The organism is Burkholderia sp. EMB26 (assembly GCF_024730645.1).
In the GTDB taxonomy this organism is placed as follows: domain Bacteria; phylum Pseudomonadota; class Gammaproteobacteria; order Burkholderiales; family Burkholderiaceae; genus Burkholderia; species Burkholderia cenocepacia.
The window spans coordinates 115,343-346,028 of sequence record NZ_CP078071.1 but is presented as its reverse complement, the minus strand read 5'-3'; the positions used below and the strand labels follow the sequence as shown (position 1 = coordinate 346,028).

The window sequence follows — 230,686 nt, the reverse complement described above, 5'->3', positions numbered from 1 at the left end:
GCTCCTGCAGAAACCGCAGCAGGCTCGCCTGGCTTTCGTGCGGCAGGTCGCCGATCTCGTCGAGCAGCAGCGTGCCGCCGTTCGCGGCTTCGACGTAGCCGATCTTGCGCGCGTTCGCGCCGGTAAACGCGCCACGCTCGTAGCCGAACAGTTCCGATTGCAGCAGGTGCGGCGGAATCGCACCGCAGTTGACCGCGACGAACGGGCCGTTGCGCCGCTCCGAATGGCGGTGGATCGCCAGCGCCGTCAGTTCCTTGCCGGTTCCCGTTTCGCCGAACACGAACACCGGTGCGTCGGTGCGCGCGAAACGCCGCACCGTATCGAACAGCCGCAGCATCGCGCTGCAGGTGCCCACGATGCCCTTTTCCTCCGATTCGAGCTGTTCGCGATCACGCGCGAACAGGCATTCCATGCCGTAGGCATGGCCGACCGTATCGGCGATCCGCTGATGCGACGCCGGCAATGTCACGTAATCGAAACAGTAGTCGCGCAACAGCGCCCGCACGTTCGGCGACGCGGTCTGGCCGACATCCACGAGCGCCACCCAGACGACGTCGCGCATCGACGCGCAGGTCGACGCGATGCTGCCGATCGCATCGGCGTGGCCGCCGCTCAGATCGAGAATGCCGCACGTAATTTCGCCGGACGTGTCGCGCAGCTCGCTCGCATGGGCGACGACCGACACTTTCCAGTCGCGGCGCGACAATTCCTTTCGCAGCATCACGGACGGCGATTGCGTCCAGTAAATCAGCGGACGCTGCCCGTTACCGCTCCCCGCGCCGGCGCTCTTATCGCGCGTTATTGGCATATTCATAACGAACCATCACTTTCTGCACTCCGCGAACCGTTCGCGTGCGCTGCGGCCGGCGGCGCATGGCCGCCTTTCCGCGCTGCGTTTCCGCAGCTTTGGCGAAGATCGAAACTGCACACGGCGAGAACCCCCGGAGGTCGAGCCGGATGTCATCCGGCCTCGTTGTCATCGAACTCGAACGGAATGCGCGGCTGCGGGAGCCACAACATTCCGGCTTTGAAGCGACCCGCCGTCAGGCGGGGCACGTCGGCAAACGGAAATTCCGTCCGCATGTGCGTCGCGTCGTACACGACAGTCGCGCCCGATGCTGAACCGGAGGGCCGCCAAAACCGCGCCGGATTGACCGCCCCATTTCATCCGCACCTGAATTTACACCCCGTTTCGAGATGACCTTGTTACCAAAAGATAAACCTGAATCAGTCGGTTACGCTGCCCGTGGCCGCGCGCTCCGCGCGTTTGACCACTGAGATTTGATTATCTCTGACCATTCCCGTCAATCAGTGGCAAATACTACTTTTCTGCAAGATTGATTCCGTCGATTGCGCGCGATTTCCATCGAAATCTCCCCAAAACCGCGGTACCGTGCTTCCCGGATCGCATAATCGCGCGCACCGCCGGGTAGCCGCTCCGCCTTCCGGCCGCGCACGGACCGCCCGGCCGTTACACGTCGTAATCAGCGGCGTCGCGCCGCGCCGGCGCTTTTCGGCGAATTCCCGCCGACCGGCGTGAATGCCGCGCGCCGGCACGCGCGTCGTGCGGTGCAGCATGATGGCCATCCTTTCTCGCCAGACCGGATGACCCGCGCGGTTCGAACGGAAGCAGACGCACCGCAGATCGCGACAGCCATACATGCGCGCAACCGGCAGCATACCGCCGGCCGGACGTGTGCACCGCGCAGGTGCGCACGATTCCAAATGAAACGCCGCGAGGCCTCATGAACCGGCCTGCGCGAGGCAATCGACGACGAACCGGTGCCCGGCGCCGTCATGCACGAGCGCCCATCGTGAACTCGCAATCGTCGGTCCCGCGCCCCGCGCCCGGTTCGTGCGCGATGTCCTCCGGCCGCGCTTCGCTGCACGCCGCCACGATGAATCAATTATGAAAAGGCACCGGCCCCGACGGTGTGTGCTACCGCACATTGCGACGCTCGCGCGTCGCGAACATCGCCTCGCATCCCGCGCCCGGCGTGCGAATCCGGAGCGTGAGTAGGCTTTCGAACAGACCGCCGGACCGTGCTTCCGGATGATGAAGATCGCCGCGCCGCACGGAACGATCGCGTCCGTGCGGCGCGACGTGCCGAAGGCATCACGCGAGGACAGCATCATGGAATGGCATTGTTGTGAATTCGAACATCTGAGCGCCGTCGATCTCTATGCAATCCTGCGCGCGCGCAACGCCGTGCTGGTGGTCGAGGATGCCCACACGCATCTCGACATCGACGGCAAGGACGCGGGCGCGCTGCACGTCTTCGCGAGCGTGCACGACGGCGACACGACGGAAGTCGCCGCGTACGCGCGCATCCTGCCAGGCGACGACATCGATCCTGACGTCGTGATCGACAAGGTGCTGACGAGCGAAAGCTGCCGCGACGACGACACGCTCGAGCGGCTGATCGGGCGCGCGCTCACCGCCGCGCAGGCCGCATGGCCGGACACCGCGGTGCGCACGCACGTCCCTGCGCCGCGTCAGGCGTTCTACAAACGGTTCGGATTCCGCAAGGCCTACGGCCCGTATCTCGAACAGGGTGCGCCGTTCGTCGGCCTGGTCCGGTCGGCCGACCGCGCCGCCGGCGCGCTGCGTCACCTGCTGTCGCGGGCCGTTTCGGTCTCGCGCAGCGACGACTCGCGCGCCGACGGCCGCGCTCACACCCGGCTACCCGCCGATACCGGAGCGAACCGATGACCCGCACCCTTCATCCGGTTCCCGAGCCCGATCTGCCGAGCATCCTGCCGGTGATTCTCGCCGGCGGCTCCGGCACGCGGCTGTGGCCGCTGTCGCGCGAACAGTATCCGAAGCAGCTGATCGAGCTGGTCTCGAACGAATCGCCGCTGTCGGCAACCGCGCGCCGCCTGAACGGCATCGCGAACGCGTCGCTCGGCGATACGCTGCTGCTGGTATGCGGCGAACAGCATCGCTTCATGAGCGCCGAGCAGGTGCACGGTCGCTCGGCGCCCGCCCGCATCCTGCTGGAGCCTGCCGCGCGCAACACCGCGCCCGCGCTGACGCTGGCCGCGTTCGACGCGAGCGCGCTCGCGGACGATCCCGTGCTCGCCGTGATGCCGGCCGACCACGTGATCGTCGATGACGGCGCGTTCCAGGATGCGGTCGCGCGCGCGGCGCGCTACGCGCAGGAAGGCGCGATCGTCACGCTCGGCGTGCTGCCGCGTCGCGCGGAAACGGGCTACGGCTACATCCAGGTCGGCGAGCCGCGCTCCGGCCGCCACGGCAGCCAGGGCGGCTACGCGATCGGGCGTTTCGTCGAAAAACCCGACGCGACGCTCGCCGAGCGTTACCTGCAATCGGGCGACTACTGGTGGAACAGCGGGATCTTCGTCACGCGCGCATCGGTCTGGCTGAAGGCGATCGGTGCGCTCGCGCCGGACATCCACGCGGCCTGCGAGACCGCGTGGCGCGCGGGTGTCGCCGACGATCCGTTCTTCCGGATCGATGCGGCGGCCTTCGACGCGTGCCCATCGGATTCGATCGACTATGCGGTGATGGAGCGCCTCGCGGAGCATGGCGAACTCGGCATCGAAGGCATCGTGGTGCCGCTCGCGGCCGGCTGGTCGGACGTCGGCACGTGGGACGCGATCTGGGAAATCATGCCGAAGGACGACGACGGCAACGTCGCGCGCGGCCCGATCGTGTTCGAGGATACGCAGGACAGCCTCGTGCGCTCGGAAGGCCGCCTCATCGCATGCGTCGGGATGAAGGACGTCGTCGTGATCGAGACGGCCGACGCGGTGCTGGTCGCGAACAAGCACGACGTGCAGCGTGTGAAGAACATCGTCGCGCGCCTGAAGACCGACCAGCGACCACAGGCGAGCGAGCATCGCAAGGTGCAGCGGCCGTGGGGCCACTACGATTCGATCGATTTCGGCGAGCGCTTCCAGGTGAAGCGGATCGTGGTCGAACCCGGCAAGCGGCTGTCGTTGCAGATGCACTATCACCGCGCCGAGCACTGGATCGTCGTGCGCGGCACCGCGAAGGTGACGCGCGGCACTGAAACATTCCTGCTCGGCGAGAACGAATCGACGTACATCGCCGTCGGCGAAGTGCATCGACTCGAGAATCCCGGCCGGATTCCGCTCGAAATCATCGAGGTGCAGTCGGGCAACTATCTCGGCGAGGACGATATCGTTCGCTTCGAGGATCAGTATGGGCGGACGGTCGAGGCACTGCCGGCCCAACAGACATAGCGGACACGACGCGCCGCCCGCGTCGCATGCGAACCCGATAGCGGTCGACGTCGTTCGCGACGCGCGTTCCGCCGTCGACCGGCGGCGCCGGGAATCAACGAGGCTGCCCGACGAGTTCGCGTACGCGCGGGAGCAACGACGTATCCGCACCGACTACGTCAGGCGCGACCGAGCGGGATTGAAGCGTCATCGCACACGGCCCGGATGTCGGGGAGTCGACCACGCAATCGTGCTTCGGGCCAACCCGTACCGGCATGCCGCCGATCCCCGACAGTTGATTGTCTGCGAGCCGGACCCCGGACACGTTCCCCCACAGGCGAATGCCGTCGAAGCGTGCTTGCGATACGCGATTGCCGACCACGGCCACTTGCGTCACCGCGCCGGACCACGTGCTGACCTCTATCGCGCCCTGCTGCGTGAGCGGGCGGGGATCGGTCCGGCCGGTCGCCGTCTGGATGTTCGCAATCACATTATTCTCAATCCGGACACCGGACGCGCCGTAGGTTTGGAAGCTGTCCTCCTGTGCGACGAGAATCCCCGCGCTCACCTGTACGTTGCGTACGATGTTGTTCGAGATCGTCACGTCCGCGCCACCGACCACCGTAATTCCGCGCCCCCACGTGTTGCCTTCGAGCGAGTTACGCGTGATCAGCACGTTGCGGCTCAGCACCCCGTCGCCGCGGTAGCTCACCACGGCAATCATGTCGTCACCGGTGTCACGCACGACATTGCCTTGAACCAGCACGTCGCGCGCACCATGCGTCATGTGAATGCCGTCGGCAAGCGTCGACAGTACCTCGTTTCCGACGATCGCGACGCCCGTGCCGCTAAACACGAAAATGCCGGCGCTGGCACCGCCTTCGACGACGTTGTCGAGCACCTGCACGTCGTGCCCCGTGACCTCGACCTTGGTCGACTCCCGCGACGCGAGACGCGTCGTGCCGGTGCCCTTGAGCCGGAATCCCACCAGCGTCGTACCGTCGCCCCGCATCTCGATCGTCTGGTCACCCGGCCTGGTCGCCGTCAGCGTCGCGCCGTACCCCGACAACACGACATGCGGCCGCCGCACGATCAACGAACGGCCGACCACATACCGCCCAGGCGCGAACACCAGTCGCTGCCCGGGACGCAAGCCATCCAGCACGCGTTGCAACTCATCCGCCTGATCGGCCGAGCCGGAAGCGGGATAAACGTACGCATCCGGCACCTCCTCATGCCGTGTACCTGCTGTGGACACGCCGGGCGCCGCCACGGCGCACCCAGGCCACCACAACCCACCAGCCATGAACATGCCGGCGATCACGGCGCATACGCGAGACAGGCATCGTGAAGCACGCATAGTGAATCCGTTCCCTCGAACAATCTGGCGCACGGCGCTGGCACGCGCGCTCGAACAACCGCTTTCGCGGTAGACATGATTCATGCCGGCTGCCTGGACATCGATCGCTCCCGGCGATGGCAACCGGCTGTATTCCGGCCAACCGTCGAGCGCCGCGCAGACCGGCGACTCCGTTGAAACGAACGGAACGGCGCCTTCCATTGGACCATTCGATCCGGGCGGCCCTCGGTGCGTCAGCACACCAAGATATCCGGCACCAGCTCGACGTGGTGCGGCGCCATTCCACGAAGCGTTACGCGTACATCGCGCGAATACCCGCACGACAAATCGCTCGACGAATGTCGTCAGACAGCAGCCGCGATCGACTAATCCCTCCGTCGGTAAGCCATCGCACCCAGCGCGTCGCGCATGCGCTGCACAATGACTCAAGCACCGGATGTACGCCACGGCAGGTACTTTCGGTCGCGTGATCTCGCGTGGCTGTGGCCCGATCTCAACCTGCGTCGACGCCACCTGCGGCGCCAGTGGATCACGCACCTTTGGCCCCGGCGCGACGGATTCAATGTTCTCGATCTTCATGGATTCACAAATTAGGAATCCATATCGCGTCGGCATGGCATTGCATCTGCGCAACCGTCGGCAATTTGACAATCCGCCGTCCAACCACTTTCACGACGAGCGATGAAAAACGCGATCGAACCGACAGGCCGAAAGATGACCACAAAAAAGATCGTTCATATCGCCGAGGCGTTCGGTGGCGGCGTGCTGTCGATGTTGACCCAGCTTGCCAACCATGCCGCGGCGGCCGGCATCGACGTAACGGTACTGCACTCGATTCGACCGGAAACACCGGCCGATTTCTCGACGCTGTTTCGGCCTGACGTGAAGCTGATCCACGTCGACATGACTCGCGAGGTCAGCATCCGGCAGGATCTGCTGAGCGTACGCGCGCTGGTCAGGATTCTTCGCGACTGCAGACCGGCCGCGATTCATCTGCATTCGTCGAAGGCCGGTGTGCTGGGGCGTCTCGCTTCGAGGATTGCCGCCCCCGATGCCAGGGTCCTCTATTCGCCTCACGGGCTTTCATTCCTGCGCTTCGACATTTCGCGCATGCGGCAAAGCGCCTATCTGAACTTCGAACGCATCGCCGCGCATATCGGCGGCACCATTGTCGCTTGCTCGGGCAGCGAACTCGGCGAGATCAAGGAAAAGGTCCGCGCCAAATCGGCCGTCCTCGTGGAAAACGGTGTCGATGTTGCCGAGATCCTGCCCCGCCGAACACGAGACGATGGCAAAACCGTGATCGGAATGAGCGGTCGGGCATCGTTTCAGAAGAACCATCATGCATTCGTCGAACTCGCCGCCAAACTGCGGCGCGCCGACGTCGACTTCCTCTGGATCGGCGGCGACGCCAACGAGATTCCGGATCCGCGCCAGGGCAAGGCCGTCATCTGCAGCGGCTGGGTGACTCGCGCGCACGCGCTGGCACTCACGTCGGGACTGGACATCTATGTCCAGACCTCTCGCTGGGAAGGCATGCCGGTCGCATTGATCGAGGCCCAGGTTGCGGGCATCCCGGCCGTGGTGACGGACGTCGTCGGCAATCGCGATGTGGTGGTTCACGGCGTGACCGGATATGTCGCGTCAAGCGTCGACGAGATGGCCGCGTATCTGACCAAGCTGCGCGACGACCGGCAACTTCGCGAAAAAATGGGTGCCGCGGCCCGAACGCGGGCGGTTCAAAGGTTTTCGATGAACACGGTCTTCCGGCAGTGGCACGCCTTGTACGGTCTGGATACCGTCGAGTCTCACGCCGGTACTCGCGGTTTCGAACCGGTTGCCCTGGATCACATCAAGGCCCGATTCTGAATTCGATATGCAATGATGGACATGACCGCTTTCAAAAAACCGAAACAGCTCCTTTACAACGGTCGATTTACGACACAGAAGACGACCGGAGTGCAACGAGTGGCGCGCGAGCTGATCGCCGCGCTCATCAAGTTTCAGCCGCAAGACCCGGTGACCCTCCTTATGCCTCCCCAGCCTGGCGTCGAGGTGAATGGAGCGCGGACCGTCAAGGTCGGCATTCACAAAGGCGTCGTCTGGGAGCAACTGGTCCTGCCGTTTTTCGCCCGCTCCGGGCGCCTCGTCAATCTCGGCAATTCGGCGTCCATTTTCATCCGCAACCAGATCATCTACATGCATGATGCGGCGGTATTCGACACGCCTGCACATTTTTCGCGGTCGTTTCGGATGTGGTACCGGATCATGTTCTGGATCCTGGCGAGAACCTCCGCTTGCGTGCTGACCAATTCCCGTTTTTCACGGGATCGCCTCGCGTACCACTGCGGTATCTCCACCGAGAAAATCAGCGTCGTTCCGCTCGGGGCGGATCACCTCGACTCGCTGGAGCCCGACGCGAGCGTGCTCGACGCACATTCGCTGACGCCGAACCGGTTCGTGCTCGCGGTCAGCAGCATGAATCCCACCAAGAACTTCGGCCGGCTCATCGCGGCATTTCGGCAACTCGACGATCCGTCGGTCGATCTCGTCATCGTCGGGATGAGAAACACGACCGTGTTTGGCAACCAGGATCATGTAGCGGCGGCAGAACCGAACATCAAGTACGTCGGCTACATCAGCGACGAGCAACTGAAGGCGCTGTATCAAAATGCGGTTTGCTTCCTGTATCCGTCAATTTACGAAGGTTTCGGTATTCCGCCCCTTGAAGCGATGCGATACGGCTGTCCGACGATCGTCGGAAAAGCCGCGGCGCTACCGGAGGTCTGCTCCGATGCGACGCTGTACTGCGATCCATATTCGCAGGACGATATTGCGGAAAAATTGCGGCGCCTGCTGGATTCCGACGATCTCAGAGCCGAGCTCAAGCGGAAGGGAATCCATCACGCGGAAAAATATTGCTGGAGCAAAAGCGCAAAAATGATGACGGAAATATTCGAAAGGCTGTAGGCGATCGACACAAGTCGTCGCCATGACCGAGGCCGCGAGCCGCGTCATACCCCGCCGCGCTCGCGCCTGCGGTCGTCGCAATCAAGACACGCACCGTCGCCCTGCCTCGCAATCGTCGTGACGGCAGCGCAACCTGTCGCCTCGCGAACCGCGTTACCTCGATCTCGCCGGCATGTTGATCAGGCCAACCCGTTCGCGGAAAAGCACGTACATGAGTACGACGGCTACCGTCGTTTCGACCATCAAGACGGCAATCGCCGCCCCACGCTCCGCAAACAGCGACGCAAGCGGCGGCAGTATCGTGACGTTCAGCAAGCCGGACGAGATCAGAATGGTGCTGAAGACACGCTTCATGCCCAGCGGCAGCATCGTTTGAACGCCAAAGAGATCGGTCATGCATGCCATGAACGGTACCAGGGCGAGACAACGCAGCACGGCGACTGTCGGCTCGAACGTGGTTCCGTACAGGATCCGGACGGCGAGCGGCGCGAACTCGTAGATCGTTGCCGACATTGCGAGCACGAGCGCGCCCTGCACGACAATCAGCTTGCGCAGGAACGCAAATGCTTCGTCACGTGCGTTATGCATCAGGTAAGTGATATGCGGGTATGTCGTTGCCCTCAGCGGCTGCAGCATGCCGACAGCGGCACGGATCAGCTTGTCGCCGGCGGCAAAATAGCCTGCGGCGACATGACCGGAAACGATACTCAGCAGGACGGTGTTGGTCGATGCGTAGAACGAGATCGACGTCGACGCGAGGAACACCTGCGTGCCGCCTTTCAACGCTTCGGTAATATCGGCGAACCGCACGCGGACACGCGCGATCTCACGGCAAAAAAACAGGTAAGCAAGCAAGGTGACTCCGCAGAGCAATGGTACGGCCGCGTTGATGGCGACCGCGTACAGGATATCGTCCGGGGTGCGAACCCACAGGAAGAAGGCGGCGACGCTAAGTGCGCGATATCCGACCACCGTCATGCTGAACACGCTCAGTTTCTGAATGCCCTGAAAGTACCAGCCTGGCGTGAGCGCGGCGCCGATTGCCATCCCGAATTCGAGCAGCAGCGCCGTGCGCTCGGCCTCGAAGTACGGAATCAATGATGTCATCGCAACGAGGACTGCGAAGCCCGCGACGGTTATCAGCCACTGCGCGCTGATGGTCGTCCAGAAAATGCTCGATCGCTCGACCTTGTCGCGCGCAAGCGCGACACGCGGCGTTGCCGTCAGGTCGAAGCTGTAATTCACCAGATTGATGAAATACGTGGTCACCGCGAGCACGAACGACAGCCGACCGTACTGTTGAGGGCCGAGCACACGGGTCAAGAGCGGCAGCGTGACGAGCGGCACGACGTACGTCGAGATCTGCAACGCAAACAACATGGCGAAGTTTTTTCGAACGGCGGTCATCGTGCTTTCTTGACTGAAAATGGACAGTGCATCGCCTGTCAACAGGCATGCACGCGCGGTGCATGCTGGTCGATGCCGAGTGCAGCATACAGAGACGACGCGTAGCAATCGACCGAGTAACGCGACCAGTCGTAGCGACGTGTGCCGTCGTCGAGGTGGGCGCGTAGCGCGTCGATTGCCCGCGAGAACGCTTCGGGGGTGTTGCGATAGAGGATCTTGTTGCCGATCTCGTCGCCAAACGTCGACAAACTTCCGATGTCGTTCACCAGTACCGGCAGGCCCAGGACCGCGGCCTCGACTATCACGAGGGGGGCGTTTTCCACCCAGATCGACGGAAGCACAAGCGCGTCGTGCGTCGGCAGCTCGGCGAACAGCGCGGCATGGTCGAGACGGCCGGCAAAGCGCAGCCTTCCGTCCTTGACGAGGCCGGCGTGGCATTCCTGGAGACGAGCGCGCTCCGATCCTTCGCCATAAACGGTAAGCGATGCAATCGCTTCACCGGCGGAATCGGCCATCAGCGCGAGAAACGGCGCCAGGCCCTTGTCCTCTTCGATACGACCGACGAACGCCAGATCCAGACGCGCGCGCTGCGCCGGTTTCGGTGCGCGGGGAACCAATGCCGCGTCGATCGGATTCGATAGCAGCGTGGCGCGGGTGCGCCCGAATCGCGCGATCAGGTCGCGCATGAACGGGCTTGGACACAGGATTTCGTCGAACAGGCCGAGCGGGTCGAAAAGCGCATTGACCGTGTGCCAATGCAACTTCTTCACGACGTCGTGGAGAATGCCGTGCGGACTGGCGACAGAGACGAAGCGCCGGACGCCGTGCAGCTGGTCGAGCGACAACGGCTTCGTCTGCCCGCCGGAATAGATCTGCAGGCTCGGATTGTAGAACACGAGATGGTAGTCGTGCGCCGTCATGTAAAGGCTACACCCCGAGCGCCGCTTGTAGCGGGCAAGCACGGGCAGGATCGCGCTCGACAGGCGATTGTGATAATTGTGTACGAGAATGCGTTGTGGCCGAAACCGGTCGAGCAGCGCGCCGAGCGCATGCGCAGTCGCACGCGACCACACACGGGCGCGCCGAATATTTTCGTCCCCGGGCAGCGCATGCTCGTCGAAGGTTTCGACCGACACGTCATTGCGTGCGCGCAGCACGTCGACGGACATTCGGTATACCTCCTCCGCGCCTCCCTTTCGAACGAAGTCGTTGATGACCAACACGCGCATCACGCCGGGCCTCGACGTGCATCAGGCCCGAAGTTCAACGCCCCGTCATCGTCTTCGCGTCGAGACGCGATCTGCGCAATATCACAGACCGCTTGCAAACAGTAAAATTTACGCAATTTCCGGCAGTCGTGGCAAGTTCGTTTCATCGGCATTCCTGAGCGGAGCCACGGCGCTACGTGCGTCTGGCGAGTGGCCCTGTGAAACACTACGTCGCTACGATAACGTACCGGAAACGGCGAATCTGTTCGCATGGTCACTCAGAACCGGTTCACCCTACCTGCCCGGCGGCAACGGTACCGCTGCGACCTAGAGTGTCGATTCGGTGCGCCGCTTGCGTGAATGCGACGCCATCACACGTTTCGTCTTCTCCGTTGCCGCCAGTTCCGCCGGTGCCCGCCAACCGGCAAGCAGCCCAGTACACCGGTCGATGACATATTGCGCGGCGGCAGTGCCGTACAATGAATGATCGACGGCATCCCGCAGATCGACCGACATGTTCGGCAAACGGGCAAACGCACGCGAAGCGGGACCAAAATGCCGTACCAGCGTATCGACACCGGGATCGAACGTGCCGTAAATCAGATGGGTGCGAATGCCGCGCGCCGACATGTCGCGCAGCAATCCTCGCGGCGTATCCTTGCCCGGGCACCACCCGACCCGTTCCGCGGCACGCATGACCGGCACCCACATGAAATCTGCGACGAAGCGCGTTAATCCGCGCAGAACCGGACGCAGATCACGACCACTGCGCAGCAGGCGACGCCACTTTCCAATACTGCGCAACGATGCCAGATAGCCTCGCATCGAATTCGTCTGATTCTTGATCACGTTCGCGAGCGTCTCTCCGCGAGGCCACACGAAAACCGGGAGATTGATCGCGATCGCGCCGGCAAGCTGCCCGCTCGACGCGGCATGAAGCGACGTGTACGCGCCGGAGCAAATCCCGAATGTGACAACCTTGTGATGCCCGGCCTCTTTCAGCCACTCTGCCGCCGAAACCATGTCGGTGATCACCTGATCCGAATACGGGATGTCCGATTGATCGTCACGCGCATGCGTGCCGCTGTCGCCGATTCCGCTCGCATCAATCCGCAGGCTGCAGATGCCTTGCGCGGCGAGCGACCGGGCCAGCCGGACGGCGAAACGTCCGTCCGCGACGCGCGAATTGGCCGCCGTATTCGTGATCAGGAGCGTTGGCGCGGCGGCCCGCATGATGTCGTCGGTCGGCTCGCACAGCACCCCGACCAGTTGCTGGGGTCCCACGCGAACGATTCGTTCGACGCTCCCTTTTCCCGTGAGTACCACGCCGGGGTCGAGGCATCGCGCGGGCGCGTTGACGGCCGGCTCGGGATCGTCGTCGAACCAGCCCGCAATCGTGTCGAGCAATGCCGCCGGCCACCGCGACCAGTGCGGCTCTCGCATTGCGGCCGCCCAGTCCGCGCATGCATGAACGCTGACCGCGACACCACGTGCCTGCAACGCGTCCGATAGCATCGCACTGTCGCCGTACGGTGCATCGACAAGCAATGCGCGCGCCGGCAACGTGCCCGATTGACGGGCAGCCTGCAACAGATCGATACGCCGAAGCGCGTCGACCAGATCGTCGGGGTACGTGTGTCCGAGTATGTTCAGGGGTTTCTCGTCGCGAACCGCGCCTCGCACGGTCGGCGGGGCGTTGTCGAGCCAATGTTGCGCGACGACGGAGAGCTCGCGGAGGTAGCCGCGACCGCGCACGACGGGCGCAAGCGCGACGAAACGCGTAAGCCCGGGGATGCCGTCCGCGGCGAGAAGCGCCACGGCCGCGCCGGCACGCACCCCGATGAGCGTCAGACGGTCCAGCGCGACGCGCTCTCGCAACGCGTGTACGGCGGATCGAACGCTACCGAGCATCTGGCCGAAGCGACCGGGATCGCTTTCGTCGCCGAGCGAATCGCCACTTGCCGGGTAATGAAAGCGCAGCACAGGAAAGCCGCGCTCCGAAAGATGCTCGGCGAGTGAACGCACGAGTTTGTGAAGCCAGAGTGCTTCGTGACCGAGCGGCTCGCAAATGACGATGCCGTGTGTTCGGGTGCCCTCGTGAAGCCAGCCGACGCATCCATCAAACTGGACAGGTGTCATGGTCTTATCCTTGTTTTAATAAACGCTAGTGAAATCCGTTACAGGGCGTGTTCCCGGTCAATCGCCCGGGACCAACCGATATCCGTTTCATGCCGACTCCAGCATCCCCCGGAAGATATCGGGCGCCGTTTCCCGCTCCCGCGAACCATCCGCGTTTGATCTTTTCCAACCGGCCCTGGTGCCGCGGGCCGATCTGCGCCAATCAAGCGTCAGCCATCAGCCTCGCCGGAGGCAAACAGATTGCTTCTCCGGCGCGCGGTGAGCGTACGCGCAAACTGCACAAACGGTGCTTCGCACAACCGATAGCCGGCCCAAGACAACGGAATCAAAGGCAGGATCGGTACGATCATGTAGAGACCGAGCGGCCAACCAGTAATGTGGAAACGCTGGCACAACCAGAACATTGCAAACAGCGGAAGGCTATGCAGCAAGTAGATCGAGTAACTGATCTCGCCGAGCCATGAAAGCAGGCGAATGCGGAGCTTCAGAATCGTCGCCAATGCGGTGAACATCACGATGCCGATGAAGTAAGCGAGCGAAGTCGGAAAGTGCTCCATGTTGTGATGTCGCCAATCGCTGAGCGCCCCCATCAGCGCGACACTTGCCATCACCGCCGTCAGGCCGGCTGCCGCCGATCGGTAAGTGATCGCGATTCGGCCCGGAGCACCACTCCACGGCCATCCCGCGCGCAGCAATTTGAGAGGCGTGTCGTATGCCCGGCGAAAGCACGCGCCCCAAAACATGATGCCGAGATGATATGGCATGGTCTTGTATTCGCTGGGCATACCGGCCGGAGCGAGTTTCAATCCGACGATCATCACGAACAGCCCTGTCAATCCGATACTGACAACGCACAGACAGAACATCCGGTGAAGTACGCCGCTCCAGAACAGGACCAGACACAGCCCGTAAAAAACCAGTTCTGTCTCCAGCGTCCAACCATGCGGCAATATCAGGCTCTCTCCGAATGCGGCGGGCATCATGGTCACGTTCGCGACGATTCCATCGACATCCATCTTTTTATCGAACAGATACCAATGGACAAAATATCCCAAAGGCAGCGCCAACCAGTAAGCCGGGTATAGCCGGAAGAATCTTCGAACGAGAAACCGCTTCGTTCCCGCACCAACCTCCCCGTGCAGGCTGCTTGGAATCAGCATGCCGCTGATCGCGAAAAACACCACCACGCCAACACGCCCGAAGTTCATGGAGCGCTGCAGCGTATCGAGCATGTATTGCGAGCCCGCCAGCGGAGCGAATCGCTCGGCATAGTGCGTCCATATGACGAGTATCACCGCAACCGCGCGCATGGCATCGACATGGTGAAATCGCTTCGAATCGTTCGAGTGGGACATGGCTGAAATAGTAAAAACCGGGGTGTCTCGTCACGACTTTCCGGCGCTGCGATCGAAGTCGAATCCATCGCCCGTACGTTCGCGACGCGACATCCACGCTCGACGCATCGACCGAAACGGTTCCGGTCGTCGACATCGCCTTCGTTCCGCGCGACGACCCAGGCGCATGCCGCCTCAGCTCGCGCCGGAATGCTTCCGGTCGATCACGTACCACCAGGCCAGCGCGGCCAACGCATAGAAAGCCGTGCGCGAACCGAACATCATCCAGTAATCGCCTTGCTGAACGGCAAAGGTCGCATACGAAAAGACCTTCGCCATCAGCCACAACATCACAACCCCGCCACGCATCGTGACCAGGATCTGCAACGCGGCCAGCGCGCCGTACACGACGCCGGTCATCGCGACGAAGGCCGCCCCCCCGGCATAACCAAACCAATACACCGGCACCGCCATGTTTCCCATCGTGAACGTGACGTCGTCGAAGATGTAGGCCTTGAGGAGCTGAGGCTCCATATACGAAACCATCAAGTCACGCAAACCACTCGGTTGGGAATCGTCGAAAAAGGTCGGCATCGTCCAGGAAGCGAGAGAGTTCACGAAACGCCAAAAAGCAGCCGCGCCACCCAGCGCCGGCGCCGCGAACATGCGTGCATCACCGTCCACCACGTACCACGGCTGCCCCTGCAGCAGAAAGCGCGACGAGATCACATCGGCCACTTCCAGCCCCTGCCCCCGGTAGGCGTAAATGATGGAAACGGTGCCGAGCAACAACGCCAGTCCCGCACCGATACCCAGATAACGCACGACCGGTTTGCCGTTCATCGCATGAATCGCGATGAACGGCGCCAGCGAGCACAGGCCGATATGCAGCACCGCCATGAACTGCTCCCCATGCAGCACGTTGAGCCCGAGATCGACCGCCATCGTGACGATCGCCAACCACCGGATGCGTTTATTGGAACTGGTGGCGATGGTGCCCAGCAAAAAACCCATGAAGGTCTGATTGTTCAGGAACAGATTGAACATCGCGCCGTTCGACGCGTCGTTGCGCAACGCATACCGGTTGATGCCGGTAAACAGCGAGAATCCCGACGTCAACCCCGCCAGCACACCGGTCACGATGATCGCGGCCGCAAGTGCGAACCCCATCGCCACGCTGACAGGTTGCAATGCAATCCGTGCCCTGATCGACTTGTGCGACGGGCGCTCATCCAGGAACCGGTCGAATGCAACGAGCGCACAGACGACAAAAATCAGATAGAACGAAAGGAGTCGGCTGAAAGCGCCAGTCGCCTCACCCGAGATATCGGTTTCCCGCAGGTATCCACCGTCCTCCAGTCCCACGCCGGCAAGAAATGCGGTCAGCCCGATCGCGAGCACATAGAGCACCGTCACGGCAAACACCGGGCGATACTTGATCAGGACGACGAGCCCCGATGTTGCCAACAACAACGTGCATGTGGCGCTCTCCGCTTTCATTCCGAGCGCCGGCATCATCGCGTTGATCACAAATGCAAGCGCGAGTAGCGTCGATATCGTCACCCCGGTTGCGGATATGGGGCCGGTGTCCGGTATCGCTCGCGTAGTCTTATCTATCATGCTGCAACCCGAAATTCGTTCCACCGGTGGCACCCCGGTCGAGCCTGCGCACGCGCCGGCCGCCGCATGATTGCGCCCTTGCGCGAACCTGCGCCGGTGCCCCAACGTGCATCGCGCTTGTGACGGGCGCGCTGAAACATCCCGCCATATCGCTTGTTTCCGTCATGAACCAGTGAATCGACTCGTGCAAGCGACATCAGGCAACATTTCTCAGCAGTCCCTTTCTTACCCGCTCCCATGCCCTGAACAGAAATGCATTGGGTACGACGTCGCCCGGCTCTATCCGCGACTTGACTGCTTTCGTATGTCGACGGACGTTCGCGTAATGGCTCCACTGCAACGGTGAAGGCTGAAAGCCGTTGAATACCAGCCCGTCTACCTTCACGCCGACCCGATTCAAATTCCGGATCGCATCCACCACGCCGGCGTAGCTGACCGAACCTTGTCGCGCCACCATCAACGTGACGTCCATGAGCCTCGACAACATCGCGACGTTCGCCGCCGGGCGCGCCGACGGCGCATCCACGACGACCACGTCGTATTCGCTTCGCCATGCGGTGATCAACGGCTCGAGCCGTTTCGTTTCGAACAGGTGTCGCCACGGCTCGACACGTTTTCCGGCAGGCAGCACATCGAAATTTTCACGGATGTGGACGATCGCCTTCCCGAGTTCCAGCGAACCGGTCACGACATCCGACAATCCTTTCTGGTACTTCACCGCCACGTGTCGATCTCCGCCCGATTCGTCCGCATCGGTGCGCACAAGCAAGGTTTTGAGACCGCTTTCCGATAAGAGGTAGGCGAGATTGGCGGAGATCAGCGACCTGCCCTGCGCCGGCTCCGGCGACGTGATCAGAACGACCCTTGATTTCCCCTGCTCAGCACTCGGCCCGTAACGCAGCAACAGAGCCAGATTGTCCAGCGCTTCGGTCAGCGGCGTATCCGGATACTCCCTGGCAGCAATGAACGCTGCCCGGTCTTTCAGGTCGGCCTCGACCTGATGGGGCGAGACCGGGAGAATGCCCAGCACCGGGACGCCGGCCACTTGCTCCAATTGCTCCGGATTCCGGACGCGCTGGAAAAACAGCGCGCAGCCTTGTGCCGCAGCAACGCCCAATATCAATCCGATTGCCGCACCCAGCACGATGACGAGCAGGCGCTTCGGCTGAACCGGTTTGTCGCTGACATCGGCCTTGTCGATGACGGACGCATTGCCGACCGTGCCCGCCTTGGCAATTTGCAGCTGCTGCGCGTTGTTCATCAAGCCGATATAGAGCTGATTATTGACATCGACGTCGCGTGACAGACGCAAATAGGTCTGCTGCTGCGACGGCAAGCGCGCAACCCTGCTTTTCAATTCCGCCGACTGTTGATCGAGCGTCTTCAGCTTGCTGGCTACCGCGGTGAGCTGAGGCTGTCCGGCGACATACTTCGACGCCAGATCCTGATACTCGAGCTTGGCTTCGAGCCGTGACTTTTCGACCAAGGCCAACTGGTCGATAAGCAGTTGCACATCACCTTGCGCATCGATCGACCCCTGCGCATTGCGAAACTCGTTCAACGCATGTTCAGCCTGCTCCAGTCGCTTCTTCACCAGCGGCAATTGCGTGTCGAGAAACGTCAGACTGTGTTCGGCGTCCTCCGAGCGTCGCTTCGCCTTGGCATCCAGATAGGCGGCGGCAATGGCGTTGAGCAGCCGCGCGGCAAACACCGGGTCGGGGTCCTCGAAACTCAGTTGCATGATGCCCGACTGGCGTTTCGTTTCCGCGCCGTTCAGTTTTTTCAGGACCGCCTCGAGTCGCACCGGCGTGGCGACACGGCGCACGCGGAATTCCGTACCGACGCGTGCCACGATGCGCGATATCTCTACCCGATATCCGTTGGCTTCGCTCGGTTGGCCGACTTTCCCGGTCAACACCTCTTGATCATTGCTGTCCTTCAACAGGAAGCGATTGCCGTCGAGATAGTCGAGCTCCAGTTTCTTGCCGAGCTGCGCATCCGGAACGTCGAATTTGGTGAACTCGATCCTCTCGCCGCCCCACGCCCAGAACGGCGTATTGAACCACGGCTCGACGAGGCCATTGCGATCCTTCGGCAATATCGAACCGAGTAAACCGCCAACGAGCGGAATCGTATTCCGGACCGACACATCCACCTGCGCGACGGTAGCGTCAATGGCCTGGGTGACGACCGCGCGCGAGCGCGCGATATCGATCTCGCCGACTACGGCCGAGTTCTCGATATCCAGCGCGTTCGAAATTTCGGATAGCGAACCGAGCGCACTGTGCTTGTTTTCCTGGACCTGGATCAACGTATCCACGGAGTACACCGGTGTTGCCGCAATGGCATACACGAGCGCCAGCAGCAAACATCCCAGGAAAACGGCCAGGAAAACACGCCCGTGATCGAACACGTTTTCCAGCAACTGGACCAGCGTGAAGTCAACCCCGTTGCGAGAAACACTTCCCGGCCGGTCTCGGGATTGCTTCGATGAAGGCCTATCCAATGTCATGCATACGCTCCCAAATTGCCATTCTGACGGGCATCCTGTCACCGTGCGTGCTATTGATCACGCATGTCGCGCCAGTCGATCCGGGTCATTCTCTCGGCACATCATGCGAGGCACTTGTCTGCGTCCGGCCGCCTGCATGCACGACCGCACCGCCGAGTCCCGAACAGAAACAAATGCCCTTTCCTGTTCAGGTCACTATGCGATAAATGCGTGGTTTTCTGAGTGCGATTCCTTACATTAAGAAGCTCCGAGTAAGCGAACCTCCGGGTTGCCACCCCGTCTCGTACGACGTCGAGGAGCGGTTCGACACAACGTGCCCGGCCTCCCTGAACTCATTCGCTCGACAAGGTTTGGCCCTGTTTTTGGCCCACGTCAGCCACGCATCTCGAGCGGCCAATATGTCCTGCCATCCGCGGCTTGGTGAACTAACGCACATCCTTTTTTCCGTGGTTCATCCAACATGATCCATGCGGGAATCAATCTCGGGTCGGCCGGCTCACCCGACAGCATGCGATGACGTCGAGGCGTCCGACAGTCGGTTGATCGGGACGGCCAGCATATGGGCAGGGGGATGAACGCCCGCCATGTCTGTCGCCGGCGGCCCGGAAAACGGCGAGTATCCACGCATGTGCGTCGCATCAATGTTTCTCGTTTAACCATGCTGAATGACGACATGAGCAACCACCAACGATTCGACACGTCAGTGCCGGACCAGAACAACCCGACAGGACGCCGAATGCGCGCTGCCCTTTACCTGGCGATTTCCGCCCTGCTTTCCGCCTGTGCCTTTGCGCCGGGCCAGCACATGGCATCCTCGCCTGCATTGCCGGTCACGACTGACGAGAACGGTGACGTGACCAGCGACATGAAGGTTCCGGTCAAGCAGATCGACCTGACGCTGATCGGGCTGATTCGTGCGCAGCAGAAGAGCCACTCCGCGTTGCCCGTTCCGGACAATCTGCTCGGCAAGCCGAGCAGCTACAAGCTCGGTCCTGGCGACGTATTGCAGATCACCGTGTGGGATCACCCCGAATTCGCTACCGCCGCCGGCCAGCCGACGCCGAACACCAAGTCCTCCGACGCCGCGCCTGGTTTCGTGATCGATGGCGACGGTAACGTGCAGTTTCCATACATGACGCGACCGATCCACGTGGCAGGAAAAACTGCGGCGCAGGTTCAGCGGGAAGTCAGTGCCGAGCTCAGGAAGGTATTCGTGAAGCCACAGGTGACCGTTCGCGTGGCGTCGTTCCGCGCGGAGCAGGTGTATGTGGATGGTGAAGTGCGCGCACCCGGTTCGCAGGCGATCAACGACATTCCGATGACCCTCGTCGAAGCGGTCAATCGTGCCGGCGGCTTTGCACCGACCGCGGATCAAAGTCGTGTAACGATTACGCGCAATGGAACGACGTATCCGGTGAATGTCGCGCGGATGATGCAAACGGGCAAAAACCCCGCCGCCATCATGCTGCAGCCAGGCGACCTGCTCCACGTGAGTGCACGCGAAGACAACCCCGTCTACGTGATGGGTGAGGTGAACAAACCGCTGGCCGTGCCGCCGCAACGTGACGGTTCGCTCACGCTGAACGAAGCACTCGCACAGGCAGGCCAACTGAACCAGCAGACGTCGAATGCCAAACAGGTCTTCGTACTGCGCAAGGCAGACGACAGCGATCCCGTGGTCTATCGACTCGACATGAAGTCGCCGGTTTCGATGCTGCTCGCGAACCAGTTCCCGCTCGCGTCGAAGGACATCGTCTATGTCGACAATACCGGGCTCGTCCGGGCCAGCCGCGTGTTGAATCTGCTGCTGCCGGCGATCAGCGCGGGTTTGACGGGCGCACTGATCACCAAGTGAGCCCGCGTGTCGGCCTCGGGCAAGCCGGCGTGCGAGCCGGACCTACACCACCCGGTGATGCACGCCGCTTCATTCATCCGGGCGGGAATACGCCGCGACCTCGCGTGAGCGACACGATGCGTGTCGCCATACGATGCACGATCAACGAGACGACTCCCCGCCCGGACTTTCAGCGCCCGAACGGCGTGACGTACGCGGGTGACCGCTACGTTCTCAATAGGCCATCACGCCCTCGGATTGCTAACCACCACACCACTTGTTCAGCGTCGCGTCGAACGTAAAGGTCAGGACCTGCCCGCTCGCCATGACGACGTTTCCCCCGGTCGTCGTCTGGATGTTCGCGTTGTTCGCGATCGTGCAGTTGCCGTTGGTCGCGATGATCCTGACCGACTGGCCGTCGATCCCGCCGACCAGGTTGGTCAGCATCGTCGGCGACGCATAGTTCGCCGTCAGTTTGCTGATGCCGGTCACGCCGGGCGTCGAACTGGTGCCGACGAAGCCGTTGGACCAAACCGCCAGCGCATTGCCCGCGCTGTCGGCCGTCGGCACCCCGTAGCTGTAACGGACCAGCCCCGTCGCATTTTCGACGTGGAATTGCCACGGCCACATCTGCAGCAGGCGCCCGCTGGCCCACGCGCTGTTGACCGCGCGTCCGTAGCGGTCCTCGGGAATATATTTGTAGCGCCCGGAAACCCCGTTGCCTTGCGACGCATCGACACATATCTTCGAAAAGTATTCGCCGGCGGGAATGTACGCGGTACTGGATGAAGACGGCGTAAACGTATAGGTGTCGGTTCCGGCCGTGACGCTTCCGGAACGCGCGATCGTGCCGGTAATGCCGAAAATGGTCGCCAGCGTCGTGTCGCCGGTCCCGTTGACTGCGTTGACCGGCATGAAGATCGACAGGTTCGGCGTCGTACCGAACGACCAGCCCGGAATCGCGACGGCGCCCGTCCCCGTCAACACCAGCGCCGAGGTGACCTGCTGAAACACGCTGTCGGTCTCGCAATCGATTCTCAGGTTGTACGGACTCTCGGTGGAAATGAATACCGCCTCGGCGCATCCGAAATAATTCCTGAACCTGATCGTGTTGTAGCCGATGTTCCCGATCGTCACCCCCTTCACCGTCTTCGGAAATGCGAAGGTAAATTCATTGTCCGTGGGATAGACATTGAAATTCGGGTTCGGCAGAATCTCCGCCGCGTAGTCGTTACGTGCGCTCAACGGGAAGTTGATGTCGAACAGGCAGTTGGTGACTTGCCCGATGACGCTGAACATCCGCCCGCCGCTCAGCCCCATCGTGGTCATCCGGTCGTGCAGCACGATGTTTCTCGCTTGGATTCCGTACAGCGAAACACCGGTATTCGACGTGCGCCGGTCCTGCACGGCCAGTGCGGTACCGTAACTGAAGATGATGTCGATATTGTTCAGGTTGAACAGGTTCGATGAATCGGACGTAGGGGCAGCCGGGCTGTCATCGAGGTAGATGCCGAAACTGGGCGTATTCGTCGACAGGTCGCCGCAGTGTCTGATCTTCATCGTGTTCAGATTGACTTCGCGCACGGTGGCGCGTGCTTGCGTCGATCCGCTGCCGGTGTCCATCCACAGCACGCCGCCGCCGCGAAAATACAGACAGTTCACGTGAGCGACGTCGAGCCAGTCCACGTTGCCCTGCAACACCAGCCCATGTTGCAGCGATGCGCATGCGCGATTGCCCTGAAGGGTAAAGTCGCGCAGGACGCACCCGGCGAGGACGGCCATGTTGGACGTCCATGACACGTTGCCGGTTTGCGGCAAATCCGTCGCTTCATTGTTGAAACCCGCGTTCAATACCGTCAGGCATTGGCCGCTGACCCCCGCGCCGAACTGGATGATCGAGGTGCGGGCCGAATGCCCGAACACGGCGATCGGCTTCGTGATCGGGGGAAGCGCGAGGCTGGAATAGTAGACCCCGGCAGGCAGGTCGCCTTTGACCGGCCAGATGGTCATCAGGTAGTTCAACCAGGCCGTCAGGGCCGGGCCGTCGTCATTGCCATAGACCACATTCGCCCCTGTCGCCGACGCATTGGCCGCTTTCGCGAGTGTGACCTGCGTTGCGCTGACGAACGCCGCGATCGTGGTGGAAACGACCAGCGTTGCAGCGCCGCTGGCGTTCGTCGTCGCAATGTCGATACGCTTGCCGACGTCCGCCGCGGTGAACGCCGCCGAGGCCGACGAAAACGCGGTGGACCCCGATGTCGTGACGCCATCGTTGACGATCCTGGTGTTGCCCTTCGCACCAAAATATTTGGCGCTGACCGGCAGATTGGCCGGAAGCGCTGCCGGCAAATCCATCCATACTTGGGCGGTACCTGCGGCAAGATTGACGACCGCACCGCCATTGCTCGACGCCAGCACGGTGGTGCGCGACAGCGTGTTCGCGCTGGCGTTGTATGTGCCGATGCCGATCTCCCAGTTCCCGCTCGGGACACCGGTACCCGTTACGGCTTGCAGCCCGTAATAGAACGTATCGGCATTGGCGCACACGGACGAAAATGTGCGGAATCCCGTCATTGCACCGGCAAGGGACAACGCCCCCGTACCGGTGGACGTGGTCGTTTCCTGAACGCGATCCTTGAGCTGGAATGCCATATCGATCCTGAGAGTGTGGTTGACAGATTCGTTTGATACCTGCTGGTCGCCTGAATGCCGGAACGGCGCCGTGCGTTACTGGCCCAGCCGCGGAATCATCGTGACAGCGGGCGCAACGCTATAGGTGACCGTCATCGCGTCGCCGGGCTTGAGATCGATCATCCCGTTCGTCAGTCCGCACGCATAGGCAGCCTGCCCGTTTCGGGACACGCCGATCGACGACACGGTGCCTCCGGCAACCGACAGGCTGACCGCGCTCGGGTAGGTGTTCGCGAACGTCCATGGCGAAGCCCCCACCGCCTGCACAACCGGCGTCAGTTGCACACCGAAGCCGACGAAACCGTTTTGCGCGATGTTGTCTTCGCTCCACGACGTGCAGGCCCATGAGCTCGACGAGATCAGCGCATCGATCGCGCGTGGATAGTTGACCGGCTGGGCCATGTAGTTTCCGCGCAACTTGAGCGATGCGCCGGCCGCGAGCGCGCCGACCGTGACGAGGCGGGCGAAGCCGTTGCAGCAGCCGATGTTTTCACCGGTATTGCCGCTGACTTCAGTGAACGACGTACAGGATCCGTCCACGTAGATTGCATCCTTTGCGATGCCGGAGAATTGATTCTTCGAGACGATGCACCCTCGCGTGTTGTACAGCGCGATGCCGGAAACGGCGCTCAGTCCGCCAGTGCCGGTGAACGTGATCGATGTGCCGCTGGCGATTCCGCTGCCCGTGACATTGTTCGACAGCGTCACGGTCGGACCATTTCCGTTACCGGAAACCGACGTCACGTACGTGCCGACCGGGATATTTGTTCCGGTGACACCTTGTCCCACCGCGCAGCCGCGTGCCGACGGATACGGCGTGAACGTCAGCGTGTTGGTTCCCGCCGCGGCAGCAGCCGATGTCGTGATCGTTTGGGACGTCATGCAAACCATCGGGGTAAAGACGATCGAAGCACCGCTCGCCACGGTGCCGGTCGTCGCCTTGCTCAGCGTGACCACACTCCCCGTCACGCCGGTCACGAAGGTGCCGGCCGCGATGTTGGTCCCGCTGACGCCCTGTCCGATCGACACGCCTGTCGTTTCGTCTCCGGGCGCGCCGAAACCGTAGTTGTCGTTGTAGGGCACCCCCGTCGTCGTGGCAAACGTCAACGATGTCGCGCCGCTCGCGGCCGACGCGGTAGTCTTGATCGTCGCGCCGAACAACCCGACCCCGGCGAAGATCACGGTTCCACCGCTCGGCACTGTCGCATTCTGCTCGAGCGTGACCGTCGACGCGCCCGCCGCCATGACTGTACCGATCGGCACGCTGGTCGACCCGTTGAAATACCAGGCCGCCATGCCGACCGCGACACCCGGGGTATTGGCAAAGTTCAGCGTCGCGGCGCCCGACGTCGCGGCGATCGTCGTCAACGGGAATCCGTTCTTGTTGTTCGGATCCCATGCATTGGTGATCGTGTTCTGCGAGATGTTGACGTGGATGTTGTTTCCGCTCGGCTGCCACAGCCCGATCGGCGCCCCCGCTGCATTCTTGATCGTGTTGTTGACGATCGTGATGTTCGAATTGTTGAAGCCTGCCGTCGCGGTCACGACCAATGCGCCATAGCCGAGCGGTCCATTGGGCGCATTGACTATCGCGCCGATGTTGGATTGAACGCCACACGTATCCAGGAGGTTGTTCGCGACCGTCACATTGTCGTTGCCGTACGACTGATACACGCTCGTCAGTTCCGACGCGACATAAATACCGGCCGCCATCGGGTTGTAGATCTGGTTGTCGGCCACGGTGATGTCCTGAGCCCCGACGATCGCGATGCCGCGTGCGTATTTGGTGCCTACCACCCGGTTATTGGCGATCGTGATCCGGCGAGGCCGGACGCCCTCATTGATTGAAGTAACCGACCACCGCGAATGCGTCGTCGCCGCCGTTGATCACTTCATTGTTCGTAATCGTGATATCCGCGCTGGCCTTGGTTACATGAATGCCGTCATGCCAGATGTCGAGCAGCGTATTGCCGAACACCTTGCCGTTGACGCAACTGCGCATCAGCGCGCCGCCACCGGCCGCATTGTTGAACTTGCACCCCGAGATTTCGAACTGGCTGCAGTCCCGCAAGTTGATCGAGCCGGCGTTCTCGTCCGGGTAATACGCGGTCGCATTCGCTGAAAAGAATTGCAGATTGCGGATGTTGAAATGACTGGCGCCGCTCCAGTAAATCGCCGAATTCTGGCCTTGCGATGTCGTGCATTGCAGGATCGAGTCCCACCCTGCGCCGACGATCGACGCCGCTGCCTTCAGCGTATTGCCGTACAGGTAAGTCCCCGGCGGGAAATACAGCGGAATCCCCGCGTTGAGCGCCACCTGAAGCGCCGCCGTGTCGTCGGTCACGCCGTCACCCTTGACGCCGAACCGCCTCACGCTCATCGGAAGATCGACCAGTTCCTGCAGAAGCGGGCGGGCCGTGAGGCCGGCCGAGGTACCCACAACGTATGTAGCCGGAAATTCTGCTGTCATTCAAACGCTCCATATCGTCGCAATTCAATCGCGATCCAAACAAGTCGGCAATCAACGGGAATGAGCGCGCACGGTCGTTCATACACGCCCGCGCCAGAATAAAAGCGGCGAATTCGACGCACAGTGCGTGAAATAACCCAAGTCTCCGTTCGATGCGCATGCAACGAATCGATCTGCGCCCCGCCGACTTACCCGCAAAACCGCTTTCCGCCCAGTACTTCTTACCCGATCACACAGCCTCGATCGGGAACGATGACCGCCTCCCCACGCCACCTCGCGCGACTACGAAATAAAGATCGCACGTATCGGTAGAAACACCGATGCTGTATTCAAACTACATTCATACCATTAGTCGCAGCAGAGAATCGCTACATCCGATTCGACAATGCCGGGCGGCCTGCGCGTCGCCGCCCGCATTGACCGGTCGAGCCCAACCGGCCGTAACGATTCCCCGACTGGCCTGGCATGCCGACGCGCAACCACCCTGCATCGCCAGCCGAATGCGTCCGGTGCGAATCCACCGGACGTGCGCAGCTCCAGACATCATCCGAACAACCGGCAATACGATCATGGAGAGCAACATGCGGGACACCCTCTGGCCGGCCGTCGTGCTGGCAGCGACCCTCTGCACCACCGCCTACGCCAGCGACGCCGATTTCAATGCGCAGGGCGACGCCACCGACGCGTTCGCATCGGTGGCCGCGCAACGGCGCGCCGATCTGCTCGTGCGCAAGATGACGCTCGACGAGAAACTCCAGTTCATTCATTCGCAATACGAAATGTCGAAGGTGCCGGGCGGCGGCGCCGGGTACATCCAGGGCGTGCCGCGCCTCGGCATTCCCGATCTGAACATGGTCGATTCGGCCACCGGCTCCGGCAGCACGTCGCAGGCCAGCACGACGTTCCCCGCCACGATCGCGGTTGCCGCCAGCTGGGATCGCCGGCTGTCGTACGACTTCGGCAAGCAGGTCGCGATCCAGTTGCGCGCGCAAGGATTCGGCATGGGGCTCGGCGGCGGCACCAATCTCGCGCGCGAGCCGCGCGGCGGCCGCCTGTTCGAGTATCTCGGCGAGGATCCGTTGCTCGCCGGCGATCTGCTCGCCGAACGCACGCTCGCCACGCAGCGGCAGAAAGTCATCGCGACGATCAAGCACTACGCGGGCAACGAGCAGGAGCACGGCCGGATGGGCGGCAATACGCAGATCGACGAACGCACGCTGCGCGAGCTGTACCTGCTGCCGTTCGAGATCGCCGCGAAGCGCGGCCGACCCGGCAGCGTGATGTGCAGCTACAACCGCCTGAACGGCGCCTATGCGTGCGAGAACCCTCACCTGCTGAACGACGTGCTGAAGAACGAATGGGGCTTCCAGGGCCAGGTGCAGTCCGACTGGGGCGCCACGCACAGTACCGCCGCCGCGATCAACGCCGGGCTCGACGAGGAAGAAGACGTCGGGCCGAGCGTGTACCTGACGCCGGCAGCCGTCAAGCAGGCGATCGCGAACGGCTCGGTGTCGACCGCGCGCCTCGACGACATGGTGCGCCGCAAGCTCGCGGTGATGATCCGCGTCGGCGTGATGGACGATCCGGCCAAAGGCGGCGGCACGATCGATTTCGCGGCCGGCAACCGGTTCGCGCAGGCGGCTTCCGAGCAGTCGATCGTGCTGCTGAAGAACGACGGCAACCAGTTGCCGCTCGTCGCGTCGGCGCTGTCGCGTATCGCCGTGATCGGCGGCCATGCGGATGCGGCCGTGCTGTCCGGCGGCGGCTCGGGCAACACGCGCGATCCCGTAACGGGTTCGTTCGCAGGCTGCGGCGGCCTGACGTTCGGGTCGTCGACCGGGTGCAGCTGGTGGCGCAATCCGTGGCTGAAGGTCGACGTGCCGATCGTCGCGGCGATCCGCGCGCTGGCGCCGGCCGCGCAGGTCACGTATGCGGGCAACAGCGACCAGCAGTCGCCGTTCCGCGCGTACACGCAGCAGGAGATCGACCAGGCCGCGGCGCTCGCCGGCCGCTCGGACGTCGCGATCGTCGTGGTCGCGCAGCCGGCTGGCGAGGATTTCGGCGACCTGCAAAGCCTGAGCCTCGCGAACCCGTCGAACCAGGATGCGCTCGTCGAAGCCGTCGCGCGTGCGAATCCGCATACGATCGTCGTCGTCCAGAGCGGCAATCCGGTGCTGATGCCGTGGAAGGACAACGTGTCGGCCATCGTCGAGGCATGGTATCCGGGCGAAGCCGGCGGCAAGGCGATCGCGAACGTGCTGTTCGGCGCGGTCAACCCGTCCGGCAAGCTGCCCGTGACCTTCCCGGCGCGCGATCAGGATTCGCCGACGTGGGGGCAAAACGGCGCGTTCGAGACCGACCCGGTGTACGCGGAAAAGCTGAACATGGGCTACCGCTGGTATGACGCGCGCAACATCAAGCCGATGTTCGAGTTCGGCTACGGCCTGTCGTATACGCACTTCGCGTATTCGGGACTGTCGGTGTCGAAGCAATGGGATGGCTCGCTGAGCGTCGCGTTTACCGTGCGCAACGACGGACGCGTGGCCGGCGCGGAAATACCGCAGGTCTATCTCGGCGTGCCGTACAAGGACGAGCCGCCCAAGCGGCTGGTCGGCTGGGAGAAGATCCGGCTGAATCCGGGCGAGGCACGGCGTGTGCACATAACCGTGTCGCCGCGGATGCAAAGCGTCTGGGATACGTCGCGCAACGGCTGGCGGGTCGTGTCGGGCGGAACCGTGTATGTCGGCGCGTCGTCGCGCGATATCCGCTTGCAAAGCCACTGAGCGAGCGACGAAGAAGCGGCCGGGGGCGCCGTGCATCGCATGCGCGGCGCCCCCGCATCAACCGTCTCTGCACTGCAACGCGTTACCTGAACAGCAGCGCCAGCACCGTCGCGAGCGCCGCGATCGCGACGATGCCCGCCACCACGCCCGCCAGATGCGCGGCAATCACCACCCCTGCCGGCAGTCGCGACGCGATGCCGGCCATCACGCGCCGCCCGCTTCCAGCGTGTCGAGCAACGGTCTCGCCAGATGCAGGACTTGGTACATCGTGCCCGCGCCGCCGTCGTCCGGTTCATGTTCGGTCACGAGCGCACGCGTCAGCCGCCAGCGCAGCGGATCGAGACTGACGGCCGCCGCGACCACGCCCTGCCGCGCCGCCGCTTCGCGATTGCGTGCGATCTCTCGCGCCAGGACCGCATCGAGATCGGCGTCCGCCGGAATCTCGATCGTCTCCAGACGCGCGAAACGTCCCGTCGACGCACTGCCCTTGCGCGCGTCGAGCGCAATCTGCGTGTCGATCGGCGCGCGGCCGAAGCTGTCCGTGACGACCCGATAGCGGCCGTCCGTCACGAACCGCGCGAACGCCTGCTCGTTGCGCCACAGGTAAAACGACGCGTAGCCGTTTTCCGTCGCGCCATGGCGGCCGGCCTCACGCAGCAGGAAGCCCTTGAACAGCAGGTCGGGCGTGTCGTCCCACAGCCGGCCGCGCTCGCGCACGCGATCGCGGATGATGTCGAGATCGTAGTCCGCCGGCAGGCGGTGCACGTAGTACGCGGTCAACATGATCGACTCCTGGCGAAAGAAACGGACGGTATTCCGGACGGCATGAACGCAGCGTAGAAGACCTTGAATCATTTTAAAAGGAGATGGCAGAATATTTCAATGATTCGATTCTGAAATGAACGAGGGTGTGATGAAAACGCTCGACATCGAAGCCGTGCAGGCATTCGTGCTGACCGCGGACCTCAAGAGCTTCACGCGGGCCGCGGAAGTGCTGGACACGACGCAGTCCGCGGTGAGCCTGAAGATCAAGCGGCTGGAAGACGGGCTCGGCCGCCGCCTGCTGGAACGCACGCCGCGGCAGGTTCGCCTGTCGGCCGACGGCACCGCGTTCCTCGAGCCGGCGCGCGAACTGGTGGCCGCTCACCACGGCGCAATCAGCGCGTTCGGCACGAGCCAGCGGCGGCTGGTAATCGGCGTCAGCCACCATGTCGTCGGCGCCGACCTGCCGATGCTGCTGCGGCGGATGAGCGAAGCGGAGCCGGCGCTCGTGCTGGAGATTCGCGTCGCCGCGTCGCGCGACGTGCTCGACGCGTTCGACCGCGGCCAGCTCGACGCGGCCGTCGCGCTGCAACACGACAGCCGGCGGCTCGACGGCGAAACCATCCTGTCGGAGTCGTTCGGCTGGATGGCGGCGGCCGATTTCGAGTACCGTCCGCCGCAACCGCTGCGGCTCGCGACGCAGGCCGAACCGTGCAGCGTGCGCCGCATGGCGGTCGACGCGCTGGACCAGGCCGGGGTCGCGTGGACGGAGGTCTTTGTCGGCGGCGGCGTGGCGACGATCGGCGCGGCGGTGTCCGCGGGGCTGGCCGTCGCGGCGCTCGGGCATCGCGTGGCGCCCGCCGGCACCGTGGACGTGGGGATGCGTTACGGGCTGCCGCCGTTGCCGACGCGCGACGTGGTGCTCTACTCGAGCCTGACCGATGCGCGCGCCCGGCAGGCGCTACGCACGCTGGGCGCGGCGCTCCGGTCGTCGGTCGGCGTGCGCTGATGCGACGCCTGCCCTGCATGGCCTTCGGTGACGAATCCTGTACCGGCCAACGCGTCCATCGACGCCGCGTATGCCTGCCACGGTAAAATCGTGCCTTCGCCCTCCGTTCATGCAGACGATATCCATCCGTCCGCGGGCCAACGCCAAAAGCATCGACACATCATCATCGCCTTGATTTCCCACCATTTTCCGCGTCGCGACGCATGAGTTACTCGCTCGCCACCACCTACATCCGCGAACTCGAAATCCGCAAGAGCCGTTTCATCGCGTACGCGGTTCCCGTCGAGGATCGCGATGCCGCGATGCAGGTACTGCAACGCCTGCGCGACGAACATCCGGCGGCCACCCACGTGTGCTGGGCGCTGCTGGCGGGCGGCCAGTCGGGTATGTCGGACGACGGCGAGCCGTCGGGCACGGCGGGCCGGCCGATCCTCGAAGTGCTGCGCCATCACGACCTCGACGGCGTGCTCGGCGCGGTCGTGCGTTACTACGGCGGCGTGAAACTCGGCGCGGGCGGGCTGGTGCGTGCGTACACGGATGCGATCGCGTCGGCGCTGCTCGATGCCGAGCGCGTCGAGCGCATTCGGTACACGCGGCTCGCGATCGAGATCGGCTACCCGGAAGAGGCGCGCGTGCGCCGCTGGATCGAACAGGCGGGCTACGCGCTGGTGGACAGCGCGTACGGAATGACGGTGAAGCTCGTGATCAAGCTGCCCGAAACCGCCGAAGCCGCGGCAAGAGTCGAACTGTTCGACCTGACGCAGGGGCGCTCGGGCTTTCCGGAGATGTGAGCCGCTGCGGCGACAAGCCCGCGCGGCGCACGCTCCACTTTTTACAAGGTCTCTCAGGTTCCGGCTACCGCTTGGGACCCTCGGCGCGACTGGTTTTTCCTCAGTGCGCCGGAATCGCACCGTTTCAACGGTGTCGACGCATATCGACGCGAACATGACGGTACGCCTTCGCGACCGTCAATCCGACATCTTGAAAGACTGTCAAACCTGTCGCACCGCATCGCCCGCCATCGACCGGAACGCCTCAAAAAAACGCGCCGCATCATGCGGCGCGCTTCGTCACATCGCGTGTAGACCGGCTAGAACGGTCAATAAACGTCCGGCACGATCATGTTGTCCGGCACCGGCCGGCGAATGTAATCCTCGTGATGTTCGCGCTGCGGCAGATCGATCGTCGGACGCGGCACCTCGTGATACGGCACCTGGCCGAGCAGATGGTGAATGCAGTTCAGCCGCGCGCGCTTCTTGTCGACCGCCTGCACGACCCACCACGGCGCCTCGGGAATATGCGTGCGCTGCAGCATCTCTTCCTTCGCGGCCGTATAAGCCTCCCAGCGGCGGCGGCTTTCGAGATCCATCGGGCTCAGCTTCCACTGCTTCAGCGGATCCTCGATGCGGCTCTGGAAGCGCAGTTCCTGCTCGTGATCGGTGATCGAGAACCAGTACTTGACGATCTGGATCCCGCTGCGCACCAGCATCTTCTCGAACTCGGGCACCGACCGGAAAAATTCCTCGTACTCGTCGTCGGTGCAGAAATTCATCACGCGCTCGACGCCCGCGCGGTTGTACCAGCTGCGGTCGAACAGCACGATCTCGCCGCCCGCCGGCAGATGCGCGACATAGCGCTGGAAGTACCACTGCGTACGCTCGCGGTTGTTCGGCGCGGGCAGCGCGGCGACCCGGCACACGCGCGGGTTCAGGCGCTGCGTGATGCGCTTGATCGCACCGCCCTTGCCGGCCGCGTCGCGCCCTTCGAAAATGACGACGAGCCGATGCCCGGTGTGCACGACCCAGTCCTGCAGCTTCACGAGCTCGCCCTGCAAGCGGAACAGCTCGCGGAAATATTCCTTGCGCGCTTCGCGGCGCTCGGGCGAGAACAGCAGATCCTCACCGTCGTCGAAGCGGCGGTCGTCGAGCTCCATCTCGAGCTCTTCATCGTAGGCGTCGACGAGATCCTCCTCGAAACGGCGCTGGCGCGCTTCCATCGAGCTCGTATCGGTGCGGTTGTCGGTCTCGGTGCGGGTATCGTTGTCGCCCATGGGGCCTCCTTCCATCATTGACGCAGCCAAACCCCACCATTATCCCAGCGTCGCGCGTCAAATTCATGAAAATGGGCGGCCATGCCCGTCAGAAGCGGAAGTTCAGCAGCACGGTGGCCAGCACCGGATTCGCCGAAATATCGAACGTATTCGACGCAAGCGTGCGATTCGGCTGACTGATGTCGAGCGTGATCCTGGTGCGCAGCGGGATGTAGGTCACCATCCCGGTGATCCAGAACCGGCGCGTGATCTGGTAGCTGGCGCCGACGGTGAACACCGGCTCCCACACGCTCTTCACCTTCGCCGATACGTTGGTCCGCCCCGACAGCAGCAGGTCGCCGCCGGCATCCCAGATCCGCTGGAACAACGCCGGATCGAGCAGCAGCGACTGCAGGCTGCCGATGTCCGCGCCCGCCGCGAGCAGGCCGCCGAGCGACGCCAGCTTGCGCTGGAACACCGGGTTCAGGTTCGTGTTCGTGAAGCGCGTGTAGCTGATGCCGAGGCCCGCGAACGGGCGGAACCGATCGTCGCGCTCGCCGAGGTAGTACTTGAACACGACCGAGCCGAGCCAGGCCCGCGTGGTCGCGAGCGGGTTGCTTTGCGTGTTCGCGAGATCGATCAGCGGAAAGCGGCCGTGCACGCCGGCAAAGATGCGGTCGAGCGGCAGCGCGATGCTGCCGTGCCCGCGCAGCGTCAGCACCGGCGGAATGCCGGCGCCGAGTTCGGCCGCCCAGTGCTCGGAGACGAAATGCGTGAACGTGAACGCCAGCGTGTTCGTATTGCTGAGCGACAGGCTCGAACCCGCGTTCTGGAAACTGTTCAGCCCGAGCGCGTCGGTATGCGTCGTCACGGGCGTCGAGCGGCCGGTCGTCCCGACGAAGTGCCAGCCGAGACCGACCATGTTGCGGTCGTCGCCCATCAGTTGCTCGAGCAAGGGCGGCGCCTGCGCGGCCGGCAGATCGGGCAGCCGCGATGGATCGACCGGATGCAGTTCGTACGGCATCCGGTCGGCATGGACCACGCCGCGCGCCGTTGCGTCGCCGGCCGGCGCATCGTGCGTGGCGGCCGGATCGCAGCCGCCGCCGGCACCGGTGTCGTCGAAACCGATGCCGTCCGCGCCGTCGTCGCCCGCGGCCGCGCAGGCGCGCGCGGCTGCGCCGGTTCGCTGCCCGAGCGTGATCTTGCGGGCGGTCAGCGGGACGGTATCGGGTTGCCGTCCGTCGCTCGACAATGGGTTGCGTGCGCCGCGCGCCGGCCCCGCATCGGTCGTCCATGCGCGCGCATCGAAGCCGTCCGCATCGCCGCCCGGCCAGAAGCCGATCCCGTCGGCGCCGGCCTGCCAGCGCGATGCAGCGTCGCCGTCGGGCTGCGGTGCGGCGTGCGCGGCGGTCGCGCACGCGACCAGCGTCGCACCGAGCCAGCGCGACAGCGGACGCACGGTGCCCGGCCGCGCGCGGCGGCGGCGTGTGTCGCGATTCCCCATCGGCTCAGACCGGCACGCCGAACAGGCGCTGGCGAATCCGGTACAGCGGCTCGAACAGCCATTCGAGCAGGCTGCGCCGCTCCAGCACGATGTCCGCCTTCAGCATCATCCCGGCCCGCAACGACAGCGGCCGCCCGTCGAACGACGGCGTGCGCTCGGCGAGTTCGACCCAGGTCTTGAAGTAGGTCTGCGGCGCGGCCGCATCGCCCGGCAGGTTCAGCTCCTTCGCCGAGAACGCGACGGGCGAGATCGACAGCACCTTGCCGCGATACGTACCGAACTTCTCGACCGGATAGCTTGCGTACGCAACCTTCACCGCCTGCCCCTTCTTCACGAAGCCGGCCTTCGACGACGGAATGTAGACCTCGGCGATCAGCCCGTCGGCCTTTGCCGGCAGGATCTCGACGACGCGCGTGCCGGGCGGGTCGATCACGCTGCCCTGCACGACGTCGAGCCGCACGATCTGCCCGTCGGCCGGCGCGTACAGCACCTGGTTCACGTTCTCGTCGATGTTGTATTCCTTCGCGTTCAGCTCCTCCTGCTTGATCTTCAGCTCCGCGTTCGCGCCGTCGTACTTGCTCTGCATCGTGTCGAGGTCGCCGCGCAGCTTCATCGCGTTCTTCGCGAGTTCGGCGCGGCGCAGCAGCAGGTCCTGGTACGCCTGCCCGGCCTGCAGGTATTGCGTGTTGACCTGGTTGTACTGTTCGAGCGTCACCACCTGTTCGTCGAGCAGCTGCTTCACGCGTGCGCGCCGTTCGCCGTATTCGTCGACGATGCGCTTCTGGTCCTGGATCTGCCGGTCGATCAGCCCGCGGCTCTCGCCCTGCGCGGCGATCTGCTGGTTGATCTGCTGCACCGACGACCGGTATTCGAGCCGCGCCGCGTCGATCTGCTGCGTCACCTCGATGCGCTGCCGGTCGAGCGCCGCGCGCATCCCCTGCACGTTGTTCGCCTGGCTGACGAAGCTCGTGTCGCGCGTCACCGCGAGCAGCCGCTGGCCGGCCTTCACGTGCTGATCCTTGCCGACGTAGACCTCGCGTACCGCCCAGCCCGGCGGCGCACCGACGCCGATCAGCCCGGAGCGCGGCGTCAGCATCCCCGACACGCTCTCGGTGTTCGCGTAGCTCAGCTCGACCAGCGCGGTCACGAACATCGCGAACATCGCCAGCGACAGGTAGCAGAAGAACCGCATCGACACCGGCACGTCGACGACGCCGTGAATCACGGTGCCGAAGGTCGTGCCGCGCGCGAGCTTGCGCGACGGCTTCTGTTCTCGGAGGGCGGAATTCCAGGTCGGCATGGGGCGGGCTCGTCAGGAGCGACGCCGCGCGGCCGCATCGAGCAGCGGCGCCGGCATCAGGTAAGGCGTGAAGTGTTCCCAGAAATGCCACTGCTCGGGCTGGCGCACGAGCGCCTGCTCGAGACGGTCGACGATGCGCTGGTGCGTCGCGCGCACCGGTGACGCGTCGTCGTCGGTGCCGAGCATCGGCGCGAGCGGGCTGGCCGCGAGCGCGGTGAAATGCACCGCGCAGCGATCGCGGAACGGCACGCCGGTCGCATACGCGACCAGCAGCGGAATGCCCTGCTCGACCGCGAGCTTCACGCCGCCGCCGGCCATCCGCACCCAACGCCCGCCGAGCCGGCAGCGATTGGTCTTGCCGAATTTGCCGTGCAGGTCGGAGAACAGCAGGAACACCGGCGCCTCGCGTCGCAGGCTCGTGATCAGCCGCCGCAGGTGTACGCGCTCCTCGATGTCGATGAATTCGACTTCGCCGGCGCCGTACTCGGCGACGAGCCGCAGCGCATCGTCGAAGAACGCGCCCGGCGCATCGCGGTGCAGGATCACCATCAGCTTGCGATCGTCGGGAATCATGAAACGCAGCTTCGTGACGAACAGCATCAGGTTGCCGAAGTGCAGCCCCGCCAGCATCAGCGGGCCGCCGCGTGCGAGTGCGGCGCGCAACTGGTCGTCGCCCTCGCACGCCATGCCGTCGATCATCGTCTTCATCGATGCGAGGCTGTGCGTGCGCAGCTTGAGCCCCGCGAACTCGGCCTCGAACAGCTCGCGCACGATCGCGGCCGACACTTCCCGCACGCGCCGCGGATCGTCGTTCAGGTGCGCGCCCAGCATGTAAGCGACCGCGCGCTCGATCGACTCGCGAATGCACGGAAAGCAGCGCAGGCACGCGCCCGAGCACCAGCGCATCAGCCGCAGCCCGCGCGCGGGCGACGTGCGCAGCGCGACCGCGCGCACCGCGCGGCGCACCAGGAACGCATAGGAGAACGGATTGAGCAGGAACAGTCGCCCGAGCATCACCGCGACTCCTCGTTCGCACGCCACGCGTCGGTCGCGTCGGTCAGCACGCCGTCGTGCATCCGGTAGATCCGGTCGACCATCGACAGGATCGACGCATCGTGCGTGACGAGCACGATCGTGCACGGCAGCGTCAGCACGTTGCGGCAGATTTCGTGCGTGGTCGTCTGGTCGAGATTCGACGAAAACTCGTCGAGGATCAGCAGGCGCGGCTCGCAATACAGCGCCCGCGCGATCAGCAGCCGCTGCATCTGGCCGGCCGACAGGAATTTCTGCGTATCGCCGAGCGGCGTGTCGTAGCGATGGTCGAGCCGCTCGATCTCGTCGTGGATGCATGCGAGCTTCGCCGCGTCGAACATCGCGCCGATTCGCGGCGCGGGCGCGAAATTCGTGATGTTGTCGCGGATCGTCCCGCGAAACAGCTGGTCGGACTGCGTGACGGCCGCGAGATGCTTCCGGTATTGCCGCAGGTTCACTTCCGCGAGATCGACGCCGCCGACGAACAGCGTGCCGGGCGCGGGCCGCACGAGCCCGCAGATCAGGTTCAGCAGCGTCGTCTTGCCGCTGCCGGTGCGCCCGACGATCGCGATCTTGCTGCCGGCCGGCACGTCGAGCGTCACATCGCTCAGGATCGGCCGCTGGCCGCCCTTCGGCGTGTACGACAGCGCGCGGATCGACAGCGCGCCGTCGAACCCGTCGACCGGCCGCACGACCGCGTCCGGCGCCGGCTCCTCGGTCTCGGTCTGCAGCACGTCCGCGACGCGATCCATGTGCACCTGCAGCACCTTGCGCCGCACGTAGAGCTGGATCGAATCGATGAACTTGTCCGCGAACAGGTTCTTGTACTGGATGAACGCGTAGATCACGCCGATCGTGCTCTGGCCGTGCATCACGAGCCACGCGCCGTATGTGACGATCACCAGTTGCTCGACGTGCACGATCCCCTTCGAGATCGCATCGAACAGCAATTGCAACCGCTCCTGCTGGCGCATCGCCTGCAGCTTCTGCGTGAACGCATTGACCCACAGGCTGCTGCGCGCGGTTTCGGCCGACAGCAGCTTGATCGAATGCGCGGACCGGATGTTCTCGATCAGCAGCGCGTCGGCCTCGGCGCCGCGGGTGAGGATCTGCGACATCGCGTCCTGCAGCTGCGGCTGGATCGCGAGCCGGCTCAATGCGAACAGCACCATCCCGGCGAGGCTGATGCCGGCCAGCACGGGGCTGTAGTACAGCATCAGCACGAGCGTCAGCGTGCAGGTGACGATGTTCAGCAGCCCGCCGACCAGCCCGTCGACGAGAAACCGCCCGACCTCCGACACCGACGACACGCGCGAGATCGAATCGCCGGTGTTGTGAAACAGGAAATAGCCGATCGGCAGCCGCGCGAGATGGCCGACCAGGTTCGCCGACAATTGCTGCGACACGATGTTGCGCAGATAGCTCTTGATGTTGCCGACCAGGTTCGCGTAGAGCGTGTCGAACAGGAACACGATCGCGAACAGGATCGTCAGCAGGTACAGGATGTCGACGTCGGTCTTCTTCAGCGCCTCGTCGATCGTCAGTTGCACGTACGACGGGCCGAGCAACAGCAGGAGCTGCGCGGCGACGCCGCCCGCGATGCCGATCGCGAGGCTCTTGCGGATGCCGGTCAGCCCTTCGAGGTAGTCGCGCAGCCGGATCCGGTCGGCCTGCCCGGCCCGCGTGAACCCGATGTCCGGATTCAATTCGAGCGCATAGCCGGTGATGTGCGTGAGCGCCTGCGCGAGCGGCAGCTTCGTCTCGCCGAGCGCGGGGTCGACGATATGCACGCTGCCGTAGCCGACCTTCGTCAGCACGACATAGTGGTTCATCCCCCAGTGCAGGATGCACGGCGTCTTCAGCGCGTCGAGCTCGCCCGCGTCGAACTGCAGCCCGCGGGCGCGCAGGCCGAGATCGTTGGCGATCTCCATCAGGTCGAAGAACGACAGGCCGGAGTCGATCCGCACCGGATAGCGGTTGCGCAGCGTGCGCAACGTCGTTTCGCGCCCGTGCCACGACGCGATCATCGCGAGACAGGCCAGGCCGCACTCCGTCACTTCGTCCTGCAGGACCGGACGGACTTTACGCGTATTGAAGAGCATGGTCGGGCACCCGGGGCGCGACGACGCGCCGCCCGGGCCAGCCAGTGCGGGCCCGTGGCGGGTCGTGCGCGATACGCATGAGGCGCAGCCGGCGCTACCGGCCGCGACGGAAGATCGGCGTTACCGGCCGCTCGGCGGGCCGCTCAGCGCGACGAGCCGAGCGACATCCGGAACTGTTCGACGGCGTGGGCCTGGTACTGGGTCATCAGTCCTTGCAGCGTGGTCCCGATCGACTGATTGACGAGATCGACCGTATAGGCGGCCGAGTTGGAGTAAAGCGACGCGCCGCCCCGAATCTGGCGGGCCTGTTCTTCCGTGATGTCTCGCATTTGTTGTGGCCTTTATATTGTCGGAATGCCAACAGCCGTCGGCCAATTGCAAGCTCAATGGCCGTTCACTTTATTACGGCGATAATCCGGCACTCCCGCCTCCTGACAATCGCCCGATTTCGAAATAATGCATTTCGAAGTCACTTTATATCCACTGCGGCGATCGATTCTTTTCCTTCTGTTTCGCAGCATTTCACGCGGGGGGCGCCTCCCCGCGCACGGCGGTTACTTGCCGGTGTTATTGAACGTCTTCGGGTTCTGCAGGTAATTGCCGAGGCTCGGCAGGAATTGGCCGAGCGCGGTCACCACCAGCGCGGCGTCAACGGCGAGGCTACCCAGCGAGCTGATCGCACCGCCGCCATGCACATTCCTGACCTGTTCCGTCGTCATGACCTTCATCATTCTCTCCTCGTAAAAAATAAAGATGATGCAAAGAACCTTCATTGAAAGACCAACGGCTTTTAATCCCGAGCGACTTGTTAATCTAATAATCACTGCGATTACCAGCCGAAATCAGGCTATCATGCGGGCACGTCGGAATTCAATGGAGGACACACTCTTACAGCCATATTTTCCGATGCGCGGCGAGTAGCAGGCATTCACGCTGTTTGAATTTCAATTTCAAAACGTTTAAATCCCGCCGCAATGCATTGCGGCACGGACAGGAGACGGAGACGGCCATGTTTGAAACGAGGCGCACGAATCGCGGGTCGGCGACACCGGATGCGGGTATTTCCCTATCAAGATTTTCGACTAGGTGGAATCCCCGACTTGCAACCATGACATTGTTCGCTGTAACGATGATCGGCGTGCCGGCACACGCCCGTGCGTTCTGCCTCGATACCGCCTACCAGTACGCGTCCGGGCACGATCCGCGCTACCTGCAAGCCCGCAGCGAATACGACGCGGCCCGCCAGAAATTCCCCGAGGCGCGCGCGCAGATGCTGCCGCAGGCTGCCGCGCAGCTCGAATGGGGGCGCTACGGCACGCACGCGAACCTGTTCGGCATCGACGTCAGCGGATCGAGCAACGCGGCATACGGTTCCGCGCAGGTGACGCAAGCGCTGTTCAACGTGCCCTACCTGTACGACATGCGGCGCGCGACCGAGTACGAGGAAGCGGCGAAGCAGAAACTGGAAGTCGCGAAGCAGGACCTGATCCTGCGGGTCGCGAATGCGTGCTTCGATCTGCTGAGCGCGCGCGAGAAACTGCAATCGGCCGACGACGAAGTCAGCGCGCTCACGCGGCTCGAAAGCGACACGCGGCGCATGGCGCAGCTCGGGATGAAGACGATCGGCGACACCGCCGAGATCGAGGCGCGCCGCAGCCTCGCGCAATCCGACGAGGCGCTCGCGCAGACCGACGTCGACGCGCGGCGCGCGCGTTACGAGACCTTGCTCGGCTCGACGATCGATTTCGCGCGCTGGCCGCGGCTCGCGATGCGCGGGTCTTCGCCGCGCATTCCGTCCGGCGACTACGCGCCGCAGGACAACCCCGCGTACCGGCAGGCCTATCGCGACGTTCAGGTCGCGCGGCTCGCCGCGAAACGTGTCAGCGCCGAGCACTTGCCGACCGTCGACCTGTTCGCGTCGTATTCGCGCGGACTCAACCCGAACCTGCGCGGGCTCACCGATCGCTCGGACTTCCATCAAAGCGCGGTCGGCGTGCAGGTGACGATCCCGATCTTCTCCGGCGGCAGCGTGTACTACCGGCAGGTCGAGGCCGAGCACGTGACCGAGCAGTATCGCAACCGGCTGCGCGAGGTCGAGGAGCAACTGGGCACCGATCATCGCGAGGCGTTGTCCGCGCTCGAATCGGTCGGCAAGCGCATTCGCGCGCTGCAGCAGTCGCTGCAGGCCGCGCGGCTCGCGTACGATTCGTCGATGAAGGCGCACCAGGTCGGCTACAGCACGACGTACGAAACGCTGAACCTGCGGCGCGACATTTCGGGCATCCGGCAGAAGCTGTTCGACAGCTATCTCGATGCGCTGAAGTTGCAGTTGAAGCTGAAAAGCGTGCTCGGCACGCTCGACGAACAATCGCTGATCGCGGTGGACGCCTTCCTCGAAAGCAACGCGGCGAACGATCGGAGCTGAACGCGTCTCGGCGTATATCGCGGCGTCGCATAAAGTTGCGTACACAACTTTATAGCGGTGCGCCGATGCACCGGCCGATTGCTTCGGCGACACCGTTGCATCGCGATTGCCGTGCGTTGCTCCCGGCAAACTTGCGTCCGACCCCGCACGAGCGCGCCACGCAATGCGCGGTCCCGGCCGCACGTCGGGCCGCTCGCCCCGCCTTCACGACGTGCAGGGGTATACGCGATGTTGCGTCCGAAAAAAACTTTGCATAGAGTGCATCCCATCGATCCGGCGGACAAAGACGTCCCACGATCGTGCGCAGCGCGAGCCCGATAGCCCGCGCTTCGCCGGCCGCGCATCCGGCCACTCATCCGCATTCCCGTTATCCGACAGCGTTGTCGGATGAACGGACCGGCAAAGAAGCCCTTGCCTCGCTCGTCGAGGCAAGGGCTTTTTTTTGCCTTTCGAAAACGCACGTCTTCACCCGAACCAGGAGCACACCATGCGTCATGGCGATATTTCCAGCAGCAACGACGCCGTCGGCGTCGCCGTCGTCCAGTACAAGATGCCGCGCCTGCACACCCGCGCCGAGGTGATCGCGAACGCCCGCGAAATCGCGGAGCGCGTGGTCGGCATCAAGCGCGGCCTGCCCGGCATGGATCTCATCGTGTTTCCCGAGTATTCGACCCACGGGATCATGTACGACGCGAAGGAGATGTACGACACGGCATCGACGATCCCCGGCGAGGAAACCGACATCTTCGCGGCCGCGTGCCGCAAGGCCAACGTGTGGGGCGTGTTCTCGCTGACCGGCGAACGCCACGAGGAGCACCCGAACAAGGCGCCGTACAACACGCTCGTGCTGATCGACAACCGGGGCGAGATCGTGCAGAAGTACCGCAAGATCATGCCGTGGGTGCCCGTCGAAGGCTGGTATCCGGGCAACTGCACGTACGTCGCCGACGGGCCGAAGGGGCTCAAGATCAGCCTGATCATCTGCGACGACGGCAACTATCCGGAGATCTGGCGCGATTGCGCGATGCGCGGCGCCGAGCTGGTCGTGCGCTGCCAGGGTTACATGTACCCGGCAAAGGATCAGCAGGTGCTCGTGTCGAAGGCGATGGCGTTCATGAACAACTGCTATGTCGCGGTCGCGAACGCATCCGGGTTCGACGGCGTGTATTCGTATTTCGGGCACTCGGCGATCGTCGGCTTCGACGGCCGCACGCTCGGCGAATGCGGCGAGGAAGAAAACGGCGTGCAGTATGCGGAACTGTCGGTGAGCCTGATCCGCGACGCGCGCCGCAACATGCAGTCGCAGAACCACCTGTACAAGCTGCTGCACCGCGGCTACACCGGCAAGATCGGCTCCGGCGAATCGCCGAACGGCGTCGCGCAATGCCCGTTCGAGTTCTACGCGAACTGGGTGAACGATCCGGACGGCACGCGCCAGGCCGTCGAGCGCCTGACGCGCGCGACACCCGGCACGCCCGAATGCCCGATCGAAGGCATTCCGTCCGAAGCGCCCGCGCACCGCTGAGCCCGCGCATTGCCCGGCCGTTCGCGTCGCCTGCGCGAACGGCTCCGCCCCACTCTGGAGCCTTCATCATGCTCGGTGTCGCTCTCTTCTTCATCGGCGCGGTGCTGGTCGTCAACGGCGTCGCGCTGACCGGCCGCATCGAACCGCGCGACGCGGCCGGCCTGAACCTGCTCGTCGGCTTGCTCGCGCTGCTGATCAACCTCGCCGGCCTCGTGCAGGCATCGGCGCCCCCGCAGTATTTCTCGAGCGCGGGCGGCCTGCTGTTCGCGTTCACGTACCTGTATCTGGCGGCCGTCCAGTGGCGCGGGCTGCAAGGCGCGGGGCTCGGCTGGTACTGCCTGTTCGTCGCGATCAGCGCGCTCGTCTATGCGGGCACGTCGCACGACGTGCGCTTCGGTGCGATGTGGCTGCTGTGGTCGAGCCTGTGGTTCCTGTTCTTCGTCGCGCTCGGGCTGAAGCGGCGCGTACGCTTCCTGCCCGGCTACACGATCGCGATCGGTGTCGGCACCTGCTGGTTGCCCGGCATGCTGATGATGACGGGGAGGTGGTGATGAGCGCACGCGATACGCCGCTGGCCGCCGATCCGCTCGCCGGACACCGCATCGTCGACGCGCCGTTCTACCAGCCGGCCGGCGCCGAAGCCGACTGGTTCGAGACGGCCTGCCGCCAGCGCCTGCCGGTCCTGCTGAAAGGGCCGACCGGTTGCGGCAAGACGCGTTTCGTCGAGTACATGGCGTGGCGCATGGGCCTGCCGCTGATCCAGGTCGCGTGCAACGACGATACGTCCGCAGCCGACCTGACGGGCCGGCACCTGCTCGACGCCGACGGCACCTACTGGGCCGACGGGCCGCTCACGCTCGCCGCGCGGCATGGCGCGATCTGCTATCTCGACGAGATCGTCGAGGCGCGCCCCGACGCGACGGTCGTGATCCACCCGCTGACCGACTCGCGGCGCGTGCTGCCGCTCGACCGGCTCGGCGAAGTCGTGCATGCGCATCCGGATTTCCATCTGGTGATCTCGTACAACCCCGGCTATCACGGCGAGCACCGGCGGCTGAAGCCGTCGACGCGGCAACGCTTCGTCGCGATCGACTTCGGCTATCCGGACGCCGCGCACGAGGCCGAGGTCGTCGTGCGCGAAAGCGGCGTCGATCGCGACACCGCGCGCCGGCTCGTCGATCTCGCGCAGCGCACGCGTGCGCTGGCCGGCGACGGGCTCGACGAAGGCGCCTCGACACGCCTGCTCGTGCACGCGGCCCGGCTTATCGTCGCGGGGCTCGCGCCGCTCGACGCGTGCCGGATCGCGATCAGCGACGCGGCGACCGACGACGCCGACACGCGGGCCGCGCTGCAGACGATGGCCGCCGCGCACTTCGCGACATGAGCGCGCTGCACCTCGCCCGCTTCCTGAACGGGATGACCGCGTACGAGACCGATGTGCGGCTCGACGATACGGCGCTGCGTGCGACGCTCGGCCATGCGGCGCTGCGCGTGCCGGGTACGCTGCCGCCCGCCGCGCACATCGCGGCGGCCGCGCACGCGCTCGCGCACTGGCTGCATTCGCCGTCGGGCGAACCGGCCGACACACTGACGCGGATCGGTATCGCGGTCGCCGGGTTGATCGAGGATGCGCGTGTGGAGGCGCTGCTCGTCCGCACGTGGCCGGGGCTGGCGACGTTCTGGGCGCCGGCTTTCGCACCGATCGACCGCGAAGGGCTCACGTTCGGCCGCCTCTGCGCCCGGCTCGCGAAGGCGCTGTTCGATCCGTCGTATCGCGACGGCAACCCGTGGGTCGACAAGGGCGCGCAGTGGTTCGCGGAACGGCGCGACCGGCTCGACGACTACCGCGCATTCCGCACGATCGCGTCGCGGCTCGCGAACGATCTCGGCCAGATGCGCGTGCGCTTCGAGCCCGACGACGGCGCGTGGCTGCCGTATCGCGACGACAACGCGTGGCTGTGGGCGCAACCCGCCACCGCGGCCGAACAGGCGGGCCACGCAGGCATCGAGATGTCGGCGGCGACCGGCGGCCAAAGCGACGAACCCGACGACGAGCCTCGATCGGCACCCGATGCGCCGCGCTATCCCGAATGGAATTGCCATACGCGACGCGAGCGCCGCGACTGGACGACCATCGTCGAGCGCGCGCCCGTCACGTCGGCTCCGCCGCGCTCGCTGGCCGCGCTGATCGAGGCCGACCGGCGCACGGCGAAGCGGCTACCGTCGCCGCGTGCGTCGGAACCGATGCGGCGCGTCGGCCGCCAGCTCGATGGCGACGCGCTCGACGTCGACGCGGCGATTGCCGCCCGCATCGCGCGCCGCGCCAGGCAAGCGCCCGATCCGCGCGTGTTCCGTCGCCGCGTGCCCCACGACGCGCGCGGGCCCGTGCTGATCCTGCTCGACCTGTCCGCATCGACGGCCGCACAGGTCGCCGCGCTCGAAAAACGCGCCGCGTTCGTGCTCGGCGACCTGTTCGACCGGCAGCGACGGCGCTGGGCCGTGCACGGCTACACGTCCGACGGCCGGCATCGCGTGTACTACGCGCGCTTCAAGGATTTCGGCGACGCGTTCGACACCGGCCGTCGCGCGGCGCTGCTCGCGGCCGACGCCGGGATGAGCACGCGCACCGGCGCGGCACTGCGTCATGCGCTTGCGCTGCTGCGTCGCGAAGCGGCAAGCGCGCGCGCCGCCGTGCTGATGATCGGCGACGGCGAAGCCGCCGACATCGACGTGTTCGACCCGCGCTATCTCGTCGAGGATGCGCGCCACGCGGTGCGCCAGGCCCGGCAGCGCGGCGTCGCGATCGCGGGTTTGTCGTTCGGCGCGCCGCCGGGGTTGTCTACAATACTCGGCGTCGGCCCCGGCTGCGTGCATGCGGCGACCGGTGACGCCCTGCCCGCCGTCGTCGCGCACGCGGCCGGGCGGTTGAGCGCATGACGGCCCTCCCCGGAACAGACAGGACAGACCGAATGAACAGTGTGAAGGTTGGCGTATTGTTCTCGCAGAGCGGATGCACGTCGCACCTCGGCCAGAGCCAGTTGCGCGGCACGCTGCAGGCGATCGCCGAGATCAACGAAGCGGGCGGCGCGAACGGCTGCGAGATCGTGCCCGTCGTGCGCGATGCGTGCTCGGACCCGGCCGTCTACGCACGGCTCGCCGACGAGCTGATCGCCACCGAACGCGTGAACGTGCTGTTCGGCGGCTACATGTCGAGCAGCCGCAAGGCGCTGATTCCGATCGTCGAGAAGTGGGACAAGCTGCTGTTCTACCCGACGCTCTACGAAGGCTTCGAGTTCTCGCCGAACGTGATCTACACCGGCGCCGCGCCGAACCAGAACAGCGTGCAGCTCGCCGCGTTCATGACCGCGCAGTTCGGCGCGCGCGTGTACCTGGTCGGCTCCGACTACATCTATCCGTACGAGTCGAACCGCATCATGATCGACCTCGTCACGCAGCATCCGGAAGGTCAGATCCTCGGCGAGGTGTACATGCCGCTCGTCGCGTCCGAGCAGGATTTCGCGGCGGTGGTCGAGGACATTCGCGCGAAGGCGCCCGACTTCGTGTTCAGCACGCTGGTCGGCGACAGCACGGCCGCGTTCTACCGCGCGTATGCGCAAGCCGGCCTCGACGCACGCAAGATGCCAATCGCGAGCCTGACGACGTCCGAAATCGAGCTCGGCCAGATGGGCGCGGCCGCGGCCGGCCACTACACGTCGTCACCCTATTTCCAGACCATCGATTCCGACGTGAACCGGCGCTGCATCGCGCAACTCAAGGCGCGCTTCGGCGACGACGCGAGCGCGTCCGCGCCGTGGGAAGCCGCGTATTTTCAGGTCCATCTGTTCGCCAATGCGCTCGCACGCGCCGGCACCGACCAGCGCGACCGGCTCGTCGAGCATCTCGCGGATGCGGAATTCGATGCGCCGCAGGGCCGCGTGAAGATCGACCGGCTCACGCAGCACACGTGCCTGTACCCGCGCATCGGCTGCGCGACGGCCGACGGCAATTTCACGATCGTGCGCGAAGCGACGCGCCGCGTGCATCCCGACCCGTACCTCGTCACGCACTCGCTCGGCGACCGCGTGCACGCGCCCGACGAACTGAAGGCGTAACCGACGATGCGCGCCCGCACCCCGATCCGCTCGACGCCCCGCCTGCTCGCCGAACTGCGTTCGCTGCGCGTGATGGTGTACTACCCGGACGACGACAACGGCCTGCTGCTCGTCGAGCAACTGTCGCGCATCGGCTGCCCGAGCGAGCAGCGCTGGCCGCCGCCCGCGACGCTGCCGGAAAGCGTCGATCTCGTGATTCTCGCGGTACGGCCCGACCTGCTGCACCTGTCGATCCCGTGGCTCGAGGACGACGCGCGGCCGCCGCTCATCGCCGTCACGACCTACGAGAGCCCCACCATCCTCGAACTGATGCTGCGCATCGATGCGCAGAGCGCGGTCACGACGCCGGTGCGCTCGTTCGGCCTGTTGAGCGCGATGGCGCTCGCGTGTCATCAAAGCCGCCGGCACGACGAATACCGGCGCCGTATCGCGCAACTCGAACAGCGCGCGATGTCCGTGCGCACGCTGCAGGAAGCGAAGGCGCTGCTGATGCAGCACAACGCGATCAGCGAGGAAGAGGCGTATCAACAGATCCGCACGCAGGCAATGGAGCGGCGCATCTCGATCAATCAGCTCGCCGAGCAGATCGTGCAGGCGCATGCGTTGCTGAAGCGGTGATGCATTCGGCAAATGCTCCTACACGATTGAATTGCAAACATACACACCCTGCCAATAATTCAGGCAATAAAAAAGCCGCCTGATATTCCGGCGGCTTCTGCTCCAGTCGGCACGATCACTGCAACGGATCGTACACGAGTCAACGAATGATCCGCGTCACGCCCCGTCCGCGCGGATCGGCCATCGCCTCCGGCGTCTTGCCGTCGATCTTGATGACCTGGATGTCGCCGCTGAAATCCTGCCCCTTCAGCGTATAGCCGCGCGCCTCGATCTGCTTCGCGAGTTCGCCTTCGATCGGATGGTACGGCTCCCAGAAGATCGTGTTCGGCGGCAGCAGCTGGTGATGGAACCGCATCGCGCCGACCGCTTCCTTCAACGGCATCTTGAAGTCGTAGATGTTGTTGATCACCTGGAAGATCGACGTGAAGATGCGCGAGCCGCCCGGCGTGCCGATCACCAGCGACACCTTGCCGTCCTTCGTCATGATCGTCGGCGACATCGACGACAGCGGGCGCTTCTTCGGTTCGATCGCGTTCGCGTCGCTGCCGACCACGCCGAACATGTTCGCGACGCCCGGCTTCGCGGAGAAGTCGTCCATCTCGTCGTTCAGCACGATGCCCGTGCCGTCGGCGATCACGCCCGAGCCGAAATAGCCGTTGATCGTGTACGTGTTCGACACCGCGTTGCCCCACTTGTCGACCACCGAGAAGTGCGTCGTTTCGGCCTTCTCCGGCATCGTCGTGCCGAGGCCCGGCTGCACGCTCTTCGTGTCCGACGGCTCCTTCGGGTTGACCTCGGCCGCGCGCTTCGCGATGTACGCGTCGTCGGTCAGCTGCGCGATCGGCACCTTGTAGAAGTCGGGGTCGCCGAGATACTGCGCGCGATCGGCGAACACGCGCTTCTCGATTTCCGCGACGAGGTGGATGTACTGCGGCGAGTTGAGCTTCACGCCCTCGAAGTCCTGCTTCAGGTCGGCCTTCATCTTCAGCAACTGCACGAGACCGATGCCGCCCGAGCTCGGCGGCGGCGCGGTGATCACGTCATAGCCGTTCCACTTCGCCTGCACCGGCTGGCGCCACACCGCGCGGTACTGCGCGAGATCCTCGGTCGTGATCAGCCCGTTGCCGTCGCCCGTCTTCATCGATGCGGCGATCAGTTCGGCCGTCTTGCCCTTGTAGAAACCTTCGGCGCCGCCGTCCGCGATGCGCGTCAGCACGTCGGCGAGATCGGGCTGCTTGAAGTTCGCGCCGGCCTTCAGCCCGGAGAAGTACTTGTCGAAGTTGGTCTTGCCGCCGAACTCCTTCGACGCGTCGACGCCGCGCTGCGCCAGTTGCTCGTCGACGACGAAACCGTCGCGCGCATAGTGGATCGCCGGCGCGAGCACCTGCTTCCACTTCAGCTTGCCGAAGCGCTTCTGCGCTTCCCACATGCCCGCCACCGTGCCCGGCACGCCAACCGCGCGCGGGCCGTACAGGCTCATGCCCTTGACGACGTTGCCGTCCTTGTCGAGGTACATGTCCTTCGTCGCGGCGAGCGGCGCGCGCTCGCGGTAATCGATGAAGTACGGCTTGCCGTCCTTGTAGATCGTCATGAAGCCGCCGCCGCCGATGTTGCCGGCTTCCGGGTACGTGACGGCGAGCGTGAACGCGATCGCGACGGCCGCGTCGATCGCATTGCCGCCCTCCTTGAAGATCCGCTCCGCGGCATCCGCGCTGTACTTGTCGGCCACCGCCACCGCGGAACTCGTCAGGACCGCGGGCTGCGGCCCCTTCGCGTAAGCGGGCGCGTTCGGCAGGAAGCCGATGCCGGCCACCGTCGCCAGCACGGCAGCGGATGATTTGAAGCGATTCAGCGTAGTCATTGCATGTCCCCCATGTGGATCTCCTTCAGGCACGACGAGCACCTGATCCGTGGATGGCCGCTGGCGCGCCGACGACCATCTGCCGGCTTCGTAGTATAGGGGGACAAAAAGGGTCGAACACGCGACGGGCGACGAAAGCGTGGCGATTGTGTGCGCCCGGTCACGTTGCGGCGCCGCGACACGCACGCGGCTCGCTCGGCATCGCCCGCGGCGCGCGCCTTCGCGCACCGCACAAAAACCGAAAGTTGCGAACCGCGCGACGCGCCTCGCCGCCCGTGCAAAAAAATCTGCGAACGTCTCGCCCGCGGCATGGCCCGATCTGCGAAGATAGCGCCCCGCTAGCGCGCCGCATCATCGTTTCGTGCACGCGCCGCTTCACGTTTCTTCGTCTCGCTCCGTATGGCATCACACAACGCGCATCACGCATCCGGCTTCGCCGCCGGCGTCGCCGCCGCCGTCCTCGTCGCGCAAACCGGCGCCACCGGCCCGTGGCACTCGGGCATGCTCGCCGCGTTCGCGGCGGGCGTCGCGGGCGGCACCGCGCCCGACTGGCTCGAAGTCGCATGGTGGAGCCGCAAGCGCCGCCTGTGGATCACGCATCGCACCATCACGCACTGGGGCGTCGGCTGGGTCGCGCTGCTCTCGCTCGGGTGGCACGGGCTCACCCATCATCCGCATCCGCTGTGGGCCGCGCCGCTGTTCGGCTTCGCCTGCGGCGGCGTGATGCACCTGCTCGCCGACTGGCCGAATCCGCTCGGCGTACCGTGGATCTGGCGGCGCCACTCGCTGAACCTGTGGAACAGCGGGCATTGCGACCTGATCGTCGTGGCCGCCGCCTGGGGCGGCACGCTGTGGCTCGCGCAATCGCTGTGGTCGCGCGCGCCGCTGATCGAACAGTGGCTCGGCTGGCTGCATCGCGTCTAGTTGCAATTCGACGCAATTCCGTGCGCGATCGGCGTGCCGACGCGCACGCAACTTTCGGTCCATTGAAAGCGCGCAGCGAGCCCCCACCTGAGCGTGAATCGTCGGCACGCATGCCCGGCACGCACCCGCGACGTCTGGCACACTGACGATTCGATTCGCGTGCGATGCGTCCGCGCGCTCGCATCTCGCTCGCACCCTATTTCAACGCTCCGATGGACGTCACAGCTACCCGCCCTGCCGCCCGTGCGCTCGACGTGTTCCACCCGGCCGTCGCCGCGTGGTTCACGCGCACGTTTGCCGCGCCGACCGGCGCGCAGGCGCTCGCGTGGCCGCACATCAAGGCCGGCCGCTCCACGCTCGTCGCCGCGCCGACCGGCTCCGGCAAGACGCTCACCGCGTTCCTGTGCGCGCTCGACGATCTGGTGCGCGATGCGCTCGCGCACGACGGCACGCTGCCCGACGCGACGCTGGTCGTCTACGTGTCGCCGCTGAAGGCGCTGTCGAACGACATCCACGTGAACCTCGACGCGCCGCTCGCCGGCATCGCCGAATCCCTCGCGCAACTCGGCCTGCCGGTGCCGGCGATCCGCACCGCGGTGCGCACCGGCGACACGACGCAGGCCGAACGCGCCGCGCTGCGCAAGCGCGCGCCGCACATCCTCGTCACGACTCCCGAATCGCTGTACGTGCTGCTGTCGTCCACGTCGGGTCGCCAGATGCTGTCGAACGTGCGCTCGGTCATCGTCGACGAAATCCATGCGCTGGCGTCGTCCAAGCGCGGCAGCCATCTCGCGCTGTCGCTCGAACGCCTCGACGCATTGACCGGGCGCGCGCTGCCGCGCATCGGGCTGTCCGCCACGCAAAAGCCGATCGACGCGGTCGCGCGCTTCCTGGTCGGCGGGCCGGCCGACGCGCCGCGCGACTGCGCGGTCGTCGACACCGGCCACACGCGCGAGCGCGACCTCGCGCTGGAGCTGCCGAACGTGCCGCTCGAACCGGTGATGGCGACCGATGTGTGGGAACAGGTGTACGACCGCATCGCCGGGCTCGCGGCCGCGCATCGCACGACGCTGGTGTTCGTCAACACGCGCCGCACCGCCGAGCGCATGGCGCGCCATCTCGCCGACCGGCTCGGCAAGGACGCGATCGCCGCGCATCACGGCAGCCTGGCGAAGGAGCACCGCTTCGACGCCGAGCAGCGCCTGAAGCGCGGCGAACTGAAGCTGCTCGTCGCGACCGCGTCGCTCGAACTCGGCATCGACATCGGCGACGTCGATCTCGTCTGCCAGGTCGGCTCGCCGCGCGGCATCGCGCCGTTCCTGCAGCGCGTCGGCCGCTCGGGGCACCACGTCGGCGGCGTGCCGAAGGGGCGACTGTTTCCGCTGTCGCGCGACGAGCTGGTCGAATGCGCGGCGCTGCTCGATTGCGTGCAGCGTGGCGAACTCGATGCGCTACGGATTCCCGAAGCGCCGCTCGACGTGCTCGCGCAGCAGATCGTCGCCGAAGTCGCGTGCACGGAATGGCAGGAGGACGCGCTGTATGCAAGCTTCACGCGGGCCGCGCCGTACGCCCGGCTGACGCGCGAGCGCTTCGACGAAGTGATGAAGATGCTCGCCGAGGGGTTCACGAGCCGTCGCGGCGTGCGCGGCGCGTACCTGCACCGCGACGTGGTCGGCGGCACGGTGCGCGGCCGCCGCAACGCGATGATGACCGCCACCACGTCCGGCGGCACGATCCCCGACATGGCCGACTACGCGGTGCTGCTCGAACCGCAGGGTATCCAGGTCGGCACCGTCAACGAGGATTTCGCGATCGAGAGCCTGGCCGGCGACGTGTTCCAGCTCGGCAACCAGTCGTACCGGATCATTCGTGTCGAAACGGGCCGCGTGCGGGTCGAGGATGCGCAGGGGCAATCGCCGAGCATTCCGTTCTGGCTCGGCGAGGGGCTCGGGCGCAGCGACGAGCTGTCGGCGGCGGTCGGCCGGCTGCGCGCGCGGCTCGACGCGCTGTTCGCGGAAGGCGACCGACAGGTCGACAGCGGCGGGCACAAGCGTGCCGGCGGCAACACCGCGAGCAATACGCAAGCGCAAGCAGCAACCGCCACCGCGCTCGCCCCCGCCGACAGCCGCCTCGCGCCCGCGTTGCGCTGGCTCGTCGACGATCTCCACCTGTCGCCCGACGCCGCGCGCCAGATCGCCGACTACCTCGCGCGCACCCGCGCCGCGCTCGGCGCGTTGCCGACGCAGGACACGCTCGTGATGGAGCGTTTCTTCGACGAATCGGGCGGCACGCAGCTCGTGATCCATTCGCCGTTCGGCAGCCGGATCAATCGCGCATGGGGGCTCGCGCTGCGCAAGCGCTTCTGTCGCAACTTCAACTTCGAACTGCAGGCCGCCGCGACCGACGACGCGATCATCCTGTCGCTGTCGCTCGCGCACAGCTTCGCGCTCGACGAAGTGTGGCGCTACCTGCGTTCGGCCAGCGCCGAGCACGTGCTGATCCAGGCGCTGCTCGACGCGCCGATGTTCGGCGTGCGCTGGCGCTGGAACGCGACCACCGCGCTCGCGCTGCCGCGTTTCACCGGCGGCCGGCGCACCGCGCCGCAACTTCAGCGGATGAAAAGCGACGATCTGCTCGCGACGGTGTTCCCCGATCAGGTCGCGTGCCTCGAGAACATCGTCGGCGAACGCGAGATTCCGCATCATCCGCTCGTCGACCAGACGCTCGACGATTGCCTGCACGACGCGATGGACACCGACGGCTGGCTCGCGCTGCTGCGCCGGATCGAAAGCGGCGCGATCGAGCTCATCGCGCGCGACTTGCCCGCGCCGTCGCCGCTCGCGGCCGAGATCCTCAACGCGAAACCCTACGCGTTCCTCGACGACGCGCCGCTCGAGGAGCGCCGCACGCAGGCCGTGCAGTCGCGCCGCTGGAGCGATCCCGAATCGGCCGACGATCTCGGCGCGCTCGACGTCGACGCGATCGACGCGGTGCGCGACGAAGCGTGGCCGCTCGTGCGCGACGCCGACGAAATGCACGATGCGCTGCTCACCCTCGCCTGCGTCGCCGACAGCGAGGCGCACGCGCACGCAGGCTGGCCCGAGCGACTCGCGGAACTCGCGGAACGCCGTCGCGCGACGAAACTCGCGACGCCGGGCGGCGCCGCGCTGTGGGTACCGGTCGAACGGCTCGTCTGCCTGCGCGCGCTGCATCCCGACGCCCGCATGACACCCGCGCTCAAGGTGCCGGCGGCATGCGCGCAGCCGTGGGAAGCCGATGCCGCACTCGTCGACGTGATCCGCGCGCGGCTCACCGGCTTCGGGCCGCTCACGCTCGATGCGATCGCCGCGCCGCTCGGCCTGCCGCCCGCGTCGATCGCGACGGCGCTCGCGGCGCTGGAGCGCGAAGGCTACGTGATGCGCGGTCGCTTCACGCCCGGCGCGGCCACGGACGAATGGTGCGAACGCCACCTGCTCGCACGCATTCATCGCTATACGGTGAAGCGGCTGCGCCGCGAGATCGAGCCGGTCGAACGCGCCGATTTCATGCGCTTCCTGTTCCACTGGCAGCACCTGACACCCGACACGCGCGGCACCGGCCGCGACGCGCTGGCCGCCGTGGTCGAACAGCTCGAAGGCTACGAGGCGGCGGCAAGCGCATGGGAAGCCGCGCTGCTGCCCGCGCGGCTCACCGACTACACGGCGGGTGGCCTCGACGAGCTGTGCCGCTCGGGCAAGCTGGTGTGGACCCGCATCGGCGCACCGGCCCGCGCGGCCGGCACACCCGTGAAGACGACGCCGATCGTGCTGCTGCCGCGCCGCCATCTTTCCGCGTGGCACGCGCTGCGCGACCCCGATGCGCAACCGGCGCTGTCCGCACGCGCCACGCAAGTGCGCGACGCGCTCGCCGCGCACGGCGCGATGTTCTTCGATGCCCTGCTCGACGAGCTACACATGCTGCCCGTCGAGCTCGAACAGGCGCTCGGCGAACTCGTGTCGGCCGGCCTCGTGAATGCGGACAGCTACGCGGGCCTGCGCGCGCTGCTGAAGCCGGCCGTCAAGCGCAGCGCGACCTATGCGCCCCGCACGCGACGCGGCGGCGCGCTGATCGGCGGGATGGACGATGCCGGCCGCTGGGCGCTCGTGCAGCGTCAGGCACCGTCGGACGACGACGCGCCCGCGCCGAAACGCGGCCTCGCCACGACCGATTCCGACGCGCTCGAACATATCGTGTGGACGCTGCTGCGCCGCTACGGCGTCGTGTTCTGGCGGTTGCTCGAACGCGAAGCCGACTGGCTGCCGAGCTGGCGCGAACTCGTGCGCGTGCTGCAGCGCCTCGAAGCACGCGGCGAGATTCGCGGCGGCCGCTTCGTCGCCGGGCTCGCGGGCGAGCAGTTCGCGCTGCCCGAGGCCATTCCGATCCTGCGTGAACTGCGACGGCAACCGGGCGATGGACAATACGTGTGCGTGACGGGCGCCGACCCGCTGAATCTCGCCGGCACGCTGCTGCCCGGCGACAAGGTGCCGGCGCTGGCCGGCAATCGCGTGCTGTTTCGCGACGGCGTGCCCGTCGCGTCGCTGGTATCGGGTACGTTCCACTACGCAGCCGACCTGTCGCCCGCCGCGCGCGAGGACGCACGGCTGCGGCTCGCGCGTTCCTGCTGACATCGGCTGACAGCCACGCGGCACCAGACTACTGAACGCGGGGCCGCGCGGTCGTCATCGTTCGGGTAGCATCGAACGATCGACCGCGCGGGCTTGCGCGCGTCGTCCATACAGAACAAGTTTTCCGGAGACTGCCGCTCATGCCTTCGCATGCCGATTCGCCCGCTGCCCATCACGCGGGTTCGCTGACCATTTTCCAGGGCGCCGCGCTCTATATCGGCGCGGTGCTCGGCACCGGCGTGATCGCGTTGCCCGCGCTCGCCGCCGAAGTCGCGGGGCCGGCCTCGCTGCTCGCGTGGGCGGCGCTCGTCGTGCTGTCCGGGCCGCTCGCGGCCACCTTCGCCGCACTCGGCGCCCGCTATCCCGATGCGGGCGGTGTGTCCACCTACGCGCGGCGCGCATTCGGCCCGAAGGCTGCGGCCATCGTCGGCTGGTGCTTCTATTTCGCGGTGCCGGCCGGCGCGCCGGCTGCCGCGATGTTCGGCGGCGCATACGTCGCAGCCGTCACGGGCGGCGGACACACGACGATCATTGTCACGGCCGCCGCGCTGATCGCGACCGTGTCGGCCGCGAATGCATTCGGCGTCACTGTGTCGGGCCGCATGCAGCTCGTGTTGTCGGTGCTGCTCGTCGCGCTGCTGCTCGCCGCGGTGCTTGCGTCGGCCCCGCATGCGCGCACCGCGAACCTGCATCCGTTCGCCCCGCACGGCTGGCTCGCGGTCGGCCAGGCCGCCGCGCTGCTCGTGTGGAGCTTCGCCGGCTGGGAAGCGATCACACATCTCGCCGCCGAATTCCGCCGGCCCGCACACGACATGCCGCGTTCGGCCGGCATCGCGGTCGTGGTCGTCGGGTTCCTGTATCTGTCGGTCGCCGCCGCGAGCGTGACGGTGCTCGGGCCTTCCGCGGGCGCATCGGGCGCGCCGCTCGCCGAACTGATCGCGGGCGGCATCGGCGGCCATGCGCAGGTGTTGGCGGCGGCTGCCGCGCTGCTGCTCACGCTCGGCACGATGAACGCGTATTTCGCGGGCGCGGCCAAACTCGGCGCGGCGCTTGGCCGCGATGGCGCGTTGCCTGCGTGGCTCGCGCAAGGCAGCCAGGTGGGCGGCGTGCCGCGCCGCAGCCTCGGCGTGATCGCCGTGCTCGCGGCCGTCGCGCTGGCCGCCACGGCGCTGTCGGACGTCGGGCCGAAGCCGCTCGTGCTCGTCACGTCCGGCTGTTTCGTGATGGTGTACGGGCTGGGCGCGGCGGCCGCGCTGAAGCTGCTGCCGCGCGGCGGCATCGCGTACCGCTGCGCATGGATTTCGCTCATTGCGGTGGCCGGGCTGTTCGTGACGACCGGCTGGTATTTCCTGTGCCCGCTGCTGCTCGCGGGCGGCGCGTTGCTTTACCTGCAGGTCACCGGCGCGCGTCGATGACCCGGCATGCGCACGCGGGCCGGCACCGGCCCGCTCGCCGCCCCGCCGCGTGAACAATCACGTCGCTCCGTCCGCGCGCCATTCGTTCGCGCCGGTCAGGCCGGCACCAGCTCGAAACTGAGCCGCTTGCCGAGCGCGGCGGCCGCGCTCGCGAGCGTCGCCAGCGTGAGGCTCGTGTCGGTTTCGTCGAGCAGACGGTTGAGCGCGGCGCGGCTGGTTTTCATCCGCGCGGCCATCGCCGTTTTCGTGATCTGCTGCGCCTTCATTTCCTGCCCGATCTGCCACGCGATCACGCGCTTGATCGCGGTGGCGGTGGCTGCTTCGAGATTGCCGTCCGCTTCGAGGAAAGCGTCGAAATCGCTGCCGATATACGGATTGTTCGTGGTCGTCATGTCGTACTCCAGGTGCATGGCGTTGCCGGCTGCCCGACCGTCGAAGACGGTGTGCTCCAGCGTAACCGGGGAATTCAGATGGCGCGCGTCAGCGTTTTCAGGCGCGCGACGGTGACGTCGAGATCGTCCGACGGCGTGGCCCGCGACTGCTTGAAGAAGCCGTGCAGCAGCACCATCGTGTCGCCGACGACCGTGAACAGCACGCGTGCGCTTCGCCCCGGCACCGTCACGCGGATCTCCCACAGATCCTTCGCCATCTTCCGGACCAGCGGCATGCCGAGCGGCCAGCCGAGTTGAACGGTCTTGATCTCTTCGCCGATCGCCCTTCGCTCCACTCCCCCGAGCGCGTTGAGCCATTCGCGCACCGGCTCGTGGCCGCGGGCCGTCCGGAAGAACCGCACGCCGAGCGTGACCTGAATCTGCTGTCTCGCCATCGTCTTGTCGCCAATCGTATCAAAAACGGTACGATATGCCAAGCACCCGATGACGGCTACTGACCGGATGGCCAGTCCCGCAGCAAGAAAGAGAAAGGAGATCGGGTCCGGCGCATCGCCAGGCCCGATGGATCAACGCTTGCCGCGAGCAGGCTTGCGCGCCGTGCGTGGTGCCCGGTGCGGGCGCGCATCGCCGAACCGCGACCGAGCGATGTCGCGCACCGCGTCGATCAGCGTCCGCGCGACCGGCGACGGCTGCGCATCGGTACGCAGCACGAGCCCGACCGGCTCGTCGGTGCCCGCCGACGGCAGCGGCAGGCGCGCCAGCGCACCGGCCGACAGATCGTATTCGGCGGCATAGAGCGGCACGAACCAGACCGCGTCGTTCTCGAGCGCCAGCGCGCGCGCAACCGATACCGACAGCACCTCGATGAACGAATCCAGCGGCGGCGCGCCGCATGCGCCGAGCAGTTGCTCGGCCGACTGGCGGATCAACGTGCCGAACGGCGGCAGCACGACCGGATAGCGCGCCAGCTCGGCGGCCGGCGCCACGCTCGCGAGCAGCGGATGCCCGGCGCGCACGACCGCGACGAGCGGCTCGTTGTACAACTGCTCGAACGCGAGCCCGATCATTCGCTCCGGCTCCGACAGCCGGCCGATCGCGCATTCGATGGCCCCGGATTTCAGACGCTTGAGCAACTCGGCGTTCGCGGCCGTCGCGATCCGCACGACGATACGCGGCCAGCGCGCGGTCAACGCCTTCATCAAGGCCGGCGCAAGCGAGGCCGCGACGGTCGGCAGCATGCCGATTTCCAGCGTCGCGGCGGCGGCCCCGCCCTCGCGCGCCAGCAGCCCGACGCCCTGACGCAGCGCCAGCACGCACGCATTCGCGTGCGGCATGAACAGTTGCGCTTCGCGGGTCGGCTGCGCGCCGTGCCGGCCGCGCTCGAACAGCTTCACGCCGAGGATCGCCTCCAGCTCGGCGATCGTCTTCGACACGGCCGGTTGCGTGATCGACAGGCTTTCGGCCGCCTTCTGCACGCCGCCCAGCTGCGCGACCGCGAGAAAACACTGCAGGTGCCGGAATTTGACACGGCCGTCGGCGATACGGTTATTCATAACGGGTGGTTATGCGAATGACGATGAATCGCCATTTTGCATAACTTTCCGGAAAGGCCCAAGCGTTCGGGACGACGTCACCCGTGGCGCCGCAGCGCGTGAAATCCGGTCGGCTCCCAGATCCGTTTCGCGATCAGCAGGGCCGTGCCGTGCTTCTGCCCGAGCGGCGCGGACGACGACTCGGCATGCAGCGCCGCGGCCTTGCTGGCGAGCCGCCGCAGTTCCTGTTCGAGCTCGGCGGCGGCCGCGTCGGTCAGCATCCCCTGCAGGAACGTCATCGTCTCGCCCGGGCCGTCGAAGCGGCTGCCGAGAAAGTCGTCGAGCACGTGCGCATGGAAGTAGCGGCGAATCGGGCCACCCGGCAGCCAGTCGAAATCGCGCGCGACGCGCACGCGAATCCGGTCGCCGGGCAACAGCGCGATCACGTTCATCCGGTCGAGCATCAGCAGATATTTCACGCACTCGGCCTGCGTAAGCCGATAGGCCGACACGATGTCCTGCACGGTCCAGTAGTTGATCGCGCAGACGGCGACGAGCAGCAGTTTCTCGTCCGACACGAGCAACGCCTCCTGCGCCTCGGTCAGCACGCGCAGGCGCGGCGCGGACGCCGACGCTTCCTGCACGAGCTCGGCGAGCGTATAGCCGAGCAGTTGCGCGATCTCCGCGACGCGCTCCAGCGTGAAGCGGCCGCTCGCGAACAGCCGCTTCACGCTCGTCTCGGAGACGTCGAGCGCACGCGCGACGTCCCGGTAAGTCATTCCCTGCGCCTTCAGCTGGCGCTTCAGCGTTTCGATGAGTTGGGCAGTCTCGGTCATGTTGGTATCGAAAAATGATGCTCGTGGTCGGATATTAGGCTACTCGCGTATCCGCATCAGCACTTTTGGATACTTGTCTGCATAATCCGCTCCGTCCTGTCATGCAACGACGGAGCCGAAATGACCGCCCGAATCGACACAGCCGCCTGCGAACCGCACCACGCCGCCCCGCGCGATGCACGCGCCACCGATCGCACGATGCCGCTCGCCACCGTACGCACGCTGGCGGCCGGCGCCCACGTCGGCGATCTCGTGTTCATCCGCGAGCGAGCCGGTGCACCGGATGCCGCGACGGGCGCGGCCGGCGCATGGGCCAACCGCTTCGGCATCGTCGTCGATACGTCGGGCGACGAACCGGCGATCGCGGAGTCGACGGCGTTCGGATGGACGACGCTCACGCCGCTGTCGCGTTTCGTCGCCCGGACCGGCGGCGGACGCATCGCCCTGGCGCGCCGCGTCGCGGCGGCATCGGCCGACGCGCAACGCCACGTCCACGCGCTGGCCGAACGGCGAATCGATGCGCTGCTCGGCAGTCGCTTCAACCTGCGCGCGCGGCGCGGTTTCTGCGCGCAGTACGTGGCCGAGGTGCTCGGCGCCGGCCACGCGGCGACACCGTCGGCCCTGCTGCGCAGCGGCACGCTGGCGCTCGAATTCGACGGGATCGTGTTCGACGCCCGTCAGTCATGACGACGGGCACGCTCGGGGAGACCGGATAACAACGAGAACAAAAGAAAAAACAGCGACGGGCTGGCTGGAGGGCCGTGCACGGGGTCGTCACCGACGACGCGAAGCCCGATCGTTTTTTCCGCCGGACAGGCTTCCTGTCCGGCGGAATTTTCATTGCCGGGACGAACATAACGAACGGTTATGCGATTCGCGAAAAAAGGTCATTTTGCATAACTTTCCGGATTGGCTAAAGTCGTGGCCATCCACTTCGCGAAATACCTATCAGGAGACGCCCGATGGATTCCCCCACGATCCTCACGCCGCGCGACTGGCCGTCGCATCCGGCCTATGTCCACCCCGAGTACCGTTCGTCCGTGAAACGCGGCCCGACCCGCCCGCTGATCCCGCTGAAGGAGAAGTTGCGCGACCAGTACGCGCCCGTCTACGGCGCGGAAGATCTCGGCGCGCTCGACCACGATCTGACGAAGAACGCTGTGAAGAACGGCGAGCCGCTCGGCGAGCGGATGGTCGTCACCGGCCGCGTGCTCGACGAAGGCGGCAAGCCTGTGCGCAACACGCTCGTCGAGGTGTGGCAGGCCAATGCGGCCGGCCGCTACGTGCACAAGGTCGACCAGCACGACGCGCCGCTCGACCCGAACTTCCTCGGCGCCGGCCGTTGCCTGACCGACGACGAAGGCCGCTACCGCTTCCTGACGATCAAGCCCGGCGCGTATCCGTGGGGCAACCATCCGAACGCGTGGCGCCCGAATCACATCCACTTCTCGCTGTTCGGCGATTACTTCGGCTCGCGTCTCGTCACGCAGATGTATTTCCCCGGCGATCCGCTGCTCGCGTACGACCCGATCTTCCAGGGCACGCCGGAAGCCGCGCGCGATCGGCTGATCTCGCGCTTCTCGATGGACATCACCGAAGAAGGCTATGCGCTCGGCTACGAATTCGACATCGTGCTGCGCGGCCGCGACGCCACCCCGATGGAGCGCTGAACCATGACGACGCTGAAGCAAACCCCTTCGCAGACGGTCGGCCCGTACTTCGCGTACGGCCTGTGCCCGCAGCAATACGACTACGACCTGAAAAGCCTGTTCACGCCGACGATCGCCGCGGCGCACGCCGAAGGCGAGCATGTGCTGCTGGTCGGGCAGGTGTTCGACGGCGACAACAACGTGGTCGGTGACGCGGTGCTCGAATTCACGCAGGTGGACGGCGCGGGCCGCTACCCCGCGTCGCGCGACGACATCGCGACATCCGGCTTCACGGGCTTCGCGCGGGTCGGCACGGGCACCGACCCGCAGCAGCGCTTCGTCGTCGAGACGGTGAAGCCGGGCCGCGTCGCCGCCGACGAGGCGCCGCACATCAACGTGACCGTGATGATGCGCGGCATCCTCACCCATGCGTTCACCCGCGTGTACTTCGACGACGAAGCCGCCGCGAACGCGGTCGACCCCGTGCTCAACGCGGTGCCGGCCGAGCGCCGCGCGACGCTCGTCGCGAAACGCGATGCGCAGCCGGGCCGCCCGGTCGTCTACCGCTTCGACATCCGCATGCAGGGGCCGGAAGAAACCGTGTTCTTCGACGTTTGACGCACGCGCCGGCGCTTGCCGGCTCCGTGCACCGGGTACAACCGCATCGCCGTGTGGCGCGATCCCGACAGGCATCGCGCCACACGGCGTTTTTGATGCGCCGTCGCGATCATTCGATGGTGCGCCGCATCGTGACCGACGCGGCTGCGGATGATTGCCCCATCGGCTTTCCGCCCCGATATCGAACGCGCGATTGAAACGCGTGCTGCAACAGCACATCAATCATGGGGCCGACACGATATCGTTTGCGCGTTATACGGCGTATGCTTCGTTATCCGCAACACACCGGCATGATTAAATCGTAAGAAGAAACAATTGCATGCGTCATGCGCGACGCTGCCCAGCCGGCGGCCCGCGCATTTTTTCAGACAGAGTGCCTTTAAACGCGTCTGGCCGAAGGTGGCGGACGCGTATTTTTTTGGCGCGGCGGCCCGCGTACCAGCAGAGCTTGCGGCGGGTCGCGGCGCCTAGCGACGCATCTCCAGATAGCGGCTCGGCGTATCGCCCAGGATGCGGCGAAACGCCGACGTGAACGCACTCGCGCTCGCGTAGCCGAGATCGAGCGCGACGCGCGTCACCGGCTGCCCGTCGGTCAGGCGGGCAATCGCCGCGAGCATGCACACCTGCTGGCGCCATGCGGCGAAACTCACGCCCGTCTGCGCGCGGAACTGCCGCGTGAACGTGCGGCGGCTCACGCCCGCGTCGGCCGCGACCCGGTCGAGATCGGCGTCGATCGACGGCGCCGCGAACAGGTGGCGGCACACCTTCGCCAGCCGTGCGTCGGCCGGCAGCGGCGCATGCAGCGACAGGCGCGGCATCGTCGCGATTTCCGCGACCAGCAGATCCATCAGCTTGCCCGCGCGGCCGTCGACGTCGTACATCGCCGGCAGGTCGACCGCATCGTCGAGCAGTTGCCGCAGCAGCGGCGACACGCCATATACGCCGCACTGGGCCGGCAGGCCGGCCGCCTGCGCGGCATCGATGGATACGAACGCGTTGAGCATCGTGACCGGCCCGGCCATCGTCATTTCGTGCCGCACGCCGGCCGGCACCCAGCACGCGCGCTGCGGCGGCACCAGCCAGCGCCCGTGCGGCGTCGACACGCTGATCGTGCCGCGCGACGCGAACGCGAATTGCCCGCGCACGTGCGCGTGATCCGGAAACGTCGTGCCCGCCGCGAAGTCGTTGGCGAGCACGACCACGCTCCGGGGAATGTGTTCGTAGGGATCTAGCAGCGTATTTCTCACGGCTCGAATTCCATCATCAATGATCCGATATCAAAGGCCGGTTACCTTCGAATGATCCACGATCCGCTCCACGTCCGGTCAACACACCCCGCTCGCGCTGGCCGCGACGATGGAAGCATTCCCGCTCGCCGCGACGGCCCGCCCGACCGCGTCGCGCTCGGCCGCGCGCCGGCGCATATCGTCACGGCACGCGTCAACGCAGCATGAACGACATCGCCGACAGGCTGTTCAGCGTGCGCACCACATGCTCGACCGACGGCCCGTCGAAACGCAGCGTCACCGCATCGACGCGCTCGAGCGACGGCAGCACGCAGAACAGGTCGGCGAGCGCGGCCGTCTGCACGCGCAGCGTGCACGCAGCCGGTGCCGGTCGATGCGCGCCGGCGCGCACGCCGGCCGACAGCGCCCGCGCGACCGTTTCGCGCGCGGCGGTCGCGATCCGCGCACACGAGGCGGCGGGCGTCAGCGTCTCGCCGCTCGACGCGCCGCCGGCCGTCTTGACCGTCTCGAAACGCGCGTCCGGAAACAGCGACTGCGTTTCGTCGGCGAATACGTCGTCGCCGGTCGCGAGCGCGACATGCGCGCCGTATTCGCGCGCCAGCGCGCCGTACAGGCCGGCCTCGCCGAGCTCGACGCCATTCAGCCACACCTGTGTGAACGCAAAGCTGTTGATCGTGTGCGCGAGCACGCCACGCGTCTGCGATTTCGCGTGATAGCCGATCATGAACACGAGATCGGGCTGCTGTTCGAGGCCCGCCATCATCCCGAGCAGGCGCGGCTTGCCGAGCACGACGCGTGCGCGCGCATCGAGTCCGTCGGGCAGCAGGTTGCGAAAGCCGCCATGCGAATCGTTGACCCAGACGGCCTGCGCACCGCCCGCGAACGCGCCTTCGATCGCCGCGTTCGCCTCGGCGGTCATCCAGCGGCGCGCGCGTTCGTATTCCGGATTGCCGGCGCGCGTCTGCTCGACGGCGAATACGCCGGCGACACCCTCGATGTCGGTCGAGATCAGGATCTTCATGACTGGGTCGAACGTCCTTCGTTATCTTCGTTGAACAGCCGGTCGAGATCGGGCACCGCGTCGCGCAGCGCTTGCCGCACGTGGCCGTCGCGCCCGGCGACCGTCACCGCCTGCAGCAAGGCGTCGGCGATCGCGTGTTCGACGCTTTCGGCCGCGGCCATGAACAGCGGATCGAGCGCCGCATCCGCGACGAGGGCCGGCAGCGCGATCGTCGACGCGTCGTGCGTGATCGTGTAGGCGGTCGAGAACGCGAGCGCGATGTCGCCGCTGCCATGCCCGTAGACGGAGCCCGTACGGGCCAGCCCCGCCCCCGCGCGACGCGCGAGCCGCGACAGCTGCCGCGCGTCGAGCGGCGCATCGGTGGCCAGCAACAGGATGATCGAGCCCTGCTCGGGCGGCGCCTGGTGGGCCGCTTCGGCCGCGCGCCGTTGCGCGACGATGCGCCCGAGCGGCACGCCGCCGAGCGTCAGCATCGGCAGCCGGCCGAAATTCGCGAGCACGAGCGCGCCGACCGTATAGGGGCGGCCGGCCGCGACGGCCACGCGCGACGCCGAACCGATCCCGCCTTTCAGGTCGAAGCACGACATCCCGCGTCCGGCGCCGACCGCGCCGCGGACGACGTCGCGCGACGCCGCGCGGCACGCGTCGTCGTAATGCGCGGCGGTGACCGCGAACGCCTGGATGTCGTTCAGGTAACCGTCGTTGCACTCGAACACGAGCGGATTGACGGTCGACCAGTCTCGGCCGGTCCGCGGATTCGCCGCGATCGCCGCGCGGATCTGCGCCTGGGCGACCGCGCCGACGCCGAACGTGTTGGTCAGCGCGATCGGCGTGTCGAGCGTGCCGAGTTCGTCGACCTGCACGAGCCCGACGCTCTTGCCGAAACCGTTGATCACGGCGGCCCCCGCCGGCACCTTGCTGCGGTACACGTCGCCCGGATGCGGCTTCACGACGGTCACGCCCGTCTGCACGTTGCCGGCATCCAGCGTGCAATGGCCGACCGTCACCCCCGGCACGTCGGCGATCGTGCCGCGCGGCCCGGCCGGCAGCGTCGCCGTCCACATCGGTGCAGCCCGCATCAACGGCGCTCCAGCTTCGGGTCGAGCGCGTCGCGCAGCCCGTCGCCGAGCAGGTTGAACGCGAGCACGGTCAGGAAGATCGCGAGACTCGGGAACACCGCGATGTGCGGCGCCGTCACCATGTCCGCGCGCGCCTCGTTGAGCATCGCGCCCCACTCCGGCGTCGGCGGCTGCGCGCCGAGCCCGAGGAACGACAGGCTCGCGGCGGTGATGATCGACGTGCCGATCCGCATCGTGAAGTAGACGACGACCGACGACACGGTGCCCGGCAGGATGTGCCGCATGATGATCGTCCAGTCGGACGCGCCGATGCTGCGCGCGGCCTCGACGTAGGTCATGTGCTTGAGCATCAGCGTGTTGCCGCGCACGAGCCGCGCGAACGCCGGGATGCTGAAGATCGCGACCGCGCAGATCACGTTGACCATCCCGTTGCCGAGGATCGCGACCACGCCGATCGCGAGCAGGATGCCCGGGAACGCGAACAGCACGTCGGCGATGCGCATCGTGATGCGGTCCCACCAGCCTTCGTAGTAGCCGGCGAGCAGCCCGAAGAACGTGCCGATCACCGCGCCGAGCGCCACCGAGAAGAAGCCGGCCGCGAGCGAGATGCGCGTGCCCGCGACGATCCGGCTGAAGATGTCGCGGCCGAGCGAATCGACGCCGAACCAGTGCACGGCCGACGGCCCCGCGTTCAGCGCGTCGTAGTCGAAATAGTTCTCCGGATCGAACGGCACGATGTGCGGGCCGACGAACGCCAGCACGACGAGCGCCAGCACGAAGCCGCCCGCGACGAGCGCGACGGTCTGCTTGCGGAATTTGCGCCAGAATTCGCGCCACGGCGTGCGGATCGCGGTCGGTGCGGCCGGCGCCGCGGTCTGGACAGTCGCGTTCATGCGCGCCTCACTTGAACCGGATGGTCGGGTTGATGACCGCGTACAGCACGTCGACGGTCAGGTTGATCAGGATGAATTCCAGCGAGAACAGCAGCACGATCGCCTGGATCACCGGGTAGTCGCGCATCGTCACCGCGTCGACGAGCAGGCGGCCGAGCCCCGGCCAGTTGAACACGACCTCGACGACGATCGAGCCGCCGAGCAGGAAGCCGAACTGCAGCCCCATCATCGTGACGACCGGGATCATCGCGTTGCGCAGGCAGTGCTTGAGCACGACCATCGGCTCGTGCACGCCCTTCGCGCGTGCGGTGCGCACGAAGTCCTCGTTCAGCACCTCGACGAACGATGCGCGCGTGAAACGCGCCATCACGGCCGCGACCGCCGCGCCGAGCGTCAGCGACGGCAGCACGTAGCTCTTCCACGAGCCGTCCGGCACGACCGGCAGCCAGCCGAGCTTCACCGAGAACACTTCCATCAGCAGCATGCCGAGCGCGAACGCGGGAAACGAGATGCCCGACACCGCGATCGTCATCCCGAGGCGATCGGGCCAGCGATTGCGCCAGACCGCCGACGCGATCCCGATCGCCATGCCGAGCAGCGTCGACCACACCATGCTGACGAGCGTCAGCATCAGCGTCGGCATGAAGCGTTCGCCGATCTCGGTCGAGACCGGCCGCTTGCTGCGCGTCGACATGCCGAAATCGCCGTGCGCGATCTTCGTGAAGAAATTCGCGAACTGCGCGGGCAGCGGCCGGTCGAGCCCGAGATCGGCGCGCACCAGCGCGACCGTCGCGTCGTCGGCTTCGGGGCCGGCCGCGAGCCGCGCCGGGTCGCCCGGCAGCAGGTGCACGAACAGGAACACCAGCACCGCGACGATCGCGAGCGTGGGCAGCAGGCCGAACAGGCGTTTGACGAGGAAATTCAGCATGGGACACCGATCGAATCAGCGCACCGGCGGCTCGCGCCGCCGGCACTGCGTGGCGGGCAAACCGCCGTCATTTCAGCGAGATCTCGTCGAAGTTGAACGAGCCGTCCGGCATCACGTACGCGCCCTGCAACCGCTTGCTGCGCGCATACACGATCTTCTCCTGCACGAGGAAGATCCACGGCGCATCGGCCCAGATCTGCTTCTGCGCGTCGGCGTAGAGCTCGGCCTTCTTCGTGCGGTCGACCGTCTCGAGCGCCTTCGTCAGGTCGCCGTCGACCGTGTCGTTCTTGTAGTACGCGGTGTTGACGAGCTTCGGCGGCGCCGACGCGCCGGCCAGCAGCGGCGTGATCGCCCAGTTCGCCTCGCCCGTCGACGACGACCAGCCGATGTAGTACATCCGCACCGGTGCCTTCGCCGGATCCGGCGCGCTCTCGACCTTCGCGACGCGCTCGCCGGCTTCCAGCGCCTGCACCTGCACCTTCACGCCGACCTGCGCGAGCTGCTGCTGCACGAACTGGATCGCCTTCTGCGACGTCGAGTTGTTATAGGCGGACCACAGCGTCGTCTCGAAACCGTTCGGATAGCCGGCTTCCTTCAGCAGCGCACGCGCCTTCGCCGGATCGTACGGCCAGGGGCCGAGCTTCGTCGCGTAATCGACGCCCTGCGGCACCACGCCGGTCGATGGCGTCGCGAAGCCGGAGAACGCGACCTTCGCGAGCGCTTCCTTGTTCACCGCGTAGTTCAGCGCCTGGCGCACCTTCGGGTTGTCGAACGGCTTCTGCAGCATGTTCAGCGAGACGTAGCGCTGCACGATCGACGGCCGCTCGACGACGTCGACCTTCGCGTTGCCCTTCAGGTCGGCCGCCTGCTCGAACGGAATGCGGAACGCGAAATCGGCTTCGCCCGTCTTCATCAGCGCCGCGCGCGTGTTGTTGTCGACCACCGGCTTCCAGTCGATCGCGTCGATCTTCGGATAGCCCTTCTTCCAGTAGCCGGCGAACTTCTTCACCTTCAGGTCGTCGGTCTGCTTCCATTCGACGAACTCGAACGGCCCGGTGCCGACCGGATGCAGCGCGATGTCGCGGCCCCACTTCTTCAGCGCGGCCGGCGAGATCATCACGGCCGACGGGTGCGCGAGCGTGTTGATGAACGCCGAGAACGGCTCGCGCAACGTGACCTTCACCGTGGTCGGATCGACGACCTCGGTCTTCTCGATCACGCGGAACATGTTGTAGCGCTTCAGGTGGTTCGCGGGATCGGTCACGCGGTCGAAGTTGGCCTTCACGGCCGCCGCGTTGAAATCGGTGCCGTCGTGGAACTTCACGCCCGGGCGCAGCTTGATCGTGTACGTCTTCGCGTCGGGGCTGGCCTCGTAGCCGGTCGCGAGCACGTTGACGAGCTTCATGTCCTTGTCGAAGCCGAACAGCCCCTGGTAGAACGACTTGACGACGGCCTGCGACACGGTGTCGTTCGCGTCGTACGGGTCCATCGTCGTGAAGGTCGAATCCACCGCCATCACCGCGGTCTGCTGCGCGAACGCGGGCAGCGCGGCCGACAGCGCGAACGCGCCGGCGAGCGCGACGAAGCAGGCGCGCGGACGAAACATCGGAAACGGATGCTGCTGGGTCATTTTGCTGGGCTCCTATCGGTGAATCGGTGACGCCTCACGGGCGTTTCGGTTTCGACTGCCTGCTGATTCGCGCGCCGTCATCGCGGCGCACGACTCCACCACTCAATACGCGCCGCCGACGCGATGCGTCGCGACGTAATGATCGGGACCGACCGCGACGAGCGGCGCGACGACCGGCTCGTCGCCGACCGCGCGGATCGGGCTCGGAATCTCGTCCGCCGCGAGCTGGCGCGGCGCATGCCGGCGCGCGGGATCGGCGACCGGCACCGCGCTCATCAGCTTCTTCGTATACGGATGCTGCGGCGCCTCGAACACCGCGCGGCGCGGGCCGATCTCGACGATCTGGCCCAGATACATCACCGCGACGCGATGGCTGACGCGCTCGACCACCGCCATGTCGTGCGAGATGAACAGGTACGCGACGCCGAGCTCGCGCTGCAGGTCGAGCATCAGGTTGACGATCTGCGCCTGCACCGACACGTCGAGCGCCGACACCGACTCGTCGGCGATCACGACCTTCGGGTTCAGCGCGAGCGCACGCGCGATCGCGATCCGCTGGCGCTGGCCGCCCGAGAATTCGTGCGGATAGCGGCGCGCGGCTTCCGGCGGCAGGCCGACCTTGTCGAGCAGCCAGTCGACGCGCGCCTGCGCCTCGGCGCCGCTCGCGACGCCGTGCACGAGCAGCGGCTCCATGATCGAGAAGCCGACGGTCAGGCGCGGGTTCAGCGAGGCGAACGGGTCCTGGAAGATGAACTGGATGTTGCGGCGCAGCGCCTGCAGGTCCGGGCCCTTCAGCGCGCTGATGTCGCGGCCGTCGAATTCGATCGAGCCGCTTTGCGATTCGACGAGGCGCAACAGCGAACGACCGGTGGTCGACTTGCCGCAGCCCGATTCGCCGACGAGCGCGAGCGTCTCGCCCGCGCGCAACTCGAAGCTCACGCGCTCGACCGCATGCACGTATTGCGACACGCGGCCGAACACGCCGCTCTTCACCGGAAAGCGCGTGACGAGATCGCGCACGCGCAGGATCGGCGGCGCGGCGTGATCGACGAGCGGCTGCGCGTCGTTCGCGGCGGATGCCGTGGTCGGGGCCGGCGCCGTCGCGCTGGTGCCGTCCACCTTCAGCAGCGGGAATTTCTCGGGGGCGTCGGTGCCCTGCATCGAGCCGAGCCGCGGCACGGCCGCGAGCAGCGCGCGCGTGTAGCGATGCGCGGGCGTCGCGAAGATGCGGTCCGACCCGCCCTCCTCGACCTTCTCGCCGCGGTACATCACGAGCACGCGGTCGGCGACTTCGGCCACCACGCCCATGTCGTGCGTGATGAAGATCACGCCCATGTTCATTTCGTCCTGCAGCCCGCGCACCAGTTGCAGGATCTGCGCCTGGATCGTCACGTCGAGCGCGGTCGTCGGCTCGTCGGCGATCAGCAGCGCGGGCCGGCACGACAGCGCCATCGCGATCATCACGCGCTGCCGCATCCCGCCCGACAACTGGTGCGGATAGCGCGCGAACACGCGGCGCGCTTCCGGGATGCGCACCAGATCGAGCAGCCGCAGCGCTTCCGCGCGCGCTTCGGCCGTGCCCTTCGACTGGTGCAGCGCGATCGCCTCGCTGATCTGGTCGCCGACGGTGAACACCGGGTTCAGCGACGTCATTGGCTCCTGGAAGATCATCGCGATGTCCGCGCCGCGGATGCCGCGCATCGTCGCGGCACTCGCCTGCGCGAGATCGACCAACGCGCCGCCACGGCGCCGGAACGCGATCCGTCCGCTCGTGATCTCGCCGCCGCCGTGCTCGACGAGGCGCATCAGCGCGAGCGACGTGACCGACTTGCCCGAGCCCGATTCGCCGACGATCGCGAGCGTCTCGCCGCGATCGACGTGAAACGACACGTTGCGCACCGCGTCGAACGTCGCGCCTTCGCGGCGGAACGTGACCGACAGGTCGTCGACGGCCACCACGCGCTGCTCGGGCAGCGCCAGCGGCGACGGGTTACGGCTCGAAGTCATGCGTGTCTCCTCGTGCGATCCGGAATCAGGCCGCGTCGTCGCGGTAGATGCCGACGACCGGCGCTTCACCGACGCGCGCGTAGCCGCGGTACATCCCTTCGGTGTTGAACGGCATCGCGACGTTGCCCTGTGCGTCGACCGCGATGATCCCGCCGCGGCCCGCGAGACGCGGCAGCTTGTTCATCACGACGTCGTGCGCGGCGTCGGCGAGCGACGCGCCGCGATACGCGATCTGCGCGGCGACGTCGTAGGCCGTCGCGAGCCGCATGAACATCTCGCCGGTGCCCGTCGACGAGACCGCGCAGGTCGCGTCGTCCGCGTAGCAGCCGGCGCCGATGATCGGCGAATCGCCGACGCGCCCCGGCTGCTTGTTCGTGATGCCGCCCGTCGACGTCGCCGCCGCGATGTGGCCGTTCAGGTCGCACGCGACCGCGCCGACCGTGCCGTGCTTGCGGTCCGGATCGAGCGGCTCGGCCGGCTGCGGCTGTTGCTGCGACTGGCCGAACACGAACGTCGCCGCATCGTGATCGAGCATCGCGCCGGCCGCCGCGCGCGCCTTCACCCACTGCGCATGCCGCGATTCGGTGTCGAAGTAGCCGGGTTCCGCGAGTTCGAGCCCCTGCGCGGCGGCGAACGCATCGGCGCCCGCGCCGGCGAACAGCACGTGCTCGCTCGCCTCCATCACGCGCCGCGCGGCGAGCACCGGGTTGCGCACGCGGGTCGCGCAGCAGATCGCGCCGGCGCCGAGCGTCGCGCCGTCCATGACCGCCGCGTCGAGTTCGTGCTTGCCTTCGGCCGTATACACGGCGCCGCGCCCGGCGTTGAACAGCGGGCAGTCCTCGAGCATCCGCACCGCGACGGTGACGGCGTCGAGCGCGCTGCCGCCATCGGCCAGCACGCGCTGCGCGGCCTGCAGGATCGCGGTGAGTTCGGCGCGGTACCGACGTTCGGTGTCGGTATCCATCGCTTCGCGCAGGATCGTGCCTGCGCCGCCGTGAATCGCGACGATCGCGGGTGAAGTCATGATTTTTTCGGACGTGGGGAAGAAGGGTTGGTGGCCGGCAGCGCCGCTTGCGGCTGCACGAGCCACGGCAGCAGGAATTCGGTCATCTCGGCGGCGGATTTCGCGGACCGGTGCGTGCGCAGCGCGACCGCATCGATCAGCGCCTCGATCATCGTCAGCACGGCGGCTTCCGACGTGGCCGCGAAACGCCGTTCGGCCTTGACGTACAGGTTCAGCGACGCGATCGGCGCGAGCGGCGATTGCGGGCCGTCGGAGATGCCGAGCACGCGCGCCCCGCGCGCCGCCGCGCGACGGGCCAGCTCGATCGTGTCCTTCACGTAGCGCGGAAACGCGAGCGCGATCACGAGATCGCGCGAATCGGCCGTGTACAGGCGCCGCGCCGCGTGCGACGGGCCGCCGAGCAGCGCGAGCGACTGCACGCTGTCATGGCAGACGGACAGTCCGTGCTCCATCAGGCCGGTGAGAAACGCGCTCGACCCGGCGCCGAGAATCAGCACGCGCCGCGCGCCGACGATCGCCTCGACCGCCGCCTCGACATCGGCCGCGTCCAGTTGCGCACGCGTGTTCTCGATGTTGGCGGCAGCCTGGTCGAATACCGCGTCGATCCACGCGGCGCCGCGCACGCCGGACTCCTGCTCCTGCGCGGAACGCAGCCGTTCGACCGGTCCGAGCGTGGCCTCGAAGCCGCGCACGAGCGCCGCGCGCATCGCCGGATAGCCGTCGAAACCGAGCGCCTTCGCGAAGCGGTTCGCGGTCGCGATCGATGCATTCACGGCCTGCGCGAGCTCGTCGATCCGCATCGTCGCCGCGCGAAACGGGTTCGCGAGCACGAACTCGCCCATGCGCCGGTGAATCGGCGTCATCAACGGCATCGCCGACGCGATCCGCTCGGCGATCGCGGGTTCGTCGTGACTGACATCGTGCGGAACGAGAGGCGTCATGCGAAGGGTCGTTGCAAGGTGGATGAAAATCAATTTACACAATCTATCTCGAAAAAAGAAATAAATTTTCATCAGGGTTGTCACGCCCCGCCGGGTGTCCATCGACCGTCCGGAAGATCGCCCGGCCCCGCCGCACGGGCCTCTGGCGGCCGAGCGCCGGGTGTCGCCGCTCATCGGCTTGCCGTCCGCCATCGGGAAAACCCCGAGCAGGTTCGTTCGAATGCAGATTCACGTTGACCGGATTCGCATTCGAACATAGGATGTTCGAAAATGATCAGTCGTCAGATAACATTGCAGTTTGATGACGGCGGAATGTTCGCTCGAACACCGTGATTTCGATATAAACCGGGTAAAACCGGCGCGCATCAAGATCGGACATCGTACGAATAAACGAAACGAGCCATCTCGAATGGATGGCCCTCACGGACCGGGCAGGCGCCGCGCGCCCGCCCTGCCTGACAGGAGACAGCAGTGAAGACAGTCAAGGCGTTGCGCTGGTGGATCATCGTGCTCGTGTGTCTCGGCACGATCCTCAACTACCTCGCACGGAATTCCCTCGCGGTGCTCGCGCCCGAACTCAAGCAGGTGTTCGCGATCTCGACGCAGCAGTACTCGTACATCGTCGGCGCGTTCCAGATCGGCTACACGATCATGCAGCCGGTATGCGGGTTCATCGTCGATCTGATCGGGCTGCGGCTCGGGTTCGCGCTGTTCGCGATGCTGTGGTCGGTGGTCGGCGTCGCGCACGGCTTCGCGTCGGGCTGGCTGTCGCTCGGCATCCTGCGCGGCTTGCTGGGCCTGTTCGAGGCCGCCGCGATTCCATCGGGGATGAAGGCCGTCGCCGAGTGGTTTCCCGATCGCGAGAAATCCGTCGCGGTCGGCTACTTCAACGCGGGCACGTCGCTCGGCGCCGCGATCGCGCCGCCGCTCGTCGTGTTCCTGTCGATGCGGTTCGGCTGGCAGGCCGCGTTCATGGCCACCGGCGCGCTCGGGTTCGTGTGGGCCGCGCTGTGGTACACGCAGTACCGTTCGCCGGCCGCTCATCCGCGCATCACGCCGCAGGAGCGCACGCTGATCCGCGACGGCCAGGCCACGATGCCGCCCGTGTCGACGCGCCGCATCCGCGACGTCGTCACCGCCCGGCGCTTCTGGGCCATCGCGCTGCCGCGCTTCTTCGCGGAACCCGCGTGGCAAACTTTCAGCTTCTGGATTCCGCTGTACCTCGCGACCGAGCGCCACATGCCGCTCACGCAGATCGCGGTGTTCGCGTGGATGCCGTTTCTCGCGGCCGACCTGGGCGGCATCGCGGGCGGCTACCTGTCGCCCTACCTCGCGAATCGCTTCAGGCTGCCGCTCGTGTGGTCGCGCGTCGCGGGCGTCGCGCTCGGCGCGCTGCTGATGCTCGGGCCGGCGATGATCGGGCTCGCGTCGTCGCCGTACACCGCGATCGCACTCTTCTGCGTCGGCGGCTTCGCGCACCAGATGATCTCCGCGCTCGTCAACACGCTGTCGGCCGACGTGTTCGACCCCGAGGAAGTCGGCACGGCGAGCGGCTTCGCCGGGATGGCCGCGTGGATCGGCGGCCTCGGCTTCTCGCTGCTGGTCGGCGCGCTCGCCGACAAGATCGGCTATGCGCCGCTGTTCGCGTGCCTCGGCCTGTTCGACATCATCGGCGTCACGCTGCTCGCGGTGCTGATCCGCGGCCAGTCGAAGCAGGAACGCCTGCTCGCGCAGCACGCCTGATCTCCGCCTTTACCAGGAATCGCATTCATGACTTCGCTTCTTCATCCGCCCGTGTTCCGCGTCGACAGCCACCACGCGAACCGTGTGCTGCTCGCGTCCGATACGGGCGCCACCGTCGAAATCTTCGTGCTCGAGGACGACATCGTGCGGGTGCGCGTGCTGCCCGACGCGACCGCGCGCAACCCGCGCACGTGGACCATCGCGCCCGGTCTCGACGACGTGCCGCTCGACGGCCGCGACCGCCTCGACCTGAGCGACTTCACGCTGCCCGGGTACGAACTGACCGAGGACGACGACGGCGTGCGCATCGAAACCGCGCGGATCCGGCTCGCGGTGCGCCGTCAAGGCGGCCATTGCACGTGGTCGATGCGCGGCGCGGATGGCGCATGGCGCGTCGCACTCGCCGACCGCGCGACGCAGGCGTACAACTTCGGCTGGTGGGACGACCGCGTGTATCACTACGTCGCCCGCGAGCGCGGCGACCAGGTCTTCGGCCTCGGCGAACGCGCGGGCGAACTCGACCGCACGGGCGCACGCTTCGAGATGCGCAACATCGACGCGATGGGCTACAGCGCGAAACACACGGACCCGCTGTACAAGCACATCCCGTTCTACATCACGTGGTCGCCCGATGCATGCCAGGGCTTCGGGCTGTTCTACGACACGCTGTCGGACTGCTCGTTCGACATGGGCCGCGAACTCGACAACTATCACGGCCCGTACCGCTATTTCGTCGCCGAGCACGGCGATCTCGACTACTACTTCATCGCGTCGCCCGATACGCCGCTCGCGGCCGCGCGGCGCTTCACGTGGCTGACCGGGCGCCCCGCGCGCACGCCGAAATGGGGGCTCGGCTATTCGGGCTCGACGATGAGCTACACCGACGCGCCGGACGCGCAGCAGCAGATGAACCAGTTCGTCGAGCAGTGCGACGCGCACGACATCCTGTGCGATTCGTTCCACCTGTCGTCGGGCTATACGTCGATCGGCGCGAAGCGCTACGTGTTCAACTGGAACCGCGACAAGTTTCCCGATGCGAAAGGTTTCGTGCAGCACTATCGCGACCATGGCATCCGCCTGTGCGCGAACATCAAGCCGTGCCTGCTGCGCGACCATCCGGCCTTCGACGACGCCGCGCAGCGCGGGCTGCTGATCCGCTCGGCGTCCGGCGAGCCCGCGTGGGTGCAGTTCTGGGACGAAGTCGGCGCGTACCTCGACTTCACGCAGCCGGACGCATACCGCTGGTGGCGCGAGCAGGTCACGTCGGCGCTGCTGGAATACGGGATCGAATCGACCTGGAACGACAACAACGAATACGAGATCTGGTCGCCCGACGCGATCGCGCACGGCTTCGGCCAGCCGTTCCCGGCGCGCGAAGCGAAGGTGCTGCAGACGATGCTGATGATGCGTGCGTCGCGCGACGCGCAGCGCGCGCATGCGCCGGCGCGGCGGCCGTTCCTCGTGTCGCGCTCCGGCGGCGCCGGCATGCAGCGCTACGTGCAGACGTGGTCCGGCGACAACTACACGTCGTGGGAAACGCTGCGCTACAACCTGAAGATGGGCCTCGGGCTCGCGCTGTCGGGCGTGTCGAACATCGGCCACGACATCGGCGGCTTCTCCGGCCCCGCGCCGTCGCCCGAATTGCTGCTGCGCTGGGTGCAGTTCGGCATCTTCATGCCGCGTTTCAGCATCCATTCGTGGAACGACGACGGCACCGTCAACGAACCGTGGATGTACCCGGAGATCACCGCGCAGATCGCGTCGCTGATCAAGCAGCGCTACCGGCTGCTGCCGTACCTCTATCACCTGCTGTGGCTGTCGACGACGCGCTACGAGCCCGTGCTGCGGCCGACGCTCGCCGATTTCCCCGGCGATGCGCGCTGCTACGACGCGTGCGACGACATGATGCTCGGCGACGCGCTGCTGGTCGCGCCGGTCGTCGATCCCGGCCAGACCGAGCGCACGGTGTATCTGCCGTCGGGCGCACGCTGGACTTGCTGCGCGAGTGCGCAGTCGTTCGACGGCGGCGCGAGCGTGACGCTGCCCGCACCGCTCGACACGCCGGTGATGCTGCTGCGCGAAGGCCGCGTGCTGCCGCTGAACGTCGCGGAACAGCATTTCGGGGCGCGCGCCGACACGCGCGGCTTCCTCGTCGCACCACGGATCGAGGATGGCGTCGCGTATGGCGAATGCGTCGAGGACGACGGCGAGACGGAAGCATGGCGCGACGGCGAATACGGACTGTGGCGCATCGAGACCGGCCGCGAAGCGTCCGGCGTGCTCGGCGTGTCGGTCCGCTGGGACGGCCGCCCGGCGCGCCCGGCCGAGCGCGTCGAAATCCTGCTGCCCGCGTCGCTGCAAGGCCCGATGGCCGTACGCAGCGCACGTGTCGAGCAGGATGCGCGGGACGGCGCATGGCGCCGCCTCGTCGTCGCGTTCGACCACTGAACCACTGAATCATGAGCAGCCCCTATCAGGCGGGCCGTTCGCGCGGTCCGCCGCCTGCCACAGAGGAGGCATTCAACCTCCCCTTGAAAAGATGAAGCACCCCGGAGATCGACAATGAAAGCACCCGTCAACCGTTATGCAATCCTCATTTTATCGGCCGCGTCGCTCGGTACGACCGCCGCTCATGCGCAGAGCAGCGTGACGCTGTACGGCGTCGTCGACGATTCGCTCGCGTACGTGAACAACCAGCAGGGACATTCGAACGTCTACATGCGCGACGGCAACCTGTACGCGTCGAAGTTCGGGCTGCGCGGCGACGAGGATCTCGGCGACGGCACGCACGCGATCTTCGACCTGCAGGCCGGCTTCAACCTGAATACGGGCGCGCAGGCCGCCGCCGGCACGATCTTCAATCGCCAGGCCTTCGTCGGCCTGCGCAACGCCAGCTATGGCACGGTCACGGCCGGCCGCCAGTACACCCCCTACTTCCTGTTGGTCGGCCCGTACGCGTCGAGCAGCTGGCTGACCGGCGCCACCGGGGCCCATCCGGGCGACATCGACGGCCTCGACACGACGATCCGCGTCAACAATTCGGTTACCTATACGTCCCCGACCTTCGCCGGGCTGACCGCGAGCGCAATGTACGCGTTCGGCGGCATTGCCGGCGCGACCGGCAAGGGCAACACGTTCAGCGCCGCGCTGCGCTACGCGAACGGGCCGGTCGGCATCGCGGCCGGCTACCTGCGGATCAACAGCTCGGGCTCGTCCGCCGGCTTCCTGAATCCGGCCACCGCGTCGTCGGGCAGCTTCGCGGTGTCCGTGCTGAACCAGGGCTACCTGAGCGCGAAAGCGGTCGAACAGGTGGCGGCGGCCGGCAACTACACGCTCGGCGACCTGACGCTGGGGCTCAACTATTCGAACGTGAAGTACTTGCCCGGCAACGGCTCGGCGTTCACCGACACGGCAGTGTTCAACACCTACGGCGCGCTTGCCGCATACCGCTTCACGCCGACGTTCTCGGTGGCCGGCGCATTCGCGTACACGCTCGCATCGAAGGCAAACGGTGTCGCGAGCGCGGCCCGTTATCAACAATATTCGCTGAAGGAGTCGTACAGCCTGTCGAAACGCACGACGCTCTACGCGCTGCAGGCGTACACGCATTCGAGCGGGCAGACGCTCGGCGCGCAAGGCGCCGGCCACATCGTCGACGCGGCGCCGATCGTCGGCGATTCGCAGCAGCTCACGCCGTCGACCACGCACGGCCAGTTCGTCAGCATGGCCGGGATCGCCGTCACGTTCTGAAACCCGCCCGGCGGCGCCTTCGGCGCGCCGCCTGTGCCCGGACGATACGCATGCCGTGCATGCCCGTCCGGGCGCCCGATCCGCGTTCGCCGCTGCCTTCGCGCCGCCGTTTTCCCCGCCCCGTCGGCTCGCCACGCACACCGCGCGGGTTTTCTCGATCGCCGTGATACCTTACAATTCGTCAGGTTTGCCCCTTCTGCATGCCCCCTTCTTGCAGTCCTGACACCGCGGTACACTCGACGCACGCCGTATCAGGGTCCGACGCGCCACAGGCGCGCCGGGCGGCGTCGCGCCTCGTTGCGCCCACAACTGGATGCCCGCCATGCCGGATTCCCGTCCCATGCCCCGCACGACATTCAAGCCGCAGGTCGTCCTGCCGGCGCTCGCCGTCATCGGCGCACTACTCGTCGTATGCGCACTGCACCCGAGCGAAGCCGGTGCGCTGTTCTCCGCCGGCCAGCAATGGGTCATCGCACGTTTCGACTGGTTCTACGTGCTCGCCGTCACCGGCTTCCTCGTGTTTCTCGTGCTGATCGCCGCCAGCGACTTCGGCAATATCCGGCTCGGCCCCGACGATGCCGAACCCGAATTCAGCTTCGTGTCGTGGACGGCCATGCTGTTTGCGGCCGGCATGGGCATCGGCCTGATGTACTTCGGCGTCGGCGAGCCGATGCAGCACTTCCTGAAGCCGCCGACCGTCGACCCCGGCACGCCTGCCGCCGCGCGCGAGGCGATGCTGATGACCTTCTTCCACTGGGGCTTCCATGCGTGGGCGATCTACGGGCTGATGGGGCTCGTGCTCGCGTACTTCGGCTTCCGCTACAACCTGCCGCTGACGCTGCGCTCGGGGCTGTATCCGGTGCTGCGCGAGCGCATCAACGGCTGGATCGGCCACACCGTCGATGCGTTCGCGCTGGTCGGCACGGTCGCCGGGATCGCGACGACGCTCGGCTACGGCGTGATGCAGCTGAGCGCGGGCCTGCATACGGTCGCCGGGTGGGACACGGGCAGCAACCTGTTCCGCATCGGGCTCGTCGCGGTGGTCGTGATCCTCGCGGGCGTGTCGGCCGCGACCGGCCTCGACAAGGGCGTGCGCCGGCTGTCCGAGCTGAACCTGCTGCTCGCGTTCCTGCTGCTCGCCTTCGTGGTCGTCGCGGGCCCGACGGCCTTCCTGCTGCGCGCGCTCGGCGACAACATCGGCCAGTACCTGTCGAGCCTCGTCGACCTGTCGTTCCGCACCTATGCGTATGCGCCGCCGCGCGAGGAAGGCTGGTTCGGCGGCTGGACGATCCTCTACTGGGCATGGTGGGTGTCGTGGTCGCCGTTCGTCGGCATGTTCATCGCGCGCATCTCGCGCGGCCGCACGATCCGCCAGTTCGTGATCGGCGTGCTGCTCGTGCCGACCGCGTTCAACCTCGTGTGGATGACCGTGTTCGGCAACAGCGCGATCTGGCTCGATACGCACGGCGCGGCCGGCGCGCTCGCGCAGACGGCGACCAACGTCGATGCGCTGCTGTTCCGCTTCTTCGATTTCCTGCCGTTGCCGCAACTGCTGTCGATCGTCGCGATCGTGCTGATCGCGGTGTTCTTCGTCACGTCCGCCGATTCGGGCGCGTTCGTGATCGACCAGATCGCGACGCGCGGCAGCGCGCAGTCGCCGGTCTGGCAGCGGCTGTTCTGGGCCGCGCTGCTCGGCGTGACGGCCGCGGTCCTGCTCGTCGCGGGCGGGCTCGGCGCGCTGCAGGCGATGACGCTGATCGCCGCGCTACCGGTGGCCATCATCATGCTCGCGCTCTGCTACGGGCTGTGGCGCGGGCTCGCGGCCGATCGCGCGCACTATTCGCAGGACGTCGCGCCTGCAACGAGCTTCTGGACCGGCCAGCACTGGCGCCATCGCCTGACGCACATCCTGCGGCAGACGACCGAGGCCGAGGCGCGCCAGTTCGTCGCGGAAACGGTCGAACCCGCGCTGCGCAAGGTCGCCGACGAGTTGCGCGCGAGCGGCGTCGATGCGCACGTGCAGCGCGACAGCGACGATGCGGTGCGGCTCACCGTGCCGACCGCCGAACACCGCGATTTCGTGTACGGCGTGCGCGTCACCGCGAAATCCGCGGCCGCGTTCCTGGTGCGCGAGGCGGCCGAACCCGACGAAGCGCGTGCGCACGTGTATGGCATCGTCACGTTCTTCGAGGACGGCCGGCTCGGCTACGACGTCGAATACCTGCGCGGCGACGAAGTGATCGCCGACGTGCTGCGCCAATATGAACGCTACGTGTCGCTGGCCGCGGACAAACGCACTCACCTGCTGAGCCGGGCTCCGGGACACGCGACGGAGGCCGAATGAGCGGGCTGCTGCACAGCCGCGCGGCCGACGTCATCGCGCTCGGCACCCTCGCCGTGCTGTACCTCGGCGGCGCGGGCCTCGCGCTGTGGCGAATCCGCGCCGCGGCGCCGCTCGGCAAGGTCTACTGGATCGTCTGCGCGGCGCTGCTCGCCGGCGGCGCCGTCGCGATGGGCGGCAACCTGTCGCCGGTGCCGAACAGCGGCGAGATGCCGCCCGGTTTCGCGCTCGGTGCCGAGGCCGTGCTGCTCGGCCTCGCGCTGGTGGCCGGTGGTTGCGCGTGGCTGATGCTGCGCGCGCGCAAACGCTGATACCCGCAGGCCCCGCTTCGTCACGCGCACACCGCAGCATGTGGGGCGAACGGGCCGTCGCCCCTTCCCTGATCCGCTGCTTTCACGCGACGCGTCATGCGGACGGCGCACGCGCCGTCACGAGCCAACACGCCGCATCGAAGCGCACCTCGGCGCCGTGCACGTACGGCTCGAACGCCGCGCGCATCGTATCGATCACGCGCCGCCGCGTCGCTTCGTCCGTCTCCAGCAACGCCAGGCCGACCGGGCCCAGCCGCGCAACGTAGTCGTCCAGCGCGGATTCCGGCAGCACACATGACCGCTCGACCGGCTCGATCGCAACATCGGCCCAGCCGCTGTCCGCCAGCACCGACGCGATCCGCTGGCGGTCGCCGAACGCGAACTGCCCCGGCGCGCCGGGCTGCCGCGCGGGCAGGTTCGGCAGCAGCGGCGCGGCCGCCCGCTCGGCCGTCGTCATGAACGGGTTGTCGGCCGCGCCGCGCCACGCGACGAACCGCATCTGCGCGGCGGGCCGCGCCGCCTGCCGCAGGTTCGCGAACGCCCGCACCGGATCGTCGAAGAACATCACGCCGAGGCGCGACACGATCAGGTCGACGCTCGCCGGCTCGAATGCATGCGTCTGCACGTCCGCGCACACGAACCGGGCAGGCAGGCCGCTGCGGTCGGCACGCGCCCGCGCGGCGTCGATCATCCGCGCCGAAATGTCGATGCCCGTGCACTGCGCGCTCGCACCGAGCCGCCTCGCGATCGCGAGCGTGACCGCGCCGGTGCCGCAGCCGACATCGAGCACGCGCGTGGCTGACGACGCGGCCGCGGCCGCCGCCAGCAGCGTTTCGAACGGCTCGAACATCCGGTCCAGCAGCACCTGCGCATCGACCCACGCGCGCCCCGACGGACCATTCCAGAGCGCGGCTTGCGCTTCGTTGGGCCGGTTGGTTTCCATCGTCGATCCCCTTCCGATTCATTGATGACGAACCGGACTGTGCTGCTTCAAGCCGGCTTGAAGTCAAGGCCGGCCCGTGCGCGCCTGCGTCGCGCCCCGTTTTTTTCACATTTCTTACATTCGCGCTGCGTATCGTTGACGACTTTCCTACGGTGCCTCCCCTCCCATGCGACGATTCCTCACGCGCGCGCTGCTCGTACGTTGCGCCCCTCTGGTTGCCCTCGCCACGCTGTCCGCGTGCTCGAATCACATCGATACGCCGGACGATCCGGCCAGCGCGTCGGCCAACGTCCAGGCCGCATGGGTCGAGATCGGCGATGCGAACCAGGCGATCGCGCGCGTCATCACGAACTACACGCCCGCGTCGGCCAGCGATCCGCTGTGCCCGCAGTTGACCGTCGACGGCAAGCTGTCGCGCATGACGCTGCGCGCAGCCGCCGCGACCGTCGCCCAGCGGCCGACCGCCAGCGACCCGGCCGATTCGAAACCATCGAGCTTCCCGGTGTCCGTCTGCGAGGCGACGCTGCCGGCCGGCGCGCAGGCGGCGAGCGTCGCGGGCCGCACGCTGCCGCTGCCGAAAGCGCAGCCGCAGCGCATCGCGATCATCGCCGACACGGGTTGCCGGATGAAGAAGGCCGACAACGCCTGGCAGGCGTGCAACGATGCCGCGGTCTGGCCGCTCGACACCATCGCGGCCAGCGTCGCGAAGCTGTCGCCGGATCTCGTGCTGCACGTCGGCGACTACCACTATCGCGAAAACGCATGCCCGCCGGACATCGCCGGCTGCAAGGACAGCCCGTGGGGCTACGGCTGGGATACGTGGCAGGCCGACCTGTTCCGCCCGGCCGCGCCGTTGCTCGCGAAGGCGCCGTGGGTCGTCGTGCGCGGCAATCACGAGGAATGCGCGCGGGCCGGCCAGGGCTGGTTCCGCTTCCTCGACCCGCGCCCGTATTCGGCCGCACGCTCGTGCGACGATCCGGCCAACGACAACAACGCGAACTATTCGGAACCCTATGCGGTGTCGCTCGGCGGCGGTTCGCAGGTGATCGTGTTCGATACCGCGAAGGTCGGCCGCACGCCGCTCAAGACGACCGACGCGCAGTTCGGCATCTACCAGAAACAATTCCAGACGGTCGCCTCGCTCGCGTCGAAGGCCGGCATGACGACGACGATCTTCACGAACCATCATCCGATCCTCGCGTTCGCGCCGATCGCCGGCAGCACGCCCGCGCCGGGCAACCTCGCGCTGCAATCGGTGATGTCGAGCCTCAACGCGCAGGCGTACTACCCGCCGGGCGTGCACGTCGCGCTGCATGGCCACGTGCATGATTTCCAGGCGATCAACTTCTCGTCCGGGCACCCGGCGACGATCGTGTCCGGCAACGGCGGCGACAACCTCGACGTCGCGCTGCCCGACCCGTTCCCGGCCGGCCTGACGCCCGCGCCGGGCGCCGTGATCGAGCGGCTGTCGCACAACAACAGCTTCGGTTTCCTGATCATGGAGCGCAACGCGGCACCGGCGACGGGCTGGGTGTTCCATGCGTATTCGGCGGCCGGCAAGCTACTCGCGTCGTGCAACCAGTCGGGCACGACGCTCGCCTGCGACAAGACGGGATTCATCGCGCCGTGAGTAAAGCAGTTCGATGTGAAGGCCACGGCGTACGCGGCCGGCGGACGCTGCACGCGCTTGCCGCCACCCTGTTCGCCGGCCTGACGCTCACGGCCCACGCCGCGCCTGCGGAAACGGTCCTGCTTCCGGGCGCACCGCCGTCGCGCGTCGTCGACACGATCGGCAACGGCACGCCGCAGGTGACCGGCAAGATCGACGCGGCCACCGCGCGCTTCGCGCCGGACCCGATGCTCGTCGCGCTCGGCCGCCGAATCTTCTTCGACCCGCGGCTGTCCGAGCCGCGCGGTATGTCCTGCGCGGGCTGCCACGACCCGGGCCGCGCGTTCGCGCCGACGCTGTCGGCCGCGGCGCTGGCGGGGCCTGGCGTGCCGGAAGGCAGCCGGCCCGGGCGCTTCAGCCAGCGCAATGCGCCGTCGCTGCTGTATGTGCGCTACGTGCCGCGCCGCCACTTCTACCAGGACGACGATGCGCCCGCGCCGTCGCCGTTCGGCGGCCTGTTCAGCGACGGTCGCGCGGATACGCTCGCCGAGCAGATCCGCGGGCCGCTGTTCGATCCGAACGAGATGAACAACCGGTCGCCGGCCGCGCTGCTGCGCAAGGTCAACGCGACCGAGCTCGCGCCCGATCTCGCCGCACGCTTCGGCGCGCCGGTGCGGCGCGATCCCGAACAATTGGTGCGTGCGCTGGGCTCGGCCGTCGAAGCCTACCTGCAGAGCGACGAGATGGCGCCGTTCACGTCGCGCTTCGATGCGTTCCTGCGCACGCGCAAGCCGCTCGCGCCGGCCGAGATGCGTGGCCTCGCGCTGTTCAGGAATCCGGACAAGGGCAATTGCATGACCTGCCACACGCTGTCGGACACGTCGAGCCGCCCGGAACGCTCGCTGTTCACCGATTTCGGCTACGACGCGATCGCGGTGCCGCGCAACCGCGCGCTGCCGGCGAACCGCGACCCGCGCCATTTCGACAACGGGCTATGCGATACCGCGCGGCGGCTGCGCTGGCCCGAACCGACGCAATGGTGCGGCTACCTGCGCACGCCCGGGCTGCGCAACGTCGCGGTCAAGCAGACGTTCATGCACAACGGCGTGTTCACGACGCTGCGCGACGCGGTCGCGTTCTACAACACGCGCTCGACCGATCCCGGCTTCTGGTATCACGGCGCCAAGACGTTCGACGACGTGCCGGCCGCCTATCGCGGCAACATCAACGTCAACTCGACGCCGATGAACCGCCGGCCCGGCACGCCACCCGCGCTGACCGACGCGGAAATCGACGACATCGTCGCGTTCCTCGGCACGCTGACCGACGCGCGCTATACGGGCCGCGCCGCCCCGACCGCCCCCGCCGCCCGGATCACGCGCACCGCCGCGCCGGTGCGCTGACCCTGGCCGAACGGCCAGCCGACGCGCGCCCGCTTGCGGTTACCGCAAACACTGGTTATATTTACAGTACTGTATTTATGAACAGTGAGGTGCGCGATGGAACATCTGGTCCGTATCGTCAACGACACCGATCGCCAAGTGCTGGCGTGGCTGCGTGCCCAGGTCGGCGATGCCCGCGTCGAGCGCGCGGCACGTCAGCTCGGGCATACGCGCAAGCCCTTTCCGTCGGCCGTCTGCCGATATCTGGGCATGAGCGCGCCGGCCACGCTGCGGCCTGCCGCCGCCCGGCCGCGCGCGGCACGCGATTTCTCGGTGGGCGATCGCTACCTGTCGCTGATTCGCCAGCACCTCGCCACGCACGCGGTCGGCCGATGAAATGGCGGCGGCTCGCCGCTTCGGTCCCGCGTCCGGCCGGCGCACTCGCGTATTCGCAAGTCCGGCCGGCCGCCGCCGTCGCGCTTACGCGGCCGCCATGGCTTCCCGTACGAGTCGGCCGAGCGTGTCGAACGCTGCCTCGTGCACCGCATCGAATACGCGCGTGCAGGCGAGCCGGATATAGCCGTCGAAACGGTCCGAATTCGAGAAGATCGAACCGGGCGCGATCTTGACGCCATGTGCCAGCGCGGCGTCGAACAGCGCATCGGAGCGCACGCCTTCCGGCAGCGCGATCCACAGCAGCATCCCGCCCGGCGGCTGGTTCATCCGCGTGCCGGCCGGGAAATGCCGCGCAATCGCGTCGATCGTCACGTCGCGCTGCACGCGCAGCTGTTCGCGGAACCGGTGCAGGTGCCGATCGAACGCGCCCGAGCCCACGAATTCGGCCGCCACGGCCTGCAGCAGCGCGGCGTTGTGCCGGCTGTGCGCGAATTTCAGCATCCTCACGCGCGCATGCCAGCGGCCCGCACTCATCCAGCCGAGCCGCATCCCGGGCGCCAGCACCTTGTTGAACGACGGGCAGTAGATCACCGTGCCGTCGCAATCCCATGCCTTGACCGGCCTGACCGCGTGCGGCGCCTCGACGAGCTCGCGATAAGGCTCGTCCTCGATCACGGCCACACCGTGGCGCGAGCACAGCGCGACGAGCGCGGCCTTGCGCTCGTCGGGCATCACGCAGCCGAGCGGGTTTTGCAGGTTCGGCACGACGACCACGGCCCGGATGTCCGGATAGGCTGCCAGCGCCACGTCTAGCGCCTCGATCGACAGGCCCGTCGTCGGGCTTGCCGGGATTTCGAGTGCCCGCAGGCCAAGGCTTTCGAGCAGCTGGATCAGCCCGAAAAAGGCCGGCGATTCGATCGCGATCGTGTCGCCGGGCCGCGCGACCGCACGCAGCGCGAGATTCACCGCGTCGACGCCGCCGCTCGTCGACATCACGTCGTCCGGCGTCAGCGTCACACCGTAGGACAACGCGCGTTTGGCCATCGTCTGCCGGAATTCGGGCGAACCGCCGACGGGCCCCGCATCGGTCAGCAACGTGGGTTTGCGCCGCAGCAGCCGGATCGCCAGCGCCTGCAGGCGCTCGGTCGGATACAGCGCGGCATGCGCGGAGGCGCCGCCGAGATTCAGCGCATCGGTCGCCGCGTTCGCACGGTCGATCACGCGCGAGACGCGTTCGTGCAGCCCCGCGAACGGCGGCTCGACACTCAGCGGCGGCCCGTCGCTTTCCGGCAGCGTGTCGAGCATGGCTGCCGCGCGGCGGCGCACGAAGTAACCCGAACGCGGTTTCGCATCGCACCAGCCCGTATCCTCGAGCCGCCGGAACGCCTGGATCGCGGTCGACAGGCTCACGCCGTGCTGCGCCATGCACGCACGGACCGACGGCATCCGGTCGCCGGGCGACAGCGTGCCGGCCGCGATGATGCGGCGGTAATGTTCGGCGAGCCGTTCGTAAAGCGGCTCGCCGTCCATCGGCAAAGGCGTACGGGAAGCGTCGGCGAAAGGCGTCATGCGGACCATCGTGCCCGTGCCCCATCGCGCACGCCAGATACAGATTCGGGGGAAACCCACCGATACAGCAGCGCGAAACCGCCGCCTGCACCGCAACAGATTCCCGTCCCCTGAATCTGTCGTGCGCGCGTCCGTTTCCCTAACCTGATTGCACGCTGTCGCCTCGTCGTCGCGAGGCCGCGCAACCGGAGCAACCGGGAAAAGGAATCGCCATGCGGACGCAACACCTCCGGCTCGACGCCGGGCAAAGCCACTTTGCGTGGTTCGACAAGGGCAGTCAGTTGATCGTGCTGGATGGCGCGCTGGCGGTCACGCTGCGCCACGGCGGGCTCGACTGGCTGCCCGATGCACCGCAATACATTCGCCGCGAACTCGACGAGGGCGAATGCCTGACGCTCGAAACCGCCGGTCACGTCGCGTTGTCGGCTTGCGGCCGCGGCGTGGTCAGCACGGCGATCGTGGCCCCCTCGGGCCGAAGCAGCATGCTCGCGGTGTGGCGCGACATCCTGCGCCGACTGGCCGGGCGACTGCACGGCGGCCGGCACGTGAGCGAGCATGTCTGACATCGCGGCTTGCCCGCCGTGAGCCACGCCGGAAAGTCACCGCATCATCGCGGTGACCGATGCACCCGTGATGTTCCGTGCAATCGTGCCAAGCGAACGTCCCGCGCGTCACCGCCCGTTCCGCCAGCGCTCGATCCACTCGAACAACGCCATCCCGGCCAGCATCGCGACGACGAACCCGATCCCCTTGGCCGACCCGAAGCCGATCGACACGATCGCGGGCCCCGGACAGAACCCGGCAATACCCCAGCCGATGCCGAACGCCGCACTTCCCGCGACCAGACGCACGGTAATCGTCCGCACCGCCGGCAGTTGCATCGGCAGGCCGAGCCAAGAGCGGGTCCGGCGCTTCGCCCACGCGAACGCGAACACCGCAACACCGGTCGCGCCCGCCATCACGAACGCGAGCGACGGATCCCAGCGGCCCGCCAGGTCGAGAAAACCGAGCACCTTCTGCGGATCGGCCATGCCCGACACGATCAGGCCGACGCCGAACAGCAACCCCGCCAGAAACGCGAATCCTGCCTGCATGTCAGCCTCCCGCCACGTGCAGCCGCACGAAGACGGTCGCGAAGCCCGCGACCATGAAGGTCGCCGTCGCGACCACCGAACGCAGCGCCCCGCGCGACATCCCGCATACGCCGTGACCGCTCGTGCAGCCGCCCGCGTACCGCGTGCCGATCCCGACCAGCAGCCCGGCCGCGAGCAGTTCAGGCCAACCGGCGTCGATCCGGGGCGTCAGGCTGCTCCCGGCGACGTGCATCGCAACGGGCGCGACGATCATCCCGGCGATGAACGCGACGCGCCAGCCGCGCTCCGCGCCGCCCGCGGCGAGCAAGCCGCCGACGATCCCGCTGATGCCGGCGATCCGGCCGTTGAACGCGACGAGCCACGCGGCCGCGAGCCCGATCAGCACGCCACCGGCCAGCGACAGCCACGGCGTGAAATGAAGCGCATCAATCTGCATCGCGCGCCTCCTTCGCGGTCGCCCCGCAGAACTGCTCGTACAGCACGCCCATCACCGCGACCACGGCCGGACTGTCGAGCGAATAGCGGATGGTCTTGCCTTCCCGGCGGGTACGAACCAGCGCGTTGTCGCGCAACACGCCGAGCTGCTGCGACAGCGTCGGTTGATGGATGTCCAGTCGCGCCTCGAGATCGCTCACGCAGCACTCGCCCTGCGACAGTTCGCACAGCAGCAGCAGCCGGTCGGGATTCGACATGACCTTGAGGAGCGCACAGGCCGATTCGGCGGCGGCGCGCATCTGATCGGGCGCGGGCAGCCCGGCGGGGAGATCGTCGTTCATCGGAGCGGGAATACGATTAAAGAATGAACATTATATTCATTTATATAATGTTGTATCCCGCTGCTTGCCGGACCGGCAATCCGGCCGCCCCTCCTTCGATCAGGCCTGCCTGCCCGCCATTCCGTCGGCGGCCGCCGCGCGTACCACGCCCGCGCGCACCACGCCGAGCGCCAGTACCGCGACCGCCGCGATCACGCATGGCGCGGCAACGACGGCGAACGCGGTCGACAGCGGCACGCCCATCGCCAGCATCGCGCCGCCCGCCATCGAGCCGACCACCGAGCCGCCGCGACCGATCCCGTTCGCCCAGCTCACGCCGGTCGTCCGGCACTCGGTCGGATAGAACGCGGCCGATAGCGCGTTCGCCCCCACCTGCGAGCCGGATACGCAGAAGCCGGCGGCGAACACCGCGAGCGCGGCACCCCACGGCGACGCGGCGAACACGCCGATCGCCGCGACGCACGCACCGGCCGCCGCATAGCTGCAGGCCAGCACGCGATGCGGATCGAAGCGGTCCATCAGCCAGCCGAGAATGATCGCGCCGAGCGTGCCGCCGACCTGGAACATCGCGGTCACGCGCGCGGCCGTCTGCAGCGTCGCGCCAGTCGTGCGCAGCAGCGTCGGCAGCCAGCTCGACAGCAGGTAAATGACCAGCAAGCTCATGAAGAACGTGAGCCACAGCAGCAGCGTGCCGCGCAGCAGGTCGGCGGCGAACAGCCGGCCGAGCGGCGACCCGGCCGGCTTTCCGGCGGGCGCGATGAACGACGCATGCGCGAGATGCGGATCCGGTGCGATACGGCCGAGCATCGTCGCGATCCGCGCAGACGGCGCGCCCTGGTTGACGAGATAGCGCACCGACTCCGGCAGTCGCCACGCGAGCAGCGGCAGGAGCAGCAGCGGCGCCGCGCCGCCGACGACCAGCACCGCGCGCCAGCCGTGGTGCTCGATCAGCGACGCGGCCGCGAGCCCGCCGAGCGCGGAACCGATCGTGAAGCCGCAGAACATCGTCGTCACGAGCAGCGAGCGACGGCGCGCCGGGCAGTATTCGGACGTCAGCGTGATCGCATTCGGCATCGCGCCGCCGAGCCCGAGCCCGGTCACGAAGCGCCACACGATCAGCTCGGTCAGGCTACCCGCGCTCGCCGACGCGGCACTCGCGATGCCGAAGCACGCGACGCATGCGAGCAGCAGGCGCTTGCGGCCGAACCGGTCGCCGAACGGCCCGAACACGAGCGCGCCGGCCATCAGCCCGGCCAACCCCGCGCCGAATACCGGCGCGAGCCGCGCGGGCGACAAGCCCCATTCCGCGCGGATGACGGGTGCGATGAACCCGATCGACGCGGTATCGAATCCGTCGATCGCGACGATCAGAAAGCACAGGACGACGATCGCGGCCTGAAACGGCGCAATGCGATGCCGGTCGATCCATTCGCTGACGTCGATGGACAGCGTATCGGCCATGATGGTGTCTCCTCCAGGAAGGCGGCGCGCGTCGTCTGTCGTTGAAATGCGCGCCGCCGGAATCGGGCTGAACGGGTGCGCTATGCGGCCGTCTTCAGGCAATCCTCCGCACGCCAGCCGTGCAGCCAGTCGAGCGCGTCGTAGAACTGCGCGTCCGTGCGCCCGACCCACAGCCCGTTGCGCACCTGCCGCTCGACGCCCTTCGCGTGGTAGATCCGCCCCATCTCGCGCGCCGAATACAGCACGCGTGCGGTGCGTGGAATCCGCACGCGTTCGTACAGCGCGAACGCGGCCTCGAAATCGCCGTCGGTCTGCGCAACGGCCGCGCCGAGCGTCACCGCGTCCTCGAGCGCCTGGCACGCGCCCTGCGCGATGTATTGCGTCATCGGATGCGCGGCGTCGCCGAGCACCGTCGCACGGCCCGCGCTCCAGCGCTCGACCGGATCGCGGTCGGCGGTCGCCCAGCGCTTCCATGACGTCGGCCGGTCGAGCATCTGTTTCGGCAGCGGATGGATGCCGTCGAAGTACGACAGCACTTCTTCCTTGCTGCCGTCGCGCACGCCCCAGGTCTCCTGCTCGCGGCTGTGGAACGTGACGACCAGGTTGTACTGGCGCCCGCCGCGCAGCGGATAGTGAACCAGATGGCAATGCGGGCCGGCCCATACGACCGGCGCATTGATCTGCAAATCCTTCGGCATGTTGTCGACCTCGACCACCGCGCGATACACGACATGGCCCGTCACGCGATGCGCATCGCCGATCAGCGCCTGACGGATCGCGGATTTCACGCCGTCGCAGCCGATCACCGCGTCGGCACGATAGCGTTCGCCGTGCTGGTCGATCACGGTCACGCCGTTGCCGTCCTGCTCGAACCCGCACACCTGCGTGCTCGTCCGGAATTCGATCAGCGGATGATCCTTGACCGCCTCGTAGATCGACAGGTGAATGTCCGCGCGATGAATCACCGCATACGGATTGCCGAAACGGTCGCGATACGCGGCGCCCGTATCGATGCGCGCGACCTCGCGTGCATCGATCGCATCCATCAGTTGCAGCCAGTCGGTCAACACCGCGCGACCGCGCGCCGCCTCGCCGACACCCAGCGCATCGAGCGCGTTGAACGCGTTCGCGGCGAGCTGGATGCCCGCACCGATCTCGCCGATCCGTTCTGCCTGTTCGAGCAGCTTCACGCGAATGCCCTGACGCGCGAGCGCCAGCGCCGTCGCGAGCCCGCCGATACCGCCGCCGATCACGAGTACGCGCCGGCCGTTGTTGATTGTCTCGCCCATGTTCGTCTCCTGCGTCTATGACGCGATTCGTGTTACGCGACGTAGTCCGGTTGCCGCTGCGGTTGCGCGGCCTCGAACGCCGGTTCGTGCCGCGCGTGCTCGACCACCGCGAGGCAGCGCGGATACGCGCTCAGGTCGCAATCCATCCGCAACGCGTTCGCGACCTGCGGCACCAGGCACACGTCGGCCAGCGTCGGCGCATCGCCGAAACACCACGGGCCCGCGTTCGCGCGGGCCAGCAGCCGCTCGACGCCGGCCATCCCTTCCGCGACCCAGTGCCGGTACCACGCACTCTTCTGTTGCGGCGTGACCTTCAGCTCGCTGTCGAGATAGCGCAGCACGCGCAGGTTGTTGACCGGATGGATGTCGCAGGCGATCAGCGCGGCGAGTTCCAGCACGCGCGCCCGGCGCCGCGGTTCGAGCGGAATCAGCCGAGGCGTCGGCTGGATCTGGTCGAGGTAATCGAGGATCGCGAGCGACTGGCCGAGACGGAAATCGCCGTCGGTCAGCGCCGGCACCGCGGCCGACGGGTTCACCTGCGCGATGTAATCGGCGTCGCGATGCTCGCCGGTGCGGATGTTCACCGGCAGCGTGTCGTACGGCAGCCCTTTCAGCGCGAGCGCGATGCGCACCCGGTAGGAAGTCGAACTGTTGAAGAAGCTATGCAGTTGCACGATGTGACCTTTCGAGGAAAGCGACGAACGGGCGTCAGACCACACGCACGGTCAGCTCGCCGAGACGCTCGACGCCGACCTTCATCACGTCGCCCGCGACCACCGGCCCGACCCCTTCGGGCGTGCCGGTAAAGATCACGTCGCCCGGTTCGAGGCGGAAGAACTTCGACAGGTCGGCCACCGTTTCCGCGACCGACCAGATCAGGTGCGACACGTCGCTCTTCTGCCTGGTCGCGCCGTTGACGGTCAGCCACAGGCCGCCCTGCTCGACATGTCCGACGTCGCTCGCCCGATGCACGGGCCCGAGCGGCGCCGAACGGTCGAACGCCTTGCCGATTTCCCACGGCCGCCCCATCTCGCGCATCTTCATCTGCAGGTCGCGGCGCGTCATGTCGAGGCCCACCGCATAGCCCCACACGTGGTCGAGCGCGCGTTCGAGCGGAATGTCCGAACCGCCCTTGCCGATCACCGCGACGAGTTCGGCTTCATAGTGATAGTTCTGCGTCTGCGACGGATACGCGAGATCGAGCGTCTCGCCGTACGCCACCGGCACGATCGAATCGGCGGGCTTGCAGAAGAAGAACGGCGGCTCGCGATCGGGATCGAAGCCCATCTCGCGCGCATGGGCCGCGTAGTTGCGGCCGACGCAATAGACGCGGCGAACCGCAAATCGGGCATCGCTGCCGGCAACGGGCAGCGCTACCGGCGCTTCGGGCGGGAATACGAAAGTCATGAACGGCTCCAGCGTAGACATGAATGAAGGGGCGCGCGCCGCGACTTCGGCGGCGCGCGGAAAACGGATCGTGGACGGCCGCCGGCGTCAGTCGCGCGCTTCGCGCAGCAGGTTCAGCGCGGACAGCACGGGCCGGTCGGAATAGCTGAACAGCACGCTGTCGGACGACGCCGACAACCGCACCGGCGCCCACGACGGCGCGACGAAGATGTCGTGCGGCGCGAACGCGAACGCCCGGTCGCCGATCAGCGCGGCGCCGCTGCCTTCGACGACGCAATAGATCGTCGCGTCGGTACTGCGATACGTGCGGCCGTCGAAGCCCGCGGGCAGGAACTGCATGAAGGTGGCGATGGTCGGCATCGGCCAGCCGCCCGTCGCGGGGTTCACGTAGCGCAGCTTCACGCCGTCCCACGCATCGAGTTCGCCGTTCCGGTACAGCGCGTCGAGCGCCTCGCGGCTGCGCGCATACGGATAGCTGAACACCGGCGACGTCGGATCGCTCACGCGATGCCGCACCGGCACCATGTTGTGACCGAAGCGCGCGAAGCTGTCGCCTTCCGGACGATTCACCGGCTGCACGGCTTCCGGGAAGTTCTCCGCGAAACCGGCGTCGAGGTGCGCGAGCAGCGGGATGTCGAGCCCGTCGAGCCACACGACCGGCTCGCCGCCGTCTTCCACCGACGGATTGCCGTGGTCGTGCCACGCCCACGACGGCGTGATGATGAAGTCGCCCGGATGCATCGTCGTGCGCTCGCCGTTCACGGCCGTCCACGCGCCGCGCCCTTCGACGATGAAACGCAGCGCCGACTGCGTATGACGGTGGCTCGGCGCGATCTCGCCCGGCAGGATCAGCTGCAGCCCCGCGTACAGGCTCGGCGTCATGCTCGACTTGCCCGGCAGCCCAGGGTTCTCCAGCACCAGCACGCGACGCACCGCTTCTTCGGCGCTGATCACGCTGCCGGCCTGCATCACGAGGTCGCGTATCTGTGCGTACTTCCAGATCGCGGCCTGCGCGGCCGGCTGCGGCGAGGTCGGCACGAGGTTGTGCAGCGATTCCCACAGCGGCGCCAGGCGCTGCTCGGCGATTCGTGCGTAGTAAGCGGCGCGCGTCGCGTCCGGATGAGTCGTCATGATGTCTCCTGCGGGTCGGCCGATCGGCGTCGGCGCTATGTCGGGGCGGGAACCGTACTGCAGTCCGTCAGCAGATTTATATTCGACGCAGACATACCCGGTAAAATGGTCAAATCATCTGATCCATATATTTCTGGATATACCTACCTGCAACGAGGCATGCAATGGACTGGACCCACCGGCTGCGTCTGCGGCATCTGCAGGTACTGTTGAGCCTGGCCGGCACCGGCAATCTGAGCCAGTCGGCGGTCGCGCTCGCGACCACGCAGCCGGCGCTGTCGAAATGGCTGAAGGAGCTGGAAGAGGATGTCGGGCTGCCGCTGTTCGAGCGGCATGCGCGCGGGCTGCGGCCGACGCCTTACGGCGAAGCGCTGATCGAGCACGCGCGCCGCGTCGAAGCGCAGCTCGACATCGCGCGCGACGACATGGCCGCGTTGCGCGAAGGCGGCAGCGGCCTCGTGACGATCGGTACGTCGGGCGTCGCGGCGGCCGACACGGTGCCGTTCGCGGTGTCGCAGCTGCTGAAACGCATGCCGCGCGCGCAGGTGCGGCTCACCGAAAGCACGATGAACCAGTTGATGCCGCAGCTCGCGCGCAGCGAACTCGATATCGTCGTCGGCCGTTCGGGTTCGACGTCCGTCGATCCGCTGCTGCATGCCGAAGCGTTGTACGTCGATCCGGTCGTGTTCGTCGCGCGGCCCGACCACGCACTCGCCGGCGCGACGTCGCTCGGCTGGGACGACGTGCTCGCCTATCCGTGGATCGTGTGGCCGGCGGGTACGCCCGTCCACAATGCGCTGGAAGCCGCGCTGCACGCCGCCGGCCGCGTGCAGCCGCCGCACTGCGTCGAATCGAATTCGTCGATTCTCAACCTCACGCTGCTGAACAACACCGACCTGCTCGGCGTCGCGTCGCACCGCGCCGCGCGGCGCTTCGCGCAACTGAACGCGATCCGCATCCTGCCGATGGAACTCGAGGGCCAGGGCGCGGTATCGATGTACTGGCACCCCGACAGCGCGAACCGCGCGGCCGTGGCCGCGACGATCGAGTGCCTGCGCGCCTGTGCGGCACCGCAGGTTGGCGGATGGGAGAAAGTGAAGGTGGAATGAAAGGCGCGGCCCGGCGCGAACCGGGCCGCTTCACCGCGACGCCGCACGCATCATGCGCCGTCGCAGGGCCCCGTACCGTCGAGCATCAGCGTGCCGACCCGCGCGGGCACGAGCGGCGTGCGCGGCGCCGGCGGCGTCCAGCCGAACAGCGTCTGTGCGGCTGCACCGCACACGCGGCCCTGGCACGCGCCCATCCCGCAACGCGACTGCAGTTTGGCGGCCGTCCAGCCCGGTTCCCGCGCGACCGCATCGAACCGCACGTCTTCGCAACGACACAGCAGCGTGTCGGGCCGCGCGAGCCGGCGGATCGGCTCCCGGATCGCGAAGCGCTCGCGTACGGCCTCCGCGAAAGCCTGCCAGTGCGCGCGCCGCGCGACCCGCGCGGCCAGTCGTGCAGTCTGCCCGGTCGCTGCGTACCCGGCGATTTCGCCTTCGACCATCGCCAGCTCGCTGCCGCCGACGCCCGTGCACTCGCCCGCCGCGAAATACCCGTCGCGACTCGTGCGCTGGTGTGCGTCGACCGCCACCGCGCCGTGCTCGATCCGGCAGCCGAGATGACGCGGCAGCACGGTATTCGGCACGAGGCCGAAGCCGCACGCGAGCCGGTCGCAGTCGACGTCGAATTCGCGATCGCCCTGGCGAATCCGCACGCGTTCGAGCCGCTGGTCGCCGAACGCCTCGACGACGTACGCAGCCGGCCGATAAGCAGCCGTGACGAGCTTCGCGGCCTGCGCGAGCTTCGACGGCCAGCGCCACAGCCCCGCGCCGAAGCCAGCGACGTCGCCCCATGCGGCCTGTTCGAGCACGTGCGACACGCGTGCGCCGGCCTGCCGGGCCGTCGCCGCGCTCGCCAGCAGCAGCGGCCCGCTGCCCGCGATCACCGTGCGCTGCCCGCGCACGTCGAGCCCGTACTTGATCAGCGCCTGCAAGCCGCCCGCGCCGGTCACGCCCGGCAGCGTCCAGCCCGGAAACGGCAGCAGCAGCTCGCGCGCGCCGCAGCAGAGAATCAGCGTCCGGAAATCGAGCAGCAGCCCGCGTTCGTCGTCCTCGAGCAGCAGCGTGCCCGGCTGCGTTTCGGCGACGATGCGCGTCGCCGCGAGATGCGTGACGTTCGGCTGTCGCAGCACGGCAAGGCGTTCGGCGGCGGCCGGCGTCGGTGCGGACGCTGCCGGCTGCCGCCAGATCTGCCCGCCCGCGCGCGGGTTGTCGTCGACGATCGCAACCGTCGCGCCGCTGCGCGCGGCGGCTCGTGCGGCCGACAGCCCGGCCGGGCCCGCGCCGACGATCGCGACGTCGACGCTCAATCGTTCCTGATTCATCGCGTGCGCTCCACCTGCATGCCGTCGCGGCACAGCGTCTGGCACGCCAGCCGGCGCCGGCCGTCGATCGTCATCCGGCATTCCTGGCAGATGCCCATTCCGCAAAACGGCGCACGCGCCGCACCCGTGCACGACACGCGCGTCATGTCGTCGCCGCTCGCCGCGACGGCGGCCGCGACGGTCGCGCCGTCGGCCACCGTCAGCGCGCGGCCGTCCAGATGAATGATCATGTCCGCCTCCGCCGGGCCGCCCCAAGGAGGCTGACCGCCCCCGCGGGGGGCAGCGAACAAAGTGAGCGTGGGGGTCGTTTCATCTCAGCCTCCGCCGGGCCGCCGCAAGGGCGTAGCAGGGAATTCGCAGCGCATCGCTCTGCGCCTGCGTAGCGGGCCGGCTTTGCAAAGCCGGCCGTGGACGGCTGACGGCCCCCGCCGGAGGCACCTTGCATGGGACCGGCGTAAGCGCTGAAGCGCCAACGCCGGCCGACGGCGAACGAAGTAAGCGTGGGGATGGTTTCATGTCAGCGCTCCAGCTACGGGGGACGCGGTCAGGAAGCGTCCCGGCAAATACGGTTCGATCTCGATGGGCGGCCGCTCGCCGGCCATCAGCGCGGCGACGAGCCGCGCGCTGCCCGGTGCGGTCGTCACGCCGAGCCCTTCGTGCCCGACCGCGAGCCACACGCCCGGCCGCGCCGGGTGCTCGCCGAGCAGCGGCAGGCCGTCGGGACTCGCGGAGCGAAAGCCGGTCCAGGCGCGGATGCCGTTCAGATCGGCCAGCGCCGGCAGATAGCCGACCGCGCGGCGCAGCATGCGCGCGAGCACGGGCGGCTCGACCTGCGCGTCCTCGGTGTCGAACTGGCGCGACGAGCCGATCAGCAACTGACCGGTCGGCCGCGGCTGCACGTTGAACGCGACCGACGTGCCGTCGCTCGCGTGCGCGCTCGCCGCATAGCCCAGCTCGACGAGCTGGTGCGACACGTGGCCCGGATAGCGGTCGGTAATCAGCAGATGCCCTTTTTTCGGGCGCAGCGGCAATTCGGGCAGCAGCGTACGCGCCGCGACGCCGTTCGCGACCACCACGCGCTCCGCGCGCAGCACGTCGCCGCTTGCGAGCGTCACGCTCGGGCCATCGACCGCGACGGCCCGCTCGCGGCGCACCGTGACGCGCGGCGCGCGCTGCAGCAGCCAGTTCGCGGTGACGGGTGCGTAGAGAATCGCGTCGCCAGGAATCTTCAGCGCGCCGCCGAGGCCCGCGCGCAGCATCGGCTCCAGTTGCGCGAGCGCCGCCGCGTCGATCAGCTCGCCGGCCACGCCGTGCGCGGCGAGCGTCGCCTGCTTCGCGCGCGCCAGATCCATCTCGTGCGCATCGGCCGCGAGCCACAGCGTGCCGCAGTTGCGGTAGGCGCAGCCGTCGGGCATCTCGCCGCTCAACGCGCGCCACAGTTCGATCGAGTAATGGCTCAGCGCGAGCTCCGCCGCGTTGTCGTCCATCGCGACGAGGTGCCCCATGCCTGCGCCGGTCGCGCCGCCGCTCGCATCGTCGACGACGAGCACGCGCAGCCCGCGCTGCGCGAGTTCGTGCGCGCACGCCGCGCCGACGATGCCGGCGCCGATCACGACGACGTCGGTCTTCGCTTCGCTCACGACCCGATGCCCCAGCCGAACGGATCGTCTTCCTCGATCAGCAGCGTCGCTTCCGCGCTCAGGTGCGCGCTGCCGCGAATCGTCGGCACGATGCCGCCGTCGGCCCGCTCGTAGCTCGCGTGAAACACGCTGCCGATCACGCTCGCCTGCCGCCACACGGCGCCCGGTGCGAGCTTGCCGTCGGCCGCGAGGCACGCGAGCTTCGCGCTCGTGCCGGTGCCGCACGGCGAACGGTCGTACGCGAGGCCCGGGCACAGCACGAAGCTGCGGCTGTCGTGCTCGGGATCGTCGGCGAACAGCTCGATGTGGTCGATCTCGCCGCCGTTCGCGCCGGTGATGCCCGCGCGTTCCAGCCCTTCGCGCACGGCCGACGCATACGCGGTGAGCGCCGCGACGTTGTCGCCGGCGACGCGCTGCCCGTGGTCGCTGATCAGGAAGAACCAGTTGCCGCCCCACGCGATGTCGCCCTTCACGGGGCCGTATCCCGGCACGTCGAGCGCGACGCCCTGCGCGTGGCGATACGCGGGCACGTTGCGCACGCTGACCGACAGGTCGTCGTGCAGCGTCGCCTCGACGGTGCCGACCGGCGTCTCGATCCTGTGCACGCCCGGCGCGATGCGTCCCATGTGATGCAGCGTGCGCACGACGCCGATCGTGCCGTGCCCGCACATCCCGAGATAGCCGCTATTGTTGAAGAAGATCACGCCGGCCGCCGCGTCGGGCGCTACCGGGTCGCACAGCAGCGCGCCGACCAGCACGTCGCTGCCGCGCGGCTCGAGGATGCACGCGGTGCGGTAACGGTCGTGCTCGCGCGCGAGCACGTCGCGCCGCTCGGCCATCGTGCCGTTGCCGAGCGACGGAAAGCCGGACACGACGAGCCGAGTGGGTTCGCCGCCCGTGTGCGAATCGATGATCTGGATGCGCTTCATCATGAGCCGTCCGAAGTGGGGAAAGGAGCATAGCTTCCTCCGTCGCGCGTCCGTCCGCTTGTGGCTTTTCGATGAGGACGACGACGAAATCGGCATAGTGCGATGCGCCCCTCCCGCCCCTGCCGGCCACTGTGCCGATTTCGTCATTTTGCTCCGCGATACGACTCAAGCGTGATGGGCGTTTGCGCGGCGATACTGGTTGCCACACCGACACACCCGTCGGCCGACCGATACGAACGTAGGAGATTTCAGTGAGCCGAAACGCCATTCAGTGGACCGGGGTTTTCCCGGCCGTCAGCACCCAGTTCAAGCCGGACTTTTCCCTCGACATCGACGCCACGCACCGCGTGGTCAAGAACCTGGTGAACGACGGCGTGTCGGGCCTCGTGGTCTGCGGCACGGTCGGCGAAAACACGTCGCTGTCGACGAGCGAGAAGCTGCAGGTCATCGAGGCCGCACGCGACGCGGCCGGCGGCAAGATTCCGGTGATCGCCGGCATCGCCGAATTCACGACCGAATTCGCGCGCAACACGGTGCGCGAAGCGCAGCGCGTCGGCGTCGACGGCGTGATGGTGATGCCCGCGCTCGTCTACTCGGCGAAGCCGCACGAAACCGCCGCGCACTTCCGCGCGGTCGCGACGAGCACCGACCTGCCGGTGATGGTCTACAACAACCCGCCGATCTACAAGAACGACGTGACGCCCGACGTGCTGATCGCGTTGCAGGATTGCGAGAACATCGTCTGCTTCAAGGATTCGTCGGGCGATACGCGCCGCTTCATCGACCTGCGCAATGCGGTCGGCGATCGCTTCGTGCTGTTCGCGGGCCTCGACGACGTCGTGGTCGAGAGCATCGCGGTCGGCGCGGAAGGCTGGGTGTCGGGCATGTCGAACGCGTTCCCGAAGGAAGGCGAGACGCTGTTCCGCCTCGCGAAGCAGAAGCGCTTCGACGAAGCGCTCGCGCTGTATCGCTGGTTCATGCCGCTGCTGCACCTCGACGCACGCCCCGACCTCGTGCAGTGCATCAAGCTGTGCGAAGAGCTGGTCGGCCGCGGCAGCGCGATCACGCGCCCGCCGCGCCTCGCGCTGCAAGGCGACACGCTCGCGGAAGTGAAGGCCATCGTCGCGAAGGCGCTCGAAACGCGCCCGGCGCTGCCCGACGTCGGTCTCTGATCGACGCCCCTGCGGCGGCGCGCGGGCTTGCCCCTGTTCGTCGCCGTCCGCGGTCCGGCATGGCCTGCGGGCCCGTTCACCGGCGGCGCCAGCCCGCGCCGCCGGTGAACGGGTCGCGGCCCGCCCCGGTCGTTCGAACCGGGCGACGCCGGCCGGCAGGCGTGCGCGCTGCTCCGTCGGAGCGCGCCACGCGCGCCTGCACCGACATTCCCCAGGAGACAAGCCCATGCCAGGCCAAGGCAACGCACACCCGTCTGTCCCGCTTTCCCGTTCCGCGCACCCCGGCGCGGGTCACGGCAAGTTCAAGAAACAGCTGTCGCTGACCGATCTCACGTTCATCGGTCTCGGCGCCATTTTCGGTTCGGGGTGGCTGTTCGCCGCGAGTCATGTGTCGACGATCGCGGGCCCGGCCGGCATCTTCTCGTGGCTGCTCGGCGGCTTCGCGGTCCTGCTGCTCGGCATCGTCTACTGCGAACTCGGCGCCGCGCTGCCGCGCGCGGGCGGCGTGGTGCGCTACCCGGTGTTCTCGCACGGCCCGCTGCTCGGCTACCTGATGGGCTTCATCACGCTGATCGCGTTCTCGAGCCTGATCGCGATCGAAGTCGTCGCCGCGCGCCAGTACGCGGCCGCATGGTTTCCGGGGCTGACGGTCGAAGGATCGAGCGACCCCACCACGCTAGGCTGGCTCGTGCAGGCCGCGCTGCTCTGCTTCTTCTTTTACCTGAACTATTCGAGCGTGAAGACGTTCGCGAAGGCGAACAACATCATCAGCATCTTCAAGTTCATCGTGCCGCTGTCGGTGATCGCGGTGCTGTTCACGTTCTTCAAGCCCGCGAACCTGACCGTGCACGGCTTCGCGCCGTTCGGCATGCCGGGCATCGAGATGGCCGTGTCGGCCGGCGGCATCATTTTCGCGTATCTCGGGCTCACGCCGATCGTGTCGGTCGCGAGCGAGGTGCGCAATCCGCAGCGCACGATCCCGATCGCGCTGATCCTGTCGATCCTGCTGTCGACGCTGATCTACGTGCTGCTGCAACTCGCGTTCATCGGCAGCATCCCGACGGCCATGCTCGCCGCAGGCTGGCACGACGTGAGCAAGGCGTTCTCGCTGCCGTACCGCGACATCGCCCTCGCGCTCGGCGTCGGCTGGCTCGCGGTGATGGTCGTCGCCGACGCGATGATCTCGCCGAGCGGCTGCGGCAACATCTACATGAACGCGACGCCGCGCGTGGTCTACGGCTGGGCGAAGACGGGCACCTTCTTCAAGGTGTTCACGCGCGTCGACGAAGCGTCGGGCATCCCGCGCGCGGGCCTGTGGCTCACGTTCGGCCTCGCGATCTTCTGGACGCTGCCGTTCCCGTCGTGGGAAGCGCTGATCAACATCGTGTCGGCCGCGCTGGTGCTCAGCTATGCGGTCGCCCCGGTGTCGGTCGCCGCGCTGCGCCGCACCGCGCCCGACCTGCCGCGGCCGTTCCGCGCCAGCGCGTTCGGCCTCACCGGCCCCGCGTCGTTCGTGATCGCCGCGTTGATCGTCTACTGGTCGGGCTGGAGCACGGTGTCCTGGCTGCTCGGCCTGCAGATCGTGATGTTCGCGATCTATCTCGCGTGCCGCCGCTGGGTGCCGACCGCGCACCTGAGCCTCGCCGAGCAGGTGCGTTCGTCCGCGTGGCTGATCGCGTTCTATGCGGCGATGATCGTGCTGTCGTATCTCGGCGGCTTCGGCGGCACGGGCCGGCTCGCGCATCCGTACGACACGGTCGTCGTCGCGGCCGTCGCGCTCGTCATCTACTACTGGGGCGCAAACACCGGCGTGCGCACCGACAAGCTGCAACTCGACGACGACGAGGATTGACGCGCGCGCCCTTCTCCCTTCCAGCGGCCGGGCGCAGCACGCCCGGCCCGGCTTTTTTCCGAGGAAAACCATGCAACTCACAGGTCAGCTCCTGATCGGCCAGTCGGCCGTCGCCGGACAGAACGGCACTCTCCATGCGATCGCCGCCGCCACCGGTGAACCGCTCGAACCGGCGTTCGGCGGCGCGAGCCTGCACGATCTGGAAACGGCGTGCGCACTCGCCGACGACGCGTTCGACACCTATCGCGAAACGTCGCTCGACGCACGCGCCGCGTTCCTCGACGCGATCGGCCGCCACATCATGGCGCTCGGCGACGACCTGATCGAGCGCTGCGTCGTCGAAACGGGGCTGCCGCGCGCGCGCATCGAAGGCGAACGCGGCCGCACGGTCGGCCAGCTCGCGCTGTTCGCGTCGCTCGTGCGGGACGGCGGTTTTCTCGACGCCCGCATCGACCCGGCGCGCCCCGAACGCAAGCCGCTGCCGCGCGTCGACCTGCGCCTGCGCAACGTCGCGGTCGGGCCGGTGGCCGTGTTCGGCGCGTCGAACTTCCCGCTCGCGTTCTCGGTGGCCGGCGGCGACACGGCGTCGGCGCTCGCGGCCGGCTGCCCGGTGATCGTCAAGGCGCATTCCGCGCATCCGGGCACGTCGGAACTCGTCGGTCGCGCGATCCAGCAGGCCGCGCGCGAATGCGGGATGCCGGCCGGTGTGTTCTCGCTGCTGTTCGACGCGTCGCGCGAGATCGGCCAGGCGCTCGTCGCCGATCCGCGCATCAAGGCGGTCGGCTTCACCGGGTCGCGTCGCGGCGGCGTCGCGCTGATGCATATCGCGGCTGCGCGCCCCGAGCCGATCCCCGTCTATGCGGAAATGAGCTCGATCAACCCGGTGCTGCTGTGTCCCGCCGCGCTCGACGCGCGTCACGATGCGATCGCGCCGCAGTTCGTCGCGTCGCTCACGCTCGGCGCCGGCCAGTTCTGCACGAACCCGGGCCTCGTGCTGGCGGTCGACGGCCCCGCGCTGCGCGCGTTCGAAGCCGCAGCGGCCGACGCCGTGCGCGCCGTCGCCGCCCAGACGATGCTGACACCGCCCATCCATGCGAGCTATGCGCAAGGCGTCGCGGCGCTGCGCGATCACTCGGCCGTCGCGCTGCTGGCCGAAGGCGTCGAAGGCGGCCGCCATCAGGCGCGCGCGGCGCTGCTCGCAACCTCTGCGGACGCATTCATCGCCCACCCCGAATTGCGCGACGAAGTGTTCGGTCCCGCGTCGCTGATCGTGCGCTGCCCGGACACCGACACGCTGCATCGTGTGCTGAAATCGCTCGAAGGCCAGTTGACGATCGCCGCACACATCGCCGACGGCGACGCGGCGCTGTTCGCCGCGCTGCGTCCGACGCTCGAACGCAAGGCCGGCCGCATTCTCGTCAACGGCTTCGGCACGGGCGTCGAGGTCGGCCATGCGATGGTGCACGGCGGCCCGTTCCCGGCGACGTCCGACACGCGCACGACGTCCGTCGGCGCCCGCGCGATCGAGCGCTTCCTGCGGCCCGTGTCGTACCAGGACGTGCCGGACGCGCTGCTGCCGGACGCGATCCGCTGCAGCAATCCGCTGCACGTGCCGCAACGCATCGACGGCGTGCCCGCCCCGCGCGAGGTGAACCATGGCTGACCACACCACCGAAGTCGTCCTGTCGCTCGATGAAGTCCAGGCGCTCGCGTTGCGCGTGCTGACGCACCACGGGATGTCCGACGCGCATGCGCGCGCCATCGCGAACGTGATCACGCAGGGCCAGCGCGACGAATGCCATTCGCACGGCGTGTACCGGCTGCTCGTCTGCGTGCGGTCGCTGAAGAAAGGCAAGGTCGATCCGCAAGCCGTGCCGACGCTGCGCCGGCTGTCGTCGTCGATCGTCGCGGTCGATGCGCATCGCGGCTTCTCGCTGCTGAGCTTCGAGACCGGGCTGCCCGTGCTGGTCGAGATGGCGAAGCAGCACGGCATCGCCGCGATGGCGATCAACCACTGCTATCACTTCTCCGCGCTGTGGCCCGAGGTCGAGGCGATCGCGGCCGAAGGGCTGGTCGGCATCGCGATGAACCCGAGCCACAGCTGGGTCGCGCCGGAAGGCGGCCGCGAACCGGTGTTCGGCACCAACCCGATCGCGTTCGCGTGGCCGCGCCCGGGCGGCGAGCCGTTCGTGTTCGATTTCGCGACGAGCGCGATCGCGCGCGGCGACATCGAGCTGCACGCGAAGCAAGGCAAGGCGATTCCGTCGCACTGGGCGATCGACGCGGACGGTCAGCCGACCACCGACCCGAAGGCCGCGCTGCAAGGCGCGATGCGCACGTTCGGCGGCCACAAGGGTTCGGCGCTCGCGGCGATGGTCGAGCTGCTCGGCGGCGCGCTGATCGGCGACATGACGAGCCGGGAATCGATGGACTTCGACGAGGGCGTCGGCGCGACGCCGTGCCACGGCGAACTCGTGATCGCGTTCGATCCGAAGGTATTTCTCGGCGACGAGCTCGACACGGGGCTCGCGCGCGGCGAGCGGATGTTCGAATCGATCGTCGCGCAGGGCGCGCGGCTGCCGTCGCAACGACGCTTCGACGCCCGCGCGCGCAGCATCGCGAACGGCGTGCGGATTCCGAAGCCGCTGTACGACGAGATCCTGACGCTGCTCGACTGACGCACGCTCGAGCGGCACGGCGCGGCTTCATCGTCGGCAGGACGGGCGAGGAAGCCGCCGTCCGGCTGCGCTGAAGATGGCCTGCGTCCCGTTTCGGGCCCGGCGCGCGTGGCGCACGCGGCCGCTGCCCGGCTCACGCCCCCGCCGCCCGCCCGCTTCCGCCGGCGCCGCAGGCCCGTCGGCTGTGGGATAATCGCGGAGTTTGCCCAGGGCGCAGCTCAAGAGGTTGTTCGCACGGGCACGAGAGAGGCCTTTATTCCCGTGCCTCCACCCTTTTCCCGCGATATTTCTTCAGCCATCACCATGCCCACTTACCGCTCCAAAACCTCTACCGCCGGCCGCAACATGGCAGGTGCGCGCTCGCTGTGGCGCGCCACCGGCATGAAAGACGACGATTTCTCGAAGCCGATCATCGCGGTCGTCAACTCGTTCACGCAATTCGTGCCCGGGCACGTGCACCTGAAGGATCTTGGCCAGCTCGTCGCGCGCGAGATCGAGGCCGCCGGCGGCGTCGCGAAGGAATTCAACACGATCGCGGTCGACGACGGCATCGCGATGGGCCACGACGGCATGCTGTACTCGCTGCCGAGCCGCGACATCATCGCCGACTCGGTCGAATACATGGTGAACGCGCACTGCGCGGACGCGATGGTGTGCATCTCGAACTGCGACAAGATCACGCCGGGGATGCTGATGGCCGCGATGCGCCTCAACATTCCGGTGATCTTCGTGTCGGGCGGCCCGATGGAAGCCGGCAAGACGCGCCTCGCGAACCCGGTCACCAAGACCGTCGAACTGAAGAAGCTCGACCTCGTCGACGCGATGGTGATCGCGGCCGACCAGTCGTATTCGGACGCCGACGTCGCCGAAGTCGAACGCTCGGCCTGCCCCACCTGCGGCTCGTGCTCGGGCATGTTCACCGCGAACTCGATGAACTGCCTGACCGAAGCGCTCGGCCTGTCGCTGCCCGGCAACGGCACGGTGGTCGCCACGCACGCCGATCGCGAACAGTTGTTCAAGCGCGCGGGCCGCCGCATCGTCGAACTGACGCGCCAGCACTACGAGCAGGACGACGAACGCGTGCTGCCGCGCTCGGTCGGCTTCAAGGCGTTCGAGAACGCGATGACGCTCGACATCGCGATGGGCGGCTCGACCAACACGATCCTGCACCTGCTCGCGATCGCGCAGGAAGCCGGCATCGACTTCACGATGAAGGACATCGACCGCCTGTCGCGCACCGTACCGCAGCTGTGCAAGGTCGCGCCGAACACGAACAAGTACCACATCGAGGACGTCCACCGCGCAGGCGGCATCATGGCGATCCTCGGCGAGCTCGAGCGCGCCGGCAAGCTGCACACCGACGTGCCGACCGTCCACGCGCCGACGCTGAAGGACGCGCTCGACCAATGGGACATCGTCCTCACGCAGGACGACGCGGTCCGCACGTTCTACCTGGCCGGCCCGGCCGGCATCCCGACGCAGGTCGCGTTCAGCCAGAACACGCGCTGGCCGAGCCTCGATCTCGACCGCGCCGAAGGCTGCATCCGCTCGTACGAGCATGCGTTCTCGAAGGAAGGCGGCCTCGCGGTGCTGACGGGCAACATCGCGCTCGACGGCTGCGTCGTGAAGACGGCCGGCGTCGACGAGAGCATCCTCGTGTTCGAAGGCTCCGCTCATGTGACCGAATCGCAGGACGAAGCGGTCGAGAACATCCTGAACGACAAGGTCAAGGCCGGCGACGTGGTGATCGTGCGCTACGAAGGCCCGAAGGGCGGCCCGGGCATGCAGGAAATGCTCTACCCGACCAGCTACATCAAGTCGAAGGGGCTCGGCAAGGCGTGTGCGCTGCTGACGGACGGCCGGTTCTCGGGCGGTACGTCGGGCCTGTCGATCGGCCACTGCTCGCCGGAAGCGGCAGCGGGCGGCGCGATCGGCCTCGTGCGCGACGGCGACCGGATCCGCATCGACATTCCGAACCGCACGATCGACGTGCTGGTGTCGGACGAAGAACTGGCGCGCCGCCGCGAAGAGCAGAACGCGAAGGGCTGGAAGCCGGCGCAGCCGCGTCCGCGCAAGGTGTCCGCCGCGCTGAAGGCATACGCGAAGCTGGTCATGTCGGCCGACAAGGGCGCCGTGCGAGATCTGTCGCTGCTCGACGACTGACGACGCATGCGACGGGCGACCGGTGGCGTCTTGCCCTGCCGCGCGCTTGCCCAGTCAAAAAGCCGCTCTCCGGAGCGGCTTTTTTTCGTCTGGCGCCGGGAAAATCCGCGGCACCGACGCCATCAGTGACGGAGTTCGTCGGGACCGCCACCTCCACCGCCGCCGTGGTTGCCGCCGCCGTTTCCGCCGCCTTGCGGCCGCGCATAACCGCCGCCACCCCAGCCGCCCTGGCGCGTGGGCTGAGGCATCGTGCGGCCCTCGCCGCCCGGTGCGGGCGACGGGTGCAGCACGGCCGGCGGCGGATTGGCCGGACGCGCATTGCCCGCTCCGCCCGGCATCGGCGTCGGCGCCGCCGGGCTGGCCGGGCGCGCATTACCCATCCCGCCCGGCATCGGTGTGGGCGCCGGTGTCGGCGCAGCCGGCGGCGGCACGCGGTTCGCGCCATTCCAGCCGCCACGCGTGGCCGACGGCCGCGTGTCATGCACGGGCGGCGAGCCGCCCGGCGCGACCTGCAGCGGCGCGCCCGGTTGCGGACGCCCTTGCGCCGGCGGCATGCCGCCGGGGCCGAGCCTCGGCTCCGCACGATGCGCCCAACGATCGCGGTCGGGATACCACGGGCGATGCCGGTAATAGCGATCCCAGTACGCGCCGATCGCGAACCCGGTCACCGGCACGCCGATGATCGCGCCGTATTCGAGCAGCGGCACGTAGCTGCCCTGGTACGGATAGTCGAGCAACTGCGCATCGATCCAGCCGCGCACGCCCGGCAGGGCGACGTCGCACCACGTGTAGTCGCTCAGGCAACCGAAGACGTCGAGCGCGGTGCCGGGCGGAATCTGCGCGACCACCGGATAATCGGGCGCCGGCCCGGCAAACAGCTCGGCCGGCGAATTCGTGTAAGCGCTGCTCTGCGCATCGGCGACGCCCGGCGCGGCCGCGAGGCCGGCCAGGACGACGCACAGACTTCGGACAATCGTGTTCCTCATGATGCTCTCCCGCGCAACGTCGCCGCGCGCCGGTCAGTGCCGATGGCCGCCGCCCCAGTGGCCGCCACCCCAATGTCCACCGCCCCAATGCCCGCCGCCCCACGGCCGATGCCAGTACCCGCCGCGGCCGCCCCAGTAGCCGCCACCCCAGCGGCCCCAGAAGCCGATCGTCACGGGCGGCCCGTACCAGCCGGAGTAGTACGCCGGGTAAGCGTACGGATACGGCGCGTACGGATACGGCGGCGGCACGTAGGCCGGCGCGACATACACGGGCACTGCCGGGCCGACGTCGACCTCTGCCTGGGGCACGGTCGACGCGGCCGGGCCGGGCGCGGTCGGTGCGGCCGGAATCTCGCGCTGCGTCACCGTGGCGGGCACCGGCGCGTAATAAGGTGCATAACCGTACGGGCTCGTGTAGTAGCAGCCGCCAAGCGCCAGGGCGGCCAGCGCGACGACGGCGGGCCTCGCGGCGGAAATCGGGTTCATCTCGTACTCCGGCAGAATCCGCGCGTCGCCGCCGGGCGCGCGCCTGACTCTAGCTTACGTCCCCTGCAGATTTCCGCGCGTATGATCCGTTACTTTTTGTTTCCTGCCCTGGACGGCAGGGCGGGCACGCCGCGTGCTGGCCCGTCCGCGGCGCCGGCGTTGAAGTTGGCGCAAATGCCCTCAACTTGAACGATGTCGGCTGACCGGCGCGGACGGGCGTCCGCGACCCACCGGCAACCGCAAACCGGCGAGCTTCGGCCCGCCCCAGACAGGAACGCGGCTCGCGCCGCCATCGACATGACTACGCCACGCCCCACTCCCCGGGCGGACACACCGCTCGATCCGATCATCCAGCTGCTGGCGCTCGCCGGCGAGCAGGGTTATCTGACGCACGCCGACCTCGTCGACGCGCTGCCGCCCGAAAGCGACAGCCCCGACGCGCTCGATGTCGTGCGCGCCGCGCTGGCCGACATCGGCATCGCGGTACTCGACGAGCCGGCCGTGCCCGCGCCGTTCGCCGGCGCGGCGCCGGTCGAGGTCGACCGCGACGCGCTCGACGAAGGCCGGGCCATGCTCGGCGACCTCGCGCGCGGCACGAGCGCGTCGACCGATCCGCTCGCGCTCTACATGCGGCGCATGCACGCGGTGCCGCTGCTCACGCGCGAAGGCGAAATCGTGCTCGCCCGCGAGATCGAGACGGGCCGCCATCAGGTGCTGCACGCGATCGCCGGCTATCCGCCCGCGGTCGACGCGCTGCTCGAGCGTCATCGCGCGACGGGCACGACCGGCTCGCCCGATGACGACGACGCCGACGCGCCCGTGCCCGCCCGCTACGACACGCTGCAGGCAGCGGCGTCGGCGCTGCGCGAGGCAGTGCATGCGCATGGCACCCGTTCGGCCGAATACCGCGACGCACGCAACCACGTGGCCGCGCTGCTCGGTTCGCTCGCGTGGGTCGCGCCGGCCGTCGACGACGCGAGCCGTGTCGTGCGCGCGCTCGCGGCCGCCCCGCATGATCCGTCGGCAGGCGACGCGGCGTGCTTCGATGCGGTTGCACGGCGCGCGCTTGCTGCCGCGCTGAGCGACGGCCAGCAGAAGGTGCGCGACGCGACGCGGGCGATGCTCGAGGCGAACCTGCGGCTCGTGCTGTCGATCGCGCGCAAGTACCTGAACCGCGGCGTCGACCTGTCCGACCTCGTGCAGGACGGCTGCCTCGGCCTGATGCGCGCGATCGAGAAATTCGAATACCGGCGCGGGTTCAAGTTCTCGACCTATGCGACCTGGTGGATTCGCCAGGCGATCGCGCGCGCGGTCGCGGATCGCTCGCGTACGATCCGAGTGCCGGTGCACGTCGGCGACCAGTACCAGCGCGTGCAGCGGCATGCGCTGCGCTTTCGCCAGCGCACGGGCCGCCGCGCCACGCCGGCCGAGCTCGCGGCCGAAACCGGCCTCGCCGAAGACAAGCTGCGCGCGGTGCTCGCGCTGCCCGCCGAGCCGGTCTCGCTCGACACGCCGCTGCCGGACGCGGACACCGGCCTCGTGGAACTGATCGAGGATCAGGCATCGGCCAGCCCGTTCGAGCAACTGGCCGACACGCGCATGCGCGACTGCGTGCGGTCGCTGCTGCGGTCGGTCACGCCGACCGAGGCCGACGTGCTGCGCCGGCGGTTCGGCCTCGGCGGCGCCGAGCCCGACACCTACGACGCGATCGCGCAGGATGCGGGGATGTCGCGCGAGCGCGTGCGACAGATCGAGAAACGGGCGCTCGCCGCGCTGCGCACGGCCGCCGAGGCCGAGAACGCGCAGTCGTTTCTCGACGCGTAACCGCATCGCGCGCGGTGCACGGTCATGCCGCGTTCCGGCACGACCGTGCGCTGCGTGCCTGTGTTACGTTTGCCATTGACGCGCATCAAGTTTTCTTCATCGCGCGTCGCGACAATGATTGACAGCCGACCGGCGCATCGCTCGCCGCGTCCATTCCGTTTGTGCTTTCCGGGTCCCTTGCCATGCAGTCGACCGTCAGCCAGACGTACGAGGAAAACCGGCTTGTCGCGGCCTGCCTGCGCGAGGCCGCGCAATGGCTCGTCGACCAGGGTGCGAACCCGTACCGGGTCGCCGCTTACCGCGCCGCGGCCGATACGGTCGACGCGCTCGACCGCGACATCCGCAGCGTATTCGACGCCGGCGGCGTCGAGGCGCTCGGCGCGCTGCCCGACATCGGCACGGGCGTCGCGCAGGCGATCGCCGAGCTGCTGGTCACGGGACGCTGGCGCCAGCTCGACCGCTTGCGCGGCGACGCCGAACGCGTGTCCGCATTCGAAGCGGTGCCGGGCATCGGCCACGCGCTCGCGCTGCGCATTCATGACGCGCTGCACATCGACACGCTGGAGGAGCTCGAACGCGCGGCCCGCAACGGGCAGCTCGAAACGATCGCGGGCGTCGGCCCGCGGCGCGCGGTCGGCATCCGCGCCGCGCTCGACGACGTGCTGAGCCGGCGCCGCCGCTGGCAAGGCCACATGCAAAGCGCCGGCCCCGGCACGGAACCGCCCGTCGAACTGCTGCTTTACATCGATCGCCAGTACCGCAACAAGGCGGCCGCCGGCGTACTGCCGACGCTCGCGCACCGGCGCCTGAACGCGGACGGTTACGTGCCGCCGCCGGTGATGCACATGACGAAAGGCGGCTGGCATTTCACGGTGCTGAGCCAGCATGCCGCGATGCGTACGCCGGAAGCCGGCCGCCCGACCGACTGGGTCTCGCTCTATTTCTACGACGCGGTGCAATGCGAGCACCAGCGCACCGTGTTCACCGAAACGTACGGCGCGCTCGTCGGCAAGCGGATCGTGCGCGGGCGCGAGATGGAATGCCGCGTGTATTACGCGGGATGAGTCGGGCGTCGGCAGCGCTTCGCTGACGTCGAAGGCGGCACGGACCGGCAGCGCCGTCTCGCGATTCGGCACGTACGTCGAACCCGCCACGTCACCACGTCACCGCCCTTCCGTCGCATGGCTACCGAACCGCCCGCCTCGCGCAGGCTCGCCGCTACGCGGCGCCTTCCGCCTTCGCACGGCGCGCCGGATGACGATGCGCGGCAATGCGCAACAGCTTCTGGAACGACGGGCATTCGAGATGGTTCGCCGCCGGGCACACGGCCGCATGCCGCAGCGCATCGCGCACCGCACCGAGACGGCGGATCGTGCGGTCGAGCTCGTCGGCCTTGCCGTCGAGCTTCGCGCGGTCGATCGCGGGCCGCCCCTGCGCGCCGACCATCGCGAGGATGTCGTCGAGCGAGAAACCGGCCTCCCGCCCGAGCGCGATCAGCGCCAGGCGCTCCAGCACCGATTCGTCGTATTGCCGCCGCAGCCCGTGCCGGCCGATCGGAACGATCAGCCCTTTTTCCTCGTAGTAGCGCAGCGTCGATGCGGGCAATCCCGTGCGCCGCGCGACGTCCGCAATGTCCAGTCGGCCCATGCTTGACCTCAAGTTCACTTGAAGTTGCAAGATAGTCGCTCGACTCCATAAAGACAAGCCGGACCGCCATGAAACCGTTGAACCCGCGTCGCATTCCGCCGTGCCGCATCGCCGTCATCGTTCGCCGCGGAGGTGCGCGATGAGCCCGTCCGACGTCCTGCTCAAGCTGCTGTTGATCGGCGCGGGCGCCACGCTCCTGATGGACCTGTGGACGCTGTTCCGACGGCGTGCGTTCGGCATTCCGTCGCTCGACTACGCGCTGGTCGGCCGCTGGCTCGGCCACATGACGCACGGCCGGTTCCGCCATGCGTCGATCAGCGCCGCTGCCCCCGTGGCCGGCGAACGCGCGCTCGGCTGGATCGCGCATTACGCGATCGGCATCGCGTTCGCGGCACTGCCCGTGCTGATCGCCGGCCCGACGTGGATCGATGCGCCGACGCCGCTCCCCGCACTCGTCGCCGGACTCGCAAGCGTGGTCGCCCCGTTCTTCGTGATGCAGCCGGCGTTCGGCTTCGGCATCGCGGCGTCGCGCACGCCGCAACCGGGCGTCGCGCGCCGGCGCAGCCTCGTCACGCATCTGTCGTACGGGGTGGGGCTGTATCTCGCGGCGTACCTGCTCGCGGCGCTGACCCGTTGAGCTGCGCACCGGCGTATCCCCGGACGCGCCTGTCCGTCTCCACCAAACGGACGAGATCAGCCGCCGTCGCCGCGCTGCGCCGTGTCCTCGTAGCGATCGAGCGCGTCGAGCAGGTTGCCCGGCCGGCTCATCTCGGCCCGCAGCCGGGCGGCCTTCTCGATATCGGCCGGCGCGGTGAGCTTCGCGCCCTGATCGAGGTACGCCTGAGCGCGCGTCTCGCCGGCGGCGGCAGCCAGGCCCAGCAGCGCGTTCGCGGCGATCGGATCGTGCCCGGCACCGCCACCCGAGTAGTACTGCACGCCCAGCCGGAACAGCGAGGTCGCGACACCCTGGGCCGCGGCCAGCCGATACCATTTCACCGCTTCGGCGTCGTCCTGGCGCACGCCCTGCCCGTTCTCGTACATCAGCCCGAGATTGTTCTGCGCGTTCGCGTAGCCCTGCTCCGCGGCGAGTCGATACCAGCTGAATGCGTCGGTGTCGCTCTGCTTCACGCCGCGCCCGCTGTCGTACAGGTAGCCGAGGGCGTTCTGCGCCTGCGGATCGCCCTGGTCCGCCGCGCGTCGATACCATTTGGCGGCTTCCGCGGCATCCTGCGGCACGCCGGTCCCGGCGTCGTACATCAACCCCAGATACAGTTGCCCCCTAGGCAGGCCTTGTTCGGCCGCACGCCGGTAAAGCCGCACCGCTTCCGCACTATCCTGCGGCGCGCCTTCGCCGTGCTCGTATGCGCGACCGAGATTGCACAACTCATTGCCGTGGCCCTGTGCGGCCGCACGCCGATACCAGTTCACGGCCTCCGCCCGGCTTTGCTCGACGCCGACGCCGGTTTCGTACAGCGTACCGAGGTTGTTCTGCGAGGCCGCATCGCCCTGGTCGGCGGCCCGCCGATACCATTTCGCGGCTTCGGCGGGATTCTGCTCGACGCCGTCGCCGTGCTCGTACATCAGCGCGACGTCGAATTCGCCGTCCAGGTCGCCGCGCTTCGCCTTCTCCATCGCCGCGTCGAAGGCCGCGGGCGCATCGTCGTGCCCGAGCCAGACGATGCCGATCCCGAGGATCAGTGCGACTGCGAGCGCGATCAGGATCGCAATACCGGTCTTCCGGCCGATTCGTCGGGCCTGGATCATCTCTCGGTGTTCTCTTTTTTGTGGTTGCAAGCGGTGCGCCCGACCGGGCGCCCGCGTCATTCGCCGCCGCAGTCGATCAGGTTGCGCCGCACGCGCCCGAGCAGCCGCACCAGCGTCTCGCGCTCGTCGGGCGTGAAGCCGCGCAGGCCGTCGTCGGCGACGGTATCGCCCACTTCCAGCATCTGCGGAAAGATCTCGCGCGACTTGTCGGTCAACCGGATCACGAACGCACGGCGGTCGTCGTCGTTCGCCATGCGTTCGATCCAGCCATAGCTTTCCATCCGGTCGAGCAGCCGCGTGAGCGAGATCGGCGTGATCTCGAGCCATTCGGCGAGCCGCGCCTGGTTCATCTCGCCCTTCCACGTCAGGTACGCGAGCACGCGGCTTTGCGCCCGCGTCAGCCCGATGCGCTTCGCGCGCCGGTCGAACAGACGCCCGTTCAGGCGCGCCACGTCGGCGATCAGGTAACCGATCCGGTTCTCGTAGGTCTTGTCCATGCGGCGATTATAGGGTCAAGCCGGAACCGGCCCGCGGCTCTCGACCTGGCGATAAGCGGCTATATAATAAGCGTGCTTATAATTTGCGCCATACCGGATCGCCGCCCGCGGCGACCGCCCCACGGAGACACCCGCTTGAACCCCGCCGCCGACGCCCCCGCCTCGCCCGCCCTGAACCGGCCGATGCTGACCCTGTCGATCATGCTCGCCACGCTGATCCAGACCCTCGACAGCACGATCGCGAACGTCGCGCTGCCGCACATGCAGGGCACGCTGTCCGCGTCGCAGGACGAAATCACGTGGGTGCTGACCTCCTACATCGTCGCCGCGGCGATCGCGACGCCGCTCACCGGTTGGCTGTCCGACCGGCTGAGCGTGAAGCGGCTGCTGATCGTGTCGATCGCGGGCTTCACGGTGGCGTCGGCGCTGTGCGGGCTGTCGGAGACGCTCGTGCAGATCGTCGGCGCGCGGCTGCTGCAGGGCGTGTTCGGCGCGGCGCTGGTGCCGCTGTCGCAATCGATCCTGCTCGACATCAACCCGCGCGAGAAACAGGGCCAGGCGATGGCGATCTGGGGAATGGGCGTGATGGTCGGCCCGATCCTCGGCCCGACGCTCGGCGGCTGGCTCACCGACAGCTACAACTGGCGCTGGGTGTTCTTCATCAACGTGCCGATCGGCGCGTTCGCGCTCGCCGGCGTGATGACCTTCCTGCCGGCGCGCGCGCCGCGTCCGCACGTGAAATTCGACGCATTCGGCTTCGCGACGCTCGCGCTCGCGATCGGTGCGTTCCAGGCGATGCTCGACCGCGGCGAACAGCTCGACTGGTTCGGTTCGTACGAGATCCGCATCGAGGCGCTCGTCGCGGCGCTCGGCTTCGCGTTCTTCCTCGCGCATACGGCGACCGTCGGCAAGGCGTCGTTCTTCAAGTCGGAACTGCTGCGCGACCCGAATTTCGCGACGGGCACGCTGTTCATCTTCGTGGTCGGCGCGGTGCTGTACGCGACGCGCGCGCTGCTGCCGCCGATGCTGCAGAACCTGATGGGCTACCCGGTCGCGACGACGGGCCTCGTCACCGCGCCGAGCGGCGCCGGCACGATGATCGCGATGCTGTTCGTCGGCCGGCTGCTGAAATACGTGGATGCGCGGATGCTGCTGCTCGCGGGGCTGTCGATTTCCGCGCTCGCGCTGTGGCAGATGATGCAGTACACGGTCGTGCTGTCCGAAGCGGACATCGTGTGGCCCGGCGTGATCCAGGGCTTCGGCCTGGGGCTCGTGTTCGTGCCGCTGAGCGCGCTGTCGTTCTCGACGCTGCCGCCCGAGCTGCGCGCGGACGGCACAGCCACCTACAGCCTGATGCGCAACATCGGCAGCAGTATCGGCATCTCGATCGTGCAGACGCTGATGACGCGCAACACGCAGGTCGCGCATGCCGACCTCGCGACCCACGTCACGCCGTTCAACCCGGCCGTGCAGGCGATCGCCGGCAGCCGCGTCGATCTCGCGCTGCTCGACCGCACGATCAACCAGCAGGCGACGATGATCGCGTACCTGAACGACTTCAAGCTGATGTTCGTCGCGACGCTGCTGATGATTCCGCTGTTGCTGCTGATCCGCCCGCCGCAGAAAACGGCGAGCGTCGACGTCGCGCACGCGGCGATGGACTGACGGGCGCGCATGCGCCCGTCCGCAGCCGCGTCAGGCCTTCATCGTCCCGGTGCGCACGTAGCGCTCGTGCCACGACAGCGCCTCGGCGAGCAGATGCGGCGTGTGCTTGCCGAAGCTGTCGCGCGACGCGCGCTCGAAGTAGTCCTCGAGCATCGGACGGTAGTCGGGGTGCGCGCAGATCGCGATGATCTTGCGCGCGCGCTGCTTCGGCGACAGGCCGCGCAGGTCGGCCAGCCCCTGCTCGGTGACGACGACCGCGACGTCGTGCTCGGTATGGTCGACGTGGCTCGCCATCGGCACGATCCGCGAGATCGCCCCGCCCTTCGCGGTACTCGCCGACATGAAGCACGACAGGTAGCCGTTGCGCGCGAAGTCGCCCGAGCCGCCGATGCCGTTCTGGATCTTCGTGCCCATCACGTGCGTCGAGTTCACGTTGCCGTAGATGTCGGCTTCGATCATCCCGTTCATCGCGATGCAGCCGAGCCGGCGCACGAGCTCCGGATGGTTGCTGATCTCCTGCGGGCGCAGCACGATCTTCTCGCGGAACGTCGCGATCTCGTCGGCGAAACGCTGCACGGCGGCCGGGCTCAGCGACAGCGCGGTGGCCGACGCGAAGCTCAGCGTGCCGTCGTCGAGCAGGTCGAGCATGCCGTCCTGGATCACCTCGGTGTAGGCCGTCAGGTTCGAGAAACCGGCCGAGCCGAGTTCCGCGAGCACCGCGTTCGTGATGTTGCCGACGCCCGACTGCAGCGGCAGCAGGTTTTCCGGCAGGCGGCCGCGCTTCACTTCGTGACGCAGGAAGTCGATCAGTTGCAGCGCGATCTGCTTGGACGTCGCATCCGGCGCGGTGAATGCATTGCTGCGATCGGGCGCGTCGGTCTCGACGATCGCGACGATCTTGTCGGCCGGGCAGCGCAGGTACGGCTCGCCGATCCGGTCGTCGCTCTTCGTCAGCGGAATCGGCTTGCGATGCGGCGGCAGCGCGGTGCCGTAATAAATGTCGTGCATCCCGTCGAGGCCGAGCGGCTGGCGCGCGTTCACTTCGAGGATCACGTGCTTCGCGCGCTCGAGCCAGGTCTTGTTGTTGCCGATCGACGCGGACGGGATCAGCAGGCCGTCCTCGCGGATGCCCGCGACTTCGACGATCGCGACGTCGAGATCGCCGTACAGCCCGAACCATGCATATTGCGCGACGTGGCTCAGGTGGACGTCCTGGTAATCGACTTCGCCGCCGTTGATCTTGTCGCGCAACGTCGGGTCGGACTGGTACGGCAGCCGCATCGAGATGCCGTCGGTGCGGGCGAGCGCGCCGTCGAGTTCCGGGGCGGTCGACGCGCCCGTCAGCACGTTGATCCGGAAGTTCTCGCCGCGCGCGTGCGCCGCATCGATGTGGGCTGCGAGCGCGGCCGGCACGGCCTTCGGATAGCCCGACCCGGTGAAGCCGCTCATGGCGACGGTCATGCCGGGACGGATCAGCGCGGCGGCTTCGTCGGCGGTGCGGACGAGCGAACGCAGGGCGGGAGCGAGGATGCGTGATGAAGACATGGCTGGTTTCTGACGCTTTGATCTGTTGACGTCGCGGGGGGTGTCTCCTGAGCGACATGAAGCCCTTGGGGCCGCCAGGGGCGGCCGGCACCACAGGCACGGTCGGAGTATCGCAGAGGCCATCGCCGCGAAATGTCCGCTGGATGCAAAAGATCCTTGCCGGATTTGCCGGGTATCGAACGACCGTTCTGTGACAGGCGATTCGCCCGCGCCGCATGCACGCGAAAGGTGCGCGAAAGCATCGACGCGAATCGCGGGCTCCCGATCACCGCGCCGCGCGCTTCAATCGACGGATTTCCGTCGACATTGACGACCTGTGGCTCTGTAATGGCCGATACCTGCCCGGCGCGGCCGATTGTCGCCCGATGCGGCTTTTCCGGGCCTGACCGAGATCAAGGTCGCATGCGTTGCGCGCCGCCCGCCGACCGACGCGAAAAACACCGCCTCGCCGCCCTGCGAGGCCCGTCCGGCCTTGACAGTCGCGCGATGCGGACCACACTGGAAGACGGGTGCGGCCCCCCCGTCGGCCGCCCCGTTCGCACGTGCGTTTTTGAACCGGCCGATGCGCGCAAGACGCCGTAACACTCCCGCATGTCAGGACATTGATCGAATAAAAAGCAACAAATTACAATTCCGTATATATTTCGCCGATGGACCAAAGAAAAACCGCCACACGCCCCGAGCCACCGCTGCCACGCACCTGGGATGCGCGGCTCGCGCGCTCGCTCGTCCGACCGCTCGTCGATACGCCGGTCACCCCGAATCACCTCACCACCCTTCGTCTGCTGATCGGCCTCGCCGGCGCCTGGTGCCTCGCGCACGGCGGCTTCGGCTGGAGCAATGCAGGCGCGTTCCTGATCGTGTTGTCGAACTTCGTCGACCACACCGATGGCGAGCTCGCGCGCATCGGCGGCAAATCCAGCAAGATCGGTCATTTTTACGACCTGGCGGCCGATGCGCTCGTCACGGTCGCGCTGTTCGTCAGCATGGGGGTCGGCATCGTCGCCCAGGGCGGCCAGATGGCCGCGTCGCCGGTGCTGCTCGGTGCGGTGGCCGGCGCGGCCGTCGCGCTGATTTTCTTCCTGCGCATGCGGATCGAATCGATCGCCGGCAAGGCCGGCACCAAGCAGGCGTTCGCCGGCGGCTTCGAGACCGAAGACGTGCTGTACCTGCTGCCGATCGTGACGCTCGTCGACGGCGTCGAGCCGTTCCTGCTCGCCGCATCGATCGGCGCCCCGCTGTTCGCCGCATGGGTCGTGATCGACTGGTGGCGCATCGTGCGCCGCGGCAGCACTGTTCCGCAGAACCCCTCTGAAATCCAGGCTTCCAAATGACTTCTAGCACGCGCGACGATACCGTGCTGAGCCCGGCACGCCCCGTGCGCGCGGCCGCGGCCGATCCCGATCGCACCGTGGCCGACTGCGTCGGCCAGCTCGACCTCGACCGCCTGCGCGGCGACTACACGCGCCAGGGCTCGTTCCTCTACCTCGACGCCTTCCTGCCGCCCGACGCGCACGCGAAGCTGGCGGACGCCGCCCGCGCGATGCAGGCCGGCCTGAACCGCAATTACCTGCCCGGCCACAAGCAGGGCGGCAGCGTGAGCCGCCATACGATCGACGAGCAGGCGCCGTACATCGCGGAGCTGTATCGCTCGAAGGCGCTGATCGGCTTCCTCGAGAAAATCACGGGCGACAAGCTGATGCTGTCGCCGGACGACGATCCGCACGCGTACGCGCTGTATTACTACACGAAGCCCGGCGACCACATCGGCTGGCACTACGACACGTCGTACTACGACGGCCGGCGCTACACGCTGCTGATCGGCGTGATCGACGAATCGTCGTGCCGGCTCGACTACGAGCTGCATACGCGCAACCCGGACGTCGCCGACGAACCGGGCTCCGTGCAGATCGCCGACGGCGGCATCGTGCTGTTCGACGGCGACAAGCTGCGCCACCGCATCACGCCGCTCGGCCAGAACGAAATGCGCGTGTCGCTCACGTTCGAATACGTGACGAACCCGGGCATGCGGCCGTGGAAGCGCTTCATCTCGAACATGAAGGATGCGATCGCGTATTTCGGTTTCCGCCAGGTGTTCAAGCAACTGGCGACGCGACGCACGACCGGGTCATGACACGCGCCGGCCTCATCCTGCTGTCCCTCGGGACCGCACTCTTCATCGCACTCCTGGCCTGGCAGGGCGTCGGCGCGGTCGCGTCCACGTTCCTCGCGGCCGGCTGGGGCCTCGCGCTCGTCGCGGCGTTCCACGTCGTACCGCTCGTGATCGATGCGTTCGCGATCTCCGTGATGTTCCGCCGCGGGCAGCCGGGCGCCGAACTCGGCAACGCGCTGCGCGCGCGCTGGGTCGGCGAATCGGTGAACAGCCTGCTGCCCGCCGGGCAGATCGGCGGCCCCGTGCTGATGGTGCGCCACCTCGCGCAGCGCGGCACGCGGATGGCCGACGCGGCCGCCGCCGTGACCGTCGGCACGACGATGCAGGCGCTCGCGCAGATGGCGTTCGCGCTGATCGGGATCGCCGCGTTCAGCCTGTATGCGACGCACGAATCGGTCGCGCACCTGCGTACGCCCGCGCTGATCGCCACCGGCGTGCTCGGCGCGCTCGCGGTGATGTTCTATCTGGCGCAGCGGCGCGGGCTGTTCGGCCGCGGCCTGCGCCTCGCGTCGAAACTGCTCGGCCCGCGCGACTGGTCGTCGCTCGCCACGCGGGCCGACGCGATCGACGACGCGGTCGGCGCGCTGTACCGCGATCGCGCGAAAGTCGCGAAGACCTTCGCATTGAGTCTCGTCGGCTGGATCGTCGGCACCGCGGAAGTGTGGCTCGCGCTGCACTTCCTCGGGCATCCGGTGAGCTGGCTCGACGCGCTGCTGCTGGAAAGCGTCGGCCAGGCGATCCGCGGCGCGGCCTTCGCGATCCCGGGCTCGCTCGGTGCGCAGGAAGGCGGCTACCTGCTGCTCGCGCCGCTGGTCGGCTTGCCGCCCGACGCGGCGCTTGCGCTGTCGCTCGCGAAGCGCGCGCGCGAACTCGCGCTCGGCCTGCCCGGCCTGCTCTATCTGCATTTCAGTGAAAGAAACTGGCAGCGGCGCCGTGCGCCGCAGCCGCTCGCCGACTGATCGTTCAGATCGCCGGCTTTTTGGTTGGAGAACCCATGCGAGCCATCATTCTTGCGGCAGGCCTCGGCTTGCGCCTGCAACAACCGCCCGAAGCGCAGTTCCCGAAGTGCCTGCTGCGCTTCGACGACGTGTCGCTGCTCGAGCGCCATCTGCGCGTGCTCGACGCCGCGGGCGTCGACGAGATCGTGCTCGGGCTCGGCTTTCAGCACGAGAAGGTCGAGCAGGAACTGAAGCGTCTCGGCCGCCAGGCCGAAATCGTGATCAACGAACGCTACGACCTCGGCAGCGTGCTGACCGTGCATACCGTCGCCGACGCGATGACGCGCGGCGGCGACGTGCTGCTGATGGACGCGGACGTGCTGTACGACGAGAACATCCTGCACGCGCTGGTGGCCGATGCCGACCAGGCGGTCGACCGCCTGCTGATCGACCGCGACTTCGAGGCCGGCGACGAGCCCGTCAAGCTGTGCCTGAAGAACGGCGTGCCGGTCGAGCTGCGCAAGCAGCTCGCGGTCGATCTCGACTACGACACGATCGGCGAATCGGTCGGCTTCTTCCGCTTCACCGAAGGCACCGCGCGCCGCCTCGCGACGATCGTCGCGGGCTACGTCGACAGCGGCCGCGCGAACATGCCGCACGAGGAAGCCGTACGCGACCTGCTGCTCGAAGGCGGCCATTCGTTCGACGTCGCCGACGTCACCGGTTCGCCGTGGATCGAGATCGACTTCCCGAACGACGTCGCCCGCGCGACGCAAGACATCCTTCCCCTGATTCAACGCACCACCGCAGGAGCCGCACGATGAACGCACGCGAACCCAACTTCACCGAATCGCGCAGCGCGCGCCTGCGCCGCATGCTCGTCAGCAGCGACCTCGAATTCCTGATGGAAGCGCACAACGGCCTGTCCGCGCGGATCGTCCGCGAGGCCGGCTTCAAGGGGATCTGGGCGTCGGGCCTCGCGATCTCCGCGCAATTCGGCGTACGCGACAACAACGAAGCGAGCTGGACCCAGGTCGTCGACGTGCTCGAGTTCATGGCCGACGCGAGCGACCTGCCGATCCTGCTCGACGGCGACACCGGCTACGGCAACTTCAACAACGTGCGCCGCCTCGTGAAGAAGCTCGAACAGCGCGGCATCGCCGGCGTCTGCATCGAGGACAAGCAGTTCCCGAAGACGAACAGCTTCATCGGCGGCGAGCGCCAGCCGCTCGCGGAAATCGACGAATTCTGCGGCAAGATCAAGGCCGGCAAGGATTCGCAGACCGATCCCGACTTCTCGATCGTCGCGCGTGTCGAAGCGCTGATCGCCGGCTGGGGGATGGACGAGGCGCTGCGCCGCGCGAACGCGTACGCGGAAGCCGGCGCCGATGCGATCCTGATCCACAGCAAGCTGTCGCGCCCCGACGAGATCCTGCAGTTCGCGCGCGAATGGAGCGGCAAGGCGCCGCTCGTGATCGTGCCGACCAAGTACTACAGCACGCCGACCGACGTGTTCCGCCAGGCCGGCATCAGCACCGTGATCTGGGCGAACCACCTGATCCGCGCGTCGGCCTCCGCAATGCAGGCGACCGCGCGCGAGATCCACGAGAGCGAAACGCTGATCAACGTCGAAGACCGCGTCGCATCGGTCAACGAGATCTTCCGCCTGCAGGACGCCGACGAATACTCGGCGGCCGAGCGCATCTACCTGTCGTCGTCGTCGCGTGCGTCGAATGCCGCGATCGTGCTCGCCGCGAGCCGCGGCAAGGGCCTGGAAGCCGTGACCGAAGACAAGCCGAAGGTCATGCTGCCGGTCGCCGGCAAGCCGCTCTTGCGCTGGCTCGTCGACGGCTTCAAGACGCATGGCGTGAACGACATCACCGTGGTCGGCGGCTATCGCGCCGACGCGATCGACACGTCGGGCATCAAGCTCGTCGTCAACGAGCGCCATGCGCAGACGGGCGAGCTCGCGTCGCTCGCGTGCGCGGCCGAACGCCTGACCGGCGACACCGTGATCTCGTACGGCGACCTGCTGTTCCGCAGCTACATCGTGCGCGACCTCGCGGAAAGCGAAGCCGAATTCAGCGTCGTGGTCGATTCGTCGCTCACGGAGTCGACGAACCAGAGCGTGCGCGACTTCGCCCTCTGCTCGGCGGCCGACGATCGCGGCCTGTTCGGCCAGAAGACCTACCTGCAACGCGTATCGAGCGACGTCGCCGCGGGCACCCCGCACGGCCGCTGGATCGGCCTGCTGAACGTGCGCGGCGCCGGCGTCGACCGGCTGAAGGCGATGCTCGCGACGCTGCAGGCGCGCCCTGATTTCGACACGCTCGACATCCCGTCGCTGCTCAACGAGCTGGTCGCCGCGGGCGAGAAGATCGAGGTGCAGTACGTGCACGGCCACTGGCGCGGCGTCAACGATCTGGAAGACTTCCGCCGCGCGGGCGACTTCGCGCACGGCCAGACGCCGCTGTCCGAGCCGGGCGCCGGCAACGGGGGCGCGCAATGATCGAAGCGGCCCAGTTCGTCGAGGCCGCGCGCGAACGCGGCTTCGACTGGTACGCGGGCGTACCCTGCTCGTACCTGACGCCGTTCATCAATTACGTGTTGCAGGACCCGACGCTGCACTACGTATCGGCCGCCAACGAAGGCGACGCGGTCGCGCTGATCGCGGGTGCAACGCTCGGCGGCAAGCGCGGAATCGCGATGATGCAGAACTCGGGGCTCGGCAACGCGGTAAGCCCGCTCACGTCGCTGACCTGGACGTTCCGCCTGCCGCAACTGCTGATCGTCACGTGGCGCGGCCAGCCGGGCGTGGCCGACGAGCCGCAGCACGCACTGATGGGACCGATCACGCCCGCGATGCTCGACACGATGGAGATCCCGTGGGAGACGTTCCCGACCGACCCCGAACAGGTCGGCCCGGCACTCGACCGCGCGATCGCGCACATGGACGCGACGGGCCGCCCGTACGCGCTCGTGATGCAGAAAGGCAGCGTTGCGCCGTATGAACTGAAGGCGAACCCGGCCGCGAAGCCGCGTGCGCACGTCGCCGCGCAATCGGCGTCGCGCGCCGCATCGACCGACGCGTGGCCGACCCGTCACGACGCGCTGCAGCGCGTGATCGCGCATACGCCGGTCGATTCGACCGTCGTGCTCGCGTCGACCGGTTTCTGCGGTCGCGAGCTCTATGCGCTCGACGATCGCCCGAACCAGCTGTACATGGTCGGCTCGATGGGCTGCGTGACGCCGCTCGCGCTCGGCCTCGCGCTCGCGCGCCCCGACCTGCGCGTGGTGGCCGTCGACGGCGACGGCGCCGCGCTGATGCGGATGGGCGTGTTCGCGACGCTCGGCACCTACGGCCCGGCCAACCTCACGCACGTGCTGCTCGACAACGGCGCGCACGAATCGACGGGCGGCCAGGCGACGGTGTCGCAACATGTGTCGTTCGCCGGCGTCGCGGCCGCCTGCGGCTACGCGTCGGCGGTCGAAGGCGATACGCTCGACGTGCTCGATGCGACGCTCGCCGCAACGAGTGACGGTGCGCAATTCGTCCGCGTGGCGATCCGCACTGGCGTGCCCGACGGCCTGCCCCGCCCGACCGTCACGCCGGTCGAGGTCAAGACCCGTCTGATGCGGCACATCGGCGCCGCGCAGACCGAAGCCCACGTTGAAGGAGCCCATTGATGCTGCTGCTGAACCCCGGCCCGGTCACGCTCACCGAACGCGTGCGCCGCAGCCTGCTGCAACCCGATCTGTGCCATCGCGAAAGCGAATTCTTCGACCTGCAGGATGAAGCGCGCACGCGCCTCGTCGCCGCGTACGAACTCGATCCGGCCGAATGGGCGGCCGTACTGATGACGGGCTCGGGCACGGCCGCCGTCGAGAGCATGATCGCGGCGCTCGTGCCGCAGGACGGCAAGCTGCTCGTGATCGAGAACGGCGTGTACGGCGAGCGGATCACGCAGATCGCGACGCAGTACGGCATCGCGCATGACGTGTTGAAGCATGAATGGATGCAGGCGCCCGATCTCGCGCAGATCGGGGCGAAGCTCGATGCGGGCGGGTATTCGCACGTCGCGGTGATCCATCATGAAACGACGACGGGCCGGCTGAACGATCTCGGCGCGATTGCAGAAGTGTGCCGTGCGCGCGGCGTGAAGATGCTCGTGGACGGCGTCAGCAGCTTCGGCGCGGAAGCGATCGACTTCGCCGGCGGCGTCATCGATGCGGTTGCCGCGACCGCGAACAAATGCCTGCACGGCGTGCCGGGTGCGGCGTTCGTGATCGTGCGCCGCAGTGCGCTCACGAAGGCCGCAAGCCGGACTTACTACCTCGATCTCGGTCGGCTCGCGAAGCTGCAGGATCAGCGGAATACGCCGTTTACGCCTTCCGTGCATGCGTATTACGCGCTCGTCGAGGCGTTGCGCGAGTTTGACGAGGCTGGCGGCTGGCGTGCACGGCATGCGCATTACAAGGCGCTTGCCGATCAGGCGCAGGCAGGGCTTGCTGCGCGCGGGATGCCGCTGGTGCTGCCGGAAGGTGCGTCGTCGGTCGTGCTGCGTGCGTATCGGTTGCCGCAGGGTGTCACGTACGAGACGCTGCACGACGGGTTGAAGGCGCGCGGCTTCGTGATTTATGCGGGGCAAGGCGGGCTGTCGAAGGAACTGTTCCGGATCTCGACGATGGGCGCGATTCAGGCGGCCGATGTCGAGCGGTTGCTGGAAGGGTTTACGGCGCTGACGCGGTGAGCGTTGTCCGCACCTTCGTCGACGAAAAGGCCCGCAAGGGCCTTTTTTATTGTTATTTGCAAATTTGGGGAAACATGGGACACGTTGTCGGCATTCGCGCATTTCAGTCACTCGACATGGCCGCGTCATTCCCAGACAATCGGTTTTTCCAAATCCGATCGCGCCTCTTTAAAGCAAGTCGACGATACGCGCTTCAGACGACGCTGTCGAACGCGATCGACGCCGGGAATCCATCGATCGCCATATCAAGGAGAAAACAAAAATGGGAGCAAAAATTCCTATCCACGTATCGGGTTCCCGCTTCCGTCGCGCAATGCTCGGCGTCTCCATGGTGCTGACATTTTCTGGAGTCGCCGCTGCACAAGCGCAGAGTTGCGCACCTGACAGCGTGGCGCCGGAGTGTTTGCTGCAGCGTAGTCAGGATGAGTTGCAGCAAGCCGACGACGAATTGAACCGCACTTACCGAAAGGTTTTGAAATCGCTGTCTCGGCCACGTGACGAGTACGTCAACTATCCGGCACTCAAGGCGAAATTCATCGAGGCTCAGCGGCAATGGCTCCGTTTTATCGACAACGAGTGTTCTGCTTGGTATCTGATAAACGAGGCAGGCGCGGATCGTAATCTTGATCTACTGACTTGCGAAATCGAAAGAACGCGTGATCGTACGCGTCAATTAAACACGTGGCTTAAGCAGGTTAGCTAGGATGAGCTCGGTGCTGGATAAAAGCAGCATGATCAGGACATAGAGAACGTTGACGCTCAGCGAGTCAAATAACGGCTTGCGAACGTTCGCTAACGGGATTGCTGAAGGTCTCCGCCCGGTCAGAGGCGACGCCCACGAACACCCATGAAGAAACATTTCCGAGGACAATAATGAGCATCCTGCGCTTCGCCCCGCTGCTGGCACTCGCCGCCGCCCCCATCGTTCACGCCGCCGACAGCCAGCCTTGCAGCGACGAAACCGTGACAGCCATCGCCCGCTGGGCCGGCATTGCGAGCGCCCGCATCGCCACGCGCGACGCGGACCGGCTCGTCGTCGCGTCGTCGTGCAAGGTCATGCCGAACGCACCGGAAACGACGATCGCGGCCGTCGCGTTCGATTCGCTGCCGAAAAGCAAGAACCCGGACGAAAGCAAAAAGTTGCAGGTCGTCGCGCTCGTCGAGGGCGGCAAGGTCGTCGCGGCCGATCGATCGGTGGTCGAAGAGGATGCGGCGACGGAGATCGACGAGAACAGCTACCGCATCGATACGGCGCCCTATCGGCTGTCGCCCGACGTGCGTGCGTTCGGCGTCGTGTTTACCAGCAGCGCGCGTGGGCCGAGTTGCCCGGATGCCAACGCAAGCGAAGAGTTGACGCTCTGGGTGCGTGAAGGCGGCCGTATCCGCCCCGTGTTCGGCACGAATCTGTACGGCTGGGTCAGCGTCGAAGGCGACGCCTGCGGGCCGGGTGCGGGCGATGCGCGCAGCGAAGCGGCCCGCATGACGATCGCCGTCGAGAAAACGTCGAGCCACGGCTTCGCCGACCTGTCGATCACGGCACACATCACGAAGACGCAGCGCAAGAACGGTGATTACTCGGATACGGGCAAGCGCACGGCGCGCACGATCGTCCACTACGACGGCAAGTCCTATGGAATCGACATGTTCCGGAACTTCTGGTATTCGCCGACCGCGATGAAACGCTTCAAGTAATGGCGCGGGCGCGACGCCGCCCCGCCCGCCTACTCCACCACCTTCGGCCCGATCGCCTCGGTCGGCGCCGGCATCCGCAACGCGTCGTCCCGCACGCGTCGCCCCTCGCGCGCCGTATAGCGATCCTTCAGCCTCAGGAACGGTTTTTCGACGAGGAAATAGCTGGCGGTCGCGGCCATCAATGCCCATACGATACCGAGCGGAAACGCGTGCGGCACAGGCACGCGCGGATTCGCAAAAGGCTGCTGCCACAGATAAAGACTGAACGAAATCGTGCCGACGAACACCACCGGCCCGGCGCGCAACCAGCGCGCGCACCAGAACCCGCTGCGGAAATTCAGCACGACGATCACGATCGCGATCAGCGCGGCTTCGATCGTCACGCCGTACGTCGCATTCCAGAAGCCGCCGAGCCGGTGTTCGGCGAGCGGCATGCCGAGCAGCACGACGAACACGAGCGCCGTCACGATGCGCGCCTCGCCGCGCCACGAACCGATCCACGCTTCGAGCCGTTCGCGGTTGAGCGACGCATAGCAGCCGATCAGGATCGGGTCGACACCCGTGTGCAGCATCATCCCGAGTTGCCCGCGCAGCGCGGGCGCGACGAAATACGTAATGGCACGCACGAGCGGCACGATGAGGATCAACGTGGCCAGCCAGCGCGTGCCGGTGCGGCGCATGCCGAACGCGAACAGCAGCGGCCAGAACCAGTAGAACTGCTCCTCGAGCGCGAGCGACCAGAAATGGCCGAGGTACCACGCGCCGTCCGGATGCAGCGCGTTGTCGCCGGTCAGCCCGAACCACGCCGAGTAATTCCACAGGTGCAGCGCCGCATAGAGCCACTGCCGGCGATCGACGTCGAACCCGCCGACGAACGCCACGATCGCGACGGCCGCGAGATACACGTAGCAGGCCGGCCAGATGCGCAACGCACGGCGCACGTAGAACGACGTCAGTGCGATGCCACCCGTACGCGCGAATTCGGCGCGCAGCACGTTGGTGATCAGGAAGCCGCTCAGCACGAAGAAGATCAGCACACCGAGCCGGCCGTCGGCGATCAGCCTCAACGGCGCATACCAGCCCGTATAGCCGCCGGGCAGCACATGCTCGGCATGACCGACGACGACCATCGCGACCGCGACGGCGCGCAACCCGGTCAACTGCGTGACGCGATGGTTCATCGGCTGGTTTCCGTTGGCACGGTGGAAGAGCGGGAATGGGCCGGCGCCCGCTTGGCACGCCGACCTGCCGCCGGGATTTTGTATGAAAAATATCGGAATGAAATTGCTTCAAAAATCCGCGCGGCAAACATCGCCGGCGACACGCGCCACAGCGGGCCAACGTCCGGCGCGGCGAATGGGCATAATGACAAGCCTTGTCCGGCGGCGGCCGGTCCGATGCCCACGCAACGAATTTTGCGGCGCAGCAATCCAGGCCGTACCGTACCGTCCGCACGCGGGTCCGCGCCTCGTCCGCCTCGTGTCCACCCTCACCCGGAGCCTGCCTGTGTACCCACCGATCGAACCCTACGCCCACGGCCACCTCGACACCGGCGACGGCCACCGCATCTACTGGGAGCGCTGCGGCAACCCGGCCGGCAAGCCCGCCGTGTTCCTGCACGGCGGCCCCGGCGCCGGCTGCGGACCCGACCATCGCCGCCTGTTCGATCCCGAGCGCTACGACATCCTGCTGTTCGACCAGCGCGGCTGCGGGCGCTCGACGCCGCATGCGAGCCTCGAGAACAACACGACGTGGGACCTGGTCGCCGATATCGAACGCCTGCGCGAGATGGTCGGCGCCGAGCAATGGCTGGTGTTCGGTGGCTCGTGGGGCAGCGCGCTGGCGATCGCGTACGCGGAAACCCACCCGGAACGCGTGAGCGCGCTGATCGTGCGCGGCATCTTCACGATGCGTCGCGCGGAACTGCTGTGGTACTACCAGGAAGGCGCGTCGTGGCTGTTCCCCGATCACTGGGAAGACTTCCTCGCACCGATTCCGGAAGCCGAGCGCGGCGACCTGATGGCCGCCTACCATCGCCGGCTGACTGGCGACGACGAAGCCGCGAAGCTCGAAGCCGCGCGCGCGTGGAGCATCTGGGAAGGCCGCACGATCACGCTGCTGCCCGATCCCGCGCTCGCCGCGCACTTCGCGGACGGCCACTACGCACTCGCGTTCGCGCGGATCGAAAATCACTACTTCGTGAACAAGGGCTTCGTCGAGGAAGGCCAGCTGCTGCGCGACGCGCATCGGCTCGCCGGCATTCCGGGCGTGATCGTGCAGGGCCGCTACGACATCGCGACACCCGCACGCACGGCGTGGGAGTTGTCGAAAGCCTGGCCGGACGCGACGTTCGAGATCGTGCCGGGCGCCGGGCATGCGTACAACGAGCCGGGGATTCTGGAGGCGCTGGTCGCGGCGACGGACCGGTTCGCCGCCTGAGCATCATAACAACGCGACACGACGCGGCGCGTGCTGCCATGCCTACCGGCATGCCCACGCGCCGCCGATCACAGCGCCGCTTCGACGATCGTCCGGCCGCTGATCGCCCGCTCGACGAGCTGTTCGTCACCGACCTTGCGGATCGCGTCGTCGAGCAACCCTTCCGGCTCCTCGGTCGCCACCTTCAGCAGGCCCGACAGCCCGCGTGCGTCGAGCACCACCAGCGTCTCCATCGAATCCGCGCGGCTCACGAGCACGCGGCGGAATGCCGGGCCCGCGCCGAAGCTCGCACAAAGCGCGATCGTCTCGTTGCCGAGCGTGTAGTCGAAGTGCTTGATCATGGTCTGCCGCCGTTGTATGGAAATGGCGACGCGCGACGGCGCGGCGCCGTGACGTCGACGCACCCGCGCGTGCCGCCGGCGCGCCGGACCGGAATCCGAATCGTTCGCCGGCATCACCATGCTAGGCGTGCAGTATTAACGAAGACTTAAAGCGCGAACGCCCCGCGCGGCGGCCTCAAGCCGCATCGAGCGGCTCGACCGTCACGCCGACCTTCAACTCCTGATCCGCCCCGCCGCCGCGGATCACACCGCGCAGCGGCGTCACGTCCGCGTAGTCGCGGCCGATCGACAGCATCACGTAGTCGTCGCCCGGCGCACGATCGTTGGTCGGATCGAGCTGTAGCCAGCCGCCATCCTCGGGCCACGCCGGGTCGTACACGTCGACCCACGCATGCGACGCGTCCGCACCGATCAGCCGCGGCTGGCCCGGCGGCGGCTGCGTGAGCAGGTAGCCGCTGACGTAGCGCGCGGCCAGCCCGAGCGAACGCAGCGCGCCGATCATCACGTGCGCGAAATCCTGGCACACGCCCTTGCGCAACCGCAGCGCGTCGAGCGCCGACGTCGTGATGTCGGTGCTGTTCGGCGTGTACGCGAAATCGGCATGCACGCGCCGCATCAGGTCCCATGCCGCCTGCACGAGCGGCCGTTGCGGCGTGAAGCTCGCGGCCGCGTACGCGGCAAGCTCGGCGTCGCACGCGACGTGCGGCGACGCGAACACGAACTCGCTCGCCGGGTCGTAAGGCTGCCCCGCGCGGAACCGCAAGCGCTCGCGCACGGCCTCCCATGCGGTGGCATGCGCGGCGGCCGGGTTCGCGATCGCAGGCGGCGGCTCGCCGCGCGCGCCGAGCGACCACACGGGCGGCGTCACGCGTACGGTACTGCGGCTGCGCACCAGCAGCGTGTCGTGCGGCAGGTTCAGCGCGAACGACGCACGCGCATTGCCGAACGCATCGAGTTCGGTGCCGACCGATTCCGGTGCGGGCTCGATGTCGAGCGAGAACGACAGCACCTGCTGGCGCGGCGTCGCGAGCGGTTGCAGGCGTGCCTGGTGCTGCGCGGATTCGACGCGCGCCGCGTAACGGTATTCGGTGTCGTGCGTGACGCGCAGCAACCGGCCCGGCGCGACGGCAGCCCGTGCGTCGCTTGCGGCCGCCGTCGGTGCGGCTGCCTGCCGGGCGTTACCGGAGCCAGAACCGGCCGGCGTTTTAGGTACGCCTTTCGTCGTCACCATAGCGTCCTGCCCGCTTCGCGCACGTGGCTGAAATAGCGCTCGCCAATCCGGTTCGACAGTTCCCACACCGCCTTCGCCGTCGTGTCGAGCGCCGCGAGCAGTTTGTCGTGCCGGCCGCCGTCGGTGGTCTCGCACAGCTCGTGCAGCGACCATGCAGGCACATCCGGAATCGTCTCGGCCAGCTCCGACAGCGCATAGCCTTCGCTGCGCTCGACCTTCGTCAGCCGGCCACGCAGCGCCTGCACGACCCAGCCGAGCGAGCGCGGGTTGTCGGTATCGAGCACGACGAGCGACAACAGCGGCGCGACGTCGAAGCCGCGCTGGAACCGCGAACGAAACGTGATCGTGCTGTCGAACAGTTCCAGCACGAGTTCGAAACCGTCCTGCCGGTGCACGGCCCCTTCGTCGAACGCGAACTTCAGCACGCTGCACAGGAAATCGAGCCGGTCGATCTGCCGGCCGATCGACAGCAAGCGCCAGCCGTCGTCGCGCGTCATGTTGTCGGTCTGCGCACCGGTGATCGCGCCGAGCAGCAGGCCGAGGCGTTCCAGCAGCTGCAGCGCGTCGTTGCCGATCTGCTCCTCCGCTTCCGGTTGTCCTGCGCTATCCGCGAACAGTTGCGTCGCGTCGTCGATCAACCGCCATTGATCGCTCGACAGCCGCTCGCGGATCGCGGCAGCCGCGCCGCGCATGCCGAACAGGCACGACGCGATCCCCGACGTGCGATCGGCGCCGCGCGTCAGCGACGTCGCGAGCGCGTGCTGGAACGCGCGCGGCGCATCGACGGCGTGCGGCGCGTCGGCCGCGATCAGCCCGGTGTCGCGGCACAGCGTGTCGATCAGTTCGAGATGCGCGGGGCTGTCGACGTCGTCTTCGCCGCGCAGCCGTTCGAGCGCGGCACGCGCCAGGCGCATCAGGTTGGTCGCGCGCTCGGTATAACGGCCGAGCCAGAACAGGTTTTCCGCCGCGCGACTCGCGATCGCACGCGGCCGCTCGACGAGATCGTCGGGGCCGAGGTGCGTCTGCAACAGCGTCGTCGAATCGACGATGCCCTCGGTCATCACCCACGTGTCGACGGTGCTGCCGCCACGCGGCATCGGCGCGTTGAACAGCGTGTCGCGCGTGCCGACCCGTGACAGTCCGCCCGGCAGGAGCCGCCAGCGCTGCGCGCCGTCGGCGAGCGCGAACACGCGCAGCAAGAGCGGTTTCGGCACGATCCGCGCGCTGCCGTTGCCGTCGGGTGCGTCGGGCCGCGGCCAGGTCGGCGCCTGCGACAGCGGCAGATCGGCCTGCACCGTGTAGTGTTCGGGCCGCGCGAGAATCCGCGCGCGCCACTCCGCCAGTTGCGCCGGCGTGAGCCGCGCGCCGATCACCGGCTCGAATGCACCGCCTGCCTGCACGTCGGGTGGATAGGATGCCTTGACGATGCCACGCGCGAGTTGCGGCAGCGCGTCGTCGCACGCGGCCGCCTCGCCGCACCACCACGAATGCACGGCTGGCAGCGTCAGCGTTTCGCCGAGCAGGCCTTCCGCGAGACGCGGCATGAAGCCGAGCATCGCCGGCGATTCGAGGAAGCCCGAGCCCGGCGCGTTCGCGAGCAGCACGTTGCCCGCGCGCACGGCCTGCAGCAGCCCCGGCACGCCGAGCATCGAATCGGGACGCAGTTCGAGCGGATCGAGCCACGCGTCGTCGACGCGCCGCAGGATGCCGTGCACCGGTTCGAGCCCGCTCAGCGTCTTCAGGAAGACGTGATTGTCGCGCGCGGTCAGGTCGCCGCCTTCGACGAGCGTGAGGCCGAGATAGCGCGCGAGATAGGCATGCTCGAAATAGGTCGCGCTGTGCGGTCCCGGGGTCAGCAGCACGATCCGCGAATTCTTCGCGGCGGGGCTGAGCGACTGCATGCTCTGCAACAGCGCACGGTAGGCGGACGCCAGCCGCTGCACGCGCAGCCCGCGAAACCCGCGCGGAAAGAGCCGCGACACGATCAGCCGGTTTTCGAGCAGGTATCCGAGCCCGGCCGCGCCCTGCGTGTGCTGCGCGACGATCCGCCACTGCCCGTCCGGGCCGCGCGCGAGATCGAACGCGACGACGTGCAGCCACGTATCGCCCGGCACGCGTGCGCCGCGCATCGCGCGCAGGTAGCCGGGATGACCAGTGACGAGCGCGGGCGGCAGCAGCCCGCGCTGCAGGATCGTCTGCGGCCCGTACAAATCGGCCAGCGTCGCGTTGAGCAGCCGCACGCGCTGCAGCACGCCGCGCTCGATCACGACCCAGTCTTCGGGCGTGACGATCAGCGGTAGCAGGTCGAGCGACCACGGCCCGGCCGCGCCGTCGCCGGCGCGTTGCTCGTGCAACTGGTAGAACAGGCCGTTCTCGCGCATGCGCCGGTGCAGCGCGTCGGCGCGGCGGTCGAGGTCGGCCACGCCGTCGCTGCCGATCGACGTGAAGAAGCTGCGCCACGCGGGCGCCAGCGCGGGCGCGTTCAGGCCAGCCGCGCTGCCGCGCAGTTCGTCGTAGCGGCCGGCGGCGGCCGGCGCCGCGAGCGCGGCGGCCAGTTCGGCGGCGTCCGGCTGCGCGCCGGTATCGAAAAGCGTGGGCATCGCGTCGAGGGCGGCGAGATGATCGAGGTCAATGGGCGGCACGATGTCGTTCCGTCGTCAGGATGCGGCCGCGCACGCGCGCCGCCGCACCGGCGGCAAGCTGCCGCGGCGCGCGGCCGCAGTCTGCCCGCATCCTAGCACTCCGGCGAGGCCGCCGGGAGGTTGCGCGCCGCGCATCGTCGTCCGCCCCGTCATCGATCGATCAAGGCCGCCGCAAGTCCAGCGTAAAAGGAAATTCGCGGCTCGGCGCGGCGGCCGCGACCTCCATCCGGCCCGGCGTGTGCCCCATCTCGACGAAGCGCGCGAGCCGGCGGCTCTCGGCTTCGTACGCGTTGACCGGGAACGTCGCGTAATTGCGCCCGCCCGGATGCGCGACGTGATACCGGCAGCCGCCGAGCGAGCGCTGCAACCACGTATCGACGATGTCGAACGTGAGCGGCGCGTGCACGCCGATGGTCGGATGCAGCGCCGACGGCGGCGCCCACGCCTTGTAGCGCACGCCCGCGACGTACTCGCCGACGGTGCCGGTCGGCTGCAGCGGCAGCGCACGGCCGTTGACGGTCACGACGTGCCGGTTGTCGTTCAGCCCCGTCACGCGCACTTCGAGCCGTTCGACCGACGAATCGACGTAGCGCACCGTGCCGCCGATTGCCCCCTCCTCGCCCATCACGTGCCACGGTTCCAGCGCGCCGCGCAGCGACAGTTGCATGCCGTTCACCGCGATCTGCCCGAACAGCGGAAAACGGAATTCGAAGTGCGGCGCGAACCACGCCGGATCGAACGCGAAACCGGCGTCGCGCAACTCGGCCAGCACGTCGTCGAAATCCATCTGGAGAAATTCCGGCAGCATGAAGCGGTCGTGCAGCGCGGTGCCCCAGCGCGTGAGCGGCGTCGTGTACGGCGTGGCCCAGAAGCGCGCGACCAGCGCACGCAGCAGCAGTTGCTGCACGATGCTCATCCGCGCATGCGGCGGCATCTCGAAAGCACGCAGTTCGAGCAGGCCGAGCCGGCCGGTGGACGAGTCGGGCGAATACAGCTTGTCGATGCAGAACTCGCTGCGGTGCGTATTGCCCGTCACGTCGATCAGCAGGTTGCGCAGCACGCGGTCGACGAGCCACGGCGGCATGTCCTGCCCGAACAGCAGCTTGTTGCGCTGGATCTCCGCGAATGCGATGTCGAGCTCGTAAAGCTGGTCGTTGCGTGCCTCGTCGACCCGCGGCGCCTGGCTCGTCGGCCCGATGAACAGCCCCGAGAACAAATACGACAGCGACGGATGGTTGTGCCAGTAGGCGATCAGGCTCGCGAGCAGATCGGGGCGGCGCAGGAACGGGCTGTCGGCCGGCGTCGCGCCGCCGAGCACGAAGTGGTTGCCGCCGCCCGTGCCGACGTGCCGCCCGTCGACCATGAACTTCTCGCTGCACAGCCGCGATTGCCACGCGGCGTCGTACAGGAATTCGGTGTGGTCGACGAGTTCGTCGAAGCTCGCGGCCGGATGGATGTTCACCTCGATCACGCCGGGATCGGGCGTCACCTGCAGCAGTTTCAGCCGTGCGTCGCGCGGCGGCGGATAGCCTTCGAGCACGAGCTTCACGCCGAGCGTGTGCGCGGTCAGCTCGATCGCGCCGAGCAGGTCGAGATAATCCTCGAGCGCGGCGAGCGGCGGCATGAACAGGTACAGGATGCCGTTGCGCACTTCGACGCACAGCGCGGTGCGCGTGATCCACGCGGCCGATTCGAAGCGCTCGGGGCGGCGATGCGGATCCCCGGCGCCCGGTCGGCCGCTCGCGGCCGCGCCGTCGTCGCGCCACTGCATCACGGTCTGCGCGGACGCTTCGCGATGCACGCCGGCCAGGTAGCGCGGCGCGTCGGCCGGGCCGGCGTAGCGGGCGCGCATGGCGGCGGCATCCGGCAATGCGTCGCGCGGCGCGAACGGATCGCGCTCGACCAGGTACGGATAATCGGCGCTGGCGGTCCACGGCAGCGAATCGAGCGGCAGCCGGTAGCCCATCGGCGAATCGCCCGGCACGAGGTACATTCGCTCGTCGCGGAAGAACCACGGGCCCGTCTGCCAGCGCGGCCCGTCGAGGCCCGGCATGTCGTCCACACGCTTCACCGGCAGCACGTAACCGACCACGCTGTCGAGCCGCTGCTCGAACACCTTGCGCAGCCGCGCGCGTTCGAGCTCGTCGTCGAGGCGCGCGTCGAACGGATCGACGTTGACGGGCAGCCGGCGCTCGCGCCACAGGTAGTACCACACGTCCTCGTAGCCGGGCCGGATGAATTCGCCGGTCAGGTTCAGCCGCGCGGCGAGCGCATCGATGAAACGCTTCGCGTCGTCGGTCGTGTACGCGGACGGTTCGCGCTCGTCGGCGAACAGCGACGGATCGTGCCACACGGGCTGGCCATCCGCGCGCCAGAAGATCGACAACGCCCAGCGCGGCAATTGCTCGCCCGGGTACCACTTGCCCTGCCCGAAATGCAGGAAGCCGCCGTCGCCGTATTCGGCGCGCAGCCGCTGCACGAGTTCGGTCGCGTAACCGCGCTTGGTCGGGCCGAGCGCATCGGTGTTCCACTCGGCGCCGTCGCGATCGTCGATCGACACGAAGGTCGGCTCGCCGCCCTGCGTGAGCCGCACGTCGCCGGCCGCCAGCGCACCGTCGACCTGCGTGCCGAGCGCGAGCACGGCGTCCCACTGCGCTTCCGTATACGGTTTCGTCACGCGCGGCGATTCGTACACGCGCGTCACGCTCATCTCGTGCTCGAACGACACCTCGCACTCGTCGATCAGCCCTTCGACCGGCGCGGCACTCGTCGGCTGCGGCGTGCAAGCGAGCGGAATATGCCCTTCTCCGGCGAGCAGGCCCGACGTCGGATCGAAGCCGATCCAGCCGGCGCCCGGCAAGTAGACCTCGCACCATGCGTGCAGGTCGGTGAAATCGACCGACGTGCCGCTGGGGCCGTCGAGCGATTTGACGTCGGGGGTGAGCTGGATCAGGTAGCCCGACACGAAGCGCGCGGCGATGCCCAGATGGCGACACAGCTGCACGAGCAGCCACGCGCTGTCGCGGCACGAGCCGGATGCGAGTTCGAGCGTTTGCGCGGGCGTCTGCACGCCCGGCTCCATCCGCACGAGATAGCCGATGTCGCGCTGAAGCTGCTGGTTCAGCGCGACGAGAAAGTTCACGGTGCCGGCCGGCGTGCGGTCGACGGCGTCGAGATACGTGCGGAACAGCGGCGCGGCGCTCGTCTGCGGGTCGCACGCGAGATACGGCGCGAGCTCGGTCTTCAGCGCGTCGTCATAGCTGAACGGGTATTGTTCCGCGCTCGCTTCGAGGAAGAAATCGAACGGGTTGTACACCGACATCTCGGCGACGAGATCGATCGTGATCTCGAAGTGCTCGGTTCGCTCCGGAAACACGAGCCGCGCGAGATAGTTCGAGAACGGGTCCTGCTGCCAGTTGATGAAGTGCTGCGCAGGCTCGACCGTCATCGAATACGCGAGGATCGGCGTCCGGCAATGCGGCGCGGGCCGTAGCCGCACGACCTGCGGGCCGAGGTTGACGAGCCGGTCGTAGCGATAGCGGGTGGTGTGATGCAGCGCGACGTGGATGGACATGGGAGCTCGGATCGGGTTGGGCCGGCCGCGCGCGCCGCGTCGCTGTCGACGCGGCGGCCCGGCATGGCGGATTCGGCGAAAGCGCGCGGCGGGTCAGACGAGTTCCGGCGTCTGCACGACGCTGATCTCGACGCCGACGGCCGTCGCGCCGAGCCCCGTCACCGGCTGCGCGTCGCGATGGTCAAGGCCGACCGCAATGCGCACGTAGCGTTCGTCCGGGCAACGGTTCATGAACGGGTCGAAGCCGACCCAGCCGAGCCCTTCGACATAGGCTTCGGCCCATGCATGGCCGGCCGGCTGCTGCATCAGCGCGGCGGCTTGCGGCTGCGCGCCGAGCGCCGGTTGCGGCTGCCCCTGCGATTGCGACTGCACCGCATGCGACGCGCCGAGCATCTGGTGCATCCCGTCGCCGCTCTGCAGCGCGAGTGCTTCCTCTTCCTCGACGTCGCCCGGCTGCTGCTTCGCATCGGCGATGCGCTGCATCGCGCTGTCGGCCAGCACGTAGCCCGAGATGTAGCGCGCGGGGATCTTCAGCGCGCGGGCGGCCGCGATGAACGCGTGCGCATGGTCGCGGCTCGTGCCCTCGCCGCTTTGCAGCGCGGTTTCCGCATCGACGGGCGCATCGGCGGCCAGGTTCGGCGCGTACGCGATGCGGCCGTGCACCTCCGTCATCAGCCAGTGCAATGCGTCGAGGCCGTGCGGCTCGATCGGCAGCGCCTGCGTCAGCGCATGCACGGTGTCGCCCGCTTTCGTGAGCGCGGTCTCGCGCTCGAAGATCCACGGCGGCGCATAGCCCTCGGGATTCCCGAGAATGCCCGCGCGGTCCTGCGTCTCGACGACGCCGGCCGCGACGACGACGATCTCGTCTTTCGCGCCGCGATCGTGGCGCACGAGGTCGATCCGGTTGCCGAGCCCGTCGGCGTACGACAGCGTCGGCTCGACGCCGTCGATCGTGACCTGCCACGCGCGCACCGTCTGCCCGGGGCCCGACTGCGGGCGCAGCCGCAACCGTTGCAGTGCGTGGGAAGCTTGATCGTCGAACTGATAACGCGAAATGTGTCGGATGGCGAGTCGCATGGCAAGTCTCAGTCGAAGTTGTAAGCCTGGGCGACTTCGAGCCCGAGGCTGTTGTTGCGGCCGATGAAGTCGGTCAGGAACTCGTGCAGGCCGCTCTTGAAGATCCGCTCGACCGAGGTATCGGACAGCATTTGCAGGATCTTCGTGGCCGTGTCGTGACACGGGTGTGTCACGCCGTAATCCTTCGCGAGCAGGTTCAGGCTCGACACGACGCGCCCGTAGCAATAGCGCAGCGAACGCGGCATGCGGCCGTTCAGGATCAGGTAGTCGGCGATGTTCAGCGGCTTGTACTGCACGTCGTACACCCAGCGGTACGAACGATGCGCGGCCACGCAGCGCAGGATCGTCTCCCATTGGTAGTTGTCGAGGATCGTGCCGACGTGCGACACCGACGGCAGCAGCAGGTGGTACTTCACGTCGATGATCCGCGCGGTGTTGTCCGCGCGTTCGATGAAGGCGCCGATCTGCGCGAAATCGAAGATCTCGTTGCGCAGCATCGTGCTGTAGAAGCTGCCGAGGATCAGCGCGGTTTCGCGCTTCACCTGGTCGAGCACGGCCGGCAGCTCGCTTTCCGGCACCGGCTGCGCGAACGCGCGGCGCAGCGCGAGCCACGCGCCGTTCACGCTCTCCCACGCCTCGCGCGTCAGCGCCGTGCGCACCATCCGCGCATTCGAGCGCGCGGCCTCGATGCACGACAGCACGCTCGACGGGTTGTCGCGGTCGCGCAGCAGGTAGTCGGTCACGGTATCGGCCGCATACGCGTCGTATTTCTGCCGGTAGCCGTCGTCCGCGCCCGAGCTGACCAGCACCGACGACCATTCGGCCGGCGCGTCGGACGTGCGCGTGAGCGCCATCCGCAGCCCGGCATCGATGCGCGCGATGTTCTCCGCGCGCTCGATATAGCGGTACATCCAGTAGAGCCCGCTCGCAGTTCGTCCCAGAAGCATCTCGTGTCCACTCCGTCTTCGTTCGGTTCGCGCGCCGGCTCCGGCGCGCGCGGTCGCGTCCGGCTCAGTCGGCCAGCACCCAGGTGTCCTTGGTGCCGCCGCCCTGGCTCGAGTTGACGACGAGCGATCCTTCCTTCAGCGCGACGCGCGTGAGCCCGCCCGGCGTGATGCGGATCCGGTCCGACACCAGCACGAACGGCCGCAGGTCGACGTGGCGCGGCGCGAGGCCGGCGTCGGTCAGGATCGGCGTCGTGGACAACGCAAGCGTCGGTTGCGCGATGTAGTTCGCGGGGCGCGCGCGCAGCTTCGCGGAAAATGCCTCGAGCTCGGCCTTCGACGCGCACGGCCCGACCAGCATCCCGTAGCCGCCCGAGCCGTGCACCTCCTTCACGACCAGTTCGTCGAGATGCTCGAGCACGTACTTCAGGCTGTCGGCCTCGCCGCAGCGCCAGGTCGGCACGTTCTCCAGCAGCGCCTTGCGGCCCGTGTAGAATTCGACGATCTCCGGCATGTACGAGTAGATCGCCTTGTCGTCGGCGATGCCGGTGCCGGGCGCATTCGCGATCGTGATGTTGCCCGCGCGGTACACGTCCATGATGCCTGCCACGCCGAGCACCGAATCGGGGCGGAACGTGAGCGGATCGAGGAACGCATCGTCGACGCGGCGGTACAGCACGTCGATCGGCTGGAAGCCTTCGGTCGTGCGCATCGCGACGCGGCCGTCGATCACCTGCAGGTCGCTGCCCTCGACGAGGTGCACGCCCATCTGGTCGGCGAGGAACGAATGTTCGTAGTACGCGGAATTGTGGATGCCGGGCGTAAGCACGGCGATGGTCGGATTGTCGGCGTTGCCGCCCGGCGGGCATACGGCCGCGAGCGACTGGCGCAGCATCTGCGGGTAGGTTTCGACCGGGCGCACCTTCACCTGCTGGAACAGCTCGGGAAAGAGCTGCATCATCGTTTCGCGGTTTTCCAGCATGTAGGACACGCCGGATGGCGTGCGCGCGTTGTCCTCCAGCACGTAGAACGCGTTCTCGCCGGTGCGCACGATGTCGACGCCGATGATGTGCGTGTAAACGTTTCCCGGCGGCCGGAAATCGATCATCTCCGGGATGAACTCTTCGTTGTGCGCGATCAGGTGCTTCGGCACGATGCCCGCGCGCACGATTTCCTGGCGGTGATAGATGTCGTCGAGGAATGCGTTCAGCGCCATCACGCGCTGCTCGATGCCGAGCGACAGCCGGCTCCATTCCGCCCCGGAGATGATGCGCGGGACGATGTCGAACGGAATCAGCCGCTCGGCGGCCTCCGCGTCGCCGTAGACGGCGAACGTGATGCCCGTCTTGCGGAACACGCCTTCCGCGTCGTGGGCCTTCTGGGCGAGGCTCGCGGGATTCTGCGTGTCGAGCCATTGCTTCAGGCGCGCGTAAGGCGCCCTTACCATGTCGCCGGATTGCAGCATTTCATCGAATGGCTTCATCGATCTTTTCTCCATCGATCGTTTTCCCCGGCATTGCGCATGCCGGACCGGCGTACTGAATGCTTTGCAAGGAACGTGCCTTGCTCGACCCCGTCGATATCCCCCTGTTTTTGCGCCGCGCCAGGCACGCCGGTGCGGCATTGCGCACCACAACGGTGCAACCCCCGACGCGACGGGCGCTTGCGGTGCGCCGCGAACGCGCACGGTCGATGCTGCGCCGCGTTCGACGAACATAGTTCTCCCGCGTGTCACGAATGTGCAATCTGCACTGCACCAAAAGTGGCGGGCCCGCGCCCCGGAACGATCGCGGGCGGGCGGGCCGGCACGCGCACGGCGCAGCCGGCCCTGGGGGGAAGTACCGTCCGCGGCGGCGCGGACAGTCCGACGCGGTGAACTGTCCGGTTAAGCCGGGTCCGGCACCTCAACGCTATGCAGCCGTAATCCCGGCGACAACGCCCATGCATATTTCGACTGACACCGATCGAAAAAAAACATCGGCTCGACCGGCGCGAGGCGCGGTACGCTAGAACGTTGGTGCGGCAGACGGCGCCGCCTTTCAGGCGCCCGACTATAAAAAGCGAAGATCGAAATGGAAGCAAAGTGGCTGGAAGATTTCCTGAGCCTTGCGGATACCAAGAGCTTTTCCCGGGCCGCGCGTCACCGGCACCTGACGCAGTCGGCATTCAGCAGACGAATCGCCGCGCTCGAAACCTGGATGGACGCGAAGCTGGTCGACCGCAGCATCAACCCGATCACGCTGACGCCCGCCGGCCAGATGTTCCGCGGGCTGGCCGCGGACATCCTGCGCAGCATGTATGCGGCGCGCAACCTCGTGAACGGCTACGACCAGTTCGCGGCGAGCGACCAGGTCGTGCGTTTCGCCGTCGCGCATACGCTCGTGTTCACGCTGTTTCCCGAATGGCTCAAGCAGCTCAACGGCGAGGTCGGCCACGTCACTGCCCGCGTCAATGCGGTGAACGTGCCGGAAGGCGTCCAGCAACTGGTCGAAGGCGAATGCGATTTGCTGCTCGGCTATCACCATCCGCAGTTGCCGATCGTGCTCGACCCGAATCACTTCCCGTTCGTCAGTCTCGGCGTCGAACGCATCCTGCCCGTGTCGACACCCGATGCACGCGGCGAGCCGGTGTTCCAGCTGCCCGGCACGCCCGATGCCCCGCTGCCGCTGCTCGCGTATTCGTCGGGCGCCTTTCTCGGCAACATCGTCGAGATGCTGTTGCTGAATGCGACCGAGCCGTACGTGCTGCACCGGTGTTTCGAAACGCACATGTCCGAGGCGCTGAAAGGCATGGTCGTGGCCGGGCACGGCATCGGCTGGCTGCCGGAAAGCTGCGTCGCGAAGGAGCTCGCAGACGGCACGCTCGTGTGCGCGGGCACCGGCGACTGGATCACCGAACTCGAAATCCGCCTGTATCGGTCGGCGCGCAAACGCGGGCTCGCGGCGGAGCAGCTGTGGACCTACATCATGAACCGGCCGCACGCGGCGATCGACGGTGCGACAGGCACTGAAGAAGCGGCCGCCCCGGCGATGCGCAGCGCGCGACGAAGCGCGGGCGGCAGCCGCTGATGGCATATTCGCGCCGTGGATATCCGCGGCGCGAATACGCGTTCTCCCGATAGCAATCGATAATCCCGTCGGACTCCGTAAAATCCCTCAACGGCTCATAATCGATCTCCAGAACACGCAAACGTTTGCGATTCATGTCGTATTTTTTACTGTTTTTGGTATTAAGTAAGAATAATCGGCCCGCCTTTCCAGACAGAAATACCTTGTTACACAAGTTTCGATTTACCTGTAACTGTCGGAATCATCAAAAACGTCGCACCCTCATTTCACGATGTGCGACCTGTATCCGGACCTTCATCGATTCGCCTCGAATACAGGCGCAAGAGTTTCTTTTATCAGTCGTTATTTTTCGGCACGAACGTCGATACCTCCGACGTGATTCAAAGCGTGCTCGATCATCGCTACCGAAGAGCAATTTTCATGTTCGGCAATATCGACTTTATTCAGCATTAAGCGATCCTCAGCAATCCATCCTTATCCTATTTAAATAGGATCTTTCACCCCCGTCCCATTCCGACCACACGCGGTTGTTGGTTCAAAAACCATCGTGTATCAATAGCGTGTCGCAAAAAGAACGTTGGCAAATTCGACTCGGAGTCGATGCACGTCATCGATTCCGGACGGGAGATTGCAATGTCACCCTCGCTTCGACAGCATGCTCGCGCTTTCCTGAGCGTCTTCGTCTCCACGCTGTGCATGAACGCCATGGCCCAGACACCGGCGGCCTCCTCACCGGCGTCCGGGCCGGGGGCGAACCGGTACGTGATTTCGTATATCTGCGGCGATGCGCGGATCGACGGCACCGCACCGCTTCCCCCCGACGGGCGTCCGTACAACCTGGGCGTGTCGTTCGTCTCGGAACATACCGGGCAGCCGCTCTCCAACGTGCAGGTGCGCCTGCGCCGACATGGGCGCGTGCTGGTCGAATTCGCCGCATCGGGATCGCGCTGCCTGTTCAGCGTGCCCGATGCGAGCTACCGGGTCGAAGGGACCTATCAGGGAGCAACCCAGTTCGCGATCGTCGAGACGGGCACGCTCACGACGCAGCTGCGCTGGTGAACGTCGCGCCGCCCCTCTCCGATCGCGCCAATCGTGGACCGCATCGAATCAAGGAGTCTTGCATGCCTCGTGCAGAACGACCGGACGGCTCGCCCGCCCGTCAGCCGAAACCCTCGTGGGGTCCGGGAAAGAACGCGGCGCTCAGCGTCGCCGCATTTGCCGCGATCTTCGGTGCCTTCGCGTACGTCGAGCGGGACACGAGGGTCGGCCATGCGAGCGTGACGCACGATATCGCCCGCGTGATCGGAAACGCCGTCGGAAAGTCCCGCGAGCTCATCGTGGCGGCAACCGGCCGCGTGTCCGGCACCGCCGCGCCAGCCGGCTCGACCTCGACGCTCGCGCAGGCCGGACCGGTTCCGCCGTTCGCCTCCGCTCCCCCCGCCGTGTCGGCCGTGGCCGAACCGGCCGTGCCGCCGCAAACGGCGGCCCGCTCCGACACGACACGTACGCGCCCCGCGCACGTGCCGCCGACGAGGCTGGCGGCCAATCCGCACGCCGCGTCGACCGGCAGTCGCACGACGCGCCCGGGCGACACGCACCGGACGTCACGTTCGCAGACGCTGGCGCGCACGAGAAAACACCCCGACCCCGTGCCGAAACCGCAACCGCAGTCGTATGTCGCGGGCACGTCGCACATGGAGGCCACCAGCGTCACGCACGATGAGCTGGAAGGCGCCCGCGCTCTGGCCAAGGCGCGCTGGTGCGCACGGATCGACGAATGGAGCTGTGTGGAGCAAAACGCGAGCCGTGCACTCGCCATCGACCCGAAGAACAGCGAATCGCGCGCGCTGCTTGGACAAGCGATCCGCAACCGCCTGTGACCTGGCCGGATCCCGCCGGGCCTCGCCGCCCGACGGGGCGACGGCCGGCGACGAGCGCCGTCGGGCGTGCAACCGATGTGATCGTTTCAAAGTGAGGACACACCGTGGCCAACAATCGTCAACAACAATGCACCACCGTCGCTCCGCCGAACCGGCGGATCCTCCTGCATGCGCCGTTGCTGTGCCTGCTCGTCGCGTCCGGCCCGTGTCTTGCCGCCGAAGGCGACGCGGAACCGGGCAGCGCGAGCGAAATCGCCGGGTCCCGCGGCGCACCTGATGCGTTGCCGCCCGACCTGCAGCCCCCGGGCGCGTCGACGCAGGCCGCGCCGGGTTCGGGCACGCAGCCGCCGCTTGCACCAACGCCGATCGCGCAAGCGTCGGACGCATCGATGCAGATCGCGCAGGCGCCGAACCCGGCGATGCCGACCACGGTCGTGGTGGACCCGGATGCGCCGCAGCCGGCCGCGCCATCGACGAATGCACCTGCGCCAGCGGCGCAAGTGTCGAATGCGCCGATGCTGCTGGCGCAGGCATTCGACACGCCGCCGGATACGCCGCGGCCACGCACGCAAACGTCCGAGGCACCGCGGCAGCGCGCCCAGGCCACGACCACCGCACCGCCGGCTACACCGACCACAGCCGCTACGCCGACGCTCACCGCGCAGGCATCCGGCACGCCGATGCCGAATTCGCCCGCGCCCACGACCCAGCCGTCCGGCGCCGAACCGCCGTCGTCCCGGCAACCGAATTCGCAGTCGCCCGGCGCGCAGCTCCCCGGCGAGCCGATCCAGCGATCGCAAGGGCCCGACGTCCAGGCACCGAATGCGCAGGCGCCGAACCTCCGCACGGCCGATGTCGCGACGGTGCGCAACGACGTGTTCGGCCTCGCGGCGAGCGGCGGCGCGGTCAAGGCACTCGACGAAGCGAAGGCGCGGCCCGATGCGTTCTCCGCCGTCGACATCGCGCAACTGGAAGAGCTGTCGATTCGCCAGCAAGTGCGCGGCGGACGCGACAAGTCGCGCTCGATGACGAGTTCGGACCGCTTCGACGGAATCGACAGCGCCCTGCGTGCGGCGGACGACCTCGACAAGCGGATACCGCCCACGCCCGAGTACACGCCGGTCCGCACCGCGCTCGCGGGCGACCGGGTCGTCGCCCTTGCGGCACGCGGCGACATGAAGACGGCCGTCGCGACGTTCGAGACGATTCCGTCCAACGCGGAAATCTCGATCGACGCACTGGCGGCCGTCGGCGACGCGTACCTGTACCTGGGCGAGCCGGCCAAGGCGAACGCCGTGTACGCGCGTGCGCTGAAGCAGGCCACCGCATCGCCGAGCGATCGCGCGACGCGCGGCTTCCAGTATGGCGCCCGCACGCAGCCGATCGAGCTGCGCGAAGGGCTGTTCTGGTCGTACGTCGACCAGGCACGCGCGCCGGAAGCGAAGCAGGTGCTCGACGACATGGAGAAGTCGCTGCCGCCCGCCAAGCAGGTGACCAACGTCGGCCCCGGAGAAAGCGACTATCTGCGTTACTACCGGTTGCGCGCGCAATACCTGATCTTCACGGGTCACGCCGACCAGGGGATCGCCGCCCTCGAACAGCTCGAGAAAGAGGTGCCGTTCAACGCGGAGATCCGCGCCGCGCACGCCGATGCGGTGTCGGGCCAGTCGCATCCACGCCAGGCGATCTCGATGTATCGCGCGTCGCTGACCGATCACCCGGACAGCGTCGAGATGCTCGCGGGCCTCGGCCGCGCATCGCTCACGGCGGACGACTACGCGACCGCGAAGACCGTCGACCAGACGCTGGGCAACACGTTCCCGGACAGCGGCGCCGTGCGCGGCTTCAAGCGCGACTACAAGGCCTACCGCAGCCCCGTGTTCACGATCGACCTGAGCTTCGAGCACGGCAACAGCGCGCTGGCCGACAACAGCTTCACGTCGGACAGCTACATCTACTCGCAACCGTTCGGCGACAACTGGCGGGTCTTCGCGCATACGTTCTACGGCCATGCGCAAACCGACGGCGGCAGCGTCAGCCGCACACGCACGGGCATCGGCGGCGACTACCGGCACGGGCCGCTCACCGTGCTGGGCGAGGTCACGCGCTCGCTCGGCGGAGACGGCCGAACCGGCGGCCGCGGCACGATCGCGTACGCACTGAACGACTACTGGACGGTCAGCGCGGGGCTCGACACCAACGACAACTCGCTGCCGTGGAAAGCGTATGCCGCGCACATCTGGGGCCGCTCCGCGAACGTCGAGGTCGTGTATCGCCAGAACGACCGGCGCGAAGTCAAGCTGAGCTACGGCGTGAGCCGCTACAGCGATTCGAACCTGCACCAGGAAATCGCGGCGACCGCCACGCAGCGCGTGTACACGTCCGCGAACCAGCTCGTCAACGTCTCGCTGAATCTCGGCACCGACAGCAACACGCGCCATGACGCGCCCTACTTCAGCCCCGGTCGCGACTACGCGGCCGCGGCGACCGTCATGCATCAGCTGACGCTGTGGAAGAAAGGCGACACGGGGCTGCAGCAGCGCGTGTCAGTGTCGGGCGGCGTGTACAACGAGCGCGGCTTCGGCACCAGCCCGCTGTGGAGCGCGCGTCTCGAGCACGCGTGGACGTTCAAGCACGACATCACGCTGAGCTACGGCGTCGAGGTCAGCAGCCACGCATACGACGGCCAGCGCGAGCGCTCCGAAACCGGCTTCCTGTCGCTCAACCTGCCGTTTTAGCAAGGAGATCGGCAATGCTGCAATCCAGACGGACCTTCATGTGCGGATGCCTCGGCACGTTTGCCGCCTGTTCGCTGTTCCCGGGCGTGACCAACGCCAAGATGATCGACCTGCTGCCGCCGTCCGATCCGGCCGACGGCAAGACGTTCCGCGTGATCTGCATGCACGACGTGCGCGACAACCTGATGGCGTCGTTTTCGTCGCCGACGGCGATCATCGATCCGTTCGCGGTCGATACCGGCACGCTCACCGCGATCTTCTCGTGGCTGCAGACCAACAACTACCACACCATCACGGTCAAGCAGATCGAGGAATCGCGGCACGGCGGCAAGCCGCTGCCGCCGCGCTCGGTGCTGCTCACGTTCGACGACGGCTTTCGCAGCCACTACACGAAGGTGCTGCCGCTGCTCGAGCGCTTCAAGTATCCGGCCGTGATGGGCCTCGTCACCGCGTGGATCGATACCCCGGCGGATACGCCGATCCGCATCAGCGACAAGGTGCAGGTACCGCGCGACTACTTCCTGTCGTGGGACGAGGTGAAGAAGCTCGGGCAGTCGGAATTCGTCGAGCTCGGCTGCCACACCCACAATCTCCACCACGGTGCGATCGCGAATCCGCAAGGCAACGAGTTGCCGGCGACCACGTCGCATCTCTACCTGCAAGACCAGAAACGCTATGAAACCGACGCCGAATTCCACGCCCGCGTGCACGACGACCTGCAGACGTGCGTGCGGCAGATCCGCGAGCGCACCGGCCTCGTCGCGCGCTCGATGGTGTGGCCGTACGGCGCGGAAAACCAGCCGGTGCGCCAGATCTCGACGTCGCTCGGCATGGACATCCAGTTCAGCCTCGACGCCGGCCCGAATACGCCGGACGTGCCGCTGGACCGGCTGAGACGGATCCTGATGATGTACGACGTCGATATCGGCGGGTTCGAGCGCTCGATGCGCGAGCCGGCGTCCAACCGCGGCGACGTCGACGTGCCCGAGCGCACCGTGCAGGTCGATCTCGACCAGGTCTACGACCCCGATCCCGCGCGACAGGAAGCGAATCTCGGCAAGCTGATCGAGCGCATCTACCGGATGCAGCCGAAATCGGTGTACCTGCAGGCGTATGCGGACCCGAAGGGCACGGGCGTGGCCGAAGCGGTGTATTTCCCGAACCGGCACCTGCCGATGCGTTCCGACCTGTTCTCGCGTGCCGCGTGGCAGCTCAATACGCGCGCCAACGTACAGGTGTACGCATGGATGCCGGTGCTCGCGTTCCGGCCGCCCGCCGACAAGCTCCGCTCGCTCGAAGCCGTCAGCGCATTCGGCGGCGCGCCGGCCCGCGAGAACGGCACGCGTGTGTTCCGGCTGAGCCCGTTCGATCCCGATGCGCGGCTGATGATCCAGCAGATCTACGAGGATCTCAGCAAGCACGCGTCGTTCAGCGGCATCCTGTTCAGCGACGACGCGGTGCTCGACGACTACGAGGATGGGGGCCGGCATGCGCTGCGCACCTATTCGCAATGGGGGCTGCCGGCCGACATCGGCAAGATCCGCGAGAACCCCGACCTGATGAAGCGCTGGACACACCAGAAGACGCGCTACCTGATCGACATGACCCGGCAGCTCGAGCAGATCGTGCTGGCCCACCAGAACGTCGGCGACGTGCTGACCGCGCGCAACATCTTCGCGATGCCGGTGCTCAAGCCCGAATCGGAAGCATGGTTCGCGCAGAACTACGACGATTTCCTCGCCGCCTACGACTACGTCGCGCTGATGGCGATGCCGTACATGGAACAGGCGAAGGACCCCGACGGCTGGCTCGACCAGCTCGTGAAGGCGGTACGCACGAAGCAGCGCGGGCTGCAGCGCACCGTGTTCGAACTGCAGGCGTACGACTGGCACGGGCAGAAGGCGGTGCCGGCCGGCACGCTGCTCGCGCAGATGCGGCGGCTGCGCAGCGAAGGCGCCGTGAATTTCGGCTACTACCCCGACAACTTCCTGAACGGCCAGCCTGAACTCGACGCGATGCGCGACGTGATGTCGCTGAAGTCGCGCCTCGACCCCACCTCGATCAACGCGCTGATGCAGATGCAGCAGTCGCACGGAACCAAGACGCCATGACCACCCACAGCCTGATCCAGCGCCTGCAGGATTTCGTCTTCTACTATCCGTTCTTCATGTCGTATCTGTGGATGATCGGCGGCGTCGTGCACTACTTCCTGCTCGAGGAAGGCCGCGAGCTGTCGACGCGCACGATCGCGTCGAGCGGCATCCCGAAAGTCTCGATCGTCGTGCCCTGCTTCAACGAAGCCGCGAACGCGCGCAGCGTGATCGGCCACCTGAACGGAATGCAGTATCCGAACTACGACATCATCGCGGTCAACGACGGCAGCAAGGACCGCACCGGCGAGATCCTCAACGAGCTGGCCGTCGAGATTCCGCGGCTGCTCGTGATCCATCACGCGCGCAACGAAGGCAAGGCGGTCGGGCTCACGACCGCGGCGGCCGTGTCGAACGCGGAATACCTGCTGTGCATCGACGGCGACGCGCTGCTCGCGCACGATGCGATCGGCTGGATGCTCGAGCATTTCCTGACCGATCCGGGCGTGGGCGCGGTGACCGGCAACCCGCGCATCCGCACGCGCACGTCGCTGCTCGGCCGCATGCAGGTCGGCGAATTCTCGTCGATCGTCGGGCTGATCAAGCGCACGCAGCAGGTGTACGGCCGCATCTTCACGGTGTCGGGCGTGATCACGATGTTCCGCAAGACCGCGCTCGCCGATGTCGGCTACTGGAGCTCGGACATGCTCACCGAGGACATCGACATCAGCTGGAAGCTGCAGTGCCGCGACTGGCGCGTCGTGTACGAGCCGCACGCGCTCAGCTGGATCCTGATGCCGGAGACGATCAAGGGGCTCTACCGGCAGCGGCTGCGCTGGTCGAAGGGCGGCATCCAGGTGCTGCTCAAGTACGCGGGCACGCTGATGCGGCCGACCCAGATGATGATGTGGCCGCTATTCGCCGAATACCTGATCGGCATCGCGTGGGCGTACTCGATGTCGTTCATCCTGCTGCTCGCGCTGATCGACGTCGTCTACCCGCTTCCGCCGAACTGGCATGTGTCCGTGGTGCCGCACTGGCACGGGATGCTGCTGGTCGCGACCTGCATCCTGCAGCTGATCATCGGCAGCATGATCGATCGTCGTTACGACGAAAAACTCCTGATGTACTTCCTTGACACCATCTGGTACCCCGTCGCGTTCTGGCTGATCAGCATGATCACCACCGTCATCGCCCTGCCCGCCGTCGTGCTGCGGGGCCGTGGCAAGCGCGCCGTATGGGTCAGTCCCGACCGAGGCATTCAACATGAAGAACGCGCCGATTATTGACCTTTCCCTGCGCGCCCCGCGCGACATGATCGCCGAACGCGGCAACATCGTCGGGCCCGTGCTCGTCGCATGGTTCCGCCTCGTGCGGCCCGCGCTGGTCGGGGGCGTCTGGGCATCGATCTGCATCTATACGTACCGTTACCTGTTGCCGTTCAACGAGGCCGAGATGCCGATCGAACAGATCGTGTTCTACGTGACCAGCATCGCGCTGATCGCCGGCACGATCGTCATGTGGCTGATCGCGGGGCGCGTCGTGCATCCGTTCGCCTACCGGTTGCGCGTGTCGAAGATGCTGCGGCGCTCGGCCAGCGTGAAGGTGCGCTCGGTGCCGCCGACCGCGTTGGCAAGCGAGCGCCGGCGCGGCGCGCGGCGCACCACGCGCATTCTGGTCGCGTCGCACGACGCGAACGGGTCGATTTCGGGCATCGAATGGGTCGCGCATGCCGGCCCGCAGCCCCGCGAATAAATCGCCGGAGACGTGCCGCACCGCGCGCGACGCCTGCCGCGCGACGTGGCGCCGCTTGCGGCATCGTGCTGCCGCGCGTCGCGCGCCAGCCGGCAACTTCCTGGAGACGAGGTGAATCATGTGCGGAATCGTCGGAGCAAGCGGCCTGAACAATCAGGTGCCGCAACTGGTCAATGCGCTGAGCCGGCTCGAATATCGCGGCTACGATTCGTGCGGCATCGCCGTGCAGCGCGACGGGCGCCTGCGCAGCGAACGCACGCTGCGACGCGTGACGGACCTGCAGGATCGCGTGCTGACGCTCGGTCTCGAAGCGCAGACCTGCATCGCGCATACGCGCTGGGCGACGCACGGCGCGCCGTCGGAAATGAACGCGCACCCGATCATGTCGGGCGACACGATCGCGGTCGTGCACAACGGGATCATCGAGAACCACGACACGCTGCGCGCCGAGCTGCGTGAGCGCGGCTACACGTTTCGCGGGCAGACCGACACCGAAGTCATCGCGCACCTGATCCACAGCCTCTATCGCGACGACCTGTTCGACGCGGTCGTGCGCACCGTCAAACGGCTGCACGGTGCGTACGCGATCGCGGTGCTCGGCGCGCGCGAGCCGCAGCGCCTCGTCGCCGCGCGCGCCGGCTCGCCGCTCGTGATCGGCATCGGCGCCGAGCAGAACTACCTCGCGTCCGACTGCGCGGCGCTCGGCGACCTGACCGACCGCTTCGTGTACCTGGAGGACGGCGACGTCGCGCTGATCACGCCGGAGCGCATCGCCGTGGTCGATGCGGGCGGACAGGAAGCGCGGCGCCCGTTGTGTGAAGTGAAGGCGCGCGCGGACGACGCCGCGCTCGGGCCGTATCAGCACTTCATGCAGAAGGAGATCTTCGAGCAGCCGAAGGCGATCGACAGCACGCTCGACGGGATCGACACGATCTCGCCGGCGCTGTTCGACGCGACGGAAGCCACGCGCGGGCTGCTGTCGCGGGTCAGAAGCGTGCTGTTGCTCGGCTGCGGCACCAGCTACTACGCGGGCCTGACCGCGAAATACTGGCTCGAAAGCATCGCCGGCGTGCCCGCGCAGGTCGAGATCGCCAGCGAATTCCGCTACCGCGACACGGTGGCCGATCCGCGCACGCTCGTCGTCGGCATCTCGCAGTCGGGCGAAACGGCCGACACCATCGGCGCGATCGAGCAGGCGCGCGCGATGGGCCAGGAACTGTCAATGGCGATCTGCAACGTCGCGACCAGCACGATCGCGCGCAATGCGCCGCTGCGGTTCCTGACGCGGGCCGGCATCGAGCTCGGCGTCGCATCGACCAAGGCGTTCACCACGCAGCTCGTCGCACTGTTCGTGCTGACGCTGACGCTCGCGCAGCTGCGCGGCCGGCTCGATGCCGCGCAGGTCGCGACGCACCTGAAGCAGTTGCGCGCGCTGCCGGATCGCATCGGCCACGCGCTCGCGCTGGAAACGCAGATCATGGGCTGGGCCGCGAAGTTCGCCCGCACCGAGAACGCGCTGTTCCTCGGCCGCGGCATCCATTTCCCGATCGCGCTGGAAGGCGCGCTGAAGCTCAAGGAGGTGTCGTACATCCATGCGGAAGGCTATGCGGCCGGCGAACTGAAGCACGGGCCGCTCGCGCTCGTCACGAGCGCGATGCCGGTCGTCACGATCGCGCCGGACGACCGTCTGTTCCAGAAGCTGAAATCCAACATGGCCGAGGTGCGCGCGCGCGGCGGGCGGCTCTACGTACTGGCCGGCAATCAGCTCGAAATCGACGCCGACCGCGACACGCACCTGATCCGCGTACGCGAATCGGGCGACCTGCTGTCGCCGATCGTCAACGTGATCCCGCTGCAATTGCTCGCCTATCACGTCGGCTGTACGCGCGGCGCCGATGTCGACAAGCCGCGCAACCTCGCGAAATCGGTGACCGTCGAATGAAGCGGCGAATGCGTCCGGCGCAGACGGTCATGCGGCTGGCCGCGGCCGTGCTCGGCGGCGCGTGCGGCGTCGGCGCGGTGTCGCCGTTTGCCTTTGCCGGCGCGCCGGCCGTGCATACGGTCACCGTGCCGAGCGCCCCGTCGCCGCAGGACACCGGCGACCCGCGACGCTTCATGCACGGGATCGGCGTGGCCGACGCCGGCGACGGCAAACGCTGGGTGTTCTTCAGCAGCTCGGGCATCGTGCCGCGCGGTGCGCTGCGCAGCGGCAACTGGCCGCATGACGTGTACGTCGGCGAATGGCAGCCGGACAAGCCGCGCGTGCTGCACGTCCGTACGTTCATCAGCCGCCCGGAGGCGCAGGAACCCGTGTCGATCGCGCAGAATGCACACGGCGACATCTTCGTCACGTTCGAGGACGGCTGGAACACGTCGCAGGAAGTCAGCCAGCGCTACGGCATCTACCGCCGCGACCTGAAGCCGGTCAAGCCCTACCCGAACGACGTCGAATCGGGCGGTCATTCGGGGCACGTCGCGACGGTCGCCGACCGCTTCGTCGTGTTCTATTCGACCGACTGGGTCAACGGCGGCGGTGTCGACAACCTCGGCAGCGGCAACGGCGTGTACCTGAAAACCTACGACGCGGCCGGGCGCGTGCTGAACCACGTCGCGGTCGCGCCGCATCGCCGCGAGTGGTGGCCCGTGATCGCGGGCTCGCCGCGCAACGCGCTGCTCGTGTGGCAGAAGTTCATCGACGGCAGCACGGACGCGACACTCGAATACGCGATGTTCGATCCGGTCACCGCGAAGCTGGAAAAACTCGGCTCGCTGAACGACGCGATCCAGTATTACGTGTATTCGGCCGCCTATGTGCCGGAGATCGACCGTTTCATCGTCGTCACGACGACCGCGGACGATCGCGGCGTCGCGATGCTGATCGCGCCGGACGGCCGCCGCACGGCGACGCTCGATTGCCTGCCCGCGTCGGTGCGCGAATCGGGCATCGGCGTCGCCGGCACACATGCGTATGTGCCGACCCGCGACGGGCGGCTGCTGACGCTCGCGCTGGCGCCGGCGAACATGGCGGTGAGCGGCGTGCAGCGCTCACCCGTTCCGTGGGGCTCGACCGGCGTCGCCGGTTTCCCGGCGCGCGGCACGGCGATGCATTTCGTGTCACTGACGCCGTCGGGGATGCGCGAAGCCGATTTCGAACCGGCGCGCGACACGCCGATGCCGAAGAACGAAGTGTCGTGTTCGAGTCATTGAAGGCGGGCGCGTCACGCCATGTCGCGGGCGCGGGCAGATCGCGTGCCGCCACCGTGCCTGTCGTTTTCCCCGTCCGGATCGCGCGACGACGCGCCCTCGCCCCGTCACGCGCCCGGTAGTCGGGCGCCGGCGCGTGCTGGTCCAATCATCGCCGCCGCGCGTTTCCCGCGCCGAATTCGCCAGCGCCGCCCGTACCGGATAGACTGTCGCCCGATTCCTTCCATCGGCCGCGGCGTCCCGCCTCCTGCCGCCGCCGGAACGCCCTTTCCCGGAGAACGAATGCTGAAGCGCCAGTGGTTTTCGCTTGTGCTGCTGACGGTTTGCCTGCTCGGGCAACGCGCGTCGGCCCAGTCCACGCTCGAACTCGACACCGACGGCACGGCCCGCGCCGTCACCCGCCAGACGCTGCTCGCCCGTACGGACGCGACCGACATCCACGTGCCGCGCGACATCGCGTACGGCCGGCCGATGACGTTCCGCGCCGTGCCGTTCGCCGCGCTGCTCGGCGACACGCCGCTGCCGGCCGACGGGGTGCTCGAAACGCGCGCGGCCGACGGTTTCGCCGCGCAACTGCCGCTCGATCTCGTGCGCCGCCGCGCGCCGGCCGGCGCGATCCCGTGGCTCGCGATCGAGGATCCGGCCCATCCGTGGCCGAAACTGCCCGGCAAGCAGGTCAGCGCGGGGCCGTTCTATCTCGTGTGGCTCGGGCCGGACGCGTCGTCGGTGCGCGGCGAGCAGTGGCCGTACCAGATCGTGCGCATCACGATCGAATCGTCGCCGCTCGCGCGCTGGCCGTCGCTCGCCGTCGACGCCGCGTTGCCCGCGAACGATCCGGCCCGCGCGGGCCAGCACCTGTTCGTCACGCAATGTCTCGCGTGCCACCGCATCGACGGCGCGGGCAGCAGCCACGCCGGCCCCGACCTGAACACGCCGATGAATCCGGTCGACTACTTCCAGCCGGCCGCGCTGCGTCGCTACATCCGCAACCCGGCGTCGGTGCGCGACTGGCCGGGCCGCAGCATGCCGGCGTTTCCGCCCGATCAGCTGAGCGACCGCGAACTCGACCAGATCGTCGCGTATCTCGCGTACATGGCGCGGCGCAACGCGGGGAAGTAACGCGGGCCACCCCGGCCGCACCCGTCGCGCTTACGCTTCCTGCGCGCTCTGCAGCACCGCGCGCAACAGCACGTCGGCGCCGGCCGTCGCCCATTCGGGCGTAATCGCTTCGGCCTCGTTGTGGCTCAGCCCGTCGACGCACGGCACGAAGATCATGCCGGTCGGCGCGACACGCGCGACATAGCATGCGTCGTGGCCCGCGCCGGACACGATGTCCATGTGCGACAGCCCGAGCGAGCGCGCCGCGTCGCGCACCGTGTCGATGCAGCGTGGCGCGAACGGCACCGGTGCATACGTGAAGATCTGCTCGATCTGCGCGCCGAGGCCGGTTTCGTCGGCCACGCGCGCGAGCTCCGCGCGCAACGCCGCGTCCAGTTCGTCGAGCACCGCATCGTCGGGATGCCGGAATTCCACCGTGAAAAAGCAGCCGCCCGGCACCGTGTTGCGCGAATTCGGCCGCGCCTCGATCATGCCGACCGTTGCGCGCGCATCCGGTGCGTAGCGGCGGCCGAGCACTTCGACGAACGAGATCATCCGCGCCGCGCCGACCAGCGCGTCGCGGCGGAACGCCATCGGCGTCGTGCCCGCGTGCGCGTCGACACCGGTGAGCGTCACCTCGTACCAGCGCTGCCCCTGCCCGGCCGTCACGACGCCGATCGTCTTGCCGGCCCGTTCGAGAATCGCGCCCTGCTCGATGTGCAGCTCATATGCCGCGTGCACCGGATAGCCGCCGACCGGCTCCGCGCCCGCGTAGCCGATCCGTTCGAGCTCCTCGCCGATCGTCCGGCCCGCGCCGTCGGTGCGCGACAGCCCATATTCGAGCGTATAGACGCCCGAGAACACGCCGGCCGACACCATCGCCGGCGCGAAGCGCGAGCCTTCCTCGTTGGTCCAGATCACGACGTCGAGCGGACGCTCGGTCTCGATGCCCGCGTCGTTCAGCGCGCGCACCACTTCGAGCCCGCCGAGCACGCCGTAGATGCCGTCGTAACGCCCGCCGGTCGGCTGGGAATCGGCATGCGAGCCCGTCATCACCGGTGCGGCGTCGGGACGGCGACCGGCGCGGCGCGCGAACACGTTGCCCATCCGATCGACGCGCACCGTGCAGCCGGCTTCACGCGCCCACTGCACGAACAGGTCGCGCGACTCGCGGTCGAGGTCGGTCAGCGCGAGACGGCACACGCCGCCCTTCGGCGTCGCGCCGATCTGCGCCATCCGTTCGAGCGACGCCCACAGGCGGTCGCCGTCGACGCGCGGCATGCTTGCGGGAGCGTCACGCATCGCCGTTCTCCGGCGCGGGTTGCAGCGCATAGCGGAAATCGCAGCGCTTGCCGCCCTGCATGATCGTGCTCGTGCGCGTGAGCGCGATGTCCGGCGCATAGCCCTGGATGAAATAGCTGTCGCGCGCGCAGCTCAGCAGGTGCCCGATCTCGCCGAGCCCCATCGCGTGATACATCTCCGCGTAACTGCAGCGATGCACGTCGTAGTCGTAGTGCGCGTCGTCCGCGCGCCGCACCTCGACGTCGAGCGCATCGTCCTTCTCCCACAGCACCTGCAGCGCGATGAACGATTTCACGCTCGTGCCGTCCGGCTCCTGCGCGGCGAACGTCCGGCCCGCGTCGACGGCCGCGCCGCGCACGGCTTCCGCGATCACGGCCTGCGCGCGCTCGGCGCCGAACTCGCGCTTCATGATCTCGTAGATCGGCTTGATGATTTCCGCTTCGATGCGGCGCCGCGCGAGGATCCCGAGGCGCGAGTCCTCGGGGGCGGCGGCGGATGTCTGGTTCGCTTCGGTCATGGGGATCGTGTTGGTCGTTTTGTCGTTACTTGGCTGCGGTGCGCGAGCCGCCGAGCACGTCGACGACGGCCCACTTGCCGCCGCGCACCTGGTAGATCGTGAAGGCCGGGTCCTTCAGGTTGCCTTCGGCGTCGAACGCGATGCGCCCCGTCACGCCGGGCCGGTCGATCGCGCGAACGGCCGCGACCAGCTTCGCCGGCTGGGTCGTGCCGGCCTTCTGCGCGGCCGCAATCAGCGTGGCGGCCGCGTCGTACGCGAACGGCGCATGCAGCTCGATCGGCGCATGAAAACGGGCCTGGTATTGCGTGTCGAACGCCTTGCCGCCCGGCATCCGGTCGAGCGACAGGCCCGGTTCGAGCGCCGTCACGCCGTCGCCGTCCTTGCCGGCGAGCGACAGGAAGGTCTGGCTCACGAAGCCGCCCGCGCCGAGCAGCGGCGCGTTCACGCCGAGCTGGCGCATCCGGCGCGCGATCGGCGCGGCTTGCGCGTCGAGGCCGCCGAAGAACACGAGATCCGCGCGCTTGCCCTTGATCGCGGTCAGCACGCCGCTGAAGTCGGTCGTCTTGTCGTTCACGTACTGACGATCGACGATGGTCCCGCCGTTCGCCTGCACGCCCTTGATGAACTGCTCGGCCAGCCCCGCGCCGAACGACGTGCGATCGTCGATCACCGCGATGCGCTTCGCCTTCAGCGTCTTCACCGCGTACGCACCGGTGAAATGGCCGCCCGCATCGTCGTGACCCATGATGCGGAACGCCGTCGCGTAGCCCTGCTGCGTGTATTGATGGCCGGTGGACGCCGGCGCGATCTGCGGAATGCCCGCATCGCGGTACACGCGCGACGCCGGCACGCTGCAGCCCGTGTTCCAGTGACCGACGACGCCGATCACGTGCTGGTCGACGAGTTGCTGCGCGACCGCGACGGCCGTGCGCGGGTCGGACTGGTCGTCGGCCGCGACGAGCTTGTAGACGACCGGCTTGCCGCCGATGGTCGGATGCTTCGCGTTCGCGTCGTCGATCGCGAGTTGCGCGCCGTTCTGCAAGTCCTTGCCGATCCGCGCGGACGGGCCGGTGAGCGGCGCGGCGAGACCGATCAGGACCGTCTGCGGAGCGGACTGCGCCAACGCGGGAACGGAGGCGACCAGGGCGGCCGCCGAGAAGGCGAGGCTGGCGGGGAGGAAAGCGATTTTCATGTGCGGGGACCGGTCAATCGGATCAAAAACATGAAAAATATTAAATATTTGACATTCAAACCCCAAATATCCAATTGTTGGATGCTTATGCCGTTCTCCACACATTAGCGTATATCTTTGTAAATACGGGATATTTTTGTGTTGTCGCTTACCCTGACTTTTCGATAAAATTCGATACATGAAAAATATCGAACAATTGCCGCACGATCCACCGCTGCGCGCGGTGCGTGCGTTCGAAGCATTCGCGCGTCTCGGTTCGGTCACCGCGGCGGCCGGCGAACTCGACATCACGCCGTCGGCGGTCAGCCATCAGCTGCAACTGCTCGAAGCGTTCATCCAGACGCCGCTGACGGTACGCGAAGGCCGGCTGCTTGCGCTCACCGACGAAGGGCGCGACTACTACCGGTCGATCAGCGCGGCATTCTCGGTGCTGCGCAGCGCGACGCGCTTCGTGCGCGACCGTTCGTCGCTGCGCCAGATCACCGTCAGCCTGATTCCGCTGCTCGGCATCGGCTGGTTCATTCCCCGGCTGCATGCGTTCCTGGCCGACAACACCGACGTCGACGTCACGGTGCTGTACGCGCATCACCGCAACTACCGAAGCGATGCGTCGGATCTGTCGATCCGCTTCGGCACCGGCGACTGGCCCGGCTATCGCTGCGAGCGGCTGCTGCCGGGCGCGATGGTGCCGATGTGCAGCCCGTCGTTCCTGAAGCGTCACGGGCCGTTCCGCACGCCGGCCGATCTCGCCCGCGCGCCGCTCGTGCATGACGAGGATCGCAGCACGTGGGTCAACTGGCTGCAGGGCGCCGGCGTGCGGCACGTGTCGCACGCGGTGGGGCCGATGTTCGAGGATGGCCAGCTCACGCTGAGCGCCGCCCGCGCGGATCTCGGCGCCGCGCTGCTGCGCGCGCCGCTGGTCCAGCGCGAACTGGCGAACGGCGAGCTCGTGCAACTGTTCGATCACGCGCTCGACGACGGACGCGACTACTACCTGTGCACGCGCGAGGACGCGGACATGCCGGACGGGGCGCGGCGGCTGGCGGCATGGTTGCGGGAGATGGCGGGGATTTGAGCGGGGTGTGCCCCGCCTGCCGAACCGGGAATCGGTATTCGCTTCGGACAGGCGGCGATCCTGCATTTACGCGGCCGCATGTCGATGATGGCTGCGTCAAGTCAGGGAGGTTGCAATGCCCACCATCCCGGTCGACCTGTTGGATGACCAGCATGCCGCGTTGAGCATCATCGCAGGGGCCAGGGACCGCCCCCGCGCCGAAATCATCGGCGACGCAATCGATGCCTGTATCACGCGACACGGACACACACTTGTCAACAATGGGTTCGGTCTACGGAAGGGGCGCGAGATTGCCGGCCAGGAGGACCTGCGTTCGGAATGGTGAAGGCATGTACAGCCTCTGCCCCGCCCGAATTGCCTTCGGCCCCCGCCAATCAAGGGCCGGAAGCAGATAGAAAATCCCGATGCCGCGGATTGAAACAAGCAATTTCACAAGCTCAGGGTGAACCCGGATACTGGCAACACTCCACTCACCACTGAAGAAAAGGAATTGTCCAGATGCCGATCATCAACACCCAAATCAAGCCGTTCAAGGCAACCGCTTACCACAACGGCGATTTCGTGCCCGTCTCGGAAGAGAACTTCAAGGGCAAGTGGTCCGTCGTCGTGTTCTACCCGGCCGACTTCACGTTCGTGTGCCCGACCGAACTGGGCGACCTCGCCGACCGTTACGCGGAATTCCAGAAGCTGGGTGTCGAAATCTACGGCGTGTCGACCGACACGCACTTCACGCACAAGGCCTGGCACGACACGTCGGACACGATCGGCAAGATCAAGTACCCGATGATCGGCGACCCGACGCTCACGCTGTCGCGCAACTTCGACGTGCTGATCGAGGAAGAAGGGATGGCGCTGCGCGGCACGTTCGTGATCAACCCGGAAGGCGAGATCAAGCTGTGCGAAATCCACGACAACGGCATCGGCCGCGACGCAGGCGAACTGCTGCGCAAGGTCCAGGCGGCGCAGTACATCGCGGCGCACCCGGGTGAAGTGTGCCCGGCCAAGTGGACGCCGGGTGCGGAAACGCTGACCCCGTCGCTCGACCTGATCGGCAAGATCTGACGATCGCTCCGCGCGCCTCGCACGAGGCGCGCGACGGCGGGCCACGCACTGCGCGCCCCGCCCCCTCCTCCGGCACGACCTGCCCGACCAGCATAATCAATACGGAATCCGAAACGCCATGCTCGACGCCAATCTCAAGAACCAACTCAAAGCGTACCTCGAAAAAATCACGCGCCCGATCGAACTCGTCGCCTCGCTCGACGACAGCGCGAAATCGCAGGAACTGCTGGCGCTGCTGAACGAGATTGCGTCGCTGACGGATCGCGTGACCGTGACCGAACGCCGCGACGACGCCGAGCGCAAGCCGTCGTTCTCGATCGGCGAGCCCGGCAAGCCGGCCGGCATCCGTTTCGCCGGCATCCCGATGGGCCATGAATTCACGTCGCTCGTGCTCGCGCTGCTGCAGACGGGCGGCCATCCGATCAAGCTCGACGACGACGTGATCGAACAGATTCGCGCGCTCGACGGCGACTACGCATTCGAAACGTTTTTCTCGCTGTCGTGCCAGAACTGCCCGGAAGTCGTGCAGGCGCTGAACGTGATGTCGCTGATCAACCCGCGCATCCGCCACGTCGCGATCGACGGCGCACTGTTCCAGGATGAAGTCGAGTCGCGCCAGATCATGGCCGTGCCGACGATGTTCCTGAACGGCGCGTCGTTCGGCCAGGGCCGCAGCAGCGTGAAGGAAATCCTCGCGAAGCTCGATACGGGCGCCGGAGAACGCGCGGCGAAGTCGCTCGAAAACAAGCCGGTGTTCGACACGCTGATCGTCGGCGGCGGCCCGGCGGGCGCGGCTGCTGCGATCTACTCCGCACGCAAGGGCATCGCGACGGGTGTCGTCGCCGAGCGTTTCGGCGGCCAGGTGCTGGACACGATGGCGATCGAGAACTTCGTGTCGGTGCAGGAAACCGAAGGGCCGAAGTTCGCGACCGCACTCGAGCAGCACGTCAAGCAGTACGACGTCGACATCATGGACGTGCAACGCGCCGACGCGCTGATCCCGGGCGACGTGCACCAGATCCGTCTCGCGAACGGCGCGGTGCTGAAAGCGAAGACGATCGTCCTCGCGACCGGCGCACGCTGGCGTGAAATCAACGTGCCGGGCGAGCGCGAATACCGCAACCGCGGGGTCGCGTACTGCCCGCACTGCGACGGCCCGCTGTTCAAGGGCAAGCGGGTCGCGGTGGTCGGCGGCGGCAACTCGGGCGTCGAGGCCGCGATCGACCTCGCCGGCATCGTGAAGGAAGTCACGCTGATCGAATACGGCGCGCAACTGCGCGCGGACGAAGTGCTGCAACGCAAGCTGCGCAGCCTGCCGAACGTGACGATCGTCACGCAAGCGCAGACGACCGAACTGACCGGCGACGGCAGCAAGCTGAACGGGCTCGTCTACAAGGATCTGCGTTCCGGTGAAACGAAGCGCGTCGACCTCGAAGGCGTGTTCGTGCAGATCGGCCTCGTGCCGAACACCGAATGGCTGAAAGGCACGGTCGAACTGTCGAAGCACGGCGAGATCGTCGTCGATGCGCGCGGCGCGACGTCGGTGCCGGGCGTGTTCGCGGCCGGTGACGTGACGACGGTGCCGTTCAAGCAGATCGTGATCGCGGTCGGCGAAGGGGCGAAGGCGTCGCTCGGCGCGTTCGACCACCTGATCCGGCAGGACGTGGCGGCGCCGGCCGCCACCGCGCAGCCGCGAGTCGAAGAAGCGGTCGCCGCCTGACGGACGTCAGCCCGACGGCAAACAGTTTGTCTCTCTTGGCCCCGCATGCTTTGGTCGGCGTGCGGGGCCCTTTTTATGCCGAGGACGCCCGCGGCTACTTGGTCGCGGTCGGGCCGCCGTTCGCGGGCACGGGCGTCGTGGTCTTGAAATGGCTCGACTCCCTGACGAGCTGCTCGGTCATCGCGGCGGCTACCGGATTCGCGCCGGACGACGAACCGCCCTGCCGATACGAACCGGTGCTCGCCGACGGCATCGACTGCATCGGCGGCGGCGGCAACGACGGGTCGAGCTTCGCCGATTCCCTGACGAGCGCCGCCGTCTCCGGCGTTTCGGATTTCGTCGCGGCCGGCGGCGCGGCGGCGGCGTGGCGTTCGAGGCCATCGCGCTTGCGCGGCGCGCGTTGCGTGACCTGTGCGGGTGCGGCGGACTGAGCCGACCGAGCGGGCTTGGCGGCCGGCGTGGGCGGCGGCGTCGCTGGGGTCGAATCCTGAGCGTCGACCGTCACGACGTTGACTTTCGGCGGCGGGGCAGCCGGCTTCGTCACCGGTTGCGGCTTGTCGCTGACCACCGGAACCGCGGCAACCGCTGCAGGCGGGGCGACGACGCGGGCAGTGGCGGCCGGCGCGGGCGTGGGTGCGGTGGGAGGCGGCGCGGCAGCCGCCTGCTTCGGCGCCGTCGCGGCAGCCGGTGCCGGCGGCGCGATCGCGCCCTGCACCGCGTGGTCGTTGCCCGCGGGCGCTGCGGCAACAGGCGCGGCCGAATCGCCGATGCCGGCGTCCTCGATCGCACGGTGGTCCGCGCGCAGGAGCATCACGTACGCGGTGCCGGCTGCGGCGACCAGGAGCCCGCCGGCGATCATCATGGTTTTACGGGTACTCGTCATGCTTGCTCACCGATCATATCGACGTGAACAAGCCATCATACGCGGCCAACGTCCGTTGATCCCGCATGAATACATTTGGTTGCATTGATGTCGGCGCAGGCCGGCGGGGCCGTCCGATGCCGCGCCGCACTATCGTCAGACGGGAAAAAATTGCCCGCCCTCGCCCGTCAGATACAGAAGATCGCGACCGCGATCCCGCCGAACAGCAGCCACTTGACGATGTAGTACACGGTGCGATTCCACGCCTTCAATCGCTTGCCGGCGCGGCGAATCGCATACAGGTACCGGAACGCGCGATTGAGCCCGCCCGTGCGATCGCCCGTTTCGTTCGGCGATGCGGCCGCGCGCATCAGCAGTTGCCCGAACGCATCGTTGATGCGCTGCGCCCAGCGATATTTCATCGGGCGCTCGATGTCGCAGAACAGGATCACGCGATCGTTCGCGGTGCGGTTTTCGGCCCAGTGCAGGTACGTCTCGTCGAACATCACGGCCTCGCCGTCACGCCATGCATACGATTCGCCGTCGACGACGATCCGGCACGCGTCGTCGTTCGGCGTATCGAGCCCGAGGTGATAGCGCAACGAGCCCGCATACGGATCGCGATGCAGCCCGAGCTTGCCGCCCGGCGGCAACTGCGCGAACATCGCGGCCTTGATCGACGGAATCCGCGACAGGATCTCGACCGAGCGCGGACACAATGCCTGCGCGGACGGATGCGGCGCGTCGTACCACTTCAGGTAGAAACGCTTCCAGCCGTTGCGAAAGAACGAATTGAAGCCGATGTCGTTGTACTCGCCCGATGCCTTGATCCGGCTCGCGTCGCGCAACGCGAGCGCTTCGGTGCGGAACGTGCGCCATTCGCGCTGCAGCACCGCGAGCTCCGGAAAGTGATCCGTGTCGAGAAACGGCGTGGTCGGCACCGACGAGAACGCGTATGAAAAGCAGTTCAGCGGCGCGGTAAAGGTCGAGTGGTCGGAGAGTTGCCGGAACAACCCGTGCCGAACCTTGCCGCGCCGATGCGTGTACACGACACACGCAATGAACACGATCAGCAGGACCCAGCGCATCGATATTTCCCCCGTAAGCTGTTTGCCAGAATTCTAGGTACGGGAAAAATTTCTTGCACTGCCGCGCAGGCCGCGCGGCGGGCGTCGTCACGATGCGGCGAGATGCCGGAACGATCCGCGCCGAAACGCCGAAAAGCCCGCGTATACGCGCTTTTCGGGCCATCCGGCGCGTGCGCGGCATGCCGCCGACACACGCGCCGGCGGCGATTATTCCGGAAACGGCAAATCAGTTTGTCCGTCTGCGCGCATACCGAACGTGTTCAGCGTCATCGCGACGAGCGCGTAGTAGCCGAGCAGCGCGACGAGGTTCACCACGGTCTCGTGGCCGAAACGCGCCTGCGCGCGCGCGAACGTCGCGTCGCTCACGCGGCGCGTGTCGTACAGCTCGGTGGCGAACGCATGGATCAACGCGTCGTCGTCCGATTCGAAAGCAGGCGCGACGCCGAGCCGGATCGCGTCGGCCGTCGCGGCCGGCACGCCGGCCTCGAGCGCGATCGGATGATGGATGTGCCACTCCGCCTGCGAGCGCCAGCGCGCGGCCGTCACGAGAATCGCGAGCTCCGACAGGCGCAGCGGCAGCCCGGTGCGATAGCGGCAGAACGCGCCGAGCTTCTGCGCGTGCTGGGCCAGCTCGGGGCTCGCGATCCAGCCGAGAAACGGCCCGTTCAGGTTGCCGCGCGGGCCGCTGAGAATGTCTGCGAGCACGGCCTTCTGTTCGTCGGTGGCCGACGCGGGGTCGAAAGGAGGCAGTCTGTCTGTCATGGTGAGGATTCGCTGAGATCGGGGTTCATGCACCGGCCGACGCGAGCGCCGCGCCGATCGCACCGGACAGCCGCTCGACGATCGTATCGATCTGCTGCGCGGTACACACGAACGGCGGCGCGATCAGGATGTGATCACCGTGCACGCCGTCGATCGTGCCACCCATCGGATACACCATCAACCCGCGCTGCATCGCCTCGCGCTTGACCGCCGCGTGCAGCTTCAGCGCGGGGGCGAACGTCGCCTTGGTGTCGCGATCGCGCACGAGCTCGACGCCGACGAACAGCCCGCGGCCACGCACGTCGCCGACGTGCGGGTGCGCGCCGTAATGCTCGCGCAACGACGCACGCAACTGCTCGCCGCGCGCCTTCACGTTGTCGAGCAGCTTGTCCTCGGCGATCACGCGCTGCACTTCGAGCGCGGCCGCGCAGGCGGTCGCATGGCCGAGGTACGTGTGACCATGCTGGAAGAAGCCCGAACCGTCGACGATCGTGCGATAGATCCGGTCGCTCACCAGCGTCGCCCCGATCGGCTGGTAGCCCGCACCGAGCCCTTTCGCGATCGTCAGCAGATCGGGCGCGACGCCGTCTTCGTCGCAGGCATACCGGTAACCCGTGCGCCCCATCCCCGACATGATCTCGTCGAGGATCAGCAGCACGCCGTACTTGTCGCACACCGCGCGAATCTTCTGCAGGTACGTGCGCACCGGCGGCACGGCGCCGGCCGTCGCGCCCACCACCGTTTCCGCGACGAACGCCGCGACGTTTTCCGCGCCGAGTTCGACGATCTTCCGTTCGAGCTCGTCCGCGAGGCGCTGCGCATACGCTTCGTCGGTTTCACCGGCCTGCTGGTCGCGGTACGCATAGCACGGGCTCACGTGGTGCGCCTCGATCAGCAGCGGCAGGAACGGCTCGCGTCGCCAGGCGTTGCCGCCGATCGCGAGCGCGCCGAGCGTGTTGCCGTGATAGCTCTGGCGCCGGGCGATGAAATGACGGCGCTGCGGCTCGCCCTTCTCGACGAAATACTGGCGCGCGAGCTTCAGCGCGGCTTCGATCGCCTCGGAGCCGCCCGACACGAAATACACGTGATCGAGCCCGGCCGGCGCGCCGTCGACGAGCCGGTCGGCCAGTTCCTCGGCCACGTCGGTCGTGAAGAACGACGTATGCGCGTACGGCAATTGCTGCGCCTGCCGCTTGATCGCGTCGATCACGCGCTGGTTGCTGTGGCCGAGACACGATACGGCCGCGCCGCCGCACGCGTCGATATAGCGTTTGCCGGTCGAATCGATGATCTCGATGCCGTCGCCTGCGACGGCAACGGGCAAGGTGGCGCGCGGGGCGCGATGGAAAACGGTCGTCATGCGTGGCCTCATGGATCAGGATGCGCGGTGAGCGCGTCCGGACGGCACGATGCGCGTCGCGAAGCGCTGCGTGCCGTGTTGGTGAACGGTGAAATCGATCGATGCCGCGCCGATCGCGAACACGGCCGTCGCCAGCGTGTTCTCGTCGTCCGGATCGGCCGGATCGTCGCGGTAGATCGGCAATCCTTCAGGCGCGCGATCGCCGAGCACGCGCAGCAGCGCGGCTTCGTCGATCGTGTCGATGCCGGGCGTCAACGCGTCGACGCGACGCTGGCGGTCCGCCGACGACTGCGTGACGATCTGCGCTTGCGCGTCGCAGCCGGGATGCACGAGATGGTTCGCATGGCCGGCGAGCCGCGCGACCTCGATGACCGAACAGCGCGCGACGCTCGCCTCGATGCTCAGCAATCGCGCATCGCCGGTCGCCCCGAGCGTGTGATGAAAGCCGCTCGCGCGCGCGTGCCGGCGCAGCACGTCGACGGCCGCATCGAGCGACGTCGCGTCGAGCACCGCACGCGCGAGGATCATGCGCGGCACGTCCGGCGCCGGCGTGCGGATCCGCAGGTTGTTGATCGCCTGCGCGATACCCGCGCGGTTCGCGGCGAACGTATGGCCCGGCAGCGAGCCGGGGTAGTAGAAACTGACGAAGCCCGGCTTGCCGGCCGGTTGCACGTCGACGAGCAGGCACCGTTCGCGCAGGTACGGATCGCCGTCCTCGTTGTGCGCGATCCAGCGCTTGCCGTCCGCATCGCGCGCGGCAAGCGTCGTGCAGCCGTCCGGCGCGTTGTGGATCAGTTCGCCGCGGCAGTTCCACAGGAAGATGTCCTCGGCCGGCCAGCCGATGCCTGCCGCGATCCCGTCCAGCTCCGCGACGAGGTCGGGGTACGCGGCGAGCGCGGCCCGCCGCAACGCGTCGACGAACGGATGGCCGCGCCAGCGGCGCACGGCCTGCCATGCGCTGCTCTGCTGCATGTACGCGTCGAATACCGGGCGGGCAAGCTCGCCCAGGCGCACGCCGATGTCGAACGGCGTGCCGGCGATGACGGGAGAAAGGGAAAGCGGCATGTCGGAAGTTTCGGTTTCGTTCAGGACACGTGTTTCAGGAATTCCTTCAGGCGCGGCGTCGGCGGCCGGTCGATCAGGTCGACCGGATGGCCGTCCTCGGCGATGCCGCCCTGATCCATGAACAGCAGCCGCGTGCCGACCCGCTTCGCGAAGCCGATCTCGTGCGTGACGACGATCATCGTCATCCCTTCGGTCGCGAGATCCTGCATCACTTTCAGCACTTCGTGGCGCAGCTCCGGATCGAGCGCCGAGGTCGGCTCGTCGAACAGCATCAACCGCGGCCGGATCGCGAGCGCCCGCGCGATCGCGACTCGCTGCTGCTGGCCGCCCGACAGCTCCGACGGGTAATGATTCGCGCGCGATTCGAGGCCGACCTTGTCGAGCAGCGCCATCGCCTGGTCGCGCGCGTCGGCGCGCGACGCGCCGCGCACCTGGATCGGCCCGAACATCACGTTCTCGAGCGCGGTCATTTGCGGGAACAGGTTGAACTGCTGGAACACCATGCCCGCTTCGAGCCGGATGTTGCGGATCGTCGTCGCGTTGCCGCGCACGCTCTGGCCGTCGACCAGCAGCTCGCCGCCGGTGATTTTCTCCAGCGCGTTGATACAGCGCAACATCGTCGATTTGCCCGAGCCCGACGGACCGACCACGACGACCACCTCGCCCGCGTCGATCTTCAGGTCGATGTTCTTCAGCACCGGCACGTGGCCGAAGCTCTTCGACACGTTCTGGAATTCGATCATGCTCATAAGATTTTCATCCGCTTTTCGACGAGCCGCAGCGTCAGCGTCATCGCGCCGGTCAGCAGCAGATAGATGACGGCCACCGCCGTCCAGATCTCGACCGCCTGGAAATTGCCCGCGATGATTTCCTGCCCCTTGCGCGTCAGTTCGCCGACGCCGATCACGATGAACAGCGACGTGTCCTTCAGGCTCACGATGCACTGGTTGCCGAGCGGCGGAATCAGCCGCCGGAACGCGAGCGGCCCGACCACCTTGAGCAGCACGCGCGGCATCGACAGGCCCATCGCGAGCCCTGCTTCCGTCAGCCCCTTCGGGATCGACAGCAGCGCGCCGCGCACCACTTCCGCGAGATACGCGCCGGAATTCACCGTGATCGCGATGATCGCGGCCGTCAGGCCGTCGATGCGGATATGCGCGAGCAACGGCAACGCGAAGTACAGGAACATCACCTGCACGACGATCGGCGTGCCGCGGATCAATTCAATATAGACCTGTGCGAGCACGTTCATCGCCTTCGGTCCGTATGCGCGGAACATCCCCGCGATCATTCCGACGACGAAGCCGCCCACCAGCCCGAAAAATGCGATGAACACCGTCAACCGGACCCCGTCCATCAGGTCCGGCAGCGCCGCCCAGATCGCCGACCAATCGAAATTCACTTGTCGCTCCCCGTTCGATTCAAGACCGGCGCGGCCGTTCGGCCGCGCCATGCTGCGTGGTCACGCTCACATCTTCGGCGGCTCGGCGCCGAACCACTTCTTGTAGATCTGCGCGTAGCGACCGTCGGCCTTGATCTTCACGAGCGACGCATTGACCTTCGGCACGAGCGGGCTGCCCTTCGGGAAGCCGATCCCGTACTTGTCGCCGCTGACCGGCTGGCCGGCGACCTGCACCTTGCCCTTGCCTTCGTTGTTCACGAAGAACAGCACGTTCGGCGTATCGTGCATCGCCGCGTCGACACGGCCGGCTTCCAGTGCGAGATAGGCCTGGTCGATGTTCGGGAACTGGCGGACCTCCTTCGGCTTCAGGTGCGCCTTGATCCAGTCGATCGTCGCGGTGCCCGTCTTCGCGGCGATCACCTTGCCGTTCAGGTCGTCGATCGACTTGATCGACGTATTGCCGGCCTGCACCATCGCGGCGAGCCCGCTGTCGTAATACGGCGCGGAAAAGTCGATCGCCTTCTTGCGCTCTTCCTTGATGGTCATCCCGGACAGCGCGACGTCGATGTTCTGCGTCTGCAGCGCCGGAATCAGACCCGCGAAATCCATCGGCTGGATCGTGTATTTCCAGCCCTGGTCCTTCGCGATCTCCGCCCACAGGTCGAGATCGAAGCCGACGTACTTGTCGCCCTGCTTGAACTCGAACGGCATGAACGACGTATCGGTCCCGACGACGAGCGTCTTGGTATCCGCGTGCGCGAGGCTGGCGCCGAGCGCGGCGACGACCGCGACGGCTTTCAGGAAGGAACGGCGACTCATGGTTTCTCTCCGCATGATTGAGCGATGTAGCCGGCCAACAGGCCGGCGGAACGACGACATCAAGCCGCACCGCAACATGCGATGTCGAATTAGACCTTAGTGCAACAAGTGTTGTCAATGGCGATACTACGACAACAAAAAAGTCCGCAACAGGTAAATGCATCGAGACAAACCCGGGCCGCGCGGCGCGGATAGATCGGAGGAAAACGGGAGGACGGCGGTGCAGAACGCCCCGCCGGATCGCACCGCGCCGAGGGGCGGCGGCACGGGGAGAGAAGATGGGTGCGCCGTGCCGCGATGGCCGTGCGCGCCGAGCCGGCAACCGCCGGCTCGGCTCAATGCGGGTGGCGAAACGCCCGGGCAATGGCCAACGGGCAACGCGCCGATGCCGCGCCGCTCACGCCGCGACCCCGCTCGCCTGATGCGACACGAGCCGCGCATACGCGCCCTGCCGCGCGATCAGTTCCGCGTGGCGCCCGGCCTCGATCACGGCGCCCTGCTCCATCACGAGGATCAGGTCGGCATTGCGCACGGTCGACAGGCGGTGCGCGATGATGATCGACGTGCGCTGCGTCATCAGGTCCTCCAGCGCCGCGCGGATCTGCTGCTCGCTGATCGTGTCCAGGTGCGACGTCGCCTCGTCGAGGATCAGCACCGGCGCATCCTTCAGGAACGCGCGCGCGATCGCCACACGCTGGCGCTGGCCGCCCGACAACTGCACGCCGCGCTCGCCGACGCGCGTCGCGAGCCCGTCCGGCAACCGCGCGACGAAGTCGCCGAGCGCCGCGTGGTCGATCGCGCGCCGCACGTCCGCGTCGGACGCATCGTTCGCGGCGAGCCGGATGTTCGCTTCGAGCGTGTCGTTGAACAGATAGGTATCCTGCGCGACGAGCGCGATGTGCTGCCGCAGGTCGTCGAGCCGCAGGTCGCGCAAGTCGACGCCGCCGAGCGTCACGCGGCCCTGCTGCGGGTCCCAGAAACGCAGCAGCAGGCTCGCGACCGTCGACTTGCCGGCGCCCGACGCGCCGACCAGCGCGACCGTGCTGCCGGGCGGCACCTCGAAGCTCACGCGGTCGATCGCGGGCACGCCGCGCCCCGGATACGTGAACGACACGGCCTCGAACCGCACCGCCGGATCGCCTGGCATCGCGTGCGCGCCGTCGGTCACCGTCACGGGCTCCTTCTCCAGCGCGCGCAAGCGGCGCGTCGACGCGATCGTGTCGGCCAGCTGGCGCGCGACCTGGCCGATTTCGGCGACCGGCATGAACGCGGCCACCGCGACCAGCACCAGCAGCGGCAACGACTCGCGCGGGAACCCGCCGCGGGCGCACAACCATGCGCCGAGCGCCGCGACCGCCAGCCCGCCGAGCCCGCTCGCGACTTCCAGCGCGGCGCTTTGCGTCGACAGATCGTCGAGCAGCTTCGCGCGCTGCCGGCGGTACGCATCGACCTCGGCCACGAACGCCGCGCGCCGGCGCCCGATCGCCTGGAACGCGGTCAGTTCCGCGAGCCCCTGGATCGTTTCGGTCAGGTGCGCGCCAAGCTGGCCGAGCGCTTCGCGCGCGCCGGTGCCGAGCCGGTCGACGTCGCGCCGGGCCAGCACGGGCGCGAGCCCGGCCCACAGCAGGAACGGCAGCAGCACGAGCGCGAGCGGCCACGCGACCGACGCGAGCAACACCAGCACGCCGGCCGGCACGAGCACCGCGACGAATGCCGGCGCCAGCGTGTGTGCGTAAAAGTATTCGACGGTCTCGACGTCCTGCGTCGCGAGCGACACGAGATCGCCGGAACGGCGGCGCAGCAGCCCGGCCGGCGCGAGCCGTTCGAGCGTCGCGAACAGCGCGATGCGCATTTCCGCGAGCAGCCGGTACGCCATGTCGTGCGCGAGCCACGATTCGAGCCAGTGCAGCACGGCCGCGACCGGCGCGATCACGAGCAGCGCGGCCACCAGCCCCGTGCCGACCTGGCCGGTCGGCACCGCGCCGACCACTCGCGCGCCGAGCACGCCGACGCCGATGAACGCGAGCACGCGGCCGATCCCGAACAGCACGGTCAGCACCACCTTGCCTTTCCATGGACGCACGAAGCGCAGCAGCGTCCGCACCGTTTCCGGCCAGCCGATCGTCGCCGCGTCGTCGTTCAGCGGCCGCACCTGCGGGCCCGACGACGCACGCGCGGTCGCGCCGGCCGCCGCCGTCGTGCCGACGGATTCGGCGACCGCTTCCAGTTGCGGCCCCATCAGCCGGCGATACGGGCCGTCGCGTGCGATCAGCGCCGCATGCGTTCCTTCGTCGACGACCTGCCCCTGGTCGAGCACCAGGATGCGATCGGCGCCGATCACGCTGGACAGCCGGTGCGCGAGCACGAGCGTCGTCCGTCCGCGCGTGAGCCGGTCGAGCGCCTGCTGGATCAGCGCTTCGTTTTCCGCATCGACCGACGACAGCGCCTCGTCGAGCAGCAGGATCGGCGCATCGCGCAGCAGCGCGCGGGCGATCGCGATGCGCTGGCGCTGGCCACCCGACAGCACGAGCCCGCGTTCGCCGATGCGCGTCGCGTAGCCGTCGGGCAGCGCCGAGATGAAATCGTGCGCGTTGGCGGCGCGCGCGGCCGCGATCATGTCGGCATCGCTCGCATCCGGGCGGCCGAGCCGCAGGTTGTCGGCAACGCTGCCGTCGAACAGCGTCGCATCCTGCGCGACGACCGCGATCATGACGCGCACCTGGTCGGCAGCGAGGGTCCGCACGTCATGGCCGCCGATCCGGACCGCGCCGCCCTGCGCGTCGTGCTGGCGCAGCAGCAGGCGCACGATGGTCGACTTGCCGGCCCCGCTCGGCCCGACGATCGCGACCGTCTCGCCTTCGCGTACCGAGAAACTCAGCGCCGCATGGGCATCCGCGCGACGCCCCGGATACGCGAAGCGCACGTCGTCGAACGCGATCTCCGGCCGCAGGCCCGCCACGCGCGGTGCGTCGGCGGCCGGCGCCTGACTGCCCGCGTCGAGCAGCGCATGGATCGCATGCGCCGCCGACTGGCCGATCATCCCCTGATGCAGCACCGCGCGCAGGTCGCGCAGCGGCCGGAAGATCTCGCTGCCGGCCATCAGCACGATCAGCAGCGCCTCGAGGCTCATGTCGCCATGCCGCACGCGCCACGCGCCTACCGCGATCGCCGCGGCCGCGCCGAGGCCGGTGCCGAGATCCGTGAAGAACCGCGTCAGCAAACCGAGCGCGAGCACCCAGAACGTGCTGTCCGACAGCGCGCGCGCCTTCGCGGCCAGCTTCGCGCCGAACGCGCTGCTCTGCCCGAACGCCTTCAGCGTCGGCAGGCCCTGCACCGCGTCGAGAAACTCCTCGCCGAACGCCTTGAACGCGGCCGAACGGGCGAGCGCCGCGCGCTGGTCCGCGCGATGCACGAGCTGCGGCAGCGCGAGCGTGACGAGCGCCGCGACCAGCAGGATCGCGGCCGTCGGCACGTCCCACCACGCGAGCATCGCGAAGATCATGATCGGCGCGCATGCGGCGATCACGAGCTGCGGCAGGTAGACGCCGAAGAAGGTCTGCAGCTGCTCGACGCCGTCGACGACGGCCAGCATCACGCCGCCCGTGCGTTCGCCGCTGAACCATGCGGGGCCGAGCGCGGCGATCCGGTCGAACAGCCGCGCGCGCAGCGTGGCCTGCACCCGGCCGGCCGTGTGCTGCGCAAGCACCGTGCGGCGATGATCGAGCCATGCACGCAGCAGCACGCAGGCCGCCGTTGCCACGACGGCTTCGCCGATGCCGCGCGCCGGCGCGCCGGAGAAAACCAGCGCCAGCACGCGGCCGAGAAACACGAAGCGGAGGATGCCGACACCCATCGCGAGCAGCCCGAGCGCGACGGCCGCCGCCACCCGCCAGCGCAGTCCCGTCATCATTGCCCATAGTCGTCGGTCGAAATACATGCAGCCCTCCGGTCGGTGTTTCGTTGCGTTTTTCTGGACCGGATCGAGGCTACCCGCGCGGCCCGCGCGCGGCAAAAGATGATTTTTCAACGGGTGTTGAGTCAACTACAATACCCCGCATGTCGCACCTTCCTCCCCTCAGCGCACTGCGTGCTTTCGAGGCGGCCGTCCGCCTCGGCGGGTTCGCGCGCGCGGCGGCCGAGCTGAACGTGTCGACCAGCGCGGTCAGCCACCAGATCCGTTCGCTCGAGGAATCGCTGGGCGCCAGGCTGCTCGAACGCAGCACGGGGCTCGGCGGCATCAGCCTCACGCCGGCCGGCACGCGCCTGCTGCCGGCCGTCAGCGATGCGCTGTCGCGTCTGACCGACGCATGCGCCGAGATTCGCGGCACCGCGCAACGGCTCACCGTGTCCGCCAACGCGCCGTTTTCGTCGATGTGGCTCGCGCGCCGTCTCGCGGAATTCTCGTCGCTTCATCCCGACACCCCGCTGCATGCGGTCGTGCTCGACGACGAGCCGGATTTCGCGCGCAGCGGCGTCGACCTGGCGATCGTGCACGTACCGGCGCACCGGCTGCGGGCCGACGACGACGTGCTGATGCGGGAAACCGTGTTTCCGGTCTGCAGTCCCGAACTGTTTCCGTACGCCTCGGGGTACGTGTGCCGCTCGCGGCTGCTGCAGGAAATGCACGAGGACAGCCCCGAAATCGACTGGCGCAACTGGGCGGTGCACTTCGGCTTGCCAGACGACTTCGAGACGAAGATCGTCCGTTACAGCAGTTTCAGCCAGGTGATCGGCGCGGCCGTGGGCGGCGCGGGCATCGCGCTCGGGCGCGTACCGCTGATCGAGCCCGAACTGCGCAGCGGGCGCCTGGTGCCGCTGGTGCCGGGCCTCTCGCGCGATGCGTCGTGGCGCTTCGTGCTGCGCCGCCATCCGTCGACGCGACACCGGCTGCTCGATCCGTTGATCGCGTTCCTGCGCAACGAAGCGGACGCGCCGCCGTTCGTCTCGAAGAAGGTTGCGCCCGCATCCAACGACAGTCACGCACGGGGCGCGGGCGGCGCCTGACGCGCCGGCTCGCGAAGCCGGCCCGCGTTGCCGGCCCGCGTTGCCGGCGAACCGCTTACGGCGTCGCGAAGAACAGCGCGACGACGCACGCCATCCCGCCGAACCACACGAGCGAGCGCAGCGACGCCCAGTTCAGCAGGTACATCAGCGCATAGACGACGCGGATCGCGACGAACGCCATCGCGAGCTGGTCGACGCGATGCACGTTCGCGCCGTTGTGCCACGCCACCACCAGCGCGGCCGTGAACAGGGCGAGCGCTTCCCACGAATTCTGATGCGTGGCCTGGGCGCGGGCACGCCAGCCTTCGAGCTTCGCCAGGTACTCGCGCGGCGCGCGGTTGTCGTAACCCTTGCGGGCCTTGGCGAGAAACGTCATCGGGAACGGCAACAGCGCCACGATGAACAGGCACAGCTGGGACGTCGTCATCAAAGTCTCCTCCGTTATGATTACATTGATCAATGACAAGATCGCCGAGAGCTTAGCATTGCGGCATGCCGTTCGCGCACCGGTTTTCTAGACGGGAGACTCGGCCGGGCAAGCCGCGGGAGACGGCGTGCGGCCCGCTGCGGCGCCAAAATTTCCACCAAATCGTCGACAAATACGTTAATTAAAACTGGTCGAACACCAATAAGATAGCGTTCAACACTGGCTTGGCGCGATCGCGCCAGCCCACCGTTTCACGCCGCGCCAACCGCGCACCGAACGACATCCGACCCGAGCCCTTGCCATGCCCCGTCCCATCGTCGCCCATATCCGCCCCGACGCCGTCCGCCACAACCTCGACTTCATCCGCCGCACCGTCGCGCCATCGCGCGTGTGGGCCGTGATCAAGGCCAATGCGTACGGCCACGGCATCGAACGGATCTATCCGGGCCTCGCGGCCGCCGACGGCATCGCGCTGCTCGATCTCGACGAAGCCGTGCGCGTACGCGAGCTCGGCTGGGACAAGCCCGTGCTGCTGCTCGAAGGCGTCTTCGAGCCGGCCGACGTCGAACTGGCCGATCGCTACCGGCTGACGGTCGCCGTGCACTGCGACGAACAGCTCGACCTGCTGATCGCCGCGAAGCCGAAGCAGCCGATCGACATCCAGCTCAAGATGAATTCCGGCATGAACCGGCTCGGCTATCGGCCGGCCGCGTTCCGCGCCGCGTGGGAACGCGCGGCGAGTGCCCCGTCGATCGGCAAGATCACGTTGATGATGCATTTCGCGAACGCCGACGAAGGCGAAGTCGACTGGCAGTTGGAGCAGTTCGACGCGACCACGGCCGGGATTCCGGGCGAGCGCTCGGTGTCGAATTCGGCGGCCGTGCTGTGGCATCCGCGCGCGCATCGCGACTGGGTGCGGCCCGGCACGATCCTGTACGGCGCGTCGCCGACGGGCGCGGCGCGGCATATCGCCGACACGCCGCTGCTGGCCGCGATGACGCTGACCAGCAAGATCATCGGCGTGCAGACGCTGGCGCCGGAAGAGACCGTCGGCTACGGCCGCCGCTTCACGGCCGACCGGCCGATGCGGATCGGCGTCGTCGCGTGCGGCTACGCGGACGGCTATCCGCGCCACGCGCCGACCGGCACGCCGATCGCGGTGGACGGCGTGATGACGCGCGTCGTCGGCCGCGTGTCGATGGACATGCTGACCGTCGACCTGACGCCTTGCCCGAACGCGGGCATCGGCTCGAGCGTCGAGCTGTGGGGCGACCAGGTGAAGGTGGACGACGTCGCGGAAGCCAGCGGCACGATCGGCTACGAGCTGATGTGCGCGCTCGCGCGCCGCGTGCCGGTCGTGATCGTGCCGCCCGGCGCGTCGACCGTGCAAGCGCCGCTGCGGACGGGGAGCTACGGACGCTGACCGGCGACGCTGCGTCGCGGCGGCGGTACGTGACCGCGTCGCCGCGCATGCCATGCTGTCTATCTGCTTGCGGGCCGCCTCGGGCGGCCCGTTCGCTTTGCAGCGCCCCCCACGCGCGCCGGCGACGACGCGGTACGGCGTTGCGCGCCGTGCAACGACACGCTGCGTGCCCGCCTCCGTCAACGCATCACGAACGCCACGTCGGCTTCCGCTTCTCGAGGAACGCGTCGATCCCCTCGCCCGCATCCTCTTCCATCATGTTGCGCGCCATCACGTCGCCCGCATACGCATACGCTTCGTCGAGCGGCAACTCGCGCTGACGATAGAACATTTGCTTGCCATAACGCACCGCGGCCGGGCTCTTCGCGACGATCTCCGCGACCTTGCGCGCGACGGCTGCATCGAGTGCGTCCTCGGGCACGGCTTCGTTGACGAGCCCCCACGCGGCGGCCGTCGCCGCATCGACGAAGCGCCCGGTCATCAGCATGTCGAAGGCGCGCTTGGCCGCGACGTTGCGGCTCAGCGCGACGGCCGGCGTCGAGCAGAACAGCCCGACGTTGATGCCCGACACCGCGAAGCGCGCGGTATCGGCCGCGACCGCGAGGTCGCACGCGGCGACGAGCTGGCAACCGGCCGCCGTCGCGATGCCGTGCACGCGTGCGATCACCGGCACCGGCAACGCGCGCATCGCGAGCATCACGCGGCTGCACTGCGCGAACAGCGTGCGGTAGTAGTCGAGTTCGGGCTTGCCGCGCATCTGCCGCAAGTCGTGGCCGGCGCAAAACGCCTTGCCTTCGGCGGCCAGCACGACGCAGCGCACGTGCGGATCGGCCGCCAGCGTATCGAACGCATCGTGCAGGGCCGACAGCATCGCTTCGGACAACGCGTTGAACTGCTGCGGGCGGTTCAGCCGCAGCGTGACGACGCCGTCGTGCGCGTCGCGCAGCAGGATCGGCTCGGCGGTCTGTTGATCGGGTTCCATGGGGCTCCGCTGGACGGGGGTCGACAGGTTGCGCGGCGAGGCGGGCGAGTGGTCATCGCGCCCGCTCGCTCGCGGCATATCCGGGAAATGGTCCTCCACATTGCGCATCGCGTCCAGCCACGTCGCCGCATGCGCCTGCGCGGCGGCCTGCCGGCCACTACGCCACGCCCTTGCCGCTCGTGCGTCAACGGCGCGGCTGCGCGGCTTCCGCGCGGCCTGCCGTCCTCGCCGCCAGCGCGGCCATCGCATAGGCGACGCATCCGAGCGCCGCGACCGCCCACAGCGCATCGGTCGGATCCGGCAACAGGATCGTCGCGGCGCCTGCGACGGCCACGCCGAGCAGGCTGCCGGCCTGCCGCGCCGCGTTGAGGAACCCGGATGCCACGCCCGCCGCGTCGGCAGGCACCTGTTCGAGCACCGTCGCGATCATCGGCGCCACCGACAGCGCGGTTCCGGTGCCGAATGCGACCATGGCCGTCCAGACCACCGGCCACGGCGCACGCAGCGCGAGCGCAAGCGCGATCGCCGGAACGGCCAGCGCCGCCATCGCGAGGCCGTTTGCCATCAGCCTGACCGGACGCACCCGGCCGTGCAGTTTTCCCGACAGCAGATTGCCGAGCGACAGGCTCAGCGCGAACGGCAACAGCGTCAGCCCCGTCTGCCGCGCACTCATGCCGAAGCGCCCGTGCAGGTACAGGCTCAGCACGAACAGCAGCCCGAAGTAGCCGACATAGACGAGGCTGCCCATCAGGTTCATCGCGACGAAGACGCGATTGCGAAACCACGCGAGCGGCACCATCGGATGGCGGGCACGCCGCTCGATGACGACCAGCACCGCGGCGGCGAGCGCGGCGACCAGCAGCGCGCCCCGGACCTCTGTGGCGCCGAAGCCGCGCGTCGGCAGTTCGATCACCGCGAAACACAGCGCACCGAGCGCCGTCGCGCCGACGCACTGGCCGGCCCAGTCGAACGGGCGCACGTCCCGCGCGGCCGACGCCCGAACGAGCGCCGCCGCGCCGGCAAAGGCGACCGCGCCGGTGGGCACGTTGATCAGGAACGCGCTGCGCCAACCGAAATCGTCGACCAGGATTCCGCCGAGTACCGGCCCCACGGCGACCGCGACCGACGCGATGCCGGCCCACACCGCGATCGCCCGCGCGCGCTCGACCGGCACGTCGAAGGTGCTGCGCACGATCGCGAGCGACGCGGGCAGGAAGAGCGCGGCGCCCATGCCCTGCCCGAAACGCGCGACCACGAGGACCGCCACCGACGACGCGCCCCCGCACGCCGCCGACGCGGCGACGAACAGCGCCAGCCCGGCCAGATACACGTGCTTCGCGCAGAACCGGTCGGACAGCGCGCCGCCTGCGAGGATCAGCGCGGCGAAGCTGAGCGTGTACGCGTCGACGATCCACGCGAGTTCCGCGACCGTCGCGCCGAGGCTCGTGCGCATCGCCGGCAGCGCCACGTTGACGATCGTCGAATCGAGCACCGCCATGAACATGCCGACCGCGACGAGCGCCAGCGTCAGGCGCTGCTCGCGCGCCGTCGGGTGGTTCGGTGTCGCCACCGAGACGGGTGCGGGGACGGAAACGGAATGGCAGTCGGACATGACACCTCCAGGCAGATGCCGGGAGTCTAGGACCGGCCGCGCGATGCGGAAAAGTGATAATTTCGCATTTGCCTGATGCAGATCTGCATCACCGATTCCCGCCCGTCGCCACCAGCCCGATGACACAATCGATCCGCATGAACTGGGACAACGCCCGCTTCTTCCTCGCCCTGGCGCGCACCGGCACGCTGCGCGGCGCCGCGGCGCAGCTGAACGTCGACCAGGCGACGGTCGGGCGCCGGATCGCCGCGCTCGAGGACGAACTGTCGGCCCGGCTGTTTCTGCGCACGCCGACCCTCTATGTGCTGACGACCGCGGGCGAAGCGCTGCTCGAACCGGCCGAAACGATGGAACGCGCGTCGCTGACGATCGAGCGCCGGGTAATGGGGCTCGACGAGCAATTGGCCGGGTCGGTGCGCATCGCCACGACCGACACGCTCGGCAAGCGCTTCGTCGTTCCGGCGATCGCCCGCGTGCGGCGCAAGCATGCCGGCATCGACGTGATATGCGTGACGTCGGCGCAAATCACCAACCTCACGCGCCGCGAGGCGGATCTCGCGATTCGCACGTTGCGGCCGGAATCGCCGGACCTGATCGTCAGGCGGCTCGGTCATCTCGAAACGGGCATCTACGCATCGCGCCGCTACCTGGCCGAACGCGGCGAGCCGGTCGCCGGCAGCGCGTTCGACGGGCACGATCTGGTGATGTACCAGCAACCGGTGGTGCCGACGATGTGGGACGCGCTGTGCGGCGAACCGACTTCGCGCGGCCGCGTGATGTTCCAGACGTCGTCGACGATGATGCTGGTGGAGGCCACGCTCGCGGGGCTCGGCATCGCGGAGCTGCCGTGCTTCCGCGCCGACACCGAGCCGGAACTGGTGCGCCTCATGCCGCAGCGATGCAATCATTTCGACGTGTGGCTCGTCGCCCACACCGATCTCTACAAGACCGCGCGCGTGCAGGCGGTGATCGAAGCGGTCGTCGACGAATTCGCGACGGCGGCGAGCGCGACGACCGCTGCCCGATAACGCGGGTTTCAGGCTTTTCAGGCTTCTGCGTCAGCGCACCGGGGGGTGTCTCCGGCTACGCGAGGCACGCACGCCCGACCACACCTGACCGACGCCGACGGCGAAAAAAACCATACCCATCGCGCCGATGGTCAGCACGGTGCCCCAGATCGCGCCGAACGTGTTCATCCGCGCGGTCGTCCTCGGCGCGTCCGGCGCATAGCGCACTTCGACCGTCGCGCCGTCCTCGACGCTGACTTCGCCGCCTTGCGCATAGTCGACCTGCTCACCCGCGAGCGTCGTGAACGTGATCTCCGGATGATGCGGACCTGCGTTCAGCTTGACCACGCGCCCTGGCACGACGACCGACGTTCGCAGGAATTCGCGTGTCGACTGCGCGTACAACGCAGTGCCGATCAGCATGCACGTGCCCACGATGGTAAAAACGATGCCCTTCGCGATCCGCCACTCGATGTGCTGCGCAGCGGGTCGCCCGATTTCAGTTGCCATCTGCTTCGTTCCGCTCCTGATGTTCGTCAATGCCGGGCATGCGGCGCATGATGCGCCGCCACGCCGCCCTCGGCATCCGGCAGGATACGGACATCCCGGCACGCTGTAAATTGCGTACGCAAGCTCGCGCCGGGCCGCTCGCGCGTCAGCCCGCGAGCTTCTTCAGCGCGTCGAGCACCGCATCGCCCTTGAACGGCTTCACGATCCAGCCCTTCACGCCGGCGGCCTTGCCGCGCTCCTTCATCGCCGGGCTGCTTTCGGTCGTCAGCATCACGACGTTGACCGCCGTGTTCGCCAGTTCGCCGCGAATCTTCTCGACCATCGTCAGGCCGTCCATGTTCGGCATGTTCACGTCGCTGATCACGAGGCGCACGCCGGGCGTCGCCTTGAGCTTCGCGAGCCCGTCCTTGCCGTCGACGGCCGTCGCGACGTCCAGCCCGTGATTGCGCAGGAAGCCGGCCACTTCGTCGCGCACCGTGCCCGAATCGTCGACCACCAGAATCTTTGCCATGTCGTATTCCCCTTTCGTTGTTGCTGACTTCAAAACAGTTCGAGTTCGCCCGATTCGACCATCGGCCCGACGTCCTGCACCGATTCGCGGAAATCTTCCGGCGACCAGCTGAGGCTGAACACGAAACGCTGGTCGAGACGGACCGAACGCCCCGATGCCGGATCGGTCATCCGGTACTTGAAACAGAGCTGCGGGCAGTCGCCGCCGAACGAGATGAACTTCTGCTTGTGATTGACGACGAGCGGCACCTGCACCGGATGGCGCGCCAGCGCCTCGGCGTCGCCGAGATAGCGGTTCTTGAACGCGCCCCACACGAGGTTGGTCAGTTCGCCGAGCACGCTGTTCACGTCGCGGAAATCCGGCGCGCGGCCGCCGTCGCGCGTGCCGCCGAGCATGTCGAGCAGCGGCTGCTCGCTCGTCTGCAGCAGCATGTAGCCGCGGCACCACGCGCTTTCGAGCGCGATCAGGCTGAACACCTCGCCGAAGATGATCTGGTCGCGCACGATGCACGGCGTGTCGTGCTCGATCGTCATGCCCGGGAACAGGCTGTCGAGGCGCGCCTCGGTGATCTCCGAGATGCCGCGCACCAGCGCGTTCGGGTAGTCGCGGCCGAACAGGTATTCGTCGATCGCGCGCTCGAGCGGCGTCATGTCATCGGCGACGTAGGCCGCGCATGCGACGCGCGCCAGCGCATCGGGCAGCCCGTCGCGTGACGCGAGCGATTCGCGGCGCAGGATGATCGGCAGCTCGGGCCGCAGCGCGTCGATCTGCGTCGCGATGATCGCGCTCTCGACCGGCGAGCCGCCGTAATCCTCGGCCAGCAGGATCGCGCCGAGATCGATGTTCGAGCGCAGCACCTTCAGCAGCCGGCTGCGCCGCACGGTCAGGCCGACCAGGTTGTGCTCGTCGCAGAAACGCTTGATCGCGTCGGCGTGCACGCGGCTGTCGTCGAGCACGAGCACCTTGCTGACGGGTTGGTCTTCGGTCATCTCACGGGTTCCTGATGGTCGGTCAGAACAGTTCGAGCTCGCCGCCGGTTTCCACCGTGGCCGTTTCCGGCACATGGAAATCGACCGGCGCGTTCGCGCACACGCACAGCGTCGCGCCGACCCGCACGTCGCCGTCGAGCGTCAGGTCGTACGCAGCCACGTAATCGGGCGCGAGCGCACGCATGTAGTCGATGCTCGCGCCGCTCAGCAGGTAAGGCGTCGACATCCCGAGATCGGGAAACGGCGCGGTCAGCGCCTGGTTGATCGCGCCGCAACACAGATTCGCGACCTCCATGAACGCTTCGGTCAACGGCCGCTGGCTGCTCGTGCCCGCAGCCGTGCCGGCGAAATGGCGGCGCGTCGCGTCGTCGTCGCTGAAGCGCAGCGCGAGCAGCAGGCGGAAATGCAGCGCCGAGATCGTCAGCACGGCCACGTGTTCGGGCACCTTCGGCTTCGATCGCGATTTCGCGAGCACGCGATCGGGCGCGTCGGGGTCGTGACCGGCGGCCGGCCGGATCTCGCACGCGCCGCCGGCCGCGAGCCGCGTGCGCGCGGCATCGAAAAAGATCCGTTCGAAACCGGCCCTCGCCTGCGCACTGATCACGCGGCTTCTCCTTCGATTCGCGCGTGCAGTTGCCCGGCCAGCGTCTCGACGGTCGCGAGCGCGGCCGTGATCATCTTGCCGCCGGCCTGGATGTCCTGGAACGTCGCGGCCGTCACGAGATCGTTGCGGTTCAGGCTGTCGCGATAGCTGTTCGACAGTTGCTGCGAGCGCGCGGCCAGCCCGCGCACCTCGCTCGCGACGATCGAGAAGCCGCGCCCGGCCGTGCCCGCGCGCGCGGCCTCGATCGACGCGTTCAGCGACACGATCGATACGTGCGCGACGATCGCGGACAGTTCCTGGTTCTTCGTGCGCATGTCCTGGTTCTGCGTGGTCAGCGAGATCATCTGCTCGTGCCAGCGCTCGAACGTGCCGGCGAGCCCGCGCAGGCGCGCGGCTTCGTCGGCGATCTTCAGCGCGTGCTGCGCGAGCGCCGCGCGGTCGGCCGACAGCGCCTGCAACGCGTCGCGCTGCGCGCCGTTCGCGGCGGTCTCGCGCGTCAGCGCCTCCGCCAGTTGCGCCTCGCGTTGCGCCCATGCGTCGGCGGCGTCCGCATGCGCCGACGCCGCTTCATCGGCACGTGCGCCGGCTGCATCGAGCGCGTCGCGCAACGCATCGGCCTCGCGCGTGAGCGCCGCGACGAGCCGCCTGCGCGTCACGCGCAACACGACCGCCGCCGCCACCGCGACGACTACGCCGCCCGCCGGCGCGGCGGCCACCTGAATCATCCACGCCTGCTCGATCACGCCGTCACTCCGCTGCGCCGATATCCGCGATGCGCGCCCGCTGCGCGTGCGCGGCACCGTCCGCCGCGAAGCGCGCCGGCAGCGACACGATCGTCTCGAACGCGCGATACGGCGCGCCGACGCGATCGTCGGTGAAGCGCAGCGCGATATCGCCGCCGTCGCGCTTCAGGAAATTGCGCACCGCGTCCATGCCGACGCCGCGCCCCGATACTTCGGTCACCGTCTGCGCGGTCGAGAAGCCCGGCCGGAAGATCAGCTCGGCGACCTCCTCGTCGGACAGCGCCGCTTCGCTGTCGGCATCGATCCAGCCGCGCTCGCGCGCGATGCCGCGAATCCGGTCGAGCGCGAGGCCGCGGCCGTCGTCGCCGAGCACGAACCACAGCTCGCCGCCGCCCACGCCGACCGCGATGTCGATCGTGCCGGACGCCGCCTTGCCGGCCGCGCGCCGCTCGTCGGACGATTCGATCCCGTGGTCGATCGCATTGCGCAGCAGGTGCATGAACACGTTCTTCAGCGTCGCGACGATCTCGCTGCGCACGCGCTGGCCGTGACTGTCGATATGCACGACGGGCGCCGGCTTGCCGAGCTCGGCCGCGAGCGACGGCAGCGACTCGATCACGCCGCCGAGCGCGTCGCCGATCCCTTGCGTGCCGAGCTGGCTCAGCATGCGCCGCACCGCATCGCGCGCCGCGTGCCAGTCGGACGCGTTCGCCGGATCGGCGCCGTCGAGCACGCGCAGGCTCTCGCTGATGTGCGCGCGCTCGACCATCAGGTAGTCGGCGCCATGCTGCGCCGGCTCGCCGCTGCGGCCGAGCGTGACCGCGTTGATCGTCGCGTAGTGGTCGACGGCTTCACGTACGCGCGCCAGATCCTCCATCAGCGCGTCGCGGTTCCACTCGGGGCCGCTGTCCGCGCGGCGCAGCGATTCGTACGCCTGCTCCGCTTCGTGGACGATGTTCGTCAGATGCTGCAGGCTGTACGTGCGCGCATTGCCCTTGATCGTGTGCATGTTGCGGAACAGCGCGGCGACGATCGAGTGATCGGCGCGCTCGTGCTGGCGGATCATCCGCTCGTTCTCGCTGAGGAAGCCCTTCGCGCTGTGCACGAAGTCGTGGAACTTGTCCTGGCTGATCGACAGGATCTCGCCGATCATCTCCAGGCGACGCTGTTGCTCGCCGGCCTGCGCGGTCAGCTCGCGGATCTCGGTCACGTCGCGCACGCACAGCATCAGGCGCACGACCGTGTCGGTCTCGTCGGTGATCGCCGACCAGCTCAGGTCGAGCCACTTCTCGCGGCCGTCCGGCATCCGCTTCGCGACCTCGTTGACGAGCAGGTGCTCGTTGAACGCGAAGTTCATGCTGTCTTCGCCAAGGCATGCGTGCACGGCCGCGTCGACCTGCGAGCGCGCGTCGGCGCCGATCGCCGAATCGTCGAACACGAGCGCCATCAGGTCGCGGCCGGCAATGTCGTTCGTCTCGAAGATGGTTTCGAGGTACGCCGAATACTCCGCATGCACGACGCCGCCTTCGACGACGGTCAGGATGCCCTGCTGCATGTTCTGCAGCATCGCCTGGATGTCGGCCGTCTTCTGCTTCAGTTGCGCGGCGTTCTCCTGGATCTTCTCGATCATCCCGTTGAACGCGACGATCGAGTGGCCGATTTCGTCCATCCGGCCCACCGGCACGCGGCGCGTGAAATCCTGGCTCGTCGCGATCTCGCTCATCGCCGTCTGCATCCCGATCAACGGGCGCGTGATCTGGCGATACAGCACGAAGCCGAGCGCGGTCAGCAGCACGATCACCGTGCCGGCGACGCCCGCGATCGCGGTCGCCGTGGTCGCGAGCATCCCGTTCAGCGCGCCGATCGCGTCGTCCTTCTGGCGGTTCTTCTCGACGCGCAGCGTGTCGACGATGCTTTCGAGCTCATCGCGATACTGCGCGACGTTCGCGAACAGGTAGGCCTGCGCCATCTCGGCCTTGCCGTCCGTCTTCATCTTCACGGTGTCGTCGATCGCCGCGAAGTAGTTCACCGCGCTGTCCTTCGCCTGCGTGACGAGCCCTTCCTGCGCGCGGCCGACCGCCGATTTCGCCTGCGCGTCGAGTGCGGCGCGCAGCGCCGCCTGCTTCGCCTTCAGCTCGTCGCGCGCCTGGGCGGCGGTGTTCGCGTCGGGCGCGTAGACGAGCGTCATCGTCGCGATCTGGATGTTCTTCACATCGGCGACGAGATCCGCCGACGCGAGCGCGCTCGGCACGATTCCCTGGGTGACCTGACGCACCTCGGATGCGCTCTTGCGCGTCTGGTACACGGCATAAGCGCCGATCGCGGACAGCGCGAAGAACGTCAGGACGACTAGCAGCGTAATGCGATGACGGATGGTCATGAGTACAGCTCCCCGCAGCGATCCGGGTTCGATCGCCCTCTGGTCTATTGAAAGAATATGAGCGCCGAATTATCGGGGATGGTGTATGACTGTCCGATGACCGAAAATCAATCGGTCATTGAGAAAAATGAAATGAATAATTGTGCGGGGAAAATCCTAAAGTTTTTGGTCGGCTTGCCGTTAACGTTCCGCCGCCATACCCCGTATGGATGCGGCGTTCGACGAATCGCACGAATAGCGGATATTCATTGTTTTATTCATGCTCCGCAAACTCCGTTCTATTGAATGCCGGCAAAACGTTTGCGTATTATCGGCGGGTCGTTTTTCCTGGCATCTTTTTATGCTCGATGCGGGGTTTGTCGGGCAGGTTCGTTAATGTCGATCTTGCATGACCTGCCGTTCAGTCTGCGCTCGGTTCGGCGAGCCAGTCTTCGAATTGCAGCCGCGGAACGCGCTCGAATTCGCGGACGTTGTGCGTGACCAGCACCAGGTGCCGCGCACGCGCCTGCCCTGCGATCAATGCATCGTATGGACCAATCGGCGTGCCGGCCGCGATCAGGTGCGCGCGAATTTCACCCGCATGCTGTGCATCCTCGGTGTCGAACGATACGACCTCGAACTGCAACGCCTCGACACGCGCGACGTTCGCCGCCGCTCGCTGGCTCTTGTACGCGCCGTAGTAAAGCGCGTGCGCGACGATCGCGGGGATCCCGAAATCGGCCGGGTGCCAGGCATGCAAACGGGCCAGTATCGCCGGCTCGCCTTTGAGAATGGCGATCACCGCGTTGGTATCCAGCAGGAACTTCATTCGAACACGTCCAGGCCCGAGCGCTCCTGAGCGGACGGCTGTGTGGTCGCGGCAGCCTCGAAATCGGCGTCCACCGGACCGATCAGCGGTGCCAGCCAAGCCCAGTCTTGCGGCATCGGCTCGAGAATGACGGCCGCCCCGTGGCGGCGGATGCGAACCTCGGCCGTATCGAAGCGGAAATCCTTCGGCAGCCGGACAGCCTGCGAGCCACCATGCTTGAAGAGCTTTGCAGTATCCATCGCTCCATCCTCACGTATCTACGGAATGTATCTATTTTATCAACTGTACGTGAGAATGACGAGTCCTCCAATCGGACTGTCGTCGGCGCATATCCAGGCCGTCCGGCCATGCCTGGCCGCGTGATATCGCGATCCGTTCCCGCAACGAACGGCGCCCCGATTCATTCCGGCGAGGAAACAATCAATCCCGCCCCGGCGATTCCCCTCCCGATCCGCCCGCTCTAGACTGTCGCATCGATCCCTTTCCGGACCCACGCGATGACCGACGCCCTGCCGCTGACCACCGATCCCGAATCCGGCCTGCAGTACCGTTTGCGCCCGGCCGCCGGCCGCGCCGCCGCGCGCCTGTTGCTGCTGCACGGCGTCGGCGGCAACGAAACCAACCTGCTGAACGTGGCCGACGCGATCGATCCGCGCATCGAAATCGCGTTCCTGCGCGGCCCGCTCACGTTCGGGCCCAGTCAGCATGCGTGGTTTCCGGTGCGTTTCGGCCCGAACGGCCCTGAAATCGATGCGGTGCGCGCGGACGAGAGCCGCGTGCAACTGGTCACGCTGCTGCACGCCTTCCGCGCACAGGATGGCGCGGTGCCCGCGTTGCCGACCGTGATCGCCGGCTTCAGCCAGGGCGGCATCATGAGCGCGAGCGTCGGCCTCACGTCGCCGGGCGACGTGAGTGCGTTCGCCGTGCTGTGCGGGCGCATCCTGCCGGAAATCGATCCGCTGATCGCGCCGCGCGACGCGCTGCGCCCGCTTCACGCGCTGATCGTGCATGGCCGCTTCGACGACAAGCTGCCCGTCTCGTGGGCGGACAAGGCCGATGCGACACTCGCGGCGCTCGGCGTCGCGCACGACACGCGGCTGTATGCGGCCGGGCACGAGCTGACCGCGGAGATGGCCGGCGATTTCGGCCGATGGGTCGGCGAGCGCACCGGGTTGAACTGACTCGAACCCAACGCACCGGGGGCGCCCGCCCGCGAACGGACCGGCGCCCCCGGTGCATGACATCACGCGCGCGTCACGCGTTCCGCGCAGGATCCGCAACGGCACGCACGGATGCCGGCATCGCCGCCGCCCGCTCGCGCTCGGCGCCACGTTTCGCCAGCTTCCAGCCGATCACCAGCGCGAGCACGACGACGGGAATCGTCGCGATGGTCCACGTGCCGCCCGGATAGTCGAACGCCATCAGCACCAGCACGCCGACGAGGAAAGCGAGCGTGAGCCACGACGTGAACGGCGCACCCGGCATCCGGAACGACACGGCTTTCATCTCGCCGCGATCGACCGCGCGGCGGAACAGGATCTGGCACATCACGATGAAGCCCCACGTCGTGATGATCCCGAGCGACGCCATGTTCAGCACGATCTCGAACGCCTGGGCCGGCACGATGTAGTTCAGCGGCACGCCGATCGCGTTGATCGCCACCGTGATCAGGATCCCGCCGTACGGCACGCCGCGCGCGCTCATCCGCGACACGAAACGCGGCGCCGAGCCGCCCATCGCGAGCGAGCGCAGCACGCGGCCCGTCGAATAGAGACCGGAATTCAGGCTCGACAGCGCGGCCGTCAGCACCACGACGTTCATCACCGTGCCGACGTACGGCACGCCGAGCTTGCTGAAGAACGTGACGAACGGGCTTTCGTGCGCGCTGTACGCGGTCCACGGCAGCAGCATCGTCAGCAGCACGACCGAGCCGACATAGAACAGCGCGATGCGCCACATCACGCTGTTGATCGCCTTCGGCAGCACCTTGCGCGCATCGGCCGTCTCGCCCGCGGCGACGCCGACGAGCTCGATGCTCGCGTATGCGAACACGACACCCTGCACGATCAGCACGGCCGGCAGGATCCCGTGCGGGAAGATCCCGCCGTGATCCGCGATGACATGCAGCCCCGGCATCTGCCCCGCCACCGGATGGCCGCTCGCGAGAAACACCGCGCCGACCGCGAGAAACACCGCGAGCGTGCCGACCTTGACGAGCGAGAACCAGAACTCCATCTCGCCGAACACCTTCACGCCGATCATGTTCATCACCGACACGATCCCGAGCGCGCCGAGCGCGAACACCCATTGCGGCACGTCGGTGAAGACGGCCCAGTACTTCATGTAGATCGCGACCGCGGTGATGTCGACGATGCCGGTCGTCGCCCAGTTCAGGTAGTACATCCAGCCCGCGACGAACGACGCCCGCTCGCCCATGAACTCCCGTGCGTACGACACGAAGCTGCCGCTGGTCGGCCGGTGCATCACCAGCTCGCCGAGCGCACGCATGATCAGGAACGCGAACACGCCGCACACGAGATAGACGAGCGCGAGCGCGGGCCCCGCGCTTTGCAGGCGCCCGCCCGCGCCGAGAAAGAGGCCGGTGCCGATCGCACCGCCCATCGCGATCATCTGCACGTGCCGCGGCTTCAACTGCTTCGCATAGCCGGCTTCGTGCGACGCGAACATCGCATCGGGATCGGCATGAGCGGCATCCGCGCCGCCGGCCGGGCCGGCCGGGCGTTCGCTGGTGTGTTTCATCGTGAGTCTCCGTCGTTTGTTGATGTGTCGCGCCCCGCTTCGGGGGGCGCTTTCGGTACGGTCGCGAACCGGCCGGCGTCAGCGCGCCCGCGGCCGGATCAGCGCTTCCGGTTGCAGCGCTTCGTCGAGTTGCGCAGCGGTCATCAGCTCGCGGGCCAGCACGACCTCGCGGATCGATTTGCCGGTCGCATGCGCTTCAGCGGCCACGGCGGTCGCGCGCTTGTAGCCGATGTACGGATTCAGCGCGGTCGCGAGCGCGACCGAGCGCTCCATCGTTTCGCGCAGCCGCTCGGGGTTCGCGGTGATGCCGCTCACGCAGCGCTGCGCGAGCGTCGTGCAGGCGGCCGTCAGGTGGCTGAAGCTGCGGAACAGCGCGCTCGCGATCACCGGTTCGAACGCGTTGAGCTGAAGCTGGCCGGCCTCGGCCGCGAAGGTGATGGTCAGGTCGTTGCCGAACACCTCGAACGCGACCTGGTTGACGACTTCCGGGATCACCGGATTCACCTTGCCGGGCATGATCGACGAACCGGCCTGCACCGGCGGCAGGTTGATCTCGCCGAAGCCCGCGCGCGGGCCGCTCGACAGCAGCCGCAGGTCGTTGCAGATCTTCGACAGCTTGACGGCGATCCGCTTGAGCACGCCCGACACCTGGACGAACGCGCCGCAATCCTGCGTCGCCTCGATCAGGTTCGGCGCGGTGCTCAGGTCGAGCCCGGTGATGCGCCGCAGCGCGGCCAGCGCCTTCTCCGCGTACTCCGGATGCGCGGTGATGCCCGTGCCGATCGCGGTCGCGCCGAGGTTGATCTCGCGAATCAGCCAGCCGGCCTCCTGCAGCCGCGCGATGTCCTCCGTCAGCATCACCGCGTAGGTCGAGAACTCCTGGCCGAGCGTCATCGGCACCGCGTCCTGCAACTGCGTGCGGCCGAGCTTCAGCAAGCCGGCGAACGCGTCGGCGCGCTCCGCGAACGCATCGCGCAGCCGCGCCATCGCTTCGAGCAGATGCTCGACCGCGAAGCACGTCGCGATCCGGATCGCGGTCGGATAGACGTCGTTGGTGCTCTGCGCGAGATTGACGTGTTCGTTCGGATGCAGGTATTCGTACTGCCCGCGCGCGTGCCCCATGAGTTCGAGCGCGCGGTTGCAGATCACCTCGTTCGCGTTCATGTTGGTCGACGTGCCGGCGCCGCCCTGGATCACGTCGACGACGAACTGGTCGTGCAGCCGCCCTTCGCGGATCTCGACGCACGCGGCGGCGATCGCATCGCGGTACGGCCGCGGCAGCAGCCCGAGTTCGCAGTTGGCGTCGGCCGCCGCTTCCTTCACGGCCGCGAGCGCCATCACGAGGTACGGCAGCGACGCAATGGTGCGGCCCGAAATGTCGAAATTCTCTTTCGCGCGCAGCGTGTGGACGCCGTAGTAGGCGGCATCCGGAATACTTCGTTTCCCTAAAAGATCCGCTTCGACGCGGAAGCCGTTTTCTGCCATCGTGCCCTCCTGAATGTCTCGTGCCGCTCGTCGTGCGCCGCTTCCCGACGCGACGGGTTCGCATTCTATGCCTTTGCAAAAACAACCTCGCTTCTGTATTATCGAAAGCGGTTTTGCGTGGGACGCAACAGCGAGAATCGAATGAAAACAGGCGCGAGGGAAACCGGCATCGATCACCTGGGCGCGATGCGCGCGTTCGTGCGCGTGGTCGAAACGGGGAGTTTTTCGGCGGTCGCGAAGGAGATGCACGTGTCGACGTCGACCGTCGCGCGCAAGGTGACGGCGATCGAGGAAGCGCTCGGCGTCGCGCTGCTGCACCGCTCGACGCACAGCGTGACGCTCACCGAGGCCGGCCACATCTACCTGGAGCGCGCGGTCACGCTGATCGCCGATCTCGACGACACGCTGCGCGTCGTCGCCGAGCTGAATGCGCGGCCGAGCGGCCCGCTGAAGCTCACCGCGCCGGTCGCGTTCGGGCGGCGTCATCTGGCGCCGCTGATCGCGCCGTTCCTGGCGCGCTATCCGACCATCCAGCTCGACGTGCGGCTCACCGACAACCACAACGACCTCGTGGCCGGCGGCTTCGACCTCGACATCCACGAAGGCGAGAACTACCTGGATAACCTCGTCGTCCACCGGTTGTCGCGCAACGACAGCATCCTGTGCGCGACGCCCGGCTACCTCGACCGCTGCGGGCGCCCGGCGACGCCGGACGACCTCAAGCATCACAACTGCCTGCGCTACGTGCACCCGGAAGGCGATCCGCGCTGGGATCTCGTGAGCGGCGACGCGCACCACAGCGTGCTGCCGGCCGGCAATCTCGTCACCGACCATTCGGAATTGCTGCTGGATGCGACCTGCGCGGGGCTCGGCATCGCGGAATTCGAGATCTGGCTGGTGCGCGACCTGCTCGCGAGCGGCCAGCTCGAAGCCGTGCTGCCGCGCTACCGGCTGCAGAACCGGCTGACCGGCGAATTCATCTACATCGCGTATCTGGCGAACCGGCGCAGCTCGGCGAAGCTGCGCGTGCTGAAGGATTTTCTCGCGGAACATCTCGCGCAGATCGGCGAGCTGTCGGAGCGGGAGCTGGCGAAGATTCGCGACCTACGCGCATAGTGCGCGCCGACGCGCGGCCCGGATCACAGGCCGGCGGCATCGGCTCGGTAACGGCGTTCAGGCCGCCTGCAATTCGAACGGGAACGTCGCGTGCCCGAACTCGACGCCCTGCGTGTTGAGCATCCGCGGCCGGTGGAAGCCGGCCAGTTGCGCGCGCTGCTCGGCGGTGCCGATCCGCAGCCGCTCGAGGATTTCGCTGACGACCATATACAGCACGTCGAGATTGCCGTCCTCGATCTTCACCGAAATGCCGAGCGCGCCGTCCGCACCGAGTTCCCGCGTGCGTTCCGACGCACGCACGCCGATCCCGTAGCATGCATCCGCGCCGAGCTTGCCGACCACCTGCCCGCCGAATGCGTTCATCAGCACCGTGCAATAGCGCCCTTCGCCCGCCACCAGTTCCGGATACGCGGTCATCGAACGATGAATGCGCGCCAGCGCGCGAACGCGATCGGTAACCGCGCCGCCGGCTTCCACCGCGTCCGCACCGTCGGCCAGCGACGCATAAAGGCGCGCGAGGCGATCCAGCGAGAACGCCGGCGTCGGCAGGTTGCAGCCATCGATCGCCCAGTCGACCTCGTCGTCGCGCAAGCCGCACGCATCGGCCACCACGTGCTTCACGCGCACCTGCATCGGATGGTCGGGCAGATGGTAATCGGCGATCGCCGCGCCGATCGCCTGCGCGCCGGCCAGCATCCCGACATGCTTGCCGGAACAGTTGCTGCACACGCCGGTCGGCGTGTAGTCGCGCTTGATCCACGACCGGTACACCGCGTCGGACAGCGGCGGATGGCCGCCGCAGCGCAAATCCGCTTCGTGCGCGGCGACCTTCTCGAGCATCGCGCGCGTGCGCGCGATGTGACGGTCCTCGCTGCTGTGCGACGCACACATCAGCGCGATGTCCGCGTCGTCGAAGCCGAAGCGTTCCGGCGCGCCCGTCTCGATCACCGACAGCGCCTGGGCCGGCTTGGCCGCCGACCGCGCGAGCGTGATCCGGAACGGATCGCCGAACCGGGACAGCAGCCTGCCGCGTGCATCGACGACCGCCACATGGGCGACGTACGTGTTCTCGATCGCATTGCCGCGGTATGTGACGACTGCTGCGCGTGGGGTGTCCATCGTGTCCTGTCTCCTTGCCTGGGGGCCTGACTGCCGGGGCCCCTCAACCGGTACGGCAGTGTAGCGAGTCGCCGCCGCCGCGCGGCGGCCCTGTCATGGAAAGCGGTGTTGCACGCGACGCAAAGGCGATCGCGCCCCCACGAACGCCCGACTGAATGAGTACAAAAACCATTCAATCGTTTACAGATTTGACACTAATCCGTAGAATTGCGACCGAAAACGCGAATCATACGCATTTACATTGACGTTTTCCGATGTTTCGGGCACGCCCCGCTGGCATCGAGAAAAACGCGTCCGATCACCGAACCTTCCGCTGCTTCCCGATATGCCCGCCCAGTTCAAGACGAGGCCTCGCACCCTCGTATCGGCACTGACCTGCTCCGTGTTCCTGACGCCGCTGCTCGCCTCCGCCGAAACCGCTCCCGCTTCCGCTCCTGCCGCCGACGTCCCGGCGACGCTGCCGACGATTGCCGTGCAGTCGTCCGCGCTGTCGGACATGCAGGTGAAACGCTCGCCGTCGTACAAGTTCACCGCGCCGCTGCTCGATACGCCGCGCTCGGTCACGGTGATCCCCGAGCAGTTGATCAAGGAGAAGAACGTCACGTCCTTCGCGGACGCGCTGCGCTCGGTGCCGGGCATCACGTTCCTCGGCGGCGATGCGGCGGCGAACCCGTCGGCCGACCGTCCGGTGATCCGCGGCTTCGAATCGCGCAACTCGATCTTCGTCGACGGCATGCGCGACTCCGGCCTGCAGAATCGCGAGACGTTCGCGGTCGAGCAGATCAGCGTGATCAAGGGCCCCGATTCGGTCTACGCGGGCCGCGGCTCGGTGGGCGGCAGCATCGACATCGTCACGAAGACGCCGCAGAACGACAACTTCATCAACAGCAGCATCGGCTTCGGCACCGACGGCTACAAGCGCGCGACGGTCGACGCGAACCGCAAGATCAACGACACGACGGCCGTGCGCCTGAACGTGATGGGCCACGACGCGAACCAGGCCGGCCGCAACGACGTGTACAACAAGCGCTGGGGCGTCGCGCCGTCGATCGTGTTCGGGCTGAACACGCCGACCACGGTCACGGTCAGCTACTACCACATGAACTCCTACGACATGCCGGACTTCAGCGTGCCGTTCCGCGCATCGGGCGGCACGCCGGTGCCGACCGATCGCGGGCAGTTCTTCGGGCTCAACACGCGCGACTACCGCTACGGGCAGACCGATACCGGCGAAATTCGCGTCGAGCACAAGCTCAATGACACGTGGAAGCTGAAGAACACGACGATGTTCGGCCGCTCGACGCTCGATTACGTCGCGACGAATCCGCAGATCCTCGCGTCGAACCCGAACATGCTCGGGCTGCAGGCGAAGAGCGGCAAGTACGCGCTGAACGGTTTCTCGAACCAGACCGAAGTGACGGGCAGCGCGAGTCTGTTCGGGATGAAGCACACGATGACGGCCGGCGTCGAGTTCAGCCACGAGCAGGCACGTTACGAGGGCTATCTCGTGTCGGATTCGGCCGGCAACAACATCCGCTCGAACAGCCCGTGCGCGGTGGTCGGCAACTGCACGCCGCTCGCCGGCGGCTGGAACCCGAACATGCCGTGGACCGGCAGCATCGTACTGAACGGCGACAAGGGCTTCCCCGGCGCGACGACGAACACGCGCACCGATACGGTCTCCGCGTACATCTTCGACACGGTGAAGCTGTCCGAGCGCTGGCAGTTCAACACGGGGCTGCGCTTCGACCGCTACGACACGACCGGCAAGCAGGCCGGCGTCGCCGACCTGTCGAACACGTCGAACCTGTTCAGCTACCAGTTCGGCCTCGTGTTCAAGCCGGTGACCAACGTGAGCCTGTACGCGTCGTACGGCACGTCGTCGAACCCGCCGGGCTCGAACGGCGGCCTCGGCGGCGGCACCGACCAGATCACCGCGACCAACCAGGATCTCGCGCCCGAACGCGCGCGCAACATCGAGATCGGCGCGAAGTGGGACGTGCTGCAGGATCAGCTGTCGCTGACGTCCGCGCTGTTCCAGACCGAAAAGACCAACGCGCGCGTCAGCGACGGCCTCGGTCACACGGTCAACGCGGGCAAGCAGCGCGTGCGCGGTTTCGAATTCGGCTTCGCGGGCAACCTGACGCAGAAGTGGCACGTGTTCGGCGGCTATTCGTACCTGAACGCGATCACGACCGACGCGGGCCCCGGCAGCCCGGGCGCATCGGGCCTGCCGATGGTGATGGTGCCAAAGCACAACTTCACGCTGTGGACCAGCTACGACGTGATGCCGAAGCTCACGCTCGGCGCGGGTGCGACGGTGATGAGCAAGACCTATGCATCGGTATCGCCGACCGTGAAGAAGTGGACGCCCGGCTATGCACGCTTCGACGCGGCCGCGACGTGGCGCGTGAACAAGACGATGGACGTTCAACTGAACGTGCAGAACCTGTTCGACAAGCAGTATTACGCGAGCGCGTATCCGATCTACGCGACGTGGGCGCCGGGCCGTTCGGCGATGGTCACGCTCAACTTCTATCAGTAACGCCGCCGGCGACGGGAGGGCGCGCCGCGCCCTTCCCCGCCGCGTTCACCACGGCAGCGAATACGTCTTCACGTTCGTGAAGCTCTTCATCGCCTCCTGCACGCCCTCCTTGTAGCCGAGCCCCGAATCCTTCACGCCGCCGAACGGCGTCAGTTCGAGCCGATAGCCGGGCACTTCGCGCACGTTCACGCTGCCGACTTCCAGCTCGGTGATGAAGCGCGTGATGTGGTCGAAGCGGTTCGTGCACACCGACGACGACAGCGCGTAGTCGGTGCTGTTCGACATCCGGATCGCCTCGTCGATATCGCGAAAGCGCATGATCGGCGACACCGGCCCGAAGGTTTCGTGCTTGACCAGCGGCATGTCGGGCGTCACGCGATCGACGACGGTCGGCGAATACAGCGCGCCGTCGCGCACGTTGCCGACCAGCAGCCGCGCGCCGCGCGCGATCGCGTCGTTGACTTGCTGCTCGCAGAACTTCGCCGCCGCTTCGTCGATCACCGTGCCCATGTCGACCGACGGATCGGACGGGTTGCCGTACGACCAGGCGCGCGTCTTCTCGACGACGAGCGCCGTGAAGCGATCGGCCACCGCCTCGTGCACGAGCATCCGCTTGATCGCCGTGCAGCGCTGCCCCGAATTCTTGTACGAGCCCGACACCGCGAGCGTGCTCGCTTCGTCGAGATCGGCATCTTCCATCACGATGATCGGATCGTTGCCGCCGAGTTCGAGCACCGCGCGCCGGTAGCCCATCCGCGCGGCGATCGACTTGCCGATCGACACGCCGCCGGTGAACGTGATCAGGTCGATCGCCGGGTTCGTGATCAGCTCGTCGGCGATTTCCTTCGGGTCGCCGGTGATCACCTGCAGCATCTGCGGCGGCAGGCCGGCTTCATATAGGATGTCCGCGAACAGATAACACGACAGCGGCACCTTCTCCGACGGCTTCACGACGATCCGGTTGTTGGTCGCGACCGACGGCACGATCTTGTGCGCGACCTGGTTCATCGGGTGGTTGAACGGCGTGATCGCCGAAATCACGCCGAGCAGCGGATCGCGCTGCGTGTACACGCGGCGCTTCTTGCCGTGCGGCGTCAGATCGCACGAGAAGATCTGCCCGTCGTCCTTCAGCACTTCGCCGGCGCCGAACGTGAGCACGTCGGCCACGCGGCCGGCCTCGTAAGTCGAATCCTTGATGCACAAGCCGGCCTCGGCCGTGATCAGCGCCGCGATCTCCGCGGTGCGCGAGCGCACGATGTCGGCCGCGCGGCGCAGGATCGCCGCGCGATCGTGGCGCGTGAGCGTCGGCCGGTACGCACGCGCGACCGCGAAGGCACGGCGCACGTCGTCGAGCGTCGCCTTCGGCACGGTGCCGACCAGCGCGCCGTCGTACGGGTTGCGCACGTCGATCACCGCGTCGCGCCACACGCGCTGCCCGTCGATGCGCAACGCTTCGTGACGCACGTCGGATGCGGGAATCGACTTCAAAACCGTGCTCATGTCGTCTCCGTTCTCGTGAGGCGTGGTCGTGGCCACGCTGTCGGGCTAGCGCACCACCACCAGCCCTTCGTATTCGAGGCAGCGGCACAGCGTCGCCCACGCCGGCGAATCGGGCCATTCGCGCGCCGCGGTGTCGATGCGGATCGGCCGGCCGAATTCGCGCGACGCGCACGCCAGCAGCGTGTGCGCGATGCCGCTGCGCCGGTAGGCCGGTTCGACGTACAGACGAGCGAGCGACGGCGAGCACACCGCGCCGTCGTCGGCGTCGATGCCGAGTTCGCCGATCGCCTCGTCGTCGCGATACGCGACCGCCGTCGCGCGCGCGTCGTCGAACACGATGCGGATCACGCGTGCGCAACGATCCCTGAACACGACGACGTGCATGCCGCCCCTCCGGTGAAGATGCCGGCGCGCGACGCGCGCACGCCTCCCTGCGCCCGCGTACCGGGGAGTTATCCGGATCGTGCGGGCGCGACGAGTTGAGTATCGTCTTGCCACGTCGACGCGCAGTAGTGCCAGACGCCACATTTCATTGAGTCCACATCCGCGGCGCGACGCGCGTATTCTCGCCACACCGCGCCCTCGCGGGCCTGCGCATCCGCCGCGCGCCGCCTCGCGTGTCCCGTACCGATCACAGGAGGAAGCATGCCGAGTCGTACCCCGACCGCCTTATGGGCCCAGCAGTTCCGGCGGTCGTCGGCGTCGAGCCTGCAGGACCAGATCCGGCGCATGCTGGTGGCCGCGATCCTCGACGGCCAGCTCGCGCCCGATGCGGCGCTGCCGTCGAGCCGCGAGCTCGCCGACCAGCTCGGCGTCGCGCGCAACACCGTCGTGCTCGCGTACCAGATGCTCGTCGAAGAGGGCTACCTGATCTCGCGCGAACGCAGCGGGCACTTCGTGAACCCGAAGATGCTCGAAGGCGTGCCCGGCTTCGCGGCCGCCAGGCCCGCCGCGCAAACGGAGGCCGGCGACGACACGCCGGGCCGCCCCGCATGGGACAAACGCATCGCGCATCCGCCGTCGAGGCAGCGCAACATCGTGAAGCCCGCGAACTGGCAGCACTACGAATATCCGTTCATCTACGGGCAATTCGACCAGTCGCTGTTTCCGACCAACGACTGGCGCGAATGCTGCCTGAAGGCGCTGTCGGTGATGGAGATCCGCAACTGGGCGCCCGACCTGATCGAGCGCGACGACGAATCGCTGATCCAGCAGATCCGCACGCGCGTGCTGCCGCGGCGCGGCGTGTTCGCGATGCCCGACGAGATCGTCGTCACGAACGGCTGCCAGCAGGCGCTGTACCTGATCGCGGACCTGCTGTGCGGCAAGCACACGACGGTCGGCTTCGAGAATCCCGGCTATCCGGACGCACGCAACATCTTCGAGAACCGCAACGCGCGGCTGCTGCCGCTGCCCGTCGACGGGCACGGGATCGCGCCCGACTCGCTCGGCAACACGCTGTCGCGCTGCGACTACGTGTACGTGACGCCGAGCCATCAATGTCCGACCACCGCGACGATGCCGGTCGAGCGCCGCCGCGCGCTGCTCGATTGCGCGCAGCAGCACGATTTCGTGATCATCGAGGACGACTACGAGAGCGAGAACACGTTCTCCGGCACGCCGCATCCGGCGCTGAAGAGCCTCGATACGGCCGACCGCGTGATCTACGTCGGCAGCCTGTCGAAGACGTTCGCGCCGGGCCTGCGGCTCGGCTACGTGGTCGGGCCGCGCGAGCTGATCCGCGAGCTGCGCGCGCTGCGGCGGCTGATGGTGCGCCATCCGGTCGCGTATATCCAGCGGGCGTTCGCGACCTTTCTTGCGCTCGGCCATCACGACGCGTTGCTGCGCCGGCTCGCGCATGCGTACAGCGAGCGCTCGCAGGCGCTGATGGCCGCGCTCGATGCGCATCTGCCGGAAGCGCGCCATGTGCCCGTGACGGGCGGCGCGTCGTGCTGGGTCGAGGGGCCGCCGTGGCTCGACGCGGCGCGTCTCGCGGCGGACGCGCAGGAGGCCGGGATCCTGATCGAGCCCGGCGGCGTGTTCTTCATGAACGACGACAGCAATGCGCGGCGCTGCTTCCGGATGGGCTTTTCCGCGATTCCGCTGGAACGGATCGAGCCGGGCGTGCGGGCGCTCGCGCGGTGCGTGCGGGCGCAGAAGCCCGACGCCTGAACGCGGCATCGCGTCAGCCGGTCACGCTCGCCCCTGGCCCAACCGAATCCCCTGAACTGGCGCTACCGCCAAAAACGAGCGCTCACTAACGTGTCGATACCGCGTGCCGCATGCGCATCAGCGCCTCGCGCACCGTCCATCATTCGACAGGAGACACGTTATGTCCGACACGCTTACCGCCCCCGTCACGGCCGCCACGCTCGCGGCTTTTTCCGACGCCTTCAACCGGCATGACGCCCACGCGCTGATGGGCTTCATGACCGAGGACTGCGTGTTCGACGCGGCCGGCGGCCCCGACATTCACGGCACGCGCTTCGTCGGCCGCGACGCGGTGCGCGCCGCGTTCGAAGCCGTGTTCAAGACCTTCCCCGATGCGCACTGGGGCCACGGCCGCCACTACGTGGCCGGCGAACGCGGCGTATCCGAATGGGTGTTCACCGGCACGCACGCGGAAGGCTGGCGCATCGAAGCCGAAGGCTGCGACCTGTTCGAGTTCCGCGACGGGCTGATCGCCGTCAAGCGCGCGTTCCGCAAGGAACGGCCGAAGCAGCCGGCCTGAGCGCGCCGCTCGCGCGCGTTCGGGCCGTCCCGCCCCGGGCGCGCATTTTGAAACGAATCATTTCATTTCATTCCACATTCCCCGCCAGCGGGCGGAATGACTTGACCGGCTTTTCCCAGCCAATAGCATCTGGAACAAGACGTTCCGTTAATTGAACAATCGGAGACAACCCATGAGCGAACAATCCACTTCCCTGCGTGCATCGACCCGCGGCCCGCAGGACATGACGCCATCCGAAGCCTTCGTCGAAACCCTCGCGGCCAACGGCGTGACCGACATGTTCGGCATCATGGGCTCCGCGTTCATGGACGCGATGGACATCTTCGCGCCGGCCGGCATCCGCCTGATCCCGGTCGTGCACGAACAGGGCGCCGGCCACATGGCCGACGGCTATGCACGCGTGTCGGGCCGCCACGGCGTCGTGATCGGCCAGAACGGCCCCGGCATCAGCAACTGCGTGACCGCGATCGCGGCCGCGTACTGGGCCCACAGCCCGGTCGTGATCGTCACGCCGGAGGCCGGCACGATGGGCATCGGCCTCGGCGGCTTCCAGGAAGCGAACCAGTTGCCGATGTTCCAGGAATTCACGAAATACCAGGGCCACGTCACGCACCCGGCGCGGATGGCCGAATTCACCGCGCGCTGCTTCGATCGCGCCCAGGCCGAGATGGGCCCGACGCAGCTGAACATTCCGCGCGACTACTTCTACGGCAAGGTCAAGGTCGAGATTCCGCAACCGCGCCGGCTCGATCGCGGCCCCGGCGGCGAACAGAGCCTGAACGACGCGGCCGATCTGATCGCGCAGGCGAAATTCCCGGTGATCATCTCGGGCGGCGGCGTCGTGATGGCCGACGCGATCGAGGAATGCAAGGCGCTCGCCGAACGGCTCGGTGCGCCGGTCGTCAACAGCTACCTGCACAACGACTCGTTCCCGGCGAACCATCCGCTGTGGTGCGGCCCGCTCGGCTACCAGGGCTCGAAGGCCGCGATGAAGCTGCTGTCGCGCGCGGACGTCGTGATCGCACTCGGTTCGCGCCTCGGGCCGTTCGGCACGCTGCCGCAGCACGGGATGGACTACTGGCCGAAGGACGCGAAGATCATCCAGATCGACGCCGACCACAAGATGCTCGGCCTCGTGAAGAAGATCTCGGTCGGCATCTGCGGCGACGCGAAGGCGGCGGCCGTCGCGCTCACGCAGCGCCTCGACGGCCGCACGCTCGCATGCGACGGCTCGCGCGGCGAGCGCGCCGACCAGATCGCGACCGAGAAGGCCGCGTGGGAAAAGGAACTCGACGACTGGACGCACGAGCGTGACGCCTACAGCCTCGACATGATCGAGGAACAGAAGAACGAGAAAACCTTCAACGGCGGGCGCTACCTGCATCCGCGCCAGGTGCTGCGCGAGCTCGAAAAGGCGATGCCCGAGGACGTGATGGTGTCGACCGACATCGGCAACATCAACTCGGTCGCGAACAGCTACCTGCGCTTCAACAAGCCGCGCAGCTTCTTCGCGGCGATGAGCTGGGGCAACTGCGGCTACGCGTTCCCGACGATCATCGGTGCGAAGGTCGCCGCGCCGCACCGCCCGGCCGTGTCGTATGCGGGCGACGGCGCGTGGGGCATGAGCCTGATGGAAACGATGACCTGCGTGCGTCACAACATCCCGGTCACGGCCGTGGTGTTCCACAACCGTCAATGGGGCGCGGAGAAGAAGAACCAGGTCGACTTCTACAACCGCCGCTTCGTCGCGGGCGAACTGGACAACCAGAGTTTCGCGGCGATCGCCCGTGCGATGGGCGCCGAAGGGATCACGGTCGACCGTCTGGAGGATGTCGGGCCGGCGCTCAAGCGCGCGATCGACATGCAGATGAACGAAGGCAAGACGACGATCATCGAGATCATGTGCACGCGCGAACTCGGCGATCCGTTCCGCCGCGATGCGCTGTCGAAGCCGGTTCGCCTGCTCGACAAGTACAAGGACTACGTGTGATGCCGCGTCGCTGACGCACCCGCGTCCGGCCGTGCCCTCCCCGCACGGCCGGAACCCGGCCGGACGCCGTGCCCCGTGCGGGCCGCCGCATCCGGCCTTTTTTACTTCGAATTCCCGATGAAAGCCCTCGACCGCATTCTCGAATCCGCGCGCCGCCAGCCGATGCGCATCGCGCTGTGCGAAGCCGACGACCCGCGCGTGCTGCAAGCCGCCGCGCGCGCGACACGCGACGGCATCGCCCACATCGTGCTCGTCGGCGACCGTGCGGCCATCCACGCGGCGGCCGCGCGCGACGCGCTCGACCTCGACGGCATGACGCTCGTCGATCCGGCCACCGCCCCGCAACGCGACGCGTATGCCGACGCGCTGCACGCGTTGCGCAAAGCCAAGGGCATGACGGCCGACACCGCGCGCGACGCGGTGCTCGACCCGCTCTGCCATGCGAACCTGATGGTGCGGCTCGGCGACGCGGACGGCTCGGTCGCGGGCGCCGTGCATGCGACGGCCGACGTGGTGCGCGCGGCGATCCAGCTGATCGGCGTCGATCCGGCGTTCCGGATCGTGTCGAGCTTCTTCCTGATGATGCTGTGCGAGCCGTTCCATACGATCAAGGGCGGGCTGATCTTCTCCGACTGCGCGCTCGTCGTCGATCCGGACGCCGGCCAGCTCGCCGAGATCGCGATGGCCGCCGCCGACAGCGCGCGCGCGCTGCTCGGCGAAGCACCACGCGTCGCGATGCTGTCGTTCTCGACGAGCGGCAGTGCGCACCATGCGGCGGTCGACAAGGTGGCGGCCGCGACCGCGCGCGTGCGCGAACTGCGCCCGGCGCTCGCGATCGACGGCGACGTGCAGCTCGACGCGGCGATCGTCGCGGAAATCGCCGAGCGCAAGATCGCGCATTCGCAGGTCGGCGGCCACGCGAACGTGCTCGTGTTCCCGAGCCTCGAAGCCGGCAACATCGGTTACAAGCTCGCCGAGCGGATCGGCCGCGCAAAGGCCGTCGGCCCGCTGTTGCAGGGCTTGCGCCGGCCTGCGAACGACCTGTCGCGCGGCTGCGGCGCCGACGACGTGTATCACGTGATCGCGGCGACCACCGTGCAGGCGCAAGCGGCCATGCAACGGGCCGCGACCGGCGAGGTCGCACCCGCATGACGGCCGACAAACTGGCGATCCTGATCGCGGTGATCGGCGCCGGCAGCTATTTCCAGACCGTCACGGGCTTCGGCCTCGGGATGATCGTGATGGGCGTGACGAGCGGCTTCGGGCTCGCGCCGCTCGCCACCGTCGCGACGCTGATGAGCGTCGTGTCGCTCGCGAACGGCGCGACCGCGCTGCCGGGCCGGCTGCATCACATCGACTGGCGGGCGGTTGGCGCGGCGACGCTCGGCATCCTGCCGTCGGTCGTCGCCGGCGTGGTGCTGCTCGAATGCCTGAGCCGCTCGGCGGCCGACCTGCTGCAACTGATCCTCGGCGTGGTCGTGCTGTACGGCGGCCTGAGCGCGGCGCTGCGGCCGACGCCGCTGACGGAACGCTCGGACAACCGCAGCTTCTTCGTCAGCGGCATCTTCGGCGGGCTGCTGAGCGGGATGTTCGGCGTGTCGGGGCCGCCGTTGATCTTCCAGTTCTACCGGCAGCCGCTGACGCTCGTGCAGATCCGCTGCGCGCTGATCGTGCTGTTCACGACCACGTCGGCCACGCGGGTGCTGTACAGCGCGTGCGAAGGCCAGCTCGATCGCGACATCTGGCTGCTGGCCGCGCTCGCGACCCCGGTCGTGATGCTGACGACGGTCGCCGGCCGGCACTACCCGCCGCCGCTGTCGCCGGTCGCGCTGCGCCGGCTCGCGTTCGGCGTGCTGATGGCGATCGGCGTCGGGCTGATCGCGACGTCGCTGCCGCCGCTGCTGCATCGCGGCTGATTCCTTCCGGTTTCACCGTCGCGCGCCGATCCAGCCGGCGATTTCGACGAGCCGCTTCATGTCCGGGGGTGATACGAGATCGATCGCGAGCCGGTGCCGGTAGTACGGGCCGAGATCGAGCCCGACGCCGAGCCCGAGCACGTCGACGCAGCCCGCCCCTTCCTGGCGTGCGACCACCTGCTTCAGGTGGTTGTCGAGGTAGAACGGATCGTTCGCCAGTGCGGTAGCACCGTCCATCGGGCTGCCATCCGAGATCACGACGAGGATCTTTCTCGCTTCCGGCCGCGCCGCGAGCCGCGCGCACGCCCAGTCGACCGCTTCCCCGTCGATCCCTTCGCGAAACAGGTCGGCCTTGAACAGCGCGGCAATGCCGGCGCGCGCGTGCCGCCAGCGCGTGTCGGCATCCTTGAACACCAGGTGGCCGGTTTCGTTGAGGCGCCCCGGATGGCGCGGCTTGCCGCGCGCGAGCCAGTCCTGGCGCGCGCGGCCGCCGTTCCACGCAAGCGTCGTGAAACCCAGCACTTCGGTCGCGAGGCCCGCGGCGTCGCCCGCACGCGCCAGCGTGTCGACCATCAGCGCGACGCCGTCGATCCACGCCTTCATCGACCCCGAGCAGTCGATCAGGAACGTGAGCGCGCAGTCGGCATGCGGCCGCACGCGTTCGAGCCGGAACAGCCGCCGCTCGGCCGGCGAGCTGACGAGTTGCGCGAGCCGGCGGCCGTCGAGACGGCCGTGTTCCTCGCCGAACGACCAGCCGTCGGCCTGCGGCACGACGAGCGCCGCGCGCAGCACGCGCGCGAGCCGCGTGACGTTGATCCGCTGCGCGGCGACCTGCGCGTCGAGCCGGTCGCGATACTCGCGCAGCAACGCCGCGCGGATCTGCGCGGCCGGCTTGAATTCGCGGTCGTAGCGCGTCGTGTACGCCCGATACGTGGCGCCGCCGCCGTGCAGCACGACGCTGTCGCCGGTCTCCACGAGCGCCGGCAGGTCGATGCCCGTGTCGTCGAAATCGACCCACAGCGAGAAATTCGTCAGCGCGTCGTCCTGCTCGCGCGCGTCTTCCGTCTGCGTTTCGACGACGGCCGCGCGCGCGTCGCGGATCATCGACGCAATGCGCCGCGCCAGCGCCAACGCGTGACCGGCGAACGCGCGCTGGTCGTGCCGGCAGCGGCGCAGCCCGGCAAGCGCCACGCCGATTTCCGGCACGATCGCCGCGCGCGGCGCTTCGATCAGGTCTTCCGTTTCCTCGAGCACGGGCCAGCCGGTCAGCCGCGACCACGCGATCTGCGCGACCGTGTAGACCAGGATTCCGACATGCGTATCGGCCTGCCCCGACCGGTGAAACGCGCGCGACCAGGTTTCGAAACGATGGCGCAGGTTCAGCAGGACGCCGCGCATGGCGGCCGGCGCGAGCGATTCGCAGCGCAGTTGCTCGAGCATCTCGAACAGCACGCGTTCGACCGGATCGTCGCCGGACAGCGCACGATGCAGGTCGGCATCGGAGTGCAGGATGCGCAACGCCGCGCCGTCGGCCGCGCCGCGCCACGACGCGAGATCGTCGTCGGCGGCCTGCGCGCGCAGGTGCGGCGCATGGATCGGCAGCGGCCGCAGGTCGCGGCACACGCGGCCCGCACGGTAATGCAGCGCCGCATCGCGCGTCAGCGCCCGCACGGTCGACGCGCCCAGCGCTTCGCGCGCGGCGGCGCGGCGCGCCGCGTCGCGATCGGCGCTCACCGCCCCGCTCCCGGCTCGCCGCCGCCGGCGCGCGACGCGACCGCCAGTTCCTCGCCGAAGCAGCGCTGGTAATACTCGGCGACGACCGGCCGCTCGGCGTCGTCGCACTTGTTCAGGAACGTCAGGCGGAACGCGAGCGCCGGATCGCGGAAGATCTGGCAGTTCTCGGCCCAGTTGATCACCGTGCGCGGCGACATCAGCGTCGACAGATCGCCGGTCGCGAAACCGTTGCGCGTCAGCTCGGCCAGGCTCACCATCGATTCGAGCAGCGGGCGGCCGGCTTCGTCCGCGAGTGCCGGCACGCGTGCGCGCACGATGCCGATCTCCTCGTCGCGCGGCAGGTAGTCGAGCGTCGCGACCACGTTCCAGCGGTCCATCTGCGCGTGGTTGAGCATCTGCGTGCCGTGGTAGAGCCCGTTCAGGTTGCCGAGCCCGACCGTGTTCGCGGTCGCGAACAGCCGGAACGATGGATGCGGATGGATCACGCGATTCTGGTCGAGCAGCGTGAACTTGCCGTCGCGCTCCAGGATCCGCTGGATCACGAACATCACGTCGGGCCGCCCCGCATCGTATTCGTCGAAGATCAGCGCGACCGGACGCTGCAGCGCCCACGGCACGATCCCTTCCTGGAACTCGGTCACCTGCACGTCGTCGCGCACGACGATCGCGTCCTTGCCGACGAGGTCGAGCCGGCTGATGTGACCGTCGAGGTTCACGCGCACGCACGGCCAGTTCAGCCGCGCCGCGACCTGCTCGATATGGGTCGACTTGCCGGTGCCGTGCATCCCCTGCACGAGCACGCGGCGGTTGCGCGCGAAGCCCGCGAGAATCGCGAGCGTGACGTCCGGGTTGAAGCGGTACGCGTCGTCGATATCGGGCACGTGATCGTCGCGCGTGCCGAACGCGGGCACCATCAGGTCCGAGTCGAAACCGAACCGTTCGCGGACCGACACCATGCAGTCCGGCTTGTTCGTTACCCCATCCATCGCGTGGCGCTCCTGTCGTTGCCTGTTGCGCAGGCGTCGATGGCGCCTGCGTCGATCCTGTTGACGGAACGATGCGTTCCGCTGCCGAAAATGCGGGCCGGGTTGCCGGCCCCCGCCGCCCCGTGCGGCCGGCCTGCCGGACCGTTCGGTACAATGGCCGCAGTCCAGTTTCCGGAACGCCCGACATGCTGCCCGCGGATACGCCCACGCTGCGCGCCTTCGCGCTGCTCGAACATCTCGTCCAGGCCGGCGACGCCGTGTCGCTCGCCGATCTCGCGCGCGACGTCGATATCCCGAAGGCCTCGCTGCACCGGATGCTCGCGTCGCTCGAAGCCGGCGGGCTCGTGATCCGCGAGCCGGGCCGCAAGAACGCGTATGCGGTCGGCCCGCGCCTCGCGCGGCTCGGCACCGGCGTGATGCTGCACGCGGGCACGCGCCGGCTGCGCCATGCGATCCTCGAACGGCTCGTCGCCGACCTCGCCGAGACCTGCAACCTGACCGCCCTGCACGACACGGAAGTCGTCTATCTCGACCGCGTGGAAGCCGACTGGCCGCTGCGGCTCGACCTGAAACCCGGCTCGCGCGTGCCCGCTTACTGCAGCGCCAGCGGCAAGCTGCTGCTCGCGCTGCTGCCGCGCGACGAACGCGCGGCGCTGGTGCGCACGATGGCGCTGCCGCGCCATACGCCGAACACGATCTCCGACCCGGAACTGCTCGAAGCCGAACTCGACCGCACCGCGCACAAGGGCATCGCGATCGACAACGAGGAATTCGTCGCGGGGATCGTCTGCATCGCGGCGCCGGTGCTCGACGACGACGGCGCGTGCATCGCCGCGGTCGCCGTCCATGCGCCGGTGTCGCGCGCGCCGCTGTCGCGGCTGCTCGACCACGTGCCGCGGCTGCAGGAAGCGGCCCGCGCGCTCGCGAAGACCTTCTAGTGCCGCGCGGCGGCGCGCCGGCCGCGTCATGACGCGCGCTGGTAGTAGAGGTTCTGCGGATGCCGCGCATCCGCGAAGAAGAACCAGCGTTCCGCCACCAGCCCCGCGTACTGGATCACGAACGCCGCGCCGAGCGCGACGGCCGCCGCGATCGACGTCGGCGCGAGCGCGCCGGCGCCGGTCAGCACGAACGGCACCGCGAATGCGCCGATCAGGAAGCCGGCCTTCACCGCGCGCAGCGTGCCGTTGCCCTGCCCGTGAAAGAACTCCTTCGTGTTGAACGCGCTGGCCGTGAAGCCGCGCGACTTCTGTTCGACCTTCGCGTGACGAATCCCCGTCGCGCTCTGCACGGTCGACTTCGGCCGCAGCCGTGCATTGCGTGCGAGCGACGCGAGCCGCGCCACGCCACCGGCGAACGTCAGCACGCAGGCGGCCGCCGCGAGCCGGCCGACCAGCGCCGGCGCGAGCCACGCGGCGCAGGCCGTCGCGAGCGTGCAGCCCGATGCGCAGCCGAGCAGCACGAAGTTCACGAGCGTCAGCGGGCTCGCCCATTCCTGCAGGAAGCGCAGGCACGCGTAGATCATCGCCGTGCAGACGAACAGCGCGACGCTCGCGAGCGCGCCCGCCGCACCGATCAGCAGCGTGCCGGGCCACGCGAACAGATGCGCCGCGCCATACGCGAACGCGCAGGCGAGAAACACCGGCAGCGCGATGCACTCGCGCGACAGCCACGACGTACGCCACATCGCGATCGCGCGCCACGCGCGCTCCGGGTGGCCGAGATGAAAGAACGACGCGAACAGGCCGAGCACGCCGAGTGCGACCGACAGCGCGGCCCCGGTCACGTAGAACGGGGCGGCGACGTCAACGCCGGCCAGCCGCGCCAGCGCCTCGACGATCACGAGCGTCAGCAGCAGGCCCTGTGCGGCGCCGCACAGCGTGGTGAGAAAAACGACCGAAAAGGCTGGGCGCATGGAAACTCCGTCTGTGTCTGAATGAAATGCGCGTCGCTCAGCGCGGGGTCGCCAGCGACACGAGATCGATGTCGCCGCGCGCCGCGCGGGCCTCGAACGAATCGTCGTCGCGCCCGTTCGATGCGCTGCCGCATCCGCCGCTGCTGCCGCATCCGCACGATGCTTCGGTCTTCACGCGCGGCAGGTAATGGTTCGACGGCCGCGTGCCCCACTCGGGCATCAGCGCATAGCCGCCGCGGTCGCGGATCGCGCGCGACACGTCCGATTCCGGGTCGTGCACGTCGCCGAACAGCCGCGCCGACGTCGGGCACGCGAGCACGCAGGCCGGCTTGCGATCGCGCTCCGGCAGCGCTTCGTTGTCGATGCGGTCCGCGCACAGCGTGCACTTCGTCATCTCCTTGCGGCCTTCGTCGAGTTCGCGCGCGCCGTACGGACATGCCCACGCGCAGTACTTGCAGCCGATGCACTTGTCGTAGTCGACCAGCACGATGCCGTCCGACTTGCGCTTGAAGCTCGCGCCGGTCGGGCAGACCGGCACGCACGGCGGGTCCTCGCAGTGCAGGCACGACTTCGGGAAGTGGATCGTGTCCGTCATCGGGAACACGCCGGCCTCGTAGGTCTGCACGCGGTTGAAGAACGTGCCGGACGGATCGTCGTCGTACGGACGCAGATCGGCAAGGCTGCCGGCTTCGCCGGACGTGTTCCATTCCTTGCAGCTCGTCACGCAGGCATGGCAGCCGACGCACACGTTCAGGTCGATGACGAGGGCCATCTGGGTCATGGTTGCGCTCCTTCGCTTAGCGATCGTCGGACTTCGGGCCCGCCGACGCCGCGCGCCGCAGCCGCGCGGCGAATGCGCCGGTTCCCGCGAAATACGCCTGCACGCGTTGCAGCACGCGCGGCGTGCCCGGCAGCGCCGGCATCGGCGCGAACTGCGGCAGCGTGGTCGCCGCATCCGCTTCGGCCGGGTAGATCCGCACCTGCACGTCGTACCAGCCGGCCTGCCCGGTCACCGGGTCGGAATTCGACAGCCGCGCACCGCCTCGGGCCGCGTCGGGCAACTCGTCGGTGATCACGTGATTGAGCAGGAAGCCGCGCTGCGATTCGCCCGCGTGGGGGCCGAGGTTCCACGCGCCGGCCGCCTTGCCGATCGCGTTCCAGGTCCACACGGTGCCGGGCTCGACCGCCTCGCTGTAGCGCGCGCGGCAGCGCACCTTGCCCCACGGCGATTCGACGTAGATCCATGCGCCGTCGTCGATCTGCTGCGCGGCGGCCGTCACCGGGTTCACGAACAGGTGGTTCTCGCCGTGGATCTGCCGCAGCCACGCGTTCTGCGAATCCCACGAGTGGTACATCGCCATCGGCCGCTGCGTGATCGCCGCGAGCGGATAGCGGTTCGCATCGGTCAGCCCGCTTTCGAGCGACGGATGCCAGAACGGCAACGGGTCGAAGTAACGCGCGATGCGTTCGCGCAGATGATCCGGCGGCTGGCGGCCCGACCTGCGGCCCTGCGCGGCGAGCCGGAATTTCTGCATCACGTCCGAGTAGAGCTGGATCACGATCGGCACGCCGAACTTGCGCATCCCGTTGTCGACCGCCCACTGCATGTATGGCCCGTTGCAGTTGCGCATGTACTGCAGCGATTCCGGCAACCGGTGGTGGTACACGCAGTCGTTCTCCGCATAGCGTTTCCACTGGTCGGGGTTCGGCTCGCCGACGACGGCCTTCTCGCCGTCCTTGCCGCGCCAGCCGATCAGGAAGCCGGTGCCCGAATCCGGCGCGGTCTGGAAATTGACGACGAAATCCGGATAGTCGCGGTACTTGCGCTGCCCGTCCGGCGTCGTGAAGGCCGGAAACTTCAGCCGGCTCGCCAGCTCGATCAGCACTTCCTGGAACGGCTTGCACTCGCCGGTCGGCGGCACGACGGGCACGCGCACCGAATCGACCGGCCCGTCGAATTCGGAGATCGGCCGGTCGAGCACCGACATCACGTCGTGCCGTTCGAGGTAGGTCGTGTCGGGCAGGATCAGGTCGGCGAACGCGGTCATCTCCGACGCGAACGCATCGCACACGACCAGGAACGGAATCCGGTATTCGCCGTCGGCGCGCTTGTCGACCAGCATCTTGCGCACTTCCGTCGTATTCATCGACGAATTCCACGCCATGTTGGCCATGAAGATCAGCAGCGTATCGATCGGATAGGGATCGCCGCGCCATGCATTGGTGATCACCGAATGCATCAGCCCGTGCACCGCGAGCGGGTATTCCCACGAGAACGCCTTGTCGAGCCGCGCGGGCGTGCCGTCCGGATGGACGAACAGGTCCTCGGGGCCGGCCGGCCAGCCGAGCGGGCCGCTCGCGAGCGGCGTGTTCGGCTTGATCTGGTCGGGATCGTTCGGCGGTTTCGCCGACGGCGGCACCGCGCGCGGATACGGCGCCTTGTGGCGAAAGCCGCCCGGCCGGTCGATCGTGCCGAGCAGCGACATCAGCACCGCGAGCGCACGGATCGTCTGGAAGCCGTTCGAATGCGCGGCCAGCCCGCGCATCGCGTGGAACGCGATCGGCACGCCCTTCACCGATTCGTGCGCGTGGCCCCACGAATCGGTCCAGCGCACCGGCAGCTCGATCGCCTGCTCGCGCGCGACCGTCTCCATCTCGCGGGCAAGGCGGCGGATCGTATCGGCCGCGATGCCGGTGATGTCGGCCGCCCATTCGGGCGTGCAAGCGGCCACCTGTTCGCGCAGCAGCGTGAACGACGGCGCGACCGGCGTGCCGTCGTCGAGCGTATAGCGGCCGTCGAGCGCCGGCTCCGCGCCATCCGTATGGTGCAGCACCGCGCGGTTCGTCTTCGTGTCCCACCACATCCGGTTCTGCGGATACAGCGGGTTGACCTCCGGCGCGTCGGCGTCGCGTACGAACAGCCCGAACGTGTCGGCGCCGTCGCGCCGGTCGACCAGTTCCGCCGCGTTCGTGAAGCGCGACACGAATTCGTGGTCGAACGCATCGCGCGCGATCAACTCGTGCATCAGCGCCATGAACAGCGCGCCGTCGGTGCCGGGGCGGATCGGAATCCATTCGTCGGCGATCGCCGCGTAACCGGTGCGCACCGGATTGATCGCGATGAAGCGGCCGCCCGCGCGCTTGAACTTGCCGAGCGCGATCTTCAGCGGATTCGAATGATGATCCTCCGCGGTACCGATCATGAAGAACAGCTTCGCGCGGTCGAGATCGGGGCCGCCGAACTCCCAGAACGAGCCGCCGATCGTGTAGATCATCCCGGCCGCCATGTTCGCGGAGCAGAACCCGCCGTGCGCCGCATAGTTCGGCGTACCGAACTGTTTCGCGAACAGGCCGGTGAGCGCCTGCATCTGGTCGCGGCCCGTGAACAGCGCGAAACGCTTCGGATCGGTCGCGCGCAGATGCGACAGGCGCTTTTCGAGCACGTCGAACGCGACCTCCCACGACACCGGCTCGAACTGCGCATCGCCGCGCTCCGCGCCCGGCTTGCGCATCAGCGGCTGCGTGAGCCGCGCGGGCGAGTACTGCTTCATGATCCCCGACGAACCTTTCGCGCAGATGACGCCCTGGTTCAGCGGATGGTGCGGATTGCCGTCGATATAGCGTACTTCGCCGTCGCGCAGGTGTACGCGGATGCCGCAGCGGCATGCGCACATGTAGCAGGTCGTCGTCTTGATCTCGGCCTGCTCGTCGCGCTCGCGTGCCCGATGTTCCATCGTCTGTCCTCGTTCGCGGATGACGGTGCGCGTCGTTGCCGCGCACCGGTGAATCGGTTCATCCATGCTATGCCGGCCGGCGCCCGACATAAAGTCGCATCCTCTGATCGGTGCTATCGGTCGGCCCGATAGTTGCGCCGGCTCCCCCGCGGGCCGCATGCGCGAAGGCCCGGCGCATGCACCGGGCCTTCGGCGCCATGCGGTGCCGCCCGTCAACGCGGCGGATACGCGAGCAGTTCGCTGTCGTCGAGATGCTCGCGGCGGCCGCGGCGCGTCAGCCCGTACGCGACCACGAGTACGCCGAGGCTCGCGACGCCGAGCCAGAGCGGCTTGCGCTGGTCCGGGATGAACGCCATCGCGACGAGGATGCCGACCATGCCGATGATCGCGACCCAGGTCAGGTACGGGTACGCCCACATCTTCACGCGCAGCTTGCTGGCGGCGACCGGGTCCAGACGCTTGCGCAGGCGCAGTTGCGAGAACGCGATCAGCACGTACACGAACAATGCGACGGTGCCGTACGAATTGACGAGGAACGCGAACACGGTATCGGGCGACACGTACGACATCACGACCGACACGTAGCCGAACACCGTGCCGAGCAGGATCGCGCGCACCGGCACGCCGCGCTTGTTGACCTTCGCGAGCGCGGCCGGCGCGTCGCCGTGGCGGGTCAGCGCGAACAGCATCCGCGAGGCCGCATAGAGGCCCGAGTTGAGCGCGGACAGCACGGCGGTCAGCACGATCGCGTTCATCACGTTGGCGGCGGCCGGCAGGCCCATCACTTCCAGCGCGCTCACGTACGGCGTGGCCATCTGCGCGGAATTCCACGGCACCAGCGCGACGACGAGCGCGACCGAGCCGACGTAGAACACCAGCACGCGGGTGATCACCGAGTTGGTTGCCTTCGCAACCGCCTTGGCCGGCTCCTTCGCCTCGGCCGCCGCGATCGTGACGATTTCCGCGCCGAAGTAGAACCCGGTGGCCGCGACCGCCCCGCTCATCACCGGCCCGATGCCGAGCGGCATGAAGCCGCCGTGACCGAGCAGCGTCGGCAGCACGGCCGTCGTGTGCATCGACGCGGGCCACATGCCGAGCACGTAGAGGCCGCCGAGGAACAGGAACACGACGATCGCGCCGACCTTGATCGACGAGAACCAGAATTCGAATTCGCCGTAACTGCCGACCGAGATCAGGTTCGTGAGCGTCAGCACGACCAGCAGCGCGAGACTGATGATCCACGCCGGCGTGTCGGGCAGCCAGAACTGGATCAGCCTGGCGCCCGCGACCGCTTCCAGCGCGACGACGATCACCCAGAAATACCAGTACATCCAGCCGGTCAGGAAGCCCGCCATCCTGCCGGGCCCGCGCCAGTTGCCGAACGCGAGCCGCGCGTACTCGTAGAACGAGCCGACGGCCGGCATCGCGCACGCCATCTCGCCGAGCATCCGCATCACGAGCACGACCAGCCCGCCCGTGATCAGGAACGACAGGATCGCGGCCGGCCCGGTCTGCTGAATCACCACGCCGCTGCCGACGAACAGCCCGGCACCGATCACGCCGCCAAGCGCGATCATCGTCATGTGGCGCTGCTTGAGCCCACACTTCAGGTCACTCTGGTTCATCGAGGGTTGCATGTCTTCTCCATATCCAGTTGTCCGGCGCCGCCCGCGTCACCTTCGGGTGAACGCGGGCGCCGCCGGCGACGGCGCGTGCAGGGGCACCTGCAGCCCCGGCCGCACGGATTTCTGTGGCTTTTATTGTGTCGGGTTGCCCGGCGCGCGCGGTCTTGCGTCGCGCCGGGTGGTGCGCCCCGCGCTCAGGGCTTTTCGTCGTTCCTGAAGTACGACAGGTAGAGCATCCGCTGCCCGATACGCCGGAACGGCGCGAACGGGTGACCGGGCAACGGCGACGTGAAGATCGGCAGCGTCTGGCGTGCGCCCTTCCCCGCGATCTGCTCGGCGAGCCGACGGCCGGCCTGCTGCGAATACGACACGCCGTTGCCGCCGTAGCCGAGCGCGTAGTACACGGATTGCCGCGGATCGGGCTGGCACACGCGCGGCATCATGTCGTGACTCACGTCGACCCAGCCCCACCACGAGTAATCGATCTCGACGCCGCGCAGCGCCGGAAACTTGCGCGCCATGCCTTCCTTCAGCAAATCGAGGTGGCGCGGGTTCGGCGCATCGTCGCCGGTGATCGCGCTGCGGCTGCCGATCTGCAGCCGGCGATCGGGCAGGAAACGATAGTAGAAGCGCAGCGTGCGCGTGTCGGTCAGCACCTGCGTCGTGCGGAAGTTGCATGCATCGATCTCGGCGTCGGTCAGCGGCCGCGTGACCATCGAATTCGACAGGATCGGCATCACCTTGCTGCGCAGCGACGGATGCAGCGTCTGCGCGGTGTACGCGCCGGTCGCGATGCCGACCGCGCGAGCCCGCACCACGCCGCCCGGCGTGCGCAGGTGGTGCACGCCGTCGATCGTCTCGAAGCCGAGCACGGGGCTGCTCGTATGCACCTTCGCGCCGGCTTCGCGTGCGAGACGCAGGTAGCCGAACGCGAGTTTCAGCGCATGGATGCCGATGCCTTCCGGCTCGTGCAGCGCGCCGGCCGCCTCGTGGTCGTTGATGAATTCGCGGCGGAACGTCTCCGCGCTCAGCAGTTCGGACGGATAGCCGAACACGTCCTTCCACACCTTCGCCTCGGCCGCGAGCTTCGCCATGATGCGCGGGCGATGCGCGATCAGGAAATGGCCGCCCGGCTGCGGATCGCAGTCGATTTCCGATACGAGCGACTTGAAGTGCTCGAAGCCTTCGAGAATCTCGTCGTGCATCTTCAGCGCGACGTCCTTGCCCCAGCGCTCGATCCACTGCGAGCGCGACAGCCGGCCCGACGCGTTCTGCCCCTGCCCGCCGTTGCGACTGCTGCAGCCCCAGCTGGTGCGGTTGGCCTCGAGCACGACGGCCTTGATGCCGTGATCCCGCGCGAGGCACAGCGCGGTCGCGAGGCCCGTATAGCCGGCGCCGATGATCGCGACGTCGACGTCGAGATCGCGCGTGACGGGGCCGTCGTCGGCCGGCGGAGTGCCGGCCGTCGCGACCCAGTAGGTCGGCGCGTATTGCTTGCCGCAGCCGGGGCCCGGCGACACGAGCGGATCGTAGGTCGGGTCGTAACGCGTGTCGTTCGGCCGGCCGCCGGCGAAGCCGCTCGTGGTGCGTTCGATGGAAGGGGTCGACATGGTCAGCCCTCCGTTGCGGGCATGCCCGTTGCGCCGCAACCGGCGCGCGAGGCGATTCGACTGACTGATGCGGGGCGCGTGTCCGCCGCGCGGGCGGATGCTGCCGACTGCCTGTTGGTCATGCCTGTCTCCTGATCGTTCTCTTCGGGTCGATCGTGTGCAGATGCTTCCATGCGGCGATCTGTCGAGGAAAGTGTAGGCAGGCCGATTTACCGCAGGTAGGGCCAGTGGGCCGGATTCGCTTGGACCAGCGCCTGGGCCGGCAGTCAGGCCAGCGCGCCGGCCGCCGGGCGGCCGGCAACGCGGAGCGACCGGTGGCGCGCGGCCAGCGCGAACGCGAGGCCGCCGGCGCCCCGGCGCCGATACGACCCCGCACACCGCCGCCCGCCCGGCGCGGGCGTCACGTCGCGCGTACCGCGACGGCGGCCATGCCGCCGCGCTTCTCGATCGCCCGCGCGGACACGATCGACAGGAGTGCAGACAACATCACGTAAACCCCGACGAGCCACGGCGCGCCGCCGTTCGCACGCAGCAGCGCGGTCGCGACGATCGGCGTGAGGCCGCTCGCGAAGATGCCCGACACCTGGTAGACGAACGAAATGCCCGTGTAACGCACGTTCGCGTCGAACAGCTCCGCGAACAGCGCGGCCTCCGGCCCGTACGCCATCGCATAGAAGATCCCGAACGGAATCACCAGCGCGAGCCACACGGCGAGCAGGTTCGTCGACTGCGTCTGCAGCAGCCAGAACGCGGGCAGCACCGACAGCCCGCACAGCGTCGCGCCCCACCGGTACACGCGCGCACGGCCGAGCCGGTCCGACAGGCTGCCGAACACGGGGATGAACCCGCACATCACGACGGCCGCGCTCATCACGCCGAGCAGCGCGTCGCCGCGCGAGATCGACAGGTTGCGCGTCATGTAGCCGATCGAGAACACCGCGAACACGTTGAAGAACACGCCGTCGATATAGCGCGCGCCCATCCCGAGCAGGATCGCCTGCCGGTAGTTGCCGAGCAGCTCGACCACCGGCAGCTTCGTGTCGCGCCGCTGACGCTTGAGCGCAACGAACTCGGGCGTGTCGGCCACGCGCGTGCGGATGTAGAAGCCGACCGCGACGAGCAGCAGCGACGCCGCGAACGCGACGCGCCAGCCCCATGCGAGGAACGCGGCGTCCGGCAGCGCGCGCGACAGCCCCGCGACGACGCCGGCCGCGAGACACAGCCCGATCGCGAGACCGATCTGCGGCAGGCTCGCATACAGTCCGCGCCGGTGCGGCGGCGCGTATTCGTATGCCATCAGCACCGCGCCGCCCCACTCGCCGCCGAGGCCGATCCCCTGCAGCACGCGCAGCGTCAGCAGCAGCACGGGCGCCCACATGCCGATCTGCGCGTAGGTCGGCAGGAACGCGACGCCGGCCGTCGACACGCCCATGATCAGCATCGTCAGGATCAGCGCCGACTTGCGCCCGACGCGGTCGCCGAGATGGCCGAACAGCAAGCCGCCGAGCGGCCGCGTGACGAAGCCGACCGCGAACGTCGCATACGCGAGCATGGTCGACACGAACGCGTCGCCGGACGGAAAGTACTGCTTGTCGAACACGATGCCGGCGACCACGCCGTACAGGAAAAAGTCGTACCACTCGACGGTCGCGCCGATCACGCTGGCCGCGGCCACGCGTCGGACGACCCGGGAATCGATTGCCATGCGAGCTTCTCCAGGTAAGGATGCGCCGCAACCTGCCCCGACGCCGTGCCGGCGGGGGCATCGATGAGCGCGCGGCGGCCGTCCGGGCGCAGGAGCACGGGCCGCGCGGGCGCTGCGCGCTACGCGAGCGCCTCGGCGGCCGGCGCGACGCTGCGGCCGCGATCGGCCTCGCGCGCGTCCTCCAGGATCATGTCGGACGCCTTCTCGGCGACCATCACGATCGGCACGTTGGTATTGCCCGATACGAGCGTCGGCATGATCGAGCAGTCGACCACGCGCAAGCCGCGCGTGCCATACACGCGCAGCCGCTCGTCGACGACCGCGAGCGGATCGCTCGCGACGCCCATTTTCGCGGTGCCGGACGGATGGAAGATCGTCTGCCCGTACTCGCGGCAGAACTCGAGCAGCTCGTCGTCCGTCTGCGCGTCCGCGCCGGGCCGCACCTCGCGCTTCATCAGCGGCGCCATCGGCTCGGCGGCCGCGACACGGCGCGCGAAGCGCACGCCGGCGACCGTCGTGCGGCAGTCGCGCTCGGTGTCGAGATAGTTCGGCTGGATCGACGGCGCGTCGCGCGCATCGTCGGTCCGAATCCGTACGGTCCCGCGCGATTCGGGCCGCAACTGGCAGATCGAGTACGTGCAGCCGGGAAACGGATGCACGCTGCCGCCCGCCGAGTCGGCCGACAGCGTCGAGAAATGGAACTGGATGTCGGGCGTCGCGGATTCGTCCGGCAACGCGCGGCAGAACATCCCGCCCTGGTTGATCCCGATCGCGAGCGGGCCGCCGCGGAACAGCGCCCATTGCAGCCCCATCTTCGCACGGCCGACCCACGAATGCAGCTCGTCGTTGGTCGTGATCGGCTTCGTCACCTCGTAGATCAGCCGTACCTGCAGATGATCCTGCAGGTTCTCGCCGACGCCCTTCCGATCGGCCACGACCGCAATCCCGTGCCGGTCCAGCAGCGCGGCGGGCCCGACGCCCGACACCTGCAGCAATTGCGGCGACTGCAGCGCGCCGGCCGCGAGGATCACCTCGCGCAGCGCGCGCACCTCGTGCACCTTGCCCTGCTGCACGTAGCGCACGCCGGACGCCTGCGCGCCGTCGAACAGCACCTTCAGCGCCTGCGCGTCGGTCTCGACGTGCAGGTTCGGCCGTCCGCGCGCGGGCTTCAGGTACGCGACCGCGGTCGAGCAGCGCAGGCCGTTGCGCGTCGTCAGCTGGTAGTAGCCGACTCCCTCCTGGTCGCCCGTGTTGAAGTCGTCGACCGTGCGCACGCCGAGCCGATTCGACGCGGCGACGAACGCATCGACGAGTTCGTGCCGCTGCCGGATCGCCGACGCCCACAGCGGGCCGCCGGTGCCGCGCGTCGGGCCTTCGCCGAGCGTGTTGTGTTCGAGCCGCCGGAAATACGGCAGACAGTCGCGCCAGCTCCAGCCGCGATTGCCGAGCGCGGCCCAGTGGTCGTAGTCCTGCTGCTGCCCGCGCACGTAGATCAGCCCGTTGATCGAGCTGCAGCCGCCGAGCGTGCGGCCGCGCGGCCAGTACAGGCGGCGGTTGTGCATGTTCGGATCGGGATCGGTATGAAAGCCCCAGTTGTACACCGGGTGGAACATCGTCTTGCCATAACCGATCGGCACGTGGATCCACATGTAGTTGTCGGCGGGGCCCGCCTCCAGCAGGCACACCGTATGGCGGCCGCCGTCGGACAGCCGGTTGGCGAGGACGCAACCGGCCGATCCTGCGCCGACCACGACATAGTCGAAGCTGCGTGTCATTCCGTGTCTCCGTTCCGGGGTATGCGAAAAATCCGGTATGTTTTGTCCAAATTTATTGAGCACACGGACCATGTACAAGCCGGTTTATTGTCCACGCCGCGAATGTGGTACAAAAACCGTTCAATTCGTTTCATTTCTCTCGCACACACCATCCCGGGACGCACGCCGATCCCGACGGAGGAGACACATGCGCGACACCGCCCCCGCGCCGCCCGACGGCGCGCCCGCCGACGATGCGCGCGTGCTGCGCGCGCTCGCCGTGCTCGAAGCGCTGGCCGCGGCCGGACAGCCGTACACGCTGTCGCAGCTCGCCGCACGGCTGCACATCCCGAAGGCGACGCTGCTGCGCCTGATCGAATCGCTCGAAACGCGCGGCTACGTGATCCACATGCCCGACTCGCGCGGCCACGACCGCGGCATCGCGCTCGGCCCGCGCGCCGCGCAGTTCGCGCTCGCGGCGCTGTCGAACAACACGTTTACGCGCGGTTGCCGGTCGGTGCTGCGCGCGCTCGTCGACGTGCTCGGCGAGACCTGCAACCTCACCGCGCTCGACGGCGACACGGTGCTGTACGTCGAACGCGTCGAGACCACCGAACCGCTGCGGCTCGAGATGCGGCCCGGCATGCGCGTGCCGCTGCATTGCACGGCGAGCGGCAAGCTGTTCCTGTCGCAGATGAATGCGCTGGAGCGCAACGCGCTGCTCGCGCGGCTCACATTGCAGAAGATGACCTACCGGACGCTGACCGATGCGCAATTGCTCGCGGCCGAGCTCGACCGGCTGGCCGCGCGCGGCGTCGGCATCGACAACGAGGAATTCGTACGCGGAATGGTGGCCGTCGCGGTGCCGGTGAAGGATGCGGCGAGCGGTCGCGTGCTCGCGGCGCTCGCCGTGCATGCACCGACCGCGCGCGCGACGCTCAACGATCTGCTGGAGAACGTGCAGAAGATGCGCGACGCGGCCACGCGGCTCGCGCCGCTGCTGCATGCGACTGAAGGCGCGTCGCCGGGTTGATGCGGCCGCGCGCGCTCGTGCCTGCGCGCGGTCGCGCGCTCATGCGAGGTGGTAGCGCAGCCAGAAGGTTTCGCGGCATGCGTTGTCGAACGTCAGCCGCGACGGATTGATCGGCTGCGCATCGGGATGGCGCAGCACGTCGTAGTCGATCCAGCATTCGGCGCACAGCAGGTCGGACGGCGCGCGGTCCTGCTCGACCGAGCGGCGCACGATCGCGCCGTTGTCGAAACGGTATTCGGTTTCGTCGCGCGTGACCTCGACGTCATCGTCGGTCCAGCGGTCGTGCGACGTGGCGTGCGACACGATCTGCACCGGGCCGGCGAGCCCGTGGATCGCGGCGACATAGGAGATGAGCTTGTCCATGGCGAGGCGGCGAACTGGCGGATGGCGCGCTACGCGCCGCGCATGCGGCGCGAAGCGGCCCGAGCGGCGAGTATAGCCGCGTGCCGAAGACCTTGCGGCCGGCGGGGTTTCGCGCGCTACGCGTCCAGCGCGAGCAACGCGAACGTCGCGAGCCAGTGCTCGCCCATGTAATCGCCGGCCACGTGCGCGAGCGCGCTCGCGAGATGCCGGTCGGCCGCGTCGAGCAGCTTCGCGCGCCGCGCATCGCCTTCCGGCAGCGCGCCGGCCAGCGAACGCTGGCACCATGCACGGCTCAGGTTCAGCCCGTCGAGGTGTGCGATCTTGCCGTCGCTGCGATCGCTGACGGTCGCCGGCTCGAACAGCGTCGCCGGCTCGCCGCGCGCGAGGTCCGGCAAAAAGCGCGCGAACCAGCCGTCGAACTCGGCGGCCGGCAGCACGCGCCGCATCAGCTCGGCCTCCATCAGCGCGGGCGACAGGAATTCGTCGCCGGACGGCTCCCACGCCTGACACGCGACGTCGTTCAGGTGCCAGCGCTTCGCGGTATCGACGATCAGCGCCGCGAGCCCGTCGCGCTGCGTATCGCGCGCGAAATCGAGCGCGAGCGCCAGCGCGAACGCGGTGTTGAAGTGCGTGCCGACGCGCAGCGGATAAGTCGCCTTCGGCAAAAATGTCTCGAAGCGCGACACGAACAGATCGGCCAGCGGCGCCATCGTCTTCGCCCAGCGCGCGGCCTGCGGCAACACGCCCTTCAGCGCGAGCCGCTCGAGCTGCGCGGATAGCGCGAGCAGCCACGCCCAGCCGTACGGCCGCTCGAAGCCGCTGTTGTGCGGCAGCGCGAGATACGCGCGCTCGCCGGCGACGTTCGCGTCGGTGAAATGCGCGTCGACGATCGCGACGATGCGCTCGGCCTCCGGCAATGCCGGGTAGCGTTCGAGCACGCGCAGCACGAGCCAGTAGCCGTGCACGCACGAATGCCAGTCGTAGCTGCCGTAGAAGATCGGGTGCAATGCGCGCGGGCCCTGCACGTCGTGCGGCCCTTCGAGCGCATGCGTGAGCTTGTTCGGATATTCGCGGGTCAGGTGCGCGAGCGCGAGCGACGCGAATTTCGAAGCGAGTTCGGGGGTGAGTCGGTCGGTCATGAGCATCTCTCGTCCATCGAATCAGAAGCGGAATACGAACGCGTACATCAGCAGCGTGTTCACGGCCAGCAGCAGCACGGCCGTCGGCCACTGCGCCTTGATCACGCCGTTCTTGTCCTTCAGTTCGAGCAGCGCCGCGGGCACGATGTTGAAGTTCGCGGCCATCGGCGTCATCAGCGTACCGCAGAAGCCGCTCAGCATCCCGATCGCGCCCATGATCGCCGGATTGCCGTGGAACTGGTGGACGATCAGCGGCAGGCCGATGCCGGCCGTCATCACCGGAAACGCGGCGAAGCCGTTGCCCATGATCATCGTGAAGAGCGCCATGCCGACCGTATAGGCCACGACCACCGCGAACGGCGAATCGATCGGCACCCACTCCTTCACGAGCCCCGACACCACGCCGCCGACGCCCGCCACCGCGAATAATGCGCCGAGCGCCGCGAGCATCTGCGGCAGGATCGCGGCCCAGCCGACCGCGTCCATCGTGTGGCGTGCTTCCTTCAGCGCATGCACGGGCGAATCGCGCAGCATCGCGAGCGCGACGACGAACGCGACGATCGTGCCGAGCACGAGCGAGATCAGCGTCACGCTCTTCGACTCGACGAACGGCACGCTCTTCAACGCGAACGTGCCGATCAGCGTGACGACCGGAATCAGCAGCGCGGGCAGGAACAGCCGGTTGCCGAAGCGCTGCGCGAGCGTCTCGCGCCGCACGGCCGCCGCTTCGCCGGCCTCGTCGGACTGGCCGCGGCCGAGCTTGCCGGAGCCGGCGATCACCGCGAGCGCGATCGCGAGGCAGCCCGTCACGACATGCGGCAGCAGCGCGCCGAACAGGAACGTGACCGCGTAGATCGCCCAGAACGCGAAATTGACGACGCGCCGCGGGTTCGTGCGGTCCGTCAGGTTGAAATACGCGAACGCGGCGAACATCAGCCCCGCGAGCGTGTACAGCGATTCGAGGCCGATCATCGCGCGCCCTCCTGCCTGACCAGGCCGAAGCCGCGCGCGAGCCGGCGGTCGAGCAGCGCGAGGCGCGTGCAGTGGATCAGCAGCGCGGCGATCGCGGTCGGGATCGCCCACACCGACAGGTGCAGCGGCTCGATGGAGAGGCCGTTCTGTTCGAGAAAGCCCTTGATCAGCAGGATCGACTGGATCGCGATGAAGATGTCCTCGCCGAAGAACACGGCGACGTTGTCGGCGCCCGACGCATGCGCGCGGATCTGCTGGCGCACCGACTCGGGCAGCTCGCCGTGCCGGCTGACCGCGGCGGCCTCGGCCATCGGCGCGATCAGCGGCCGCACCATCTGCGCGTGGCCGCCGAGCGACGTGAGGCCGAGCGCGGCCGTCGCCTGGCGCAGCACGAAGTACAGCATCAGCACGCGGCCCGTGGTGGCCGCCTGCACCCGCGAGATCATCCGCTTCGCCTGCTCCTTGAGCCCGTTGCGCTCGAGCAGCGCGATCACCGGCAGCGTGAGCCAGATCAGCCCCATGTAGCGGTTCTCGGTGAACGCCTTGCCGAACGCGCTGACGATGTCGACGAGATTCAGCCCGCCCGCCAGCCCCGTCGCGAGCCCCGCGATCGTGACCACCAGCAGCGCATTGAAGCGCAGCGCGAAGCCGATCACGACGATCGGCACCCCAATCAGCACCAGCATTTCCCCTCCTTGTGTCTGGACGTGCGGCACGTCGGCCACGCGCGGCCGGCCCGGTTTGCATCGGGCTCGGACGGCGAAATCTAACACGAGACTTTATCGATAAAAAGTCGACAATTTGCCGGTTCGGGTAAACGTTGAAGCCGACGGACACCGTGCCCGCGCCGTGTGTCGGCCACGTTTCATCGGACGAATCGGGCGGGCCGGCCGGCGCGCGTGGCGCGGGCCCGGGACGCCGACTACACTGAAAAGCATCGGCAACGTACGGGAGAGCCGCCATGATTGACGTATTCCAGACCATCGGCAGCCGCGCGTTCTCCGCCCATCTGGCGAAGGACGGGATGGTGACGCTGATGGAGCAACGCCAGGAAGTCGACCGCGTGACGCTCGCGACCGCCTATGCCGCGCTCGTCGAGGAAGCCGAGCAGGAAGACGACCTGCTCGACGCGACGGTCGAAGGGATGATGCGCGCGCTGATCCAGGGCTACGCGCGCAGCCATTGACGACGCGGCGGCGCGTCCAGCGTGCCGCCGGCGACCCGGTCGCGACCGCTACGCGGCCGGCGTGCCCGCGCCCATGCCGAACCACCGGCCCTCGCGCAATTGCCGGTAGTCGGCCTGCGTGAAGATTTGCAGCAGATTCGCCACCGCGCCGTGGCTGGCGCGATCGCGCTCCGTCATGAAGGCTTCGACCTCGTCGCGGCCGGCAAACAGGATCGTGCCGAAATAACGCGCGCGTTCCGCGTCGGAGAGGTTCGTCGCGCTCAACTGGTACGGATGGTGAAGCGCCGCGAACAGGAAGTAGTAGCGCTCGGCATCGTCGCGCAGCACGCGCACCGCATCGGGTTCGACCGGAAAATCGCGGTAGAACGACGCGTGTCCGCTCTCGATGTAGATCCGGTACAGCAAACGGCCGTCCTGCTCGATCACGATCGGCGCATGCGGGTTGCGGCTGACGAGTACGGTATGGGGCGCGGTCATCCGGCTCCTCCTTTCTTTTTTGTCGATGCCGACACGGTAACATGCGGGCTTTCACGGCCGGTCCGGGCACGATCGACCGGCCCGCTTGCGGGCAATGCCGCACGGCCATAGAGGAAACGCACTGAAACGGCATCATGCGCACATTTTTCGATTGCCGCCGCTCGCGCCGCATGACAGCATTCGGGCGTCGCCAACCGAAAAGAATGCCGCGCCGTCCGGCCGCCGATGCCGCCCGGCAGCGCCGAACAGGCTACGCCCTTCCATGAACCCGGCCCACCTCCAACACTACGAACCGACCGGAGAATTCCGCTTGTGAACATCGGCATCGTCAACGACCTCCCGCTTGCCGTCGAGGCGATGCGCCGCGCGATCGCGCGACGGCCCGAGCACCGCGTGCTGTGGGTCGCGACCGACGGCGCGCAGGCCGTCGAACTGTGCGCCGCGCAGCCGCCCGACATCGTGCTGATGGACCTGATCATGCCGAAATTCGACGGGATCGAAGCGACGCGGCGGATCATGCGCTCCGAACGACCATGCGCGATCCTGATCGTGACGAGCTGCATCGGCGCGAACGCGTGGCGCGTGTTCGAGGCGATGGGCGCCGGCGCGCTCGACGCGGTCGACACGCCGCGGCTCGGCGACGGCGCGGCCGGCGACACGACGAAGCTACTGCTCGCGAAGATCGACCAGATCGGCCGCCTGCTCGACGCGCCGGGCGGCCCGCGCATCGCCGGCACGGCCGCGCGCAACGGCGGCGGCCCGCTGGTCGCGATCGGCGCATCGGCCGGCGGCCCCGGCGCGCTCGCGTCGATCCTCGGCAGCCTGCCCGCCGATTTCAATGCGCCGATCGTGATCGTGCAGCACGTCGATCGCGCGTTCGCCGAAGGCATGGCGCAATGGCTCGACGGCCAGACCCGGCTCGCCGTGCGCGTCGCCCGCGAAGGCGACCGCCCGCAGCCGGGCGTCGCGCTGCTCGCCGCGACCGACGATCACCTGCGCATCACGCGCGCCGGCACGCTCGAATACACGCGGGAGCCGGCCGCCACGCCGTATCGTCCGTCAGTCGACGTGTTCTTCAACAGCCTGACCGAGCACTGGCCCGGCCGCGTGATCGGCGTGCTGCTGACGGGGATGGGCCGCGACGGCGCGATCGGCCTGAAGGCGCTGCGGATGAAGGGCTACCATACGATCGCGCAGGACGAGGCGACCAGCGCGGTATACGGGATGCCGAAGGCGGCCGCGACGCTCGGCGCGGCGCGTGCGATCCTGCCACTCGGGCGCATCGCGGGCGAACTGGCGGCGCTCGCACGGATCTGAGCCCGACGATGACCGTCCGCAACACCCATGCCCGCCCTTGCAACGACCGCAACAACCGCATCGACCATGACGATTGACCTGACTCGCCCGCCCGGCGGCCCGACCGCGTCGCCCGCCGACGTGCCGGCGATGGTGCTGCTGGTCGACGACCAGACGATCGTCGCGGAAGCCGTGCGGCGCGCGCTCGTCGACGAGGAAGGCATCGACTTCCACTACTGCCCGCGCTCGGACGACGCGATGGCCACCGCGATCGAGACGCGCCCGACCGTGATCCTGCAGGACCTCGTGATGCCGGGCACCGACGGGCTGAGCCTCGTCAAGGCGTACCGCGCGAATCCGGCGACGCGCGACGTGCCGATCATCGTGCTGTCGACGCAGGAGGAACCGGTGATCAAGAGCGCCGCGTTCGCGTCCGGCGCGAACGACTACCTGGTCAAGCTGCCCGATCGCATCGAGCTCGTCGCGCGCATCCGCTACCACTCGCGCTCGTACCTGAACCTGCTGCAGCGCGACGAAGCCTATCGCGCGCTGCGGCAGTCGCAGCAGCAACTGCTCGAGGCCAATCTCGAACTGCGGCGCCTCACGCATTCCGACGGCCTGACCGGACTGTCGAACCGGCGCTATCTCGACGAATACCTGGCCGCCGAGTGGCGGCGCGGCACGCGCGAGCGCAGCGAGCTGTCGCTGCTGATGATCGACGTCGACAACTTCAAGCTGTACAACGACACGTACGGTCACGTGTCGGGCGACAGCGTGCTCAAGCAGATCGCGTCGACGATCGAGCGCTGCCTCGGGCAGTCGGGCGATCTCGCGGCGCGCTTCGGCGGCGAGGAATTCGCGGTCGTGATGCCGGCCACGTCGCCGGGCGCCGCGCGGCTGCTCGGCGAGAAGATCCGGCTCGCGGTCGAGGCGCTGCGGCTGCGGCACGCGCATTCGTCGACCGGCAACCACATCGTGACGATCAGCATCGGCGGCGCGAGCATCGTGCCCGCGCCCGGCCTGCCGACGACCCTGCTGATCGAGGCGGCCGACCGCGCGCTCTATCGCGCGAAGCACGAAGGCAAGAACCGGGTCGAGATCGATCGGTCGTCGACGCCGCCGGGCAGCGGCGGGTTCGACGCGCACTGACGCGTACTGACGCACACCAACGGGTACGACCGGCGCGCGCGCCGCGCTCAGGCCGCGCCGAGCCGGCGCGCGTAGTCGCTCGCCTCCAGCGGGCGGCTGAACAGATAGCCCTGCTGCATGTCGCAGCCGATCTGCTGCAGGAACCACGACTGCGCCTGCGTCTCGACGCCTTCGGCCGTGACCTTCATCCCGAGCGAATGCGCCATCGCGACGACCGCCTGCGTGATCGCGACCGAGTCGTGATGATCGGGCACGCCCGACACGAACGAGCGGTCGACCTTCAGGTTGTGCAGCGGAAAGCGCTTCAGGTATGCGAGCGACGAATAGCCGGTGCCGAAATCGTCGACCGAAATCCGCACGTTCATGTCCGTGAGCGCTTCGAGCATCGGCAGCACGGTGTCCGTGTCGTTCATCAGCACGCCTTCGGTGATTTCCAGTTCGAGCGCGGACGGGTCGAGCCGCGTTTGCGCGAGACAGCGGCCGACCGATTCGACGAGCCCTTCGTGAAACTGCCGCGGCGACAGGTTGACGGCCAGCATCAGGTCCGGCGCGATCGTGCGGCGCCACTCGGCCGCCTGCCGGCACGCGGTTTCGAGCACCCACTGGCCAATCGCGACGATCAGCCCCGTGTCTTCCGCGACCGGAATGAATTCGGCCGGCGACATCGGCCCGAGCTCGGGGCTCGTCCAGCGCAGCAGCGCCTCGGCGCCGACCGTGCGGCCGCTGCGCGCATCGACGACGGGCTGATACGCGAGCCGCAGCATGTCCGACGCGAGTGCGCGCCGCAGCGACTGCTCGATCGCGAAGCGGCGCTGCAGCCGCAGGTTGAGCTGCGCGGTGAAGAACGTGAAGTGGTTGCGGCCGCGCTGCTTCGCGTCGTACATCGCCGAATCGGCGTTGCGCATCAGCGTCACGGCATCGTCGCCGTCGCGCGGCGCGACGCTGATGCCGATCGATACGCCGAGCCAGTATTCGTTGTTCGCGATCGCGAACGGCTTCGCGATCGCGTCGATGACCTCGCGGGCGAGCACCGCGAGACGCTCGGGATCGTCGCAGTCGTCGACGAGGATCACGAACTCGTCGCCGCCGACCCGCGTGAGCGCGTAGCGGTCCGCGCAGGCCGAGAGCCGCGCCGCGACGCTGCGCAGCAGCGCATCGCCCGCGTCGTGGCCGGCCGTGTCGTTGACCTTCTTGAAGCCGACCAGATCGATGAACAGGATCGCGACGCGCGCGGGCCCGGTCGCCGCATCGTGCACGCCGAACAGCTCGCGCATGCGATCGCCGAGCCAGCGGCGGTTGTAGAGGCCCGTCAGCGCATCGCGGGTCGCCATGTAGCGCAGCTGCTGCTGTGCTTCGCGCACGGGGCCGATGTCGTTGAACGACACGAGCACCGAGTCGGCCCGCGTCTCGCCCGGCCGCACGATCGGCACCGCGTTGCCGCGCACCCAGATGATGTCGCCGTCCGCGAGACCGAAGCCGACCGTGTAGTCGAGCATCGGCGTGGCCGTCTCGAGCGCACGCCGGCTCGGCCAGTCGCGCGGCTCGATCGGCGTGCCGTCCTCGCGCAGCTTGCGCAGGATCACCGTCGACAGCCGGCGGCCGACGAGTTCGCCCTTCACGCGCATCATCCGGTTCGCGCTCGGATTGCTCGCGATCACGACGCCCTCGCGCGATATGACGAGGATGCCCTCGCTCAGGCTGTTGACGACGAGCCGGTGATGCTCCTCGCTGTGCGCGAGCTGTCGCGCGATCCGGTCCTGGTGCACCGCGAGTCCGACGCTGTTGCCGATATCGCGCAACAGCGCGGTTTCGTCGTCGCTCGGCCGGCACGGCCAGTGGTGATAGACGGCGAATGCGCCGAGCACGATGCCCGCATCGTCGAGGAACGGCACCGACCAGCACGCGCGCAGGCCCAGCGGCAACGCGATGGCGCGGTAGTCGGCCCACAGCGGATCGGTTTCGATGTCCTCGACGGCGACCATCCGGCGCTCGTACATCGCGGTGCCGCACGAGCCGGCCGCGGGCCCGATCGTCGCGCCGTCGATCGCCGCGCTGTACTGCGCGGGCAGCGACGGCGCCGCGCCGACGCGCACGTGCACGCCGTCCGTATCGAGCAGCAGGATCGTGCACGACGCGCCGTCGCCGAGCAAAGTCTCGGCACGCCGGCAAACTTCGACCAACAGTTCCGGCAGCGGCGTGTTGCGCGTGATGAGTCTCAGTACGCTCTGCTCGGATGCGAGCACTTCCGCGGCGAGCCCGAGGCTGTAGCGAGAACTTTGCGGTTCGGTATTCAAGATGAATCCTGCCGTCTGTCCGACCGGGTCTGATGCGCCCGATTCGTTATCGATATTTCGTGCCTTTTCGTGCCCTGTCCCGCCCCGGGGTTTACGCCGATGCCCGGTGCGCCCCGTTTGCGCGCCGAGCCAGGGCGCGCCGAAATGTATTTAACACCAATCCGTGACAGCCGGCGTGCCTGCTTGCATCAGGGGATACGCTCGGTTGCCGCGCGGCTCGCACCGGCGGCGACCGGTTCGCCGACCGGTTGCTGCAGCGCATGAAGGCCGCGCGCGCCTTCTGCGACAACGATCCGTCAGAATGTGTCCGCACCCTGCCCCGCTGCCGGCCGGTCGTCCGCGCCGGAATGCGCGCCCGTCACCGCCTTCAGCGCGTCGATCGCGGCGGCGACCGATGCGCTCGCGGGCGCCGCATACAGCGCGCCGACCGTCTCCGGCATCGTCGACAGCTTCAGCGGCAGCCGGCCGACGCGCTCGCCGGCCCGCGCGGCGAGGTCGAACGCACGGGCCGACTGCACGAACAGGCACGGCGACTGGTCGGCGACCGCGCGATTGGTCTGCCACGACACCGACTCCATCAGCACGGCCGGCGGCGCCAGGCCCGCCTTAGCGAACTCGGCGTCGAGCGCCGTGCGCGCGGGCGAACCCGACGGCGGCGCGATCCACGGAAACGCGGCCGCGTCGCGCCAGCCGATCCGTGCGCGCCCGAGCAACGGATGGCGCGGCCCGCACACGACGATCATGTCATCGCGGTACAGCGGCGCGACGGCGAGCCCAGCGCTCAACGCCGACGCGTCGAGCCGGCACACGAGCAGGTCGAGCTCGTGGCGCTGCGCCTGCGCGAGCATCCGGTCGAGCGTGTCTTCCCGCACGTTGAGCTGCACGGGGCGGCCGGCTTCCCGCAGCCACGCGAGCGCGCCCGGAATCAGTTGCGGCGCCATGTTCGGCAGCAGGCCGATCGACACCGGGCGGCCTGCGCCGGTGCGCAACGCGTCGAACGCGGGCGCGACGCCGCGCATGTCGGTCAGCACGCGGCCGATGCATTCGAGCAGCGCATCGCCGTACGCCGTCGGCGCGACCCGCCGCGACGTACGCTCGAACAGCGGCAGCCCGAGCGACTCTTCGAGCTCGCGCAGCCACTTCGACAGCGCCGGCTGCGTGATCGACGCGGCCTCGGACGTGCGCGCGAAGCTGCGCGTGCGGCCGAGCGTGTCGAGCGTTTCCATGTCGCGCACGCGCAGCCGGCGCAGCGCCTGCGCGATGCGCCGCTCGTGGGCCGGCGCGCCGGGCGGCGCGAGCAGGTCCGGTCGCGTGCGGCCGGCCGGGCCGCGGGGGTCGAGGGTCACGGGCGTCTCCGTCATTCATGTTCGGCAGGTTATCGATCGACCCTGATCTTTCATCGATCGATACGCGATCCTGCCGCATAGTCGTCGGCATGAAAACCCCCGGCACGAGCCGGCATGACAGGAGACAGCCGACGTGAAAGACGATCAGGACACCCCCGCCACCGAACCCACCGCGCGACGCCAGTTCCTCAAGCTGGCCGGTGCGGCCGTCGCGTCGGCCGGCTTCGGCGCCGATGCGCTGGCCGCGAACCCGGCACCGGCCGCCCCGGCTGCCGGCACCGGAACGGTCGCCGCCGTCGATCCGGCGCCGGCCTTGCGCGGCGCCACCACCGCGCCTGCCGCGCCGCCCGCCGGCTACAACATCCTGTTCATCCTGACCGATCAGGAACGCCATTTCGACCGCTGGCCGTTCCCCGTGCCCGGCCGCGAAGCGCTGCGCCGCGACGGCCTCACCTTCATGCACCACCAGATCGCCGCATGCGTGTGCTCGCCGTCGCGTTCGACGGTCTACACGGGCCAGCACATCCAGCACACCGGCGTGCTCGACAACGCAGGCCTGCCCTGGCAAAAGGACATGTCGCCGGACATTCGCACGGTCGGCCACATGCTGCGCGACGCCGGCTACTACGCCGCGTATCTCGGCAAGTGGCACCTGAGCGCGTCGATGCACGAAACCGCGAGCCCGTACACGGCGCCCGTGGCCGACTACAACCGCACGATCCGCGCGTACGGCTTCGACGACTATTTCGGCGTGGGTGACCTGATCGGCATGGTTCGCGGCGGCTACCAGTACGACGGGCTCACGGCGGAGGCCGCGGTGAGCTGGATGCGCAACCATGCGCCGCGCCTCGCGCAGGACGGCAAGCCGTGGTTCCTCGCGGTGAATCTCGTGAACCCGCACGACGCGATGTTCGTGAACACCGACACGCACGGCTCGACGGTGCAGGACGCCAACCACCCGATGCTCGGCAACGCGCCGCCGCCGAACGATGCGCTGTATCGCACGTCATGGCGCGACGTGCCGCTCGCCGCGTCCCGGCGGCAGCCGTACGACGAGCCGGGGCGGCCACCCGCGCACGGCATGTTCAACGCCGCGCATGCGAATCTCGTCGGACGCTACCCGTTCACCGACGAACGCGTACGCCTCTATCAGGACAACTACTTCAACTGCATCCGCGATTGCGACACGCACGTCGTACGCCTGCTGCAGACGCTGCAATCGCTCGGCCTCGACGAACGCACGATCGTCGTGATGACGGCCGACCACGGCGACCACGTCGGCGCGCACCAGCTCGTCGGCAAGGGCGCAGCGGCCTACCAGCCGCAGAATCACGTGCCGCTCGTGATCCGCCATCCCGCGTATCCGGGCGGCATGCAGTGCGATGCGCTGACGTCGCACATCGACATCGCGCCGACGCTGCTCGGACTCACCGGCCTCGACGATGCGCGGCGCGCGACGATCCGCGGCAGCGCGCTGAAGGGGCACGACCTCACGCGCTGGCTCGCGAAACCGGCGGACGCGCAACGGCACGCGGCGCGCGACGCGACGCTGTTCAACTACGCGATGCTGCTGTACTACGACAGCGAATGGATGCTGAAGGAACTCGGCACGCTGCGGCAGAAAGGCGTGCCGGAGGACGAACTGCTGCGCCGCGCGCTCGCGCAGCAGCCGGATTTCCGGTTGCGCGGCACGATCCGCAGCGTGTTCGACGGCCGCTACCGCTTCACGCGCTATTTCTCGCCGCTCGAATTCAACCGGCCCACGACGCTCGACGCGCTGTTCGCGCGCAACGACGTCGAGCTGTTCGACGTCGCGAGCGACCCGGGCGAGATGCGCAATCTCGCGATCGACCGCAAGCGGCACGGCGAGCTGCTGCTCGCGATGAACGGCCGCCTGAACGACCTGATCGACAGCGAGGTCGGCGACGACAGCCCGGACGTGATGCCGATCCGCGACGGGAAGGTCCAGGTGCAGATCCGCAAGTGGCACTGACCACCTGAACGCACGGGAGCGCGGGCGGCGCCGCGCCGCGCGCCGCCCGTCAATCCTTCCGGATGTGCTCGGCCAGGAAGTCGATCAGCAGCCGCACGCGCGGCAGCAACCCGCGCCGCGACGGAAACACCGCGTGCACCACGCCGCCCTTCGGCGCCCAGCCGGGCAGCACGTCGATCAGCGTGCCATCGCGCAGGTCGTCCTCGACGACCATGCACGGCAGTTGCACGATGCCGACGCCATGAATCGCCGCATCGCGCA

188 protein-coding genes (2 of these 188 cut by a window edge) are annotated in these 230,686 nt (G+C 67.6%); 81 read left to right on the top strand and 107 right to left on the bottom strand.

The annotated features are described in order from the left end of the window. On the bottom strand, positions 1-814 hold the 5' portion of the coding sequence (locus KU887_RS18230) for a sigma-54 dependent transcriptional regulator (RefSeq protein ID WP_012493293.1). 578 nt of this gene lie to the left of the window's left edge; only the first 814 of its 1,392 coding nucleotides appear in the window; the start codon lies at positions 812-814; the stop codon falls past the left edge of the window. 1,320 nt (positions 815-2,134) lie between these two features. On the opposite strand from KU887_RS18230, the gene KU887_RS18225 reads away from it, so the two are divergent. Both KU887_RS18225 and KU887_RS18220 read left to right on the top strand, forming a co-directional pair. Beyond that, a complete protein-coding gene (locus KU887_RS18225) occupies positions 2,135-2,713 on the top strand; it encodes a drug:proton antiporter (RefSeq protein ID WP_043204796.1) in 579 nt (192 codons plus the stop codon). After that, complete coding sequence (locus KU887_RS18220) at positions 2,710-4,230, top strand: mannose-1-phosphate guanylyltransferase/mannose-6-phosphate isomerase (protein ID WP_006494995.1); 1,521 nt, start codon at positions 2,710-2,712, stop codon at positions 4,228-4,230. The genes KU887_RS18225 and KU887_RS18220 overlap by 4 nt, the downstream gene beginning before the upstream one ends. A gap of 94 nt (positions 4,231-4,324) precedes the next feature. Here KU887_RS18220 and KU887_RS18215 read toward each other — a convergent pair whose 3' ends face one another. Then, positions 4,325-5,770 carry a right-handed parallel beta-helix repeat-containing protein gene (locus tag KU887_RS18215; RefSeq protein ID WP_375167908.1) on the bottom strand — a complete coding sequence of 482 codons (1,446 nt, stop codon included), beginning with the start codon at positions 5,768-5,770 and terminating at the stop codon, positions 4,325-4,327. A 513-nt stretch (positions 5,771-6,283) separates the two neighbouring features. On the opposite strand from KU887_RS18215, the gene KU887_RS18210 reads away from it, so the two are divergent. Continuing rightward, entirely contained in the window at positions 6,284-7,438 is a 1,155-nt protein-coding gene (locus KU887_RS18210) for a glycosyltransferase (protein ID WP_034202427.1), read from the top strand. Between the two features lie 21 nt (positions 7,439-7,459). Beyond that, positions 7,460-8,539 (top strand): glycosyltransferase family 1 protein, encoded by a 1,080-nt coding sequence (locus KU887_RS18205; protein WP_006490756.1) that lies wholly within the window; start codon positions 7,460-7,462, stop codon positions 8,537-8,539. 153 nt (positions 8,540-8,692) lie between these two features. Here the strand turns inward: KU887_RS18205 and KU887_RS18200 are convergent, their stop codons facing one another. From KU887_RS18200 to KU887_RS18175, 6 genes are all read right to left on the bottom strand, one after another. Next, on the bottom strand, positions 8,693-9,946 hold the full coding sequence (locus tag KU887_RS18200; RefSeq protein WP_253566768.1) for an oligosaccharide flippase family protein: 1,254 nt from the start codon (positions 9,944-9,946) through the stop codon (positions 8,693-8,695). A 38-nt stretch (positions 9,947-9,984) separates the two neighbouring features. Further along, the gene (locus KU887_RS18195) at positions 9,985-11,175 is read right to left on the bottom strand and encodes a glycosyltransferase family 4 protein (RefSeq protein ID WP_258257003.1); all 1,191 of its coding nucleotides are present in this window, start codon (positions 11,173-11,175) and stop codon (positions 9,985-9,987) included. Positions 11,176-11,481: 306 nt separating this feature from the next. Continuing rightward, on the bottom strand, positions 11,482-13,293 hold the full coding sequence (locus KU887_RS18190; protein WP_212137742.1) for an alpha/beta hydrolase: 1,812 nt from the start codon (positions 13,291-13,293) through the stop codon (positions 11,482-11,484). 209 nt (positions 13,294-13,502) lie between these two features. Beyond that, positions 13,503-14,648: an acyltransferase gene (locus KU887_RS18185; protein WP_080330950.1), complete on the bottom strand. Its 1,146-nt coding sequence runs from the start codon at positions 14,646-14,648 to the stop codon at positions 13,503-13,505. A gap of 174 nt (positions 14,649-14,822) precedes the next feature. After that, on the bottom strand, positions 14,823-16,247 hold the full coding sequence (locus KU887_RS18180) for a DUF6418 domain-containing protein (RefSeq protein WP_258256999.1): 1,425 nt from the start codon (positions 16,245-16,247) through the stop codon (positions 14,823-14,825). A gap of 196 nt (positions 16,248-16,443) precedes the next feature. Continuing rightward, positions 16,444-18,759 carry a GNVR domain-containing protein gene (locus KU887_RS18175; RefSeq protein ID WP_258256995.1) on the bottom strand — a complete coding sequence of 772 codons (2,316 nt, stop codon included), beginning with the start codon at positions 18,757-18,759 and terminating at the stop codon, positions 16,444-16,446. Between the two features lie 673 nt (positions 18,760-19,432). Here KU887_RS18175 and KU887_RS18170 point away from each other — a divergent pair. Beyond that, complete coding sequence (locus KU887_RS18170; RefSeq protein ID WP_012493286.1) at positions 19,433-20,614, top strand: polysaccharide biosynthesis/export family protein; 1,182 nt, start codon at positions 19,433-19,435, stop codon at positions 20,612-20,614. Between the two features lie 240 nt (positions 20,615-20,854). Here the strand turns inward: KU887_RS18170 and KU887_RS18165 are convergent, their stop codons facing one another. The 3 genes from KU887_RS18165 to KU887_RS18155 all read right to left on the bottom strand — a co-directional run bounded on the left by KU887_RS18165 (position 20,855) and on the right by KU887_RS18155 (position 25,754). Then, entirely contained in the window at positions 20,855-23,245 is a 2,391-nt protein-coding gene (locus tag KU887_RS18165; RefSeq protein WP_258256994.1) for a hypothetical protein, read from the bottom strand. A 75-nt stretch (positions 23,246-23,320) separates the two neighbouring features. Then, on the bottom strand, positions 23,321-25,081 hold the full coding sequence (locus KU887_RS18160; RefSeq protein WP_258256993.1) for a right-handed parallel beta-helix repeat-containing protein: 1,761 nt from the start codon (positions 25,079-25,081) through the stop codon (positions 23,321-23,323). A 40-nt stretch (positions 25,082-25,121) separates the two neighbouring features. Beyond that, on the bottom strand, positions 25,122-25,754 hold the full coding sequence (locus tag KU887_RS18155; protein WP_258256992.1) for a glycoside hydrolase family 55 protein: 633 nt from the start codon (positions 25,752-25,754) through the stop codon (positions 25,122-25,124). A 581-nt stretch (positions 25,755-26,335) separates the two neighbouring features. Between KU887_RS18155 and KU887_RS18150 the strand changes: the two genes are divergently transcribed. Then, complete coding sequence (locus tag KU887_RS18150; RefSeq protein WP_205672090.1) at positions 26,336-28,537, top strand: glycoside hydrolase family 3 C-terminal domain-containing protein; 2,202 nt, start codon at positions 26,336-26,338, stop codon at positions 28,535-28,537. An 82-nt stretch (positions 28,538-28,619) separates the two neighbouring features. Here the strand turns inward: KU887_RS18150 and KU887_RS18145 are convergent, their stop codons facing one another. Together KU887_RS18145 and KU887_RS18140 are read right to left on the bottom strand one after the other, a co-directional pair. Next, positions 28,620-28,742 (bottom strand): hypothetical protein, encoded by a 123-nt coding sequence (locus tag KU887_RS18145; RefSeq protein ID WP_012493285.1) that lies wholly within the window; start codon positions 28,740-28,742, stop codon positions 28,620-28,622. After that, positions 28,742-29,320, bottom strand: a complete 579-nt coding sequence (locus KU887_RS18140; protein ID WP_179148711.1) for a DUF4865 family protein — start codon at positions 29,318-29,320, stop codon at positions 28,742-28,744. Before KU887_RS18140 ends, KU887_RS18145 begins: the two co-directional genes overlap by 1 nt. Before the next feature lie 130 nt (positions 29,321-29,450). Here KU887_RS18140 and KU887_RS18135 point away from each other — a divergent pair, with 130 nt between their 5' ends. Both KU887_RS18135 and KU887_RS18130 read left to right on the top strand, forming a co-directional pair. Further along, positions 29,451-30,308: a LysR family transcriptional regulator gene (locus KU887_RS18135; RefSeq protein ID WP_012493284.1), complete on the top strand. Its 858-nt coding sequence runs from the start codon at positions 29,451-29,453 to the stop codon at positions 30,306-30,308. 203 nt (positions 30,309-30,511) lie between these two features. Next, positions 30,512-31,099 carry a YigZ family protein gene (locus KU887_RS18130; protein WP_006490745.1) on the top strand — a complete coding sequence of 196 codons (588 nt, stop codon included), beginning with the start codon at positions 30,512-30,514 and terminating at the stop codon, positions 31,097-31,099. Between the two features lie 308 nt (positions 31,100-31,407). On the opposite strand, the gene ppk2 is transcribed toward KU887_RS18130, so the two are convergent. The 7 genes from ppk2 to KU887_RS18095 all read right to left on the bottom strand — a co-directional run bounded on the left by ppk2 (position 31,408) and on the right by KU887_RS18095 (position 39,003). Next, entirely contained in the window at positions 31,408-32,358 is a 951-nt protein-coding gene (ppk2, locus tag KU887_RS18125) for a polyphosphate kinase 2 (protein WP_006490762.1), read from the bottom strand. Between the two features lie 88 nt (positions 32,359-32,446). Further along, complete coding sequence (locus KU887_RS18120; RefSeq protein ID WP_258256987.1) at positions 32,447-33,841, bottom strand: OmpW family protein; 1,395 nt, start codon at positions 33,839-33,841, stop codon at positions 32,447-32,449. Positions 33,842-33,845: 4 nt separating this feature from the next. Beyond that, positions 33,846-35,141 carry an HlyD family efflux transporter periplasmic adaptor subunit gene (locus tag KU887_RS18115; RefSeq protein WP_258256985.1) on the bottom strand — a complete coding sequence of 432 codons (1,296 nt, stop codon included), beginning with the start codon at positions 35,139-35,141 and terminating at the stop codon, positions 33,846-33,848. A gap of 12 nt (positions 35,142-35,153) precedes the next feature. After that, on the bottom strand, positions 35,154-36,158 hold the full coding sequence (locus tag KU887_RS18110; protein WP_006481683.1) for a hypothetical protein: 1,005 nt from the start codon (positions 36,156-36,158) through the stop codon (positions 35,154-35,156). Further along, entirely contained in the window at positions 36,155-38,275 is a 2,121-nt protein-coding gene (locus KU887_RS18105; protein WP_258256983.1) for a peptidase domain-containing ABC transporter, read from the bottom strand. Before KU887_RS18105 ends, KU887_RS18110 begins: the two co-directional genes overlap by 4 nt. A gap of 143 nt (positions 38,276-38,418) precedes the next feature. Then, positions 38,419-38,604: a hypothetical protein gene (locus KU887_RS18100; RefSeq protein ID WP_006479215.1), complete on the bottom strand. Its 186-nt coding sequence runs from the start codon at positions 38,602-38,604 to the stop codon at positions 38,419-38,421. A gap of 225 nt (positions 38,605-38,829) precedes the next feature. After that, entirely contained in the window at positions 38,830-39,003 is a 174-nt protein-coding gene (locus KU887_RS18095) for a hypothetical protein (RefSeq protein ID WP_258256974.1), read from the bottom strand. Positions 39,004-39,284: 281 nt separating this feature from the next. Here KU887_RS18095 and KU887_RS18090 point away from each other — a divergent pair, with 281 nt between their 5' ends. The 7 genes from KU887_RS18090 to KU887_RS18060 all read left to right on the top strand — a co-directional run bounded on the left by KU887_RS18090 (position 39,285) and on the right by KU887_RS18060 (position 46,955). After that, a complete protein-coding gene (locus KU887_RS18090; RefSeq protein WP_258256971.1) occupies positions 39,285-40,700 on the top strand; it encodes a TolC family protein in 1,416 nt (471 codons plus the stop codon). A gap of 487 nt (positions 40,701-41,187) precedes the next feature. Continuing rightward, a complete protein-coding gene (locus KU887_RS18085) occupies positions 41,188-42,225 on the top strand; it encodes an aliphatic amidase (protein ID WP_006481691.1) in 1,038 nt (345 codons plus the stop codon). Positions 42,226-42,293: 68 nt separating this feature from the next. Continuing rightward, positions 42,294-42,776: an AmiS/UreI family transporter gene (locus KU887_RS18080; RefSeq protein ID WP_112750634.1), complete on the top strand. Its 483-nt coding sequence runs from the start codon at positions 42,294-42,296 to the stop codon at positions 42,774-42,776. Then, entirely contained in the window at positions 42,776-43,609 is an 834-nt protein-coding gene (locus KU887_RS18075) for a CbbQ/NirQ/NorQ/GpvN family protein (RefSeq protein WP_006495014.1), read from the top strand. Before KU887_RS18080 ends, KU887_RS18075 begins: the two co-directional genes overlap by 1 nt. Next, entirely contained in the window at positions 43,606-45,162 is a 1,557-nt protein-coding gene (locus KU887_RS18070) for a nitric oxide reductase activation protein (RefSeq protein ID WP_258256967.1), read from the top strand. Before KU887_RS18075 ends, KU887_RS18070 begins: the two co-directional genes overlap by 4 nt. Before the next feature lie 32 nt (positions 45,163-45,194). Continuing rightward, positions 45,195-46,337, top strand: a complete 1,143-nt coding sequence (locus KU887_RS18065) for a transporter substrate-binding domain-containing protein (protein ID WP_006495016.1) — start codon at positions 45,195-45,197, stop codon at positions 46,335-46,337. Between the two features lie 6 nt (positions 46,338-46,343). Next, positions 46,344-46,955: an ANTAR domain-containing response regulator gene (locus tag KU887_RS18060; protein WP_006481676.1), complete on the top strand. Its 612-nt coding sequence runs from the start codon at positions 46,344-46,346 to the stop codon at positions 46,953-46,955. A 139-nt stretch (positions 46,956-47,094) separates the two neighbouring features. Here the strand turns inward: KU887_RS18060 and ggt are convergent, their stop codons facing one another. Beyond that, positions 47,095-48,816: a gamma-glutamyltransferase gene (ggt, locus tag KU887_RS18055; protein ID WP_011547886.1), complete on the bottom strand. Its 1,722-nt coding sequence runs from the start codon at positions 48,814-48,816 to the stop codon at positions 47,095-47,097. A 399-nt stretch (positions 48,817-49,215) separates the two neighbouring features. On the opposite strand from ggt, the gene KU887_RS18050 reads away from it, so the two are divergent. From KU887_RS18050 to KU887_RS18040, 3 genes are all read left to right on the top strand, one after another. Continuing rightward, a complete protein-coding gene (locus KU887_RS18050; protein ID WP_258256963.1) occupies positions 49,216-49,740 on the top strand; it encodes a metal-dependent hydrolase in 525 nt (174 codons plus the stop codon). A 212-nt stretch (positions 49,741-49,952) separates the two neighbouring features. Beyond that, entirely contained in the window at positions 49,953-54,404 is a 4,452-nt protein-coding gene (locus tag KU887_RS18045) for a DEAD/DEAH box helicase (RefSeq protein ID WP_258256962.1), read from the top strand. 140 nt (positions 54,405-54,544) lie between these two features. Continuing rightward, the gene (locus tag KU887_RS18040; RefSeq protein ID WP_006481679.1) at positions 54,545-55,819 is read left to right on the top strand and encodes an APC family permease; all 1,275 of its coding nucleotides are present in this window, start codon (positions 54,545-54,547) and stop codon (positions 55,817-55,819) included. 95 nt (positions 55,820-55,914) lie between these two features. Here the strand turns inward: KU887_RS18040 and KU887_RS18035 are convergent, their stop codons facing one another. The 4 genes from KU887_RS18035 to KU887_RS18020 form a co-directional block, all read right to left on the bottom strand. After that, a complete protein-coding gene (locus KU887_RS18035; RefSeq protein WP_012493280.1) occupies positions 55,915-56,211 on the bottom strand; it encodes an XRE family transcriptional regulator in 297 nt (98 codons plus the stop codon). Positions 56,212-56,285: 74 nt separating this feature from the next. Next, a complete protein-coding gene (locus tag KU887_RS18030; RefSeq protein ID WP_006495023.1) occupies positions 56,286-56,645 on the bottom strand; it encodes a type II toxin-antitoxin system RelE/ParE family toxin in 360 nt (119 codons plus the stop codon). A gap of 132 nt (positions 56,646-56,777) precedes the next feature. Beyond that, positions 56,778-57,764 carry a pca operon transcription factor PcaQ gene (gene pcaQ / locus KU887_RS18025; RefSeq protein ID WP_258256961.1) on the bottom strand — a complete coding sequence of 329 codons (987 nt, stop codon included), beginning with the start codon at positions 57,762-57,764 and terminating at the stop codon, positions 56,778-56,780. Between the two features lie 77 nt (positions 57,765-57,841). After that, a complete protein-coding gene (locus KU887_RS18020) occupies positions 57,842-58,579 on the bottom strand; it encodes a helix-turn-helix transcriptional regulator (protein ID WP_006481688.1) in 738 nt (245 codons plus the stop codon). A gap of 120 nt (positions 58,580-58,699) precedes the next feature. Here KU887_RS18020 and KU887_RS18015 point away from each other — a divergent pair, with 120 nt between their 5' ends. From KU887_RS18015 to pcaG, 3 genes are all read left to right on the top strand, one after another. Continuing rightward, on the top strand, positions 58,700-59,266 hold the full coding sequence (locus KU887_RS18015; RefSeq protein WP_258256960.1) for a YiiX/YebB-like N1pC/P60 family cysteine hydrolase: 567 nt from the start codon (positions 58,700-58,702) through the stop codon (positions 59,264-59,266). Positions 59,267-59,541: 275 nt separating this feature from the next. Then, the gene (pcaH, locus tag KU887_RS18010) at positions 59,542-60,249 is read left to right on the top strand and encodes a protocatechuate 3,4-dioxygenase subunit beta (protein WP_006489685.1); all 708 of its coding nucleotides are present in this window, start codon (positions 59,542-59,544) and stop codon (positions 60,247-60,249) included. A gap of 3 nt (positions 60,250-60,252) precedes the next feature. Further along, positions 60,253-60,846: a protocatechuate 3,4-dioxygenase subunit alpha gene (gene pcaG, locus KU887_RS18005; protein ID WP_059723260.1), complete on the top strand. Its 594-nt coding sequence runs from the start codon at positions 60,253-60,255 to the stop codon at positions 60,844-60,846. A 467-nt stretch (positions 60,847-61,313) separates the two neighbouring features. On the opposite strand, the gene KU887_RS18000 is transcribed toward pcaG, so the two are convergent. The 9 genes from KU887_RS18000 to KU887_RS17960 form a co-directional block, all read right to left on the bottom strand. After that, entirely contained in the window at positions 61,314-62,093 is a 780-nt protein-coding gene (locus KU887_RS18000; RefSeq protein ID WP_006489688.1) for a helix-turn-helix domain-containing protein, read from the bottom strand. 193 nt (positions 62,094-62,286) lie between these two features. Further along, positions 62,287-63,114: a M55 family metallopeptidase gene (locus tag KU887_RS17995; RefSeq protein WP_048985809.1), complete on the bottom strand. Its 828-nt coding sequence runs from the start codon at positions 63,112-63,114 to the stop codon at positions 62,287-62,289. Continuing rightward, positions 63,111-64,193, bottom strand: coding sequence for a P1 family peptidase (locus tag KU887_RS17990; RefSeq protein ID WP_124675460.1), 1,083 nt, complete (start codon positions 64,191-64,193; stop codon positions 63,111-63,113). Before KU887_RS17990 ends, KU887_RS17995 begins: the two co-directional genes overlap by 4 nt. After that, entirely contained in the window at positions 64,193-65,086 is an 894-nt protein-coding gene (gene gsiD, locus KU887_RS17985) for a glutathione ABC transporter permease GsiD (protein ID WP_006482629.1), read from the bottom strand. The genes KU887_RS17990 and gsiD overlap by 1 nt, the downstream gene beginning before the upstream one ends. A gap of 7 nt (positions 65,087-65,093) precedes the next feature. Continuing rightward, positions 65,094-66,014: a glutathione ABC transporter permease GsiC gene (gene gsiC, locus KU887_RS17980; protein WP_006482634.1), complete on the bottom strand. Its 921-nt coding sequence runs from the start codon at positions 66,012-66,014 to the stop codon at positions 65,094-65,096. 67 nt (positions 66,015-66,081) lie between these two features. Then, complete coding sequence (gene gsiB / locus KU887_RS17975) at positions 66,082-67,644, bottom strand: glutathione ABC transporter substrate-binding protein GsiB (protein WP_006482639.1); 1,563 nt, start codon at positions 67,642-67,644, stop codon at positions 66,082-66,084. A 102-nt stretch (positions 67,645-67,746) separates the two neighbouring features. Continuing rightward, positions 67,747-69,651, bottom strand: a complete 1,905-nt coding sequence (locus KU887_RS17970; protein ID WP_226245488.1) for a dipeptide ABC transporter ATP-binding protein — start codon at positions 69,649-69,651, stop codon at positions 67,747-67,749. A gap of 25 nt (positions 69,652-69,676) precedes the next feature. Continuing rightward, complete coding sequence (locus tag KU887_RS17965) at positions 69,677-70,675, bottom strand: isoaspartyl peptidase/L-asparaginase family protein (RefSeq protein ID WP_006482631.1); 999 nt, start codon at positions 70,673-70,675, stop codon at positions 69,677-69,679. Beyond that, positions 70,672-71,616 (bottom strand): MurR/RpiR family transcriptional regulator, encoded by a 945-nt coding sequence (locus tag KU887_RS17960; protein WP_006482638.1) that lies wholly within the window; start codon positions 71,614-71,616, stop codon positions 70,672-70,674. The genes KU887_RS17965 and KU887_RS17960 overlap by 4 nt, the downstream gene beginning before the upstream one ends. 471 nt (positions 71,617-72,087) lie before the next feature. Between KU887_RS17960 and KU887_RS17955 the strand changes: the two genes are divergently transcribed. From KU887_RS17955 to KU887_RS17935, 5 genes are all read left to right on the top strand, one after another. After that, entirely contained in the window at positions 72,088-73,359 is a 1,272-nt protein-coding gene (locus KU887_RS17955) for an MFS transporter (protein ID WP_034202459.1), read from the top strand. 27 nt (positions 73,360-73,386) lie between these two features. Beyond that, positions 73,387-75,807: a glycoside hydrolase family 31 protein gene (locus KU887_RS17950; RefSeq protein ID WP_212157356.1), complete on the top strand. Its 2,421-nt coding sequence runs from the start codon at positions 73,387-73,389 to the stop codon at positions 75,805-75,807. A gap of 114 nt (positions 75,808-75,921) precedes the next feature. Next, the gene (locus KU887_RS17945; protein ID WP_258256953.1) at positions 75,922-77,109 is read left to right on the top strand and encodes a porin; all 1,188 of its coding nucleotides are present in this window, start codon (positions 75,922-75,924) and stop codon (positions 77,107-77,109) included. A gap of 322 nt (positions 77,110-77,431) precedes the next feature. Further along, positions 77,432-79,453 (top strand): BCCT family transporter, encoded by a 2,022-nt coding sequence (locus KU887_RS17940; protein ID WP_043204755.1) that lies wholly within the window; start codon positions 77,432-77,434, stop codon positions 79,451-79,453. Further along, a complete protein-coding gene (locus KU887_RS17935; protein WP_060212310.1) occupies positions 79,450-79,761 on the top strand; it encodes a hypothetical protein in 312 nt (103 codons plus the stop codon). Before KU887_RS17940 ends, KU887_RS17935 begins: the two co-directional genes overlap by 4 nt. A gap of 94 nt (positions 79,762-79,855) precedes the next feature. On the opposite strand, the gene KU887_RS17930 is transcribed toward KU887_RS17935, so the two are convergent. After that, a complete protein-coding gene (locus tag KU887_RS17930) occupies positions 79,856-80,704 on the bottom strand; it encodes a class I SAM-dependent methyltransferase (protein ID WP_258256952.1) in 849 nt (282 codons plus the stop codon). A gap of 166 nt (positions 80,705-80,870) precedes the next feature. Between KU887_RS17930 and KU887_RS17925 the strand changes: the two genes are divergently transcribed. From KU887_RS17925 to KU887_RS17915, 3 genes are all read left to right on the top strand, one after another. Further along, positions 80,871-82,334: a metallophosphoesterase gene (locus tag KU887_RS17925; protein ID WP_058903015.1), complete on the top strand. Its 1,464-nt coding sequence runs from the start codon at positions 80,871-80,873 to the stop codon at positions 82,332-82,334. A gap of 68 nt (positions 82,335-82,402) precedes the next feature. Beyond that, positions 82,403-83,716, top strand: coding sequence for a cytochrome-c peroxidase (locus KU887_RS17920; RefSeq protein WP_372585091.1), 1,314 nt, complete (start codon positions 82,403-82,405; stop codon positions 83,714-83,716). Between the two features lie 96 nt (positions 83,717-83,812). Beyond that, the gene (locus tag KU887_RS17915; protein WP_006495044.1) at positions 83,813-84,091 is read left to right on the top strand and encodes a hypothetical protein; all 279 of its coding nucleotides are present in this window, start codon (positions 83,813-83,815) and stop codon (positions 84,089-84,091) included. An 84-nt stretch (positions 84,092-84,175) separates the two neighbouring features. On the opposite strand, the gene KU887_RS17910 is transcribed toward KU887_RS17915, so the two are convergent. After that, a complete protein-coding gene (locus tag KU887_RS17910; RefSeq protein WP_006488713.1) occupies positions 84,176-85,660 on the bottom strand; it encodes a PLP-dependent aminotransferase family protein in 1,485 nt (494 codons plus the stop codon). A 212-nt stretch (positions 85,661-85,872) separates the two neighbouring features. Here KU887_RS17910 and KU887_RS17905 point away from each other — a divergent pair, with 212 nt between their 5' ends. Continuing rightward, the gene (locus KU887_RS17905; RefSeq protein WP_258256949.1) at positions 85,873-86,223 is read left to right on the top strand and encodes a hypothetical protein; all 351 of its coding nucleotides are present in this window, start codon (positions 85,873-85,875) and stop codon (positions 86,221-86,223) included. 108 nt (positions 86,224-86,331) lie between these two features. On the opposite strand, the gene KU887_RS17900 is transcribed toward KU887_RS17905, so the two are convergent. The 8 genes from KU887_RS17900 to gtdA all read right to left on the bottom strand — a co-directional run bounded on the left by KU887_RS17900 (position 86,332) and on the right by gtdA (position 92,818). Then, positions 86,332-86,754 carry a DUF6691 family protein gene (locus tag KU887_RS17900; protein WP_006488715.1) on the bottom strand — a complete coding sequence of 141 codons (423 nt, stop codon included), beginning with the start codon at positions 86,752-86,754 and terminating at the stop codon, positions 86,332-86,334. Position 86,755: 1 nt separating this feature from the next. Further along, complete coding sequence (locus KU887_RS17895) at positions 86,756-87,190, bottom strand: YeeE/YedE family protein (RefSeq protein ID WP_062885486.1); 435 nt, start codon at positions 87,188-87,190, stop codon at positions 86,756-86,758. Continuing rightward, positions 87,180-87,530, bottom strand: a complete 351-nt coding sequence (locus KU887_RS17890; protein WP_034202469.1) for a metalloregulator ArsR/SmtB family transcription factor — start codon at positions 87,528-87,530, stop codon at positions 87,180-87,182. Before KU887_RS17890 ends, KU887_RS17895 begins: the two co-directional genes overlap by 11 nt. A 99-nt stretch (positions 87,531-87,629) precedes the next feature. Beyond that, complete coding sequence (locus tag KU887_RS17885; RefSeq protein ID WP_059723230.1) at positions 87,630-88,991, bottom strand: aromatic acid/H+ symport family MFS transporter; 1,362 nt, start codon at positions 88,989-88,991, stop codon at positions 87,630-87,632. Between the two features lie 80 nt (positions 88,992-89,071). Beyond that, positions 89,072-90,280 carry a 3-hydroxybenzoate 6-monooxygenase gene (locus tag KU887_RS17880; protein ID WP_034202470.1) on the bottom strand — a complete coding sequence of 403 codons (1,209 nt, stop codon included), beginning with the start codon at positions 90,278-90,280 and terminating at the stop codon, positions 89,072-89,074. A 32-nt stretch (positions 90,281-90,312) separates the two neighbouring features. Next, positions 90,313-90,954: a maleylacetoacetate isomerase gene (gene maiA, locus KU887_RS17875; protein WP_006495051.1), complete on the bottom strand. Its 642-nt coding sequence runs from the start codon at positions 90,952-90,954 to the stop codon at positions 90,313-90,315. A gap of 34 nt (positions 90,955-90,988) precedes the next feature. After that, complete coding sequence (locus KU887_RS17870; protein ID WP_006488722.1) at positions 90,989-91,687, bottom strand: fumarylacetoacetate hydrolase family protein; 699 nt, start codon at positions 91,685-91,687, stop codon at positions 90,989-90,991. Between the two features lie 87 nt (positions 91,688-91,774). Continuing rightward, positions 91,775-92,818 carry a gentisate 1,2-dioxygenase gene (gene gtdA, locus KU887_RS17865; protein WP_006495052.1) on the bottom strand — a complete coding sequence of 348 codons (1,044 nt, stop codon included), beginning with the start codon at positions 92,816-92,818 and terminating at the stop codon, positions 91,775-91,777. A 164-nt stretch (positions 92,819-92,982) separates the two neighbouring features. Here gtdA and KU887_RS17860 point away from each other — a divergent pair, with 164 nt between their 5' ends. Then, entirely contained in the window at positions 92,983-93,927 is a 945-nt protein-coding gene (locus KU887_RS17860) for a LysR substrate-binding domain-containing protein (protein WP_006495053.1), read from the top strand. 50 nt (positions 93,928-93,977) lie between these two features. Here KU887_RS17860 and KU887_RS17855 read toward each other — a convergent pair whose 3' ends face one another. From KU887_RS17855 to KU887_RS17840, 4 genes are all read right to left on the bottom strand, one after another. After that, entirely contained in the window at positions 93,978-95,246 is a 1,269-nt protein-coding gene (locus tag KU887_RS17855; RefSeq protein ID WP_124675455.1) for an FAD/NAD(P)-binding oxidoreductase, read from the bottom strand. After that, positions 95,243-95,476, bottom strand: coding sequence for a 2Fe-2S iron-sulfur cluster-binding protein (locus KU887_RS17850; RefSeq protein ID WP_006491351.1), 234 nt, complete (start codon positions 95,474-95,476; stop codon positions 95,243-95,245). The genes KU887_RS17855 and KU887_RS17850 overlap by 4 nt, the downstream gene beginning before the upstream one ends. Positions 95,477-95,758: 282 nt before the next feature. Continuing rightward, positions 95,759-96,886: an FAD-binding oxidoreductase gene (locus KU887_RS17845; RefSeq protein WP_060265764.1), complete on the bottom strand. Its 1,128-nt coding sequence runs from the start codon at positions 96,884-96,886 to the stop codon at positions 95,759-95,761. After that, positions 96,883-97,815 carry a 4-hydroxyproline epimerase gene (locus KU887_RS17840; RefSeq protein ID WP_060266117.1) on the bottom strand — a complete coding sequence of 311 codons (933 nt, stop codon included), beginning with the start codon at positions 97,813-97,815 and terminating at the stop codon, positions 96,883-96,885. The genes KU887_RS17845 and KU887_RS17840 overlap by 4 nt, the downstream gene beginning before the upstream one ends. 251 nt (positions 97,816-98,066) lie before the next feature. Here KU887_RS17840 and KU887_RS17835 point away from each other — a divergent pair, with 251 nt between their 5' ends. The 5 genes from KU887_RS17835 (at position 98,067) to ilvD (ending at position 105,680) form a co-directional block, all read left to right on the top strand. Continuing rightward, a complete protein-coding gene (locus KU887_RS17835; RefSeq protein WP_006484863.1) occupies positions 98,067-98,987 on the top strand; it encodes a dihydrodipicolinate synthase family protein in 921 nt (306 codons plus the stop codon). Positions 98,988-99,213: 226 nt separating this feature from the next. Further along, positions 99,214-100,839, top strand: coding sequence for an APC family permease (locus KU887_RS17830; protein WP_006491049.1), 1,626 nt, complete (start codon positions 99,214-99,216; stop codon positions 100,837-100,839). Between the two features lie 70 nt (positions 100,840-100,909). Then, on the top strand, positions 100,910-102,502 hold the full coding sequence (locus KU887_RS17825) for an aldehyde dehydrogenase (NADP(+)) (protein WP_205672134.1): 1,593 nt from the start codon (positions 100,910-100,912) through the stop codon (positions 102,500-102,502). Then, a complete protein-coding gene (locus KU887_RS17820) occupies positions 102,495-103,517 on the top strand; it encodes an Ldh family oxidoreductase (protein ID WP_034202475.1) in 1,023 nt (340 codons plus the stop codon). The genes KU887_RS17825 and KU887_RS17820 overlap by 8 nt, the downstream gene beginning before the upstream one ends. Positions 103,518-103,820: 303 nt before the next feature. Then, positions 103,821-105,680, top strand: a complete 1,860-nt coding sequence (gene ilvD, locus KU887_RS17815) for a dihydroxy-acid dehydratase (protein WP_012493271.1) — start codon at positions 103,821-103,823, stop codon at positions 105,678-105,680. A gap of 122 nt (positions 105,681-105,802) precedes the next feature. Here the strand turns inward: ilvD and KU887_RS17810 are convergent, their stop codons facing one another. After that, on the bottom strand, positions 105,803-106,666 hold the full coding sequence (locus KU887_RS17810; protein WP_258256936.1) for an SH3 domain-containing protein: 864 nt from the start codon (positions 106,664-106,666) through the stop codon (positions 105,803-105,805). A 33-nt stretch (positions 106,667-106,699) separates the two neighbouring features. Beyond that, complete coding sequence (locus KU887_RS17805) at positions 106,700-107,152, bottom strand: hypothetical protein (RefSeq protein ID WP_006484690.1); 453 nt, start codon at positions 107,150-107,152, stop codon at positions 106,700-106,702. Between the two features lie 297 nt (positions 107,153-107,449). Here KU887_RS17805 and KU887_RS17800 point away from each other — a divergent pair, with 297 nt between their 5' ends. Next, positions 107,450-108,976, top strand: a complete 1,527-nt coding sequence (locus KU887_RS17800; protein WP_006484701.1) for a sigma-70 family RNA polymerase sigma factor — start codon at positions 107,450-107,452, stop codon at positions 108,974-108,976. A 182-nt stretch (positions 108,977-109,158) separates the two neighbouring features. After that, a complete protein-coding gene (locus KU887_RS17795) occupies positions 109,159-110,040 on the top strand; it encodes a helix-hairpin-helix domain-containing protein (protein WP_058902998.1) in 882 nt (293 codons plus the stop codon). A gap of 154 nt (positions 110,041-110,194) precedes the next feature. Here KU887_RS17795 and KU887_RS17790 read toward each other — a convergent pair whose 3' ends face one another. Beyond that, the gene (locus KU887_RS17790; protein WP_006484694.1) at positions 110,195-110,623 is read right to left on the bottom strand and encodes a helix-turn-helix domain-containing protein; all 429 of its coding nucleotides are present in this window, start codon (positions 110,621-110,623) and stop codon (positions 110,195-110,197) included. Positions 110,624-110,762: 139 nt separating this feature from the next. Here KU887_RS17790 and KU887_RS17785 point away from each other — a divergent pair, with 139 nt between their 5' ends. Continuing rightward, positions 110,763-111,260, top strand: a complete 498-nt coding sequence (locus KU887_RS17785; protein ID WP_006495066.1) for a DUF2938 domain-containing protein — start codon at positions 110,763-110,765, stop codon at positions 111,258-111,260. Positions 111,261-111,316: 56 nt separating this feature from the next. Here the strand turns inward: KU887_RS17785 and KU887_RS34590 are convergent, their stop codons facing one another. After that, positions 111,317-112,387, bottom strand: coding sequence for a tetratricopeptide repeat protein (locus tag KU887_RS34590; RefSeq protein ID WP_309138182.1), 1,071 nt, complete (start codon positions 112,385-112,387; stop codon positions 111,317-111,319). A gap of 56 nt (positions 112,388-112,443) precedes the next feature. Next, positions 112,444-112,884: a MarR family winged helix-turn-helix transcriptional regulator gene (locus KU887_RS17770; protein ID WP_006484698.1), complete on the bottom strand. Its 441-nt coding sequence runs from the start codon at positions 112,882-112,884 to the stop codon at positions 112,444-112,446. 135 nt (positions 112,885-113,019) lie between these two features. On the opposite strand from KU887_RS17770, the gene KU887_RS17765 reads away from it, so the two are divergent. Next, positions 113,020-114,549 carry a DHA2 family efflux MFS transporter permease subunit gene (locus tag KU887_RS17765; RefSeq protein ID WP_125331998.1) on the top strand — a complete coding sequence of 510 codons (1,530 nt, stop codon included), beginning with the start codon at positions 113,020-113,022 and terminating at the stop codon, positions 114,547-114,549. A 30-nt stretch (positions 114,550-114,579) separates the two neighbouring features. Here KU887_RS17765 and KU887_RS17760 read toward each other — a convergent pair whose 3' ends face one another. Then, entirely contained in the window at positions 114,580-116,094 is a 1,515-nt protein-coding gene (locus KU887_RS17760; RefSeq protein WP_258256933.1) for an acetyl-CoA hydrolase/transferase family protein, read from the bottom strand. A 650-nt stretch (positions 116,095-116,744) separates the two neighbouring features. On the opposite strand from KU887_RS17760, the gene KU887_RS17755 reads away from it, so the two are divergent. From KU887_RS17755 to KU887_RS17715, 9 genes are all read left to right on the top strand, one after another. Then, positions 116,745-117,428 carry a CDP-alcohol phosphatidyltransferase family protein gene (locus KU887_RS17755; RefSeq protein WP_258256932.1) on the top strand — a complete coding sequence of 228 codons (684 nt, stop codon included), beginning with the start codon at positions 116,745-116,747 and terminating at the stop codon, positions 117,426-117,428. Next, positions 117,425-118,228, top strand: coding sequence for a 2OG-Fe(II) oxygenase (locus KU887_RS17750; protein ID WP_258256931.1), 804 nt, complete (start codon positions 117,425-117,427; stop codon positions 118,226-118,228). The genes KU887_RS17755 and KU887_RS17750 overlap by 4 nt, the downstream gene beginning before the upstream one ends. Continuing rightward, positions 118,225-119,226: an HpnL family protein gene (locus KU887_RS17745; RefSeq protein ID WP_006484682.1), complete on the top strand. Its 1,002-nt coding sequence runs from the start codon at positions 118,225-118,227 to the stop codon at positions 119,224-119,226. Before KU887_RS17750 ends, KU887_RS17745 begins: the two co-directional genes overlap by 4 nt. A 35-nt stretch (positions 119,227-119,261) precedes the next feature. Further along, positions 119,262-120,029, top strand: a complete 768-nt coding sequence (locus KU887_RS17740; protein WP_006492690.1) for an NTP transferase domain-containing protein — start codon at positions 119,262-119,264, stop codon at positions 120,027-120,029. Then, positions 120,026-121,714: a phosphoenolpyruvate mutase gene (aepX, locus tag KU887_RS17735; protein WP_006484687.1), complete on the top strand. Its 1,689-nt coding sequence runs from the start codon at positions 120,026-120,028 to the stop codon at positions 121,712-121,714. The genes KU887_RS17740 and aepX overlap by 4 nt, the downstream gene beginning before the upstream one ends. Then, positions 121,711-122,892 carry a phosphonopyruvate decarboxylase gene (aepY, locus tag KU887_RS17730; protein WP_006484696.1) on the top strand — a complete coding sequence of 394 codons (1,182 nt, stop codon included), beginning with the start codon at positions 121,711-121,713 and terminating at the stop codon, positions 122,890-122,892. The genes aepX and aepY overlap by 4 nt, the downstream gene beginning before the upstream one ends. After that, positions 122,892-123,956: a 2-aminoethylphosphonate aminotransferase gene (locus tag KU887_RS17725; RefSeq protein WP_048985784.1), complete on the top strand. Its 1,065-nt coding sequence runs from the start codon at positions 122,892-122,894 to the stop codon at positions 123,954-123,956. The genes aepY and KU887_RS17725 overlap by 1 nt, the downstream gene beginning before the upstream one ends. Before the next feature lie 262 nt (positions 123,957-124,218). After that, positions 124,219-124,659 carry a lysozyme inhibitor LprI family protein gene (locus tag KU887_RS17720; RefSeq protein ID WP_077021007.1) on the top strand — a complete coding sequence of 147 codons (441 nt, stop codon included), beginning with the start codon at positions 124,219-124,221 and terminating at the stop codon, positions 124,657-124,659. Positions 124,660-124,829: 170 nt separating this feature from the next. Continuing rightward, entirely contained in the window at positions 124,830-125,648 is an 819-nt protein-coding gene (locus KU887_RS17715) for a multidrug ABC transporter ATPase (RefSeq protein ID WP_205672175.1), read from the top strand. Between the two features lie 29 nt (positions 125,649-125,677). Here KU887_RS17715 and KU887_RS17710 read toward each other — a convergent pair whose 3' ends face one another. After that, entirely contained in the window at positions 125,678-126,829 is a 1,152-nt protein-coding gene (locus tag KU887_RS17710) for an acyltransferase (RefSeq protein WP_205672147.1), read from the bottom strand. Positions 126,830-127,154: 325 nt separating this feature from the next. Between KU887_RS17710 and pip the strand changes: the two genes are divergently transcribed. After that, positions 127,155-128,087, top strand: coding sequence for a prolyl aminopeptidase (pip, locus tag KU887_RS17705; RefSeq protein ID WP_006484702.1), 933 nt, complete (start codon positions 127,155-127,157; stop codon positions 128,085-128,087). A 68-nt stretch (positions 128,088-128,155) separates the two neighbouring features. Here the strand turns inward: pip and KU887_RS17700 are convergent, their stop codons facing one another. The 7 genes from KU887_RS17700 to KU887_RS17670 form a co-directional block, all read right to left on the bottom strand. Beyond that, entirely contained in the window at positions 128,156-128,428 is a 273-nt protein-coding gene (locus KU887_RS17700) for a hypothetical protein (RefSeq protein WP_006492692.1), read from the bottom strand. Positions 128,429-128,603: 175 nt separating this feature from the next. After that, positions 128,604-129,659 carry a transglutaminase family protein gene (locus KU887_RS17695; protein WP_205672148.1) on the bottom strand — a complete coding sequence of 352 codons (1,056 nt, stop codon included), beginning with the start codon at positions 129,657-129,659 and terminating at the stop codon, positions 128,604-128,606. Continuing rightward, positions 129,653-132,259: a circularly permuted type 2 ATP-grasp protein gene (locus tag KU887_RS17690; protein WP_124632855.1), complete on the bottom strand. Its 2,607-nt coding sequence runs from the start codon at positions 132,257-132,259 to the stop codon at positions 129,653-129,655. The genes KU887_RS17695 and KU887_RS17690 overlap by 7 nt, the downstream gene beginning before the upstream one ends. Positions 132,260-132,461: 202 nt before the next feature. After that, positions 132,462-135,875, bottom strand: coding sequence for a DUF2126 domain-containing protein (locus tag KU887_RS17685; RefSeq protein WP_258256928.1), 3,414 nt, complete (start codon positions 135,873-135,875; stop codon positions 132,462-132,464). 93 nt (positions 135,876-135,968) lie between these two features. Then, complete coding sequence (locus KU887_RS17680) at positions 135,969-136,952, bottom strand: transglutaminase family protein (RefSeq protein WP_034202485.1); 984 nt, start codon at positions 136,950-136,952, stop codon at positions 135,969-135,971. 8 nt (positions 136,953-136,960) lie between these two features. After that, complete coding sequence (locus KU887_RS17675) at positions 136,961-137,899, bottom strand: alpha-E domain-containing protein (protein WP_258256926.1); 939 nt, start codon at positions 137,897-137,899, stop codon at positions 136,961-136,963. Positions 137,900-137,963: 64 nt separating this feature from the next. Continuing rightward, positions 137,964-139,379, bottom strand: coding sequence for a circularly permuted type 2 ATP-grasp protein (locus tag KU887_RS17670; RefSeq protein ID WP_258256925.1), 1,416 nt, complete (start codon positions 139,377-139,379; stop codon positions 137,964-137,966). 589 nt (positions 139,380-139,968) lie between these two features. Here KU887_RS17670 and KU887_RS17665 point away from each other — a divergent pair. From KU887_RS17665 to KU887_RS17620, 10 genes are all read left to right on the top strand, one after another. Next, a complete protein-coding gene (locus KU887_RS17665; protein ID WP_006495083.1) occupies positions 139,969-140,964 on the top strand; it encodes a LysR substrate-binding domain-containing protein in 996 nt (331 codons plus the stop codon). Between the two features lie 633 nt (positions 140,965-141,597). Further along, a complete protein-coding gene (locus tag KU887_RS17660) occupies positions 141,598-142,023 on the top strand; it encodes a hypothetical protein (protein ID WP_034178463.1) in 426 nt (141 codons plus the stop codon). A 62-nt stretch (positions 142,024-142,085) separates the two neighbouring features. Then, positions 142,086-142,844 carry a hypothetical protein gene (locus KU887_RS17655; RefSeq protein WP_062885472.1) on the top strand — a complete coding sequence of 253 codons (759 nt, stop codon included), beginning with the start codon at positions 142,086-142,088 and terminating at the stop codon, positions 142,842-142,844. Positions 142,845-142,948: 104 nt separating this feature from the next. After that, positions 142,949-145,582 (top strand): poly-beta-1,6 N-acetyl-D-glucosamine export porin PgaA, encoded by a 2,634-nt coding sequence (gene pgaA, locus KU887_RS17650; protein WP_258256924.1) that lies wholly within the window; start codon positions 142,949-142,951, stop codon positions 145,580-145,582. Positions 145,583-145,599: 17 nt separating this feature from the next. Next, entirely contained in the window at positions 145,600-147,693 is a 2,094-nt protein-coding gene (gene pgaB, locus KU887_RS17645) for a poly-beta-1,6-N-acetyl-D-glucosamine N-deacetylase PgaB (RefSeq protein ID WP_034178464.1), read from the top strand. After that, positions 147,690-148,961 carry a poly-beta-1,6-N-acetyl-D-glucosamine synthase gene (gene pgaC / locus KU887_RS17640; RefSeq protein ID WP_006488682.1) on the top strand — a complete coding sequence of 424 codons (1,272 nt, stop codon included), beginning with the start codon at positions 147,690-147,692 and terminating at the stop codon, positions 148,959-148,961. The genes pgaB and pgaC overlap by 4 nt, the downstream gene beginning before the upstream one ends. After that, the gene (locus KU887_RS17635) at positions 148,939-149,427 is read left to right on the top strand and encodes a hypothetical protein (RefSeq protein ID WP_048989115.1); all 489 of its coding nucleotides are present in this window, start codon (positions 148,939-148,941) and stop codon (positions 149,425-149,427) included. The genes pgaC and KU887_RS17635 overlap by 23 nt, the downstream gene beginning before the upstream one ends. Positions 149,428-149,545: 118 nt before the next feature. Further along, positions 149,546-151,369, top strand: a complete 1,824-nt coding sequence (glmS, locus tag KU887_RS17630) for a glutamine--fructose-6-phosphate transaminase (isomerizing) (protein ID WP_258256923.1) — start codon at positions 149,546-149,548, stop codon at positions 151,367-151,369. Positions 151,370-151,377: 8 nt separating this feature from the next. Next, a complete protein-coding gene (locus KU887_RS17625) occupies positions 151,378-152,634 on the top strand; it encodes a hypothetical protein (RefSeq protein ID WP_006495088.1) in 1,257 nt (418 codons plus the stop codon). Positions 152,635-152,913: 279 nt separating this feature from the next. Beyond that, complete coding sequence (locus KU887_RS17620; protein WP_006488689.1) at positions 152,914-153,750, top strand: cytochrome c; 837 nt, start codon at positions 152,914-152,916, stop codon at positions 153,748-153,750. A 30-nt stretch (positions 153,751-153,780) separates the two neighbouring features. Here the strand turns inward: KU887_RS17620 and KU887_RS17615 are convergent, their stop codons facing one another. Genes KU887_RS17615 through KU887_RS17605 form a run of 3 tightly spaced genes read right to left on the bottom strand, consistent with a single transcriptional unit; the run spans position 153,781 to position 156,740 of the window. After that, positions 153,781-155,031, bottom strand: a complete 1,251-nt coding sequence (locus tag KU887_RS17615) for a Zn-dependent hydrolase (protein ID WP_124632790.1) — start codon at positions 155,029-155,031, stop codon at positions 153,781-153,783. Then, positions 155,024-155,548: an L-2-amino-thiazoline-4-carboxylic acid hydrolase gene (locus KU887_RS17610; protein ID WP_006488690.1), complete on the bottom strand. Its 525-nt coding sequence runs from the start codon at positions 155,546-155,548 to the stop codon at positions 155,024-155,026. Before KU887_RS17610 ends, KU887_RS17615 begins: the two co-directional genes overlap by 8 nt. 25 nt (positions 155,549-155,573) lie before the next feature. Further along, on the bottom strand, positions 155,574-156,740 hold the full coding sequence (locus KU887_RS17605) for a branched-chain amino acid ABC transporter substrate-binding protein (protein ID WP_012493263.1): 1,167 nt from the start codon (positions 156,738-156,740) through the stop codon (positions 155,574-155,576). A 178-nt stretch (positions 156,741-156,918) separates the two neighbouring features. On the opposite strand from KU887_RS17605, the gene KU887_RS17600 reads away from it, so the two are divergent. The 4 genes from KU887_RS17600 to ahpF all read left to right on the top strand — a co-directional run bounded on the left by KU887_RS17600 (position 156,919) and on the right by ahpF (position 160,597). Further along, the gene (locus tag KU887_RS17600) at positions 156,919-157,815 is read left to right on the top strand and encodes a LysR substrate-binding domain-containing protein (protein ID WP_006488686.1); all 897 of its coding nucleotides are present in this window, start codon (positions 156,919-156,921) and stop codon (positions 157,813-157,815) included. A 115-nt stretch (positions 157,816-157,930) separates the two neighbouring features. Continuing rightward, a complete protein-coding gene (locus KU887_RS17595) occupies positions 157,931-158,140 on the top strand; it encodes a CopG family transcriptional regulator (RefSeq protein WP_258256922.1) in 210 nt (69 codons plus the stop codon). Positions 158,141-158,313: 173 nt separating this feature from the next. Then, entirely contained in the window at positions 158,314-158,877 is a 564-nt protein-coding gene (ahpC, locus tag KU887_RS17590; protein ID WP_006488685.1) for an alkyl hydroperoxide reductase subunit C, read from the top strand. A 118-nt stretch (positions 158,878-158,995) separates the two neighbouring features. Next, entirely contained in the window at positions 158,996-160,597 is a 1,602-nt protein-coding gene (gene ahpF, locus KU887_RS17585; protein ID WP_006488688.1) for an alkyl hydroperoxide reductase subunit F, read from the top strand. A gap of 94 nt (positions 160,598-160,691) precedes the next feature. On the opposite strand, the gene KU887_RS17580 is transcribed toward ahpF, so the two are convergent. From KU887_RS17580 to KU887_RS17540, 9 genes are all read right to left on the bottom strand, one after another. Continuing rightward, positions 160,692-161,480 carry an extensin gene (locus KU887_RS17580; protein WP_212251044.1) on the bottom strand — a complete coding sequence of 263 codons (789 nt, stop codon included), beginning with the start codon at positions 161,478-161,480 and terminating at the stop codon, positions 160,692-160,694. Between the two features lie 167 nt (positions 161,481-161,647). After that, complete coding sequence (gene lpxO / locus KU887_RS17575) at positions 161,648-162,547, bottom strand: lipid A hydroxylase LpxO (RefSeq protein WP_048989111.1); 900 nt, start codon at positions 162,545-162,547, stop codon at positions 161,648-161,650. 207 nt (positions 162,548-162,754) lie between these two features. Next, positions 162,755-163,309, bottom strand: a complete 555-nt coding sequence (locus KU887_RS17570; protein ID WP_006486233.1) for a carboxymuconolactone decarboxylase family protein — start codon at positions 163,307-163,309, stop codon at positions 162,755-162,757. Between the two features lie 25 nt (positions 163,310-163,334). Beyond that, the gene (locus KU887_RS17565) at positions 163,335-164,669 is read right to left on the bottom strand and encodes an aspartate aminotransferase family protein (RefSeq protein WP_006486239.1); all 1,335 of its coding nucleotides are present in this window, start codon (positions 164,667-164,669) and stop codon (positions 163,335-163,337) included. Positions 164,670-164,684: 15 nt separating this feature from the next. Beyond that, on the bottom strand, positions 164,685-165,734 hold the full coding sequence (locus tag KU887_RS17560; protein ID WP_258256920.1) for a C45 family peptidase: 1,050 nt from the start codon (positions 165,732-165,734) through the stop codon (positions 164,685-164,687). Positions 165,735-165,754: 20 nt separating this feature from the next. Continuing rightward, a complete protein-coding gene (glnQ, locus tag KU887_RS17555; protein WP_006486238.1) occupies positions 165,755-166,483 on the bottom strand; it encodes a glutamine ABC transporter ATP-binding protein GlnQ in 729 nt (242 codons plus the stop codon). Beyond that, the gene (glnP, locus tag KU887_RS17550; RefSeq protein ID WP_020979474.1) at positions 166,480-167,187 is read right to left on the bottom strand and encodes a glutamine ABC transporter permease GlnP; all 708 of its coding nucleotides are present in this window, start codon (positions 167,185-167,187) and stop codon (positions 166,480-166,482) included. The genes glnQ and glnP overlap by 4 nt, the downstream gene beginning before the upstream one ends. A gap of 15 nt (positions 167,188-167,202) precedes the next feature. Further along, positions 167,203-167,955 (bottom strand): glutamine ABC transporter substrate-binding protein GlnH, encoded by a 753-nt coding sequence (gene glnH / locus KU887_RS17545; protein ID WP_006486224.1) that lies wholly within the window; start codon positions 167,953-167,955, stop codon positions 167,203-167,205. Between the two features lie 397 nt (positions 167,956-168,352). Then, complete coding sequence (locus KU887_RS17540; RefSeq protein ID WP_258256918.1) at positions 168,353-171,892, bottom strand: ABC transporter ATP-binding protein; 3,540 nt, start codon at positions 171,890-171,892, stop codon at positions 168,353-168,355. A 119-nt stretch (positions 171,893-172,011) separates the two neighbouring features. Here KU887_RS17540 and KU887_RS17535 point away from each other — a divergent pair, with 119 nt between their 5' ends. After that, the gene (locus tag KU887_RS17535) at positions 172,012-172,959 is read left to right on the top strand and encodes a LysR family transcriptional regulator (protein ID WP_006486231.1); all 948 of its coding nucleotides are present in this window, start codon (positions 172,012-172,014) and stop codon (positions 172,957-172,959) included. 55 nt (positions 172,960-173,014) lie between these two features. Here the strand turns inward: KU887_RS17535 and KU887_RS17530 are convergent, their stop codons facing one another. Beyond that, a complete protein-coding gene (locus KU887_RS17530; protein ID WP_006495095.1) occupies positions 173,015-173,386 on the bottom strand; it encodes an MAPEG family protein in 372 nt (123 codons plus the stop codon). Between the two features lie 301 nt (positions 173,387-173,687). Between KU887_RS17530 and alr the strand changes: the two genes are divergently transcribed. Further along, the gene (gene alr / locus KU887_RS17525; RefSeq protein ID WP_006495097.1) at positions 173,688-174,809 is read left to right on the top strand and encodes an alanine racemase; all 1,122 of its coding nucleotides are present in this window, start codon (positions 173,688-173,690) and stop codon (positions 174,807-174,809) included. 187 nt (positions 174,810-174,996) lie between these two features. On the opposite strand, the gene KU887_RS17520 is transcribed toward alr, so the two are convergent. Next, entirely contained in the window at positions 174,997-175,791 is a 795-nt protein-coding gene (locus KU887_RS17520) for an enoyl-CoA hydratase (RefSeq protein WP_059723151.1), read from the bottom strand. A 184-nt stretch (positions 175,792-175,975) separates the two neighbouring features. Continuing rightward, complete coding sequence (locus KU887_RS17515) at positions 175,976-177,403, bottom strand: MFS transporter (RefSeq protein ID WP_258256914.1); 1,428 nt, start codon at positions 177,401-177,403, stop codon at positions 175,976-175,978. A gap of 137 nt (positions 177,404-177,540) precedes the next feature. Here KU887_RS17515 and KU887_RS17510 point away from each other — a divergent pair, with 137 nt between their 5' ends. Beyond that, positions 177,541-178,431: a LysR family transcriptional regulator gene (locus tag KU887_RS17510; RefSeq protein WP_258256913.1), complete on the top strand. Its 891-nt coding sequence runs from the start codon at positions 177,541-177,543 to the stop codon at positions 178,429-178,431. A 30-nt stretch (positions 178,432-178,461) separates the two neighbouring features. Here the strand turns inward: KU887_RS17510 and KU887_RS17505 are convergent, their stop codons facing one another. The 8 genes from KU887_RS17505 to KU887_RS17470 all read right to left on the bottom strand — a co-directional run bounded on the left by KU887_RS17505 (position 178,462) and on the right by KU887_RS17470 (position 185,194). Beyond that, a complete protein-coding gene (locus KU887_RS17505; protein ID WP_034202500.1) occupies positions 178,462-178,920 on the bottom strand; it encodes a DUF3592 domain-containing protein in 459 nt (152 codons plus the stop codon). A gap of 145 nt (positions 178,921-179,065) precedes the next feature. Further along, positions 179,066-179,431 carry a response regulator gene (locus KU887_RS17500; protein ID WP_006486240.1) on the bottom strand — a complete coding sequence of 122 codons (366 nt, stop codon included), beginning with the start codon at positions 179,429-179,431 and terminating at the stop codon, positions 179,066-179,068. Between the two features lie 29 nt (positions 179,432-179,460). Further along, positions 179,461-180,420: a chemotaxis protein CheX gene (locus tag KU887_RS17495; RefSeq protein WP_006486236.1), complete on the bottom strand. Its 960-nt coding sequence runs from the start codon at positions 180,418-180,420 to the stop codon at positions 179,461-179,463. A gap of 22 nt (positions 180,421-180,442) precedes the next feature. After that, on the bottom strand, positions 180,443-181,024 hold the full coding sequence (locus KU887_RS17490) for a hypothetical protein (RefSeq protein ID WP_058902967.1): 582 nt from the start codon (positions 181,022-181,024) through the stop codon (positions 180,443-180,445). Further along, positions 181,021-181,749 (bottom strand): methyl-accepting chemotaxis protein, encoded by a 729-nt coding sequence (locus tag KU887_RS34585; RefSeq protein WP_309138192.1) that lies wholly within the window; start codon positions 181,747-181,749, stop codon positions 181,021-181,023. The genes KU887_RS17490 and KU887_RS34585 overlap by 4 nt, the downstream gene beginning before the upstream one ends. Before the next feature lie 22 nt (positions 181,750-181,771). Further along, on the bottom strand, positions 181,772-184,147 hold the full coding sequence (locus tag KU887_RS17480; RefSeq protein WP_258256907.1) for an MCP four helix bundle domain-containing protein: 2,376 nt from the start codon (positions 184,145-184,147) through the stop codon (positions 181,772-181,774). 400 nt (positions 184,148-184,547) lie between these two features. Continuing rightward, a complete protein-coding gene (locus KU887_RS17475) occupies positions 184,548-184,955 on the bottom strand; it encodes a type II toxin-antitoxin system VapC family toxin (RefSeq protein ID WP_258256906.1) in 408 nt (135 codons plus the stop codon). Beyond that, the gene (locus KU887_RS17470) at positions 184,952-185,194 is read right to left on the bottom strand and encodes an antitoxin (protein WP_006491146.1); all 243 of its coding nucleotides are present in this window, start codon (positions 185,192-185,194) and stop codon (positions 184,952-184,954) included. Before KU887_RS17470 ends, KU887_RS17475 begins: the two co-directional genes overlap by 4 nt. A gap of 258 nt (positions 185,195-185,452) precedes the next feature. Between KU887_RS17470 and KU887_RS17465 the strand changes: the two genes are divergently transcribed. Then, positions 185,453-186,136 carry an alpha/beta hydrolase gene (locus KU887_RS17465; RefSeq protein ID WP_253566834.1) on the top strand — a complete coding sequence of 228 codons (684 nt, stop codon included), beginning with the start codon at positions 185,453-185,455 and terminating at the stop codon, positions 186,134-186,136. 73 nt (positions 186,137-186,209) lie between these two features. On the opposite strand, the gene KU887_RS17460 is transcribed toward KU887_RS17465, so the two are convergent. Continuing rightward, entirely contained in the window at positions 186,210-187,715 is a 1,506-nt protein-coding gene (locus KU887_RS17460) for an amino acid permease (protein WP_258256899.1), read from the bottom strand. A gap of 78 nt (positions 187,716-187,793) precedes the next feature. Further along, entirely contained in the window at positions 187,794-189,200 is a 1,407-nt protein-coding gene (locus KU887_RS17455; protein ID WP_034202505.1) for an aspartate ammonia-lyase, read from the bottom strand. Between the two features lie 141 nt (positions 189,201-189,341). On the opposite strand from KU887_RS17455, the gene KU887_RS17450 reads away from it, so the two are divergent. Continuing rightward, positions 189,342-190,316, top strand: a complete 975-nt coding sequence (locus tag KU887_RS17450) for a LysR family transcriptional regulator (RefSeq protein ID WP_034202506.1) — start codon at positions 189,342-189,344, stop codon at positions 190,314-190,316. A 57-nt stretch (positions 190,317-190,373) separates the two neighbouring features. Here KU887_RS17450 and KU887_RS17445 read toward each other — a convergent pair whose 3' ends face one another. Further along, positions 190,374-191,435, bottom strand: coding sequence for an asparaginase (locus KU887_RS17445; protein WP_006495109.1), 1,062 nt, complete (start codon positions 191,433-191,435; stop codon positions 190,374-190,376). A gap of 325 nt (positions 191,436-191,760) precedes the next feature. Here KU887_RS17445 and KU887_RS17440 point away from each other — a divergent pair, with 325 nt between their 5' ends. Beyond that, on the top strand, positions 191,761-193,980 hold the full coding sequence (locus KU887_RS17440; RefSeq protein ID WP_012493258.1) for a TonB-dependent siderophore receptor: 2,220 nt from the start codon (positions 191,761-191,763) through the stop codon (positions 193,978-193,980). 45 nt (positions 193,981-194,025) lie between these two features. Here the strand turns inward: KU887_RS17440 and phnY are convergent, their stop codons facing one another. Together phnY and KU887_RS17430 are read right to left on the bottom strand one after the other, a co-directional pair. Then, complete coding sequence (gene phnY, locus KU887_RS17435; RefSeq protein ID WP_080331176.1) at positions 194,026-195,480, bottom strand: phosphonoacetaldehyde dehydrogenase; 1,455 nt, start codon at positions 195,478-195,480, stop codon at positions 194,026-194,028. A gap of 45 nt (positions 195,481-195,525) precedes the next feature. Continuing rightward, on the bottom strand, positions 195,526-195,864 hold the full coding sequence (locus KU887_RS17430; protein WP_006491133.1) for a GNAT family N-acetyltransferase: 339 nt from the start codon (positions 195,862-195,864) through the stop codon (positions 195,526-195,528). Positions 195,865-196,125: 261 nt separating this feature from the next. Between KU887_RS17430 and KU887_RS17425 the strand changes: the two genes are divergently transcribed. From KU887_RS17425 to KU887_RS17405, 5 genes are all read left to right on the top strand, one after another. Then, positions 196,126-197,652 (top strand): PLP-dependent aminotransferase family protein, encoded by a 1,527-nt coding sequence (locus KU887_RS17425; protein WP_006491147.1) that lies wholly within the window; start codon positions 196,126-196,128, stop codon positions 197,650-197,652. Between the two features lie 160 nt (positions 197,653-197,812). Beyond that, positions 197,813-198,211, top strand: a complete 399-nt coding sequence (locus tag KU887_RS17420; protein WP_006491152.1) for a nuclear transport factor 2 family protein — start codon at positions 197,813-197,815, stop codon at positions 198,209-198,211. A 172-nt stretch (positions 198,212-198,383) separates the two neighbouring features. Continuing rightward, positions 198,384-200,201, top strand: a complete 1,818-nt coding sequence (gene xsc / locus KU887_RS17415) for a sulfoacetaldehyde acetyltransferase (protein WP_258256895.1) — start codon at positions 198,384-198,386, stop codon at positions 200,199-200,201. Positions 200,202-200,318: 117 nt separating this feature from the next. Further along, complete coding sequence (gene pta, locus KU887_RS17410) at positions 200,319-201,353, top strand: phosphate acetyltransferase (RefSeq protein WP_258256894.1); 1,035 nt, start codon at positions 200,319-200,321, stop codon at positions 201,351-201,353. Further along, positions 201,350-202,117 carry a sulfite exporter TauE/SafE family protein gene (locus KU887_RS17405; protein WP_006491153.1) on the top strand — a complete coding sequence of 256 codons (768 nt, stop codon included), beginning with the start codon at positions 201,350-201,352 and terminating at the stop codon, positions 202,115-202,117. Before pta ends, KU887_RS17405 begins: the two co-directional genes overlap by 4 nt. Positions 202,118-202,129: 12 nt before the next feature. On the opposite strand, the gene KU887_RS17400 is transcribed toward KU887_RS17405, so the two are convergent. Next, positions 202,130-203,851 carry a cobalt chelatase gene (locus KU887_RS17400; RefSeq protein WP_258256892.1) on the bottom strand — a complete coding sequence of 574 codons (1,722 nt, stop codon included), beginning with the start codon at positions 203,849-203,851 and terminating at the stop codon, positions 202,130-202,132. Continuing rightward, positions 203,848-204,837, bottom strand: coding sequence for an AAA family ATPase (locus KU887_RS17395; RefSeq protein WP_006495176.1), 990 nt, complete (start codon positions 204,835-204,837; stop codon positions 203,848-203,850). The genes KU887_RS17400 and KU887_RS17395 overlap by 4 nt, the downstream gene beginning before the upstream one ends. A gap of 185 nt (positions 204,838-205,022) precedes the next feature. On the opposite strand from KU887_RS17395, the gene KU887_RS17390 reads away from it, so the two are divergent. Next, on the top strand, positions 205,023-205,775 hold the full coding sequence (locus tag KU887_RS17390) for an IclR family transcriptional regulator (protein WP_006481989.1): 753 nt from the start codon (positions 205,023-205,025) through the stop codon (positions 205,773-205,775). Positions 205,776-205,801: 26 nt separating this feature from the next. Here the strand turns inward: KU887_RS17390 and KU887_RS17385 are convergent, their stop codons facing one another. The 7 genes from KU887_RS17385 to KU887_RS17355 form a co-directional block, all read right to left on the bottom strand. Next, positions 205,802-206,749, bottom strand: a complete 948-nt coding sequence (locus tag KU887_RS17385) for a DmsC/YnfH family molybdoenzyme membrane anchor subunit (protein ID WP_069353349.1) — start codon at positions 206,747-206,749, stop codon at positions 205,802-205,804. Positions 206,750-206,786: 37 nt separating this feature from the next. Continuing rightward, positions 206,787-207,530 carry a 4Fe-4S dicluster domain-containing protein gene (locus tag KU887_RS17380; protein ID WP_006495178.1) on the bottom strand — a complete coding sequence of 248 codons (744 nt, stop codon included), beginning with the start codon at positions 207,528-207,530 and terminating at the stop codon, positions 206,787-206,789. A 16-nt stretch (positions 207,531-207,546) separates the two neighbouring features. Further along, positions 207,547-210,483, bottom strand: coding sequence for a molybdopterin oxidoreductase family protein (locus KU887_RS17375; RefSeq protein ID WP_258256888.1), 2,937 nt, complete (start codon positions 210,481-210,483; stop codon positions 207,547-207,549). A 212-nt stretch (positions 210,484-210,695) separates the two neighbouring features. Then, on the bottom strand, positions 210,696-212,120 hold the full coding sequence (locus KU887_RS17370) for an amino acid permease (protein ID WP_006491514.1): 1,425 nt from the start codon (positions 212,118-212,120) through the stop codon (positions 210,696-210,698). A 182-nt stretch (positions 212,121-212,302) separates the two neighbouring features. Next, positions 212,303-213,718: an FAD-binding oxidoreductase gene (locus KU887_RS17365; RefSeq protein WP_006481990.1), complete on the bottom strand. Its 1,416-nt coding sequence runs from the start codon at positions 213,716-213,718 to the stop codon at positions 212,303-212,305. Positions 213,719-214,118: 400 nt separating this feature from the next. Then, on the bottom strand, positions 214,119-215,423 hold the full coding sequence (locus KU887_RS17360) for an MFS transporter (RefSeq protein WP_006495184.1): 1,305 nt from the start codon (positions 215,421-215,423) through the stop codon (positions 214,119-214,121). Between the two features lie 119 nt (positions 215,424-215,542). After that, the gene (locus KU887_RS17355; RefSeq protein ID WP_258256887.1) at positions 215,543-217,198 is read right to left on the bottom strand and encodes a GMC family oxidoreductase; all 1,656 of its coding nucleotides are present in this window, start codon (positions 217,196-217,198) and stop codon (positions 215,543-215,545) included. A 187-nt stretch (positions 217,199-217,385) separates the two neighbouring features. On the opposite strand from KU887_RS17355, the gene KU887_RS17350 reads away from it, so the two are divergent. Further along, on the top strand, positions 217,386-218,210 hold the full coding sequence (locus KU887_RS17350; RefSeq protein ID WP_006491309.1) for an IclR family transcriptional regulator: 825 nt from the start codon (positions 217,386-217,388) through the stop codon (positions 218,208-218,210). Between the two features lie 39 nt (positions 218,211-218,249). On the opposite strand, the gene KU887_RS17345 is transcribed toward KU887_RS17350, so the two are convergent. The 4 genes from KU887_RS17345 to KU887_RS17330 form a co-directional block, all read right to left on the bottom strand. After that, positions 218,250-218,573, bottom strand: coding sequence for a hypothetical protein (locus tag KU887_RS17345; RefSeq protein ID WP_006495187.1), 324 nt, complete (start codon positions 218,571-218,573; stop codon positions 218,250-218,252). A 116-nt stretch (positions 218,574-218,689) separates the two neighbouring features. Next, on the bottom strand, positions 218,690-219,712 hold the full coding sequence (locus tag KU887_RS17340) for a DUF2891 domain-containing protein (protein WP_006491312.1): 1,023 nt from the start codon (positions 219,710-219,712) through the stop codon (positions 218,690-218,692). 21 nt (positions 219,713-219,733) lie between these two features. Then, positions 219,734-220,684 carry a DUF979 domain-containing protein gene (locus tag KU887_RS17335; protein WP_258256886.1) on the bottom strand — a complete coding sequence of 317 codons (951 nt, stop codon included), beginning with the start codon at positions 220,682-220,684 and terminating at the stop codon, positions 219,734-219,736. Next, a complete protein-coding gene (locus KU887_RS17330) occupies positions 220,681-221,370 on the bottom strand; it encodes a DUF969 domain-containing protein (RefSeq protein ID WP_112750662.1) in 690 nt (229 codons plus the stop codon). The genes KU887_RS17335 and KU887_RS17330 overlap by 4 nt, the downstream gene beginning before the upstream one ends. A gap of 275 nt (positions 221,371-221,645) precedes the next feature. On the opposite strand from KU887_RS17330, the gene KU887_RS17325 reads away from it, so the two are divergent. Next, complete coding sequence (locus KU887_RS17325; RefSeq protein WP_006491315.1) at positions 221,646-221,870, top strand: hypothetical protein; 225 nt, start codon at positions 221,646-221,648, stop codon at positions 221,868-221,870. 48 nt (positions 221,871-221,918) lie between these two features. Here the strand turns inward: KU887_RS17325 and KU887_RS17320 are convergent, their stop codons facing one another. Beyond that, entirely contained in the window at positions 221,919-222,347 is a 429-nt protein-coding gene (locus KU887_RS17320) for a hypothetical protein (RefSeq protein WP_034202518.1), read from the bottom strand. Between the two features lie 312 nt (positions 222,348-222,659). On the opposite strand from KU887_RS17320, the gene KU887_RS17315 reads away from it, so the two are divergent. Both KU887_RS17315 and KU887_RS17310 read left to right on the top strand, forming a co-directional pair. Further along, entirely contained in the window at positions 222,660-223,664 is a 1,005-nt protein-coding gene (locus KU887_RS17315) for a chemotaxis response regulator protein-glutamate methylesterase (protein ID WP_006495190.1), read from the top strand. A 66-nt stretch (positions 223,665-223,730) separates the two neighbouring features. Beyond that, the gene (locus tag KU887_RS17310; protein WP_309138181.1) at positions 223,731-224,792 is read left to right on the top strand and encodes a diguanylate cyclase; all 1,062 of its coding nucleotides are present in this window, start codon (positions 223,731-223,733) and stop codon (positions 224,790-224,792) included. A gap of 47 nt (positions 224,793-224,839) precedes the next feature. On the opposite strand, the gene KU887_RS17305 is transcribed toward KU887_RS17310, so the two are convergent. Together KU887_RS17305 and KU887_RS17300 are read right to left on the bottom strand one after the other, a co-directional pair. After that, positions 224,840-227,086: a bifunctional diguanylate cyclase/phosphodiesterase gene (locus tag KU887_RS17305; RefSeq protein ID WP_258256885.1), complete on the bottom strand. Its 2,247-nt coding sequence runs from the start codon at positions 227,084-227,086 to the stop codon at positions 224,840-224,842. 296 nt (positions 227,087-227,382) lie between these two features. Then, positions 227,383-228,432, bottom strand: coding sequence for a LysR substrate-binding domain-containing protein (locus tag KU887_RS17300; RefSeq protein ID WP_059722741.1), 1,050 nt, complete (start codon positions 228,430-228,432; stop codon positions 227,383-227,385). 133 nt (positions 228,433-228,565) lie between these two features. Here KU887_RS17300 and KU887_RS17295 point away from each other — a divergent pair, with 133 nt between their 5' ends. Further along, positions 228,566-230,425, top strand: a complete 1,860-nt coding sequence (locus tag KU887_RS17295) for a sulfatase-like hydrolase/transferase (protein ID WP_258256884.1) — start codon at positions 228,566-228,568, stop codon at positions 230,423-230,425. A 49-nt stretch (positions 230,426-230,474) separates the two neighbouring features. On the opposite strand, the gene KU887_RS17290 is transcribed toward KU887_RS17295, so the two are convergent. Beyond that, positions 230,475-230,686 carry the end of a LysR substrate-binding domain-containing protein gene (locus tag KU887_RS17290; RefSeq protein WP_006483763.1) on the bottom strand. Its footprint extends 682 nt past the window's final position, so 212 of the gene's 894 nt are visible here — the last part of the coding sequence; its start codon lies off the right edge, out of view; it ends in the stop codon at positions 230,475-230,477.

Coding starts and splice junctions, on each gene's coding strand:
- KU887_RS18225 (WP_043204796.1), top strand. CDS start 2,135: ATGGAATGGCATTGTTGTGAATTCGAACATCTGAGCGCCGTCGATCTC.
- KU887_RS18220 (WP_006494995.1), top strand. CDS start 2,710: ATGACCCGCACCCTTCATCCGGTTCCCGAGCCCGATCTGCCGAGCATC.
- KU887_RS18215 (WP_375167908.1), bottom strand. CDS start 5,770: ATGGAAGGCGCCGTTCCGTTCGTTTCAACGGAGTCGCCGGTCTGCGCG.
- KU887_RS18210 (WP_034202427.1), top strand. CDS start 6,284: ATGACCACAAAAAAGATCGTTCATATCGCCGAGGCGTTCGGTGGCGGC.
- KU887_RS18205 (WP_006490756.1), top strand. CDS start 7,460: ATGACCGCTTTCAAAAAACCGAAACAGCTCCTTTACAACGGTCGATTT.
- KU887_RS18200 (WP_253566768.1), bottom strand. CDS start 9,946: ATGACCGCCGTTCGAAAAAACTTCGCCATGTTGTTTGCGTTGCAGATC.
- KU887_RS18195 (WP_258257003.1), bottom strand. CDS start 11,175: ATGCGCGTGTTGGTCATCAACGACTTCGTTCGAAAGGGAGGCGCGGAG.
- KU887_RS18190 (WP_212137742.1), bottom strand. CDS start 13,293: ATGACACCTGTCCAGTTTGATGGATGCGTCGGCTGGCTTCACGAGGGC.
- KU887_RS18185 (WP_080330950.1), bottom strand. CDS start 14,648: ATGTCCCACTCGAACGATTCGAAGCGATTTCACCATGTCGATGCCATG.
- KU887_RS18180 (WP_258256999.1), bottom strand. CDS start 16,247: ATGATAGATAAGACTACGCGAGCGATACCGGACACCGGCCCCATATCC.
- KU887_RS18175 (WP_258256995.1), bottom strand. CDS start 18,759: ATGACATTGGATAGGCCTTCATCGAAGCAATCCCGAGACCGGCCGGGA.
- KU887_RS18170 (WP_012493286.1), top strand. CDS start 19,433: ATGAGCAACCACCAACGATTCGACACGTCAGTGCCGGACCAGAACAAC.
- KU887_RS18165 (WP_258256994.1), bottom strand. CDS start 23,245: ATGGCATTCCAGCTCAAGGATCGCGTTCAGGAAACGACCACGTCCACC.
- KU887_RS18155 (WP_258256992.1), bottom strand. CDS start 25,754: ATGACAGCAGAATTTCCGGCTACATACGTTGTGGGTACCTCGGCCGGC.
- KU887_RS18150 (WP_205672090.1), top strand. CDS start 26,336: ATGCGGGACACCCTCTGGCCGGCCGTCGTGCTGGCAGCGACCCTCTGC.
- KU887_RS18145 (WP_012493285.1), bottom strand. CDS start 28,742: ATGGCCGGCATCGCGTCGCGACTGCCGGCAGGGGTGGTGATTGCCGCG.
- KU887_RS18140 (WP_179148711.1), bottom strand. CDS start 29,320: ATGTTGACCGCGTACTACGTGCACCGCCTGCCGGCGGACTACGATCTC.
- KU887_RS18135 (WP_012493284.1), top strand. CDS start 29,451: ATGAAAACGCTCGACATCGAAGCCGTGCAGGCATTCGTGCTGACCGCG.
- KU887_RS18130 (WP_006490745.1), top strand. CDS start 30,512: ATGAGTTACTCGCTCGCCACCACCTACATCCGCGAACTCGAAATCCGC.
- ppk2 (WP_006490762.1), bottom strand. CDS start 32,358: ATGGGCGACAACGATACCCGCACCGAGACCGACAACCGCACCGATACG.
- KU887_RS18120 (WP_258256987.1), bottom strand. CDS start 33,841: ATGGGGAATCGCGACACACGCCGCCGCCGCGCGCGGCCGGGCACCGTG.
- KU887_RS18115 (WP_258256985.1), bottom strand. CDS start 35,141: ATGCCGACCTGGAATTCCGCCCTCCGAGAACAGAAGCCGTCGCGCAAG.
- KU887_RS18105 (WP_258256983.1), bottom strand. CDS start 38,275: ATGCTCTTCAATACGCGTAAAGTCCGTCCGGTCCTGCAGGACGAAGTG.
- KU887_RS18100 (WP_006479215.1), bottom strand. CDS start 38,604: ATGCGAGACATCACGGAAGAACAGGCCCGCCAGATTCGGGGCGGCGCG.
- KU887_RS18095 (WP_258256974.1), bottom strand. CDS start 39,003: ATGAAGGTCATGACGACGGAACAGGTCAGGAATGTGCATGGCGGCGGT.
- KU887_RS18090 (WP_258256971.1), top strand. CDS start 39,285: ATGTTTGAAACGAGGCGCACGAATCGCGGGTCGGCGACACCGGATGCG.
- KU887_RS18085 (WP_006481691.1), top strand. CDS start 41,188: ATGCGTCATGGCGATATTTCCAGCAGCAACGACGCCGTCGGCGTCGCC.
- KU887_RS18080 (WP_112750634.1), top strand. CDS start 42,294: ATGCTCGGTGTCGCTCTCTTCTTCATCGGCGCGGTGCTGGTCGTCAAC.
- KU887_RS18075 (WP_006495014.1), top strand. CDS start 42,776: ATGAGCGCACGCGATACGCCGCTGGCCGCCGATCCGCTCGCCGGACAC.
- KU887_RS18070 (WP_258256967.1), top strand. CDS start 43,606: ATGAGCGCGCTGCACCTCGCCCGCTTCCTGAACGGGATGACCGCGTAC.
- KU887_RS18065 (WP_006495016.1), top strand. CDS start 45,195: ATGAACAGTGTGAAGGTTGGCGTATTGTTCTCGCAGAGCGGATGCACG.
- KU887_RS18060 (WP_006481676.1), top strand. CDS start 46,344: ATGCGCGCCCGCACCCCGATCCGCTCGACGCCCCGCCTGCTCGCCGAA.
- ggt (WP_011547886.1), bottom strand. CDS start 48,816: ATGACTACGCTGAATCGCTTCAAATCATCCGCTGCCGTGCTGGCGACG.
- KU887_RS18050 (WP_258256963.1), top strand. CDS start 49,216: ATGGCATCACACAACGCGCATCACGCATCCGGCTTCGCCGCCGGCGTC.
- KU887_RS18045 (WP_258256962.1), top strand. CDS start 49,953: ATGGACGTCACAGCTACCCGCCCTGCCGCCCGTGCGCTCGACGTGTTC.
- KU887_RS18040 (WP_006481679.1), top strand. CDS start 54,545: ATGCCTTCGCATGCCGATTCGCCCGCTGCCCATCACGCGGGTTCGCTG.
- KU887_RS18035 (WP_012493280.1), bottom strand. CDS start 56,211: ATGACGACCACGAACAATCCGTATATCGGCAGCGATTTCGACGCTTTC.
- KU887_RS18030 (WP_006495023.1), bottom strand. CDS start 56,645: ATGGCGAGACAGCAGATTCAGGTCACGCTCGGCGTGCGGTTCTTCCGG.
- pcaQ (WP_258256961.1), bottom strand. CDS start 57,764: ATGAATAACCGTATCGCCGACGGCCGTGTCAAATTCCGGCACCTGCAG.
- KU887_RS18020 (WP_006481688.1), bottom strand. CDS start 58,579: ATGACCGAGACTGCCCAACTCATCGAAACGCTGAAGCGCCAGCTGAAG.
- KU887_RS18015 (WP_258256960.1), top strand. CDS start 58,700: ATGACCGCCCGAATCGACACAGCCGCCTGCGAACCGCACCACGCCGCC.
- pcaH (WP_006489685.1), top strand. CDS start 59,542: ATGGATTCCCCCACGATCCTCACGCCGCGCGACTGGCCGTCGCATCCG.
- pcaG (WP_059723260.1), top strand. CDS start 60,253: ATGACGACGCTGAAGCAAACCCCTTCGCAGACGGTCGGCCCGTACTTC.
- KU887_RS17995 (WP_048985809.1), bottom strand. CDS start 63,114: ATGAAGATCCTGATCTCGACCGACATCGAGGGTGTCGCCGGCGTATTC.
- KU887_RS17990 (WP_124675460.1), bottom strand. CDS start 64,193: ATGCGGGCTGCACCGATGTGGACGGCGACGCTGCCGGCCGGGCCGCGC.
- gsiD (WP_006482629.1), bottom strand. CDS start 65,086: ATGAACGCGACTGTCCAGACCGCGGCGCCGGCCGCACCGACCGCGATC.
- gsiC (WP_006482634.1), bottom strand. CDS start 66,014: ATGCTGAATTTCCTCGTCAAACGCCTGTTCGGCCTGCTGCCCACGCTC.
- gsiB (WP_006482639.1), bottom strand. CDS start 67,644: ATGACCCAGCAGCATCCGTTTCCGATGTTTCGTCCGCGCGCCTGCTTC.
- KU887_RS17970 (WP_226245488.1), bottom strand. CDS start 69,651: ATGACTTCGAGCCGTAACCCGTCGCCGCTGGCGCTGCCCGAGCAGCGC.
- KU887_RS17965 (WP_006482631.1), bottom strand. CDS start 70,675: ATGACTTCACCCGCGATCGTCGCGATTCACGGCGGCGCAGGCACGATC.
- KU887_RS17960 (WP_006482638.1), bottom strand. CDS start 71,616: ATGACGCCTCTCGTTCCGCACGATGTCAGTCACGACGAACCCGCGATC.
- KU887_RS17950 (WP_212157356.1), top strand. CDS start 73,387: ATGACTTCGCTTCTTCATCCGCCCGTGTTCCGCGTCGACAGCCACCAC.
- KU887_RS17945 (WP_258256953.1), top strand. CDS start 75,922: ATGAAAGCACCCGTCAACCGTTATGCAATCCTCATTTTATCGGCCGCG.
- KU887_RS17940 (WP_043204755.1), top strand. CDS start 77,432: ATGCCGGATTCCCGTCCCATGCCCCGCACGACATTCAAGCCGCAGGTC.
- KU887_RS17935 (WP_060212310.1), top strand. CDS start 79,450: ATGAGCGGGCTGCTGCACAGCCGCGCGGCCGACGTCATCGCGCTCGGC.
- KU887_RS17930 (WP_258256952.1), bottom strand. CDS start 80,704: ATGGAAACCAACCGGCCCAACGAAGCGCAAGCCGCGCTCTGGAATGGT.
- KU887_RS17925 (WP_058903015.1), top strand. CDS start 80,871: ATGCGACGATTCCTCACGCGCGCGCTGCTCGTACGTTGCGCCCCTCTG.
- KU887_RS17915 (WP_006495044.1), top strand. CDS start 83,813: ATGGAACATCTGGTCCGTATCGTCAACGACACCGATCGCCAAGTGCTG.
- KU887_RS17910 (WP_006488713.1), bottom strand. CDS start 85,660: ATGACGCCTTTCGCCGACGCTTCCCGTACGCCTTTGCCGATGGACGGC.
- KU887_RS17905 (WP_258256949.1), top strand. CDS start 85,873: ATGCGGACGCAACACCTCCGGCTCGACGCCGGGCAAAGCCACTTTGCG.
- KU887_RS17900 (WP_006488715.1), bottom strand. CDS start 86,754: ATGCAGGCAGGATTCGCGTTTCTGGCGGGGTTGCTGTTCGGCGTCGGC.
- KU887_RS17895 (WP_062885486.1), bottom strand. CDS start 87,190: ATGCAGATTGATGCGCTTCATTTCACGCCGTGGCTGTCGCTGGCCGGT.
- KU887_RS17890 (WP_034202469.1), bottom strand. CDS start 87,530: ATGAACGACGATCTCCCCGCCGGGCTGCCCGCGCCCGATCAGATGCGC.
- KU887_RS17885 (WP_059723230.1), bottom strand. CDS start 88,991: ATGGCCGATACGCTGTCCATCGACGTCAGCGAATGGATCGACCGGCAT.
- KU887_RS17880 (WP_034202470.1), bottom strand. CDS start 90,280: ATGGGCGAGACAATCAACAACGGCCGGCGCGTACTCGTGATCGGCGGC.
- KU887_RS17870 (WP_006488722.1), bottom strand. CDS start 91,687: ATGACTTTCGTATTCCCGCCCGAAGCGCCGGTAGCGCTGCCCGTTGCC.
- gtdA (WP_006495052.1), bottom strand. CDS start 92,818: ATGACGACTCATCCGGACGCGACGCGCGCCGCTTACTACGCACGAATC.
- KU887_RS17860 (WP_006495053.1), top strand. CDS start 92,983: ATGGACTGGACCCACCGGCTGCGTCTGCGGCATCTGCAGGTACTGTTG.
- KU887_RS17855 (WP_124675455.1), bottom strand. CDS start 95,246: ATGAATCAGGAACGATTGAGCGTCGACGTCGCGATCGTCGGCGCGGGC.
- KU887_RS17850 (WP_006491351.1), bottom strand. CDS start 95,476: ATGATCATTCATCTGGACGGCCGCGCGCTGACGGTGGCCGACGGCGCG.
- KU887_RS17840 (WP_060266117.1), bottom strand. CDS start 97,815: ATGAAGCGCATCCAGATCATCGATTCGCACACGGGCGGCGAACCCACT.
- KU887_RS17830 (WP_006491049.1), top strand. CDS start 99,214: ATGCCAGGCCAAGGCAACGCACACCCGTCTGTCCCGCTTTCCCGTTCC.
- KU887_RS17825 (WP_205672134.1), top strand. CDS start 100,910: ATGCAACTCACAGGTCAGCTCCTGATCGGCCAGTCGGCCGTCGCCGGA.
- KU887_RS17820 (WP_034202475.1), top strand. CDS start 102,495: ATGGCTGACCACACCACCGAAGTCGTCCTGTCGCTCGATGAAGTCCAG.
- ilvD (WP_012493271.1), top strand. CDS start 103,821: ATGCCCACTTACCGCTCCAAAACCTCTACCGCCGGCCGCAACATGGCA.
- KU887_RS17810 (WP_258256936.1), bottom strand. CDS start 106,666: ATGAGGAACACGATTGTCCGAAGTCTGTGCGTCGTCCTGGCCGGCCTC.
- KU887_RS17805 (WP_006484690.1), bottom strand. CDS start 107,152: ATGAACCCGATTTCCGCCGCGAGGCCCGCCGTCGTCGCGCTGGCCGCC.
- KU887_RS17800 (WP_006484701.1), top strand. CDS start 107,450: ATGACTACGCCACGCCCCACTCCCCGGGCGGACACACCGCTCGATCCG.
- KU887_RS17795 (WP_058902998.1), top strand. CDS start 109,159: ATGCAGTCGACCGTCAGCCAGACGTACGAGGAAAACCGGCTTGTCGCG.
- KU887_RS17790 (WP_006484694.1), bottom strand. CDS start 110,623: ATGGGCCGACTGGACATTGCGGACGTCGCGCGGCGCACGGGATTGCCC.
- KU887_RS17785 (WP_006495066.1), top strand. CDS start 110,763: ATGAGCCCGTCCGACGTCCTGCTCAAGCTGCTGTTGATCGGCGCGGGC.
- KU887_RS34590 (WP_309138182.1), bottom strand. CDS start 112,387: ATGATCCAGGCCCGACGAATCGGCCGGAAGACCGGTATTGCGATCCTG.
- KU887_RS17770 (WP_006484698.1), bottom strand. CDS start 112,884: ATGGACAAGACCTACGAGAACCGGATCGGTTACCTGATCGCCGACGTG.
- KU887_RS17760 (WP_258256933.1), bottom strand. CDS start 116,094: ATGTCTTCATCACGCATCCTCGCTCCCGCCCTGCGTTCGCTCGTCCGC.
- KU887_RS17755 (WP_258256932.1), top strand. CDS start 116,745: ATGGACCAAAGAAAAACCGCCACACGCCCCGAGCCACCGCTGCCACGC.
- KU887_RS17750 (WP_258256931.1), top strand. CDS start 117,425: ATGACTTCTAGCACGCGCGACGATACCGTGCTGAGCCCGGCACGCCCC.
- KU887_RS17745 (WP_006484682.1), top strand. CDS start 118,225: ATGACACGCGCCGGCCTCATCCTGCTGTCCCTCGGGACCGCACTCTTC.
- KU887_RS17740 (WP_006492690.1), top strand. CDS start 119,262: ATGCGAGCCATCATTCTTGCGGCAGGCCTCGGCTTGCGCCTGCAACAA.
- aepX (WP_006484687.1), top strand. CDS start 120,026: ATGAACGCACGCGAACCCAACTTCACCGAATCGCGCAGCGCGCGCCTG.
- aepY (WP_006484696.1), top strand. CDS start 121,711: ATGATCGAAGCGGCCCAGTTCGTCGAGGCCGCGCGCGAACGCGGCTTC.
- KU887_RS17725 (WP_048985784.1), top strand. CDS start 122,892: ATGCTGCTGCTGAACCCCGGCCCGGTCACGCTCACCGAACGCGTGCGC.
- KU887_RS17720 (WP_077021007.1), top strand. CDS start 124,219: ATGGGAGCAAAAATTCCTATCCACGTATCGGGTTCCCGCTTCCGTCGC.
- KU887_RS17715 (WP_205672175.1), top strand. CDS start 124,830: ATGAGCATCCTGCGCTTCGCCCCGCTGCTGGCACTCGCCGCCGCCCCC.
- KU887_RS17710 (WP_205672147.1), bottom strand. CDS start 126,829: ATGAACCATCGCGTCACGCAGTTGACCGGGTTGCGCGCCGTCGCGGTC.
- KU887_RS17700 (WP_006492692.1), bottom strand. CDS start 128,428: ATGATCAAGCACTTCGACTACACGCTCGGCAACGAGACGATCGCGCTT.
- KU887_RS17695 (WP_205672148.1), bottom strand. CDS start 129,659: ATGGTGACGACGAAAGGCGTACCTAAAACGCCGGCCGGTTCTGGCTCC.
- KU887_RS17690 (WP_124632855.1), bottom strand. CDS start 132,259: ATGCCCACGCTTTTCGATACCGGCGCGCAGCCGGACGCCGCCGAACTG.
- KU887_RS17685 (WP_258256928.1), bottom strand. CDS start 135,875: ATGTCCATCCACGTCGCGCTGCATCACACCACCCGCTATCGCTACGAC.
- KU887_RS17680 (WP_034202485.1), bottom strand. CDS start 136,952: ATGCGACTCGCCATCCGACACATTTCGCGTTATCAGTTCGACGATCAA.
- KU887_RS17675 (WP_258256926.1), bottom strand. CDS start 137,899: ATGCTTCTGGGACGAACTGCGAGCGGGCTCTACTGGATGTACCGCTAT.
- KU887_RS17670 (WP_258256925.1), bottom strand. CDS start 139,379: ATGAAGCCATTCGATGAAATGCTGCAATCCGGCGACATGGTAAGGGCG.
- KU887_RS17665 (WP_006495083.1), top strand. CDS start 139,969: ATGGAAGCAAAGTGGCTGGAAGATTTCCTGAGCCTTGCGGATACCAAG.
- KU887_RS17660 (WP_034178463.1), top strand. CDS start 141,598: ATGTCACCCTCGCTTCGACAGCATGCTCGCGCTTTCCTGAGCGTCTTC.
- KU887_RS17655 (WP_062885472.1), top strand. CDS start 142,086: ATGCCTCGTGCAGAACGACCGGACGGCTCGCCCGCCCGTCAGCCGAAA.
- pgaC (WP_006488682.1), top strand. CDS start 147,690: ATGACCACCCACAGCCTGATCCAGCGCCTGCAGGATTTCGTCTTCTAC.
- KU887_RS17635 (WP_048989115.1), top strand. CDS start 148,939: ATGAAGAACGCGCCGATTATTGACCTTTCCCTGCGCGCCCCGCGCGAC.
- glmS (WP_258256923.1), top strand. CDS start 149,546: ATGTGCGGAATCGTCGGAGCAAGCGGCCTGAACAATCAGGTGCCGCAA.
- KU887_RS17625 (WP_006495088.1), top strand. CDS start 151,378: ATGCGTCCGGCGCAGACGGTCATGCGGCTGGCCGCGGCCGTGCTCGGC.
- KU887_RS17620 (WP_006488689.1), top strand. CDS start 152,914: ATGCTGAAGCGCCAGTGGTTTTCGCTTGTGCTGCTGACGGTTTGCCTG.
- KU887_RS17615 (WP_124632790.1), bottom strand. CDS start 155,031: ATGCGTGACGCTCCCGCAAGCATGCCGCGCGTCGACGGCGACCGCCTG.
- KU887_RS17610 (WP_006488690.1), bottom strand. CDS start 155,548: ATGACCGAAGCGAACCAGACATCCGCCGCCGCCCCCGAGGACTCGCGC.
- KU887_RS17605 (WP_012493263.1), bottom strand. CDS start 156,740: ATGAAAATCGCTTTCCTCCCCGCCAGCCTCGCCTTCTCGGCGGCCGCC.
- KU887_RS17600 (WP_006488686.1), top strand. CDS start 156,919: ATGAAAAATATCGAACAATTGCCGCACGATCCACCGCTGCGCGCGGTG.
- KU887_RS17595 (WP_258256922.1), top strand. CDS start 157,931: ATGCCCACCATCCCGGTCGACCTGTTGGATGACCAGCATGCCGCGTTG.
- ahpC (WP_006488685.1), top strand. CDS start 158,314: ATGCCGATCATCAACACCCAAATCAAGCCGTTCAAGGCAACCGCTTAC.
- ahpF (WP_006488688.1), top strand. CDS start 158,996: ATGCTCGACGCCAATCTCAAGAACCAACTCAAAGCGTACCTCGAAAAA.
- KU887_RS17580 (WP_212251044.1), bottom strand. CDS start 161,480: ATGACGAGTACCCGTAAAACCATGATGATCGCCGGCGGGCTCCTGGTC.
- lpxO (WP_048989111.1), bottom strand. CDS start 162,547: ATGCGCTGGGTCCTGCTGATCGTGTTCATTGCGTGTGTCGTGTACACG.
- KU887_RS17570 (WP_006486233.1), bottom strand. CDS start 163,309: ATGACAGACAGACTGCCTCCTTTCGACCCCGCGTCGGCCACCGACGAA.
- KU887_RS17565 (WP_006486239.1), bottom strand. CDS start 164,669: ATGACGACCGTTTTCCATCGCGCCCCGCGCGCCACCTTGCCCGTTGCC.
- KU887_RS17560 (WP_258256920.1), bottom strand. CDS start 165,734: ATGCCGCTTTCCCTTTCTCCCGTCATCGCCGGCACGCCGTTCGACATC.
- glnQ (WP_006486238.1), bottom strand. CDS start 166,483: ATGAGCATGATCGAATTCCAGAACGTGTCGAAGAGCTTCGGCCACGTG.
- glnP (WP_020979474.1), bottom strand. CDS start 167,187: ATGGCGCGGCCGAACGGCCGCGCCGGTCTTGAATCGAACGGGGAGCGA.
- glnH (WP_006486224.1), bottom strand. CDS start 167,955: ATGAGTCGCCGTTCCTTCCTGAAAGCCGTCGCGGTCGTCGCCGCGCTC.
- KU887_RS17540 (WP_258256918.1), bottom strand. CDS start 171,892: ATGTATTTCGACCGACGACTATGGGCAATGATGACGGGACTGCGCTGG.
- KU887_RS17535 (WP_006486231.1), top strand. CDS start 172,012: ATGTCGCACCTTCCTCCCCTCAGCGCACTGCGTGCTTTCGAGGCGGCC.
- KU887_RS17530 (WP_006495095.1), bottom strand. CDS start 173,386: ATGACGACGTCCCAGCTGTGCCTGTTCATCGTGGCGCTGTTGCCGTTC.
- alr (WP_006495097.1), top strand. CDS start 173,688: ATGCCCCGTCCCATCGTCGCCCATATCCGCCCCGACGCCGTCCGCCAC.
- KU887_RS17520 (WP_059723151.1), bottom strand. CDS start 175,791: ATGGAACCCGATCAACAGACCGCCGAGCCGATCCTGCTGCGCGACGCG.
- KU887_RS17515 (WP_258256914.1), bottom strand. CDS start 177,403: ATGTCCGACTGCCATTCCGTTTCCGTCCCCGCACCCGTCTCGGTGGCG.
- KU887_RS17510 (WP_258256913.1), top strand. CDS start 177,541: ATGAACTGGGACAACGCCCGCTTCTTCCTCGCCCTGGCGCGCACCGGC.
- KU887_RS17505 (WP_034202500.1), bottom strand. CDS start 178,920: ATGGCAACTGAAATCGGGCGACCCGCTGCGCAGCACATCGAGTGGCGG.
- KU887_RS17500 (WP_006486240.1), bottom strand. CDS start 179,431: ATGGCAAAGATTCTGGTGGTCGACGATTCGGGCACGGTGCGCGACGAA.
- KU887_RS17495 (WP_006486236.1), bottom strand. CDS start 180,420: ATGACCGAAGACCAACCCGTCAGCAAGGTGCTCGTGCTCGACGACAGC.
- KU887_RS34585 (WP_309138192.1), bottom strand. CDS start 181,749: ATGATTCAGGTGGCCGCCGCGCCGGCGGGCGGCGTAGTCGTCGCGGTG.
- KU887_RS17480 (WP_258256907.1), bottom strand. CDS start 184,147: ATGACCATCCGTCATCGCATTACGCTGCTAGTCGTCCTGACGTTCTTC.
- KU887_RS17475 (WP_258256906.1), bottom strand. CDS start 184,955: ATGAAGTTCCTGCTGGATACCAACGCGGTGATCGCCATTCTCAAAGGC.
- KU887_RS17470 (WP_006491146.1), bottom strand. CDS start 185,194: ATGGATACTGCAAAGCTCTTCAAGCATGGTGGCTCGCAGGCTGTCCGG.
- KU887_RS17465 (WP_253566834.1), top strand. CDS start 185,453: ATGACCGACGCCCTGCCGCTGACCACCGATCCCGAATCCGGCCTGCAG.
- KU887_RS17460 (WP_258256899.1), bottom strand. CDS start 187,715: ATGAAACACACCAGCGAACGCCCGGCCGGCCCGGCCGGCGGCGCGGAT.
- KU887_RS17455 (WP_034202505.1), bottom strand. CDS start 189,200: ATGGCAGAAAACGGCTTCCGCGTCGAAGCGGATCTTTTAGGGAAACGA.
- KU887_RS17450 (WP_034202506.1), top strand. CDS start 189,342: ATGAAAACAGGCGCGAGGGAAACCGGCATCGATCACCTGGGCGCGATG.
- KU887_RS17445 (WP_006495109.1), bottom strand. CDS start 191,435: ATGGACACCCCACGCGCAGCAGTCGTCACATACCGCGGCAATGCGATC.
- KU887_RS17440 (WP_012493258.1), top strand. CDS start 191,761: ATGCCCGCCCAGTTCAAGACGAGGCCTCGCACCCTCGTATCGGCACTG.
- phnY (WP_080331176.1), bottom strand. CDS start 195,480: ATGAGCACGGTTTTGAAGTCGATTCCCGCATCCGACGTGCGTCACGAA.
- KU887_RS17430 (WP_006491133.1), bottom strand. CDS start 195,864: ATGCACGTCGTCGTGTTCAGGGATCGTTGCGCACGCGTGATCCGCATC.
- KU887_RS17425 (WP_006491147.1), top strand. CDS start 196,126: ATGCCGAGTCGTACCCCGACCGCCTTATGGGCCCAGCAGTTCCGGCGG.
- KU887_RS17420 (WP_006491152.1), top strand. CDS start 197,813: ATGTCCGACACGCTTACCGCCCCCGTCACGGCCGCCACGCTCGCGGCT.
- xsc (WP_258256895.1), top strand. CDS start 198,384: ATGAGCGAACAATCCACTTCCCTGCGTGCATCGACCCGCGGCCCGCAG.
- pta (WP_258256894.1), top strand. CDS start 200,319: ATGAAAGCCCTCGACCGCATTCTCGAATCCGCGCGCCGCCAGCCGATG.
- KU887_RS17405 (WP_006491153.1), top strand. CDS start 201,350: ATGACGGCCGACAAACTGGCGATCCTGATCGCGGTGATCGGCGCCGGC.
- KU887_RS17395 (WP_006495176.1), bottom strand. CDS start 204,837: ATGGATGGGGTAACGAACAAGCCGGACTGCATGGTGTCGGTCCGCGAA.
- KU887_RS17390 (WP_006481989.1), top strand. CDS start 205,023: ATGCTGCCCGCGGATACGCCCACGCTGCGCGCCTTCGCGCTGCTCGAA.
- KU887_RS17385 (WP_069353349.1), bottom strand. CDS start 206,749: ATGCGCCCAGCCTTTTCGGTCGTTTTTCTCACCACGCTGTGCGGCGCC.
- KU887_RS17380 (WP_006495178.1), bottom strand. CDS start 207,530: ATGACCCAGATGGCCCTCGTCATCGACCTGAACGTGTGCGTCGGCTGC.
- KU887_RS17375 (WP_258256888.1), bottom strand. CDS start 210,483: ATGGAACATCGGGCACGCGAGCGCGACGAGCAGGCCGAGATCAAGACG.
- KU887_RS17370 (WP_006491514.1), bottom strand. CDS start 212,120: ATGCAACCCTCGATGAACCAGAGTGACCTGAAGTGTGGGCTCAAGCAG.
- KU887_RS17365 (WP_006481990.1), bottom strand. CDS start 213,718: ATGTCGACCCCTTCCATCGAACGCACCACGAGCGGCTTCGCCGGCGGC.
- KU887_RS17360 (WP_006495184.1), bottom strand. CDS start 215,423: ATGGCAATCGATTCCCGGGTCGTCCGACGCGTGGCCGCGGCCAGCGTG.
- KU887_RS17355 (WP_258256887.1), bottom strand. CDS start 217,198: ATGACACGCAGCTTCGACTATGTCGTGGTCGGCGCAGGATCGGCCGGT.
- KU887_RS17350 (WP_006491309.1), top strand. CDS start 217,386: ATGCGCGACACCGCCCCCGCGCCGCCCGACGGCGCGCCCGCCGACGAT.
- KU887_RS17345 (WP_006495187.1), bottom strand. CDS start 218,573: ATGGACAAGCTCATCTCCTATGTCGCCGCGATCCACGGGCTCGCCGGC.
- KU887_RS17340 (WP_006491312.1), bottom strand. CDS start 219,712: ATGACCGACCGACTCACCCCCGAACTCGCTTCGAAATTCGCGTCGCTC.
- KU887_RS17335 (WP_258256886.1), bottom strand. CDS start 220,684: ATGATCGGCCTCGAATCGCTGTACACGCTCGCGGGGCTGATGTTCGCC.
- KU887_RS17330 (WP_112750662.1), bottom strand. CDS start 221,370: ATGCTGGTGCTGATTGGGGTGCCGATCGTCGTGATCGGCTTCGCGCTG.
- KU887_RS17325 (WP_006491315.1), top strand. CDS start 221,646: ATGATTGACGTATTCCAGACCATCGGCAGCCGCGCGTTCTCCGCCCAT.
- KU887_RS17320 (WP_034202518.1), bottom strand. CDS start 222,347: ATGACCGCGCCCCATACCGTACTCGTCAGCCGCAACCCGCATGCGCCG.
- KU887_RS17310 (WP_309138181.1), top strand. CDS start 223,731: ATGACGATTGACCTGACTCGCCCGCCCGGCGGCCCGACCGCGTCGCCC.